The sequence below is a fragment of the Martinezella lusitana genome (assembly GCF_900094565.1).
GTDB lineage: Bacteria > Pseudomonadota > Alphaproteobacteria > Rhizobiales > Rhizobiaceae > Rhizobium > Rhizobium lusitanum.
On sequence record NZ_FMAF01000005.1, the window covers coordinates 164926 to 389842 of the forward strand.

The following is a 224917-nucleotide window of genomic DNA, read 5'->3' on the forward strand; positions in this document are numbered from 1 at the left end:
GCGCGGCTAGCTTCATTGGTTTTTTGACGAACAACGTCATAACGTTTGTTTTCGTCCTGTCGCTGCTCGTTTTCGTGCACGAGATGGGTCACTATCTGGTCGGGCGCTGGTCCGGTATCCGCATCATGGCATTTTCGATCGGTTTCGGCCCCGAAATCTTGGGGCATACTGATCGGCACGGCACGCGCTGGAAGCTTTCGCTCATTCCGCTCGGCGGCTATGTGCGCTTCTTTGGCGACGAGGATGCCTCGAGCAAGACCGATACGGATCAACTCGCGGCCATGACGGAAGAAGAGCGCGCCCAGTCCTTCGCAGGAGCCAAGCTCTGGAAGCGGGCGGCAACCGTTGCCGCCGGTCCGATCGCAAACTTCATTCTCGCCATAGCAATCTTTGCCGTTCTTTTCAGTGTCTACGGTCGCACCGTCGCCGATCCGGTCGTCGCCATGGTGACGCGTGATGGCGCCGCTGCAGAAGCCGGTATCGAGCCCGGCGATCGGCTGATGGCCATCGACGGTGTCAAGGTGAAGACCTTTGACGAAGTGCAGCGCTATGTCGGCCTGCGTCCTGGCCGCACGATCGTTCTGACGGTCGAGCGCGACGGCCAGATGCGCGATTTCCGTATCATGCCGAAGCTGGTGGAGGACACCGATCAATTCGGCAACAAGATGGAGATGGGCCGCATAGGCATCGCGCTCGTAGATCCACTGATTACAGGCGTAGAGCCGAATGGACCGGCGGCAAAGGCCGGCATAGTGGCTGGAGATCGCCTGATCGCCGCGGATGGCAATGCTATAGCGACCTACTACGATATCGGCCGCTATATCGGTGACCGCGCCGGCAAGAGCATCGTACTGACGATACAGCGCAACGGCGAGATACGCGATTTTCCGATTGTGGCGGAAACGCTGACGGAAACGGATGCCTCCGGAAACAAGAAGGATGTCGGCAGCATCGGCATTGCGCCGATCGATCCGTTGGTGGCGTCGATCGCTCCGGATAGCCCCGCTGAAGCTGCCGGTCTTGAACTCGGCGACCGCATCCTTTCCGTCGATGGACAGGCCGTGGGCTCCATCAGCGAAGTGCAGCGTTACGCCGCCTCTCACGCCGACAAGCCCGTGGCCCTGTCCGTCGAGCGCGGCGGCCAGACACGCGATGTGACGGTTACGCCGAAGAAATCCGCGGAGACCGATATTTTCGGCGCGCAGATCGAAATAGCCACCATCGGCATCACCGACGGTCAGAAGCCGATCAGGCTGCGCTACGAAGCCTACGGGCCGTTCCAGGCGCTCGGCGAAGGGGTGAAGCAAACGGGCAGCATCGTCTCCGGCACCTTCGAATATATCGCCAACGTTATCGGCGGCTACATGAAGGCCGACCAGCTTGGCGGGCCGATTCGGGTTGCGCAGCTGTCCGGACAAATGGCAACCTTAGGTTTCTCTGCGGTGCTCCAGTTCGCCGCCATACTTTCTGTTTCAATAGGGTTATTAAATTTGATGCCCGTCCCGGTACTTGATGGCGGCCATCTGATGTTCTATGCGATTGAAGCCGTCAGGGGAAAACCCTTGGGTGCACGGGCACAGGATATCGCTTTCCGGATCGGATTTGCGATGGTGCTGTCACTCATGGTGTTTGCGACATGGAACGATATTAGTTCCCGAATAGGCTAGTGGGGCAACGCGAGAGGAAATTACGATTTATTTACGATGTTTCAAAGCTGTAGTGGCGAATGGGTCACGCTTTGAAATGAAGTAAACGGAAATTAACTTGCTCCCTTGCTTGTATGTCAAAAGCGGGTAAAACGACACACGTGGCCGGAATCGGGTTCGCCTGGGGCTGGGGACGACTGAAAAAAAGGTAAGAAGTGAAAATGAAGGCTGGTTCAAGATTATTGAACGCAGTGTCGGCGGTAGCGCTGTCTGCTGGTGTTGTTGCGTCGGGCGCTGGTGTTATCACCCTTGCCTCTACCTCAGTCGCGGAGGCCGCTGTTATCCAGCGGATTGATGTTCAGGGAGCTGGGCGCGTCGGCGCGCAAGCTGTTCGAGACAACATCACGATCAAGCCTGGCAAGAGCTTCTCGCCAAGCGATATCGATGCATCGGTGAAGCAGCTTTACGCCACCGGGTATTTCTCCGACGTCCATATGACCGTTTCGGGCAGCGCCCTGGTCATATCGGTCAAGGAGAATCAGCTCATCAACGCCGTGGTCTTCAACGGCAACCGCAAGATCAAGGACGACAAGCTGCAGGGGATCGTTCAGACCCACGCTGCCGGCCCCTATAACGAGGCCACCGTCCAGGCTGACGTCAAGACCATCAAGGATGCCTATGCCGCCATCGGCCGTAACGATGTGCAGGTAACGACGCAGACCGCCGAGGTCGCTCAGGGTCGTCTCAACGTCGCTTTCGTCATCAACGAAGGTGATCGTACCAAGATCGACAAGATCAATTTCTCGGGCAATCAGGCTTACAACAGCGGCCGTCTCGCTTCGGTGATCAGCACGAAGAAGAGCAACTTCCTGTCGTTCCTGACCCGCAAGGACGTTTACAGCCCGGACCGTCAGCAGGCTGACCAGGATGCGCTGCGTCAGTTCTACTACAACCATGGTTACGCCGACTTCCGCGTCGTCAGCGCCGATGCGACGCTGAACGAGCAGAACAACGAATACACGCTGAACTTCAATGTCGATGAAGGTCCGCGTTACACCTATGGCGACATCAATGTCATCTCGACGGTCGACGGCATCAATGCCGAGGATCTTAAGGGCCTGGTCATCACCCACAAGGGCGATGTCTACAGCGCCAAGGACATTCAGACTTCGATCGAGAATATTTCGAAGCGCGTGGCTTCCGCCGGCTATCCGTTCGCCCGCATCACGCCGCGCGGCAACCGTGATCTGACCGGTCATACGATCGGCATCGAATACCTGGTCGATCAGGGCGAGCGCGCCTATGTCGAGCGTATCGAAATCCGCGGCAACACCCGCACACGCGACTACGTTATCCGCCGCGAGTTCGACCTGAATGAAGGCGATGCCTTCAACCAGGAAATGATCACGCGCGCCAAGCGTCGCCTCGACGCACTCGGCTATTTCACCAAGGTTGACATCACCACGGCACAGGGCAGTGCTCCGGACCGTGTCGTCGTCGTCGTCAATGTCGAAGATCAGCCGACCGGCTCGTTCGGTATCGGTGCCGGTTACGCCGTCGGCAACAACGGTGGTCTGCTGCTGGAAGCTTCGGTTGAGGAAAAGAACTTCCTCGGCCGCGGTCAGTACATCCGCATCGCTGCGGGTGCCGGCACGGAAGGCAATCGTACCTACAACATCTCGTTCACCGAGCCCTACTTCCTCGGTTATCGTCTCGCTGCAGGTTTCGATATCTTCAAGAACCAGACGTCGAGCGACGACTTCTACGACTATTCGGAGGAAGGCTTCTCGCTGCGTGTGACCGCGCCGATCACCGAGAACTTGGCGACGACCCTGCGCTACAACTACAAGCGCCTGACATACGACGGCACGAACGATTGGCAGAACAATCTTTCAAATCCATATCTCAACCTCGTCGAGAACGGCCCTTGGGTGCAGTCGACGATTTCGCAGACCTTTACCTACAACACGTTGGATGACCAGAATCTGCCGCGTGAAGGTATTATCGCCAAGTTCACGCATGAATATGCGGGCCTGGGTGGCGACTCCGACTTCTACAAGCTGAGTGGCAAGGCGCGTTACTACAAGATGATCAGCGACGAAGCTGATATTATCGGCTCGCTGACAGTCGGTGCTGGCTACGTGATGCCGACGGATGGCAAGCTGAACGTCTTCGACCAGTTTACGCTTGGTGGTCGTGAAATCCGCGGCTTTGAGAATGCCGGTATTGGTCCGCGCTCGTCCAACGGCGATCCGCTGGGCGGCACGACCTACTTCACGGCTTCGGCGGAAGCAAGCATGCCGATGCCGGGTGTGCCGCAGGATATCGGTCTGCGCATTGCAGCCTTTGCCGATGCGGGTAGCCTCTACGGTAACAAGGCCAATCTGTTCGGCGACATCCTGCATAACGACAGCTCCATCCGAGCTTCGCTGGGTGCTGGTCTGATCTGGTCTTCGCCGTTCGGCGTCATCCGTGTTGACTATGCCGTGCCGGTTCTCAAGGAAGATTACGACAAGACTGAGAATTTCCGGTTTGGCATCGCCAACCAGTTCTGATATCGGCAGCCTAGAACAACGGGCTTGAACACCGTTCTGGAGCTGGTGCTTATGGAACATATCGGTTTCTTCCCGCCCCACGGTGGCGTCAGCTTACGAGAGTTGGCTGAACATCTTGGGGCGGATCTTATTGATGCGACCTTCGCGGAGGTCGTCATCAAGTCGATTGCTCCTGTCTATAGGGCAGGCGAAGGCGACATTTGTTATATCCTTTCCCGGAAGAATCGCGCCGAGCTTGAGACGTGCAAGGCTTCGGCGATCATTTGCCTGCCGGCGCTGAAATCCTTCGTCCCCGCGCACATTCCGGTGCTTCTCTCCAAGAAGCCGCATACGGACTTTGCGCTTGCCGGAGCGTTGTTGCATCCGGAAGCCATGCGTCCGATCGCGTTCACGTCGAACCCCGGCGTGATCTCTCCTGGCGCAGTCATTGATGCCACAGCCAAGCTGGAAGCCAATATCGGTGTGGAGCCGGGCGCGGTCATTGGACCTGGCGCCGAGATCGGCGAGGGCACGTGGATCGGTGCTAATGCGCTTATCGGGCCGGGTGTGAAGATCGGACGAAATTGCACCATCGGCGGTGGCGCAAGCATCCTCTGCTCATACCTCGGTAATGGCGTCATCATTCACAATGGCGCGCGTATCGGCCAGGATGGTTTCGGTTATGCGCCAGGGCCTCGCGGCATGGTGAAGATCGTGCAGATCGGCCGCGTCATCATCCAGGATAATGTCGAGATCGGCGCCAATACCACGATCGATCGCGGCACGATGGATGATACCGTGATCGGCGAGGGCACCAAGATCGACAATCAGGTCCAGATCGGACATAACGTTCGCATTGGCCGCCATTGCGCCGTCGTCAGCCAGGTCGGCATAGCCGGCAGCACGCTGATTGGTGACGGTGTGCAAATCGGCGGTCAGGCGGGGCTGAACGGCCATATTCACATTGGTGACGGTGTACAGATCGGCGCCAAGAGCGGTGTTATGAACAGCATTCCGGCGGGCGAGCGTTACGCTGGTCATCCGGCGCGGCCCCTGTGGGATTTTCTGAGGGAATCGGCAGAGATCGCGAAGCGGTCGGGAGCCAGAGAAAAGAAGGACGGGAGTGCGGAGCATGACTGAGGAAGCCAAGACATCATTGTCGTCGGCTGACGTTCTGGAAATTATGAAGCTTTTGCCGCATCGCTATCCCTTCCTGATGGTCGATAAGATCATCGAGATCGATAGCGATAATTCCGCGATCGGCATCAAGAACGTGACGGCAAACGAGCCGCAATTCACCGGGCACTTTCCAGGTTCCCCGATCATGCCGGGCGTATTGCTCATCGAAGGCATGGCTCAGACGGCAGGCGCGATCTGCGCCCGCAAGGATGGCATCGGCGGCAATCTCGTCTATTTCATGACGATCGACAATGCCCGTTTCCGCAAGCCGGTCGTTCCCGGTGACCGCGTCGAATTCCATGTCGTCAAGCAGAAGCAGCGCGGTACGATCTGGAAGTTCCATTGTGATGCCAAGGTCGATGGCATCCTGGTTGCCGAAGCCGATATCGGCGCGATGATTGTGAGGAAGGATCAGGACGAGGCATGAGCAGCATCGCAAAAAGCGCGAGCATTCATAAGTTCGCGGTCGTTGAGGATGGTGCCATCATCGGCGAGAACGTCGAGATCGGGCCTTTCTGCCACGTCGGCCCCAAGGTCGTGCTGCATGATAATGTCCATCTGCTGACGCATGCCATCGTCACCGGCCGCACGACGATCGGCAAGGGAACGAAGATATTTCCGATGGCCATTGTCGGCGGCGACCCGCAGAGCGTTCATCACGGCGGCGAAGAGACGACGCTGGATGTTGGTGAGAACTGCACGATACGTGAAGGCGTGACGATCAATACCGGCACCGCTGACTACGGCGGCAAGACGATTGTCGGCAACAACAATCTGTTCCTCGCTAATTCCCATGTCGCGCATGATTGCCGCGTAGGCAACAATGTCATCATGTCCAACAATGTCATGCTGGCGGGGCATGTGACGATCGAAGATCGCGCCATTCTGGGCGGTGGCTGCGCCGTGCACCAGTTCACCCGCATCGGTCGGCAGGCTTTCATCGGAGGACTTTCGGCTGCAAGCTACGATGTCATTCCCTACGGCATGCTGAACGGAAATCCAGGCGTGCTGTCCGGCCTCAACATTGTCGGCATGACGCGCGCAGGCATAGACCGCGCGGTCATTCACCGAGTTCGACGCGCCTACAAGGGTATCTTCGAAGGCGAAGGTTCGATCCGCGACAATGCCGCGGCGATCCGTGACGAATATGCCGATTGCAAGGAAGTGATTGAGATCCTCGATTTCATCGCAGCCGATAGCGATCGCGCGCTGTCGTCGCCCAATCGCGGCAAGAGCTGACGGTGGTCTCCGCCGGCCAAGACGGCAAGGGTAGGTTGGCGATCATCGCGGGCAGTGGTTTTCTGCCGGCTTACGTTGCTGAAGCTGCCCGCCAGGCCGGCGAAAATCCTGTCATCATTGCGCTGACGAACGAGGCGGATCGGGATTGGTCCGCTTTCGATCACGCCAATCTCGGTGTCGGCAATTTCGCCGGCCTTGAAATCACGTTCCGTCGCTATGGCGTTGACCGGGTCGTCATGTCCGGCGGTGTCGCGCGCCGTCCGCCTTGGCGGGAGGTGCATCCGACGTGGCGCGTGATCAAAGAATTACCCTCGACTATCCGCACGCTTCTTTCCGGCGGCGATAATGCCGTGCTGCAGATGGTCATCCGCTTGATCGAGGCCGGTGGCGTCCGCGTCGTCGGTGCGCACGAGATTGCGCCCGATCTGCTGGCGACCACCGGGCCGCTCGGGCGGCACGCGCCCTCGCAAGAGGATTTGCGCGATATCGCCCAAGGTGCGAAGGCAGCCGACGCGCTTGGGCTTTTGGACGTTGGCCAGGGCGCCGTCAGCGTCGGTGGCCGTGTCGTGGCGCTTGAGGGCGCCGAGGGCACGGACAAGATGATCGAGCGTGTTGCCGGCTTGCGCGCCGAGGGCCGTATATCGACACGCCGTCGCGGCGTACTGGTCAAGCTCTGCAAGCCGCAGCAGGATGTGCGCGCCGATCTGCCCTCGATTGGTGTCTCGACCGTGCTGAACGCCAAGAAGGCCGGCCTTGCCGGCGTTGCGGTGGAAGCGGGCAGGGCGCTGGTTCTCGACCGTGAGGCGGTGGTTGCCGCGGCCGATGAAGCCGGCATCTTCGTCTGCGGTATTGATCGTGGTCTGAGCGCGGAGGGCTTCATGTGAGCAGCGCTCCCTTGAAGCTCGCTGTCGTTGCAGGAGAGGTTTCCGGCGATCTGTTGGGCGGCGATCTCGTCGCGGCGTTGAAGCGGCGCTATGGCGGTCCCGTGGAGTTGATCGGCGTCGGCGGCGAGGCGCTGGAAGCGCAAGGCCTGCGCTCGCTTTTCGACTATTCCGAATTGTCGATCATGGGCTTCATCCAGGTGATCAAGAGACTGCCGAAACTGCTTGCCCGCATCCGGCAGACGGCCGAAGCCATCATAGCGGCCAAGCCCGATGTGCTTCTGATCATTGATAGCCCGGATTTCACCCACCGCGTGGCGAGAAGGGTGCGCAAGGCATTGCCCGGCCTTCCGGTCGTCAACTATGTCTGCCCCAGCGTCTGGGCGTGGAAGGAATACCGTGCGCGGGAAATGCTCGCCTATGTCGATCATGTGCTGGCCGTGCTGCCGTTCGAGCCGGAAGCCATGCAGCGCCTGGGCGGGCCGGCGACAACCTATGTCGGCCATCGCCTGACGGTGGACGTCGATCTGCTGAAGACGCGCCGACAGCGCACTCTGCGCGGCACGAGTGTTGCCGACGCCCCAATGACGGTCCTTCTTCTCCCGGGGTCGCGCGCTTCGGAAATCCGCCAGCTCCTGCCGGTTTTTGAGCGGGCTACCGATGAACTTAGCCGGCGAAACGATGGCGTCCGGTATCTGCTGCCGACGGTGCCGAGGCAGGAGGCCCTAGTGCGGTCGCTTCTCGAAAATTGGAGCATCAAGCCGGATATCCTCGTTGGTCAGGATGCGAAGTGGAAGGCCTTTGCGCAGGCGGATGCCGCCATGGCGGCGTCTGGCACGGTGATCCTGGAGTTGGGGCTTGCCGGCGTTCCGGTGGTCTCGACTTACAAGACGGAATGGCTGGCCAGATTTGTGATGGCGCGCATCAAGGTATGGACGGCGGCCTTGCCGAACCTGATTGCCGATTACGCTGTCGTGCCTGAGCTCATCAACGACATTTTGCGGCCCGGCCTGCTGGCCCGCTATATGGAGCGCCTGTCGAACGACACGCCTGAGCTATCGGCAATGCTCGCAGGCTATGATGTCGTCTGGCAGCGCATGCAGACGGAGGAGCCGCCTGGTGACAAGGCGGCCGCGATCCTCCTGGAGGTCTTGTCCAATAAAAAAACCGGTCATTTCTGACCGGTTTTTTGTTTCAAGTCCGGAGCTCAGCGCTTGGAGACCGGAACGTATTCGCGCGGCGGTTCGCCGGTGTAGAGCTGGCGCGGACGGCCGATGCGCTGATGCGGATCCTCGATCATCTCGTTCCACTGAGCGATCCAACCGACGGTACGGGCAAGCGCGAACAGTACGGTGAACATGGTGGTGGGGAAGCCGAGGGCCTTCAGCGTGATGCCGGAGTAGAAGTCGACGTTCGGGTAAAGCTTCTTCTCGATGAAGTATTCATCGGTCAGCGCGATGCGTTCGAGCTCGATTGCGATGTCGAGCAGCGGATCGTCCTTGATGCCGAGTTCGCCGAGAACCTCGTGCGCCGTCTTCTGCATGATCTTGGCGCGCGGATCGTAGTTCTTGTAAACACGGTGGCCGAAGCCCATCAGGCGGAACGGATCGTTCTTGTCCTTGGCGCGGGCGATGTATTCCGGAATGTGGTCGACAGAGCCGATTTCCGTCAGCATGTTCAGCGCGGCTTCGTTGGCGCCGCCATGAGCAGGGCCCCAGAGGCAGGCGATGCCTGCAGCGATACAGGCAAACGGGTTTGCGCCCGAGGAGCCTGCGAGGCGAACCGTCGAGGTCGAAGCGTTCTGCTCGTGGTCGGCATGCAGGATGAAGATACGGTCCATGGCGCGTGCCAGCACCGGATTGACGACATACTCTTCGCAGGGAACGGCAAAGCACATGCGCAGGAAGTTCGATGCGTAATCCAGATCGTTCTTCGGATAAACGAAGGGCTGGCCGATATGGTACTTGTAGGCCATGGCGGCAAGCGTCGGCATCTTGGCGATCATGCGCAGGCTCGCGACCATGCGCTGATGCGGATCGGTGATGTCGGTCGAGTCGTGGTAGAAGGCTGACAGAGCGCCGACGCAGCCGCACATGACTGCCATCGGATGCGCGTCGCGGCGGAAGCCGGTGAAAAAGCGCGACATCTGCTCATGCACCATGGTGTGGTGCACGACGCGATAGTCGAAGTCCTTCTTCTGTGCGGCTGTCGGCAGTTCGCCGTAGAGTAGCAGGTAGCATACTTCGAGGAAATCGCCGTGTTCGGCCAGCTGTTCGATCGGATAGCCGCGATGCAGCAGAACGCCTTCGTCGCCATCAATATAGGTGATGCTGGACTCGCACGACGCGGTCGAGGTGAAGCCAGGATCGTAAGTGAAAGTGGAGGTGTTCTTATAAAGGGCACCAATATCAATGACACTCGGGCCGATGGTCCCGGTTTTGACCGGCAGGTCTACCGTCTTCTCACCCCAAGTTAGTTTCGCGCTTTGTTCCGTCATGCTGATCCTCCAAGATTTGGCGGGATTGACGCCATAAAAAGCGCCAAAAGGTTAAGCGACTACCGACTAGCTATATGATCCAGAGCCTAATGCCAAGTTATCCTAATGCCGAATTGTGCATTGCGGTATCAACTTTTGGGCAATGCAGTAGGGCATTTGATCCCCCCGTTCCGGTAAATGGCGCAATTTGGCAGTGGGTGTGCCGATTTTGGTTGAATTCACCGAATGGTGACGGCAAAAATCGCGTCATAGCTGTAGTTTTGCGTGGGGCAGGCAGTGAATGCCTAATTTAGAGGCACCGGAGCAGCAGGAGGATGGCAGGAATCTTCCTGGGCCTGCAGAGCCTCACCATGCCGCCACGCCCCTTGTTTCTCGTGCCAAAGCGGAGCAGCGGGAGCGGACGCAGGATCAGGCGCCGCCGGTCGCGCGTTTCTACCTAGCTGTCAGTCGCATCAGATCCTTTGTGTGGCGCCTGATCGAAGAGGAGGCCGCGCATGGTCGTGCCATCCTGTTTGCGCCGATCTATATGGGCCTCGGCGCGATCTTGTGGTTCAAGGCCGATATCGATCCGCCGCCGCAGACGGTCCTTGCTGCGCTTCTGGTCCTGGCTGGCAGCTTTCTTTTCAGGCGCGAAGCGGGCCGCGTGCTTCGGCATGTCCTCTTCGCCGGCATGCTGGTTTGTCTGGGCATGGCTCTGGCGCAATGGGAAAGCTGGCGGGCATCGACCGTCATGCTTGACTCGGCTGTGACCACGACCGTCACAGGTCGGATCGAAAGGCGAGAGTCCTACGATAACGGAGGTTGGCGATACGTCGTCAAAGTCGACAAGACAGAAAAGCCGGCCATTCGCAGACCGCCGGAGCGCGTCACCATTTTCGTGCGCAAACAGGCAGAACCGTTCAACCTCGGCGACCGCATCCAGGGCAAGGCGCGACTGACGCCTCCGGCCGGACCTGCTCTGCCTGATCTCAACGATTTCGCGTTCAGTTCCTATTTCAACGGCATCGGTGCAAACGGCTTTGCCTTTGGAAAGCCGACCCTGCTGTCACCGGCGAGTGATGTCGCTGCGGATTCGGTGTTGGACAAGGCGGATATCTGGCTTGCCGGCCTGCGCAACAGCATAGGCGACAGGATTAGAAGAACCTTGCCCGGCGACACCGGCGCTTTCGCGGCCTCACTTGTCACCGATGAGAGACGCGCGCTTTCGGACGAGACGACCGAAGCGCTGCGAATGGCCGGGCTCACGCATATCATTGCCATTTCCGGCCTCAACATGGCGCTTTCGGCCGGTATCTTCTATATCGGCTTGCGTTATCTGTTCAGCCTGTTTCCCGGCATGGCGCAGGCGTGGCCGACCAAGAAGATAGCCGCTTTCGGCGCCCTGGTAACCCTGACGGCTTACTATCTCATTTCCGGCTTTGGCGTGTCGGCCGAACGCGCCTTCATCATGATGGCGATCATGCTGGTTGCCGTGCTCTTCGACCGGCCGTCGATCAGTCTGCGCAACGTCGCGCTCTCGGCAATCGTCATTCTCAGCCTGTCGCCGTCGCAGGTGCTCGGACCGAGCTTCCAGATGTCCTACGCCGCGACGCTGGCGCTGGTATCCGGCTACACGCTTTGGAAACGGCGCCAGCATCGGGAAAATATTCTTTCGCGCTCCAGGCTCCTGAGCCCGTTGCTGTTCGTTACGCGCTTCTTCGGCAGCATATTGTCGACCTCCTTCATTGGCGGCGCGTCGACGGCGATCTTCTCGATCGAGCATTTTCACCGGTTGGCGACATACGGCCTTGCAGCCAATCTTGCTGCGATGCCGATCGTCTCCTTCGTCGTCATGCCGTTTGGCATGGCGGCCATGTTACTTATGCCATTTGGCCTCGACGGGCCCTTTTGGCAAATCACCGGCGAGGGACTGGAGTTGGTCATCGCTATCGCCAAAACGGTGGCGGGATGGGGCGGCGATATTACCTTCGGCCGCCAGCCCGCCTGGCTTATGCCGACGTTCATCACAGGCTTTCTGCTCATGACGATGTTGCGAACGAGCGTGCGCCATGTGGGCCTGCTGTTGCTGCTTTCTTCCCTCGGCGTGGCAGCATTCGGCTCTGGCGTGCCCAAACCGGATCTCATGATTTCCGAGGATGGTGTTCTGGTTGCCTTGCGACAGGACGACATACTGGCAACAAATCGCGAAAGACCGCAGGCTTTCATTTTCGAACAGTGGCAGAGGGCGCTGGTTGCGAGCGAGCATCAACCTCCGACCATCCTTCCTGTTGACAGCCGCCTTCCCCAGATCAGCAAGACGGATCATCGCCGGCGATTGAGCGTCGAAGAGCAGGGCGCAGTTCGCAAGGCAATGGATGAAGCACTCGACCAGGCCATGCAGGGCAGTTTTGCTTGCCAAAAGGGCGCATGGTGCGTCGCGATGCTTGAAAATGGCGCGATGCTGGTCACCATCGAGGACGCAGCTTACCTGTCGCCGGCCTGCGATACGGCCAATATCGTCGTCACTCCCGTACGACTACGCCTGGATCGCTGCCGCTCCGGCGCCATGCTTTTCACAGGCGCCACATTGCGGCAAACAGGGTCCATTGAGATGGACCTCAGCACCGACAAGCCAAATGTGGTTACTGCGTTCGAAAATCCACAGCGCCCATGGGCTCGGCACAGAACATACGATTGGCGCACAGGCACATTCGGCGCGCCGATCGTCCGAGCATCACCGGTCAGTGATAACGGCGAATGAGGCCAACAAGCTTGCCTTGCACCTTGACGCGATCCGGCCCGAAGATGCGGGTCTCATAAGCGGGATTGGCTGCCTCGAGCGCGATGGAGGCCCCCTTGCGGCGGAAGCGCTTCAGCGTCGCTTCCTCGTCGTCGACGAGCGCGACGACGATATCGCCCGGATTGGCAGTCGTTGCATTGCGAATGATGACCGTATCGCCGTCAAAAATACCGGCATCGATCATTGAATCGCCTCTTACTTCCAGCGCATAGTGCTCGCCCGAGCCGAGCATGTCGGCAGGGACGGTTATGTCGTGGGTATTGTTTTGGATGGCCGAGATCGGAACGCCAGCGGCGATGCGGCCCATGACCGGTACCGAAACAGAACTGTTCTGGTCGTCGTTCGCCACTTTTGGCGGAGCAGGCGGCGCAACTGGCTGGGGTTTGCCGAGGCTGCCTTCGATGACGCTCGGCGAAAAGCCGCGGCGCGGCTGCAGGCTTGGATTATAGGCATCCGGCAGCTTGATGACCTCAAGCGCTCTGGCCCTGTTCGGTAGCCGGCGGATGAACCCTCGTTCCTCCAAAGCCGTGATCAGACGGTGAATACCGGATTTGGATGCAAGATCCAGCGCGTCCTTCATCTCGTCGAAAGATGGTGGCACGCCGGACTCCTTCATCCGTTCGTGAATGAAGAGAAGCAGTTCCTGCTGCTTGCGCGTCAACATCGTCTTGGAACCCCAGAATCGAGAAAAGCGTGAAACAAATCCAGAACGGACACTATATGTTCCATATGTGTTCCGCAAGTACTTAAATTTCGGTAAAGCTTTGCACGGACAGTTAAATATTCGACATCACTGGGTGGACCCGATAAAAGTCTCATATGGTTATATTCGCGCTAACATATCGGAAAACATAAGGAAATGCTGTTTAGTCCTTCATTGGGCGCATGCAGCCTACCTTGAGTAGCTGACGCATGGATGAAAGCCATTTTCACGACATGCGAATCCGGTACCAATCAAAGAATCAGCCGCGTGATCTGGCGTCTTCGACAGGACATGCGGTGTCTTGCGCCTCTATCGTCTTGCTTTCATCTTGAATTGGAGGATGGATGGGCGCAAACCTGCGGGCGCAGGAAAATAGGAGACATCATGACTTTGTCGCCGCATCCGCTGGATCATCTCGTATTGCCGACCGTCAATCTCGCTTTGGCGCGCGAGCGGCTCGGCAAGCTCGGTTTCACCGTCGCGCCCGACGCCCGGCATCCGTTCGGCACCGAGAATGCCTGTGTCTTCTTTGCGGACAAGACCTATCTTGAACCGCTGGCAGTGGCATCCCCTGAGCAATGTGAGGAGAGCGTCGGCGCGGGGAATGTCTTCGTTGCGCGCGATCAGGCCTATCGCTTCCGGCTCGGTGAAGACGGCTTTTCAGCCGTGGTGTTCGGCTCGGAGGATGCTGTCGCCGATGACGAGCGCTTTCGGGTAAGCGCCATCTCGGCGGGACGCATGCTGGATTTCTCGCGTCCCATGAAAATGCCGGATGGAACGGAGACCGTCGCCGGTTTTCGTCTCGCTTTCGCCGCCGATCTGCGTGCGCCGGATTTTCTGGCCTTCTGCTGCCAGCGCATCAATCCGCTGCCGGCCGATCGCAGCGTGCTGGAGCGCCATGAAAACGGCGTCACCGGCATTGCGCGGGTGGCGATATCGACACCCACCCCGGCCGCGTTCCGCACTTTCTTCGAAGCGATCGTCGGTGAACCCTGGATATCGGAACATTCTTTCGGTCTGACGATCAGGGCGGCCAATGCCGATATCGAGCTCCTGACGCCGGCAGGCATGGAAGCGTTTTACGATTTGCCTGTTCACTCGGACGATCCCGGCTTGCAGGCGCGCGCAATCCTTTTCAAAACACGCGATCTTTCCGTGACATCGTCGCATTTCGCTGCTAACGGCGTCACCTACACGCGTAAGAACAATCGTATATTGACAAGGCTGGCCCCCGGACCGGGCGCCCTGTTCGCCTTCGAGGAGATAGCATGAGCACGAATTCTGAAGTGATCGTCGGCGAGGGAGCCTCCAAGGTTCTGTTTTCCAACACCGCCAAGCTGTCGCTTATTGCTGGTCCGTGTCAGATGGAAAGCCGCGAGCATGCTTTTATGGTTGCTGGCGTCCTGAAGGAACTCTGCGGCAAGCTTGGCATCGGCCTTGTCTACAAATCCTCCTATGACAAGGCGAACCGGACTTCGCTCTCCGGCAAGCGCGGCATCGGCCTTGAAAAATCCATGGAAGTCTTTGCCGATCTGAAAAAGGAATACGGTTTTCCGGTCTTGACCGACATTCACACGGAAGAGCAGTGTGCTGTCGTCGCCAAGACGGTCGATATCCTGCAGATCCCGGCCTTCCTGTCGCGCCAGACAGACCTGCTGGTTGCCGCCGCCAAGACCGGCCGCGTCGTCAACGTCAAGAAGGGACAGTTTCTGGCTCCCTGGGACATGAAGAACGTGCTTGCCAAGCTGAACGACAGCGGTAACCCGAACATTCTTCTGTGCGAGCGCGGCGCCTCCTTCGGCTACAATACACTGGTCTCCGACATGCGCTCGCTGCCGATCATGGCGGCGATGGGCGCGCCGGTGATTTTCGATGCGACCCATTCCGTGCAGCAGCCCGGCGGGCAGGGCGGTTCGACGGGCGGCGATCGCCGATTCGTCGAGACGCTGGCGCGCGCCGCCGTCGCCGTTGGCGTCGCCGGCGTTTTCGTCGAGACGCATGAAGATCCGGACAATGCGCCGTCGGACGGCCCGAACATGGTCTATCTGAAGGATATGCCGCGGCTTCTTGAGAAGCTGCTTGCCTTCGACGCCATCGCCAAGGCTTGAGAAATATCAGGCATTCAACAGGCTGACATGTATTTGCGTTACGGGGCCTGCAGGAGTGCGAAATCGGGGTGCGGAGCGGCATTGTAATTTCCGCGTCTTCGATTAAGACCATTTCAATCGATTTATAAACCAGCGAGCAGGAAGCTATCATGACCGCAATCACCGACATTATCGCCCGCGAGATTCTCGACAGCCGTGGCAATCCGACTGTCGAAGTCGATGTCTACCTCGAAGATGGCAGCATGGGCCGCGCGGCGGTTCCGTCGGGTGCGTCGACCGGCGCGCATGAAGCCGTCGAGCTTCGCGACGGCGGCAAGCGCTATCATGGCAAGGGCGTGGAGAAGGCTGTCGAAGCCGTCAATACCGAGATATTCGACGCGATCGGCGGCATGGACGCTGAAAATCAGATCCAGATCGACGACATCATGATCGAGCTTGACGGCACGCCGAACAAGTCCCGCATCGGCGCCAATGCCATCCTCGGCGTATCGCTCGCCGCCGCCAAGGCAGCTGCCCAGAGTGCAAACCTGCCGCTCTATCGCTATGTCGGCGGCGCTCACGCTCGCCTGCTCCCGGTTCCGATGATGAACATCATCAACGGCGGCGCCCATGCCGACAATCCGATCGATTTCCAGGAATTCATGATCCTGCCGCTCGGCGCAGACACTTTCCGCGATGCCGTGCGCATGGGCTCGGAAGTATTCCACGTCCTCAAGAAGGAACTGGCTTCCCAGGGCCACAACACGAACGTCGGTGACGAAGGTGGCTTTGCGCCTGGCCTCTCCAGCGCCCCTGCCGCTCTCGACTTCATCATGAAGTCGATCGAAAAAGCCGGCTACAAGCCGGGCGAAGAAATCGCTCTTGGCCTTGATTGCGCTTCGACGGAGTTCTTCAAGGACGGCAAGTATGTGCTCGAAGGCGAAGGCCGCACGCTGGAATCCGGCGCCATGGCCGAATACCTCGCTGAACTCGCCGCCAACTACCCGATCGTTTCGATCGAAGACGGCATGGCCGAGGACGACTGGGAAGGCTGGAAGACGCTCACCGACCTGATCGGCAAGAAGACGCAGCTCGTCGGCGACGACCTGTTCGTCACCAACTCCGCTCGTCTGCGCGATGGCATCCGCATGGGCGTCGCCAACTCGATCCTCGTCAAGGTCAACCAGATCGGCACGCTGACGGAAACGCTCGACGCTGTCGAAACCGCGCACAAGGCCAACTACACGGCCGTCATGTCGCACCGCTCCGGTGAAACCGAGGACTCGACCATCGCCGATCTCGCGGTTGCCACCAACTGCGGTCAGATCAAGACCGGCTCGCTGTCGCGCTCCGATCGTCTTGCCAAGTACAACCAGCTCATCCGCATCGAAGAAGGTCTCGGCCCGCAGGCGAAGTATGCCGGCCGCTCCATTCTTCGTGGCTGAGCCTGACCCGCAGGATCCGTCGGATTTTGCTGTTCATATTCGCTGATCTTGAACCGCGCCCTCGGGCGCGGTTTTTTGTTGGGCGCGCGGTAGAGTCAACGGACGGTTAATCTCTCACGGCTAAAGTTGCTCTAGGTGTTTGATTTGACGTGATCTTATCCGCAGCCGCAATGCTTCCGTCGCATCGTCTGAGGTTTGAGATTGCCTACGGCAGGGCGTTTCGAGCGAGTATGTGGACAAAATATCATAAGAAGAGAAGGTTCGGCCGTTTCGTCCTTCCCGCCGTAACGGTCGCTTTTGTGAGCTACTTCGGCTATCACTGTGTGCACGGCGACTACGGCCTGAAGGCGACCGAGGTTTTTGAGCGGCGTCGTCTCGACCGCAGCAAGGAACTTGCCGATCTGGTCGCGAAGCGCGAGCACCTCGAAAAAGAGGTCGCTCTGCTCAGTGACGGCTCTCTGGACAAGGATATGCTCGACCAATACGCGCGCTATCAGCTGACCTATTCCAAGGCGAACGAGATCGTCATTTTCAACAAATAGCCATAATTAACCAGATTTCGGTTAATCATTCTTTTTGTAGTTATAACAATAACTTACGAAGAATATGAGCCATGCAATTATAGCATTGCTGTGGCGAACAATCTTGCCTATGTTACGCCTCACCATAAAACGAGGCTACTCACACAGGGAGGGTTGAATGGCGCCGCGAAAAACCGCGTCCGTTTCCAGCCGCAAGACAGTATCCAAGCCCGCCAAGGACACCAATGGCGGTCCAATCGCGGATTTCGACCGTGATGCTGAGCTCAAGGCTTATCGTGAGATGCTCCTGATCCGCCGTTTTGAAGAGAAGGCCGGCCAGCTTTACGGCATGGGCTTCATCGGCGGCTTCTGTCACCTTTACATTGGTCAGGAAGCTGTCGTCGTCGGCATGCAGATGGCTTTGAAGGACGGCGACCAGGTCATTACCGGTTATCGCGACCACGGGCACATGCTGGCAACCGGCATGGAAGCACGCGGCGTCATGGCCGAGCTTACCGGGCGCCAGGGCGGCTATTCCCGAGGGAAGGGCGGCTCCATGCACATGTTCTCCAAGGAAAAGAATTTCTACGGCGGCCACGGCATCGTCGGCGCGCAGGTCTCGCTCGGCACCGGTCTCGGCTTTGCCAACTGGTATCGTGGCAATGACAATGTCAGCGTCGCCTATTTCGGCGATGGCGCCGCCAACCAGGGCCAGGTCTACGAAAGCTTCAACATGGCGCAGCTTTGGAAGCTGCCTGTGATTTTCGTGATCGAGAACAACCGTTACGCCATGGGTACGTCGACGGCGCGCGCCACCGCGCAGGCCGATTTCTCGAAGCGTGGTGCGTCCTTCGGCATCCCGGGCATCCAGGTCGATGGCATGGACGTTCGCGCCGTCAAGGCTGCGGCTGACGAGGCTGTCGAGCACTGCCGTTCCGGCAAGGGCCCGATCATCTTGGAAATGCTGACCTATCGTTATCGTGGTCACTCCATGTCGGACCCGGCCAAGTATCGTTCCAAGGACGAAGTGCAGAAGATGCGCTCCGAACATGATCCGATCGAACAGGTTCGTGTTCGCCTTCTCGAAAAGGGCTGGGCAACGGAAGACGATCTCAAGGGTATCGACAAGGATGTTCGCGATATCGTCGCCGACAGTGCCGATTTCGCCCAGAACGATCCTGAGCCGGATGCCTCCGAGCTCTACACCGACATTCTGCTCTAAATCGGGGAGGGACATCCATGCCCATCGATATCCTTATGCCCGCCCTTTCTCCGACGATGGAAGAGGGCACCCTTTCGAAATGGCTCAAGAAGGAAGGCGACAAGGTCGTTTCCGGTGACGTCATTGCCGAAATCGAAACCGACAAGGCGACCATGGAAGTGGAAGCCGTCGACGAAGGCACGATCGGCAAGCTGCTGGTCGACGCCGGCACCGAAGGCGTCAAGGTCAACGCCAAGATCGCCATCCTGCTGCAGGACGGCGAATCCGCTTCCGATATTTCCGCCGTAAAGGCAGCGCCCGCTGCCGAGCCTGCCAAGGTCGAAACGCCTGCAGCGGCCGCTCCCGCGCCGGCACCTGTTCCGGCTCAGCCCAAAGCCGCTCCCGCCGATCCGGAAATCCCGGCCGGCACGGAAATGGTGTCGATGACGGTGCGTGAAGCGCTGCGCGACGCGATGGCCGAGGAAATGCGCGCCAATCCGGACGTTTTCGTCATGGGTGAGGAAGTCGCCGAATATCAGGGCGCCTACAAGGTCACCCAGGGCCTGCTGCAGGAGTTCGGTCCCCGCCGCGTTGTCGACACCCCGATCACCGAACATGGCTTCGCCGGTATCGGCGTCGGTGCCGCCATGGCCGGCCTTCGCCCGATCGTCGAGTTCATGACCTTCAACTTCGCCATGCAGGCGATCGACCAGATCATCAACTCCGCTGCCAAGACGCTCTATATGTCCGGCGGCCAGATGGGCGCACCGATCGTCTTCCGCGGCCCGAACGGCGCGGCAGCTCGCGTCGGCGCTCAGCACAGCCAGGACTATGCCTCCTGGTACAGCCACATTCCCGGCCTCAAGGTCGTCATGCCCTATACGGCAGCCGACGCCAAAGGCCTGCTCAAGGCGGCGATCCGCGATCCGAACCCGGTCATCTTCCTCGAGAACGAAATTCTCTACGGCCAGCACTTCGACGTGCCGAAGCTTGATGATTTCGTTGTACCGATCGGCAAGGCCCGCATCCATCGTCCCGGCAAGGATGTCACGGTCGTATCCTTCGGTATTGGCATGACCTATGCCACCAAGGCCGTGGCCGAGCTGGAAGCCCAGGGTATCGATGTCGAGCTCATCGACCTGCGCACCATCCGTCCGATGGATCTTCCGACGGTTATCGAATCCGTCAAGAAGACCGGCCGCCTTGTCACGGTCGAGGAAGGCTATCCGCAGTCCTCCGTCGGCACGGAAATCGCCACCCGCGTCATGCAGCAGGCTTTCGACTATCTCGATGCGCCGATCCTGACGATTGCCGGCAAGGACGTGCCCATGCCTTACGCCGCCAACCTCGAAAAGCTGGCGTTGCCGAATGTCGGTGAAGTGGTCGATGCGGTGAAAGCCGTTTGCTACAAATAAGGGGAGGGCTCATCGATGCCTATCAACATCACCATGCCTGCCCTCTCGCCGACCATGGAAGAGGGCAACCTCGCCAAGTGGCTGGTCAAGGAAGGCGATAAGATCAAGTCCGGCGACGTCATCGCCGAGATCGAGACCGACAAGGCAACGATGGAAGTCGAAGCCGTCGATGAAGGCACAGTCGCCAAGATCGTCGTTCCCGCCGGCACCGAAGGCGTGAAGGTCAATGCCTTGATCGCTGTGCTCGCCGGCGATGGCGAGGACGTTGCCGCTGCCGCCTCTGGTGCTGGTACCGCTCCGGCTCCTGCCGCGGCCCCCAAGGCGGAAGCAGCTCCTGCGGCTGCGCCAGCTACAACACCTGCTGCGGCAAGCGTCGCGGCTCCCGCTGCATCCGCTCCGGCCCCGGCAGCAACGGATGGTCATCGCACCTTCGCTTCGCCGCTCGCACGTCGCCTTGCCAAGGAAGCCGGCGTCGATGTGACGGCAGTTGCCGGCTCCGGCCCGCATGGCCGCGTGGTCAAGAAGGATATCGAAGCCGCGATATCAGGCGGTACTGCCAAGGCTGCTCCATCGGCAGCACCAGCCGCACAGCCTGCTGCTGCCGCTGCTGCTCCGGCCGCAGCACCTAAGGGCATGTCGGAAGAGGCCGTCCTCAAGCTGTTCGAGCCCGGTTCCTACGAGCTCGTACCGCATGACGGCATGCGCAAGACCATCGCCAAGCGCCTGCAGGAATCCAAGCAGACCATCCCGCATTTCTACGTCTCGGTCGATTGCGAACTCGACGCGCTGCTGGCGCTTCGCACGCAGCTCAACGATGCCGCTCCGAAGTCGAAGGACGGCGCGCCGGCCTACAAGCTTTCGGTCAACGACATGGTGATCAAGGCCCTGGCTCTTGCGCTGCGTGACGTGCCGGATGCCAACGTCTCCTGGACCGACAGCAATATGGTCAAGCACAAGCATGCCGATGTCGGCGTTGCCGTTTCCATTCCGGGCGGTCTGATCACGCCGATCATCCGCAGTGCCGAACTGAAGACGCTCTCCGCCATCTCCAACGAGATGAAGGACTACGGCAAGCGCGCCAAGGAGCGCAAGCTGAAGCCCGAGGAGTATCAGGGCGGCACGACCGCCGTATCGAACATGGGCATGATGGGCGTCAAGAACTTCGCCGCCGTCGTCAACCCGCCGCATGCGACCATTCTGGCCGTTGGCGCGGGCGAGCAGCGGGTGATCGTCAGGAAGGGCGAGATGGCGATCGCCACCGTGATGAGCGTCACGCTGTCGACCGACCATCGTGCCGTCGACGGCGCGCTCGGTGCCGAACTCCTGGCGGCCTTCAAGGGCTACATCGAAAACCCGATGGGGATGCTCGTCTGAGCTTAGAGCCGGATGATTTTAGGTCTGATCGACCTAAAATCTGAATCCGCTCTGGAATGAAATAGGTAGAGCGTGATGTCGCCCGAAATCCCCTCACACTTTTCGGCATCACGCTCTCGTCGCGACACGGAGGCATGAATGACCAAAACTGTTCTGTGTTACGGCGACTCGCTGACATGGGGCTATAACGCGGAGACGATCGGCCGTCATGCCTACGAAGACCGGTGGCCGAGCGTGCTGCAAAGGGCGCTCGGCAATCAGGTTCGCATCATCCCGGAAGGGCTGAACGGCCGCACGACCGCTTTCGACGATCATCTCGCCGATTGCGACCGCAATGGTGCGAGGATTCTGCCGACGATCCTGCAGACCCACAACCCGCTCGATCTCGTCATCCTCCTGCTCGGCACCAACGACATGAAACCGGTCGTGGCGGGTGCCGCTTTCGCGGCCACGCAAGGTGTGCGGCGATTGATTCAGCTCGTGCGCAATCATACATGGGGGTTCGGTTACGACGTCCCGGATATTCTGATCGTGGCGCCGCCCGTCATCTCCGAAACGGCCAACCCGGTCTTTGCCGCCAACTATCGCGGCGCGATCGAGGAATCGGCAATGCTTGCGACGCTTTACCGTGATCTTGCCGATGAGGAGAGCTGCGGCTTCTTCGATGCAGGCTCGGTTGCCATCACCACGTCGCTCGACGGCGTGCATCTCGATGCGGAAAACACCCGGGCGCTCGGTCGCGGCCTAGAGCCGATCGTGCGGATGATGCTCGGTCTCTGATAAATTAAGGCGCCGGGGCTTCCGATCCGCCGCCACCAATAAGGCAGGAAACATATGGCTGAGAATTACGACCTCATTATCATCGGTTCCGGTCCCGGCGGTTACGTCGCTGCCGTGCGTGCCGGCCAGCTTGGCCTGAAAACCGCAATCGTCGAGCGCGAACATCTGGGCGGCATCTGCCTCAACTGGGGCTGCATACCCACAAAGGCGTTGCTTCGCTCTGCCGAAATTCTCGATCATTCCAATCATCTGAAGGACTACGGCCTCGTTCTCGAAGGCAAGGTGAGCGCGGATGTGAAGGCGGTCGTCGCTCGCTCGCGCGGCGTTTCCGCCCGTCTCAACCAAGGCGTCGGCTTCTTGATGAAGAAAAACAAGGTCGACGTCATCTGGGGCGAAGCCAAGATAACCAAGCCGGGCGAGATCGTCGTCGGCAAGGCGAGTAAGCCGGCCGTCGAGCCACAGCATCCGTTGCCGAAGAACGTCAAGGGTGAGGGCACCTACACCGCCAAGCACATCATCGTTGCGACTGGCGCCCGTCCGCGCGCGCTGCCGGGCATCGAGCCGGACGGCAAGCTGATCTGGACCTATTTCGAAGCGCTGAAGCCGGATTTCCTGCCGAAGTCGCTGCTGGTCATGGGCTCTGGCGCCATCGGCATCGAATTCGCAAGCTTCTATCGCTCGATGGGCGTCGACGTCACCGTCGTCGAAGTCATGCCGACCATCATGCCGGTCGAAGATGCCGAAATCTCGGGCATCGCCCGCAAGCAGCTTGAGAAGCGCGGCCTGAAGATTTTCACCAAGGCGAAGGTCACAAAGGTCGATAAGGCTGCCAACAGCATCACCGCCCATGTCGAAACCGAAGACGGCAAGGTTCAGCAGATCGTTGCCGATCGCATGATTTCGGCCGTCGGCGTCCAGGGCAACATCGAAAACCTTGGGCTCGAAGCGCTCGGCGTGAAGACCGATCGCGGCTGCGTCGTCATCGACGGCTACGGCAAGACCAATGTTGCGGGCATCTACGCGATCGGCGACGTTGCCGGCCCGCCGATGCTGGCCCACAAGGCTGAGCATGAGGGCGTCGTCTGCGTCGAGAAGATCGCCGGGCTGCCGAATGTTCATCCGACCGACAAGAGCAAGGTTCCGGGCTGCACCTATTGCCAGCCGCAGGTTGCTTCCGTCGGCCTGACCGAAGCCAAGGCCAAGGAACTCGGCCACGATATCCGCGTCGGCCGCTTCTCCTTCGTCGCCAACGGCAAGGCGATCGCGCTCGGCGAGGACCAGGGTCTCTGCAAGGTCATCTTCGACAAGAAGACCGGCGAGCTGCTGGGCGCGCATATGGTCGGCGCCGAGGTCACCGAGCTCATCCAGGGCTTCGTCGTCGCCATGAACCTGGAGACGACGGAAGAAGAGCTGATGCACACGATCTTCCCGCATCCGACCGTTTCGGAAACGATGAAGGAGGCGGTGCTCGACGCCTACGGCCGGGTGCTGAACGCTTGATAATTTCCTGCCTCGCCCTTTATCCGAAGGGTGGAAAACAGCAAAGGAAATCAACATGTCTATAGCTGCTCAAGGTTGGATCGTCTTTCTTCTCATTGGGCTGGTCGCGGGTTTTCTCGCGAGCCTGGTGGTCGGGGGCGGCGGGCTCATCGGTTGCCTGGTGAGCGGGGTGATCGGGGCCTTTGTCGGCGGCTTCCTGTTCCACTGGTTCGGGATTTCGCTGGGTATTGAAAATGCGCTTGTCGTGGAGATCATCCATGCCACGGTCGGCGCGATCATCGTGGTGCTCTTGGCGAGATTGATCGTCTAGGGCACCTTGGCAAAATGCAACACGGCGTCCGGCAGGATCATTCCGAGGAGCGCCTGATCGAGGGTTTGATGGAAAGCGTAGGTTGGCTGGGTCTGATCATCATCGGCGGTCTTGCTGGCTGGCTCGCGGGCAAGCTGATGGATGCGCGCTACGGCATCATCCTCAACATCATCCTCGGCATCGCCGGCTCGGTGGTGGCCGCGGCGTTGATGGTGGCCCTGCATGTCGGCGTGCCCGGCGGCCGCCTCGGTTTTTTTATCACCGGTTTCATCGGTGCATGCATTCTGATATTCCTCGCTAAATTCGCACGGCGATGAATGGGCCGCACTTAAGCGGCGGAAAGTAGACGTTTCATGGTCACGATTCTCGACACGATCAACCCGGAAGCCAAGCGCGTACGACACCCGGAGAAGGCGCATCGGCCGGATACGGAAGTCCTGCGCAAGCCGGACTGGATTCGCGTCAAGGCGCCGACATCGAAGGGCTATGCCGAAACCCGCTCGATCGTGAAGGAGCATAAGCTCGTCACCGTCTGCGAGGAAGCGGGCTGCCCGAACATCGGCGAATGTTGGGACAAGAAGCACGCCACCTTCATGATCATGGGCGAGATCTGCACGCGCGCCTGCGCCTTCTGCAATGTCGCCACCGGCAAGCCGAACGCGCTCGACATGGCCGAGCCGGAAAATGTCGCCAAGGCCGTCAAGCAGATGGGCCTCAGCCACGTCGTCATCACGTCGGTCGACCGCGATGATCTTGCGGACGGCGGCGCCGAGCATTTCGAGAAGGTGATCTGGGCGATCCGCGCCGCTTCGCCCATGACGACGATCGAAATCCTGACGCCGGACTTCCTGAAGAAGCCGGGCGCGCTGGAGCGCGTCGTCGCCGCCAAGCCCGACGTTTTCAACCACAATATGGAAACCGTGGCAGGCAACTATCTGACGGTCCGTCCGGGCGCACGCTACTTCCATTCGATCCGCCTGCTGCAGCGGGTCAAGGAACTGGATCCCACCATGTTCACCAAGTCGGGCATCATGGTCGGCCTGGGCGAAGAGCGCAACGAAGTGCTGCAGCTGATGGACGACCTGCGCACCGCTGACGTCGACTTCCTGACCATCGGCCAGTATCTGCAGCCGACGCGCAAGCATCATCAGGTCATGAGCTTCGTCACGCCGGAAGAGTTCAAGTCCTACGAGACCGTGGCTTACACCAAGGGCTTCCTGATGGTCGCCTCCAGCCCGTTGACGCGCTCTTCCCACCATGCTGGCGACGATTTCGCCCGGCTGCGGGCTGCGCGCGAGAAGAAGGTTCTGCTAGCGGCGGAATAGGAGAACAGTCTCTCCGTCCTCATGAGGGCGCGGAGATCTTAGGAACTTTTGGGTTCGAATAATTCGATCGCGTTGCCGGACGGGTCTTCGCACAGGATTTGTCGTCCGCCTGGTCCCTCTATGATGTCGTTGCGGAAATGAACACCATGTTCGCGCAGAGTGGAAACGAGCGCAGGCAATTCTCCTTGGATCTCAAGCACGAACCGGTTCCAGCCGCCCGGTTCAGGTTTGCGGCCGTCCGGCATTGGCCGGGAAGCCGACGCCATCGGGCCTGCAAGCCACAATGTGAGGTCGTCCCGCGTCAGAATCGCCATTGCCGGTCCGAACTGTTGCTTTAGCGTAAAGCCGAAATGCTTCAGATAGAATGCCGCTGCCGTTTCGACATCCTCGACTATGTACCGCACCGTCGCCATTGCGCTGCTCCTCGAGCTGGCTAAGGGATGCTACCACGGTTTTCGCGTGCTTCGCCATAAGATCGTCATCCGTTTGATTTAGGAAACATGCCCGCCGTTTGTTGCCGGTACCGGCACTTTCGATTCGATTATGGAGCTGTACCGTGGAGCAAATCGTCGCGCCGCAGACGCATGTCCGTGCCGTTGATATCGAAGAGGCGGCTGAGCTTATCAAAGAGGCGAACCGCATCCTCGTCATAGGCTGCTCCGGTACCGGCAAAAGCACGCTGGCGCAGGCGATTGCCTCGTTGCTCGGGCTGACCTACGTGTCCATGGACCGCGATATCTTCTGGCTGCCGGGTTGGAAGTCTCGCTCGCGTCCGGAAGCGATCTCGCGGATCGAGCACGCGGTCGCCGGGCCGCGCTGGATCATGGACGGCAACAGCCCCGGAACCTTGCCGCTGCGGCTGTCGCGCACCGAGATCGTCCTGTGGCGCCGCCCTCCACGGCATGTTGCGCTATGGGGCGTGTTTTCGCGCTGGCTGCGCTACAGGGGCAGCACTCGACCGGAGATGGCGGCTGGATGCCCGGAGCAACTGACGTGGACATTCCTGCGTTACATCTGGACTTTCGAGCGTAACGAAGTGCCGCAGTTTCAGGAAATGCTCGCGCTGCATGGCCGCCATGTGCCTGTTTTGACGCTGAAATCCTATCGCGACGGCGAGGAGCTGCTGGCACGTCTGCAAAGCAAGATCTGAAGCGGGTGGTATCATGGATCAGATGACGATGCCTGCGCTGCGCAACGAAATAGACGACCTCGCCCAGGCCGCCGATCGTATCCGCAGGGCGAACCGTATCCTGGTGATGGGCTGCTCCGGCGGCGGCAAATCGACACTGTCGCTGCAGATCGCCGCCCGCTTCGGCCTCGCTTATGTCTCGATCGATCGCGATGTGCTGTGGTTGCCGGGCTGGAAGCAGCGCGACAAGGCCGAGCAGCGCGCGATCATCCTTTCCAAGATCGCGGGCGAGCGCTGGATCATGGACGGCACGAATCCCTCCACCTTCGACATACGCCTGCCGCGAACCGACTTCGTCATCTGGGTGCGGATGCCACGGCTGCTTTGCATCTGGGGTGCCGTCTCCCGCTGGGTCAAATGGATCGGCCGCACGCGCCCGGAAATGGCGCCCGGCTGCAGAGAGAAAGTCGACTGGGAATTTCTGCGCTTCATCTGGACGTTCGAGGAAAAGTTTACGCCGCGCGTCGTCACCGGCCTTGTCGAACATGGCCCGGATGTACCGGTCCTTCAACTGACTAGCCGCCGGCAGATGCGCCGGCTTCTTGATCTGCTTGCGGCCTCTGTTTGACTGAGATTCCTTGCTTTCCGGAGATGAGAATATGAAGGTGCTAAGTGATCTCACCGAAGCTGCCGCACGGCTTAATGCGGCCGATCGGGTTCTCGTTATAGGATGCTCCGGTGGCGGTAAGTCGACCCTGTCGCAAACGATCTGTGAGCGCCTGAATCTGCCTTATGTCTCCATGGATCGTGACTTCTATTGGTTGCCGGGATGGATCAAACGCGCAAGAGCAGAGGAGCGTAGCCTGATCGCCGCCAAAGTCGCGGAGGAGCGCTGGCTGATGGATGGCAGCGGGCAATCCTCTTTCGATTTGCGACTGCCGCGCACGAATTTGATTCTGTGGGTGCGTATGCCGCGATGGCTCTGTCTCTGGGGCGCCCTCTCCAGAGCGGTCATGGGTTACGGCAGGACACGGCCGGAAATGGCGGAGGGTTGTCCGGAGCGGATCGATGGAGAATTCCTGCGCTATATCTGGAATTTCGAGAGGATGACCGTTCCGAAAATTCTTGCAGGCTTAGCTCAACACGGCCCCGATGTGCCTTTTTTACAGTTAAAATCCCGCGGCGAAATGCGTCAGCTTCTTGATCTTCTTGGCCGTCCTGCTTAATTGCCGATCATGCCTCAATTCGAAACCCATCGCCCCGTTCCGCATTCGCCTGACCAGATGTTCGACCTCGTCGCCGACGTCGAGCGCTATCCGGAATTCCTGCCGCTTTGCGACGGGCTTGTCGTTCGCAGCCGCAAGGAACGCGACGGTAAGGTGTTGCTGATCGCCGACATGACCGTTGGCTATAAGGCGATCCGCGAAACCTTCACCACGCAGGTGTTGCTGAACAAGCTCGAACGCGCCATCGATGTGAAATATATCGACGGCCCTTTCAAATATCTCGACAATCGCTGGCGCTTCGCGCCGTTGGAAAACGGCGGCTGCAGCATCGATTTCTTCATCGATTACGAGTTCAAGAGCCGCATTCTCGGCGCCTTGATGGGATCGATGTTCGATCGTGCATTTCGCATGTTCACGGATGCCTTCGAGACGCGCGCGAACAAGATCTACGCGTAAGGCCGGATTTCGGCGTCACCGGTCGAGAGCGATCAGCATTTCCAGCGCCGTCTTCACGGTAGCAAGCCGCACCTTGTCGCGGCCGATGTCGCCATAGCGCATCTCGTGGTGGATCAGCGCGCCGTTACGCGCCTTGGCGGCAAGGTGGACGAGACCCACAGGCCTTTCCGCTGACCCGCCGCCGGGACCGGCTATACCGGTGACTGCGACTGCAAGATCCGCATGCGAACGGAAGAGGGCGCCGTGCGCCATCTGCAGTGCCGTTTCCTTCGAGACGGCGCCGAAACGCGCAAGCGTCTGCTCCTGAACGCCGAGCATCTCCATCTTCGCCGCGTTGGTGTAGGTGACGAAACCACGGTCGACGACAGACGACGAGCCGGGGATTTCCGTCAATGCGCCGGCGATCAATCCACCGCTGCAGGATTCCGCCGTGGCGACCATTCGGCCCTTTGCCGTGAAGTCCGTGACGATGGTTTGCGCGAGCGCAAGTATGTCCTCCGGGAAATGCGTCACGCCTTGCCTCCGCGATAGACCACGGTTGCCGTTGCGATAGCGGCGATGCCTTCGCGGCGACCGACGAAGCCGATCCCTTCGTTTGTGGTTGCCTTCACCGAACAGCGATCGAGGCTGATGCCCAGAAATTCGGAGAGCTTTGCGCGCATGGCGTCGCGATGCGGCCCGACCTTCGGCGCCTCGGCGATCAGCGAGACATCCGCGTTCATGATGGTTCCGCCGCGCTCGCGGACGATCTTCGCCGCATGCTCGATGAAGATGCGGGATGCCGCACCCTTCCATTGGGGATCGGAGGGCGGAAAGTGGTCGCCGATATCGCCTGCGCCGCAGGTCGCGAGCAAGGCATCCGTCAATGCATGCAGCGCGACGTCGGCGTCGGAATGTCCCTTCAGCGTCTGGTCGTGCGGAATGAAGATGCCACAGAGCGTGACGCCGTCACCCGGCTCCAGCTGGTGCACGTCATAACCGTTGCCGGTGCGCACATCGGGCAGAAGAGTGGCGCTGAGCTTCTCATCGGCCATGGCGATATCCCTTTTGATGGTCAGTTTGATATTGTCGGCACTGCCGGTCACGAGCGTGACAGGTAAACCGTTCCATTCGGCGATAGCGGCATCGTCGGTAAAATCGGTCCTGCCGTCGGCAGCCGCTTTTTCATGTGCGGCGAGAATATCGGCAAACCGGAAGGATTGCGGCGTCTGCGCGGCATGAAGTCCGGCGCGAGGCACCGTTTCCACGACCAGCGCATGTCCATCTGCCCGCTTCAGCGTGTCCGTGACAGGCATTGCGGGCAGAACTGCCGGCGCACCGGCCGCAAGGGCCTCGGCAACGCGATCCAGCAGATCGTGGTCGAAGAAGGGGCGCACGGCATCATGGATCATGACATGCGTCACGCCGCTCCCCTGCAACTGCCGTAATCCCGCGAGCACCGATTGCTGCCGCGTCGCGCCGCCGAAAGCGATCTCGACGTCGGGCGAGCCGGCCACCTGCTTCAGCGCCGACCGCAGCAGGCTCTCATCGTCGTGGTGGATGACGATGACGATCTTCGCCGCCTGCGGCCATGTCACGAATCTTTCAAGCGTATGCGCAATAACCGCTCTGCCGCCGATCGCGCGATATTGCTTGGGACCTTCGCCAGGCGACCCCGCCCGTTCGCCGCGTCCGGCGGCAACGATCACGATTCCCACCGACAGCGGTTGCGTTGAATGCATTTGCGTCATAAACCCCCGAGGAATAAAAGGCTCCGTCTCCAGCATGCTTCTGAAAAGCGTAGAGCTTTCTTTTGAACAAGCACATGCTAAATAGATCGCCAAAGCGGGATCTCGCTCCAGCAGGGTCTATCGTCTTGAATGGGTATTTTCCAGCATTTGCCCAAAAAATATCGGGCCTCTCCGAAACCTCTTGGCAAACTTCTCAAGCCTGTCTAAAAATAGTGCAGATGTATGGTGTGCCCGAAAGATAATCATTTGCTTTCATCCGAGCTTGCAACTTCGTTTTCCATCGGCCCGGTGTCTATCCGCAATCGCGTCGTCCTTGCGCCGATGTCGGGCGTGACCGATCTGCCTTTCCGGCAGCTGGCTTTGCGCTATGGGGCGGGCCTTGTCGTGACCGAGATGGTGGCTAGCCGCGAGCTGGTGCAGGACACGGCCGAATCCTGGGCACGACTGAAGAGCGCCGGGCTGAAGCCGCACATGGTGCAGCTTGCCGGCCGCGAGGCTCACTGGATGGCGGAGGCGGCCAGGATCGCTGCCGGCAACGGTGCCGATATCATCGATATCAACATGGGCTGTCCGGCCAAGAAGGTCATCGGCGGCTATTCCGGCTCGGCACTGATGCGCGATCCGGATCACGCGCTCAGCCTGATCGAGGCGACGGTGGGCGCGGTTGATATTCCCGTCACGCTGAAGATGCGGCTCGGCTGGGACGAGAATTCCATCAACGCGCCATTGATCGCGCGCCGTGCCGAAGAGGCAGGCATTCAGCTCGTGACCATCCATGGCCGCACGCGCATGCAGTTCTACGAGGGCAGGGCGGATTGGGATGCGATCCGCGCCGTGCGTGACGTCGTCTCCATTCCGCTGGTCGCCAATGGCGATGTCGAGACACCAGAGGATGCGCGGGAAATCCTGCGCCGGTCCGGCGCCGATGCCGTCATGATCGGTCGCGGTTGCCAGGGTCGCCCCTGGCATGCGGGCGTTCTGGCCGGTCATCGCGCGCCGGGACGCCATGAGATCGTCGAGATCGCCCTGGAGCATTATCAGATGATGCTGGATTTCTATGGCGAGGCTGTCGGCATCCGCCATGCCCGCAAGCATCTGGCCTGGTATCTGGATCGCCATGCTCCGGCGACCACCGGCGCCGACAAGGCAAAAATCATGACTTCGAAAGATAGCCGTGAGGTAGCCGCATCATTCCATGCGGCATTGCAGGCCGGGGCGGATCTCGCCCCATGCGTCCAGGAGGCGGCATGACTTCAAAATCCAGCTCCGGGACCGGGGAGAGCGCGGGCAATTCCGTCGCCATGGCCGTTCTCAACGCGATCCAGAACCCGGTCGTCATGGTCGACGAGGCGGGTCTCATCGCTTTCGCCAACTGGGAGGCAGAAGTCTTCTTCGGCGCCAGCGCCTCGCATCTGTCGCGCTACAAGATCTCGACCTTCATTCCATTCGGCAGTCCGCTGCTGGCACTGATCGACCAGGTGCGCGAGCGCCGCGCGCCCGTCAACGAATATCGCGTCGATCTCAGCTCGCCGCGTCTCGGGCAGGACAAGCTGGTGGACCTCTACGTCGCGCCGATTTCCAGCGAGCCCGGCTCCGTGGTGGTGGTGTTCCAGGAACGCTCGATGGCAGACAAGATCGACCGGCAATTGACGCATCGCGCCGCCGCCCGCTCGGTCACCGGCCTTGCCTCCATGCTGGCGCATGAAATCAAGAACCCGCTGTCTGGTATTCGCGGCGCCGCGCAGCTGCTCGAGCAATCCGTCGAGGACGACGATCGCGCGCTGACGCGCCTCATCTGCGACGAAACCGACCGTATCGTGTCGCTGGTCGACCGCATGGAGGTTTTTTCCGATGAGCGGCCGATCGATCGCGTGCCCGTCAATATCCATTCCGTCCTCGATCATGTGAAGGCGGTCGCCAAGGCCGGTTTTGCCCGCAACATCAAACTGTCGGAGAATTATGATCCGTCACTGCCGGCGGTTTTCGCAAACAGGGACCAGCTCGTGCAGGTCTTCCTGAATCTGGTGAAGAATGCCGCGGAGGCGGTCGGCGATCGGCCGGATGGCGAGATCATGCTGACGACGGCCTATCGTCCGGGCATTCGTCTTTCCGTCGCCGGCACGCGTGAAAAGATCTCGCTGCCGCTCGAATTCTGCGTGATCGACAATGGTCCCGGCGTGCCGGCCGATCTCGTGCCGCATCTGTTCGATCCGTTCATCACGACCAAAACCAACGGTACCGGCCTCGGTCTGGCGCTGGTCGCCAAGATCATCGGCGACCATGGCGGCATCGTCGAATGCGACAGCCAGAACCATCGCACTACTTTCCGCGTTTTGATGCCGGCCTCCAAAGGCATCACGCTTGAAGACGCCCCCTTTCCGAACTCTACAGGGACTACTCGATGACAGCCACGATCCTTGTCGCCGATGACGATGCGGCCATCCGTACCGTGCTCAACCAGGCTTTGAGCCGCGCGGGTTACGACGTACGCATCACGTCCAACGCCGCCACGCTCTGGCGCTGGGTTTCCGCCGGCGAAGGCGACCTCGTCGTAACCGACGTCGTCATGCCCGACGAAAATGCCTTCGACCTTTTGCCGCGCATCAAGAAGGCGAGACCGGATTTGCCTGTTCTGGTTATGAGCGCGCAGAACACCTTCATGACGGCGATCAAGGCGTCGGAGAAGGGCGCTTATGATTATCTGCCGAAGCCGTTCGACCTCACGGAGTTGATCGCGATCGTCGGCCGTGCCCTGTCCGAGCCCAAGCGCAAGCCGGCGAAGCTTGAGGACGACATGCAGGACGGTATGCCGCTTGTCGGCCGCTCGGCTGCCATGCAGGAAATCTATCGCGTGCTGGCGCGCCTGATGCAGACCGACCTGACGCTGATGATCACCGGCGAATCCGGCACCGGCAAGGAGCTGGTGGCGCGCGCCCTGCACGACTACGGCAAGCGTCGCAACGGTCCCTTCGTTGCCATCAACATGGCGGCGATCCCGCGCGACCTCATCGAGTCGGAACTGTTCGGCCATGAGAAGGGCGCCTTTACCGGCGCACAGACCCGCTCGACGGGGCGCTTCGAGCAGGCCGAGGGCGGTACGCTGTTTCTCGATGAAATCGGCGATATGCCGATGGACGCGCAGACGCGTCTTCTGCGCGTATTGCAGCAGGGCGAATATACGACCGTCGGCGGCCGCACGCCGATCCGCACCGACGTTCGCATCGTTGCCGCCACCAACAAGGATCTGAAGCAGGCGATCAATCAGGGCATGTTCCGTGAGGATCTCTATTATCGCCTCAACGTCGTGCCCTTGCGCCTGCCGCCGCTGCGCGACCGTGCGGAAGATATTCCCGATCTGGTGCGTCATTTCATTCAGCAGGCCGAGAAGGAGGGGCTCGGCTCCAAGCGTTTCGATCAGGAAGCGCTGGAACTGATGAAGGCCTATCCCTGGCCAGGCAACGTCCGCGAGCTGGAAAACCTCATCCGCCGGCTGATGGCGCTTTATCCGCAGGATGTCATCACCCGCGAGATCATCGATGCCGAATTGCGCGCCGACGTTCCCGACAGCCCGATCGAGAAGGGCCCTGTCCGCAGCGGCAGCATGACCATTGCCCAGGCGGTCGAGGAAAACATGCGGAGCTATTTCTCAAGCTTCGGCGACAATCTCCCGCCTCCCGGCCTCTACGACCGTGTTCTGACCGAAATGGAGTACCCGCTGATCCTTGCGGCCTTGACCGCCACGCGTGGCAATCAGATCAAGGCCGCCGATCTTTTGGGGCTGAACCGCAATACGCTGCGCAAAAAGATCAGGGAACTGGGTGTTTCCGTCTACAGAAGCTCCCGCACGGCTTGACAACGTGATCGGATGCGTTGCATTTTCGCCACAATGCGTTGCTTAAAGGTCACGCAGCAGATTCGTCTTTTTCGCGATGGCGATTCGTCCGGCTTACAGCCATAAATCGGCAGTTGGCCTGATTTTTCAGCCTATTGCAGAGATGAATTCAAGTAAAGATTTCGCTTTTAGGCGAAACCGGACGACAGCTGCCGCCTTGCCTGTCACTCACGCTGATGCCGAAAATGGCGGCAGCGTGAATTGAGCAGGGCGCCGACCGTCGCTCGGGCGTGGAGATGATGGGAATGATGCAGGACGCGGTGTCGCCGACGGCGAGCGACGAGGCGGTTGTCAGAGTGACGGACCGTCGTGCTTCCTTCGCTCTACCTGGCCTGATCTTGGCCGGCGGCGCGCTGCTGTGCGCGATTGCGACCCTGTTGATGCTCCTCGGACTGACGCCGGTAGCCCCAACCTCGTCCGTCGTCTTCACGTCGGTTGTAATCAACGGCATGTTCGTTCTTGGGTTGATGGCGCTGATTGCGCGGGAGGTTGCGCGACTGGTAAAGGCGCGCAGCCGCGGTCGTGCCGCGGCTCGCCTCCATATTCGTATCGTCGCCCTCTTTTCGATCGTCGCGATCACGCCGGCCATTCTCGTCGCCATCGTGGCCAGTTTGACGCTCAATGTCGGCCTCGACCGCTGGTTCGGGGTGCGCACCCAGCAGATCATCAGCTCGTCGCAGAGCGTGGCGCAAGCCTATCTGATGGAAAATGCGAGCTATCTGCAGGGGCAGACCGTCTCGATGGCGAATGACCTGGAGCGTAACCGTTCGCTCTATAGTCTGGATCGCACCGGCTTCGCCGATCTGATGACCCGTCAGGCAAGAGGCCGCGGCTTACTCGGCGCCTTCCTCGTGCGTCGTGACGGCAGCGCCATCGTCCAGGCCGAAATCAAGACCGAGCGTCCGCTGCCGGCAATTCCGAAGGATGCGCTCGATGCGTCCGCCAATGGCCAGCCGACGCTTATTCCGCCCGGTGTCACCAACCTCGTCGGCGCGGTCATCAAGCTCGATGAGATTCCCGGCTCGTTCCTTTATACCGTGCGGGCCGTCGATCCGCGCGTCATGAACGCGATGCGCATGGTGGAAGACAACACGGCCGAATACAAGGCGATGGAAGAGGGGCGCATGTCCCTGCAGATCGCCTTTGCCGTTCTCTACATCGGCTTTGCTCTGATCGTGCTTCTGGCTGCGATCTGGACCGCCATTGCGATCGCCGACCGTATCGTGCGGCCGATCCGCCTCCTGATCAGCGCCGCTGACAATGTTGCTTCAGGCAACATGAATGTCTTGGTCCCGGTGCGTTCGGCCGATGGCGACGTCGGCAGCCTGTCGCGCACCTTCAACAAGATGATCTCGGAAATCCGCACCCAGCGCGACGAGATCCTCGAGGCGAAAGACGAGGTGGATGACCGCCGCCGCTTTATCGAGGCGGTGCTTTCGGGCGTGACGGCGGCCGTGATCGGCGTCGAGCATGACCGCCGTATCACCATCGTCAATACTTCTGCCGAAGATCTGATGACGCTGACGAGCGATGAACTGGTCGGCAAGAGCCTGGTAGAAATTGCCCCGGAGGTCGATCAGGTCGTGACAGAGGCGACGATGCGTCATCGCAGTGACTTCCGCAAGCAGATCAGCCTCGTGAGGGGCGGGACGGTGCGCACGCTGAGCGTCCAGGTGACGCGAGAGGAATCGCGCGACGCGAATGAATCCTATGTCATTACGCTCGACGACATCACCGATCTGGTCATAGCGCAACGCTCGACCGCCTGGGCTGACGTGGCGCGCCGCATTGCCCACGAGATCAAGAACCCGCTGACGCCGATCCAGCTCTCAGCCGAGCGCATTCGCCGCCGTTTCGGAAAGAATATCGCCGAAGCCGATCGTCCGGTTTTTGATCAGTGCACGGATACGATCATTCGCCAGGTCGGCGATATCGGCCGCATGGTCGACGAGTTCTCTTCCTTTGCCCGCATGCCCAAGCCGACGATGGAGCCGAGCGACCTGCGCGACGTTCTGCGCGATGCGGTGTTCCTGCGCGAGATGGGCAACAGCCACGTTAAATTCGAGCGTGAATTGGGCGATGAGCGGCTGGAAGGCATGTTCGATACGCGAATGCTCGGCCAGGCCTTCGGCAATCTCATCAAGAACGCCGTTGAAGCGATCGAAGGCTTGCCGAGCGACGAAGCGCGCGCGCAGCCGAAGATCCTGGTGCGTGCCTCTCTGGATCCGGAGCGCGATCGCTTTACCGTCGATGTCATCGACAATGGCCGCGGCCTGCCGGTGGAGAACCGGCACAGCATTCTCGAACCGTATATGACGATGCGTGAGAAGGGCACTGGCCTTGGGCTCGCGATCGTCAAGAAGATCATTGAAGACCATGGCGGGCAGATCGAACTCCACGACGCTCCCGCCGAATTCGACCAGGGCAAAGGGGCCATGATCCGCGTGCATCTGCCACGCCGTGAGCAGGCCGCCGTTGCCCAGACAGCAAGTGACAAGGAAAGTGTTTATGGCATCTGATATTCTCGTAGTCGACGACGAGGAAGATATTCGCGAAATCGTTTCGGGAATTCTTTCGGATGAGGGCCACGAAACCCGCACCGCGCATGATAGCGACAGTGCGCTCGCGGCGATCTCCGATCGAGCGCCGCGATTGATCTTCCTCGATATTTGGATGCAGGGCAGCAAGCTCGACGGTCTGGCATTGCTGGATGAGATCAAGGCGCGCCATCCCGATCTGCCCATCGTCATGATCTCCGGCCACGGTAATATCGAGACGGCCGTGTCAGCCATCAAGCGAGGCGCGTTCGACTTCATCGAAAAGCCTTTCAAGGCCGATCGCCTGATCCTGATCGCGGAACGCGCGCTGGAAAACTCCAAGCTGAAGCGCGAAGTCACGGAGCTGAAGCGCCGCACAGGCGACGCTGTGGAGCTCATCGGCACCTCGGTCGCCGTCTCGCAGCTTCGCCAGACCATCGACAAGGTGGCGCCGACCAACAGCCGCGTCATGATCTTCGGCCCCTCAGGTTCCGGCAAGGAATTGGTGGCCCGCATGATCCACAAGAAGTCGGCACGCTCCGGCGGTCCTTTCGTGGCGCTGAACGCAGCGACGATCACGCCGGAGCGGATGGAAATCGCCCTCTTCGGCACGGAAGGCTCTCCGGGGCAGGCGCGCAAGATCGGCGCTCTGGAAGAGGCGCATCGGGGCATCCTCTATCTCGATGAAGTCGGCGAAATGCCGCGCGAGACGCAGAACAAGATCCTGCGCGTGCTGGTCGATCAGCAGTTCGAGCGCGTTGGCGGCTCGAAGCGGGTCAAGGTGGATGTGCGCATCATCTCGTCCACTGCCTATAATCTCGAAAGCCGCATCGCCGAGGGCCTGTTCCGCGAAGACCTTTATCATCGCCTGGCTGTCGTGCCGGTGCGTGTTCCGGCACTTGCCGAGCGGCGTGAGGATATACCCTTCCTCGTCGACCAGCTGATGCGGCAGATTTCCGAACAGGCCGGCATCCGCACGCGGCGGATCGGTGATGATGCGATGGCTGTGTTGCAGGCGCATGATTGGCCGGGCAACATCCGTCAGCTGCGCAACAATATCGAGCGGTTGATGATTCTGGCGCGCACCGACGGGGCGGATACGCCGATCACCGCCGAAATGCTGCCAACCGATCTCGGTGACATGCTGCCGAAGGTATCCGCCAAGAACGACTATCACATCATGACGCTGCCGCTGCGCGAGGCCCGCGAGATGTTCGAGCGCGACTACCTGATCGCGCAGATCAACCGTTTCGGCGGCAATATCTCGCGCACGGCGGAATTCGTCGGCATGGAGCGCTCTGCGCTGCATCGCAAGCTGAAATCGCTGGGTGTCTGATCCCTGGCGCAACGCTCCAATAGTCCGGAATTCTTATGCTAAGAATAGCTTATGTGAACGGTCGGTACGTCCCGCACAGCGATGCCATGGTGCATATCGAGGATCGCGGCTATCAGTTCGCCGATGGAGTCTATGAAGTTTGTGAGGTTCGTCATGGCCTGATCGTCGATCTGACGCGCCATCTCGATCGCCTCAACCGCTCGCTGGGTGAGCTGCGCATCGCCTGGCCCATGGCGCGAGCGGCGCTGATCCTCGTGATTCGCGAGACCTTGCGTCGTAACCACGTCCGCAACGGCCTGTTCTATCTGCAGATCACGCGCGGCGTCGCCCGGCGCGATCATGTCTTTCCGGCCGACGGCACACCGTCTTCGATCGTCGTCACCGCCAAGAGTACCGACCAATCCCTCATCGCCAAGAAGAATGCCAACGGCATCAAGGCGATTACCGTCCGTGACAATCGCTGGGACCGGGTTGATATCAAGTCGGTCGGCCTGTTACCGAACGCGCTGGCCCGTCAGCAGGCCAAGGAGGCCGGTGCGCAGGAGGCGATCTACATCGACCATAACGGCATGGTGAAGGAGGGTGCGGCCACCAACGTCTGGATCGTCGATCACGACGGGAATCTCGTCACGCGCCCGGCCGAGCACGGCATTCTGCGAGGCATCACCCGCACGACCCTGATGGATGTCGCGGCCAAGCTCGGAGTGACGATCGTCGAGCGTTTCTTCTCGGTTGAGGAGATGATGGCGGCGCGCGAAGTGTTTATCACAGCGGCCACAAGCATCTGTTTTCCGGTCGTTTCGATCGATGGGGAAACGATTGCCAACGGCCATCCGGGCAGCATGTCACAGAAAATTCGTGAAGCCTTTTTCGACGTTGCGGAAAAGACTGTGATTTGATACCAACATTCGCTGGGAGGAGAAAATGAGGGTATCTCCTATCCGGGATCTCTGTATATCATGACATTTCACCGACTTAGGTCGGCAAAAAAGAAAGAAGCGGCGCGATGGCGGAACGTTCTCAAAACTTGCAGGACTTATTTCTCAATACTGTTCGCAAGCAAAAGATCTCACTGACAATTTTCTTGATTAACGGCGTGAAGCTGACAGGTGTCGTTACCTCATTCGACAATTTCTGTGTCCTGCTCCGCCGTGATGGCCATTCGCAGCTCGTCTACAAGCATGCGATCTCGACGATCATGCCGGGTCAGCCGATGCAGATGTTCGAGAGCGAAGAAGCCGCATCCTAACTGGGATTTGCCACTATCACGACACGCGATACCAAAAACGATTCCCTCATTCCGGAGTCCGTAAAGCACCGGGATGATATGCGGGCTGTTGTGGTCGTGCCTGTGCTGAAGCAGGCTCGCGCGTCGCGCTCTGCTCAGGCTGACGGCGCCATCTCGGTCTCACGTCCGTCCGAAAGCCGGTTGGAAGAGGCCAAAGGCCTCGCCTTGGCGATCGATCTCGACGTGGTCAACGGTTCCATCGTTCCGATCAACGATCCCAGGCCGGCGACACTGCTTGGCACGGGCAAGATCGAGGAGATCCTCGCGCTGCTCGATGAATTCAATGCCGGACTTGTCATCGTCGATCATCCGCTGACACCGGTGCAGCAGCGCAACCTCGAAAAAGCATGGAACGCCAAGGTCATCGACCGTACCGGCCTCATCCTCGAAATCTTCGGCCGCCGTGCCTCCACCAAGGAAGGCACGCTGCAGGTCGAACTTGCACATCTGAACTATCAGAAGGGCCGACTCGTCCGCAGCTGGACCCACCTTGAACGCCAGCGCGGTGGTGCAGGCTTCATGGGCGGTCCGGGCGAAACCCAGATCGAAGCCGACCGGCGCATGCTGCAGGAGCGGATCATCCGGCTCGAGCGCGAGCTGGAGCAGGTAGTGCGCACCCGCCAGCTTCATCGCGCCAAGCGCCGGAAGGTGCCGCATCCGATCGTCGCTTTGGTCGGTTACACCAATGCCGGCAAGTCGACGCTGTTCAACCGCATCACCGGTGCCGGCGTGCTGGCCGAGGACATGCTGTTTGCGACGCTCGATCCGACGCTGCGCCGCATGAAGCTGCCGCATGGCCGCACCGTAATTCTCTCCGACACTGTCGGCTTCATCTCCGACCTGCCGACCCACCTGGTGGCGGCTTTCCGCGCGACGCTGGAAGAGGTGCTGGAAGCCGATCTGATCCTGCATGTGCGCGATCTCTCGGATGACGACAATCAGGTCCAGAGTGCCGATGTGATGCGGATCCTTGGCGATCTCGGTATCGGCGAGGCCGAAGGCGCCGAGCGCATCCTCGAGGTCTGGAACAAGATCGATCGCCTGGAGCCGGAGGCGCATGATGCCATCGTGCAGAAGGCATCCACCGCCGAAAACGTCATTGCCGTGTCGGCAAAAAGCGGCGAGGGCGTCGATCGCCTGATGGACGAGATCAGCCGCCGCCTTTCCGGCGTGCTGACGGAGGCGACGATCACGCTTCCGGTGGAAAGGTTGGCGCTGCTGCCCTGGCTCTACAATCACGCTATCGTCGATAACCGCGAGGACAATGAGGACGGCACGGTGACGCTCGACGTCCGCCTCACCGAGTCCGAAGCAGTGGAGTTGGAGCGGCGCATGGGTAATGGACCGAAGCCGCAACGCGAGGATTGGGAATAGGCTAGAGCGGTTACGCGTTTCACGGAATCGCCTGACCGCTCTATGCCATTGTTTTTATGCAATTCCGAACGGAAAACCGCTACGCACTTTTCCTGGAATTGTTCTAGGTTACGCCCGTTCCACGCCGCCCAGCTGTCGTTCGATAGCTTTTGCCGCCTGCCAGATCTCTTCCATTCGCTCCAGCGAGGCGCCTTCCAGCGTCTCGCCTTCGGCCGCAAGCGTCGTCTCTATATGATGGAAACGGCGGCGGAACTTGGTGTTCGTGCCGCGCAGGGCCTGTTCCGGATCGGTTTTCACATGCCGGCCGATATTGACGACGGCAAAGATCAGGTCGCCGAGTTCGTCGCTCACCTTGGCCTTGTCACCGCTTGCAAGTGCCGCCCGCAACTCACCGATCTCCTCCTCGATCTTGTCGAGGATCGGTTCCGGCGCCGACCAGTCGAATCCGACATGGGCGGCGCGCTCCTGCAATTTCAGAGCTTCCGTCAGAGCAGGGAAAGTCCGCTGTACTGAGCCCAGGAATCCGGCCTTGAAATCCTCGGTGATGCCGGCTCGGGCGCGGCGTTCGGCGCGCTCGCGCTTCTCTTCCGCCTTGATCCGATCCCATTGCAAAGTGACTGCATCCTCCGTATTGGCATCGGACACTGCGAAGACATGCGGATGGCGGCGGATCATTTTGCGGGTGATGGCATGCACGACATCGCCGAAGGCGAATGCGCCTGCTTCTTCAGCCATGCGGGCGTGGAAGACGACCTGCAGCAGCAGGTCGCCGAGCTCATCGCAGAGATCGTCCATATCCTTGCGCTCGATCGCATCGGCAACCTCAAAGGCTTCCTCGATCGTGTAGGGCTTGATGGTTTCGAAGGTCTGGACGATATCCCAGGGGCAGCCGCTTTCGGGATTTCGTAATGCCGCCATGACTTCGATCAGGCTGCTTATGTCTCGCGACGCTTCCATCGTGGTCTCGGGTCCTGTTGGGATTAATTGAGGGGAATGTCGTTATCGCTCTTGGAAGCCTGATAATTGTCGGACAATCCGGCATAGGCTTGCTTAATGCGCGCCGTCTGTTCCTTCAGCTGTGCCTTTCGGGGTTCCGCTTCCGTCTCGACCAGGTCGGCAATGGCAAAGCTGTTCCAGAAGGCGTTGTGCCTGTTATACCCGCCCGGCTCCAGACCGAAGACCTCCTTGAGGATCTTCAGGTCATGCGGGATCGCGAAGGCGTCTCGGGAATCCTCGTGGCTGAAGAAGTAGTAGTAATTGTCGAAGCCGGCCCAGGTGATCGCCGACATGCACATGGTGCAGGGCTCATGGGTCGACAGGAAGATCAGCTCCTTGGTCGCAGGCTTCTCGCCGAGTTCGTAGAAGCGCTTGAGGGCGTGAACTTCGCCATGCCAGAGCGGATTTTCCAGTTCGTTATTCGTCTCGGCGATCACAAGCGAAAGGTCGGATTTGCGCAGGATGGCCGCGCCGAAAACCTTGTTGCCGGCCGCCACGCCCTTCCGCGTCAGCGGCAGGATATCGTGCTCGACGACGTCGAGAAGGCGGGCTGCAATGGTGTTATCCGACAAGGAGACGCTCCGAAAAATTTCGTCCAGTCTAGCGGGATTGCCGATCCGGCGGAATGCGCAAATGACGTATGGACAGGGTTTGCCACAGGCAATAAAACTACCGCAGGCGCCGATCAATCATAAAAGTCTATAGATTTCCTGTATTTATCGCGAATTTCTCGTCTGGTGAGTTTTGCTCAAATCCCTGTCATGTCGAGCAAAAGAATACGGACTCGCCAAGGCATTAGAATTTCTGTTTCTTCAATCTCTTGGCCGCAAGGGCGATATTCGGCAAATCTCGAAGTGGAATGACGATGCCTCCCAGGACTGAACAGCTTTCGGTGTTTCCCGCCTTCTTCCGCGTGGAAGGAAGGACTGCGTCCGTTTTCGGCAACGGGGACGAAGCTTTCGCCAAGGTCCGGCTTCTGATGAACACCCAGGCGAAGATCGTCGCCTATGCGCAGACGCCCGAGGCCGACTATCATTCCTTCCTGATTGCCAACCGTATCGCGACCGTGCGCGGCGAGTTTTCGGCCGAGCAGGTGAAGGGTGCAACTCTCGTTTTTGCCGCGACCGGCGATGCTGAAGCCGATCGCGCCATTGTCGACGCCGCTCGCGCCGAAAGAATTCCGGCAAACGCTGTCGATCAGCCCGATTACTGCGATTTCTATACGCCGGCGCTTGTCAACCGGGCTCCGGTCGCCGTCGCCATCGGCACGGAAGGTGCCGGTCCGGTGCTGGCACAGATGATCCGCGCGCAGATCGATCAGATACTGTCGCCCTCGATCGGCAAGCTTGCGGAACTGGCAACGCGTTACCGCAAGCCGGTTGACCGCGTCGTTCCGCGCGGCGTCGCACGCCGTGTCTTCTGGCGGCGCTTCTTTTCCGGCTCCGTTGCCGATGCCGTCAATGCCGGTCATGTCAAGCAGGCCGAGCAGGCCGCCGACAGCCTGCTCCAGTCTTCGCGGGAAGTCGAAGGTCGCGTGTGGCTGGTCGGCGCAGGCCCGGGCGCCGAAGACCTGCTGACACTGCGTGCGCAGCGCGTAATGATGGAAGCCGACGTCATCGTCTACGATGCCCTCGTGCCGCAGGCGATCGTCGATATGGGGCGCCGCGATGCCGAGCGCCTGTCCGTCGGCAAGCGCAAGGGCTGCCACACCAAATCGCAGGAAGAGATCAACGACCTGCTGGTGCAGCTTGGCCGCGAAGGCAAGCGCGTCGTGCGGCTGAAATCCGGCGATCCCCTGGTTTATGGCCGCGCCGGCGAGGAAATGGCCGCGTTGCGCGCCGCCGGTATCGGCTACGAGATCGTTCCAGGCATCACCTCTGCCTTTGCCGCGGCCGCCGATTTCGAGCTGCCGCTGACGCTGCGCGGCGTTGCCTCGTCGCTGGTCTTCACGACGGGCCACGATCTTACCGGCGATGTCCTCCCGGACTGGGCGAGCCTCGCCATTTCCGGCGCGACCATCGCCGTCTATATGGGCCGCACGGTTGCTGCCTCCGTTGCTGGCCGCCTGATGGAGGCTGGGCTTCCGGCAGACACCACCGTCGCCGTCATCGAGAATGCGAGCCGCCGCGACCGCCGCCTGATGCACGGCACCTTGAAGGATCTGCCTGACCTCGAGCATCGCGATGAACTGAGCGGTCCGGTCATGGTCATCATCGGCGAGGCCGTCGCCGGTGCGAATTTCGAACAATCCGAGCCGCTGGTCCGCCGTGAGACCGCTGTTCAAGACTATGCGAGGAGCTGATTCATGGTCGACAAGGTTCTGACCGCAAACCGGCTCACCGATGGCGTTGCCGTTTGGCTGAACGCAAATGGTGAGTGGGTGACATCGTTGCAGGAGGCGTTGGTCGCGCGCCATGCCGAAGCGGAAGCGGCACTTGAAGCCATCGGCAAGCAAGCCTATGCAGACAACAAGGTCGTCGACGTCAATCTGATCGATGTTCAGGAAACTGGCGGCAAGCTCTGGCCGCTGCGTCTGCGCGAGCGTATTCGCGCCGAAGGCCCCACCATGGAGTACGCGCCCGGCTATGCCGCCGCCGATCCGGAATTCATTGCAGTCTGAGGAAGTCCCGAGGAAATCATGTATCGTTACGACGAATTTGACCACGCCTTTGTCGCGGAGCGCGTTGCACAGTTCCGCGATCAGGTGGAGCGCCGCCTTGCGGGTGAGCTCTCGGAGGATGCCTTCAAGCCGCTGCGTCTGATGAACGGCGTCTATCTGCAGCTGCATGCCTATATGCTGCGCATAGCCATTCCCTATGGCACGCTGAGCTCGCGGCAGATGCGCATGCTCGCCCATATCGCGCGCACCTATGACCGTGGCTATGGCCACTTCACCACGCGCCAGAACCTGCAGTTCAACTGGCCGAAGCTCTCGGACATGCCCGACGTGCTCGCCGAACTTGCTTCCGTCGAGATGCATGCCATCCAGACCTCGGGCAATTGCATTCGCAACGTCACGGCGGATCATTTCGCTGGCGCCGCGGCTGACGAAGTCGCCGATCCGCGCCCTTATGCAGAAATCCTGCGCCAATGGTCATCCGTGCATCCGGAATTCTCCTTCCTGCCGCGCAAGTTCAAGATCGCCGTCACCGGCGCCGAGCGCGACCGTGCCGCGATCCAGGTGCATGACATCGGTCTGCACCTGAAGAAGAACGACAAGGGCGAAATCGGCTTTGCCGTCTATGTCGGCGGCGGGCAGGGCCGTACCCCGATGGTTGCCAAGTTGATCCGCGACTTCCTGCCGGAAGAGGACCTGCTGTCCTACACGACCGCGATCATGCGCGTCTACAATCTGCACGGCCGCCGCGACAACAAGTACAAGGCGCGCATCAAGATCCTCGTGCACGAGACCGGCGCCGAGGAACTGGCGCGTCAGGTCGAGGTCGAGTTCGACAAGCTTAGGGATACCGAGCTGAAGCTGCCGGAAGCGGACGTTCAGGCGATATCGGCCTACTTCGCCCCGCCGGCACTGCCGGAAAGGGCCGAAGGCTGGGAAAGCCTCGCCCGCTGGAAGAAGACCGATCCGGACTTTGCCCGCTGGGTGCAGCAGAACGTGCAGCCGCACAAGAACCCCGACTACGGCATGGTGACGATTTCGCTGAAGCCGATCGGCGGTATTCCGGGCGATGCCTCGGATGCGCAGATGGATGCGGTGGCCGACATCGCCGAGGAATACGCTTTCGACGAAATCCGCGTCAGCCATGAGCAAAACCTCATCCTGCCGCATGTGGCCTTGGCCGATCTCGAAGCGGTTTATCGCGGTCTGGTCACTGTAGGCCTGGAAACGGCGAATGCCGGCCTGATCACTGATATCATTGCCTGTCCCGGCCTCGACTATTGCGCGCTCGCCAATGCCCGCTCGATCCCGGTTGCGCAGGAGATCTCCACGCGCTTCGGTTCGGCCGAGCGCCAGGCCGAGATCGGTGAGCTGAAGATCAAGATTTCCGGCTGCATCAATGCGTGCGGCCATCACCATGTCGGCCATATCGGCTTGCTGGGCGTCGAGAAGAAGGGTGCGGAACTCTACCAGATCACGCTCGGCGGCTCCGGTGACGAACATACCTCGATCGGCGAGATCATCGGCCGCGGCTTCGAGCCCGACAAGGTGACCGATGCCATCGAGACCATCGTCGACACCTATATCGGCCTGCGCCTCGATCCCACCGAGATTTTCCTCGATGCCTACCGGCGCGTCGGACCGCAGCCCTTCAAGGAAGCGCTTTATGGCTCTTCCGCGGCTGCAGCCGAAGCGGCGTAAGGAGATGACCATGACGAAGATTTGGCGGGAAGCCGGTTTTGTAGAAAACGATCCGTGGGTCATCGAGACCGATGAGGTCAAGGCGAGCGAGAGCCAGAAGCCGCTGCTCAGCCTCGATGCCCTGATCGCCAAGGCTGAAGAGAGCAACGATGTCGGCCTCGGCGTGGTAATCAAGCCGGCCGACGATGTGACGAAGCTGCGGCCCTATCTCGATCGCCTCGCGATCGTTGCAGTTGCCTTTCCGGCCTTCAACGATGGCCGCGCCTTCAGCCATGCCTCGCTGCTTCGCGAGCGCCTTGGCTACACCAATGAGCTGCGCGCCGTTGGCGACGTGCTGATCGACCAGATTCCGTTGATGTTGCGCGTCGGCATCGACAGTTTCGCTGTTACCAATGAGACCGCATTGAAGCGGCTGTCGGAAAACCGGTTGCCGGGCATTCCGCATTATTACCAGCCGACCGCCCGCCCAGCCGAAGCCGGGCAGGCCTATAGCTGGCGGCGATTGCCGGCAAAGTCGGCCTGATGGCCGTATTTGCGCCTATCGATGCATGTAACGTCGGCTGGAAGTAATCTTGACTGAAATATACAAATTTTAGTCGCGTGCGGCCGGACGAAATGGAATACCTTTCAATTCGGGCTATATTGTAATATTAGCCTCGCGCAATGAGCCTGCCAGGAATGACGTGTAAGACGAATACGGGATCCGAGACAGAATGAACGCCCCCGCCAAGACAGATGAATTTGTTTCCGCAGTACCGGCGGGCGTTTTCGCCGAGAAGGTGCTGAGCGTCACGCACTATACCGACCGGCTCTTCCGCTTTACGATGACCAGGCCGCAAGGCTTCCGTTTCCGCTCCGGCGAGTTCGCGATGATCGGCCTCATGGTCGATGGCAAGCCGCTTTATCGTGCCTATTCGATAGCAAGCTCGGCCTGGGCCGACGAGCTCGAGTTCTTTTCGATCAAGGTGCCCGATGGCCCGCTGACATCGCATCTGCAGAATATCAAGCCGGGCGACGAAGTGCTGATGCGCAAGAAGCCGACGGGCACACTGGTTCTCGATGCGCTGACGCCTGGCAAGCGGCTCTACATGTTCTCGACCGGCACGGGCATCGCGCCTTTCGCGAGCCTGATCCGCGATCCCGAAACCTATGAGAAGTTCGAGGAGGTCATCCTCACTCATACCACTCGGGATGTGGCCGAACTCAAATACGGTTTCGATCTGGTCGAAGAAATTCGCAACGATGAACTGCTGAGCGAGGTCGTCGGCGACAAGCTGCGCCACTATGCGACTGTTACCCGCGAGGACTTCCCCTTTACGGGCCGCATCACCGATCTCATCGAGAACGGCAAGCTTTTCGCGGATCTGGGCGTACCCCCGCTCGATATAACGGTTGATCGCGGCATGATCTGCGGTTCATCCGCAATGCTGAAGGATACTAAGGACCTGCTCGAAAAGGCGGGCCTCACGGAAGGCGCCAACAGCAAGCCGGCTGAGTTCGTCATCGAACGCGCCTTCGTCGGCTGAAGCATTTCCAGGAAGAGTGCGTAGCGGTTTTCCGTCCGGAATGCGAAAGGCAAGAGAATGGAGCGTTTTCGCGATTCGAAGAAAGGCGCAAATGCTCTGGATCGATTGCCTGGCATGCAGAGATGGAGGAGTGGTCGCGGCAACGGGACCGCTTTTTTCATAGGCTGCCGAGATAATCGATCAGCGATGCCATAGCCACGCGAGCCTCGTCGGCATCGCCATCGTGAATCGCCTTTATGACGCGAATATGCATCGCAATCGAATGATCGGTGCGATCGGGCGTCGCACCGGAATACCAGAGCCGCCGCGAATGTGTTTGCACCGGTCCGAGAGCGGCCATGATGAAGTTATTCGGGCAGGCGACCTCCAAGATCTCGTCGAATGTCTTGTCTGCCGCGAAGAAGCCGGGCAGGTCGCCCATCACTGCGCAATCCGCCATCAGGCGCGCGCATCCCTGTAGCTGCTCGCGCTGCTGCTCGTCTGCATGAACAGCGGCAAGCGTGGCGGCGATCGGCTCAAGCTCGCGCCTGACCTGCATGACATGCTGATGGTCGTCGGGACGAATCTCCGCGATCTGCAGACCGACGCGCGGCCGCACATGGATCAGCCCCTGCCATGCGAGCTTCTGGATCGCCTCGCGCACCGGCGTCCGCCCATGCCCCGCCATCTCAATCAACTGCTTCTCGGTGACGAGCGCTCCAGGCTTAAGCTCGAGCGTCACGATCTGGTACTCGAGCGCCAGATAGGCGAGGTGGCTAAGCGAGTTCCGCATGCAAGACGTCCGACCGAACAGATATGGCGCACAGTGTCACCTCGCGCCGTCGAAGGCAACCAATTGTGATATATCAGTGCCGGCGGCTGGCGTCACGGGTCGCGCCGGCTCGCCGAATTAAGGCGGAGAGGCAGGCGCCATCGCATCAGTGTTCGATGGCCGAGGACAAGGTTGGCGGCTTCCGCTTGGCGGCCATCAGCAGGTCCAGCTCGGTGGCCGATGGGCCGAACTTATAGAAGAGGCGCTTCGCCTCCTCGTCGTCGAGGCGATATTTCCGTGCAAATTCAGCGATGCTGTAGGGGCGACCGCGTATGACCTTGCGGGCTGGCGTCCGATTGGCGTCTTCCGTCATCCTTCCAACCTCCTTTTCGGTTCCACTTTGCTAGATAGCGTCGCGGATGGAGTTGGAAAGGTCTTTGGCGTGCGTTGCGCCAGCAGAATGCAACAAAAAAGGGAAGGCGGAATCCCGTCTTCCCTCTTTCTCCGTCCCTATTCGGGCGGGTTCCGCCCGGATACGCCGCTATCTCCTGATCAATCGACCGATGAAGATCAGGATGCAGGCGCCGATGAAGCCCGTAATCAGGTAATTCAGCCATAGATGGAAAGGCAGCTGGATACCGAGCACGCCAAATAACCAGCTGGCGACGAGTGCGCCGATAATGCCGAGAATGATGTTCATGATGATGCCTGTGTTGCTTTTCATGATCATCTCGGCGAACCAGCCTGCTAGGCCGCCAATGATAATTGCTGCAATCCAACCGACGTGTGCATCTTCCATAAAAAGAACCTCCTGAGGACCCGACGGGTTGTTAACAATGTCTGATATACACGAAAAACGATTCGCCCCCCAACAATTGCGAACGGCAAACTGCTGGATCCCTTGAGCGCAACCCTGATTATTAGGGGTAATTGTTACGATTGTTCCGGTGTGTTGGAGCTGATTCTCCGACATTACGGCCTCTTCATCGCTTCGAATCCAAGCTTTGGCATGCCGTCCGGGTAATCCGGTCGGCGAAACGCAGCGTTTTGACCGCCTAGAGATGAGGAAAAGCGCCTTGCGGGTGCCACAGCCTCGATTTTATGGGTTGACCGCAATAGGGCGTCTGCATATGTTCCGCGCACTTCCAGCCGGGGTGAAAAAACGCCCGCGGAGAGGGAGAGCGTAGCTCAGCTGGTAGAGCAACTGACTTTTAATCAGTAGGTCATGGGTTCGAGCCCCATCGCTCTCACCATAGTCTTTTCAAACTTAAGTTGAATCTCATTAATTTGAGACAACGCCGTTTGTCGCGCGGTTGGCGCGAATGTCCGCTTGATTTTCGCGATGCCGCCGGCCTCAGCGGACAAAAAGCGCGCCCGACGGCGGGCTTTGCGCTTCCGCGCCGCCGGACGCTGCGGAAACGGTGCAGAGGTGACCGTTTCCGCCGTCTCCGGTGCCGGGCGGGTCGCCGGGGACGGGTGGAGGTGTCCGGTTGTCTTTGCAGATTCCGGTTCCATTCTTTTCCGGATATACGGTGCGGTCTCACGGATAGTTTCAGTGCGCCCGAATTATTTTTGTGAAAACTAATTTAGTTTAATGGCGCTCGCTCAAGAGCGCGACGCGCGTCGGCAGCGTGCCAGTTTTCTGGAACCTAATCGAGTCACTCGTGTTTCCCACTGAGACAATAGGAGAGATACGATGGCAGACGAAGAATCCCATGATCCGCGTCGCGGAAAGGAAAATACGCAGGCGCTCGCGAAGATACAGCACAGCAAGGCGCATGGCGTAAAACAGGAGGCGGACGCGGACGAAAAGGCGCCGCTGGTTGCCGATCCCCGCAACAGGCTTGCGGACGGCAAAATCGATCCGGCGACGAAAGAGCTCAAGCCGAAGGAGAAGTAGGCTCGAGGGATCGGGGAATTTAGTTCCGCATATTACGAATGCAGCAGCTTTGGCGGCACCGCCTCCTTGCCGTCATTCATGGCGATGGCGATGATCGCCAGGAGAACATATTCGCGTTTCCAGCCGGATTTCAAGGCCGCGGCAAGAAGGCTCTCGATGGAAGGTTCAAGGGCGAAAAGACAGGCGGCCAGATATCTCGCCTGCGACGCTTCTTCCGAAGGGGGAGGATTTATGGCTGCTTTCAATTTCCTGCTCCGTCCATTTATTCGATCGAACAGGGATGAGTTGTAATTTCAGCAGGTTTCCCAGGTTTTGCTCCTTTATTGCGAAACGTTGCTGTCGTAGCCGGAGTGCGATCATTCGTAATCTCCGGGATGCCGGCAGACATAGCCGTTCGCAACGATCCTGTCTGAGAGGTAGAAAACAGACGTCGGTGGCAACGGAGCTGTGTGCGATGACCATGAAAAGGGCACCACTCTTCCGGAATAGCCAGGGAACGATAAACTTCCCCAAACGTGTGGCCCTTCAAAGCCATACGCGCGCATTTTCATCCGGAATATCTGACAGGAGCGACTGACGCGTCGCAGCGATCAACCTTACCGTCATTTCAACGGCAAGGTTGATCATTGAGAGAGAAGAACCTCGGATGCTATGCCGCCTTGCCGCCGTTCTTCTTGCAGTCGCTGCGGAACTTGGCGCGTGCCTTTCCATGCAGGCCCTTGGCGTCGGCCTGAGCCGAGCATGCTTTGGAAACGGACGTTTGAGCAGGCTTCATCGCCTTTGGCTTGACCGTGCTGGTCGTCGACTTCATCGCAGGTGTCGACGTCGTGGCACTGGGGGTCGTCGTTGTTGTGCTGGGTGTCGCCGTTTGTGCCATGGCGCTTACGCTGAAGAGGGCGGCAAAGGCTGCAGTCGTGAACATGGTAGCAATTCGCATGGGGCTTTTCCTCCGCTAACTAACTTGGGTGGAATGTACGTTGTTCGACGAACGTTGACAGCTTGAACCAATATTTAAGCAAAAGCAATTTGTTCGTTGGGCTGCTCTGCGGCTGTTGGTCGCGCCTTTTGCCCGCCTGTCTCGGGCGGCAAGATGTGCGTTCCGGTTGCTTCACTATAAAGGTTTTGCAGCCGTCGCCCTCGAAAAGGTGATTGGCTTTCAGGCTTTCGCGAAGCTAGGAAGATGGGGAAATGACATAGCCGGAGTCCATCGTGTCGCTTGCCGATATCTCGCTTCTCAGTGCCTTGATCGCCGGGGCGCTTTCGTTCCTTTCGCCTTGCGTGCTGCCGCTCGTGCCGCCCTATCTCTGCTACATGGCCGGGATTTCGGTCGAGCAGTTTCGCGGCGGTGGAGCAGCTGTCGCCGCAGGGCCGAGCGTCCGCGGCAATGTGCTGATGTCGGCGCTGTTCTTTACGCTGGGGTTCGCCACCGTATTCGTCGCGCTCGGCGCCGGTGCTTCGTCGATCGGCCTGCTGCTGCGCCAGCATCTCGATGTTCTTTCGAAGATCGGCGGTTTGATTATCGTCATCATGGGCTTGAATTTCCTCGGTGTTTTCCGCATCGGCCTTCTTGCTCGCGAGGCGCGTTTCCACGGCAGCGGCAAGCCGGCGACGTTGACGGGCGCCTATATCATGGGCCTTGCCTTCGCCTTCGGCTGGACGCCCTGCATCGGCCCGGTTCTCGGCGCCATCCTCGGCATCGCCGCCTCTCGTGAGACGGTTGGTGCGGGCGCTGGTCTGCTCGCGGTCTATTCGCTGGGGCTTGCCATTCCGTTCTGGATCGCCGCCGGCTTTTCCGGCGCTTTCATGAGCTTTCTGTCTCGCTTCCGCCGTCATCTTGGCACGGTCGAGAAGATCATGGGCGGACTTCTGGTGCTGACCGGGCTCGCCTTCATATTCGGCTATATCAGCGACATGGCGATCTGGTTTCAGCAGACCTTTCCAATCCTGATGAAAATCGGCTAAGTCGGGCGATATCCTTCGCCTTCATTTTTCACGGTAAAATGGAATATGCCCGATGGCTGACGTTGTCGGTCTGCTGCTGCCATTCTTCGGCCTGATCCTGATCGGCTACATTGCAGCGCGCATCACGAAGCAACCGGCGGAAGCGCTTGGCTGGCTCAATACGTTCATCATCTATGCGGCATTGCCGGCTCTGTTCTTCAAGCTCGTTTCGCAAACGCCGATCGAACAACTGACGCGAATCGATTTCATCGCCACCGATATCGCCGCGACCTATTCGATCTTTCTCCTGCTGTTTCTGATCGGGCGTTTCCTGCGACGCAATTCTCTCGCCGACAGCACGATCCAAGCCTTTGCCGGAGCCTACGGCAATATCGGCTACATGGGGCCGGGCTTAGCGCTTCTGGCTCTGGGAGAGAAGGCAGCCGTTCCCGTCGCGCTGATCGTGTGTTTCGAAAACGCGCTGCACTTCATCGTCGCGCCGGCCCTGATGGCTCTGGAAGGTGGAGACAAGCGCTCCGTCTGGCGCCTTGCCGCGGATATCGCCCGAAAGGTGCTGCTGCATCCCTTCATCCTGTCGACTGCCCTGGGTTTTGCCGTGGCAGCACTTTCGCTTCATCAGCTGGTCGCCTTCGAGCGATTTGTCAATTATCTTGCGCAAGCGGCTGCGCCCTGTGCACTATTTGCCATGGGAGTTACGCTTGCCTTGCGGCCGTTGAAGCGGGTTCCGGTCGAGATCGGCTATATCGTGCCGGCGAAACTCATCCTGCATCCGCTCGTCGTCTATATCGTGCTGCAGGCTGTCGGTGGCTTCGATCCGATTTGGATCGAAGCGGCAATGCTGCTCGCCGCTTTGCCGACGGCAACGAATGTCTTCGTCATCGGGCAGCAATATGGTGTCTGGCAGGAGCGAGCCTCCGCCACCATCCTGATCACAACGGCTTGTTCCGTCGTGACGGTCTCGCTGGTGCTCTATCTGATAAATTCCGGCGCCTTACCGGCGCAGCTTTTCCCGTAGCAGAGAGGGAAGGTTGCGCAGGCTGCCGCCGGGCTCGATACCTTCGCGCATGACGATGTTCCGGAGCGGCGTGATGGCGGAGAGCACATGCAGCCCCGCCGCGCGCAGCATTTGCACCGGCAGGAAATCCGACAGAAGCGAGCGATTGAGGAGATCGACACTCGTCGTCCGGCTGATGATGTCGACGCGGCGCTTGCGGTCGAAATTGTCGCCGGCCGATCCCGGGATCGGCTGATCAGCGCGGGTGCAGAGGATGTCTGACAATGCCAGTATATCGCGCAGGCTCAGGTTCAGGCCTTGCGCCCCGATCGGCGGAAAGACATGGGCGGCTTCGCCGATCAAGGCGGCGCGGCCCTTGCCGAAACGATGGGCAGTCATGCCGGAGAGCGGCCAGACCTGGACATTGTCCTCGATCGTCACCCGACCGAGCATCGATTGCATGCGCTCCTCGACCAGTCTTCCGAGTTCTTCGAGCGACTTTTCGGCATTGGCGGCAGCTTCCGCCGGTTTCTGCACCCAGACGAGGCTGGAGCGGTTGCCGGGCAAGGGGACCTGCGTGAAGGGGCCGCTTTCCGTGTGAAATTCCGTCGAGATGTTCTGATGCGGCAGGGAGTGCGCAAGGTTCAGAACCATGGCGGATTGCGGATAGGACCACCCCTTGACCTTGATGCCCAAAGCCTCGCGCACCATCGAGTTGCGTCCGTCGGCACCGACGACGAAAGCGGCATCGATCGAATCGCCGTTGTCGAGCGCAATCGTTACGCCATCGTCGCGAAAGGTGATGTCCGAGGCGCTGGCCTCGATGCGGCTGATATTTGCTTCCGCCTCGATGGCGTCATGGAGGCTGCCGAGCAGCACGGTATTCGGAATATTGTAGCCGAAGGCGTCGAGGCCGATTTCCGACGATCTGAACGAGATAGTCGGCGCACGCAGCAGCCTCGATGTGCCATCGATGATCCGCATGGTCGTCAATGCAGCCGCCGAGGGCGCGATCTTGTCCCACAGCGTCAGGCGCTCGAGAAAGCGGATCGATTGATCCATCAGCGCCGTCGTCCGCCTGTCGGCCTTGTTGTGCGGCGCGGCCACCAGGGCGACCGATCGTCCGCCGCGCGCAAGCGCGAACGCCGTGATCATGCCGGCCAGGCCACCGCCGATGACGGCCACTTCAATCTGCTTCATATCGATGCCTCAATTGCCACTCGTTCTGAAAATAGGCGCTTAGCCTGTTGAAATCCATGGGATGAAACATCGCAGCGGGTGAAAATGACAGGAAGTCGCGCTAGCGTGACGGGATAGACGCTTTTGCGCTGGCGGTAGAGACCAAAGGATGCATATTAGCGAGAAAAACCGCCTGCCGGGGCAGGTGCATAAGCAGACGAGTCACGGGGCGGATGAAAATCTTCAAATACAAGCGGGTGCCTTATGCGGAGATTCGTGCTTTCTCCGTCCATATATTGACGGCATCCGGATCTTTTCTCGCCTTTCTCGGCGTCGTTGCAGCCTCGGAGCATCGTTTTGTCGATATGTTCTGGTGGCTTGGCCTGGCGCTGCTGGTCGATGGTATCGACGGGCCGATCGCCCGCAAGGTCCGGGTCAAGGAAGTCCTTCCCAATTGGTCGGGCGATACGCTCGACAATATCATCGATTACGTGACCTATGTGCTGCTGCCGGCCTTCGCGCTCTATGAAAGCGGCATGATCGGCGAGCCCTGGTCGTTTGTCGCCGCCGGCATGATCGTGGTCTCCAGCGCCATCTATTACGCCGATACCGGCATGAAGACGGACGAGTATTTTTTCTCCGGCTTCCCAGTCGTCTGGAACATGGTAATCTTCACGCTCTTCGTCATCGATGCCAGCGCCACGACCGCCATGATCCTCGTGGGTGTTTCCGTCGTCTTGACCTTCCTGCCGATCAATTTCCTGCACCCCGTGCGCGTCAGACGGTTGCGGCCGCTCAATCTCGGCATATTCCTCTTCTGGTCGGCGCTCGGTGTCTATTCGCTGCTGATGCACTTCGTCATGCCGCAATGGGCGGTTGCCCTCTTCATCATAAGCGGCACCTATCTTTACTGCATCGGCGCCGTGTTGCAGTTTTTTCCGTCCCTCGGGCGTCAATAGGATTGCGCATCATGAACAAGACCCAGGTCATTCGCATCCATGAAAACGGCGGTCCTGATGTCATGAAGCTGGAGGAGGTGGATCTGCCGCCGCCTGCTGCCGGAGAAGTGCAGATCCGCCATGCCGCGATCGGACTGAATTTCATAGACGTCTATCTTCGGTCTGGCCTTTACAAGGCGCCCTACTTTCCGCTTCCGCTCGGTAAGGAAGCCGCCGGTACGATCACGGCGGTCGGGGCGGGCGTCTCCGATTTCTCAGTCGGCGACCGCGTCGCCTATGCCGGCAGCGATGGCGCCTATAGCGTCGAGCGTAATATCGAGACCCGTCATCTGGTCAAGGTGCCTGACGATATCCCGCTCGAAACGGCGGCGGCGATGATGCTGAAGGGCATGACGGCCGAATATCTGCTGAACCGCACCTTCAAGGTCGGCCCCGGCGTCACGCTGCTGTTCCACGCCGCAGCCGGCGGCGTCGGCCTGATCGCAGGTCAATGGGCGAAAGCGCTGGGCGCCACCGTGATCGGCACGGCCGGTTCGGCTGAAAAGGTTGAGCTGGCACTGGCGCATGGTTATGACCACGTCATCGACTATAGCCGGGAGAATTTCGCTGACCGCGTTCGGGAAATTACCGGCGGCAAGGGCGTTGACGTCGTCTACGATTCGGTCGGCAAGGATACGTTCCCGCATTCGCTCGATTGCCTGAAGCCGCGCGGCATGTGGGTGACCTTCGGCCAGTCCTCGGGTCCGATCGAGAATTTCAATCTCGCCATCCTCAATCAGAAGGGCTCGCTTTACGCGACGCGCCCGAGCCTTTTCGCCTATGTCTCCACACCGGAAGAGTTGAGAGGCAGCGCCGGGGCGTTATTTGCTGTTGTGCAAAGCAACAAAGTGCGTATCAATGTCCATCAGACCTATCCGCTTGTTGATGCTGGGCGCGCGCACTCGGATCTGGAAGCAAGAAGAACAAGTGGAACTACACTGCTGATCCCATAGATCCATAAAGGGCAGGACGGTGGGAAGGAAATGAGGGGAACGTGTCGTCATCTGATGTGCCGGCAACCGGTGCGTTACTATCGGTTCGCAAACTGACGAAGCTGTTCGGTAGTTTTGCTGCCTGCAATGAAATCGATCTGGAAATCCAGCCGGGCGAAATTCACGCTCTGCTCGGCGAGAACGGCGCAGGCAAATCCACGCTCGTAAAGATGCTGTTCGGCGTGCTGGAGCCGACGCATGGAGAAATAGTCTGGCAGGGCCAACCCGTTGCGATCGACTCGCCGGGCACGGCCCGCAAGCTCGGCATCGGCATGGTGTTCCAGCATTTCTCGCTGTTCGAGGCGCTGACGGTTGCCGAAAATATCGCGCTGTCACTCGACAGCAAGATCCCGATCGCGAAAATATCGGAAGAGGCCGCGAGGCTCTCGCGAGCCTATGGCTTGCCGCTCGATCCGAACGCTCATGTGGCCGATCTCTCCGTCGGCGAGCGCCAGCGCATCGAGATCGTCCGTGCGCTGCTGCAGAATCCGAAGCTGATCATTCTCGATGAACCGACCTCGGTGCTGACGCCGCAGGAGGCCGATCGCCTCTTCGAGACACTGTTCCAGCTGAGGGACGAAGGGCGCTCGGTGCTTTACATCAGCCATCGCCTGGAAGAAGTGCAGCGCATTTGTTCGCGCGCCACCGTGCTTCGCCACGGCAAGGTGACCGGTGCCTGCGACCCGCGGCAGGAAACGACGGGTTCGCTTGCGCGCATGATGGTCGGCAGTGACGTTGCCAGCGTGCAGCACGAGGGGCTTGGGAGTGCGGGTGACATTCAGCTCGAGGTCGCTGGCCTGTCCGTCCCGGCGCGGACTCCCTTTGCCATGTCGCTGAAGGACGTTTCGTTGCGTGTGCGTGCCGGCGAAATTCTCGCAATCGCAGGCGTTGCCGGAAACGGGCAGGGCGAGCTGTTCGACGTCATCTCCGGCGAGTACACCGTCCCATCGGACGATCTGATCCATGTGCGCGGCCAGGCGGTCGGCACCAAGGGCATCAATGCGCGCCGGTTGCTCGGTGCCGGTTTCGTGCCGGAGGAGCGCCATGGCCACGCCGCCGTCTCGGCGATGAAGCTGTCGGACAATCTCGTCCTGGCGCGCAACCAATCGGACAGCAAGGCATTTCTGCGCGGTCGTTTCCTCAAGATCATCCGTCACGGCGTCGTCAAGCAGGCCGCCAAGCGGATCTGCGAAGCGATGGATGTGCGCAAGAGCGGCGAGGATCCGGCCGCGGGCGCGCTTTCGGGCGGCAATCTGCAGAAGTTCATCGTCGGTCGAGAACTCGATCGCCAGCCGAGCGTACTGGTCGTCAACCAGCCGACCTGGGGTGTGGACGCAGGGGCCGCGAGCCGCATCCGTCAGGCACTGGTCGATCTTGCCCGTGACGGTTCGGCTGTGCTCGTGATCAGCCAGGATCTTGACGAGATCTTCGAAGTGGCGACCGATATCGCCGTCATCTCGGAAGGCCGGCTTTCAGCTTCTTATCCGGCCAGCGAACTCACCCGCGAAAAGATCGGCCTGCTGATGAGCGGTCTGCATGAATCCAGGACGCATTCGGAGCCCGCGCATGCGCATTGAACTTGAAAAGCGCCCGCAGGTCTCGAAACTGTTCGGCATACTGTCGCCGCTGCTTGCCCTCGCGCTGGCGCTGATCGCCGGCACCATCATGTTCGCCGTCATGGGCAAGGACCCCGTGGAGGCGTTGGACGCCTTCTTCGTCGAGCCTCTGCTGGAAGTCTGGTCGCTGCACGAACTGGCGATCAAGGCAGGGCCGCTGATCCTGATCGCCGTCGGCCTCTGCGTCTGCTACCGCTCCAACAATTGGAACATCGGGGCGGAAGGTCAGTTCTCCATCGGCGCGGTCACCGGCTCCTTCATCCCGATCGTCTTCACCGATTGGCATTCGCCGCTGATCCTGCCGCTCATGCTGATCGCCGGCGCCATCGGCGGCGCCCTCTATGGCGCTATTCCGGCGCTGCTGAAGGCGCATTTCAACACCAATGAGATTCTGACGAGCCTGATGCTCGTCTATATCGCACAGCTCTTTCTGGATTGGCTGTCACGCGGGCCGTGGCGCGATCCACAGGGGCATAATTTTCCGCAGAGCATCGATTTTCCGCCGGAGGCCGTGTTGCCGGCGATCTGGGAGGATTCCGGCCGTGCCCATTGGGGTATCGTCTTTGCCGTCGTTGCGGCGATCCTTGCCTGGTTCATGATCAAATATACGCTGAAGGGCTTCGAGATAACCGTGCTTGGTCAGTCCGCACGGGCAGGTCGGTTCGCCGGCTTCTCCTCGCGGAAAATGGTCTGGTTCGCCTTTCTCTTTTCCGGTGCGCTCTCGGGTCTTGCCGGCATTTCCGAGGTCGCCGGCTCGATCGGCCATCTGCAGCCGGCGATCTCGCCAGGCTACGGCTTCACCGCCATCATCGTTGCATTCCTGGCACGTCTCAATCCGCTCGGTGCGATCCTTTCCGGCTTCGTGCTGGCACTGACCTATCTCGGCGGCGAGGCGGCACAATTGTCGCCCGGTATTTCCGCCAAGGCGGCGAATGTCTTCCAGGGGTTGCTGCTGTTTTTCGTGCTCTCCTGCGATACGCTGATCTACTATAAGATCCGCCTGATCTGGTCGCGGGTTCGAGGAGGTGCGGCATGAGTGTCTTTGAAGCGATCCTCCTCACCATCATCACGGCCTCGACGCCGCTCGTCATTGCCGGCTTGGGCGAGCTGGTGGTGGAGCGCTCTGGCGTGCTCAATCTCGGCGTCGAAGGCATGATGATCATGGGCGCGGTCGCCGCCTTCGTCGGCGCGCAGATGACCGGGTCGCCCTATGTGGGCCTCGTCACCGGCATCATCGCTGGCGCATTGTTTTCCCTGCTGTTCGGGTTCCTGACGTTGACGCTGGTGACCAACCAGGTCGCTACGGGTCTCGCGCTGACCATCCTCGGCCTCGGTCTCTCCGGGATGATCGGCGAAGGCTATGTCAGCGTGCCCGGCGTGCAATTGCAAGAAATCGTCTTCCCGTTGCTATCGGACATTCCGCTCGTGGGGCCGGTGCTGTTCAAGCAGGACCTGACCTTCTATCTCTCGATCGCGCTGCTCATCGGCGTCAACTGGTTCCTCTTCCGCAGCCGCGCCGGCCTGAAGCTGCGCGCCGTCGGCGACAGTCACGGTTCCGCGCATGCGCTGGGCATCGATGTCATCCGCACGCGCTATCTCGCCGTCATGTTCGGCGGTGGCTGCGCGGGGCTTGCCGGCGCGCAATTGTCGCTGGTCTACACGCCGCAATGGGTCGAGAACATGTCGGCCGGCCGCGGCTGGGTGACGCTGGCGCTCGTCGTCTTCGCGTCCTGGCGGCCGATGCGCGTCATGGCCGGCGGCTATCTCTTCGGCGCCGTGACGATCCTGCAGTTTCACGCACAAGGCTTCGGCGTCGGCATTCCCTCGCAATTCCTGTCGATGCTGCCCTATGCATCGACTATTGTGGTTCTCGTCATCATCTCACAAAATCGCCGCGCGACCTTGATCAACACGCCAGCGTCGCTCGGCAAGGCCTTCGTTCCGGAGCGCTGAGGACAAACAGCCGGACGGATTTTCGTAAAAACATGTCAAACCAATAGGGGTAACCATGAAAAAACTAGCACTCGCACTCGCCACGACAGCCGCTGCCATCGTTGGTTTCGCGGCTGCGGCCGAAGCGGCGCCGACCAAGGTCTGCTTTGTCTATGTCGGTTCGCACACGGATGGCGGTTACTCGCAGGCGCACGATCTCGGCCGTCAGCAGATCCAGAAGGAATTCGGCAACAAGATCGATACGCCTTATCTCGAGAACGTGCCGGAAGGCCCCGATGCCGAGCGCGCCATCGAGCGTCTCGCCCGCTCCGGCTGCTCTCTGATCTTCTCCACCTCGTTCGGCTTCATGGATGCGACCGTCAAGGTTGCCGCCAAGTTCCCGAAAGTGAAGTTCGAGCATGCGACCGGCTTCAAGAGCGGCCCGAATCTCGCGACCTACAATTCGCGTTTCTATGAAGGCCGCTATATCCTGGGTCAGATCGCTGCCAAGATGTCGAAGAATCACGGCGCCGCCTACATCGCTTCCTTCCCGATCCCAGAAGTCGTCATGGGCATCAACTCCTTCGAGCAGGGTGCCCGCTCGATCGATCCGAGCTTCAAGCTCAAGGTCATCTGGGTCAATACCTGGTTCGACCCGGGCAAGGAAGCCGATGCCGCCAAGGCCATGGTTGACCAAGGCGTCGATATCCTGACCCAGCATACCGACACGACGGCACCGATGCAGGTAGCCGAAGAGCGCGGCATCCATGCCTTCGGTCAGGCTTCCGACATGATCGCCGCCGGCCCGAAGGCACAGCTGACGGCCGTCGTCGACACCTGGGGCAACTATTACTCCAAGCGCGTTCACGCGCTGCTCGACGGTACGTGGAAGTCCGAGCAGAACTGGGACGGCCTGAAGGACGGCATCCTGAAAATGGCGCCCTACACCAACATGCCCGACGACGTGAAGAAGATGGCTCAGGAAACCGAAGCCAAGATCAAGTCCGGCGAACTCGCACCCTTCACCGGCCCGATCAACAAGCAGGACGGCACACCTTGGCTGAAGGCGGGCGAGAAGGCCGATGACGGCACTCTGCTCGGCATGAACTTCTACATCGAGGGCGTCGACGACAAGCTGCCCGCTTCGAAGTAAGGCAGACGAAATGGCATGAGTTGAAAGGGGCGCCCTTGGTGCCCCTTTTTGTTGTGTTGCGGTAGCGAATACTGATTTACAAAAGTACTACTATATGTTTTTTTGATTGAGGGCCGGGGAGAGGGCCTTTGACGGGACTTCGCTGGTCTATCCGGAATCGTTTTTTCCATTTATACATCAGCGGGATATTCGCTTGTCATGGTGAGCATTGAGCTTGTCGTGGTGATGGGCGGAACACTGCTAACGGGAGGAGCGGGGTTCGGCGGAGGAGCATTCATCGGAATTCTGATACAGGATCAGATTCAGACCCACATCGCCTTTGATGGAACGCTTTCCAACGGGTGGATGACGGCCTGATCGGCCTGCTGCAGTTTGCATATATTCTGATGCCCGAGAGTTTTCTGCTGCTTTCTCGTTTCAATCGACGTTACGTCTGAGGGAAGGACAGAGTGCTTGCGCAGCCGAATGCTTGATACGAGAAAACCCCAGGGAAAGTCGCGGACGAGCCATGCACAGGTGGTCGACGATCTCGGCAAGGCAATTGTCTCCGGCGTCTTCCCGATCGGTAGCATCCTTCCGGGGGACAGCGAACTTCTGCAGCGCTTCAAGGTATCCCGTACTGTTCTGCGCGAAAGCATGAAGACCCTGGCGGCAAAGGGGATGGTTGTGCCGCGCGCGCGTGTCGGCACGCGTGTCACCGAGAAGATTTATTGGAACATGTTCGACAACGAAGTGCTCAACTGGCATTTCGAAAGCGGGGTCAACAAGGAGTTTCTTCTCCACCTCTACGATATACGCATGGCGTTCGAGCCTTTCGCCGCCAGCCTGGTGGCGGAACGGGCCAGCCGCGAGGACATCGATTTACTGCGGCGGCTTGCGGCCTCCATGGCGGCCCCGCATCATACGTCCGACAGTCTGGCCGTTGCCGACCTTCATTTCCATCTGGCCATCACCGAGGCGTCGCAGAATCCGTTCATGCGGTCGCTCGGCGGGCTTATCGAGGCTGCGCTGGTCGGCATGTTCCGCATGAGCGCGCCACCCTCCAGCAACGGCTTCAGCAATATTGCCGACACGCATATGGCCATCGTCGAAGCCATTGCAGCGCATGATGCCCTGGCGGCGCACAAGGCCATGGAATTCGTCATCATCGACGGACGTCAACACGTCCTGGAGGCTTTCGCGGCTCTTGTCGAGGCGTAAGGGCGGCTTCTAATTTCGCCGTAGTTCACCGCTCGACTAGTTGCTATGAGGGGATAGCGCCCGGTCACGGGCGGCGCCTGATGTTTATCTCGGAGCCTGAAATGGAACGCACCTGCCTCGCCATCATCCTCGCTGCCGGCGACAGTACCCGTATGAAATCATCGATCTCGAAGGTTCTGCATCCGATCGCCGGTCGGCCAATGATCGCGCATGTCATGGAATCGATCGCCAAGACCGATATTTCGGCAGCGGCACTGGTCGTGGGGCGTAACGCCGATGAGGTGAGTGCGGCAGCGGCGATCGACGGCGTCGAGGTGGACTCCTATCTGCAGAAAGAGCGCCTTGGCACCGGCCATGCCGTGCTTGCGGCCCGCGAGGCGATCGCTCGAGGTTATGACGACATTCTCGTTGCCTACGGAGACGTGCCGCTGCTCACCGACGTACCACTGCGCGCCGCCCGCCAGGGGCTCGCCGAAGGCAATGATATCGTGGTCATCGGCTTTCACACCGATAATCCGAATGCCTATGGTCGGCTGCTGGTCAAGGACGGCGAGCTGATCGCCATCCGCGAGGCGAAGGATGCGACGGATGCCGAGCTGGCGGTCACCTGGTGCAACAGCGGCTTGATGGCGATCAACGGCCGCAAGGCGCTCGATCTGCTAGACCGCATCGGCAACAACAATGCCAAGGGCGAATATTATCTCACCGATCTTGTTGAAATCGCTCGTTCGCTCGGCGGCCGCGCCGTGGCGGTCGATGCGCCGGAAGTGGAGATGACCGGTTGCAATAACCGGGCCGAACTTGCCGTCATCGAGCGTCTTTGGCAGGAGCGGCGGCGTCACGAACTGATGCTGTCGGGCGTCACTATGGTTGCGCCGGAAACCGTGTTTCTCGCCTACGATACCGTGATCGGCCAGGATGCGATGATCGAACCGAACGTCGTATTCGGTCCCGGCGCCGTCATCGAGGGAGGCGCGGTCGTTCATGCCTTCTCGCATATCGAGGGTGCGCACGTCAGCGCCGGTGCGACGGTCGGGCCGTTTGCGCGGTTGCGACCCGGCGCCGATCTCGCCGGCGGTTCCAAGGTCGGCAATTTCTGCGAGGTGAAGAACGGCAAGATCGGCGAGGGCGCCAAGGTCAATCATCTGACTTATATCGGCGACGCGACCGTCGGTGCCGGCAGCAATATCGGTGCCGGCACCATCACCTGCAACTACGATGGGGTCAACAAGTACGAGACTCATATCGGCGCCAACGCCTTCGTCGGTTCCAACTCGTCGCTCGTGGCACCTGTGCGCATCGGCGACGGCGCCTATGTCGCCTCCGGCAGCGTCATCACCGATGACGTCCCGGCGGACGCACTGGCCTTCGGCCGGGCGCGGCAAGAGGTAAAGCCGGAGCGTGCCAAGCTGATACGCGAGAGGGCACTCGCCATCAAAGCCGCCAAGAAGGGTGGCCACTAAGCCTAAAGTAGATGGTCCCGTAACGGTTGGAAACCGAAAGTGACCATCGTGGCAATTGTGAAAACTGTTAGAATAGTTAGGACTTGCCTTCAAATTTGAGGCCAGACGGAGAGTTGTATGTGCGGCATTGTTGGGATCGTCGGAATGAAGCCTGTAGCGGGCCGTTTGGTGGATGCGCTGCGGCGCCTCGAGTACCGCGGCTACGATTCGGCCGGCGTCGCCACCATCCATGAAGGCATGATGGATCGCCGCCGCGCGGAAGGAAAGCTGTTCAATCTGGAAAGGCGGCTGGAGGCCGAACCTCTGCCCGGCACGACCGGTATCGCCCACACACGTTGGGCAACCCACGGCGTTCCGAATGAAACCAACGCCCATCCGCATTTCGTCGAAGGTGTCGCCGTCGTCCATAACGGCATCATCGAAAACTTCTCCGAGTTACGCGAGGAGCTAAAGGCCGAGGGGAAGGTGTTCGCTTCGCAGACGGATACCGAAGTCGTTGCTCATCTGTTGGCCAAGTACGTTCAGGATGGCCTCGATCCGCGTGCCGCCATGCTGAAGATGCTGAACCGGGTCACCGGCGCGTATGCGCTGGCCGTGATGTTCCAGAGCGATCCCGGCACGTTGCTGGCGGCGCGCTCAGGCCCGCCGCTCGCCGTCGGTTATGGCAGCGGGGAGATGTTCCTCGGCTCGGACGCAATCGCGCTTGCGCCGTTCACCAACGAGATTACCTATCTCGTCGACGGTGATTGCGCGATCGTCACCCGCGACGGCGCGAAGATCATCGATTTCGACGGCAACGACGTGAGCAGGCCGCGGCAGGTTTCGCAGGCAACCGCCTATGTGGTCGATAAGGGCAACCATCGCCACTTCATGGAAAAGGAAATCTACGAGCAGCCGGAGGTGATCTCGCACGCGCTCAGCCACTATGTCGATTTCGACAGTCATCGCGTCCGTCAGAGCGCATCGGCGATCGATTTCGGCAGCGTTTCCGGCTTGGCGATCTCCGCTTGCGGCACTGCCTATCTCGCCGGTCTGATCGGCAAATACTGGTTCGAGCGCTATGCCCGGCTTCCCGTGGAAATCGATGTAGCTTCCGAATTCCGCTACCGCGAAATGCCCTTGTCGCCCTCGCAGGCGGCGCTGTTCATCTCTCAATCCGGCGAGACGGCGGATACCCTGGCCTCGCTACGCTATTGCCGGGACAACGGCCTGAAGATCGGCGCCGTCGTCAATGTCAGGGAATCGACCATCGCGCGTGAATCCGATGCCGTGTTTCCGATCCTGGCCGGCCCGGAGATCGGCGTCGCCTCGACGAAGGCCTTCACCTGCCAGCTCGCCGTCCTTGCCTCCCTCGCGATCGGAGCGGGCGTTGCCCGCGGCACGGTGAGCGCCAAGGAGGAAGAGGACATGGTGCGCCACCTGGTCGAGATGCCTCGCATCATGGCGCGCGTGCTGAACATCATTCAGCCGCAGATGGAAAGCCTCGCGCGAGAGATATCCAAGTTCAAGGACGTGCTCTATCTCGGTCGTGGCACCAGCTTCCCGCTTGCCATGGAAGGGGCGCTGAAGCTGAAGGAGATCTCCTACATCCATGCCGAAGGCTACGCGGCCGGCGAGCTGAAGCACGGGCCGATCGCGCTGATCGATGAGAACATGCCCGTCATCGTCATCGCGCCCTTTGACCGCTTTTTCGACAAGACCGTTTCCAACATGCAGGAAGTGGCAGCGCGAGGCGGCCGGATCATCTTCATCACCGACGATGCGGGTGCCGCCGCATCGACGCTGCCGACCATGGCGACCATCATTCTGCCTGTTGTTGACGAAATCATTGCTCCGATCATCTTCTCGCTGCCGATCCAATTGCTGGCCTACCATACAGCGGTCTTCATGGGCACGGACGTCGATCAGCCGCGCAACCTCGCCAAATCGGTGACGGTAGAGTAGGCCTCACTTCCTTTCATTCATCCTGCGGTCACGTCGTCGTGAGTCGGCCGCCTGTTCGGTGCGCCGGCGGGACTGGCGGGTTGTATGCCGCGCCAATTTCTGGCACGCTTCTTGAAGGAGATGGTGGGGGAAAATTTGCCTGATAAAGGTGGGCGGCGGAACGGAGTTTTCGAACGGCGAATGACTGAAAAACTCATCAAAATGTCCGTGCCGACGCGGATCAGAAACAACTTCCTGGCCGGCCTGATCATCTGCGCTCCGATCGCCATCACGCTCTGGCTCACATGGTCAGTCGTGCATTGGGCGGATAGTTGGGTGCGGCCCTACATCCCGGCGCGTTACGACCCTGAAAGCTATCTGAATTTCGCCGTCCCCGGCACTGGCCTCGTGATCGCGATGATCTTCATCACGGTTGTCGGTTTCCTGGCCAAAAACCTGATCGGGCAGAGCATCGTCCGCTTTGGCGAGTCGATCGTCACTCGCGTTCCGCTCGTGCGAAGCATCTACAAGAGCGTCAAGCAGATCTTCGAGACCGTGCTGAAGGAACAGGGCACGTCGTTCAAGAAGGTGGGGCTGATCGAATATCCAAGCCCGGGCCTCTGGTCCATGGTTTTCATATCGACCGACGCCAAGGGCGAGATTGCTTCGAAATTCAACGCCATGGGCCAGGATATGGTTGCGGTTTTCCTGCCGCCGACACCGGTGCCGACAGCCGGGTTCCTGGTTTTCGTGCCGCGTGAAAAGATTACGATTCTCGACATGAGCCCCGAGGATGGCGCCAAGCTTCTGATTTCCGGCGGTCTGGTTTCGCCCGAATACAAGGAAGAGCTGGTCGCGATGAAGGGGCCGCGCACCCCGGTTCCGATGAAGTCTCTCACCTAGAAATCGCTCTTTCCGCTATTGTCGACAGCCTATTCTCGCGCCCTGCGCGAATTGTCATGTCTCTATCATGTTGACGTCTTAGATCGTCCTTGGGATAGGCAATGGGTATCTCACTATCGAATGTTCGGGACGCATGTGCCGGACACTATCTTCGATACGGCTTCCATCAAGCCGCGGATGGATACCGTTGCCTCCATACGGTTTTTCATCAGGAGGATATTTTTTTGAGAGACTCACGTTCAAGGACATTGCCGCTGCTGTCTGCAGCGCTTGCCACATTCATTTTCACGACACCGCTAGTAGCACATGCCGAAAGTTCCGTAGCGGTCGCAGGCACGACGCTCGTCAACAAGGGACGTGTTGCCGTGGGCCGTATTCCGGCCAACCAGCGCGACAAGTTCGGCGAGACCTTCGGCTCTGGCTCGGGCATGTCCATCGACGCCAAGAGCTGGACCCGCAATGCTGACGGTACCTACAAGGGATCGCTGTGGCTGCTGCCGGATCGTGGCTACAATGTCGCCGGCACCACGGATTATCGCGCGCGTCTCAACACCATCGATATTCAGCTGACGCCGGTTGCTCCCGGCGCAACGCCGCCGGCCGGCAAGGAACAGTTGGGTGTCGAAGCCAAGCTCGCCGATACGCTGCTGTTGAAAGACAATAAAGGCAACGAAACCACCGGCCTTGACCCCGCCAACGGCGTCCGACAAGCAGAAGGCGGCATGCCGCTTTTGCCGCTGGCACCGAACGGCAAGGTCTCGCTCGACAACGAAGCCATTGCCCGACTGCCAGATGGCTCAATGTTCATCAGCGATGAATACGGTCCCTATATCTACCGCTTCTCGGCGGATGGGCGGATGATCTCGGCCACAGCGCCGCCGGCGGCGTTTCTGCCGATGCGCCACGGCACCGTGAACTTTTCCTCGAATAATCCGGGTCCCGGCGAATCCGCTCCCGATCCGAAGGATCCGACAAGTGGGCGCCAGAACAACCAGGGCTTCGAGGGCATGTCCCTGACCCCGGACGGTAAGTTCCTCATCGCGGTGCTCCAGTCTGCGACGCGTCAGGATGGCGGCGATTCCAGTTCGACCAGGCAGAACACGCGCGCCCTGCTTTACGATGCTGCTGATCTCGACCACCTGAAACTCGTGCACGAATACGTCGTGCCTTTGCCGGTCTTCACCAACGACAAGGGCAAGACGTCCGTCGCCGCCCAGAGCGAAATCGTGGCGCTTTCGCCGACGAGCTTCCTGATGCTCGCTCGCGATAGCAACAATGGCTACGGCCAGAAGGGCGATAAGTCGATCTATCGCAACATCGTCGCCGTCGATGTGTCCGCCGCCACCGATATTGCCGGCGGCAAATTCGACGGCGACACAGCTGTCGCTCCGAAGGGTGTTCTTGATCCCTCGGTCAAGCCCGCTGTCCTCAGCCAGTTCATCGACATCAACGACACCGCCGATCTCGCTCGCTTCGGCCTTCACAACGGCACTCCGAACGATCGCAACAATCTATCGGAAAAGTGGGAAGCCATGTCGCTTGCCAGCGTCCAGGATCCGAAGCTGCCGGATGATTACTTCCTGTTCGTCGCCAACGACAACGACTTCATCACCCAGGACGGTTTCCAGGTGGGAGCCGCCTACAAGGATGACAGCGGCGCCGACGTCGACACCATGTTCCAGGTGTTTCAGGTGACCATCCCCGGTCTCTCCGCCAAGTAAGCCATTTGAAAAAGGGGTGGACGCGGTTAGCGCGTCCCCCATTCAGCCCGCACGCAGGAACCGGATCGCCTCGTCGCGGCGGAAGAGATAGAGCAGGGTGCGTACCGCCATGCCGCGCTCGCCGGTTAATTCCGGATCGCGCTCGATAATATAGGCAGCATCCTTGCGGGCGATTTCCAGAAGATCGGCATGGGCTTCGAGACTGGCGATGCGAAAGCCCGGTGTACCCGACTGGCGCGTGCCCAGAAGCTCGCCTTCGCCACGCAGCTTCAGATCCTCCTCGGCAATGCGGAAACCATCCTCGGTGTCGCGCATGATCGAAAGCCTGGCATGTCCTGTTTCCCCAAGCGGCCCCTTGTAAAGCAGGATGCAGGTGGAGGCCTCGTCGCCGCGTCCGACGCGGCCACGCAGCTGGTGAAGCTGCGCCAGGCCGAAACGCTCCGCATGTTCGATGACCATGATCGTCGCATCGGGAACGTCGACACCGACTTCGACGACCGTCGTCGCCACCAGCAGCCGGATCTCGCCATTCTTGAAGGCCATCATGACAGCATCCTTTTCAGGACCGCTCATCCGGCCGTGGATGAGGCCGACGCCAGCCCCGAGCGCGCTCGTCAATGTTGCGTGTCGCTCCTCTACCGACATTAAATCCGATTCTTCGGATTCCTCCACAAGTGGGCATATCCAATATGCTTTTTTGCCTTCCGACAGTGCGCTCTTCAGTCTGCCAACGATCTCGCCGGTTCGCTCGTTTGGGATGGTGATCGTCTGGATCGGCTTGCGCCCGGCTGGCTTCTCCGTGAGCTTGGAAACGTCCATGTCGCCAAAGGCGGCGAGCACCAGCGTGCGCGGGATGGGCGTCGCTGTCATGACAAGCATATGCGGCGAGATGCCTTTCGCTGTCAGCCGCAGGCGCTGGTGGACGCCGAAGCGATGCTGCTCGTCGACCACAGCCAGCATCAGATTGGCGTAGGCGACGCTGTCCTGGAACAGCGCATGCGTGCCGATGATGATCTGCGCCTCGCCAGAGGCGATGCGCTCGAGAATGGCATCTCGCTCGCGGCCCTTTGTGCGGCCTGTGAGGACTTCGACCGAAAGGTTTGCATCTGCTGCGAATTTTGAGATCGTCGCGTGGTGCTGCCGCGCCAGGATTTCGGTCGGCGCCATGAACACGGCCTGGCCGCCGCTCTCGATCACGGCAGCGATCGCCATCAAGGCGACAAGAGTCTTACCCGCGCCGACATCCCCCTGCAGCAGCCGCAGCATGCGCTCCGTACCGGCCATGTCCTTGAGAATATCAGCAACGGCCTCGCGCTGGCTGTTGGTCATCGAGAAGGGTAGGGATTCCAATATCTTGCTACTGACTTTCCCAGTCGCATGCACCGGCTGGCCCGCAACCTTGCGCAGCCGCTGTCGGACGAGCGAGAGCGACAATTGCCCGGCCAGAAATTCGTCATAGGCGAGCCTGCGGCGCGCCGGCGCCTGCGGATCGATATCGGCGGCATCCCGCGGCGCATGCAGCATATGGAAGCTGTCGGAGATCGAGGGAAAGCCTTGCTTCTGCGCAAGCGCAAGATCGTCCCACTCCGGCAGGTCAGGCATGCGCGGCAGAGCGGCTTCGATGGTCTTGCGCAGGAATTTCGGCGAGAGGCCGGCCGTGAGCGGATAGACCGGCTCGACCAGCGGCAGATTTTCCGCTTCGCTCTCGCGCATGATGTAGTCCGGATGCACCATCGACGGCCGGCCGTTGAACCAATCGACCTTACCGCTGACAGTCACCGTCTCGTCGATCGGCAGCTGCTTTTCGAGCCATTGCGCCTTGCCCCGGAAGAAGACCAGCGCCAGTTCTCCTGTCTGGTCATGCAGGAAGACACGATAGGGCACATTGCTGCGTGCATTCGGCGGTGGCTGGTGACGGTCGACTCGGCCGGTAATGGTGACGATCGCGCCCTGTGGCGCTCTGGCGATGCCCGGCTGCTCGCGCCGGTCGATGATGGAGTGCGGCGCGTGAAAGAGCAGGTCGATCACGCGGCAATCGTCGATCGTTTCGCGGTCGAGCAGCTTGACCAGCAGTTCGGATACCTTCGGCCCGACGCCGGGCAGCGAAGAGATGGAGGCAAACAGCGGATCGAGGATGGCGGGACGCATGGAGGGCAAAATGCGACGGGCAGGGTGGATTTGGCAAGGGGCGGCCGGGAACTCGGCCCTATTGAGGTAAACACTCCCCGGAAAATTGCACGCGAGTCGCTTTTTTCAGAAAAACCGGTTCCCACCTTTCAATGCTGGTTTTATAGAGACGCATCAACATGAAGGTGTTTTTGATGACTGGGCTGACCCTCAGCAGTGCCGATCTCGATCCCCGCCGCCGGCGCATCCTTTTCCGCTGTTGGCATCGTGGCATCCGCGAGATGGATCTGGTCTTCGGCCAGTTCGCCGATAACGAGCTGCCGGGATTGGCCGAAGCCGATCTCGATGAGCTCGAAAGCATCATGGACGAGGAAGACAACGATCTCGTCAAGTGGATCCTCGGAACCGAGCCGACACCGCAACATTTGCAGACCCCCCTGTTCCAGCGCCTGGCGTCCTACAGGCCCGATTTCGAAGAGATCGCTGAAAGGTTCGGCATAACCAGATGATTCCCGGTTTCGATGCGAAGAAACTGCTCGCCGCAAGCGAGCCGCTGACGGTCGGTCATGTCCCGGCCGGCATGGAACCGTTCCTGCTTGCGGAGCTGGCAAGAGCCGGTCAGCCGATCGCCTATGTCATGTCTGATGGGCAGCACATGGCCGATGTCGAGCAGATGCTCGGCTTCCTCGCGCCCGAGATTCCGGTACTGACCTTGCCCGCCTGGGATTGCCTTCCCTACGACCGTGTTTCGCCGAGTTCCGACACGTCGGCACGCCGTCTGGCCGCGCTCTCCGGCCTGATTGCCTATCATCACAAGCCGCATGCGGCGATCGTGCTGGTGACGGTCAACGCCATGCTGCAGAAGGTCGCGCCGCAGGACATCATTGAAAGCCTGGCGTTTTCGGCAAGGTCAGGCAATCAGCTGCGCATGGACGATATTGCCGGCCGACTGGAGCGGAATGGCTTCGATCGCGTCGCGACCGTGCGCGAGGTCGGTGAATATGCCGTGCGCGGCGGTATCCTCGATGTCTTCGTTCCGGGCACGGAAGAGCCGGTGCGTCTCGATTTCTTCGGCGATACGCTGGAAAGCATCCGCAGCTTCGATCCGGCCAGCCAGCGCACGACAGGGCAGGTCCGCTCCCTCGATCTCAATCCGATGAGCGAAGTGACGCTGACGCCGGATACGATCAGCCGTTTCCGCAAGAACTATCTCTCCGCCTTCGGCGCCGCCACGCGCGACGACGCGCTCTATGTCGCCGTTTCCGAGGGGCGCCGCTATGCCGGCATGGAGCATTGGCTGCCGCTGTTCTACGAGAAGCTGGAGACGGTTTTCGACTATCTCAAGGGCTTCCGGCTGGTGACGGATCACACGGTGCGGGAAGCGGCCGAGGAGCGTTCCAAGCTCGTTTTCGACTATTATGATGCGCGCCTCAATTCCGGACAGCCGGCCAAGAGCCAGATGTCGCAGGGCACGCCCTACAAGCCGGTAACGCCGGGTCAGCTCTATCTCGATGCCAGCACCTTCGGCAAGGCGCTGGATGCCTTCAGTGCCATCCGCATATCGCCTTTCAACGAGCATGAGGGCGAGGCACGCCGCGTCGTCAGCATCGACGCCCGGCAAGGGCCTCGCTGGGCGCGCTCGGCGACCGAGAGCGCCGATAGCGAACGCGTCAACGTCTTCGATGCCGTCGTCAAGCACATCGCCGACAAGCGCGCCTCCGGCGGCAAGGTGTTGATCACGGCCTGGACCGAGGGCTCGCTCGACCGCCTGCTGCAAGTGCTCGCCGAGCATGGGCTGGCGCGCGTCAAGACGATCGAGGCTTTCAAGGACCTCGGCGGCTTGGCGAAAGGCGAGGCGGCGGCTGCAGTCCTAAGTCTGGAAGCGGGCTTCGAGGCTGGCGATCTCGTCATCATCGGCGAGCAGGACATTCTCGGCGACCGCATGGTGCGTCGCTCCAAACGCCGCAAGCGCGCCGCAGATTTCATTTCGGAAGTGGCCGGCCTCGACGAAGGCTCGATCGTCGTCCATGCCGAACACGGCATCGGCCGATTCGTCGGCCTGAAGACTATTGAAGCGGCCGGCGCTCCGCATGCCTGTCTCGAGCTGCGCTATGCCGACGACGCCAAGCTGTTCCTGCCGGTCGAAAACATCGATCTCCTGTCTCGTTACGGCGGCGAGGGCACAGAGGCTCAGCTCGACAAGCTCGGCGGCGGCGCCTGGCAGATGCGCAAGGCCAAGCTCAAGAAGCGCCTGCTGGATATGGCCGGCGCCTTGATCCGCGTCGCAGCCGAACGCCTGACGCGGCATGCGCCGGTGCTCAGCGCCCCGGACGGCCTCTATGACGAGTTCGCCGCCCGCTTCCCCTATGACGAAACCGAAGACCAGATGAACGCCATCGAGGCGGTGCGCGACGATCTCGCCGCCGGCCGGCCGATGGATCGCCTCGTCTGCGGCGACGTCGGCTTCGGCAAGACGGAAGTGGCGCTGCGCGCCGCCTTCGTCGCTGCCATGAACGGTGCGCAGGTCGCCGTCGTCGTACCGACGACGCTGCTCGCCCGCCAGCATTTCAAGACCTTCTCCGAGCGTTTCCGCGGGCTGCCGATCCGGGTGCAGCAGGCATCCCGTCTTGTCGGCGCCAAGGAGCTGGCCCTGACAAAGAAGGAAGTCGCCGAAGGCAAGACGGATATCGTCGTCGGCACGCATGCGCTGCTCGGCGCCGGCATCAAGTTCGCCAATCTCGGCCTGCTTGTTATCGATGAGGAGCAGCATTTCGGCGTCAAGCATAAGGAGCGGCTGAAGGATCTGAAAAGCGACGTGCATGTGTTGACGCTGTCGGCGACGCCGATCCCGCGCACACTGCAGCTGGCCATGACGGGCGTGCGCGAATTGTCGCTCATCACCACGCCGCCGGTCGACCGCATGGCGGTGCGCACCTTCATCTCGCCTTTCGATTCGCTGGTCATCCGCGAGACGCTGATGCGCGAGCATTACCGCGGCGGCCAGAGCTTCTACGTCTGCCCGCGTCTGACTGATCTTGCCGAGATCCATGCCTTCCTGCAGTCGGACGTGCCGGAGTTGAAGGTGGCGGTGGCGCACGGCCAGATGCCGGCCGGCGAGCTGGAGGACATCATGAATGCCTTCTACGAAGGCCGCTATGACGTGCTGCTCTCCACGACCATCGTCGAATCCGGCCTCGACGTGCCGACGGCCAACACGCTGATCGTCCACCGCGCCGACATGTTCGGCCTCGCGCAGCTCTACCAGCTTCGCGGCCGCGTCGGCCGTTCCAAGGTGCGTGCCTTCTCGCTCTTCACCCTGCCGGTCAACAAGGTCCTGACGACGACGGCCGAGCGCCGCCTGAAGGTGCTGCAATCGCTGGATACGCTCGGCGCCGGCTTCCAGCTCGCCAGCCACGATCTCGATATCCGCGGCGCCGGCAACCTGCTCGGCGAGGAACAATCGGGCCATATCAAGGAAGTCGGTTTCGAACTTTACCAGCAGATGCTCGAGGAGGCCGTCGCCGAGGTCAAGGGCGTCGACGAGATTCAGGATACCGGCTGGTCGCCGCAGATTTCCGTCGGCACGCCGGTCATGATCCCGGACGATTACGTGCCGGATCTGCATCTGCGCATGGCGCTCTACCGCCGCTTGGGCGAAATCACCGAAATCAAGGAGATCGACGGTTTCGGTGCCGAAATGATCGACCGTTTCGGACCGATGCCGATCGAGGTGCAGCATCTCCTCAAGATCGTCTACATCAAGTCACTCTGCCGCACTGCCAATGTCGAGAAGCTGGATGCAGGCCCGAAGGGCGTCGTCGTGCAGTTCCGCAACAAGGAATTCCCGAACCCGGCCAATCTCGTCGGCTACATCGCCAAGCAGGGCACCATGGCAAAGATTCGCCCGGACCACAGCGTATTCTTGACCCGCGATCTTCCGACACCGGAAAAGCGGCTGCAAGGGGCGGCCGTGGTTATGACGCAATTGGCGGAGCTGGCGAAGTAAGGGCAGTGGGGCGCTGGCGTTCGAAGAAGAAGCGTTCTATCTCAGGAACGAAACGAATAAGTTCGAAGCCCGCTTTTTCCAGCAACCGTCTCGAAACTCTGTTTTCCGGTCGTGCGAAAGCACCAACCTTCGCGAGTTTCAGTGTGTGATCGGCTTCCGCCAATGCCGCCGAGACGAATTCGCTTCCATATCCATGACCCCAGGCGCCAGGGTGGAAATAATAGCCGAGTTCGACACCCCAGCCGGAATCGAAAGGGTCGTCGTATAGACCGCCCCAACCTATGGCGCGGCCGGTGCTTTTCAGAATAGCTGTCCAAGGCGCATAACCGTCTCTCCTGCGCCGCCGCTCATATACTGCTATGCGCTGACGGCAATCTTTCAACGATGCGTCGGTGTGCGTGAATTGCATCGCTTCTGGGTCGCCCAGAAATTCAAAAAGGCTGGAGGCGTCCGATAACAGAGGCTTTCGTAAAACAAGCCGTGCCGTCTCGATCATCTGTCACCTCAGCGCCAGCGCTCAGTTCATCCCAGCCCGCGCCTCGGCCTTCATCTTGGCGATATCCCTCAGCGCCTCCACAAGCACATCCGGCGTCTGGGCGCCGCTGACGGCATATTGCTGGTCGAAGATGAAGAAGGGCACGCCGTTGACGCCGATCTTCTGGGCGGCGTCGATTTCGCCGACGATGAGGTCGCGGTCGGCGTCGGAGGCGAGCAGCGCTGCGATGACGGATCTGTCGAGCCCGGCCTTTTCGGCGATCTCGAGCAGAACTGCGTGGTCGCCGACGTTGCGGCCCTCCTCGAAATTGGCCTTGAAGAGGGCGTTGACCACCTTTTCCTGCGTCTCGCGGTTTTCGGTGCCGGCCCAGTGGATGAGGCGGTGTGCGTCGAGCGTGTTCGGACCGATTTTGATGGCGTCGAAATCGAACTTGATGCCGATCTCACGGCCGAGATCGCTGAGCATCTTGTGCGCCTGCGCAACACGCTCCTCGCCGCCGAGTTTCTTTGCCAATTCCTTCTTCTGGTCGACGCCTTCGGGCGGATAATCTGGGTTCAGTCGATAGGGCCGCCAGTTGAGATCGACGCCCACTTCGTCCTGTACTTCGGCGATGGCCAGCTCCAACCGGGCCTTGCCGAGATAGCACCAAGGACAAACGACGTCCGAGACGATATCGATCGTGATGCGTTCCATGGCTCTATCCTTTCGGTTTTTGGCTTGTCCTGACCATCTAGGCGTTCTCGCCGATGGCTTCAACCGGTTACCGAAAGGGAACTAATCAACATCATTGCGCGGATGCGTCCCACCAGACGGGCAGGTAATAGCCATAGAGCGGCAATGTGTCGGGATGGGCGATATGACTTCGCCGCGCTACCCATTGCTGCGCGATATGGTAGAGCGGCACGACGTAATAGCCCGAGATCAGGATGCGATCGAAGGAGCGCACGGCGTCGCGGAAATCTTCCGCTGACTTCGCCGTCAGGAAATGATCGATCAGCGTATCGACATCGGGGTCGGCAACGCCGGCGAAGTTCAGGCTGCCTGGCGTCTTTGCGGCGGCGGAGCTCCAGCGACCTACCTGCTCGATACCAGGCGACAGTGACGACGGGTAGGATTTGATGATCACGTCGTAGTCGTAGTTGGTCGTTCGCAGCTGATACTGCGAATCGTCTACGGTGCGGATGGTGACGGCGATGCCAAGCAAGGCCAGCGAGCGGCGGTAGGCGATGGCGATTCGCTCCTGATCCGCATTTTGCGTCATGATCTCGAAGCTGAGCTGCCGTCCGGCACTGTCGACCATGCGCTCACCCTTGATCGCATAGCCGCCCTGCTTGAGGAAATTGACGGCCTTCCGCAGGATCGAGCGATCACGGCCGGAACCGTCGCTGACGGGCAGCTTATAGGTGCCGTCGAGGACGTCGGCGTCGATATGGTCCTTGATCGGGCCGAGCAGGGCGAGCTCATTGGCGTCTGCGGGGACGCCAAAGGACGAAAGATCGGAATTCTGCCAGTAGCTTTCGGTGCGGGTATAGGCATCGGAAGCAAGGTTGCGGTTGAACCATTCGAAATCGAAGGCGAGCGTCAGGCCCTTGCGGACATTCTTGTTTGCAAAGATCGGCCGGCGGGTGTTGAAGACGAAACCCAGCATGCCGCTCGGCAGCTTCGGGGTGAAGACCTCCTTGACGACGGCTTTGGAAGTAACAGCGGGAAAATTGTAGGCCTGCTGCCAGTGGGCCGGGCTGCCGTCCTGATAGATATCGATATCACCCTTCTTGAGGGACTCGAACACCGTCGTGTCCTGCAGGAAGTAGTTCACCACGATCTGGTCGTAATTGTCGACGCCGACCTTCGCGGGAATATCCTTGCCCCAGTAGTCGGGATTACGCTCGAAAACGATTCGCTGGCCAGGATCAACGCTCTTCACCCGGTATGGGCCGGAGCCGATCGGGATGCTGAGCGTGGTGCGTTCAAAACTGTCGGGATCGGTCGCGTGTTTCGGCAGGATGGGCAGCGACGAGGCGATGATCAGTGGCGTTTCGCGATTGGCCTTGTCGTTGAAGCGGATCAGCACACCGTGCTCACCGACCTTCTCGATCGTGCCGATCGTGTCGAGCCAAGACGACATTGGTACGCGCCCCTTGTCGCGCAGGAGCTGGAAGGTGAAGATCACGTCCTCGGGCGTGACCGGCTGCCCGTCCGACCACTTGGCATCGGGATTGAGATTGAACTGGATGTAGCTCCGGCTCTCGTCCCATTCGACCGTTTGCGCCAAGAGCCCGTAAAGTGTGAACGGCTCGTCACGCGAGCGCACCATCAGCGGCTCATAGATGAGATTGCCGAATTCCGGGTCCCACATGCCGCGCGCCGTCGTCCGCATGCTCTTCAGAATGAAGGGGTTGAGGTTGTCGAAGGTGCCGACGACACCATAGCTGATGCGGCCGCCTTTCTTGACGTCCGGATTGACGTAGGGCAAATGCTTGAAATCCGCCGGCAGGGCCGGATCTCCATGCATGGCGATACCGTAGAGTGGTTGCGCCGCGGCGGCGTTGCATAATGCTGCGAAAAATACAAAGACAGCGATCCGGAGCGCTCGCATGGCATCCTTTCCGGTAAGGGCTACGATTCGGCCGAACCTTATCACGAGCGTGCCGAATTCAACACGCGACCGCGGAATTCTTGGGTCTCGACAGAAAAGGTCAAAGAAAAGCTGGATATCCGCGTCGGTGCGATGTAACAGGGGGGCCGGGTTTCCCGGGTCATGCATTTGCCTTATTCATTCGACAGGTGGACGACGGTTTGACCCGAATGGCATGGGACGGCAGGCGTCGTCCCGCAGCGGATTTCAGGAGGCGGTTTCGCTATGATGTTCAAGACTGACAACAAAATGCGGGCAGGTCTCTCTGCTCTGGCTCTCATGATCGGTGCGGCGCTCCCGGCAGCTGCCTTCGCTCAGGATGCGTCGAATGCAGCTCCCGCCGATGGCGGTGGCGATCCCAATCAACCGCGTCTGGGCTGGTACAAGACCTGCGCCAAGCAGGACGATGCCGATATCTGCATCGTGCAGAACCTCATCATGGCCAATAACGGCCAGCTGGTGACGGCGGTCGGCCTTATCTCCGTCGACGGCAAGGTCAATCGCAAGATCCTGCAGATTTCCGTTCCGACGGCTCGCCTGATCCCGCCTGGCATCACCATGCAGATTGACGGCGGCAAGGGCCAGAAGCTCGATTACGCCGTCTGCCTTCCGGACAAGTGCACCGCGGAAGTGCCTGTGACCGACGCTATGGTCGCGTCGCTGAAGAAGGGGACCGATGTGACCTTCACCTCGATCAACTTCCGCCGCGCACCGAACCCGATCAAGATTTCGCTGACCGGCTTTGGCGCCGCCTTTGACGGCCCGGCGATCTCCGACTCCAAGCTTGCCGAAAGCCAGAAGAGCCTGCAGGACAGCATGCAGAAGAAGGCTGAGGAAGCACGCAAGAAGCTGGAAGATGCCCAGAAGGCCGCCAAAGCGCAGTAAACTTGCGGAAATTCATCATCTCAAAAGGAAAAAGCCCGGAGCAATCCGGGCTTTTTCTTTGCTGCCGGCTCCTCGAACAGAGGCTCCGGTCAAAATGAAAAGGGAAGGCCTTGGGGTGCCTTCCCTTCAGAAATAAGATTGGTTTGACTGGCGCTTAGTGGGCGAAGCTCATCTTGGGCTTGAGCTGCCCTGTCGGCGCCTTGTCGAAGATCTGGTCGACTTGTGGATTGCGGAGCGGAACGCCGCTCTCGTCACTGACCAGATTCTGTTCCGACACGTATGCGACATACTCAGTCTCGTCGTTTTCGGCGAGAAGGTGATAGAAGGGCTGGTCCTTGCTGGGCCGCACTTCCGCCGGAATGGAATTCCACCATTCGTCGGTATTGGCGAATTCCGGATCGACATCGAAGATGACACCGCGGAAGGGGAACATCCGGTGTCGAACCACGTCGCCAATATTGAATTTTGCGTCTCGTTGTTTCATGGTACGACTTCCTTTCAGGCAATCATGTGGTGACTTTCACCGCTGATATCAAGGATTTTGCCCCATTCCTTCACTGAACCGTCACATTCTGCCGGTCTTTCCACCCCGGCATCGGGTGACAGTGCTATGTAGGAATTCCGCGTTCCGATGGAAGGAGCGCGATCAGGAGAAGTGGCCGCCGCATCTTCGCCCGCATGAAGAAAGCCCCGGCTAGCCGGGGCTTTCGCTTTGGGTATCAGACCGAATAGTACATGTCGTATTCGACCGGATGCGGAGTCATTTCGAAGCGCATGACTTCTTGCATCTTCAGTTCGATGAACGCATCGATCTGGTCGTCGTCGAAGACGCCGCCGGCGGTCAGGAACTTGCGGTCCTTGTCGAGGCTTTCGAGCGCTTCGCGCAGCGAGCCGCAAACCGTCGGGATCTTCTTCAGTTCCTTCGGCGGCAGATCGTAGAGGTCCTTATCCATGGCCTTGCCGGGATGGATCTTGTTCTTGATACCATCAAGGCCTGCCATCAGCATGGCTGCAAAACCGAGATACGGGTTTGCGGCCGGGTCGGGGAAGCGGACTTCGACGCGCTTTGCCTTCGGGTTCGAGCCGAACGGAATACGGCAGGAGGCGGAACGGTTGCGAGCCGAATAGGCAAGCAGAACCGGAGCTTCGTAACCAGGGACGAGACGCTTGTAGGAGTTCGTCGACGGGTTGGTGAAGGCATTGATCGCCTTGGCATGCTTGATGATGCCGCCGATGTAGTAGAGGCAGCTCTCGGAGAGACCAGCATATTCGTCGCCGGCGAAGGTCGGCTTGCCGCCCTTCCAGATCGACTGGTGAACGTGCATGCCCGAGCCGTTATCGCCGAAGATCGGCTTCGGCATGAAGGTTGCCGTCTTGCCATAGGCGTTGGCGACCTGGTGGACGACATACTTGTAGATCTGCATCTTGTCGGCGTTGCGCACCAGCGTGTCGAACTTGATGCCGAGCTCGTGCTGGGCGGCAGCAACTTCGTGGTGATGCTTTTCGACGACGACGCCCATCTCCGAGAGAACGGTCAGCATCTCCGAGCGCATGTCCTGGCAACTGTCGACAGGCGGAACCGGGAAGTAGCCGCCCTTGATGCGCGGACGGTGACCGAGGTTGCCGGTTTCGTAATCCGTGTCGTCGTTGGAGGGCAATTCGCTGGAGTCGAGCTTGAAGCCGGTGTTGTAAGGATCGGCCTTGTACTTGACGTCATCGAAGACGAAGAATTCGGCTTCAGGACCGAAGAAGGCGGTATCGCCGATACCGGAGGCCTTCAGGTAGGCTTCCGCCTTCTTGGCGGTGCCGCGCGGGTCGCGGTTGTAAGCTTCGCCGGAGACCGGATCCAGAATATCGCATAGGATGACCATGGTGGACTGCGCGAAGAACGGATCCATGTGGACCGTGTCCGTGTCAGGCATCAGCACCATGTCGGATTCGTTGATGGCCTTCCAGCCCGCAATCGAGGAGCCGTCAAACATGACGCCATCGGCGAACATGTCTTCATCGACGCAGACGATGTCCATCGTGACATGCTGCAGCTTGCCCTTGGGGTCGGTGAAGCGCAGGTCAACGAACTTGACGTCGTTATCCTTGATTTGTTTGAGAATTTCGCTTGCCGTCGTCATTAAATTTCTCTTCCCTTGACTTAGATGACGATTTTTAGCCGCGGCCGAAAGGCCGGGCGGGTTAAATGGCGTCTATGCCAGTTTCACCGGTGCGGATTCGAATGACCTCTTCGATGTTGGAGACGAAAATCTTTCCGTCGCCGATACGGCCGGTTTGCGCAGCCTTGCGGATAGCGTCGATCACCGCTTCCGCATTTTCATCCGCCAATACGACTTCGACCTTCACCTTCGGCAGGAAGTCGACGACGTACTCGGCGCCACGGTAAAGTTCCGTGTGGCCCTTCTGACGGCCGAAGCCCTTCGCTTCCGTCACGGTGATACCCTGCAAGCCGACTTCCTGAAGGGCTTCCTTCACTTCATCGAGCTTGAAGGGCTTAATGATCGCTTCGATCTTTTTCATGAGAAAATGTCTCTCCGCTTCCCCTGTTACAGCAGGACTACTCCCCGCTCGGCCAACGTGATGCACGTATCATGCCAGATGCGGATGGACCACCGTAAAAAAATCCCGGCGAATTTACGCCGAGAGGATGGATTGATGAGGATTTTTCGGAAAAATGGAAGCGAATTCGCGCTGAAATGCGTTGGATAAGTAAAATTTCGCAAAAAAATGCCGTGTACGTCATATTCGTACTCCAGCAAGGCCTTGAATACATTCGCATAATTATTGTGCAAATGCATATTAATTGACCTAATTGAGCGATTTAAACGCGGTTGTTTTTGAGGCAAATTTCGCATCTATAATGTTCGCCATGATAACTCCGCTCGCCGATTTGTTGCTCTCTCCCGATGACATGGCCGCCGTCGATCGCGACGCTGCTGCCTCCGGCATTGATTCCTATCAGCTTATGGAAAAAGCGGGGCAGGCGGTTGCCGCAAGCGCGCTTCGGCATTTCCCCGAGGCGCTGCGTTATGTCGTCCTGTGTGGCCCAGGCAACAATGGCGGCGATGGCTACGTGGCGGCTCGCGCGCTCAGGCAGAGCGGAGTGGAGGTTGGACTGTTCCATGTGGGCGATCCGCGGCGGCTGAAGGGCGATGCCGCACGCGCCTTTGCCGATTGTCCGATCGAGGGAGAGGCGATCCGAAACTACGCGCCACGCCCGGGCGACGTCGCTATCGACGCCATCTTCGGTGCGGGGTTGTCGCGTCCGGTTCCGGATGAGGTTACCGCTGTCGTCGCGCGGACCGCGGAGGCGGAGGTTCCCGTTATTGCCGTCGATTTGCCGTCCGGGGTCGACGGACGCAGCGGCCACGTCCTCGGCGCCGCCTTTCATGCGGAGCGCACGGTGACCTTCATGACTCGCAAGCCTGGTCATCTGTTGCTGCCCGGACGCGATCTTTGCGGCGCGCTGGAGGTTTTCGACATCGGCATTCCCGCACGCATCGTTCGCGCCCATTCCGATGGCATGATCGCCGAGAATACGCCGGCCCAATGGCAGGAGAAGATACCGTCAGCAGGCACGGACACGCACAAATACAAGCGCGGGCATCTCGTCGTCTTCTCGGGAGGGCCAAGTGCGACCGGTGCGGCGCGCATGTCGGCCATGGCCGGTTTGAAGGCGGGGGCGGGGCTTGTCACCATCGCCTCACCGGAAGACGCGATGGCTGTCAATGCCGGCATGCTCACGGCGATCATGTTGCATACTGTCGAAGACGATGCGTCGCTGCGGGAATGGCTTGCCGATCGAAGGCTCTCGACCTTCGTGCTCGGCCCCGGCTTCGGTGCCGGCGAGAAGGCGCGCCGGTTCTGTCTCGCGCTCGCGGATCGTCATCTGGTCCTTGATGCCGATGGCATCACCTCGTTTCGCGACGATCCGCAAATTCTGTTCGACGCCTTTGCGGAAGGGCCGACGCGATTGGTGCTGACGCCGCACGAAGGCGAGTTCGCGCGACTTTTTCCCGATATTGCCGCCGATGGTGCATTGAGCAAGGTCGACAAGGCGAGGGCGGCTGCGGCGAGGGCCCACGCCGCCATCATCTACAAGGGCGCCGACAGCGTGATTGCCGCTCCGGACGGCAGGGTACTGATAAATGCCAATGCGCCGCCCTGGCTTGCCACCGCCGGCTCCGGCGACGTGCTTGCCGGTATCGTCGGCGGACTGATGGCGCAGGGTGCGCCCGCTTTCGAAGCCGCGGCCGCCGGCGTCTGGCTGCACGGCCTGGCGGGCCAGCGCGCGGGAAAAGGGCTGACGGCCGAAGATCTCGTCGCCAGCGTCACCCCTTTCTGAAAGCAGGCAGCTATTTTGCCACTTCTTCCTGCAGGGCAATGGCGCCTGGTGGCGCATTCACCTTGCCCTCATGGATCATGAAGGCGAAGACATCTCGCGGCTCCACCTTCACCTTGCGGTCCTGATCGATCAGCGGCAGATCATCCGGAACCTTGCCCTCGGCCCAGGTTTTCAGCCGATCGGCCCAGGCTTTCAGATCCTTCGGCGGGTAGCAGGTCTTGATATCGTCCGATCCCTTCTGCAGCCGGGCATAGACGAAATCGGCGGTGACATCCGCAATCATCGGATATTCGAAATGCTCGGCGCAGACGGGCGCGATGTTGTATTTTGCCAACAGCGCTATGAATTCCGGCACCTTGAAGGAATCGTGGCGGACCTCGACGACGTGCTTCAGCGGCAAGCCGTCCTGCTTAGCCGGCAGCAGCTTCAGGAACGCCTCGAAATCGTCCGGATCGAATTTCTTCGTCGGCGCAAACTGCCAAAGCAGGGGACCAAGATGATCGCCGAGCTCGCTGATGCCGGAACCCAGAAACTTCTGCATCGATTCACCGGCCTCGGAAAGGACCCGGCGGTTGGTGACGAAGCGTGTGGCCTTGAGCGAGAAGATAAAGCCGTCAGGCACGTCCGCAGCCCATTTGGCGAAGACCTCGGGCTTCTGCGTGCTGTAATAGGTGCCGTTGACCTCGATCACCTTCAGCTTGCGGCTGGCGTAATTGAGCTCGTCCTTCTGCTTCAGGGTGTCGGGATAGAAGGTCCCACGCCAAGGCTCAAAAGTCCAGCCGCCGATGCCTGTGCGGATTTCGCCCGCTTTGGTCATTCTCTCCTCCATGGACGTTCATCGGGTGAAAACTCACTCCGCCGCTGCGACCTTCTTCATCGGCCGCCGCTCCAGCAACTCCTTCAGGAACTGCCCCGTATAGGAACGCTTCTCCTTGACGATGGTCTCCGGCGTGCCCACCGCAACGATCTCGCCGCCGCCATCGCCGCCCTCGGGACCGAAATCGAGGATCCAGTCGGCTGTTTTGATGACCTCGAGATTGTGCTCGATGACAACGACCGAATTGCCCTGATTGACCAGCTCGTGCAGCATTTCCAGCAGCTTGGCGACGTCGTGGAAGTGCAGCCCGGTAGTGGGTTCGTCGAGGATATAGAGCGTGCGGCCAGTCGATCGCTTCGACAGTTCCTTGGCTAGCTTGACGCGCTGCGCCTCGCCACCCGAAAGCGTATTGGCCTGCTGGCCGACCTTGATGTAGCCGAGGCCGACATCCTTCAGGCTCTGCAGCTTGTCGCGCACGGCAGGAACCGCCGCAAAGAAATCGACGCCTTCCTCGACAGTCATGTCGAGCACATCGGCGATCGACTTGGTCTTGAAAGTGACGTTCAGTGTTTCTCTGTTGTAGCGCTTGCCATGGCAAACGTCGCAGGTGACGTAGACGTCGGGCAGGAAGTGCATCTCGATCTTGATGACGCCATCGCCCTGGCAGGCCTCGCAACGGCCGCCCTTGACGTTGAAGGAGAAGCGGCCCGGCTGATAGCCGCGCGCCTTTGCCTCCGGCAGCCCGGCAAACCAGTCGCGGATCGGCGTGAAGGCGCCGGTATAGGTCGCCGGGTTCGATCGCGGCGTGCGTCCGATCGGCGACTGATCGATGTCGATCACCTTGTCGATATGCTCGAAGCCGTCGATGCGATCGTGATCGGCGGGGATCTCGCGCGCGCCCATCACACGCCGCGCGGCGGACTTGTACAGCGTCTCGATCAGGAAGGTGGACTTGCCGCCGCCGGAAACGCCTGTAACCGCCGTGAAGACGCCGAGCGGAATGGAGGCCGTGACATCCTTGAGGTTGTTGCCTCTTGCGCCGACGACCTTGATCTCCTTGCCCTTCTTGGTCTTGCGTCGCTCGTCGGGAACCGGCACGCCGAGTTCGCCGGAGAGATATTTGCCGGTCAGCGACTTCGGGTTCGCCATGATGTCCTGCGGCGTGCCATGCGCGATCACTTGGCCGCCATGCACGCCGGCTGCGGGGCCGATATCGACCACGTCGTCAGCCGACAGGATCGCATCCTCGTCATGCTCGACGACGATGACCGTGTTGCCGATATCGCGCAGATGCTTCAGCGTCTCCAGAAGGCGGGCATTGTCGCGCTGGTGCAGGCCGATCGACGGCTCGTCTAGCACATAGAGCACGCCTGTCAGCCCCGAACCGATCTGAGACGCCAGCCGGATACGCTGGCTTTCGCCGCCCGAAAGCGTGCCGGAATTGCGCGACAGGCTCAGATATTCGAGACCGACGTCATTCAGGAAGCGCAGGCGATCGCGGATCTCCTTGAGGATGCGCACCGCAATCTCGTTCTGCTTGTCGGTAAAGGTCTTGGGCAGCACGTCGAACCAGTCGCGGGCAACCCGGATCGACATTTCCGCGACCTGGCTGATATGCAGCTTGTTGATCTTGACCGCCAAAGCCTCCGGCTTCAGGCGATAGCCGTTGCAGGCCGGGCAGGGGGCGGCCGACATGAAGCGCTCGATCTCCTCGCGCGCCCAGGCGGAATCCGTTTCCTTCCAGCGCCGTTGGAGGTTCGGCACGATGCCTTCGAAGTTCTTGTGCGTCGTGTAGGAGCGCGCACCGTCGGCATAATGGAATTCGATCTTGTCTTCCGTACCGTTGAGGATAACGTCCTTCGCCTCGTCCGACAGCTCGTTCCATCGGTTGCCAAGCTTGAAACCATAATGCTTGCCGAGGGCTTCGAGCGTCTGATTGTAATAGGGCGATGTCGATTTGGCCCATGGCGCAATGGCGCCGTCCCGCAAGGTGCGCTCCGGCTCCGGCACGATCAGATCTGGATCGATCTTCTGCTGTGACCCCAGCCCGTCGCAAGAGGGGCAGGCGCCAAAGGGATTGTTGAAGGAGAACAGGCGCGGTTCGATCTCCGGAATGGTGAAGCCGGAAACCGGACAGGCGAACTTCTCCGAAAACAGCACGCGCTCATGCGTCTCGTTCAGCGATTTGTTGGCCGAGCCGCCGGCAGCGGTTTCCTCTGGTGGCAGCGGCTTGTCAGCGAACTCGGCAACGGCAAGGCCGTCGGCAAGACGCAACGAGGTTTCGAAGCTGTCGGCCAGACGAGCCGCCATATCGGGCCTGACGACGATGCGGTCGACCACGACGTCGATGTCGTGCTTGTACTTCTTGTCGAGCGCCGGCACATCGGCGATCTCGTAGAACTGCCCGTCGACCTTGACGCGCTGGAAGCCCTTTTTCATGAGCTCCGCCAGTTCCTTCTTGTATTCGCCCTTACGCCCGCGCACCAGCGGCGCCAGAATGTAGAGCCTGGTGCCTTCCTCGTAGGCGAGAACGCGGTCCACCATCTGGCTGACCGTCTGGCTCTCGATCGGCAGGCCGGTAACCGGCGAATAGGGCACGCCGACGCGCGCAAACAGCAGGCGCATGTAGTCGTAGATTTCTGTCACTGTGCCGACCGTCGAGCGCGGATTGCGCGAGGTCGTCTTCTGTTCGATCGAAATGGCCGGCGAGAGGCCGTCGATCTGGTCGACATCCGGCTTCTGCATCATTTCCAGAAACTGGCGGGCATAGGCTGACAGGCTCTCCACATAGCGGCGCTGTCCTTCGGCATAGATCGTGTCGAAGGCGAGCGACGATTTGCCGGAGCCGGAAAGCCCAGTCATGACGATCAGCTTGTTGCGCGGCAGGTCGAGATCGATGCCCTTGAGATTGTGCTCACGCGCACCACGTATGGAAATAGTCTTCAGTTCGCTCATCGTTTTACGCTGGTCCCTTGGAGTCTGCCTTTATTTAGTGATGGCTGCCCGCGAGTCGAGGCTGAAATGATGGCCGGAGCCAGGTTTTCGATTCAGTTGACACGATCATAGAGACAAACTAGAACAAATAAAGAACAAAATCGCCCTTGGATATTTCTTTGTGGATGAAGATGCCTTGGGCGGTGCTTGGATAACACCTGATGGCGGCAATGGTCTAAGGTGTGCTGGTGAAATTTAAGAGCCGTCGATGGGCGGCAAGCAGGGTGATGTCATGGCCGGTAGTGTGAACAAGGTAATTCTGGTTGGAAATCTCGGGGCGGACCCGGAAATCCGCCGCACGCAGGATGGCCGCCCGATCGCCAACCTCAATATTGCCACCTCGGAAACGTGGCGCGACCGCAATTCCGGCGAGCGCAAGGAAAAGACGGAGTGGCACCGCGTTGTCATTTTCAATGAAGGTCTCTGCAAGGTCGCCGAGCAATATTTGAAGAAAGGCGCCAAGGTTTATATCGAGGGCGCGCTTCAGACCCGCAAGTGGCAGGATCAGAACGGCCAGGATAAGTATTCGACCGAAATCGTGCTGCAGGGCTTCAACTCGACGCTGACCATGCTGGACGGTCGCGGCGAGGGCGGTGGCTCTGTTGAGGGCGGCGGTCGTGGTGGACGCGGCGGCGGCGACTTTGGTGGCGGCGATTACGGCGGTGGTGACGACTATGGTCAGTCTTCACCGCCATCTGGTGGCCGCGGCGCAGCAAGCGGTAGCCGTGGCGGCGCGCCAAGCGGCGGCGGTGGCAATTTCTCGCGCGATCTGGACGACGATATTCCGTTTTGAGCTTGGTGGCACGAGCAGCCGGATTTTCGAAGGCCTGCCTTATCGGCGGGCCTTTTTCATGGAAGCTTCAACGCTGCCCGCGCACCATCCACGACAAACTGGGCGGCAAGTGCGGCGAGGATCACACCGAGCAATCGCGTGAGGATGGCTCTGCCAGTCGCGCCGAGCATACGGTCGAGCCTGTCCGAAATGGCAAGGGCTGCGAAGACGAGCCCAAGATTGACGGCGATGACGCCGATCAACTGCGCCCGGTCGAGCGTGGTCTGCAACGAGCTTGCCAGCAGGATCGTGGCCGAGATCGCGCCCGGGCCGGCAATCAGGGGCAGGGCCAGCGGGAAGACCGCGATGTTGCGGATATGATCCTGCGTGATCGCGATCTCCGTCGTCTTTTCCTTTCTGTCCTGCCGCCGCTCGAACACCATCTCGAAGGCGATCCAGAACAGCAGCAGACCGCCGGCGATGCGGAAGGCTCCGATGGAAATGCCGAGAACGCCGAGCACGCTCGCGCCGAACAGGGCGAAGGCCGCCAGGATGAAGAGGGCTATCAGTGAACCCCGCAGCGCCACCTGCTTGCGTTCGGCGCGGTTCATGCCGGCGGTGAGGCCGATGAACAGCGGCGCCAGGCCTGGCGGATCGACGGTGACGAGCAGTGTGGTGAAGGCATTGATCAGCGTATCTGCGCTCGCCATATGGTCCCCGGCAACGGTTCTTTGTCGTTGTTATGACCCATTGTTATGCGAGGAATAGGCTTTCGCAAAGCGCAATGCGGCGCTATAGGCATGTTGCGCCACGGAAATGTTCGATTTCACGGCTTAAAGGGCAAAAGCCTGTTCAAAAACATCGGGCTAAATTGGCGCTCGCCAGGCCTTTCGGCTATAAATTTCGCAGTGATTCTAAAAGAGATCGTGATCTGTTTTGACTGAGCAAACACCACCCGGCGGCGGGAAGCTCCCGCCAGGCATCGAGCCGATTTCCATCATGGAGGAAATGCAGCGATCGTATCTCGATTACGCCATGAGCGTGATCGTCAGCCGCGCGCTTCCCGATGTCCGTGATGGTCTCAAGCCCGTCCATCGGCGTATCCTCTATGCTGCGCATGAAAGCGGCTATCACTGGAACCGCAAATACGTGAAGTCGGCTCGTCCCGTCGCCGACGTCATGGGTAAATACCATCCGCATGGCGACGCCTCGATCTACGACGCCTTGGTCCGCATGGCGCAGCACTGGTCGCTGCGCGTACCGCTCATCGATGGGCAGGGAAATTTTGGTTCGATCGATGGCGATCCGCCGGCAGCGATGCGTTACACGGAATCGCGCCTGACGAAGGTCGCCCATGAGCTTCTTGAGGATATCGACAAGGAAACGGTCGATTTCCAGGAAAACTACGATGCGACGACGGAAGAACCGAAGGTTCTGCCGGCCCGCTTCCCCAACCTGCTCGTCAACGGCTCCGGCGGCATTGCCGTCGGCATGGCGACGAATATTCCGCCGCACAATCTCTCGGAAGTGGTCAACGGCTGTATTGCCCTGATCGACAATCCGGCGATCGAACTGCCTGAGATCATGGAGATCATCCCCGGCCCGGATTTCCCGACCGGCGCCAAGATCCTCGGCCGTGCGGGTATCCGTTCCGCTTATGAGACGGGCCGTGGCTCCGTCGTCATGCGCGGTGTCGCCGTCATCGAGCCGATGCGTGGCGATCGCGAACACATCATCATCACCGAAATTCCCTATCAGGTGAACAAGGCGTCGATGATCGAGAAGATGGCCGAGCTGGTGCGCGACAAGCGTATCGAAGGCATCTCCGATCTGCGCGACGAATCCGACCGTCAGGGCTATCGCGTCGTCGTCGAGCTGAAGCGCGATGCCAATGCCGAGGTCATCCTCAACCAGCTTTATCGCTATACGCCGCTGCAGACCTCCTTCGGCTGCAACATGGTGGCGCTGAACGGCGGAAAACCCGAACAGCTGAACCTGCTGGATATGCTGCGCGCCTTCGTGGCCTTCCGCGAAGAAGTGATCAGCCGTCGCACCAAGTACCTGCTGCGCAAGGCGCGCGATCGTGCGCACGTCTTGGTCGGCCTCGCGATCGCCGTCGCCAATATCGACGAAGTCATTCGCGTTATTCGCGGCGCTCCGGATCCGCAGTCGGCGCGTGAAGAACTGATGACGCGCCGCTGGCCGGCGGCGGATGTCGAATCCCTTATCCAGCTAATTGATGACCCGCGCCATCGCATAAACGAGGACGGCACCTACAACCTTTCGGAAGAACAGGCGCGTGCCATTCTCGAACTGCGCCTGGCACGTCTGACCGCTCTCGGCCGAGACGAAATCGACGAAGAGCTCAACCAGATCGGCGTCGAGATCAAGGATTACCTCGATATTCTCTCTTCTCGCGTCCGCATCCAAACCATTGTAAAAGAAGAGCTTATCGCCGTTCGCGACGAGTTCGGCACGCCGCGCCGTACCGAGATCGTCGATGGCGGTCTCGAGATGGACGACGAGGACCTGATTGCTCGTGAGGACATGGTCGTCACCGTGTCCCATCTCGGCTACATCAAGCGCGTGCCGCTGACGACCTATCGCGCGCAGCGTCGCGGCGGCAAGGGCCGCTCGGGAATGACCACGCGCGACGAGGATTTCGTTACCCGGCTATTCGTTCTCAATACGCATACGCCGGTGCTGTTCTTCTCCTCGCGCGGCATCGTCTACAAGGAAAAGGTCTGGCGCCTGCCGATCGGCACGCCGACCTCGCGCGGCAAGGCGCTGATCAACATGCTGCCGCTGGAGCATGGTGAGCGCATCACCACGATCATGCCCCTGCCGGAAGACGAGACCACATGGGATAATCTCGACGTGATGTTTACGACGACGCGCGGAACTGTGCGCCGCAACAAGCTGTCCGATTTCGTCCAGGTCAACCGCAACGGCAAGATCGCCATGAAGCTGGAGGAGGCGGGTGATGAAATCCTCTCCGTCGAGACCTGCACCGAACATGACGATGTGCTGATGACGACTGCGCTCGGCCAGTGCATCCGCTTCTCGGTTTCGGATGTGCGCGTCTTTGCCGGCCGCAATTCCGTCGGTGTTCGCGGCATCAGCCTGGCGTCTGGCGACAGCATCATTTCGATGACGATCGTCCGCCATGTCGATGCGGAACCCTGGGAGCGTGCGGCCTATCTGAAGCGCTCGGTCATCGACCGCCGGTCGACGACCGGCGACGACGAAGAAATCGCGCTGGTTGGCGAGGAGGTCACCGAAGAGGGACAGCTGAGTGACGAGCGCTACGAAGAGCTGAAGGCGCTGGAGCAATTCGTTCTGACGGTTTCGGAAAAGGGCTTCGGCAAGCGATCCTCGTCTTACGATTTCCGTATCTCCGGCCGTGGTGGCAAGGGTATCCGCGCCACCGACACGTCGAAGACCGGCGAGATCGGCAAGCTCGTTGCCGCCTTCCCGGTCGAGGACAGCGATCAGATCATGCTTGTCTCGGACGGCGGTCAGTTGATCCGTGTGCCCGTTGGCGGCATCCGCATCGCCAGCCGCGCTACCAAGGGCGTGACCATCTTCTCGACCGCCAAGGACGAGAATGTCGTCTCCGTGGAACGCATCAGCGAGCCCGAAGGCGAAGACGATGCAGTGATCGAGGATGACGGCACGGCCACTGGCGAGCCAGGAGAAGCGGCCGGCGACATCGAGGGCGCAAGCGAGGAATAAGTTCGCTGCGTCCGGCGACGCAAGCGGGGTTCAACTCCGTCCGTGGTCAAAAGTAGAGTGTCTACAAACGCATAAGCCTGCCTTGAAAAGCAGACTTATGCGTTTGTTTTTGGGCGATACGCAAGAGCGGTGGATGAGCTGGTCTCTATTCCGGCCGCCTGCTGCTCAAGGAAAAGGCGGCCGCACGTCCAGGCTGCCCCGGTGCAGTTGCGCCAGAACTTCGCCATAGCCGAAGCGGGAGTGCCATCCAAGCACGGCACCCGCCGAAGTCGAGGCGTAGATGCGATCGATCGTTCGCGGCAAGGGCCACTTTCGGCGTTCGAACTCGGCGGCGAGTGCGGGCACGCGCAGCCTGATGACAGACGCCGCATCGATCGCGAGATCCTCGCAGTCTCCGCGCTCGAAAAGCGTTCCGACAGAAACGACATGGCGTTGAAAATGATCGCCGCCATTCTTCAATGCCGCCGCATGGGCGTCGGCCACGTCCCGGATGTCGACTCCGCGATGCAATCGATAGACGGCCATCACATTTCCCGGTTCGGGGAAACTCCGAGACATGCGCAGAATGCGCACCTGCAAATTCAGGCCCGCCATGTTCTCCAGGATTTTCTCGGCTTCCAGTTTCGTGCGATGGTAGATGCTTCTAGGCTGCGGTTCGGTGGTCTCGTCGATCCATATGCAGCGGCCTGGCACGACCGCGTGACCATAGAGTGCCGTGGTGCTGGTGAATACCAGTCGCTTGACGCCGGCGGCTAAAGCCGCCTCACCCAAAAGGCGTGTCCCCTCGACGTTGACGCGCCGAAATTCGTCGTCGCAGACGTTTCCGACATGAGGGGCGTGGAGCGCCGCGCTATGGATAATTGCATCCGCACCCGCCAAGGCATCCCGCAGAAGCGATGCATCGGCGAAATCCCCGACAAGATGCGTTGTCGAGAATGGAGAGCGATCGATCCCCAGGATCTCGCTATCCCCTGCCAAGGGCATTGAAAATCGCGCGGCCAAGCCGCCCGGAGCTGCCTGTTAAGACAATGCGCATCTCGATCCCTTAGCGACATGGGCAACATTCCGATTGAGGAAATCGGCATGTCCAAGGTCGCAAAATCAGGGTCCTGCCGCAACGGTAATCTGGCAACAAGATCAGCGAATTGATCGTGATATTTCATGGCATAAAAAAACCGGACGCTAAGGGAGCGTCCGGTTCAAGTCCATCCGAGCACCTGGTGGGGTAAGTGTGCTCGGTACGCGGAGATCAGAGCGTCTTGTGACGCTTATGCAGCCTCTTGCTCTCTTCGCTTTCGCGATGGAGCGCCGAAATGGTGGATGCGACGGAGACGATAAACATGATGCTGATGAAAAGCGTAAGCACCGTCAAAATCGTGAACATGATCGCTCCCTCCTTTGGTGGGACTAGCGTTCAGATCCCTTAGTATTGGCTCGAGGCAACGAAGGGGCGAGCCGAAGCAAAGGGACCATAAATCTTCGACTGGTCTGGTTTTTGATCGTAAAGCGCGATGGTAGCTGCAAGCATTCCCGAAATCATGGCCATCCAAACGACGTTAATAAGGGTGATCTTGTCGGGCATACTAATCTTCCTTCTTGCCGCAATGTGCAAATCTGTGTTTCGGACTTTAAACGCGGCGGTTCGTAAATGGTTCCGCCGTTGTTAAGAGGGTATTTAGCAATGCGTGCCTGAAGCGACCTTGAATGCCTTGTTCATCTGGCGTTCAGATTCGCGATGCGTCCTGCGCATAGCAATGGCGATTTCTTGGGCAGAACTGATGCCCTTGGCACTTTCCGAGGCCGAATCCCATTCGATCGCGTAGTTATCGGCGAAAAGATGAACGAGGTATTCGACGACAAATGAACCGATGATGGCGCCTGCGATAATGAAGACAAGCATGGCGGGATGTTCCTAGAGCCGGGGAGGCGAGCCGTTGAACCAGGCTCGTTCGATGTTGGTGCCAATAAAGCATTGGCGAGCTGAAACAGGCTTGAACGCCGTATTCATCTGCGGTTCAGAGGCGGCCCTTGGGTTGCAAATGACTTGCGATACGGCCCCATCCGTGACAAAAGGCGTCGAAACAACGAGCCGGCTTGGTATGACGACAGCCTTTTATCCCGGATCCTTCGACCCGATGACCAACGGACATTTGGATGTCCTCGTGCAGGCGCTGAATGTCGCCTCGAAGGTTATTGTCGGGATCGGTATTCATCCCGGCAAGAAGCCGCTCTTCTCCTTCGAGGAGCGGGCGGAGCTGATCCGCAGATCGCTCGCGGAGGCCGTTCCGCCAAAGGCGGGTGATATTTCCGTTGTCGCCTTCGACAATCTGGTGGTCGATGCCGCCCGCGCGCAGGGTGCGACCCTGCTGGTGCGCGGCCTGCGCGATGGCACCGATCTCGACTACGAAATGCAGATGGCCGGCATGAACAGGCAGATGGCGCCGGATATCCAGACGCTGTTTCTGCCAGCCGGCACAGCGTCGCGGCCCATAACTGCCACATTGGTGCGGCAAATCGCATCCATGGGCGGCGATGTCAGCGCCTTCGTGCCGTCAGCGGTTCTGGAAGCCCTGACTGGCAAACTCAAAGATGCGGCCAGCGCCAAAAGCTGAGCTGAAATCCATTTCCGAACGGAGCACCCATGAAACTTTTCCATATCGCATTGGCAGGCTTCCTGAGCCTTGCCGCCTTCGCCGGCAGCGCATTCTCGGCAGCAGCCGCGGATCTTCTCACGATCCAGCTCAAGGATGGTCCCGTTGTCATCCAATTGATGCCTGAGGTTGCTCCCAAGCACGTCGCGCAGATCGAAGCGCTGGCGAAGAAGGGCGAATACGACAATGTCGTCTTCCACCGCGTCATCGACGGCTTCATGGCTCAGACCGGCGACGTCAAGTTCGGCAATACGACAAAGGGTTACAACGCGCAGAAGGCCGGCACCGGCGGCTCCGATTTGCCGAACCTTCCGGCCGAATTCTCCAAGGTTCCTTTCACGCGCGGCACGGTCGGCATGGCGCGCGCCCAGGACCCGAATTCCGCCAATTCGCAGTTCTTCATCATGTTCGCCGATGGCGATTCGCTGAACGGCCAGTACACGGTCGTCGGCAAGGTCATCTCGGGCATGGAGCTCGTCGACAAGATCAAGCGCGGCGAGGGCCAGAACGGCGAAGTGAGCAACCCGGACAAGATGGTCAAGGTCACCGTCACCAAGAAGTAAGTGTAGAACATATAGAACGAGGAAACGAACATGGCTGAGATCAAGGATCCCGAAAACACCCTCATCCTGGAAACCACCAAGGGCGAAGTTGTCATTCAGCTTCTGCCGCAGGTCGCTCCCGAGCATGTCGCTCGCATCAAGGAACTTGCTCGAGAAAAGGCTTATGACGGCGTCGTCTTCCATCGCGTCATCGATGGCTTCATGGCCCAGACCGGCGACGTGGAACATGGCAAGGTCGGCGGCAATACCGCCCGCGCCGGCACCGGCGGCTCGTCCAAGCCGGACCTGAAGGCTGAATTTTCCGCCACCTCGCATACGCGCGGCACCTGCTCGATGGCGCGCTCGCAGAACCCGAACTCCGCCAACTCGCAGTTCTTCATCTGCTTCACCGATGCACCCTGGCTGAACAAGCAGTATTCGGTCTGGGGTCAGGTGATCAGCGGCATGGACAATGTCGACAAGATCAAGCGTGGCGAGCCGGTGAAGGATCCGGACTCGATCGTCTCCGCGCGGGTTGCCGCCGACGTCTGATCGTGATTATTCCTGAAACCCGCCTCTTGCGCTTCGGGCGTGGGGGCGGGTTTCGCTTTGCCTGGATGAGCTGAATGCGTGTTGACCTTTTCGATTTCGACCTGCCGGATGAGCGTATCGCGCTCAGGCCCGCCGACCCGCGCGATAATGCGCGCCTGCTCGTCGTCGATCCAAATGACCGCGCCAACACGCTGAGCGACCATCTGGTCCGGGATCTGCCATCCTTCCTGCGCCCAGGCGATGCCGTGGTCTTCAACGATACCAGGGTGATACCGGCGCAATTGGAAGGCATTCGCCATCGCGAGGGCGCGCCCGGCCAGCAGGTCTCGGCGACCTTGCACATGCGCAGCGCGCCCGATCGCTGGAAGGCTTTCGCCAGGCCCGGCAAGCGCATCAAGATCGGCGATCGTATCCAGTTCGGCCATGGCGAGACCGTCTGTTCGCTCGGCACGCTTGACGCCACGGTCGAGGACAAGGGCGAGGGCGGTGAGATCACCCTGCGGTTCGATCTGTCCGGCCCGGCGCTGGACGAGGCAATCGCCACGGTCGGCCATATTCCCCTGCCGCCTTACATCGCAGCCAAGCGCGCGGAAGACGAGCGTGATCGCGCCGATTACCAGACGATCTATGCCCGGGAAGAGGGCGCTGTCGCAGCGCCCACAGCCGGCCTCCATTTCACCCCGGCGCTGTTTGCAGCGCTCGACGCCATGGGTGTCGAACGGCATTTCGTGACACTGCATGTTGGTGCCGGCACGTTTCTGCCGGTCAAGGCCGACGATACCGACGACCACAAGATGCATTTCGAGATCGGCTATGTCGACGCCGGGACAGCGGTCAAGCTCAATGCCGTGAAGGCGAGGGGCGGACGCATCATCTGCGTCGGGACGACGTCGCTGCGATTGATCGAAAGTGCTGCCGATGACGACGGCACCATCCAGCCCTGGCAGGGTGCCACCGGTATCTTCATCACGCCCGGCTACCGCTTCAAGGCCGTCGACATGCTGATGACCAATTTTCACCTGCCGCGCTCGACGCTGTTCATGCTCGTATCGGCCTTCGCCGGCCTCGATACGATGCGCGCGGCCTATACCCATGCTATCGAGACGGGCTATCGCTTCTATTCCTATGGCGATGGCAGCCTGCTCTACCGGAAAGACTAGGACGAGATGAGCGAGAGCTTTCAATTCCAATTGAAAAAGACCGATGGCGGTGCCCGCCTCGGCGAAGTGTCCATGCCGCGCGGCACGATCCGCACGCCGGCCTTCATGCCTGTTGGTACGGTCGGCACGGTCAAGGCGATGTATCTCGACCAGGTGCGAGAAACCGGCGCCGACATCATCCTCGGAAATACCTACCACTTGATGCTGCGCCCGACCGCCGAACGCGTCGCGCGTCTCGGTGGCCTGCACGAACTGATCCGCTGGAAACATCCGATCCTGACCGATTCCGGCGGCTTCCAGGTGATGTCGCTGTCGGGCTTGCGCAAGCTCGACGAGAAGGGCGTCACCTTCAAGTCCCATGTCGACGGCAGCCTGCATCATATGTCCCCCGAGCGCTCGATCGAGATTCAGGGACTGCTCGGTTCCGATATCCAGATGCAGCTCGACGAATGCGTGGCCCTGCCTTCGACGCCGAAGGAGATCGAGCGCGCCATGGAGATGTCCTTGCGCTGGGCGGATCGCTGCAAGGCGGCCTTCGGCGACCAGCCGGGCAAGGCGATGTTCGGCATCGTGCAGGGCGGCGATATCCCCGATCTGCGTGTCCGTTCCGCGCAAGCGTTGAGCGGATTGGATCTGAAGGGCTACGCCGTCGGCGGCCTTGCCGTCGGCGAGCCGCAGGAGGTCATGCTGCGCATGCTTGAGATCACGCTGCCCGAGCTGCCGACCGAAAAGCCGCGCTATCTGATGGGCGTCGGCACGCCGGACGACATCCTGAAATCGGTTGCGCGCGGTATCGACATGTTCGATTGCGTCATGCCGACCCGCTCCGGCCGGCATGGTCTCGCCTTCACCCGCCGCGGCAAGGTCAATATCCGCAATGCACGCCACGCCGAGGACATGCGCCCGCTCGACCAGCAGTCCAGCTGCCCGGCCTCGCGTGACTACTCCCGCGCCTATCTGCACCACCTCGTCCGCGCCAACGAGGCGCTCGGTGGCATGCTGCTCTCCTGGCACAATCTCGCCTATTATCAGGAGCTGATGCAGGGCATTCGCCAGGCAATCGCCGAAGACCGCTTTGCTGATTTCATGGCGGAGACTCAGGAAAATTGGGCGAGGGGCGATCTCGAGCCGGTGTAAGCCGTGAATATCGGAGGCATTGGCGTACGCTTGCTCCCGTCACGATTTCGCGCTATTCGACGCTTGTTGAAAAAGGCAGGGTTGGTCTCGGTAAGCCCGACCCCTTCCACCCGGAAGTTCTGCTCCACGCCATCGGCGTGAGAACCCACGACGCGGAACTTGGCCATTGTGGCCGAGTGTCCCGCGTTTGGCGTGGGCCGTTTCGACCGACATGTCTCCGCGGGAAAGCCTCTTGGAGCTGTCATGCGACTGAATCATCTAGATCTGCACGTCCCGATGTCGCCGCGACCCGGGATGTTCTTGTCTCCGCGTTCGGCCTGACCGAGGTCGAAACACGTGGCGCAAACGGTCTCGCGATCCTATGCGACGATGCCGGGCTTGAGCTGGTCATCAGCCGACCAACCGAGAAATTCGGCGGAGCCGACACCGTATCGGTCGGCCGCAACACCTATCATATCGGCTTCATGCTCCCGTCTCGCGAGGCTGTCGATGCACAATACGAGCGGGCGAAAGCGGCTGGCTGCGAGATGGGACAGCCGCCTGCCGCGATGCGTGGCGGTTGGTCGTTCTATTGCTTCGCGCCCGGACAAATTCTCATCGAGGTCGGCTGGCGCAGCGAGTGAACCTGCATGGTAAATCATTTATTATCAATTGATTGCTATCATTAATTGATATCGTTTCGAGCCGATCGGGGGCCTGACACCAGGGATGCACCCGGAGCTCCAGCAGAGCTCGTGACGGCTTTGCGATAGGAAAGTATTGGGAAAAAATAGCGAATCGGAATAAACGGTCCTTCCGCCAATGATAAGCATCACTGGCTAATTTGATTGCGTAACGCTTGGAATTTTGAAGAAATCCGGCTACAACGCATTTTCTTTGTCGATAAGGGCTGTTCTACTGAAACTAGGAGGCACTTGCCGTTGAGGGCGCAACGCAAATTGGGGGCATGTCTTTCGGGACTATTGCTTGTCGGTCTGGCAGCCACGAGCTGCACGACGACGCAGAAGGCAGCACCGAGCTCCCGCAGTTCGACGAAACCCATTCGTCCAGCGAAAGTTACATATAATTACACCGCAAAGGACAGAGACTGTCTCGAGCGCGCAATGTATTTCGAGTCGGAACATTCCGACCATGATGGATATATGGCAGTCGGGACAGTCGTGATGAACAGACTGACGTCCGGCGCCTATCCGAATACGATCTGCGGTATCGTAGCTCAGGAAAGACAGTTCGCGCCCGGAGTGATGGTCAAGGAAGTCAAAGCCCAGGCACAGCCGGACCTTGATCTTGCAGCGACTGCTATTCTGCGGGGAGAGCGACATCCTGGCGTGAAGGACGCGATGTTCTTCCATACCCAGGGTCTGAGATTTCCCTATGATAACATGCACTATGTTGCCATAGCTGGTGGAAACGCCTTCTACGAGAAGCGCGGTCGCGATGGCGAACTGCAGACCCCCGCACCGCTTCCGGCCTATGAAGTTGCGATGAACTACGTGTCCGGGCAGGGCATGTCGGCGACGCAATCTCCGTTCGTTCTGCCGGAGACGCAACCGATGCAGCCAGCACCTTCCGTCGCCACCTTTACGCCGGTATCAAACCCGACCGTCAATTTGCCGACAACGACTACGCTGGTTCCGGCTGAAGTTCCCATTCCGACACCGGCTCCGACTTCCATGTCGATTTCGGCGCCTGTCACAGATGCAAATGCAGTCGCCACTCCGGTGCCGACCTCCACCATAGCCGTTCCGCAGCCGCGCCCGAATTTCGACAGCGGCAGCTTTTCCGGCAACTCTCTGAGAATCCGAGGATAGAGCGTTTTCGCTTTTCCTCGAATCGCGAAAACGCTCTATCCTTTTGTTTCTTTACGCATTCCAGACGGAAAATCGCTTCGCACTTTTCCTGGAAATGCTCTAGCCAATGCCTTTTAGCGGCGCGTACTGTCTTTCGTGATGGACGCGCCGCCCTCTACGGCACCGTTTCCCTTCAAATACCTTCGCTCGTCGCATTCGGCAGGATTTGCACGCCATTGATCTTGTAGGCACCATCAGGCTGTCGGGTTATCTGGTAGATCGCCGTCCAGTCTTTGCCGTCGGTGCCTGTGATCAGCACTTCCTGATAGACGACGGCGCCGTTATCGATCGCGCGGCTTTTCCCGAATGCGTAATTGCCGGGGTGATAGACCGGCTGGTAGGCCTTTTTCACCATGGCAAAGAAAGTATCCTTGTCGGGAAACAGCGCCTTGATGCCCGGCGCTGCGAAGGAATAGGCGGCGGTTGCATCGTTATGCAGGAAAGCGCCTATCTGTTCCTGGATCAGGCTCTGGGCGGTCTGCACCGGGTCTTCCGCGCGCGCTGTCGACGCGAGGATGAGGCAGAGCATGGCGGCTACGGGAAATACACGCATGGGCGATCTCCGGCTATGTCACAGCCAGAATAGCGCGCTTCCCGCCTTCGCGAAAGCGGCTATTGCCAGCGGCGGAACAGCGCGCTGGCATTGACGCCACCGAAGCCAAAGCCATTGGAAATGGCATAGTCCATGGCCATCGGTCGGGCGGTCGCACCGACCAAATCGATGCCTTCGGCCGACGGGTCCGGTTCCTGCAGGTTGCGTGTCGGCGGGGCGATCTGCTCGCGCAGCGCCATGATGGTGAAGATCGCTTCCATGCCGCCGGCGGCTCCTAGCAGATGGCCGGTCGCCGCCTTGGTGCCGCTGACCGCAATTGCGCCGTTGCGGCCGAAGACCGTCTTGATAGCCTCCATCTCGCCATGGTCGCCCACCGGCGTCGACGTCGCATGCGCATTGAGATGCTTGACCTCGGCAGGCGAAATCCGTGCCTGCGAAAGAGCCGCGAGCATCGCCCGGCGCGCGCCGTCACCATCTTCCGGCCCCGCGGTCATGTGGTAGGCGTCGGCGGCAGTGCCGTAACCGACGAGTTCGGCAAGCGGCGTGGCGCCGCGGGCAAGCGCGTGTTCCAGTGTCTCGATGACGAGCATGCCGGCGCCTTCACCCATGACGAAACCGTCACGCGCGCTGTCGAACGGGCGAGAGGCTTCCTCCGGCCGGTTGCTGAAGCCGGTGGAAAGGGCTCTTGCTGCAGCGAAGCCGCCGAGGCTGACCTTATCGATGCAGGCTTCGGCGCCTCCGCAAATGGCAACATCGGCCTCGCCGGAGCGGATCAGCCGTGCCGCATCGCCGATTGCCTGGACGCTTGCCGCGCAGGCTGTGACCGGCGCGCCGAGCGGCCCCTTATATCCATAGCGGATGCTCACCTGGCCGGCGGCGAGATTGACGAGGAAGGACGGGATGGTGAAGGGCGACAACCGCCGGACGCCACGCGTTTCGGCCGTGCGCACCGCATCGGCGATGGCCGGAAAACCGCCGACCCCCGACGCTATGATTGTGGCGGTACGCTCCAGATCGAGAAGCTCCGTCGGCTGCCAGCCGGCCTGAAGGATCGCTTCCTCAGCGGCCGCCATGGCAAAGAGGATGAAGCGGTCCATCTTCTTCTGATCCTTGATCGGCACGTAGCGGTCGACATCGAATCCTGCTTCCGGGTCCTCATCGATGCTCGGAACGATGCCGCCGACCTTGGCGGCGAGATCGCCGACCATCTCCTCGGGCAGCAGCCTCAGACCGGAGCGACCCGCAATCAGCCGCTTCCAGCTCGCATTGACGCCGACGCCAAGAGGGGAAACCAGGCCCATGCCGGTTACGACGATACGATCCATGTCTTGCTCCTATTTAATCAGGCGTCGAAGCCTAAAAACCATGCTTTCATCTGGGCGATGCGCTCATGAACGGCGTCATCGGCGGCCGGCCCGGGCACCAATATCGTGTCTTCGGGATGAAATGCGCGGCCGGTTACCCTGTCGATGAGAAGGGGATCCCGATCCTCGCCCGTGTCGGCATCGGCGAGCCGCATGGCGACTTCCTCGGCCGGCAGATACTGATTGCCCCAGGTGAAAAGCGCCATCAGAACCGGAAAGAAGTCGCGCCCCCTAGCGGTCAGCACATATTCGTAGCGCGGCGGCCGCTCATTGTAGAGACGCCGCTCGAACAGGCCTTCATCGGTCAAGTGCTTGAGCCGCCGCGTGAGGATGTTCGGCGCGACGCCGAGATTTCTCTGGAATTCGTCGAACCGGCTCAGCCCCTGAAACGCGTCCCGCAGGATGAGGATGCTCCACCAGTCACCAACGCTCTCAAGCGCACGCGCGGCCGGACATTTGAAGGTGCTGAAGCTTGTTCTCTGCATGGCAAGGCGAATAGCATGAGTAGCTATCATCATGCAAGTTACTGCGAGTGACAAGCGTCCACCGGAATTTGCGTCAGGGCATTTAAAAATAAAAGGAAGCGATCCAGAATCCGTTTTGCGGTCGTTTCAACAAGGCAGCTCTGCGGTAAAGCGTCGGCGATGAAGGTGAGATACTCGGCGTGCTACCCGCAAAAGGGACCCCTGAGTTCTCAGTACGGAGGCGCCTTGTGCGCGCGCTGTCGTTTTACTGCCTCGGTCCACCAGGAAAGGTCGTCGGCAAAACGGGGAAAAGCTCTCGCAAGGGCATCGCCTCCGCTCCCGAAAGGTTTATTGTCAGCGTCCAATGCTGTCGAGATACTGGCGACGGCAAGGGTGCTTGAGATGACGATCATTCCCATCTCGGAAAGAGTGCCATGCCAGGGGACCGCCGCATGTGCGCCGGAAAGGCGGCCACCGGAGTAACTGACAATTGCGGCCGGCCGCCAAAACCACTCCTCAAGGTAATGATCAGTCAGGTTTTTTAGACCGGGTTGCATGCCCCAGTTGTATTCGCCTGTGACGAAAACAAAAGCATCGGCGCCCCGAATTTTTGCGGCAAGCCGCTCCATTTCGGGGGGAGCAGAACCTTTGGGGTATTCCTTGTACATTCGATCGAGCATCGGCAGTCCAACATCCTTCGCGTCGATCAGTTCCGCATTGTTTCCACGCTGACGGAGGCTGGTTACGATATAATTCGCGAGACGGATGCCGAGGCGATCCGACCGGTAGGAGCCATAGAGAACCAGGATATTGTCGGTCATTGTTGATTATGTCCTCCATAGCCAACTCCGAAATGAAGCAGATGCGAGCCGTGACCACATTCATAGTGGGAAGGCGACGCGCAACATGGGATAAAAAGTGAAATAGGTCCAATTCCGGAACTTCGATAGGCGCTCCAACAAAATGGCGCGGCCTTTCAATTCCAATTGATATCGCGACACCGATCGATCCGTCGAGTGGCGGGAGCGCTTGGGAGTTGGAACGTCGATCAGAACGACACTGTGATCCAACTCCACTTTTGAAATTGTCAGGTCTCACACGACAGTCGCAGCACGGCGTTTCCGGGCTTCAAGGATCGGCAATCTGGGATAACAAAGATGGATGAGAATGAGATTCGAGAGGCGCTCAATCGGCACTGGGCCGCCTCGGACGCAAATGAGTTCGATGTCGAGCACGATATATATCAGGAGAATGCACTGCTCGAGTATCCGCAATCGGGCGAACGCATCAGGGGGCGGAACAACATTCAAGCCTCTCGCATCGCGCAACCCAACGCCAAGCGCTTCAGCGTGCGGCGTATTGTTGGTGCGGGGGACCTCTGGATTACGGAATTCATCCTTACCTATGACAACAGTCCATCCTACTCGGTGAGCATAATGGAATTCCGGGACGGCAAAGTGGCCCGCGAGACCCAGTACTTCGGCGACCCGTTTGCGCCGGGACCCTCGCGAGCGCAATGGGTCGAATGAACGAGATGAGGCGGACTCCTAGGTCTGCGACTCAGCAGGCACCGAAGCCGTCACCTCGTCCTCCGGAATATCGTCGAAGGAGGCGTAGTTGAGGTTGTAGAGCTTCGAATAAAGCTTGCCGTTGGCCATGAGCTGGTTGTGGTTGCCGCTTTCGATCAGCTGCCCATTTTGCAGCACGATGATGCGGTCAGCCTCGCGGATGGTGGCAAGCCGGTGGGCGATGACGAGGCCGGTGCGGCCTTCGAGCAGCTTGACCAGCGCTTTCTGGATCAGCATTTCGGTGTAGCTGTCGATATTCGCCGTCGCTTCGTCGAGCACCAGAATCTTGGCGTCCGCGACAAGGGCGCGCGCGAAGCTGACGAGCTGGCGCTGCCCGAGCGAAAGCCCGCCGCCGCGTTCGCCGAGAATGGTGTCGTAACCTTCCGGCAGCCGCACGATGAATTCATGTGCGCCGACAGCCTTGGCGGCCTCGATGGCCTCTTCGCGTGTCGCGTCCGCCTTGTTGTAGCGAATGTTCTCCAACACCGAACCGGTGAAGAGGAAAGGTTCCTGCAGCACCATGGCGACCTGTCGGCCAAGCGAATCCTGAGTGAGGGACCGCACGTCGTGACCGCCGACCAGCACCTGGCCCTGCTGCACATCATAGAAACGATGGATAAGCGCCATGGAACTGGACTTGCCCGAGCCTGTGGGACCGATCAGCGCCACGGTCTCTCCGGGATTGACCTTGAAGCTGACGTTCTTCAGCACCGGATGCTCGGGATTGTAGCCGAAGACAACATCACGGAACTCGACCGAGCCGTCCATGTCGCGCGAAAGTTCCTTGGCATCCGGAGCGTCCTTGATGTCGATCGGAACGTCGAGCACTTCGGTCAAGCGCTGGCCGGAAGCCATGGCGCGTTGCATGACCGAATATTGCATGGTCAGCGAACGGATCGGGTCGAAGAAGCGCTGAATATAGAACAGGAAGGCGACCATGATGCCGACATCGAGCCTATGGTTCAGAACCATCGAGCCGCCGACGATAATAACGATCGCCATCGCCATGCCGGTCAGCGTGTCGACGATCGGCACCATGATCTGGGCATAGCGCGCCGCGGTCAGATGCGCATTGAGATTGGTATGCGCCTTGTCGTCGAAAAGCGAGAAGTTGACCCCTTGCCGATGCATGCCCTGCACAGCGCGCACGCCATGGATCGCCTCCGCCAGGGCGCCATTGGTAACGGAGTTGGTTTCGTGCGCATTCATGAAGGCGACGCGCGCCTTCGGCAGCCAGAAAAGCCGCACGATGAAGAGGATCGGCATGACGGACAGCGTCAGCAGGCCGAGCCGGAAATCGAGCGACAGCATGACGATGACGATACCGAAGAGCAGGGCGATGTCGCCGACCGAAAGCACGGAAGTTTCAAGGAATTCCTGCATGGAGTTGACGTCGCCTTGCAGGCGCGACATCAACCGGCCGACCTCGGTCTTGTCCATGAAGGAGAGCGATACGTACTGGAGATGCGCGAACATCGCGCGGCGTATGTCGAACAGCACTTCTTCGGCGACCTGGCCGACATATGTCTCCTGCACGTAGCTCGCACCATAATTGACGATGATCGCCACCGCAAAGATCGCCAGCGCCAGCCACAACGCCGAATAATCGATGGCACCCGGCGCCATCGCATTGTCGATCGCGTGGCGTATGACAAGCGGTATGACGATCTGCGACGCCGTGAACAGCAGCACGGCAATCACGGAAATGTAGATCTGGCGGCGATAGGGGCTGACGAAGCCCCAGATGCGGCGAATGATCTTGGTGTCGAAGACCTTGCCGAAGATTTCCTCTTCGACGCGATGCGAGCCGACCACGGCGCGGGGAGGGCGACGTCCATCCTCGCGCACGTCGTTGCGCTCGGTTTCGATAGTTTCTGACATTGTCAGACCTCCCCTTTCGCTCTTGCGAGCCTGCCGCCGGATGTCTTGACGACATCGTCCTCCGGGCGAACCTGCAGATCGTAAAGCGCCTTGTACCGCCCTCCCGCGGCCAACAGTTGCTCATGGGTTCCGCGCTCGATGATCTCGCCGCTCTCGATGAACAGGATCTGGTCGGCGTGCATCAGTGAACTCAGCCTGTGCGCCACCACCAGCGTTACCCGATCGCGGGCAAAGCGTTTCATGGCGCTGCGGATGCGCTGCTCCGTCGCCGCGTCGATCGCGGCCGTCGAGTCGTCGAACACCATGACAGCCGGTTTCAGCATCAGCGTGCGTGCGATCGTCAGGCGCTGGCGCTGGCCACCGGAGAGCGACACGCCGCGCTCGCCGACGACAGTGGTGTAGCCGGCAGGCAGGCCGAGAATATAATTGTGTAGTTGGGCCGACTCGGCGGCACGCTCAATCCGGCCTTCTTTTGCCCAGGGGTCGCCATAGGCGATATTGTTCTCGATGCTCGTCGTGAACAGGAAGGAATCCTGCTGCACGACGGCAACGTTCTGTCGCAAGGATTGCAGCGTCGCCTTGCGGATATCCTGGCCGTCGATCGTGATCCGGCCGGAGGTGATGTCGTAGAAACGCGGGATGAGATGGGCGATGGTGGATTTGCCGCTGCCGGGCGGGCCGACGATGCCGATCGTTTCGCCGCGCCTTGCCTCGAAACTGATATTCTTCAGCACCGGGCGCTTTTCCGGACCCGGATAGCTGAAACCGACATTCTCGAAGCGCAGCACACCTTCCGTTGCCGCAAGCGGCTTTGCGTCCGGTGAGTCCTTGATGGCGATATCGAGATCGAGCAGCGCAAAGAGGCGCGAGCCGCAAGTCGAGGCGCGGGCGAAGGCATTGACCATCAGCCCGAGCTGGCGCACCGGCATCTGCAGGATGGTCATGAAGGTCAGGAAGGAGGCGAGGGTGCCGACGCTGATCTGGCCCGCGATCACCTTGAGACCGCCCATCCAGAGCACGAGACCCATGGCGATGAAAAAGGAGAGGTTCATGGCGCTGGTGTTGATGACGCGGATGCCGACACGCCGATGGGCGAGGGTCAGCGCACTATGCGACGCCCGGTCGAATTTCAGGATCTCATGCGCCTGCGCAGCAAAGGCGCGCACAACGCGGATGCCGCCGAGATTTTCTTCCATCACGCGGGTGAGTACCGAGAGGCGTTCCTGCAGGTCGAGCCATGTCGAGCGCAGTCTCAGCTGCGTGACAGAGGAGCGCCAGGCCACGAAGGGCACGAAGCTCAAGGCAAGCAGGCCGAGCACGACATCCGTCGACAGCAGCATGTAGGCGCCGACGCCGATCAGCATGCTCAGCAGCAGCATGCGCACCAGCGCGGTGGAGAAATACATGCGCACGCCTTCCAGATCGAGCAGTCCGACGGTGATGAGATCGCCGGAATGCATCTTGTCGTGGAAGCTGAAGGAGAGCTGCTGGATCTTTTCGTAGCAGGCGAGCCTGAGCTCGCAGCCCATGTGATGACCGACCGCCTCGCTGTAGTAGTTCTGCACCATCGTGAACAGGCCGCGCAGGATGCTGACCGTGAGCAGGAGCAGGGCGGTCGTCAGGAGTGCATTCTCGGCAATTTGGCCCGCAGCGCCACCGGCGACCGCCGTCTGCGTCTGGTCGACCGCGTGGCCAAGCAGTCGCGGTATCATCAACTGTAACGTTGCAGCTACAAAAGTTGCCCCAATGGCGAAGCTTGTCTGCCATGGATGGCGCAGTGTCATATGGGTGATCCGCACGATCGTCGAGAGACCTTGCCCCCAACCGGCCGCATTGACATGCGCACGCGAAGCCAAGGACTTCGCGGCGCTTCTTGATGAATCGCTGCTCACGCTTTTATCCAGGTATTTTCGAACGAGGCGGTCCCAGAGTCGGGTTCGTATCTCAGGGGAACTATTGATAGGATGAATTTTGCCGATTCCGTGGCGACGTTCAAGAGTCAATTGGTCACAAGTACCGCGCGAACGTTAGATTGCGTGTTCGAAAATTTTTTCGAGGTGTTGTCGGAGCGGTAATCGGCGACACGTCCTTTGGGCACGACCCCAAAAGCACGGAGGACATCATGCGCAAGGTCATAGCAGCGACATTCATCAGCCTTGACGGCGTCATGCAGGCGCCCGGCGGTCCACAGGAGGATCCGTCCGGCGGTTTCGAGCATGGCGGCTGGACATTTCATTCTTTCGACGAAGCGACCGGCAAGGCGCTTTTCGAGGTTTTTGAAAAGCCGTTCGACCTACTGCTCGGACGCAAGACCTACGATATCTTCGCCGCCCATTGGCCGCATGTCGGCGACGATGATCCCATCGCCAAGCAATTTAACAGGATCACCAAATATGTCGCGACGCGCGGAAGCGGCAAACTGGATTGGAACAACAGCCGATCGCTCGGCAGCGACGTCGTTGCGGCGATAAAGCAATTGAAGGCGGGCGAGGGGCCGGATCTGCTGATCCAGGGCAGCAGCAACCTCATCCAGACTCTGCTTCGCAACGGGCTGATCGACGAATTCAGCCTGCTGACCTTTCCGCTTGTGCTTGGCGGCGGCAAGAAACTGTTCGGCGACGGCGCGGTTCCCACAGCAATGAAGCTCCTGCGCAGCCAAATCTCTCCGACCGGTGTCATCATCGCGACTTATAAGCCGGACGGCCCGGTCAAGACGGGCTCGTTCGCCTTGCCGGATCCGTCCGACGACGAGATCGAGCGGCGCAACCGCCTGGAATAACCGTGGAGGCGGGGAGCTCGAAGGGGTGTTTTTCGATCGAGATTAGGCTTCGTGTTCCCGGCTGCTTCGGAGTTCGCGAAGGGATTTGATGATTTCACGAAGACCCTTTGTGAGATGCTTATCCCGGCGCAACACTATGCCGAGTTGCCGAACGAGCCTCGGTCTGAGCGGCGAGGTCACCAGCAGGTCGGACTTGTCGCGCCTCAGCGCCATATCCGGGAGGATGGACCACCCGAGGCCCGCGGCGATCAGCTCCTTGATGGCCTCGACGCTTCCAAACTCCATGGCCGGCTCCGGGCGAACCCCAGCCGCCGCGAACCATTCGTTCGTGACGCGACGGGTGTTTCCGCCTTCGTAAAGCAGTAGCGTCTTGTCTTTCATGAAGTCCGCATCCGGTCCGCCTTCCGGTATGACGCTTCCCTTCGGCCCTACGGCTAAAAGCTCGTCATCATGGAACGGTTCGACCTCAAGCGAACGGCCGGCGGCGGGCAGGGCCACCACCGCGAGGTCCAGCGCATTGGCTTCGAGATCGCGCAGAATCTCGTCAATATTGCCGATACGGACGATGATTTCGAGATCAGGCATGCGCTGCTTCGCTATGGCGATGGCGCGGGGTAGCAGATGGATCGATGCCGTACCGCCGCTGCCGATCCGCACGCGGCCGACCGATCCGTCGCGAAAAGGCGTCATCGCCTCTTCTGCCGTGGTGCAGGCTTCGATGATACGGCGCGCTTGGGGAAGCAGCTCAAGTCCGGCCGGCGACGGCTGCGCCCGCCGTCCAACGCGCTCGATCAGCCTTACCCCGAGGCGCTGCTCCAGAAGCTTCACCTGAAGGCTGACGGCGGGCTGCGTCAGCCCGACCTTGTCGGCAGCCGCCGTGAAGCTGCCGAGATCGACGACGCTGACGAAGGCGGCAAGCTGATCCAGATTGAACATCAGAAGGATTCCTTATGGATTGCATTAAGACCATAAGCTTCCTTCGCAGCAAGCGCCAGTGCATCCTAAACCATGTCCGATGAGACGAGCTTGGGGAATATGCAGATGACAATTGATATCGAAAGATCGACGGCAGTGATGCCAAGCGTGGACAAAGACAAGCGAAAACCAGGATTCCTGCGGCCGGCACTGGCAGCGCTTTTGTCCTATCTCGAAAAGCGAGAGACAAGAGGCAATCTGCGCGATCTGACCGACGACCAGCTTCGGGACATCGGCGTGACACCCGCGGAAGCGCGTGCCGAAATTAACAAGTCCTGGTTCTGGGGCTAGAAGGTCCAAGGCGCCTGAGCCGAGGGCCGGGTACCTTGAACGGCGGCATGTTGCGGGTTGTTCGATGGAGGAGGGCCCCAGCAGCGATATTTGAGCGAGGTGGATAACCCATTTTTTGTGGCACCGCTCTTTTTTCCGCCATAGATTTGCCCGATCTATCGCCTTCGAAAGCCGACAGTTCATACGCCCCCGGGCGACCGCCTTTCCGTCCGGCCCGCCCATCACAGAGACTGCAGACATTCATGTTCAAGACGACCTCCTTGCTCCTTGCCACGGCGATCTCTTCCGTATTTTTTTTCGGCACCCTTTCGACGGCGGAGGCCGGGCAGGCGAGCTTCCTCGTGGATGTGCAGAGCGGCCAGACGCTGGAGGCATCGAACCAGGATGAGCTGAACTATCCGGCTTCGCTTACGAAGATGATGACGCTCTATCTTGCCTTCGAAGCGCTGCATGACGGCCGCCTGAAGTGGGATCAGAATTTGACCATGTCGGAGAATGCCGAAAGCAAGGAGCCCTTCAAACTGGCGGTCGGCGTCGGTGGCAAGGTCACCGTGCGGGAAGCGGTCCAAGGCATCGTCGTCCTCTCGGCCAATGACGCGGCCGTTGCGATCGGGGAGCAGCTCGGCGGTTCCGAGGACAGCTTCGGCAAGATGATGACCGAAAAGGCGCATCAACTCGGCATGAGCAACACCGTCTTCAAGAATGCCTCCGGCCTGCCCGATCCCGAACAGGTGACGACGGCCCGCGACCTGGCAACGCTCGGCGTCGCGCTGATGCGAGACTTTCCGGAGGAGTTCAAGCTTTTCTCGATGCGCGGCATAAAATTCCGCGGCATGAAACTACGCGGCCATAACAATCTGATGTATCGCTATGCCGGCGCCGATGGCATCAAAACCGGCTACACCGATGCTTCCGGCTACAATCTCGTGACATCTGCGACGAAGAACGGCCGCCGCGTCGTCGGTGTGGTGATGGGCGAGAAGACCGCACGGATTCGCGATGACAAAATGGCAAGCCTTTTAGATACCTATTGGGCTCCGACGGCAACGACGGCCACGGTTTCTACGAGAGCCCCAAAGCAGAGCTTGGCGAACTGATTTCTGCTTGCGAGTGACAACCCATTGAAATCATTCGCAAGTCGCACTTCATTCTTGAACCCACCCCGGTGGAGAAGCTAATCCAAGTGCATCATGGCCAGTTTTGAGGGTAGGGGATCAGCCTCCCTCTTGCAAATGCGCCACGAACACTTCGGTCGGTGTCTTGTAGCCCAGGCACTTTCTCGGTAGGTCGTTCAGATGGTGAGCGAGTTGAACCAGCGCCGATTGCGGCACTTCGGCCAGGTCAGTGTCGCCTGGCATGAAGCGGCGAATGCGCTTGTTGGCGTTTTCGACCGCACCTTTTTGCCAGGGTGCGCTGGGGTCGCAGAACCAGCTGCGTGCGCCGATGCCATCTTCCAAAGCCCTGAACCCGGCAAACTCCGTGCCGCGGTCAAAGGTGAAGCTCTGGCGTGCGAAGCCCGGCAAAGGAGAGAATGTCTCGATGATCTTATCCATGATCGGACGCGAGTGCCGGCTTTGGTTCTTGATCATCACTGTGTAGCGGCTTTTGCGCTCGACCAGTGAGGTGAGGTTGGCATGGCCGAAGTCTCGTTCGAAGATCAATAGGTCGCCCTCCCAGTGGCCAAACTGCGTCCGATCATCAATAAAATCAGGTCGTTGTGATATCCGATGACTGGCCGGAAACACGCTGTTTCGCGGCTTCCGCGATCCACGCGGGCGGCGTTTGCGGCGTGCCTCCGGCAGATATCGATAGAGGCCAAGCCCGTAGTCTTCCTTGCCGTAGATGAAGCGGTAGATGGTCTCGGCGCAGATGCGAACCAGGCTGACGCTGTCGGCCAGCAGACGGCCAGCGATCTGCTCTGGTGACCAGTATGCTTTCAATCTCTCAATCACCATACGACGCAGATGCGGATGGCGCCGGAGCTTTCTCAAGCGCCGGCGCCGCTCTTTGGCGATGTCATCAGCAACTGTCGAGAAGTAGCCACTGTATTCGGGAAGCTCGTGATCCCGAAAGGTATTGCGTCGGATCTCACGATAGATGGTCGAGCGGTGACGGCCGAGCAGACGGGCCACCTCATTGACCGGAACCTTGCGCTCGACCAGATGATGAAGGCGGCGCCGATCGGCGAGGGTCAATTGCGAATAGCATCGGGACATGCCAAAATCTCCAAAGCGAAACCATTGAAATCACTGGCATGTCGCACTTGGAAATAGAATGTACCCGGCTACATATAAAGATCAGATAAGATAGATTATGGAACTAAAATGCGGTTGAGCGAGCTGCGAGAATTGTAGAATATCCGAACTACTCCAGATACTTAGCAAGGTTTCCGAGAGTCGACTTCAGTCCCTCGTCGTGGTCTTCCTTGCTGATGCCGTGCGGCACGTCTTCGCAAATTATGGTCACCTTCGTGCCGGATGGAACGACGTCCAAGGACCAGGTCATGACCATCGTTCCCGCAAATTCCGGATCGTCCGATTGAAAATCCACCGCCTGGACGATGCGGACGTCAGGAACGATTTCCAGGAACCGCCCGGAAACGATGTCGGTGTGCTCGGAGGTTTTACCGCGTGTTGAATGATCCGGTGCGTTATATGTGAGCGCCAGCCGATAGCTTCCGCCTTCACGAGGGTCGAATGCGTGGATCTGTCCCGTCATGCCTTGCGGCGGAAGCCAGGAGATCAAGGCGGCCGGATCGACGAATGCCTGAAAGATCGCGTGCGGCGAAGCTCGGATCACTCTCGATGCCGTGTCCGTTCTCTTCTTGCTTGAAGCGTCGCTCACTGCGTCCTCCTTGTCATGCACCGCTACAGCGATCCGCGCGTGACCCAAGTGACGATTATTGCATCATCAGCTTGCCTTGATGCGGATCACCTTTGCCGCGATCTTCTCGGCAAGCAGCTTCGGATTGCAGGCAAATATGCTGTCTGGCCGTCCGGCCGCGCACCAGACCTGATCATAGGCCAAGAGGCTTTCATCGACGAAAACAGGCAGTTCGACGAGATGACCGATCGGCGCGACGCCGCCGATGGCGAAGCCTGTTTCGTCGCGAACGCGGTCGATATCGGCGCGTTTCAGGCGGATCCCGTAAGTCGCCGCGATATAGGCCGTATCGGCGTTGTGCGCGCCGGAGACGAGAAGCAATGTCAGGCCGTGCGTATCGGCATTGACGAAGACCAGTGACTTGACGATCTGGCCAACGGCGCATCCGGCTGCCTTGGCGGCCTCTTCGGCTGTTCGCGTCGGTTGATCCATGCGCTTGATCGAGATATCCAGACCCAGATTGCGCGCCGCAAGCTCGACGCGTTCCAGGCTCGAAAGCTTCCTGCTGTCTTCGCTCATAGATCGTCATCCTCCACGTCGAGCTCGATCTGCATCTGGTCGTAGGCCGGCTCGACATGATCGGGCGTTTCCGCCAGCACGGTTTCATAATCGAGCGGCGTATGCATATGGGTCAAGATAGCATGCTTCGGCCGCAGCCGTTCGATCCAGGCGAGCGATTGCTCCAGCGACAGGTGGCTTGGATGAAACCGATACTGCAAGGCATCGATGATCAGGACGTCGAGATCTTGAACTCTTTCAACGGATTCTGCCGGGAAATCACTGATATCGCTGCAATAAGCAAGGTTGCCGATGCGAAAGCCGAGCGAGTGAATATCGCCATGCAGCTGCTTGTGCGGCCAGAAGCGGATCGGACCGCCTGCCCCTTCGATCGTGAAGCTCTTGTCGAGGCTTTCAATCAGGACCGGCAGGACGATCGGCGGATAGCTGCTGCCGGGCGGCGTTTCCAGGCAATAGCGGAAGCCCTCGCGAATGCGATCCATGGTCGGCGGATCGGCATAGATCGGGATCCGCTCGTGGGAATTATGGAAGAAGCCGCGCAGATCGTCGATGCCGTGGATATGGTCGGCATGGGCATGGGTATAAAGCACGGCATCGACGGAGTTGACGCCGGCATGGATCATCTGTTCGCGGAAATCCGGACCCGTATCGATGACGACGGTCGTGATGCCGCCATCCGGTGCGATTTGTTCAACGAGGAAAGCCGCGCGCGTGCGGCGGTTCTTCGCGTTTTTCGGATCGCAGGCACCCCAGTCGCCGGTGATGCGCGGCACGCCCGGCGACGAGGAACAACCCAATATGGTGAAGCGCCGCCGGTATGTCACGCTGTCAGACCCTTGTCATCTTCGAGAAGCAGCGGAAGGCATTCGCCGTGGTGATTTCGGCGATCTCGTCCATACTGACGCCGATCGTCTCCGCCAATACCTCGGCTGTGTTGACGACATAGGACGGTTCGTTGCGCTTGCCGCGCCAGCGCTTCGGCGCGAGATACGGCGCGTCGGTCTCGACCAGAAGCCGATCATGCGGGATCGTCTTGGCGATGTCGCGCAGCTCTTCCGACTTCGGGAAGGTCAGGATACCGGAGAATGAGATATAGCCGCCAAGCTCGACGCCCGTCCGGGCAAGGGCAGGGCCGGCCGAAAAGCAATGGAGGATGAAGGGAAAGGCCCCCTTCCCTGTTTCCTCCGTCAGGATCGCGGCCATGTCCTCGTCGGCGCTGCGGCTGTGAATGACAAGCGGCAGCTGCGTTTCGCGGGCGGCCGCGATATGGCGCAGGAATCCGGTCTTCTGGTCTTCGGGCTTGACGGTATCGTAGAAATAATCGAGCCCCGCCTCGCCGATCGCGACGATCTTTTCATGCTGGTTTGCCAGCCGGACGAGATCTTCGGTCTGGATATCAAGTTCCTGATCGGCACTGTTTGGATGCGTGCCGACCGAACAGAAAACCGATGGGTAGCGCTCGGTGAGCGCTAACAGCCCATCGAGCTTTCGGACCTTGGTCGAGATCGTGACCATCTGCTTGACGCCCATTTCGTGGGCACGCGAGACGATCGCGTCACGCTCCTCCTCGAAGTCGGCAAAATCCAGGTGGCAATGCGTATCGATCAGCATGGAAAACCCTATTCGACGGTCGGCGCGACATAGCGCGGGAAGACCGGCTTGGGGGCTTCCAGCGGCGTTCCCGCAACGAGGCGGCCTGCCTCGCCGAGCGCTGCGAAATCACGCTTGTCTGAGGGAATGGCGATGAGATCCAGCAGCTTGGCGGCCGAATCCGGCATGAATGGCTGCAGCAGAATGCCGATCTGGCGCACGACGTCGGCCGTGACATAGAGCACGGTCGCCATGCGAGCCGGGTCGGTCTTCTTCAGCGCCCAAGGTTCCTGGCTTGCAAAATAGCGGTCCGTCTCCGAAACGACGGCGATAATAGACGCCAGCGCGCGGTGGATGAGCTGCTTGCCCATATCTTCGCGGGTCGAGGCCAGCAACGCGTCGGCTTGCGCGAGAAGAGCCTTGTCCTCGTCGGTCAGCGGGCCGCATTCGGGAATCTGCCCGTCGCAGTTCTTGACGATCATCGACAGCGAGCGGCTGGCGAGATTGCCGATGCCGTTGGCGAGGTCGGAGTTGATACGCGTGCCGATTGCCTCTTCGCTATAGCTTCCGTCCTGGCCGAAGGAGACTTCGCGCAGGAAGAAATAGCGCACCTGGTCGAGACCGAAATGGTTTACGAGGTTGACCGGATCGACGACGTTGCCGAGCGACTTCGACATCTTCTCGCCCTTGTTGAGCAGGAAGCCGTGGGCATAGACGCGCTTCGGCAGAGGCAGCTTTGCCGACATCAGGAAGGCTGGCCAGTAGACGGCGTGGAAGCGGATGATGTCCTTGCCGATGATGTGCACGTCGGCCGGCCAGTATTTCGCCCGCGGATTGTTCCGGTCCTCGATGTAGCCGGTGGCGGTAATGTAGTTCGTCAGCGCATCGACCCAGACATACATGACGTGCGCTGGATCGTTTGGCACCTTGATGCCCCAATCGAACGTAGTGCGCGAGACCGACAGATCCTTCAGGCCGGATTTTACAAACGAAATCACCTCGTTGCGGCGCTCTGCCGGACCGATGAAGTCGGGGTTTTCCTCATAGAGCTTCAGCAGCCGGTCCTGATATTCGGAGAGTTTGAAGAAATAGCTTTCCTCCTGAACCCATTCGACCGGCGTGCCTTGAGGCCCGTAGCGCACGCCGTCGGCGCGCAGCTCGGTTTCGTTTTCCTGGTAGTAGGCTTCGTCGCGAACCGAATACCAGCCGGCGTAGGAATCCTTGTAGATGTCGCCGGCATCGGCCATCAGGTTCCAGATGTTCTGAGAGGTCTCGTGGTGCCGCGGCTGGGTCGTGCGGATGAAGTCGTCGTTGGACGCATTCAGCAGCTTGCCCATCGCCTGGAATTCGTCGGAATTGCGGTTGGCGAGCTGCTGCGGCGTCAGGCCCTCGGCGCGCGCCGTCTGCTGCATCTTCTGGCCATGTTCGTCCGTACCCGTCAGGAAAAACACGTCGCGCCCATCCAGGCGCTGGAATCGCGCCAGGGCATCGGTGGCAATCAGCTCATAGGCATGGCCGATATGCGGCTTGCCATTGGGATAGGCGATTGCGGTGGTGATGTAGAACGGGGTCTTTTCGGTCATGTCAGGCAGGGATCCGCTTTTACGGTTGCGTCTCTGTTATTCTTGGCTCCGCTCGCTTTAGCGCATGTTTGCCGGGAGCGAAACACCAAGTTTCGCGCGCGCAGCATTCGGAACTCCAGAAGCGTGCCTTGCTTGACAGGGTCCCGCCTCGGCTTTACCCCTTCGAGGAACCAAAGCGCAGGACAGAGATCATCGTGAATTTCATTGATTTTTTTAGCAGCCTGTCCAACGGCTTTATAGGGCCGTGGTTTTGAGTTTGATCACTTCCTTTCAACCACTCTATTCCCTTTCCGGCTTCTTCGTCGGCATGCTGGTCGGCATTACCGGCGTTGGCGGCGGGTCGTTGATGACACCGTTGCTGGTGCTGCTGTTCGGCGTGCATCCGGCGACCGCCGTTGGCACCGACCTGCTCTATGCCGCAATTACGAAAACGGCGGGAACAGCCGTCCACGGCATGCATGGACGCGTCAATTGGAGAGTGGTCAGCCTATTGGCCTCGGGCAGCGTCCCGGCAGCACTGGCCATGCTCTGGATCATGGCCGGCGTCAATCGCGAGAGCCCAGCGGTCGCCCACACCATCACCCTGTCTCTCGGCTGTCTTCTGCTGCTGACGGCACTCATGCTGATCTTCCGTGGGCAGATACTGAATGCCATACGGAAATGGCGCGGCGAGCGCGGCACGCTCACGCCGCGCACCATCGCCTTGCTGACCGTCACTCTCGGCCTCCTGCTCGGAATACTCGTCACGATGACATCGGTCGGCGCCGGTGCGCTCGGCGTCACCGTGCTGCTGGTGCTTTATCCGCAAACGGACGTCCGCGAGATCGTCGGCTCGGACATCGTGCATGCGGTGCCGCTGACCCTGATCGGCGGCATGGGATACTGGTTCATCGGCGAGATCAACTGGACCATGCTGTTCGCGCTGCTCGTCGGGTCCATTCCCGGCATCGTCGCCGGCAGCCTGCTGGCGCCGCGTCTGCACGAGCGATCCGTGCGCATCATTCTCGCCGTCACGCTGACGATCGTCGCCTGGAAGCTTATCTTTCCTTGAGGCAATTCCATCGCCTTCAGATCGCAGGGTTTGCCGTCCGCGCTTCCATGAGAAGCCAATTTGCAAAAACCTGTATTGGGCCGTCACTCAATCGGATCGGCTCCGGCAGGATGAGGCAGAAGGTTTTGGAGATCGACTGACCGTCAGGCCAAGGCGCAATCAAGCGACCTTCCGCCAATTCTGTTTCAACATAGAGGCGCGGCACCAGCGCGACGCCGAGCCCCGCTAGCGCGGCCTCAATCAGCATGACATGCAGATCATAACGGGGACCGATCGTAGGATTGGTCAATACGATCCCTGTCTCCTGTGCATAGCGTTGCCAGGCATCCGGGTTTTGGCGTCGATGGAGGCGCGGCAGTTCATTAAGCGATACCCTGCCCTCACCTCGATCGAGAAGCGCCGGATGGCAAACAGGAACCAAGGTTTCATGCAGCAGTCGGTGTGTTCTCATTCCGGTCCACGCAGGATGCTCGAAATGGATCGCAGCGTCGAAACCGCTTCCCGCAAGGACAAAAGGCTCCATCCGCTCGGCAAGATGCACGATAATATTCGGGTGCTTTTCCCGAAAATGCATCAAACGGGGGATGAGCCAGCGAGCGGCGAAAGTCGGGATGGTGGCGATGTCGATACTCCCGCCGTCGCTCGGCTCACCCATCAGATATTGACTGTCACGTTCCAGCCGATCCAGCGACTCACGAACCTGAATTGCATAACGTTCTCCATTGGGCAAAAGCCGAACGCGATTGCCGACGCGCTCGAACAACGTGACGCCGAGGAAAGCTTCGAGCCGGCCTATCTGGCGGCTGATCGCCCCTTCGGTCAGGGCCAATTCGTCGGCAGCGCGAGCGAAGCTTCCGTGACGAGCCGATGCCTCGAACGCCATGAGTGCGGAATTGCTTGGAATCTTACGGCGCATGAGTGGTTCCTGACATGATGGCTCGGCACACGATCCGCCGTTACCTTGATATTAAATCACTGAAGCATGACCCGATGTCGATATATTGGCCGTGATCGGCAGTTTATCATGATCAAATATCAATGAGAAACAAGATCGGAAGCCGGTGCAACGGTCGGAGGTGATACGATGATCTATACGGTAGAATGCAGCTTTGCCGATCCACACAGCGAAGCGGAATGGAATGAGTTCTATAGTCTGGACAAACTGCCAGCCCTCATTTCAGTGAGCGGTTTCCAAACCTCGCAGCGTTTCAAGGCGTTGAGCCGCGGCTGCCCCGTCTATCTCGCCATTCATTCGATCGACGGCCTCGATGTTCTGACGGGTGAAAAATATCGCAAAAAGGGCGGCGGCAATTTCGCGCGCTGGCAGCAGCACATCACTGACTGGCACCGAAACCTTTATGATGGCGTCGAGCGGGCGCCAGCAATCGATGAGGGCGAATATCTGGCGTTGAGCGCAAAGGGCCCCGAGCCTCTGATCCGGTTAGGCCTCGCTCCACAGGCGATGCAGGCGGTCGCTATGGAAAAGTTCCCCGAATACCGCTGGCTCGCCAAGGTGGAGCGCACCAAGACGCCTGACCTCGAGCGTCTGCCGGAAGACGTCCACATTTATGAGCCGATGACGACGCAGTTGACGAACGGCAACGGCGGCGCCTTCGCGAAGCCTCGGTAAGTGCCGATGCCGAATGTCACGATATTCATCCCCGCAGATAGGATGCCGCCGGACGGAGCACTCGCGGCCCTCGCGGAGCAATGCACCGAACTCTGCACGGGCATCCTACGGGCCGCATTAGTCAGTGTGCATGTTATCTATGTCGCTGTTCGGCATGGGCGAGGTCACCCCGTCTTTGCAGAAATCCAATATCGCCTTGAACCCTTTCGGTCGCCGCCGGTGATGGAGCGGTTCATGGAAGGCCTGGATGAAGCCATCAGGCGCAATCTCGACCTCACCGCGCGCATCCGTTGCTTTGGTTATGCAGCGTCGAGCATCTACGCACGAAATTGAGCTGACGCTCAGAGAGAACCGATGACAGATATTCCCAGCCAGCAGGTCGGCGACTTAACAATCACGGCCATCAGCGATGGCTATCTCGCCGGCAGCCTCGACCTGCTCTCGAATATCGCCCCGGCAGATGCCTCACACATGCAGGAGAAGGCGGGCGTGAAGGATCATGCCGCGATCCACATCAGCTGCTACCTGGTGCGTGGCGGTGGCCGCACTATCCTGATCGACGCGGGAGGGGGTGGCTTCAAACAGTGGGGTGGTCGGCTGACGGCCAATCTCGCGCTGGCCGGCGTCCAGCCTTCCGGGATCGACACGATCCTGTTGACACATGCCCATCCCGATCATGTCGGAGGGCTGGTGAGCGCTTCAGGAGAAGCCGCCTTTCCGAATGCCGAGCTTGTTGCCCACCATCGGGAAATCGCATTCTGGCAGGATGACGGCAATCTGAGCCGCGCCTCCGGTCGCGCCCGTGGCAACTTCTTCCTGGCGCGTCAGGCGTTCGACGGCTATCGCGACAGACTGCGCACCTTCGATGCCGGTGAGGTGCTTCCCGGCGTGACGGCGATGCCGCTGCCGGGCCACACGGTCGGGCACACCGGTTATCGTCTCGATTCTTGCGACCGGAATCTGCTGGTCTGGGGAGATGTTGTCCATTTCCCCCAGATTCAGGTTCCGCGACCGGATGTGTCGATCGCGTTCGATCAGGATTCACATCTCGCTGCGGCCACACGGTCGAGGTTGCTGGATCTCGTCAACTCCGAAAGGCTGCTGATCGCCGGTATGCACCTCGGCGAACTCGGTTTTGCGCACATCGAGCGGGCGGACGGAAGCTATCGCGTCATCTATGCTCAGCTAACTTAAGCCGAAAGCTGCTGCTTAAGTTCACCGAGGACGGTAATGAGCGTCTGCTTGCGATCGAGATTGTAGGCCTGCGAGATATTGAGCCGTTCGGTGGTCTCGGAGTGGAGACGGGCCAATCTCTCCGCCGTGCCGATATATCCGCCAAGTGCGGCGGCCCTTGCGCGGTCTGCGATATCATCGCCGATATGGGATATGAAGAAGCCGAAAATCGTGTCGCTGTCCTTGCCCGAAAGCGCATCGGCGAGGCGGTGCATCGCCTTGCGGGCCGCTGGTCCATCCGCCGAGAGAACCTGCCGATAGGCTTCGATGATCTCGCCGCCGCCATAGTTCAGCAGCTTGAGCGCCTCGCTGACGCTGCCCTTGGCTGCCGGGAGCAATTCACTCCCCTTCCCGGCCGGCACGCCGAGATTCTCGAGCGCCAGGCGCAGAGCCTCGTCTCCGAGCGGCGCTAGTTTCAATGGCAGGCAACGCGAACGGATCGTCGGCAGAAGCCTGCCCGGCGCATGCGACAGGACGAGGAACAGCGCCCGCTTCGGCGGCTCCTCGAGAATTTTCAGGATGGCGTTGGCGGCGTTGCGGTTGAGGTCGTCGGCTGGATCGATGATGACGATCCGCCAGTTGCCGGTGCCGGAGGTCTGCGAAAAGAACTTTCCGGCGCGACGCACCTCATCCACCGTGATTGCGGATTTCACCTTGCCGGTCTTGTCGTCGATGGGACGGGAGAGATGCAGCAGATTGTGGGATGCCCCGCCGGAAATCTGACGGCTGATGGCCGAGGACGGATCGGGATCTCCGATCGTCTCGGGCGCGGATGCCGGGTCGGGATGGGACAGGACATGATTGGCGAAACGAAAGGCGAGCGTCGCCTTGCCTATCCCCTCGGGTCCCTCGATCAGCACGGCATGATGACCCTTGCCGGAGCGATAGGATTGCGCCAGGAAGGCTTCCGCCTCCTCATGGCCGAAGAGCCTGGGATTGTCCTGTGGAGGGATCGCGCCGTCGAGAACGCCGGGCCGTTCCTCGCTCATTGCGCCGCTTCCGATCTCGCAGAAGAGATATTGGCGGCGGGCCCGAGCCGCCTGTCGACGATCGCGGCAATGTCCTCGGCAATCTCGTCTTCCGAGCGGAGCGCGTCGACGACGTGGCAGCGATCCGGTTCGCGCGCGGCGATATCGAGAAAGGCCTCCCGGCGTTTCTCATGGGTCTGCATCTCTTCCTTTTCGAAGCGATCCGGCGCTGTGACGGCAGAGGCGCGCTTGCGCGCGCGCTCAAGCCCGATCTCGGCGGGAATGTCGAGGATCAGCGTGCAATCGGGAATAACGCCATTGACGGCAACCCTTTGCAACGCCTCGATATAATCGGCTTCGAGATTGCCGGTTACGCCCTGATAGACGCGCGACGAGTCCATGAAACGATCGCAAAGGACGATGGTGCCGCGCGCCAGCGCCGGGCGAATGACTTCCTCGACATGATCGTTGCGCGCAGCGGCAAAGAGGATGGCCTCCATGCGCGTGCCGAACATCTCGGCGGCCCCGGAGAGCAGCACATGGCGGACGGATTCGGCACCCGGGGAGCCGCCCGGCTCGCGCGTGACCAGCACGTCATGGCCGAGCTCGCGCAACCGTTCGGCCAACCGGCGGATCTGGGTGGATTTCCCGGCCCCTTCCCCGCCTTCGAAGCTTACGAATAATCCGTTTGCATCAGCCAATGATCATGTCCTGCACTTTTCGCCTGCCGTCCGCTCGGCACGCGATACGTCTCTTGTTTAACCCAAGACATGCCGGGGTGGAACCGTGCATGTATCGGCGCCCGCCATTCTATATGGGGTGTGAACAGGGATTTCGCGAGCCATGCAACCCGTCAGGTCGGCAACGGCTTGTCCCAGAGCCAGGAGAATAGCAGGGATTCGGTCAATTCCATGAAGGCATCGAAGGCGCGACGGCTGAGCGTGCCTTGAGCGACTGATTCCTTTGTGTAAAGCGGCAATTCGCGCACCAGTCGCGCGCCCAGGAACACACGAAGCGTCCCGGCTTCATAGTCCCCGGCCACGGGTGCCGTCAGCGGCCAGCGGTAGACGATTCGCGCGGACAGACGGTCAGGCGTGTCGACCGGCACGTAGACATCGACGGGAGTCTTCGCGAGCAGTCCCACCGTCGATTGCGCGCCGCCATAGACGCTGGCATCGCCGATCACCTCGCCGTCGGCGAAAATGCGCTGGCTCTTGAAATTGCTGAGGCCCCATTCGAGCACGCGACGGGTCTCTTCTGTCCGCTCCTTGTCGTTCTTCAGGCCGCCAAGCGCCAGGAACAGCCGGCGGCCGTCGCGCTGCACCGAGGCGACGATCGAAAAACCCTCGCCTTCGGTAAAGCCCAGTCCAAGGCCGTCTACGCCGATATTGAGCAGCAGCAACGGGTTCTTGTTGCGCTGGTAGATCTTGTTCCAGGTGAAATCCGCCTGGCCGAAATATTTGTAGAGATCCTGATGCTTCTGCTGGAGATCCTGCGCCAGGGCCACCAGTTCCCGCAGCGAGACCTTGCCGCCGCCGTTGGGGTCGTTGGCGTCAGGCAAACCGGTGGAGTTGGTAAAGACAGCCCGCGTCATGCCGAGTTCCCGCGCACGCGACGTCATGCGCCGGGCAAACTCGCGTTCGCTCACCGAAATCCCTTCCGCCAGAACGATGCAGCCATCATTGGCCTGCTGCACGGCGACGCCCTGAATGAGGTCGCCGACCCGCACACGCGACTTCAGTGCGGCAAACATCGTCGACGCACGCGATGGCGCGCCGCCCGTTCGCCAGGCGTTTTCCGAGACGGGATATTCCGTATCGAGCGAGATCTCCCCTCGCCCAATAGCATCGAAGACGACGTCCAGAGTCATGAGCTTCGCAAGCGAAGCCGGCGAAATCGGTTGATCCTCGTTTTTGGCAAGGAGAATGGTGCCTGTAGAGGCCTCGATCATGAATGCCTGGGCGGCTTTCGTATCGAACGCGCCCGGAACGGCCGGCTGCGCCATGGCTGCCACATTGCCGATGCCCAGGAGAAAAAGGAACAAAAGAATCAAGCGCTTTGGCATACCGTCCCCTCAATCCGACCACCGGCACCTTTATTTTAGTGACGGGTGAAGATTCAGGCAATGACGCCGATCAATCAACCTGCGTCGTGCCTTGATGCTGGCGGCGATAGGCCGAGAGGATCGACTCTTGCGTCAGTCCGTCATTGCGAACCATGACGGCGTCAAAAGCAAGATCGACATAGACAGTCTTGACCGGGGCATTCTGATAGGCTGCGACCATCGAATCGATCGACGGATCGTTGATGCTTGCCATGCCCGGAGCGAAATCCGGACGTTCGTAAGGGATCGGTCCGATCAGCGGTAGAACGACCATGAGGGGCTCGGAAGGCTCGGCAGACGGCATCGCGCCGCCGTTCCAGGTCATCGGCGGCGGATTGTTGCGCTTGTTGCCGTTGTAGGCCGTGTCCGGCGTCGAGCCGGCGAAAGCCGTGGCCGAATAGGGAGACTGGCGCGGAATGGGGGCGATCGACGGCGCGCGATCGAAGCTGCGCTGCTGGCGGCCGACGCGGACGGGATTATCCGAATCCGGCAGCTGGTCGGCGGTCATTCTGCCATTCGAGGCAACCATCACGCCCGTTGCGATCTGGCCGCCGGGATTGATGCTAGGCAGGCGCGAACCCTTGGGGATGTATGAGGCCATCAGATAGGGGTCGTCGTGGCCGTCCATGCGGGCGCGGCCGACATATTGCACGCGCACGTCGCCGGTGCCGCTGTGCTGGAGATCGAGCATCTGCGCCGTCTTGTTGGAAAGATCGATGATGCGGCCGGGATGATAGGGGCCGCGATCGTTGACGCGAACGATGATGGAGGAGCCAGTTTCGACATTGGTGACGCGCGCATAGCTCGGCAGCGGGAAAGTTGGATGCGCAGCGGTCAGCGATTGTTGGTCGTAAACTTCGCCATTGGCGGTCAGGCGGCCGTGAAACGCCGAGCCGTACCAGGAAGCGATACCGACCTTGTTATAGCCGTAGTCTTCCTTGGGATAGTACCACTTGCCCTTCACCTGATACGGATTGCCGACCATGAAGCGGCCGCCGCCCTTGGGAACAGGCCCGTTGGCGACAACCCGCGGACTGGCCTTCACGCCATATTCCTTCTCGGAGAAATATTCCTTGCCGTGCTGGCGCGTCGAGGCAACCTTCTGAGACGTTCCACAGGCAGTGATGGTTGCGCACATCAGTGAGAGAGCAAACCAACGCATACCCGTTGCGTATGTCACCGCACGATTTTCGAATTTCATCTGTCCCACGCCGCTACTCAATAATTCTGACGGAGGTCTGCTATAACCGGTACATCCCTCATTCCGGTATTCAGCTACGCCTCAATCACCTAACGGTACTTTAATCATGATTAGAGTTTGTCGATTTTGCGATGCAAATTGAGCGCACTGGGGAAATACCGAAGATCATGGTTAATCTGCGGTAAAATGGGATTTGCCTGAAGTACCGGGCAAGACGGCAAACCGCTCGAACAGCTGGTCTTCCCTCTGTCTTCATCAAGGGTCCCGGATCGGGACAGATCAGAGCAAATTGTGGCCGTCAGAGATGTGCCTTTGACAAGAAGCGAAGGCCCAGTTCAGGAAACTGTATCGCGGCGCATCAGTGTTTCGTGGTGATAGACGTCGCCGACCTTCAGCGCCTCGGTATCGATGGCCCACGCTTTGAAACCGAAAGATTCGTAAAGACGAATAGCCGCGCTATTGGATGAGACGACGCTGAGCCGTTTCAAAACGCTGGAATTGAAGTGGCCTAGCCGCTGGAGACGACTAGGCCACATTTGCCAGGTCAGGGGTCAAATCCGACTGAAGCGCCCTAGCAATAAGACAAGCTTAGTTTTTGTCAATGATGAGTGACGGGCCACGAACGAAGAAGATGGCACTATGTCTACTCTATAGCCACCTAACTTGCTCCATAGCTTTCTGACGCCTATGGATTGCTCCGCTGTTCCCTACCCTACCACGGATGATGATGGTGTTCGTCCTGCGGAGACCGACTCACCGGCAGTCGTCTGATTTCCTCGCCGAAGAAGCGGATAGCGTCAACTTTCATGAAAATAGTGGCACTGCCCTCCGGCACACTCCCACCACCCTATTGCGGAACCAGCGATGGGCTGGATCGGCATCCATGCGGGGATGCCACATCGCCGATATTAGGATTTCTGGCGTAGCGACGGGAAGCTCGAAGCTCACCAAGCCCTGGCTGAACGGTTCGGTGCCGACCAGGCCATTTCCGAGACACGAGCGCGGCACAAGCGCGACCAGGTCAGATTGGCGCGCGATGCGCAAGGCGTCCGGGAATCCGGGCACGACAGCGATGACCTCCCGGCTGAGACCGAGTTTCTCCAGGGCATCATCGACTGGCCCTGTAAAACTCCCCTTTCGCGACGCCGCGATATGCCTGGACGCCGCATAGCGCTCGGGTGTTACGGGACCCTTCAGCAAAGGATGCCCATCCCTGACTACACCCAGGAATTTGTCGCGGAAGAGGAAGTGGGTACGCACCTCCGGCGCAAACTCTCCGAGAACGCCAATTTCAAGATCGATCTGCCCTTCTCGGAGCGGCGCGGCATCCTTGACAGGTTTAGGTGCGAACCGCAGGCGGACCCTTGGCGCCGCGTCGGCAATGGCGGCCACCAGGGGAGCAGAGAACAGCGCGATAAAGCCCTCGTTGGCGCGAATGGCGAAAGTCCGCTCCAGCGTGGCTATTTCAAATTGGCCAGCCTGCGGGCTGAGAACGGCTCGAGCTTCGCGAGCAAGCTCGTGAACCCGATCGCGCAACTCGGCGGCGCGGGGCGTTGGGACAAGTCCGCGCCCGGCGCGCACAAGCAGCGGGTCGCCCGTGGCGGACCGGAGCCGTGCGAGGGTCCGGCTCATGGCGGAAGGACTGAGGCCGAGACGGCGCGCAGCGCCGGTCACGCTAACCTCGGTCAGCAGTGCGTCGAGCGCCGGAAGCAGGTTCAGGTCGAGATTGTCCACAACCGCAACCTACATCACTTGACGCCCACAACATAGCGCCTGACGCAACAACAATGTGCATCCTGTGCGTCTGGCGTCAATCCAATGAGGCGCTCATATTCGCTGCCGACACCGCACAACGAAAGATAGCCCCTATGTCATCAACCATTTCACACGACACCGCAGGCACGATTCTTCTCATCGGCGCATCGCGTGGCCTCGGACACGCCATGGCCGCCGAGCTCCTGAAAAAGGGGTGGAACGTCGTCGGCACGACGCGCCCGGTCGAAGGCCGAACTGAGCTGCATGACCTGGCCGACGAGAATCCGGGTCGCGTCGAGGTCGAGACCGTCGACATCTGCGAACCGGAGCAGATAGCGGCACTTCGTGCTCGCTTGTCGGGCCGGGTGTTCGACATCCTGTTCGTGAACGCCGGCACCGCCAACGCGAATCCCAACGAGACCATCGCCGAGGTATCCACCGAGGAGTTCATCCGCGTGATGGTCACGAATGCACTTGGCCCCATGCGTAGCGTCGAGGCGCTGCAGGATCTTGTCCCCGCAGATGGCCTCATCGGCGTCATGTCGTCAGGACAGGGCAGCATCGCCAACAACACGAACGGTGGGTTTGAAGTCTATCGCGGCAGCAAGTCGGCGCTGAACCAGTATATGCGAAGCTACGCTGCGCGCCATGCAAGCGAGCCGCGCGCCTTGGTGCTGATGGCTCCGGGCTGGATCCGCACGGCACTGGGCGGTCCGAACGCGCCACTCAGCATGGAAGAGGCTATTCCCAGTCTCGTGGAGGTGCTTCTCGCGAAGCGGGGCAGACCCGGTCTCGAATACCTCGATCGTATGGGGAAAACCGTTCCTTGGTGAACGTCACCGGCGCAGCATTTCTGAATATATTCTATCGCTGGAATTAAGGTGACAGTGCATTCTACCGTGATCGGAGACCATAGATTTGGCGGAAGAGGTGGGATTCGAACCCACGGTACGGTTTCCCGCACGCCGGTTTTCAAGACCGGTTCCTTAAACCACTCGGACACTCTTCCTGTCGCTACGGCTCGACGCCTAGCAAAAGTGGTTGGCTGGCTTTACAGCTATTCGGGCCGAAGCGTCAACTGGGCCGCTGTGCATCCGCAGCCACCGGCCACGCGAAAAAGATTCCATGACGCGGTCGCTTGTGCGAAAGATTCGGCATCGACTATCCGGAAGGACATCGCCCTCACCCATGACCTCTGACGATCAATCTCTGTCGCTGGGTCCCAAGCCCCTGGCCGGCCCTGCCCTTGCAGCCTTCTTTGGCCGCGATGCCGTTAGCGTCGCATCCGATCTGATCGGAACGCGGTTTACGGTTGCCGGCATCGGAGGTCGTATCGTCGAGACCGAGGCCTATCGGCCTGATGACGAGGCTTCCCACGCCTATCGCGGCCCGACGCCGCGCAATGCGGCGATGTTCGGTCCGGCCGGCCATGTCTATGTCTATCGCTCCTATGGCATTCACTGGTGTCTGAACTTCGTCTGCCTTACTGGAAGCGCCGTGCTTATTCGGGCGCTGGAGCCGGAGAGCGGCATCGAGGAAATGATACGGCGGCGCGGCATTGCCGATATCGTGTCGCTATGCAACGGGCCGGGAAAGCTCTCGCAGGCGATGGCCATCGACATCGGCCTGAATGGCATGTCGCTGGATGCGGCGCCTTTCGCTATTTCCTTGGCGGAACCCGTTACCGTCGCTTCCGGCAAACGCATTGGAATCACCAGGAATGTCGATGCGCCCTGGCGGTTCGGCGCGGCGGGTTCGCGCTTCGTCAGTCGTCGTTTTCCCTGATGTTGCAATAAAAAGGCCGCCGGGGTGGTGCCCGGCGGCCCATGCGGCCACGCAGCGAACTGGAAGACTGCGCGGCTATCTTATTCCATGGCAACGCTATGATCGACGGCCGGCGGCGCCTTTGGCTTGCGCAGGAGCACCAGCAGCGGTATGGCGCAGATCGACATCAGCATCAGCAGCTTGAAGTCATCGATGTAGGCGATGATCGTCGCCTGCGTGGTGATCATGCCGTCGAGCGTGGCGCGTCCCACAGCCGTTAAGGGACTGATTCCCTGGGCCGCCGTCGCATCGAAATGGCGGTTGAACGGCGTCACATAGGCGGCGATGTTCGCGTGGTTGACCTGCGTATTCTCCGTGATCAGCATCGAGACGACTGAAATGCCGACGCTGGAGCCGATATTGCGCGAGAGGTTGTAAAGGCCTGTGCCCTCACCGCGCATCTGTGCCGGCAGCGTCGCGAAAGCGATCGTCGTCAACGGCACGAACAGGAAGCCGAGGCCGGCGCCCTGGACGAAGCCGACGGAGATGATGGTTTCCTGCGAGACATCCGGTGTCCAGCCTGTCATCTCGTACATGGCCCACGCGGTCAAAGCGAGACCGATGAACAGCAAGAAGCGCGTATCCACCTTGCCGATCAGCCGTCCCACAAGGAACATGCAGAACATTGTGCCGAGGCCGCGCGGTCCCATGACGATACCGGCGGTGACGACGGGATAGCCCATCAGCGTCTGCAGATAGGGCGTCATCAGGGCGAGCGAGGCCAGATAGGTCACGCCGACGATGAAGATGAACAGCATGCTGACGGCAAAGTTTTGATCGAGGAAGAGCCTCGGGTTCACGAAACTTCGCTCAGCCGTGAACATATGCACGATGAAGAGATAGAAGGCGCAGGCGCAGACGAGCGCCTCGACGATGATCTCGCCCGAATAGAACCAGTCGAGCTGCTCGCCACGATCGAGAAACAATTGCAGCGCGGCAATACCGAGCGAGAGCATACCGAATCCGAACCAATCGAGTTTGGCGAGCGTGTCCAGCTTGGTCTCGGTGACGTAGACGACGATGCCGAAGAAGGCGAGCGCGCCGATCGGCACGTTGATGTAGAACACCCAGCGCCAGCTGATATTGTCGGTCAGCCAGCCGCCGATCACGGGACCGAGCACAGGGCCGACCATCACAGAGACGCCGAACAGCGCCATGGCGCGGCCGCGCTCCTCGACATTGTAGATATCGAGCAAAATGCCCTGCGACAGCGGCACCAGCGCCGCGCCGAACAGGCCCTGCAACAGGCGGAACCCGACGATCTGCGCCAGGGATTCAGAGAGGCCGCAGAGGACCGAAGCGGCGACGAAACCGGCGATCGCCACCAGCAGCACGCGCTTGCGGCCGAACTTTGCAGACAGGAAGCCGGAGGGCGGCGTCATGATCGCCGCTGCGACGATATAAGACGTCAGCACCCAGTTGATCTGATCGGCGCTGGCGGAGACGTCGCCCTGGATATGTGGCAGCGCGACGTTGGCGATGGTGGTGTCCAGCGCCTGCATGATGACAGCCAGGATGACGCAGGCGGTGATCGCGCCGCGATTGGCGATGGGCGCTGATGGCGGAGCGGTGGTGGCGTTACTCATGGTCCTGACCGCGGGAATGGCCCAGCAGATTGCTGACGAAATCCGGCAGGCCGCGGGCATGGCCGGTATCGACGCCGGCGACGACGCTCATCCCGACGCGCAGCGGAGGTTTGCCCTCCATATCGTCGATGCTGATGATCATCGGTATGCGCTGCACGACCTTGACCCAGTTGCCTGTCGTGTTCTGTGCGGGCAGCAGTGAGAAGCTCGAGCCGGATGCCGGTGCGATGCTGGCGACGGTGCCCTTCCAGGTTACGCCCGGATAGGTGTCGACCGAGATGTCGACTTTCTGGCCGGTCCGCACATAGGTCAGCTCGGTTTCCTTCGGGCTGGCGTTGATCCACATATGCGTGGTGGAAACCAACGAGAAGCCCTGCTGCGCAGCCGTCAGGTAGGCGCCGACCTGCAGCGAGGGAACATTGGCGGTGACGCCGTCGAAAGGCGCCCGTACCACAGTGTCGTCGAGCTCGCGCTGCGCATTGTCGACCGCAGCCTTGGCCTGCAGGTAGAGCGGGTTCTGCTCGGGAGGCAGATCGGCAGTGCCATCGCCACCCAATTGTGCGAGGGTCGCGGCAGCTTGTGCCCGGGCAACCGAGACCTTCTGCTGGGCAGCTTCGAGATTGTGCTTGGCCTGGTCATAGGCCGACTCGGAGGCAACCGAACTGTTGATCAAATTCTGCTGACGCTCGAGCTCCGTCTGGTAGTAGGGAATGTCGGCCTGCGCCTGGGCGATCTCGGCCACGGATTGCTTGTAGCTCGCCTGCAGGTTCAGGATCTGGTTTCTGGCGTTGCCGAGCTGCGCCTGCGCGCCTTCGAGCGCGATACGGAACGAATCGGGCTTGAGGCGGAAAAGCACCTGCCCCTTCTTCACGACCTCGTTCTCATGCACATCGACCGATATCACCATGCCGGAGACGTCGGTGGAAACGCCGACCATGTCAGCCTGGATATAGGCATTGTCCGTGGACATGATCTGTCCGCCGGTGACGTAATAATAGCCACCGATGACGAGGGCGACGGGGAGCAGCGCAAACAGGATCGGCCGCGTCGGGCTGCGGCGCTTGCGCGGCTTTTCGGGAGGCGTGACGGGGCTTGCCGCGGCAACCGCTGCAGGCGGCGATGTCGGGTTTGGAGATGGTGCCTCGGCCACAGGGGCTTGAATCTGTTCTGTGGAATTTGCGTTTGCGGGTACGCGGAGCGAAGAGGATGCGTCAGCCATGTTGTATCTCTTTGTCGGCTGCCTTCGAGCGGCAGACGTGAAGCAGGTTCGATTTCATGAGGGTGAGCAACTCATAAAGGCGCTCGTTATCCTCCTGCGAGGTTCCGTCGAGCGCTTCCTTGCGTGTTTGGTCGCCTATGCTGCGCATGGTATCGATCAGTGGCCGGGCCTCCTCGCGCATGTAAAGGAGCCAGCTCCGCCGATCGCTCGGATGTTGCCGGCGCTCCACCAGACCGCGCTCGCTAAGCTTGTCGAGAATGCGAACTAGGGTGATCGGTTCGATCTCCAGCATCTCCGCCAGTCCGGCCTGATGGATACCTTCATTGTTCGCGAGATAGGCAAGCGTTTGCCATTGCGATCGCGTCAGTCCCAAATCCTTCGCGCGCTGCTCGAACCGCTTCCGAAGAAGCCGCGCAACGTCATGGAGGAGAAAGCCGAGGGTGGGTAGTGTGTTCATGGCATAAGAAGCCTGCTACTCATAAGCAACCTTATAATTACCGACACCTATAGTAAGCGCCCACGCGATACAAGAGGGTGGGCGATCAAGAAATAGGGATGGTCGAAGATGTCGCGGGGGTGTCGCAAAGATGTCGCACTCCCTTCGCGGGCCCGGCAAGAGACGATGAAAGTCGAGGTTCACCTGTCGATCGATGCCCAAAATCGAAAAGGCGCAGACGATTCGTCCGCGCCTTTTCGGCAGTTTCGCAAGCTGGATGGGCGCGTGGGGCCCGTCCTATCCGTCAGGGGTTCAGAATAGGCTAGCGGCGACTGAGAAGACCGATGAGGTAGCCGATGCCGGCTGCGGCAGCGACCATGAAAATCGGCTCCTCGCGAACTCTTTCGCGTAACTGCTCTGTGATCTCCTGGGCCTCCTCCGCGACGACGGACGTCGCTCCTTGCCCGACGGCAGCCAGGCTCTGCGACAGCCTCGATAAATCTTCGCGGAGAGCGGCGACCTGTGCCGCCAAATCTTCCACTGCCGTTTCAGTCTGCGCTCGTGCTGAAGAGGACTGGGCGGAAGCTGATTTCGTCTCTGCCATCGTGTGCTCCTTGTGTTTCTTTGTTGATTAAAACGTTACGGCTCGTCAAAGGTTCCGGCACCTTGGCGCCTCGTCGGGTGATTTCCCCTCTGGCTCTTCAATTCCGGTTCGGATTGTTCTAAGGAACTTCGATTGTTTCGCCTACGGGCGAAGACGTATTTATGACGAGGTTTGCTTTCCAATGTTCGACGTGCTGAGAAAAATCGCCCAGACCTGGCTTGCCAAGGGCTTGTTGCTTCTTCTGGCGGCAGCCTTCGGTGTATGGGGCGTCGAACGTTCGCTCATCACCGGCGGCAACAGTAATACCGTGGTGACCGTCGGCGACCAGCATATCGATACCAATGAATTCCGCCTCGCCTATCGCCGCCAGATTCAGGCCATCAGCCAGCAATTGCGCATGCAGATCACGCCGGAACAGGCCCGCGCCTTCGGTATCGGACAGCAAACCGTGGCACAGCTCGTTGCCGGCGCTTCGCTCGATCAGCTTGCCGCCGATATGAGCCTCGGCCTTTCCCAGGACAAGCTCGCGCAGCTGATCGGCGACGATCCGGCCTTCAAGGCGCCGAACGGCGCTTTCGACCGGCAGAAATTCGAGATGCTTCTGCGCAACAGCAACATCTCGCCCGACGACTACATCAAGGAGCGCAGCAAGGTTGCGGTCCGCGGCCAGATCGTCGAAGCGGTGTCGAACGGCTTCGTCGCTCCGAAGGTTCTGGTCGATGCCGTCAAGCAGTATCACGACGAGCACCGCAGCATCGATTACCTGCTGCTCACCAACGCCAACATCGACCCCGTCAAGGCACCGGCCGACGACGTGTTGTCCAAATGGTTCGAGGGTGTGAAGTCGAAGTACCGCGCTCCCGAATATCGGAAGTTCGCCTATGTGAAATTGCAGGCAGAGGATCTCGCCGATGCGGCGAGTGTGTCGGACGACGAGGTGCGCGCCGAGTTCGACAAGCGCAAGGACAGCTACACGACGCCGGCAACGCGCACGATCGAACAGCTGACCTTCGCCAACAAGGATCTGGCCACTGCGGCCGCCGACGCGCTGAAGACCGGCACGACCTTCGATCAGCTGGTTTCCGATCAGGGCAAGAAGCCTTCCGACGTGCTGCTCGGCACGTTCACGAAGGATCAGGTTCCGGACAAGACGATTGCCGAAGCCGCCTTCGCCGTCGCCAAGGATGGCGGCACGACGCCCGTCGTCGACGGTTCGTTCGGCCCGGTCATTCTGCGTGTCACCAACGTGAAGGCCGAAACGGCGAAGAACTTCGACGACGTCAAGGAAGACATCCGCAAGCAGATTGCGCTCAGCAATGCCGCCAATGAAATCACCAGCGTCCATGACAAGTTCGAGGATCTGCGCGGATCCGGCGTCTCGCTGCAGGAGGCTGCAACGCAGCTGAAGCTGAAGACGGTCGCGATCGATTCGATCGATGCGACCGGCCTCGATCAGTCCGGCAACGAGGTCAAGGATCTGCCGGCAAAACAGCAACTGCTCTCCGAGGTCTTCAAGGCCGACCAGGGCGGCAATCCCGCGCCGCTGACGGTCGGCAACGACGGCTATGTCTGGTACGACATACTTGGCATCACACCCGATCACGATCGTTCGCTCGCCGACGTCCGGGAAAAGGCCGTTGCCGACTGGACTGCCGCGCAGCAGAAGATCGCGCTTGCCGCCAAGGCAACCGAGCTGAAGCAGGAGGTGCAGAAGGGCAAGTCGCTTGCCGATATCGCTGCACCGCTCGGCATCGCCGTGGAAAGCAAGGCCAACATCATGCGCTCGACGGATGATCCGGTTCTCGGCCGTGGCGGCATCGCCGCCGCCTTCTCCGGCCCTGTCGATACGGCCGCCAGTGCCGTCGGCGCAGATGACGCGACGCAGATCCTGCTCAAGGTCACCGATGTCAACGACAACCCGACGACCGATGCCCTGAGCAATGACGATCAGCAGATCGCTCAGATCGCCAATGCCGCCGGCGACGACATCCTCGACCAGATGGTCAGCCAGTTGCAGTCCAAATACGCGGTCACGGTCAATCAGAGCCTCGCCGAGCAGGCGATGTCCCGCTAGGCCCGGTCGGGAGGATGGATAACCAATGGCCGAACTGAAACCTTTCCTCGCCAAGGTCGCCAATCGTGAGGCGCTGACACGAGACGAAGCCCGGCAGGCATTCGAGATTCTGATGTCGGGCGAAGCGACACCGTCGCAGATCGGCGCTTTCCTGATGGCGCTGCGTGTCCGCGGCGAAACGGTCGACGAGATCGTCGGCGCCGTCACGACGATGCGCGCCAAGATGCTCTCGGTGGAAGCGCCAGCTGACGCCATCGATATCGTCGGCACGGGCGGCGATGGCGTTGGCACCTACAACATCTCGACGCTGGCGGCATTCATCGTCGCCGGCGCAGGCGTGCCGGTGGCAAAGCACGGCAACCGTGCGCAGAGCTCCAAGGCTGGCACGGCCGACACGCAGTCGGTGCTTGGCATCAAGCTCGATATCGGTCCCGAGGTGATTGCCCGCTGCATTCGCGAAGCCGGCATCGGCTTCATGTTCGCGCAATTGCACCATTCGTCGATGCGTCATGTCGGCCCGTCCCGCGTCGAGTTGGGCACGCGCACGATCTTTAACCTGTTGGGCCCGTTGTCGAACCCGGCCGGTGCGCGCCGTCAGCTGCTCGGCGTCTTCGCGCCGCAATGGGTCGTACCGCTTGCCGAGGTGCTGAGGGACCTGAATGCCGAAAGCGTTTGGGTCGTGCACGGCAATGGCTTGGACGAGATCACCACGACCGGCACGACCGCGGTCGCGGCACTTGAAGACGGCAAGATCCGTACCTTCGAGCTGACGCCGGCCGATTTCGGTCTGGCGCATGCCAATCTTGCCGACCTCAAGGGCGGCGATGGCATCGCCAACGCTGCAGCGCTCCGAGATGTGCTCAGCGGTGCGAAAAACGCCTATCGCGACATTGCTCTTGCCAATGCAGCCGCATCGCTTGTCATTGCCGGCAAGGCGGAAACGCTTCATGATGGCATGAAGCTCGCAGCCCAGTCGCTCGACAGCGGCGCGACCGCGGCGGCGCTGGACAAGCTGATCGCCGTCTCCAACGAGGAAGAATAGGTTCAGGACGTCATGACCGATATCCTTCAGAAGATCGAAGCCTACAAGCGCGAGGAAATCGCCGCGGCCAAGGCTAAGGTTCCCCTTGCCGATCTCAAGGCTATGCAGGCAGGTCAGTCCGCGCCGCGCGGCTTCCACAAGGCACTTCTCGCCAAACAGAGCGCAGGCGTTTTTGGTCTGATTGCCGAAATCAAGAAGGCAAGCCCGTCGAAAGGACTGATCCGCCCAGACTTCGAGCCGCCTGCCCTCGCCAAGGCCTATGAGGCGGGTGGTGCTGCCTGCCTCTCGGTACTGACGGATACGCCGAGCTTCCAGGGCGCTCCCGAATTCCTGACGGCTGCGCGCGCCGCCTGCTCCTTGCCGGCACTGCGCAAGGATTTCATGTTCGATACCTATCAGGTGCAGGAAGCCCGCGCCTGGGGCGCCGACTGCATCCTGCTGATCATGGCCTCGCTCTCCGACGACGACGCGCAGCGATTGCAGGACGAAGCTTTCGGCCTTGGCATGGACGTGCTTGTCGAGGTTCATGATGCCGAAGAGATGGAACGGGCGCTGAAGCTGTCTTCGCCGCTGATCGGCATCAACAACCGCAATCTGCGTACCTTCGAGGTCAGCCTCACGGTCAGCGAAGCGTTGTCGGCCATGGTGCCGGAGGGTCGCCTGTTGGTTGGCGAGAGCGGTGTCTTCACCCATGCCGATTGCAAGCGCCTCGAAGCCGTCGGTATCACCACCTTCCTCGTCGGCGAAAGCCTGATGCGCAAGGACGATGTCACGGCGGCGACGCGACTGCTGCTGAACGGCGAGACCAGCGTTCTGGCGGCCGAGTAAAATGAGCACCGAGAAAACGGGCCTCACCCATATCGACGCCTCGGGCGAAGCGCATATGGTCGATGTTGGCGACAAGGCCGAAACGGCGCGCAGCGCCACCGCTGGCGGTTATGTCAGGATGAAGCCGGAGACGTTGGCGCTGATCCGCGATGGCAACGCCAAGAAGGGCGATGTCATCGGTACGGCGCGGCTCGCCGGCATCATGGCAGCCAAGCAGACGTCCAATCTCATTCCGCTGTGTCATCCGCTGATGCTGACGAAGGTGGCGGTCGATATCGCCGAGGACGCCGCCCTGCCCGGCCTGCGCGTCACCGCGACGGCAAAGCTCACTGGCCGCACCGGCGTCGAGATGGAGGCGCTGACGGCGGTCTCCGTCGCTTGCCTGACGATCTACGATATGGCCAAGGCCGCCGACCGAAGCATGGAAATCGGCGGCATAATGCTATTGGAAAAATCCGGCGGCAAATCGGGGGATTTCCGCCATCCGGGGGCCTGACGCATGAGCCTGTTACCCGTTGCCGAAGCACAAGCGCGCCTGCTGAACAGTGCGACGCCGCTTCATCGTTTCGAAAGCGTTCCGCTCGATATGGCGGACGGTAGGGTGTTGGCCAGGGATCTGGCAGCGCGCCTGACGCAGCCGCCCTTCGATGCCTCTGCTATGGATGGCTATGCCCTCCGTTTCGAGGACGCGGCAACGCCCGGCTCGGAACTGCAGATCATCGGCGCTTCTGCCGCTGGCCATGCCTTCGAAGGAACAGTCGGCAAGGGCGAGACTGTACGCATCTTCACCGGCGCGCCGGTACCGGCGGGAGCAGATTCGGTGCTCCTGCAGGAGGATGCGGGACGCCTGGAAGGCGATCGCATTCGCACCACCTATCCAATCCGCCAGGGGCAGCATATACGCCCGCGTGGCCAGGATTTCCTCGAGGGTGAGGTCGTGCTGTCCGCCGGCACCGTGATGGATTTCTCCCGGCTTACCGTTGCCGCCGCCATGAATCATCCGGCGCTGGATGTCTATCGCCGGCCTCTGGTTGCAATCCTTGCGACCGGCGATGAGCTGGTATTGCCGGGTAGTGAACCGGGTGCTTCGCAGATCGTTGCGTCGAACACGTTCGGCATTGCGGCGCTGGCACGCAATGCCGGCGCCCATGTGCTGGATCTCGGCATTGTTCCTGACGATAGCGATGAAATCACCGCCGCGATCGGCCGCGCGCGGGTCGCGAAGGCCGATATCATCGTCACGCTCGGCGGCGCCTCTGTCGGCGATCATGACCTCGTGCAAGCGACCATGATTGCCGCCGGCATGCAGCTCGATTTCTGGCGCATTGCCATGCGCCCCGGCAAACCTCTGATGGTCGGCAGTCTCGGCGAAACCCATGTCCTCGGTCTGCCGGGCAATCCCGTCTCCAGCCTGGTTTGCGGGTTGCTGTTTCTCGAACCCTTGATCCGCAAGCTCGCGTCCTTGCCGCCGGTGAAGCGCGACGGCGTCGCGAAGGCGGCCGTCCCCTTTGCGGCGAACGATCAGCGCCAGGATTATATGCGCGCAACCCTGACGAAGACTGCCGACGGCGGCTGGCTCGTCGAGCCTTTCTCCAGGCAGGATTCTTCGATGATGAAGGTCTTTTCGCGCGCCGATTGCCTTGTCGTTCGCCCGCCGCATGCGCCGGAACTTGCCGTCGGCTCGCCCTGCCCAGTCATAGTACTACGGCCGGACCTGCTAGGTTGAGCCAGGCAAGGAAAAGCCGTGAGGCTTGACCCACCCGGCTCATATTTCAGTAAACCCGTAGATTACTTGCCAGGCTTCTCATGATGACCGCCGAAGCCGGCGCGCATCGCGGACAGAACCTTGTTGGCGTAATCATCATTGCCGCGCGAGGCGAAGCGGCCGTAGAGGGCGGCGCTGAGCACCGGCGTCGGCACACCTTCGTCGATCGCGGCCGAAATCGTCCAGCGGCCTTCGCCTGAGTCCGAAACGCGGCCGGCATATTGCGACAAGGCGGCGTCGCCATGCAGCGCGTCGGCGGTGAGGTCGAGCAGCCAGGATGTGATCACGCTGCCGCGACGCCAGACTTCGCTGATTTCGGCGATATCGAGATCGTACTGATAATATTGCGGATGGGCGATCGGCGCGGTTTCCGCGTCCTTCTCGGCGTCCAGCTTGCCGACATTGGCGTGGCGCAATACGTTCAGGCCTTCGGCATAGGCAGCCATCAGGCCGTATTCGATGCCGTTATGGACCATCTTGACGAAGTGGCCGGCGCCGGACGGGCCGCAATGCAGATAGCCCTGCTCCGCAGTGCTGTTCCTGGAGGCTTCCTCGGAGCGCTGCTTCGAGGGAAGGACGTCGCCGACACCCGGCGCAAGGGTCGCGAAGATCGGCGAGAGGTGTTCGACCGTTTCCTTCTCGCCGCCGATCATCAGGCAATAGCCGCGCTGCAGGCCGAAAACGCCGCCGCTCGTGCCAACGTCGGCATAATGAATGCCCTTGGACTTCAGCTCCTCGGCGCGGCGAATGTCGTCATGATAATAGGAGTTGCCGCCGTCAATGACGATGTCGCCTTCCTCAAGCAGTGGTACGATTGCCGCCAGCTCCTGATCGACGATCGCAGCCGGCAGCATCAGCCAAACGACGCGCGGCTTGGCGAGCTTCGATACGAAATCTTCGAGCGACTTGCTGCCGGTGGCGCCAAGCTGCTCGAGCGCCGCGATGCTTTCCGCACGCGCATCGAAAACAACCGCGCTGTGGCCGCCCTTCATCAGGCGCTGCACCATGTTGTTGCCCATGCGGCCAAGGCCAATCATTCCGATTTGCATATGTCAGTCTCCTAGGACGGTTTTAATCGTTTTGAATACTCAATAGAGACATTTCGCAGGATTTTCCAATGAACAAATGACGGGCGAGCTATGCGTGGGCCAGACAGCGGAGAAAATTTACTGCCCTCACGCATCTGTGATCGCGCTTTGCCGTCTCCGATGAAAGCTGTATTTTGCGCTCCGGCCCCTATTGATAAGTTCAGCGGCGTTCCGGGGTTCTTTGCTTAATTCTCTGTAGGTGGCGCTCACCGTGAAGCGTCAAAGGAGGCATATGGCTGCGTCTCTGAAATTGCCGTTGGTTCCGGCTGCATTCTTCGGCATGGTTTTGGGCCTTTCCGGGCTTGCCAATGCCTGGCGCGTCGGGGCACGCATCTGGCAGTTGCCGGCCGTGATCGGCGAGGTGCTGACCTTTGTCACTGTCGCCGTCTGGTTGGTGCTGATCGTGCTCTACCTGTTGAAATGGATGGTGGCCCGCGAGGAAGCCTTCAAGGAGGTGGCGCATCCCGTCCAATGCTGCTTCATCGGTCTGGTCGGGGTGGCGACCATGCTCGTCGCCGCAGGGTTATTGCCCTATTCACGCATCGGCGCCGAAACCATCTTCCTAATCGGAGCAGCCTATACCCTTGCCTTCTCGGTCTGGCGAACCGGCGGCCTGTGGCAAGGCGAGCGCGATATCGCGACAACGACCGCAGTGCTTTATCTGCCGAGCGTGGCCGGAAGCTTCGTTACCGCCATCGTCGGCGCCGCCCTCGGCTTTCCCGAATGGGCTAAGCTTTTCTTCGGCGCTGGCTTCTTTGCCTGGCTCGCGATCGAATCCGCCCTGCTGCATCGTCTGTTGACTGGACCGGCACTGCCCCTGCCGTTGCGGCCGACGCTCGGGATCCAGTTGGCGCCGCCGGCGGTCGGTGCGCTCGCCTATATCGGCGTTATACAGGGGCCGACCGATATTCTTGTGCACGCGATGATCGGCTACGGTCTGCTGCAGGCTCTGATCATGATTCGCCTGCTGCCGTGGATCACGAAGGAAGCCTTCAGCCCGGCATATTGGGCCTTTTCCTTCGGTGCCACCGCGCTCGCGACCGCTCCGATGCGGTTGATCGAGCGCGGAGATACAGGTCCTGTCGCACAGCTCGCCCCGATCCTCTTCATCGCGGCCAACATCGTCGTCGGTATCGTCGCCGTGGCAACGATCCGGCTGATCGTCAGCCGCAAGCTGGTTATCGGCTGGACGGATCTCCCACCTCGCGATGCCGGCGCCATCGGCCAGGGTTGATGATGTCTGTGTCTGCCAATCAGGAGCTAATATGCTGGACCACGTGACGATCGGTGTCCTTGATCTAGAACGATCCAGGATGTTCTACGATGCGATATTGCACCCTCTTGGCATCGAGCGCCTTTATGCCGAAGGCGAGACCTTTGCGGGCTATGGAATCAGACCAAAGGCATTCTTCTGGATCGGCCAGCGCGCTACACCACAGACCGGCGCACATGTCGCCTTTGCCGCCCAAAGCAGGGAAATCGTCGATAGGTTCCACCAAGCCGCGCTTGTCGCCGGCGGCGTGGATAACGGAGTGCCGGGTGTCCGCGCTCACTATCATCCCAATTACTACGGGGCTTTCATCCTCGATCCGGACGGCCATAATATCGAAGCGGTTTGTCACCTGGCGGTGAGTTAAGCGTCGTGGCCTCCATGCGGCGCGCTATTGCACCGGCGGCCCGACATAGCGCGCACGCGGCCGAATGAGCCGCCCGCTCGTCGCCTGCTCCATCGCATGTGCCAGCCAGCCCACGGCGCGGGCGAGCGCGAAGATGATCAATGGCGCATCCTGTGGCAGATGATAGGCGTGGACCATCGCCGTCAGGGCAAAGTCAACATTGACGCGTTCGCCGACCAGCTGCTCGCCGACATCGCGAACCCTGGCAAACAAGGGCGGCAGCGTGAAGCAATGAAGCAGTGCTTCGGCGCGGGCATCGACATCCGGATAGAGCGGATGACCGAAAGCCGGCAAAGGCCGCCCTTCAGACAGGTAGCTGCGCACCGCCTCCTCCGCACCGATCGCAGCCGCTCGGGCGATCAGCGAGCGCACGCTCTGCCAGGCACCGCCATGCAGCGGACCGGTCAGCGTCGACAGGCCGGACAAGGTGGCGGCGGATAATGTCGCGCCGGCGGAAGCGGTGATTCGCGCCGTGAAGGTCGAGGCATTCAACTCATGGTCCGCAAGCAGCACGAAACAGCGGCGTATGAGATCCGCTGCGTCGGGACGATCCCAAGCAACGGCCAGACGTTGATGCAGAGGCAGGCCCGACGCGCCCGGTGCCAGGGCCTGGGCGACAGTGCTGAAGACACTCTCGGCCTCGCGCTGCAACGCCGGTAGCGAGCGCCCGAGCGATGGCAGGTCGCTTGTCGCGCGTTCGGCCAGCGCCGAGAATGCGGCATTCAGGGACGGAGGCCTGCGTTGGGTCTCACCCTCCTCCAGCCGCAATGGACGTTTCATGTCCCAGAGCAGCAGCGCGATCTCTTCAAGGGCCGCGCTCTCGGCAAGTATCGTTGCATCCTGCCCGCGATAGAAAAGCCGCCCGCTCGAAACCGTCGACAGCGCCGAAGGCAATACCGGATCACCCCACTGGATGGCCTCGGCGGCGAGCGCCTCGGTCTTGCGCCGGCCGGCATGGCGAGTTGCCAGCCGCTTCACATCGTCAGCGAAATAGAGGCTGCGTCGCGTATCCGCCGGGTCCGGCTTCGCACGAATGCGGCCGCGACTGACATTGGCGTAAAGCGTCTGTGATTTCGTTCCCAGCAGGTGCAGCGCCTGCTCCGCCGTCAACCAGCTCATCATTCCCTCATATTGATTAATTGCATCAAGATTGACGTCAATAAAAATAGGCCCGATCTAAGTGGATAGTCAAAGGAGAACAGTGATGAAAAGTGGTCTTGAAGATGTCATTGCCGCAGAAACCAAGCTATCCGATGTCGATGGCGCGGCCGGCCGGCTGATCATACGCGGCGTGTCGCTCGATGATCTGGTGGCGACCAGCCGCTTCGAGGATGTCGCGGCGCTGCTGCTCGATGGCCTGTTCGATGAACATTTCGATGCGGCGTCCATCAGAACCCAGCTTGGTGCGGCCCGCGTTGCCCTCTTCGCTCATGTCGATGCGGCCGATGCCGTATTGCTCGCTTTGCCGCCGGTGGATGCGGTACGGGCTCTGCTGGCACGGATCGAGGATGGCGAGGATTTTGCCAGCGCTATCAGCCTGATGGCCGCGCCGGCCGTCTTCCTGCCGGCCGTATTGCGGCTGCAGAAGGGCGATGCGCCGATCAAGCCGGATGCTTCATTGTCCCAATCCGCGGACATCCTGCGCATGCTTGCGGGTCGTGTGCCGACGGCCGAGCAGACGGCCGGGCTGGACGCCTATCTCGTGACGATTTCCGATCATGGCCTCAATGCATCGACATTCGCTTCGCGTGTCATCGCCTCGACCCATGCCGGCCTGACCTCTTCCGTGCTGGCGGCGATCAGCGCCCTCAAGGGTCCGTTGCACGGTGGTGCCCCCGGCCCGGTCCTCGACATGCTTGATGGAGTGGGCAAGCCGGAGAATGCTCGGGCCTGGCTGTCGCATGCGCTGGATCATGGCGAGCGGTTGATGGGTTTCGGCCATCGCATCTATCGTGTTCGCGACCCGCGTGCCGATGCATTGAAAACAGCGCTGAAGCCGATCTTCGAGAGCGGTCAGGCGGATGCCGGACGCATCGCGCTGGCAGAAGCAATCGAGGCGGCGGCGCTCACCCTGCTCAAGGAGCGCAAGCCGGATCGGCCGCTGGACGTTAATGTCGAATACTACACGGCCCTGCTGCTCGATGCTCTCGGCTTCCCGCGCAATGCCTTCACCGGCGTCTTTGCAATCGGCCGTACCGTTGGCTGGATTGCTCATGCGCGTGAGCAGACGCTCGACGGGCGTCTCATCCGCCCGCAGTCGCGCTATGTCGGCCCTCTGCCGAAGGCAGCATAAGAGGCTTATCAGGGCCGATCGACGCTCAGGCGGCCGCGGATTGACGCGGCCGCATCAGTCCCTCGCGAATATGGCGGGCGAGCTCCAGAGCCTGCGGTGTGGCGTCCCCTTTGGGCAAATGCAGGTTGATCGCGAAAACCGGCAGCTCGGGCAAGCCCTCCTCGACGGAGAGAATGTCGAGATCGGCCGGGACGGTGGAAGCAAGCCAGGCGGTAACAGCCAGATCCGTGCGCACGGTCGCGGTGGTGGCCTCGATATTGCCGTTCTCGAACACCGTCCGCCAGCGTCGCCCGTCATTGCTCAACGCCGCGAATACGGATGAGCGGAAAGCGCAGGTATCAGCCACCATCGAGATCGGCAGCGGCACCTTGCGATAGGCGTTGCCGGCCTTCGCACCCACCCAAACCAGCCGCTCGACACTCAGGCATTCGCCTCGCGATGCACCGAACTGTTCTTCGACGACGCAGAGGTCGATGGTGCCCTTCTCCAGTTCCGCCAGCAGCTCCGGCGACGAGGCGCAGACCAGCGAAATCTCTACCTGCGGGTGACGCTCGGCATAGGATTTCAGCACCGGCGCCAGCGTTGCCCCGACGAGATCATAGGGAACGCCGAGCCGGACGCTTCCCTGGATCGTCAGTTCGGTCATGTCGGCCCAGATATCGTCGTTCAGCAGCAGCAGACGGCGGGCATTGCCGAGCAGCCGCTCACCCGCATCGGTGAGCCGCAAGCCGCGCTTGTCTCTCTCGAACAAGGCACATCCCAGCATATCCTCCAGCCGCTTGATCTGCTGGCTGACGGCGCCTTGCGTCAGGTGCAGCATGTTGGCAGCGATGGTCATGCTGCCTTGATCGGCAACAGCGGTGAAGGTTCTGATGAGGGTGATATCGAAGTTTCGGACCATAAGGGCATTATAGATGCTAATGCTCTCCTCCTTCAACATTCGATTTCCTGGTGGGTGCTGCTTGCCTATTCCTTTTCCTGAATTGGAGAAAGGCTGGAATGACCATCGAATCCCTGTTGCCGCTGATCCTGTTTGCGCTCGTCTCGACCATAACACCGGGTGGCGCGACGACACTCGCGACCGCTTCCGGCGCGCATTTCGGCTTTCGCCGGTCGATACCCGTCATGACCGGTTTCGCCTTCGGCCTCGGCTCCATGGCCAGTGTGGCGGCGGCCGGACTTGGCGGCGTCTTGATAGCCCTGCCCGTCTTGCAGATCGCAATGAAGACGCTCGGCTCGCTCTATCTGATCTGGCTCGCAGTACGGATCGGCAGAAGCGGCCAGCCACATGGCGCCGGTCGGATGACGAAGCCCACGAGCTTTATCGCCGGTGTCTGGATGTTGTGGCACAATCCGAAGGGTTGGGCGATGACGGTCGGCGCGGCCGCCTCATTCGCCGCTCTGGCGGGCAGTCCCACCACCCTCGCGATCCTGCTTGGCCTGACCTTCTGCCTCGTCGCCGCATTCTCGCTGGCGGTCTGGTGCGTTCTCGGACAGATGCTCGGGCGTTTTCTGAAAACGGCGTGGCAATGGCGCGTGCTCAATATCTCACTCGCCTGCCTGCTCGTGATATCAATTATCCCCATGTGGCGCGGATGAAGCCTGAAATCTTAAGGACGTTCCGCATCATGCCTGCCGCGCCAGAGCCATATGGCCAAGGACCCGGCGCGGCCGCGCAATTTTGTTTCGATCGGGCCGTCGAGCTTGCCTTCCATAAAGGGCACGCTGTCGCGGCCGGCGGAATGAAGCAGGTCATTGCTGATGGCGATCTCGGCGCGATTGCGGGCGGCCACCTCCATCAGGCGGCTTGCTATGTTGACCGTGTCGCCGGTCGCCGTAATCTGTTGGCGGCCGCCACCGCCGAGCCTGGAGGCGACGATGGTGCCGAAATGCGCGCCGATCTTGAAGCCGATGCGGGATGCGGTCGCCTCCGGCATCGCGGCGAGCCAGCCTCTCATCCGGTCGGCAAGACGAATGCAACAGCGCGCCGCATTGGCGGGGTCGGCTCGCTTCGGCTGCGGTAGGCCGAAGAGGATCATGGCGCCGTCGCCCATGAAGCTGGTGATGGCGCCGCCACTGGCCGTCACTTCCTCGTCGACAAGATAGTAAAAGCCGTTCAGCAAGTCCCGCACGGCCGTGGGGCCGATCGTCTCGCTAAGACCCGTGAAGCCGTTGATATCAATGAAGACCACCGCCGCTTCCTGATGCACCGGCGCTGCGAGAAAGCTGGGATCGCGGGCAAGGTGTTCGGCAAGACCGGGCGCCTGGATGCGCTGCAGCAGTTCGCTCTGCTCAGCGAAGCGCCCGGCCTGTTTGCGGCCGAGCCAAAGCTGGGCTGCGCCGAAGAGCAGAGCCGGCGGCACCGTCGCTGCGATCGGCAGGGCGGCGCTCAGCCAGATCCCATGTTTGAAGACGTTGACGTTGATCGCCAGCCAGGCAAGGACGACGCAAAGTGCCATGATAAGGCCGATGGTGTTGCGTCGCCAGGAGAGCAGGCTGACAACGAGGACCGGCAGACCGACGGCGAAATAGAGGTCGATGAAACGAACGCCGCGATCGCGCACCAGGCCGTCCCCGGCGATCAGATGCGTGATCGAGGTGGAGATGACTTCGACGCCCGGCAGCACCGGATCGAAGGGTGTCGGAAAGACATCGCCGCCGCCGGTAACGGTCGCGCCGATGATGACGATATGATCTCTGATCGCCTCCTCCGGCAACTGCCCGTTCAGCGCCGCGCTGGCGCTGATGGTGCGGATCGTGCCGCGCGGTCCATAGAATGAGAGCGGCATGAGATAGCCGTTATCGGTATGGACGGAACGGTCACCGAGCTTGATATGGTCGGAGATGACAGTCGGGTGTTCGCCAGTCGCCGCGGAAACGACGCGCAACGAGAAGGACGGTTCGATCCGCTCGCCGCTGCGAAACAGCATGGGCACGAAGCGCGGCGTTCCCGTCTTGTCGGTCTGTACGTTGACGACGCCATAACTTGCGGCATCCGCGAACCGCTGCTGCGGCTCGAGGAATTGTAGTGCGCTGGGCACGCGGGCGAGAGGTTCCTTGCTGTCATCGGCAACGCGCTGGCGGCTTTCGGGAAAGATGCCGGCGGCGGCGAGCACAGCATTGGTCCGCTTGAGGGATTGCTCCAGTGCCTCATCGCCGGCCTCATCGCCGGGATCGAGCAAAAGCATGTCGAGCGCGATGGTTTTCGGCCCTAGGGCGGCGATGGCATCGATGATTTTGGCGAGCGTGGCGCGGGGCAGCGGGTAATGTCCCGCCACCCGCGACGTCTCATCGTCGATGGCGACGATAGTGACGACATCGGGCGGTTTGCGGCTGCCGCCACCCGCATTCCTGAGATTCGTCAGCGTCGCCTCCGCGCCGTCGATAAAGGGAATGTCGCCATGCAAATGCATGACACCGAGGCCCAGACCCCAGAGAGCAGTCAAGATGAGCGCAATCAGCGTCTGCGGCGGCGGTCTGCGCATGGGCGTCAGAATCTCACTGGCCGAGGCGAGCCATCAATGCGTTTATGCGTGGCTGTCCCCAGGCTGTGACATGCAAGGGGGAGCGGCTGCGGTCGGCATCGACGCCCTGCCCTTGCCCGAGCGTGACGCCTTCCCCGGTCGAAACCTTGTTGACCGCGACGCGGCCGCGCAACACCAGTACGGAAGTCTTGCCACGTTGCGCGTCGACCGCCCATCGCGTGCCGCGGACGGCAGCAATGGCCTGCGGCGTCACCACCTCGAACCCGCCTTGAACATGGTTGCTGTCGACATCGATCAGCACCGCCTTGTTGTTGAGCACGATAGCATCAACCCGACCATCGTGATTCCGATCGGCAAGCCGGTAGTGTGCGCCGCGCTCAACAGTGATGCTAAGCCCCGGTTCGCACTTCAGGGTTTGGCGCTCAGCGCTGACGGCCGGCCGCGGCGAGCAGTTGGCTGTGGCCTGCGCGTAGACCTGGTCAGCGCCGATGATGCACAGAACGCCTGCCGCCAGCGCGACACCGAGAATATCGCTTGTCTGGATCATGATCGTGGCCCCTCCTGCATGTAACTGGGGCCGCACACGACGATTTCCAGTCACCGCATTTTCGATCCTTGGCATCGATGATGCGTCAGGAGCGGTTGATCTGCAAGCTGTCATACCCTCCGGCCTTATAGAGCACTGTCGAAACCAGCCAGCTCAGCAGGAAAATACCGACGACCGCGAAGCCGAAATTGGCAAGATTGTCGTTGAGTTCGCCGATGAAGCGCCAGAAACCGCCCTCGAGGCCGAGCTTGTCCGAGATAAGCCCCAGTGCCTCGATGCCGCCGATGAAGATGGCGACAACGACGGAAGCGGCTGTTATCGTCAGATTGTACCAGAGCTTGCGCACGGGTTTGACGAAGGCCCATCCATAGGCGCCGGTCATCAGCGCGCTGTCGAGTGTATCCATCAGCGACATGCCGGCGGTGAAGAGCGTCGGGAAAACCAGGATCGTCCAGAACGATGTGCCCTGCGCCGCTTGTGCGGCGGAGATGCCGAGAAGTCCGATTTCCGTCGCCGTGTCGAAGCCGAGGCCGAAGAGAAAGCCGATCGGATACATATGCCAGGAGCGGGTCACGACCCTGAACATGGGTTGGAAGATGCGCGCCAAAAAGCCGCCGCCGGCGAGCAGCGTGTCCAGATCCTCCTCGGCGATCCTCTCGCCCCTCTGCGCCCGCTTGAAGGCGGACCATACGCCCTTGAGCACAAAGAGATTGGCGATACCGATGAGGAGCAGGAAGACCGCCGAGACGGTCGTACCGATGACACCGCCGACATCGTGGAAGGAATCGAGCCGGCTCTGCATGGCAGCCGCGGTCGCGGCGATCAGGATCGAGGCGATCACGACGATCGAGGAATGGCCGAGGGAAAAGAAGAAGCCGACCGCATAGGGCTGCTTCTTTTCCTGAATGAGCTTGCGCACGACATTGTCGATCGCCGCTATATGATCGGCATCGAAGGCATGGCGAAGGCCGAACATATAGGCGAGAAACGCAATGCCGAGCAGCGACGGCCTGTCTGAAAAAGCGACCCAGGCCCAGGTCCAGGCGGCAATGTTGAAGGCGATCAGAAGCGCAAAGGTGAAGGCAATCTTGGCTTTCGGCCTTTCGGCACGATCGTCAAAAGGATTGAGGATCATACTTTTGTTCCCGTTATGCTTACTCGCACAGTGCCACGGAAACCAAGAGGACGCGACAGTCAAATGACGTAGCTGCCGAAGTTTTTCGCAGTGTTGTAAAAATGGGCAAGCCCGGCATTGAGCCGGGTTAGCCCGTCGTCTTGTCATCCCTTTTCGAAGGGATGCCCCTCATCTGCCCAGCCGGTGATGCCGCCGATCATCACCTTCACGCGCCTGCCAAGCGTGCCCAGGCGCAAAGCAGCCTTGTCCGTTCCGTTGCAATGCGGTCCGGCGCAATAGACGACGAACAGCGTATCCTCGGGCCATTCCGCCATCTTGCGAGCAGTCATCTTGCCATGCGGCAGATTGATCGCGCCGGGAATATGTTGCTCCTGAAACAGGGCCGGCCCGCGAACGTCGATCAGGACGAAATCCATATTGCCTGAGGTCATGGCCTGGCGCACATCGGAGCAATCGGTCTCGAAGGCGAGCCGCCGGGCATAGTGCTCGGCGACAAGGTTCGGGTCTGCGGTGGGGATTTCACTGACTAGGGACATGGAACGCTCCTTCTCTGGTTCGGTGCATTCATGCCTTAACGATCTGGCGGTTGAAATTGGCCGAAACGCCATATAACGTTAATATCATGCCAAACGCTCCTGCATCGTCGCTTCGCGGACCGCATGTCGTCACCCTCGTCTATGACGGGCTCTGTACCTTCGAATTCGGCGTCGCCTATGAAATCTTCGGCCTGCCGCGGCCGGAGATGGGTGATGATTGGTACCGCTTTTCCGCTTGCGCCATCGAGGATGGCCCGTTGCGTGCCGCCGGCGGCCTCACGGTCCAGGTTGATCGCGGGCTTGATGTTCTTGCTGACGCCGATCTGATCATCGTGCCGGGCTGGCGCGGGATCGGGACGCCTGTCCCCGCTCCTCTGATCGCTGAGCTGCAGTCGGCCAGCAGTCGGGGCACACGCATCATGTCGCTCTGCTCGGGCGTTGCCGTCCTTGCCGCCGCCGGGCTGCTCGCCGGACGCAAGGCGACGACGCATTGGCGTTATGTCGATTCGATCGCCGCGCGCTATCCGGACATCACCGTCGATGCCGATGTGCTTTACGTCGATGAGGATAGCGTGCTGACCGCCGCCGGAAGCGCTGCCGCGATCGACCTCTGCTTACATGTCGTGCGCAGGGATTTCGGACCTGATGTCGCCAACAGTGTTGCGCGTCGGTTGGTGGTGCCTCCACATCGCGAGGGCGGACAAGCGCAGTACATCGAAACCCCTGTGTTGAAGCAGCGCGAAGGCGCGCGGCTGGGGCCGCTACTCGAATGGATGCGCGAGCGTCTGCACGATGATCAGCCCATAGCCACGCTCGCCGCACGGGCCGGCATGAGCGTGCGGACCTTCCAGCGCCGCTTCGAGGCGACCACCGGCATGTCGCCGGGCGAATGGTTGTCGGGAGAGAGGTTGCGTCGCGCTCGCGATCTGCTGGAAAAGCAGGCCGCCATTTCGCTTGATGATGTGGCCGTGGCGAGCGGGTTTGGATCGCTCGCCACCATGCGCCATCACTTTCGGGAGAGGCTTGCGGTCAGCCCGAGCGACTACCGCAAGCGATTTGCCGCCCTTAAACCAGCCGGCTCTGTTCCGTCGCCGCTTCGATGAAGCTGGAGAACAGCGGATGCGGTTCCAGCGGCCGGGATTTCAGTTCCGGGTGATACTGGACGCCGATGAACCAGGGATGGTCCGAATATTCGACCGTTTCCGGCAAGACGCCGTCTGGTGACATGCCGGAGAAGACGAGACCGCAGTCTTCCAGCCTGTCCTTGTAATCGACGTTGACTTCGTAGCGGTGGCGATGGCGCTCCGAGATGTCGTTCGAACCGTAGATCTCCGAAATCTTCGTGCCCTTCTTGAGAGCCGCCTTGTAGGCGCCGAGGCGCATGGTGCCGCCGAGGTCGCCGGATTTTGTGCGCTTCTGCAGCTCATTGCCCTTCAACCATTCGGTCATCAGGCCGACGACAGGCTCTGGCGTCGGTCCGAATTCCGTCGACGATGCATGTTCGACGCCGGCAAGGTTGCGGGCCGCTTCGATGACCGCCATCTGCATGCCGAAGCAGATGCCGAAATAAGGCACCTTGCGCTCGCGCGCGAAGCGGGCTGCAAGGATCTTGCCTTCGGAGCCGCGCTCGCCGAAGCCGCCGGGCACCAGAATGCCGTGAACCTTCTCGAGATAGGGCGCCGGGTCTTCCTTTTCGAAGACCTCGGATTCGATCCATTCGAGATTGACCTTGACCCGGTTGGCGATGCCGCCGTGATGCAGCGCTTCGATCAGCGACTTATAGGCATCCTTGAGGCCGGTATACTTGCCGACGATGGCGATGGTCACCTCGCCTTCCGGCGTGCGGATGCGATTGCAGACTTCTTCCCACTGGTCAAGGCGCGGCTTCGGCGCCGGCTCGATGCCGAAGGCGGCTAGCACTTCGTTGTCGAGGCCTTCCTTGTGGTAGGCCATCGGCACATCATAAATGTTGGCGACATCGAGCGCCTGAATGACGGCCGAGGGACGGACGTTGCAGAACAGCGAAAGCTTGCGACGCTCTGCTTCCGGAATCTCGCGATCCGCACGTACGAGCAGAATGTCGGGATGAATGCCGAGTGCCTGCAGTTCCTTGACGGAATGCTGCGTCGGCTTGGTCTTCAGCTCGCCGGCCGCGGGAATATAGGGCATCAGCGTCAGGTGGACGTAGATCGCGGTGCCGCGCGGCAGGTCGTTGCCGAGCTGGCGTATCGCTTCCATGAACGGCATGGCTTCGATGTCGCCGACGGTGCCGCCGATCTCGCAAATGACGAAATCATAGTCGTCATTGCCTTCGGTGACGAAATCCTTGATCTCGTTGGTGACATGCGGAATGACCTGAACGGTGGCGCCCAGATAGTCGCCGCGGCGTTCCTTGTCGATGATGTTCTTGTAGATGCGACCGGTGGTGATGTTGTCGGTCTTGGTGGCCGAGCGACCGGTAAAGCGCTCGTAGTGGCCGAGATCGAGGTCGGTTTCCGCTCCGTCGTCGGTCACGAAGACCTCGCCGTGCTGGGTCGGGCTCATTGTGCCCGGATCCACGTTCAAATAGGGATCGAGTTTGCGCAGGCGGACTCGATAACCACGAGCCTGCAACAACGCTCCGAGAGCCGCGGCCGCAATTCCTTTTCCGAGGGAAGAAACCACGCCGCCAGTGATGAATACATATCGCGCCATGGGAGTCACCGGATACCTTTTCACAAATGATTCCGCTAGCCCTAAAATTCGTTTCCGGAATTTTGGACACAGAAGACGGAATATCGACAAAACAAAACCGGCAGATCCGAAGACCTGCCGGGGATGATCTTGGGCCGACCGGGCTTACTTGCCGGTCGGAACGTCGCCGCCGCTTTGGGCGGGCGCGGGCGCCGTGGCCGCCGGCGCGGTCTGCTGACCGGTGGCGGCTGGAGCCGGCTGCGCGGACGTTGCAGCTGCCGGCTGGTTCGTCGTTGCAGGCGGCGTCGCCTGCGACTGGGGAGCAACAGCGCCGTTGTTCGGAACGCCGCTATTATCGGCCGGCTTCGGCTGCGTCGTTGCCGGCGCGGAACCCTTCTGGCCGCCAAGCGAATCGAGAATGCCGTTGCCCTGGCCCGCCGTGCTCGGGATACGGTTGAGAATGTCGGTCGGTCGCGATTCGAATCGCGACAGCACGTTCATGCCGAGCGCCAGTGCGAAGAAGAGCGCAGCCAGGATGGCGGTGGTGCGCGTCAGCGCATTGGCCGTACCGCGCGCGGACATGAAGCCCGATCCGCCGCCGATACCAAGGCCGCCACCCTCGGAGCGCTGAATCAGCACCACGCCGATAAGGGCGATAACAACCATGAGATAGATGACAAGCAGTACGGTTTGCATAGGTCCAGTCCTGCCCGCATGCGGGCATCAAAAAGAAAAGCTCGCGGCTCTTTACATGAGGCTCTCGCCTAATCCAAGCCCTTTTGACACCGGAAGTCCGGGCAAGTGGGTCCGTCAGGCGAACTGCCGTTCGAATGCGGCATAAATGGCGAGGAAGTCAACCGCTTTCAAGCTTTGACCACCCACAAGCAAGCCGTTGACGTTGGGAATATCGAGAAGGTCCCGGGCATTGGCGCCGCTGACCGATCCGCCATAGAGGATGCGCATGCCCGCGCCGCCGTTGCCGAAGCGTTCGACCAGTTCGGAACGGATGAAACCATGGGCTTCCTCGATATTTTCGCGGGTCGGAATTAGGCCGCTGCCGATCGCCCACACGGGCTCGTAGGCGATCACGGTCGATTCCGCCGTCGAATCGTCCGGGACCGAACTCGCCAATTCCCGCTTCAGCACATCAAGCGTCTGGCCGCTATTGTGCTCATAGGCAGTTTCGCCGAGGCAGATGATGGCCGTCAACCCGGCCTCATGGGCCGCATGCGCCTTGGCGCGCACCAGCATATCGCTTTCCGCGTGATTCCTGCGCCGCTCGGAATGACCGACGATGACATGAGTGCCGAAGCAGTCAGCGATCATCTCGGCTGAGATGTCGCCGGTATGTGGGCCGCTGACCTGTTGGTGGCAGTCCTGGGCGCCGATCGCCAGCGGACTGTCGTCGCAGAGTGCGGTCGCGACGTATAGCAAGGTGGCCGGGGGGCAGAGCAACGTATCGATTTTGTCCGAGAGCGGCGTCTTGACGCCGTCTCCGATCGCCTTGATCTGATCGAGGCTCGCACGCGTGCCGTTCATCTTCCAGTTTCCGGCCAGAAGCGGCCGTATGGTCTTCGTCATTCCGATCTTCTCCCCCTTGATCCACCTGTCGGCCTAACAAAACTGTCGAGGAAAGGAAAGTTATCGAATGGGGCCGGGACGGGTTAAAATCGTTTGAAAAATTGCTTATCCGGAAAATAGATCGAATTGCCCGATGCGTTTCACGATGCTTGCGGATCGACGATCCAGTTCAGCACCTTCCGCCAATCGGTCATGCGCACGGGCGTGCCATGGTTTCCTGTGGCAAAAAGCGTGAAACGTGTCGGGTAATGCGCCTTGTAGAGCTTCTCGAACAAGGCCTGCTGATCGGCCGCCGCATAGACCGGGTCTCTGCTGCCATGGGTGAACCATAGCGGCAGCTTTGCCTTGTAGAAGGCGCTTTTTGTGAAATCCGGGTCCGTCACACCGCTCAGAATCGCCATGCCCTTCAGGCGCTTGACGCTTTCGGCATCGCGGGTGATGCCCCAGCAGACGAAGCTGCCCATGGAGGCGCAGGTCAGGATGACGGGCTTGCCGCCGGATTGTTCATAGGAATAGCGGATCAACGCCGCGATATCGGCGACACCGGTGCTGTCGAAGCCTTTGACGCTCGGCGCATAATATGTGCCGCCATTCCTATAGGCGAGGTTCTTCAGCCGGTTGAAGTTGCCACCGAAGGTGTCGTCGTTGGAGCCGAGCCGGCGGTCGCCACCGCGGCCGTGAATGAAAATGACGGTGAAGGCCTGGCCCGACGCCGGGCCGATCCGCGTGACGTCAAGCTTGCGGTCGCCGAGCTGCAGGGTCTCGTCCTGCTGGGCTTTCCAGCGGACGCCGGTATCGACATAAGCCGGCTTGACGCGCTTCTCGGGAATCTGGTCGCGGCTGTTGATATCCCGCATTTCCTGGTAATCGATCGTCTGGAACGCGCCGTTGTCGTGACTTTCAAGAACGGTCTCATTGGAAAACAGCTCATCCTTGAAGGGTTTCAGCATGTCCGCGCTAGCGACAGACGCTGTCGCCAGAAGCAGGATGCTTGATATTGCGGTCAGGATCGACAAATGAGCTGTGGACATTCGCATGCGGACACTTCCTCCGATCAGCCTGCGGGCTTGCCATTCATCACCCGGCAACGCAAATCTTTTTTGAATCTGCCCCCTCATGGGGCGCCATCGCGCTTGTGTGCCGTTTCTGTCAGAATGACGATGATTCGCGAATAACAAGCGCAAATGCGATAATAAAGGGGTCTGGCCCCACCAGGACAAATCTGAGCAGCTTAAAGTTCCATGGATAACAGCAACGATCTCTTCTCCGGACTACCCCGCGCGCCGAAGCCGAAAGCGGTGGAAAAGCCTGACGTCAAGGCGGAAAAGCCTGCAGCCGCTCCGTCACCGCGCGCTGCGCCGACAACATCTTCGGCCGAGGAATATGGCGCCAGCTCCATTCGCGTTCTCGAAGGACTCGAGCCGGTGCGCATGCGTCCCGGCATGTATATCGGCGGCACGGATGAAAAGGCGCTGCACCATCTCTTCGCCGAGGTGATCGACAATGCCATGGACGAAGCCGTCGCCGGCCATGCCGATTTCATCGAGGTCTATCTCGACCGGCAGGGATATTTGACCGTCACCGACAATGGTCGCGGTATTCCGGTGGAAAACCATCCGCAGGTGCCCGGCAAGTCGACGCTCGAAGTCATCATGACGAAGTTGCATGCGGGCGGTAAGTTCGACGGCAAGGCTTACGAGACGTCGGGCGGCCTGCACGGTGTCGGCGTTTCGGTAGTCAACGCGCTGTCGGACGATCTGGAAGTCGAGGTCGCCCGCAATCGCAAGCTCTATCGTCAGCGCTTTTCGCGTGGCCTGCCGACCGGCGGCCTCGAAGAACTGGGCGATATCCACAACCGTCGCGGCACCCGCGTCCGCTTCCATCCCGATCCGCAAATCTTCGGCGATCATGCTCGGTTCGATCCGGCCCGCGTCTTCCGCATGGCCCGTTCCAAAGCCTATCTGTTCGGCGGCGTCGAGATTCGCTGGAGCTGCGATGCCGAACTGGCGCCCGAAGGGGCTGATATTCCCGAAAAGGCGGTCTTCCATTTCCCTGGCGGCTTGAAGGACTACCTCAAGGCAACAATGGGCAACGAGTTCACCGTGACCCGCGAGATCTTCGCAGGCAAATCGGAGAAGGAAAGCGGTCACGGCTCGCTGGAATGGGCAATCACCTGGTATGGCGGCGATCCGCAAGTCCATTCCTACTGCAATACCATCCCGACCCCTGAAGGCGGCACGCACGAGGCCGGTTTCCGTATCGCGCTCACCAAGGGCTTAAAGAGCTACGCCGAACTGACGCAGAACAAGCGTGCGGCCAATATCAGCACCGAAGACGTGATGATATCAGGCGTCGGCATGCTGTCGATCTTCATCCGCGAGCCGGAATTCGTCGGCCAGACCAAGGACAGGCTCGCATCCGTCGAAGCACAGCGTATCGTCGAAAACGCCTTGCGCGATCCTTTCGATCACTATCTCACCGACAATCCGACCGAAGCCGAAAAGCTGCTGGAATGGGTGATCGAGCGCTCCGAGGAGCGCATGCGCCGCCGCAAGGAAAAGGAAGTCAACCGCAAGTCGGCCGTGCGCAAGCTGCGCCTGCCGGGCAAGCTTGCCGATTGTTCGCAGAACACCGCCGAAGGCGCTGAACTCTTCCTCGTCGAAGGTGATTCGGCCGGTGGCTCCGCCAAGCAGGCGCGCAACCGCATGAATCAGGCCATCCTGCCGCTGCGCGGCAAGATCCTCAACGTCGCCAGCGCCGGCCGCGAGAAGCTTTCCGCCAACCAGCAGATCGCTGACCTGGTCCAGGCTCTCGGCTGCGGCACGCGGTCGAAATATCGCGAGGAAGATCTTCGCTATCAGCGCATCGTCGTCATGACCGATGCCGACGTCGACGGTGCGCACATCGCCTCGCTGCTGATTACCTTCTTTTATCAGGAGATGCCCGAACTGGTCCGCGGTGGCCACCTTTTCCTGGCTGTTCCGCCGCTCTATAAGATCACGCAGGGTTCGAAATCCATCTATGCCCGCGACGACGCTCACCGGCTGGAGCTGATGGAGAGCGAATTCAAGGGCAAAGGCAAGGTCGAAATCAGCCGATTCAAAGGCTTGGGTGAAATGCTTCCTGCCCAGCTCAAGGAAACGACGATGGACCCCTCGAAACGCACGCTATTGCGTGTCGTGATCGACGAGGTCGATTTCGAAGGCACGCGCGACGCCGTCGACAATCTGATGGGCACCAAGGCTGACGCTCGCTTCCGCTTCATTCAGGAACGCGCGGCATTCGCGGAGAATCTCGATATTTGACCGCAACAGCAGATCGCCGCGGGCAACGACTCCCGGCGATATTTTATTGAACTGACGGATATTCGTTACGAAGCCGTCATGGACGGATGCGTAGATGGCGGCATGGCTTGAATGCCATCATCCCATTCATCCGGATTTGTTTTATCCCTATGCTGAAGCCCTTTTTGACGACTGTCGCCGCCGTTCTGCTTTTCGGCCACGCCGCTCATGCCGCCGATATCGGCGCTACCATCGACGTGCCCTGCCCCTTCGGCGACTGCAAGGCCGGCATCAGCCTTTCCTATCTCGGCAACTACGATATCCCGACCGGTTTCATGGAAAATGGAGTAGAGGTTGGTGGCCTTTCGGGCATCGATTTCGATCCGTCCACCGGCCGCTACATCTCAATCAGCGATGACCGCTCCGAGAAGGCCCCGGCGCGCTTCTACGATCTCGATATCGATGTGAGCGTCAGCGGCTTGAAAGGGGTAACGGTTGTCGATCATGTCACCTTGAAGGACAAGGATGGCCAGCCTTTCGCTTTGCGAAAGGTGGATGCCGAATCTATTCGCTTCGGCAAGGACGGCATCTATTGGAGTAGCGAAGGCGACGGCAAGGCGCTGTCGCCGCCCTTCGTGCGCGTTGCCAACCGCGATGGCAGCTTCGTGCGCGAATTTCCCTTACCGGCGGGATTTGCTCCCACAGCCGACAAGAGCACCGGCATCCGCGACAACCTCGCATTCGAAGGCCTGGCCCTTCTCTCCGGTGGCGATCTGCTGGTCGGCACGGAATCGGCGCTTTACCAGGATGGACCGATCACGACGCTGACCGCCGGCGCGCTCGCCCGCCTCATCCGTTACGATGCGGCAAGCGGCGAGCAGAAGGCGCAATATGTCTACCCGATCTCGCCCATACCGCAGGCGCCCTCCATGGCAAGCGGCTGGAATGACTTCGGCATGTCCGAGATCATGGCGCTTGACGATCGCCACCTCCTGTCGATCGAGCGCGGCTATGCGCAAGGTGTCGGCAATTCGGTCGTGATCAACATGTTCGATCTCGATGGTGCGACCGATGTTTCGAACATCCCTTCCCTTGCTAAGACCGATCAGCGGATCGTGCCTGTGCGCAAGGTACAGATCATGGATCTGCGCGCGCTGGGCCTGGCACCCGACAATATCGAAGGCATTACTTTCGGCAAGGCGAAGGATGGCACGGACGTATTGATTCTCGTCGCCGACAACAATTTCAACCCGACGCAGAAGACCCAGTTTTTCGCCTTCAAGGTGATCCGCCGTCCCTCGTGACGCCTTTCTTATTCGCGTGCCAGTCGTGTTACTGTCACGGCGACGGAATAAAGAGGCTTTCAGGCTGCAGCTCTTGAAACAGCCTAGATCATACCCCATAACCGGTTGATCTAATAAAGAGGGGCGAAGTAAGTCGGGTGGGTGTATTTGAACGTCATAAGCCTAAGGAGCATCGGTGGCTAGGGTCGAGCGCACATGCGCGCATGCCGCTCATTCCATCCATTTCCGCGGCGCGCTGGCTGCTTATTCTGATCGCCATTGCCGGCATCTATTTCTTCTACGGCTTTCTCGTTCCGGTTATGGCCGCTGGGGTCATCGGCTTCGCCACATGGCCGCTTTACAGCGATCTGGTGCGCCGCACCGGCGGAAACACGACGATTGCGGCTACTATCGCCATCATCTTCATCGTTACCTTTCTGGTGCTGCCGATCATTCTTTCTGCCGTCTATATGGCCGGCGAAGTGCGCGAATGGTTCGGCTGGGCCGTCCATGTCAACCGCGACGGTGCGCCGACGCCGCAATGGATTTTGGCGCTGCCCCTCGTTGGCCCATGGCTTGGCGATCAGTGGACGCAATATATCGGTAGTCCTGGCTCCATCGGTGAACTGGCGCAACTCATCAGCGGCGCGCATATCGGCAATATCTACAGGGCCGTCCTTGCGGCCGGCGGCAGTGCCTTCCACGTCGTGCTGACCTTGCTGTTCATGCTGATAGCCCTGTTCTTCATCTATCGCGATGGTTCGACATTCGTTCGTCAGGTCGATCTGCTCGGCGAGCGAATTCTTCCGAACCGCTGGGAGCGGATCTCACGTGTCGTGCCGGCGACGATCAGTTCGACCGTCATGGGCATGACGCTGATCGCCATCGGCGAGGGTGTCGTGCTTGGCGTGGCCTATTGGATTGCCGGTGCCCCGTCGGCGATCACGCTCGGTGTTCTCACAGGCGTGATGGCCCTCGTGCCGGGCGGCGCGCCTCTCTCGATGTCGCTTGTTTCGATTTATCTTGTCGCCAGCGGCTCGTTTTGGGCGGGCATCGCGTTGTTTCTTTGGGGGACGATCGAGCTGTTCATCGTCGATAAGACGCTTCGCCCGAAGCTGGTCGGCGGCCCGATCAAGCTGCCCTTCTTGCCGACTTTCTTCGGCCTGGTCGGTGGCGTGAAGACCATGGGTTTCCTCGGCCTCTTCATCGGTCCAGTGCTAATGGCGATCATCGTCGCCATTTGGCGCGAATGGATTCGCGAGGCGGAATTGACCGAGGAACAGCATGCGCAGGAGCCGGAATTGCAGCTGCATGTTCGAGACGGTTCTGACGGGTGAGTTCCACGCTTAATCTTTCGTCAGTCGTTTTTCCATGAACAGGCTCAGCGGATCTGGCTGGTAGCTGCCGAAGGCGGCAATCTCGTGATAGCCGAACCTTCTGTAAAGGCCGATCGCTTCCGGCTGATATATGCCGGTTTCGAGCCGAACTGCCCTAAGGTTTCTTTCGGCCGCCGCCGCTTCGAGCGTCTCCATCAGCTTACGGGCGACACTGCGGCCCCTGGCGACGGGATCGACGAACATGCGCTTGATTTCCGCCGTGCCATCGCCTGCTTCCACCAGGGCGCAGCACCCGACGATATCTCCCGCGATCCTGGCAACCCAGAAGGTCACGCCTGGCTTTTCCAGTGACGCCAAATCGAGCATGTGATTGCTTTCAGCGGGATAGAGTGATTCCGCATAAGCGTTCGACATATCGAGAAGACGGACGACGCCATCCTGGCGCGGGCATTCGATAGCAATAGTTAGCGGCAAGACGCACCTCGAAGATAAGATGCGCGCTGAATATCACGCGGCCGCGAGGGTCGCCAGCGCGGCGAAATTGCGCGCCGTCTGCCGCCTTTCGGCGTTTGCGAGCTTTTCCACCATATCGAGCAGTTGCGTGGTCGCGGCGGGCGGCTGCTCGGCAAGGCGGAATTTGCGTATCAATCGCGCAGAAACATTTTCCAGCATGGCCGCGCCGTTCTCGCGTGATGCCTCGCGCCAGATCAGCGTCGCCTCCACGAAGACGGTGCTGATATCGCGGGATAATCCTGCGCTCTCGTAAAGCGCGCGAATGGCGTATACGCGACCTCTTGACAGAATGGAGCGCACGCGGCGTTCGTCGCAGCCGGAAAGATTGGTGATCGCGCCAGCGAAGAAATCGACCTTGCCGGAGCATAGCGCATGCATGAGGAAAGCTGGCGTCAGCCAGCCCCTTTGCCTGAGATGCTCCACCAGCTCAGGCAGATGATCATGTTGAGCTGAGCCGGCGATGGCGACAGTTGCCGATTCGGTGGCCTCGCGCGTCACCTGCTGCAGCCTGTGGCTGCCGACCGTCGCCTGTATCAGGCTTGAGCCAGAGAGAGCCTCGCTGACGCGATGCATCAGCAGGTGCCGAATATCGGACGACAAGGCATCGCGGGACAAAAGCAGGCCGCGTATATCGGCACAGTCTCCGAACCGCTCCGCTATCCGCTTCAGCGAAGCGTGCGGAAGCAATGCGCCGTCGTTCTCCAGAAGACACAGGATTTCGGCTTCTCCGCCGATTTCGCAGAGTGCTGCACAGACCGTTCTCGGCACATGCCCGCGAGAAGCGATCAAGACGCGCGTCACGTCACTACCGCGCAGTGCGAGATCGACCAGATCGGCATCGGTAAATACCGGCGAGAAGAGAATGACCTGTCCCGCGATTTCGGGCTGATCCTCGGCAAGGGACAAGATCACGTTACGCGGCGCATTCGCCGAGGCAGCGACCGCCTCCGCAAGCGAGAGCCGGACGCGCGGCGACGGATCATCAAGCAGATAGGTCATGGCCATTTCTGCGGCGGTGCGTTCTTCCCTTGGCATTTCCGATTGCAGATAGGCTCGACCGAGCGCATTGGCCGCCCTTGCCCTGTTCTCTGCTTTGGCGGTTTCGGCCCAGCGAAGAAATGCTTCTATGATCACGTAACGCCCCGATATCAGCGAGACGATTCCCGCCGCGCAAACTCATATTCTCCACGTTACCGGGGAAAGGTTTACGGCGCGTTTACCTTATTTATTAACCACTAATGCTTGCAGGCACATCAGGGTGCCTTGGGCCGTACCATCTCGAAGACATCGCTGCCTTCGCTGTAGTCCATATAGCCCATGCGCGCGACCGGCCGCGCAAGCGCCATATCAAGCCTTCCATCGCGGATGATCGTCTCGTCGATATGGATGCCGACCACTTGGCCGATGACCATAATATTTTCCGAAAGCTCCCCATCGAGACCTTTGGGCTGAAGAATTTCGGTTGCCCGGCACTCGAGTACGGCAAAGGCTTCCCCGACATAAGGCGCATCGACCAGCGTGCCGAGCTTCGCCGTCAGACCGGCCAGCTCGAACTCGTTGATGCCGTAGGGCACGCCGATCGACGAATGGTTCATTTTTTCAACGAGATTGCGGCTGACGAAATTGGCGGTGAAGGCGCCCGTTTCCTCGACGTTGCGCGCGCTATCCTTGCGGCCGGCGGAGGAAAACATCACCAGCTTCGGCCGATCGCTGATCGCGTTGAAAAAAGAATAGGGCGACAGGTTCAGCGAGCCGTCCCTGCCCTTGCTGCCGATCCAGCCGATCGGCCTCGGCGCGACGATGGCCTTGAAGGGATCGTGCGCGAGGCCGTGCCTGTTGGTATCCGTCGTGTAGAACATCACGCGTCCTCACCGCCTACCCAAGTTACGGTTTCAATCAATTCCGGACGTGGACGTTCGACGGGCGGGAACTCAGAGGAGCCGATGTGAATGAAGCCGGCAACCTTCTCGCCCCGCTCGACGCCGAGCAGCGGAAAGGCGCGCTCATCATAGGCGAACCATTCGGTCAGCCAATTGGACACCCAGCCGTGGGCGTTCGCTGCGATCAGCAGGTTGAGGCAGAGCGCCCCCGCCGACATCAACTGCTCCCATTCCGGGATCTTGAAATGCGGCGCCGCCTTACTCACGACGGCGATGACGACCGGCGCGCGGGTGAAGCGGGTGCGCTCCACCTGGATCATCTCCTCGGACAGATCCGGCTTGGCCTGCAGCGCGAGCTTCAGCAACTCCTCGCCGATGCGCGCCCGCTCCTCGCCGCGATAGACGATGAAACGCCAGGGGGCGAGCTTGCCATGATCGGGCACGCGCGAGGCCAGCCGGAGAATCTCCTCGATCTCAGCCTTGTCCGGACCCGGCTCCGCCATTTGAAACGCGGGAATGGATCGGCGCACTGCGAGATAATCGACAAGCTTGATATCGGTTTTCATTGAGTGATTGCTTTCATTTTGGCGTATGGGAGGATGTGGGTCTTGAATTTGCCATGGCATTGGTTTTGAAGTGGCCTGTGTTTTACCGGAAGTCAATCGGTTGGGAACCCATGTCAGGCATTTCATCCGCTCGCCGATTGAGCGCGGTTTTCGCGATATTCGCCAGCCTGAGCACGGTCGCTTCCGCCCAGGACGCCTTCAAGGAATTCAAGCAGCTTGACGGCAGTGTGAAGATGCCGAAGCTCAACGCCTTCGTGGCGCCGAACGGCGAAAATTCGGCGTCCCGCACATTGCGCGACGTTTCCTTGGAGGCAAAGCTGACGCCTGAGAGCGGTCCGCAGCAGCAGGGTCTGTCCTGGTATGTCTTCAGCCCCAATGCCGGCGCTGACGGCAAGCTGCCGCTGGTCGCCAGCTCCAAGGGTGGCTCTGCGTCCTTCCATCTTTTGCCCGGCGATTATTTCGTCAACGTCTCCTTCGGCCGTGCGGGCGTAACCAAGAAGCTGAGCGTGCCGGAAACGGGCGACACGCAAAAGCAGACCATGGTCCTCGATGCCGGCGGCATGGTGCTGAACGCCGTTTCCGGATCCGATGTCCGCATCCCGCCTGCCGAGCTGAGCTTCTCGATCTATTCCAGTGAAGCCAAGGAAGACGGAGAGCGCGGCCTCGTCATGGCCGATGTGAAGCCGAACACGCTGGTTGGCCTCAGCGCCGGCACCTACCACATCGTTTCCGAATACGGTGCCGTCAACGCAGTCATCCGCGCCGATATCCAGGTGGAGGCCGGCAAGGTGACAGAGGCGACCATCCAGCACCGCGCCGCAAAGATCACGCTCAAGCTCGTGTCTGATGCCGGCGGGGAAGCGATCGCCGACACCGCTTGGTCGATCCTGACATCTGCCGGCGATATCGTCGGCGAAAGCCTCAGCGCCTTTCCGACCATGGTGCTCGCCGAAGGCCGCTATACCGCCGTCGCCCGCAACAAGGACAAGATCTACCAGCGCGATTTCATTGTGGTAGCCGGCACGAACACGGATGTGGAAGTGTTGATGAAGGAACAGCAGCCTCAGGATGCCGACGACCAGCAGCCAGCCCAACAACTGCCCATCCAGATGCCGCAGATGCGGCAAAGCCAGACCCCGCAGACGCAACCGGCCACATCCACTCAACAACCGTTGCCGACCTACGAACAATTGACGCCGGCAGGTGGCGAGGGCGAAAGCATGGATTGACGGCAAGAGCGGCTTTTCCCGCGGCTGAAGGCTAAAGGCCCTCGTCCCTCATCCTGCTTTTCGCCGCGGCATCTTCCTGGGTGGTGCCATCGAAAAGACCGCGCCGTAGAGTTTCGAGAGCAGATCCTTGCGATCGCTTCCCTCGCTCAGCGTTTCCCAACTCATCAGCGTGCCGATATGGGCGGTGATCGTGCTGCCGGACAGGCGCCGGAATTCGCGGATCAACAGCGAGATGCGCAGCGTCATCGAAAGGCGGCTCGCCAGATGAAACAGCCGGCCGTTCTGCCCTTCGAAATAGACGGGAATGACGCTGGCGCGTGCCGCCTGGATCAGTTTTGCCGGAAATATCTTCCACGGCAGGTCTTCGGCGCGTCCGAAGCCTTTTTTGGCTGTCGCGACACCGCCGGCCGGAAAGACGATGATCGTCGTGCCTTCCTTGAGCAGGCGAACGGCCTCGTGGCGCGTCTTCATGTTGATCGCCATCGCCTCCTTCGTTTCCTCGAAGGAAACCGGCAGCGAATAGTCGTTCATTTCAGGCACTTTCAACAGCTCGTTGTTGATCAGCACCTTGAACGGGCGGCCGAGCTCTTCGGCAAGCGCCAACACGGCGATCCCATCCCCGATGCCAAAGGGATGGTTGGCGACGATGACGATCGGTGCAGCGGGAATATCGCGCGGCGGCCATTCACCCTTTGCGACCAGCCTGATGTCGATGAGATCGAGCATCTTTCCGAAGACACGCTCGCCTTTGCCGACGATATCGCTCCGCCATATGTCATAGAGCCGGGCATAGCGATCGCGCCCGGACAGGCCTTCGATCGAACGGATGAACCAGCGCTTGATGCGCGTATCCCGTTCATTGGCGTAGGATAATTCTTTGAAATCCAAATCCGCAACGGGCTGCCCCGCTCCTTATGCTCCAGGCGCTGCATTGCCGCTCTATGTCAGTTGCCTGACGGCACCATGAACGTGTCGTCAGGCAGGATCTGAGATCAAGCGGCCTTTGCGCGTTTGGCTTCCCTCTTGCGCAGAATGTCAGGCGCCGTCGCTTCGAGGGAAAGCGATGCGATCGCCTCATCGAGCGACATCGACGTCTGAGCCTGGCTGCCGAGGCGGCGGATATTGACCGAGCGCTCCTCCGCTTCCTTCTTGCCGCAGACGATGATGACAGGAACCTTCGTCACCGAATGCTCGCGGATCTTGTAGTTGATCTTCTCGTTACGGAAATCGGTCTCGACGTTGAGGCCCGCATCACGCAACGCTTCGGCAACTTCTTCGCCGTAAGCATCGGCTTCAGAGGTGATCGTCGCCACGACGACCTGCAGCGGCGAGACCCAAAGCGGCATGTGGCCGGCGAAGTTCTCGATCAGGATGCCGAGGAAGCGCTCCATCGAGCCGCAGATGGCGCGATGGATCATGACAGGCTGCGTCTTTTCGGAGTGCTGGTCGATATAGAACGCGCCGAAGCGTTCCGGCAGGTTGAAGTCGACCTGCGTCGTGCCGCACTGCCATTCACGGCCGATGGCGTCCTTCAGCGTATATTCGAACTTAGGCCCGTAGAACGCGCCCTCGCCCGGCAGAATGCCGGTCTTGATGTTGTTCGACTGCTGCTGGATGGTCTCCAGCACATTCATCATCACGCTTTCCGCGCGATCCCAGAGCGCATCGGAGCCAACGCGCTTGTCCGGACGCGTGGACAGCTTGATGGTGATCTCATCGAAGCCGAAATCCTTGTAGACCGAGAGGATCAGATCATTGATCTTCAGGCATTCGGCCGCCATCTGCTCGTCGGTGCAGAAGATATGCGCGTCGTCCTGCGTGAAGCCGCGCACGCGCATCAACCCGTGCAGCGCGCCCGAAGGCTCGTAGCGATGCACGGCACCGAATTCCGCAAGGCGGATCGGCAGTTCGCGGTAGGACTTCAAGCCATGCTTGAAGATCTGGATATGGCCCGGGCAGTTCATCGGCTTCAGCGCGAAGACGCGATCGTCATCCGTATCGTCGCCGGCAACGGTGACCTTGAACATGTTGTCGCGATACCAGCCCCAGTGACCGGAGGTTTCCCAGAGCGATTTGTCGAGCACTTGCGGCGCGTTGACTTCCTGATAGTCGCCCTGCAGCCGCCGGCGCATGTAGGACACCAGCGTCTGGAAGATGCGCCAGCCCTTGCCGTGCCAGAAGACGACGCCTGGGCCCTCTTCCTGGAAATGGAACAGGTCCATTTCGCGGCCGAGACGGCGATGGTCGCGCTTCTCGGCCTCGGCGAGGATATGCAGATAGTTGTCGAGATCTGCCTGCTCGGCAAAGGCCGTGCCGTAGATACGCGTCAGCATCGGGTTGTTGCTGTCGCCACGCCAATAGGCGCCAGCCACCTTCATGAGCTTGAAGGCGGTGCCGATCTGGCCGGTCGAGGCCATATGCGGACCGCGGCAAAGATCGAACCAATCGCCCTGATAGTAGATCTTCAGGTCCTGACCTTCAGGAATGGCATCGACCAATTCCACCTTGTAGCGCTCGCCCTTGGCGGCAAAAACTTCCTTTGCCTTCTCGCGCGACCAGATCTGCTTGGTGAACGGCGCATTGCGCTGGATGATCTCGCGCATCTTCTTCTCGATGACCGGCAGGTCATCGGGCGTGAAGGGCTCGTTCTTGGCGAAGTCGTAGTAGAAGCCGTTCTCGATAACCGGGCCGATAGTGACCTGCGTTCCCGGCCAGAGTTCCTGCACCGCTTCCGCCATCACATGCGCTGCGTCATGCCGGATGAGCTCCAGCGCGCGGTCGTCCGTGCGGGTGACAATCTCGATCTTGCCGTCGGTTACCGGATCGGAGAGATCGCGCACGGTGCCGTCGATGGCAACTGCGACGGCCTTCTTGGCCAGCGATTTGGAAATGGATTCGGCGACATCGCGACCGGTCGTGCCGGCAGCGAAGCTGCGCACGGAACCATCGGGAAATGTCAGGGAAACGGATTGGGACATCGATATTCTCCTTGTCCAGTCCCGCCAACGAATGCGGGTGGTTTTAAAGATGAAGATCCAAACAGACGCAGCTTGGAACCGCGCGCCTGATAGCTTTATTTCTCTGTCTAGTAAAGAAAAAGCGGTGCTAGCGGTCGATCATCTCGGCCAAACCGCGCACGGTGTTCCAGTTTCGCATCGTTCCAATGCCAAGCCGCTTGGTCGTCAGGACCGGCAACAATTTCGTCTCGCTGGCCTTGAGCCAGAAATCGATCCAGAGATCGCCGTCAACGATCGCCATGCGCTCGCCGCTGTGCCGGTATTTCGCAAGCACTTCGAGAATCTGAGGCTCCAGCGGCTGACGCATGACGCGAATGGCGACCTCGCTGCCGATGCCATCGACAAAGGGATTGCCCTCGGCAAGCTTCAGCCATGTCTTGGCGTTTCGCACGATGATGTCGACATGCTTGCCAAAGGTTTTGACAAAACCAGCTTCGAGCTGCGCCTCGATGGAAGCAATCGTCTGCGTTTCGCTCTCGAAAATCAGATTGCCGGTTGCGACGAGTGTTCTGGCATTGCGAAAGCCAAGCTCCTCCGCCATCGCTTTGAGATCTGCCATGACCACTCTGCGGCCGGCGCCGAGCACGACGCTATGCAGCAGCGCGACATAAACCGCCATGAGGTCAGGCAGCCTTTTGCCCAAGGCGGAAATAACGCCAGGGCGTCCACCAATGGTAACGGCGTTCCAACTGGCCGGGTACCGGATCGAGCCCGCTCGTGCCTCCGGGGCCGCAGCGCGCCACGCGAAACAGCGTCATCCAGCCGCCGGCCCACAGGCCATGGCGGGCAATCGCCTCATAGCCATATTCAGAGCAGGTCGGTATGTGGCGGCAGGAATTGCCGACAAAGCCAGAAAGGGTCAGTTGATACAGGCGAATGAAGCCCATGCCGAAGAGCCGGTCGGGCGTCTTGCGGAAAGGGCCGGAATAATTGCGGGATTGTGCCTTTCGACCGGATGGCTCTGCATTGCGTCGCGCGCTCCTTGGAGCTGCAGCGCCGCCCTCGTCTTCATCATCGTCCTGCATGAGACAGAATTGACACATTGCTCGGCGCCTCGATCAGACGGCTTCGGCCGTTTTGGCGTTTCCGCCCTGGCGTGCCGCCTCGATCTGCCCAATCGCATCGACGACGGCATCGAATGTCAGCATCGTCGATGCGTGGCGAGCCTTGTAATCCTTCACCGGCCTTAGGTAGCGCATGTCCTCGAAGCGCCCGCTCGGCCCCTCGCCGTCTGCCTTGAGCATGGCAAGCATATCCTCGCGTGCCTGGCGCAGTTCTTCCGCCGAAGCTCCGACGACGTGGCGGGCCATGATCGAGGATGATGCCTGACCGAGCGCGCAGGCCTTGACGTCGTGGGCAAAATCGGTCACGACGTCGCCGTCCATTTTCAGCCAGATTTTTACGCGAGAACCACACAGTCTGGAATGGGCCTGGGCAGTGGCATCGGCGTCAGGAAGACTGCCGATTCGGCCGATATTGCCGGCAAACTCCAGAATTTTGCTGTTGTAGATGTCGTCCATCACAGATTCTGCTCCGATGCACCTGTGTTGCGTTTCGCAATAAAAAACACAGCGTGTCCATTCAGGACACTTTCACAGGGACAATGCCATACTATATGTATGTCGTTCGAAGACCATCGAAATGCAATGGTCTTCTGTAAGTTTGATGGGAAACCGTGCAGGACGGCAGGCTTGTCCGCCAGCCAGAACGCCCCGGAGCCCGCCAAAGGTACACAATCTCCGTGTCTCGGGGAATGCCAGTGGCGAGTCCGACAAGATGATATCCGCGTAGCGGGTCAGGAGATCCACAGGTAATGGACGCCATTGTAAAGAACTTTCCGCAAGTCGTTGAATCCGAACGTCCTTCGCAGAAGGAAGCCGAAGACGCAGTCCGCGTCCTGCTTCGCTGGGCCGGCGACGATCCGCGGCGCGAGGGTCTCCTCGATACGCCCGAACGCGTCGCCAAGGCCTATCGCGAGCTTTTCGCCGGCTACGACATGAACCCCGAGGATGTGCTCGGCCGCACCTTTGAAGAGGTTGCCGGCTATGACGACATCGTTCTCGTGCGCGACATTCCGTTCTTCTCGCATTGCGAACACCATATGGTACCGATCATCGGCAAGGCGCATGTCGCCTATCTGCCGAACGGCCGCGTGCTCGGCCTGTCGAAGATCGCCCGTGTCGTCGAGATCTTCGGGCGCAGGCTGCAGACGCAGGAAGCCATGACCGCGCAGATCGCCAATGCGATCGACGAGACGCTCCGCCCACGCGGTGTTGCCGTCATGATCGATGCCGAGCACATGTGCATGGCGATGCGTGGCGTGCAGAAGCAGGGTTCGTCGACGCTGACCACGACCTTTACCGGCGCCTTCAAGGCTGATCCGGCTGAACAGGTTCGTTTCATGTCGATGGTCCGGGGACGCTAACCGCGCTTCAACGAAAGAGCCGGAGATGAATCTGATTTTCAATGCGCCTTCCGAAGACAAGTCCGAGCTCGAAGACGCAGGCGATTTCACGCCCCGTTTCGACGATCGCGGCCTGATCACCGCGATCGTGACCGACGCGCATGACGGCGAGCTCCTGATGGTCGCGCATATGAATGCCGAGGCGCTCGCTCTGACGATCAAGACGGGAACGGCGCACTATTTCAGCCGCTCCCGCGGCAAAATCTGGAAAAAGGGCGAAACCTCCGGAAATTTGCAGGCTGTGAAGGAAATCCGTACCGATTGTGATCAGGATGCCATCTGGCTGAAAGTGGAGGTCGCCGGTCACGACGCAACGTGTCATACTGGGCGCCGTTCCTGCTTCTATCGGACGGTCGAACTCGAGGACGGGAAACCGATGCTGAACGTTGTCGATGATCACCTGCATTTCGATCCGAGCGAAGTCTACAAACAGTAAGCCCAATCGATGGCACGTCGTCCCAGAAGCAACGGCCGGATATACGATTTGGAAACGAAAAAGGGACAGTATTTTAGCAAGAGGCATATAAGCCTCGGAGGAGGCTTTAAATGCTGAATTGGGGGTTGAATCGTCAGAACGGCGGACAGAACTGGAACGGTTCAGGTACTTCCAACGATACGTCCAATCCGCTTGTCGCTCCCGCTCCTCCCAAGAAGGTCAAGATTGCGCTCGCACTCGGGGGCGGCGCCGCGCGCGGCTGGGCGCATATCGGCGTATTGCGCGCCCTGGACGAAGCGGGAATCGCAGTCGGCATGATCGCCGGCACGTCGATCGGCGCGTTGGTCGGCGGCTGTTATCTTGCCGGCAAGCTTGACGAACTGGAGGCTTTCGCCCGTTCGCTGACCATGCGTCGCATCGCGAGCCTTCTCGACCTGACCATTGGTGGTAGTGGCCTGTTCGGCGGCATGCGGTTGACCAAGCGCATGCAGGAACATCTCGAAGGCCTATCGATCGAGGATCTGGATCATCCTTTCGTCGCCGTCGCTTCGGAACTCAACACCGGCCACGAAGTTTGGATTGCGCACGGCTCCCTCATTACTGCGCTGCGGGCGTCATACGCCCTGCCCGGCATTTTCGAGCCGGTGCGCTCCAACGGCCGCACCCTGGTCGACGGCGCTTTGGTCAATCCTGTGCCGGTTTCGGTGTGCCGCACATATGAACAGCCGCTCGTGGTCGGCGTAAACCTGCATTACGATCTTTTCGGCCGCTCCGCCGTGGTCAAGCACAGTGTCGCCTCGCCCAATGGCGATCTGCTGCGACGCGAAGACACTCCCGCCATGAGACTCGGCATGACCGGCGTCATGGTGCAGGCTTTCAACATCATACAGGATAGAATTGCGCGCGCGCGTCTTGCCGGCGATCCGCCCGATCTTGCGCTGCATCCCCGGCTTAGCGATATCGGCCTCTCCGAATTTCATCGTGCCGGCGAGGCGATAGAACGCGGCTACGAGGAAACATTGGCGAGATTGACGGAAATCCGGCGCATGCAGGAAGCCTATGCCCGGTAGGGCGTAAATTGCAAAAGGTGGACGTCTGTTCGGAGCCTCTTTCGGCCAAGGGTGCACAAGAGGGTTCGGTAGATGCCGCACGATCCGGCGCTTCTCTTTGAGCTCAGCGCGTTCGTCGCTGCAATCGACCCACTGGGTCGATTGCTTCGGCTGGGTCGAGCCGTTCCTCGACCTCACCCAGCGATATAAGCCTTGATCTGCTCGGCCTCGAGCTCGATCTCACGGATGCGCCATTTGACGACGTCACCGATCGAGATAATGCCGGAAAGCTTACCCTTCTCTTCGACGGGGACATGGCGGAAACGACGTTGCGTCATCAGCTCCATCAGCTCGTCGGTCGTGGTGTCTTCCTTGCAGCGATGCACCTTCGCGGTCATCAGCGATGCGATCGGCTTGTCGAGGCATTCTGAGCCATGCTTGGCAACCGCATTGACGACATCCCGCTCCGTGAAGATACCGGAAATCTTGCCGCCCATGGCGGTGACGACGATTGCACCGATACGCTTCTCATTGAGAATCTTGGCAGCCTCGGCAAGCGTCGTATTACCCCCGGTGGTCACGACATCGCGGCCTTTGGCGTCAAGTATGGCCTTTACGGAAACAGACATTCAATCCTCCCATCTCGAAAGCACAGTGAACACTCAAGCGTCCGATATGTTCCGAAATCACCCCCCGGATTTCAAAGCGGCGCTCTGCTCATCGGCAGAGAAGGTCTCCTCCACCTTCCCACCGATACGTAGGAATGGTGCGCCCGCGGAGGCAAGAAAGCAACAGCTTCATTCATCGAAGGGCGCGGGTTCATGCACTTCAATAGATGGCTGCCGATCGAACAGTGAAAAGAGCAGAAACCCGAAGAGAAAGCCGCCGATATGGGCGTCCCAGGCCACCGGCTGCGAGCTGTCGCCGGCAAGCGTGATGCCGAAGGCGACAAGTGCGTTACCGGCGACCCACATGACGATATAGGCAACGACAGTGCGGCTTCGCAGTGAGTCGAGAATGGTGAGGCGCGGGTTCAGATGCGCCTCCCGCATGGGGAGGCGACGGCCATCCATGGCGGGAAATGCGAAGCGGCAAGCCGCTCCCATGAGTGCCGAGACGACCCCGGATGCCCCGATCAGTAGCGTCTGGTCGCCCCAGTAGAGAGCGGCATGCATGAAGGCCGAGGCGGCGGACGAGAGGATCCAGAAAATCACGTAGCGCGTGCCGCCGATGCGCCGCGCCACCGGCGCCGCGAAGACCATTAGCCAAAGACTGTTGAAGACGATGTGCTCGATTCCGCCGTGCAGCAGCGAGTAGGTCACGGGGGTCCAGAGCCATTCCAGGCCCTGCTGCGACAGCGGAAGCGCATAGCGGGCGGGAATGAAGCTGAACGTGAAGTAGAGCCAGTTCAGCGTGTCGTCGGACCACCATGGCAGGTTCATGACTGCAAAGACGATGATCAGGACGGCCAGACTTGCCAGAATGACCGGAGGCAGGTTGAAGGCCGGGACGCGCTGTTGCGGCCGCGGATCTTCAGGTTCTTGGCGCGGCAGCTGTTCATCGTCCATGTCTTGCTCTGCTTTTCCATAGATGAAGTCGACACATAGCACAGCAGGAATCAAAAAAAAGCCGTCCAACGTTGTGGACGGCGTATCGGGCGTTTCTCTCAGGGACTGGCCTGAAAAGGCCTATCCCACGCCCGGGATAGTTGGTGCTGATGGTCACTTGCGTGAAGTGATGAACAATTCCTTTCATTCATCGTCGCCAAAGGCAATCGAAACCACTTGTTAACCCTAACAACCCGGCCCTGGCATGGAATTCGCTACGTATGAGGTGAAGGCAATGAATGCCGTAGTATTCGAACCAAAATGGGACACGGACGCATTATGCGCCAGAAGACGAGCACCGAAATATTTACCTACTGGGAGCAGGTCCGCGGCGATGCGGATGCCCCGCTGCGCAATTTGATACAGCCATCGGCGGTTAGCCGTATCCTGCCCGAATTGTTCATCCTGGAGAACACTTCGGATGACAATCCGCGCTTCCGCTTAGCCGGCACTACAATCTGCAGCCTCATGGGACGCGAGATCCGCGGCGAGAATTTTGCCGCTTTATGGGCAGGAAGCCAGCAAGACGATCCGGTTCGTATTGCCGCCGGCGTGATGACGCATGTCGTCCCCGCCTTGATCAATGCCACCGGCTACAGCGTCAGCGGCCGCAGCATGACTTTCGAGATGGTATTGATGCCGCTGCGCACATCCGGCGATATCTGCGACAGGTTGCTGGGATGCCTGACGCCGACCGCTCGTTCGACATGGCTCGGCAACGAGCATCTGGATTTCCTGGCGCTCGACCGCAGCCGCCTGCTTTACGAGCGCCCTGCCCGCCTCGTGGATGCGCCGTCCCATCCGGACCCGGTCGATCTCCTGCCGGTTCAGGAAAGTGCCGGTCTCGGCGAATGGATGCGTCGGAAGTTGAATCTCGCATTGAATGACGGCGAACAAAGCAAGATTGATCCATCGCGAGACAGATTCGGTCGTGGTCTCTAAGCTACGTCTTAGGAAAGACAACCTTACCTTAAGAAGTTTCGGCTAATAACTGCAGAAGACGCAATCGGTTCGAGAAGCTTTTCCATGCATTCGTTCCAGCCGGTCCACGCGACACGGTCAAATCAGACGGCAGGCAATGCCCTTCGCAACGATCAGCGGACCTTCCAGCGGGTTCCGATCAACATGCAGGGTCGCCTGATGCTGGCTAATTACGAGGAATACGAATGCCTGGTGACGGAGATGTCGCCCGGCGACATGTATGTCACTTGTCTCGGCCGCCCACGCGCCGCTGAGCGCGTCATCGCCTACATCGATCATCTCGGCCGTGTCGAAGGCAATGTTGTTGCGATCGACGGCCGCGGCTTCAGCATGTCGATCAATGCGACCGAGCGCAAGCGCGAGAAACTGGCGGCGCAGTTGACCTGGCTTGCCAACAAGCACGAGCTCGGCCTGCCGGAAGATCGTCGTCACGATCGACTGATGCCGCGCAATACGACCAGCGAACTGACACTGGATGACGGCACAGTCCATATCTGCCGTATCATGGACCTTTCACTGTCGGGTGCTGCCGTGGACATCGAAATCCGCCCGACCATCGGCACGCCGGTGCGCCTCGGCAACATGCGCGGCCGTGTCATCCGTCACTTCATGGAGGGCGTCGCGATCGAGTTCCTCTCCCTGCAATCGCGCGAGACCTTGCGCGAATTCCTCTGATACTGTCATCCTCCTGTTGCGCAGCGCCCGGAAATAGCGGCGTCTATGTTTCACGCTCGACGGCACGAGATGCTCTATCCGGAAATAATCCCATATGATCAGGGTCTGCTTGAGGTCGGCGACGGCCAGCGGATCTTCTGGATGCAATCCGGCAATCCGCAGGGCATGCCTGTCGTCATCCTGCATGGAGGGCCCGGATCCGGTAGCTCCGCGGGAGCGCGGCGTTATTTCGATCCGCAATATTACAGGATCATTCAGTTCGACCAGCGCGGCTGCGGCGATAGTTTCCCGCATGCGTCCGAACCGAGCATCGATCTATCGGCCAATACGACATGGCATTCGGTTGCCGATATCGAGCGGTTGAGACTGCTGCTCGGCATAGAGCGCTGGATCGTATTCGGCAATTCCTGGGGGTGCACGCTCGCCCTCGTCTACGCCGAAACCCATCCGGAGCGCGTGGACTCCATGCTGCTCGTCGGCATCACCATGACGCGGCAATCCGAAATCGACTGGCTCTACCGTGGGCTTGGTCGCTTCTTTCCCGAGGAGTGGTCGCGCTTTCGTGCGGCCGTGCCGGAGGAAGCGCGCGACGGCGATCTGGTCGCGGTCTATTATCGCCTGTTGATTGATCCGGATCCGGCCGTTCACGCGAGAGCGGCGGGCGATTGGCACGAATGGGAGGCCGCCTCGATCCTGGTCGACCCTCGCGCGACCCTGTCCGCGCGCTGGTCCGACCCGCGCTATCTGACGGCACGGGCGCGCATCATAACGCACTACTTCCATCATCGGGCCTGGCTGGAGGATCGGCAGATCCTGCGTGACATCCATCGGCTCGCCGGTATCCCATGCACGATGATCCATGGACGTCTGGATCTCGAGGCGCCTGTGGTTACCGCGTGGGAATTGTCACAGGCTTGGCCAGCAGCGCAGCTGGTCATCGTTCCCAACGCCGCCCACTCGCCCGCGACAGCAGAAATGGCGGCTGTCATTGTCGAGGCGGCCGATGCGCTTCGTGTCCTCGGCACAAAATAAAAGTTCAAAAATTTTTCGCGCCTGTTTTCCCAAAATGAGACAGTCCAAGGCGATTTCCCCTGTCATGGGCATTCCGTTGACGTTCCGGTGGAAACTTTTCGTCTCGCCACGGCGCTATTTTTGACTGAACCGACGTGTGGCTGTTAAGAATTCAGCCGACCGGAAATCATTTCAAAACAGTTCGATACTGCGATTTTCCGAGCGCGAGCCAATACCGAAAACACTCAAATTCTAATCAAATTTGCCGAAAACTTGATTCAAGTTTTCCGCTTGTTTTATGAAAATTTTCTCCGGATTTGAATAAACTAAGTCCTTAATTTGACTGCGTAATTTTGCGCCGGATAAAAGCATGCGTGTCATTCTGGTCCCAATAAGAACAGGGACAGGGACATGAACTTTCAATTCGTACTTCGCGGCTGCGCCGCATTGGCGCTCGCCACTCTCGGCTTCTTCGGCTTTGCTCAGGCCGCACCTGCCAACATGACGATTACCGGTGACGCCGCGCCCCCGATCGGTCACTACGAGTTCTGCAAGGAGAACCCGCGCGAGTGCGCCTATGCCGGCGGCGACGCCGGTCCGATCCTCCTCTCCCAGGACAGCTGGAAGGCGATCCTGAAGATCAACTACACCGTCAACACGACGATCAAGCCGATGACCGATATGGAACTCTACGGCGTCGAGGAAAAATGGGCGATCCCGACCACCGCCGGCGACTGCGAGGATTTCGCATTGCTGAAGCGCAAGCAGCTGATCGATGCCGGCTTTTCCCCGTCCGACCTGCTCATGACCGTCGTGCTGCAGCCGAATGGCGAAGGCCATGCCGTTCTGACCGTTCGCACCGACCGCGGCGATTTCGTTCTCGACAACATGCGCAACACGGTAAAGCTCTGGTCGGAAACCGAATACACCTTCCTCAAGCGCCAGTCGGCTGACAATCCGGCCCGCTGGGTCAAGATACAGGACGGCCGCGCCGTCGCAGTCGGCAGTCTGAAGTGAGCCTACACGCCATATCCGATCGTCGGCGACCTAGCGCCGGTGATCACGATCAGAGGCCCGGTCTCGTCCCCTGATTTCTGTCCAGGCCGGCGCCTCTGAGCCGTTCCCGCTGTCCCGGGAACGGCTCTTTTCGTTATTGGCGCATCCTTTGCAAAGCGAAAGCGAATAATTTCAGCGAGCCGGCACGACAATAGATTGGTTGCCGATGCACTTTTAATCCTTCATTAACCACTGTGGCGCCAAACATTTTCCTGACAAGACTCACCAAAGGTCTGGTGCCGCGGCGGTTTTGCCATCGACGATGGCTACCGAGGCGGAAGCAAATGAAGGCAAGAGCATGGCTTCTCCCCTGTCACACACCTCTGTGGTTGACGAACGGCCGCTGATCTCGAGCGGTCTCGTCTATAGGCTTACATCAGGCGCTGCCCTCCTGGCCGCCCTCACTGTCGCCATATCCGTCGGCGGTCATTGGCTCGGCGAGAAAATCTCGCTGGCCGGCCATACGACCGAGACCAAGGCCATTGCGGTAACGATCGGCGAGGACACGCTGCACCTCGCAGCCAACACCATCCGTTTCCCGAGCGAGCGAGTAGACGGAGCAGCCGAACGCGTCGATCTTTACCTGACGTGGCCGCAGATGCAGGGATATAGCGACGCCGATCGGCTACGCTTCGACGACATTTCCCAGTCATCCTCGCTGATTTTCCTGCAGCTCAGCCAGAGCACGATGTCGCGGGACATGTCGGGTCGCCTGGAGCCGATCTATTCGCACCTGATCGAAGGCGAGGCCTATGCCGGCCCCTACGGTCTGGCGGCGCATCGACTGCGTGCCGACGCAGGCTATAACGGCGAAGTGCTCCTGACAGCGCCACGCGCGGGCGAGCCTGATTATGTCGTGCGCTGCATCCTGCCCGCTTCGCCTGCCCTGGCAACCAGTGGCGATTGTCAGAGGGACGTGAAAGTCGGCAAGGATCTGAGCGTTCTCTACCGTTTTTCAAGTAACCAGCTTGGGGACTGGCACAGCATGGATACTGCCGTCCAAAGCTTCGTGAAGGCGCGTCTTGAGGATGCCGCGGGCGCCGGAACTCCATCTGTGGGCGGTCGCTAAAATGGCGCGAAAACCTGAAACCAACTGTTCATCATAAACCGATTGGTAACGCTAGGCCCTTAGTCTAGAACGCAACGGGCGTTTCTGGAGGCGGCGGCCGGATAATCGAGAATGTAAATGCAAGCAGAGAGTGATTTAGTGTCCAGATCAAACCTTCCCGCATCGTCGTCTCAGTCCGGTAAGATTCTGGCGAGAATGTTCCTTGGATTTGCGATCGCGACAGCAACGGTCACCGTGACCGTGGATGCCAATGCAGCCGGTGGCCCGAGATATGCGGGCATCGTTATCGATGCGAATACTGGCAATATTCTCTACAGCGAAAATGCTGATACGCTTCACTACCCCGCTTCGCTGACCAAGATGATGACGGTCTACCTGACCTTTGAGGCGCTGGAAGCCGGACGGATCACTCTGGACACGCCGGTCGTCTTTTCCAGGAACGCCGCCGCTCAGGCTCCGACGAAGCTCGGCGTTGGCGCCGGCCGGTCGGTGACCGTTCGCGATGCGATCCTCGGCATCGTCACCAAATCAGCCAATGACGCCGCAATGGCGCTCGGCGAGATGCTTGGTGGCTCGGAGGAAGGCTTTGCCCGCATGATGAACGACAAGGCGCGTGCGCTCGGCATGACACGCACGACCTATCGCAATCCCAACGGCCTGCCGAACACGGCGCAGATGACGACGGCACGCGATCAGGCGCGCCTTGGCATTGCCCTGCGCGAACATTTCCCGCAGTATTACGGCTTCTTTTCCGAGACGAGCTTTCGGTTCGGCAATCGCGTCATACCCGGTCATAATCATCTGATCGGCTCGGTTCGCGGTGTCGATGGCATCAAGACGGGCTATACGCGTGCCGCAGGCTACAACCTCGCGACTTCGGTGAAAGTGGACGGACGCTCCATCGTCGGCGTCGTCTTGGGCGGCGCTTCGACGCCGGCCCGCGACAATCAGATGCGCAAGCTGATCGCGGAATATCTGCCGCAGGCATCGACAAGGCACATTGCTTCGAATGTCATCGCGCAGACGCCGGCGACGACGCCGAATGTTCAGGCCGCAAGCGCCCGCATGGCGGACATCAACCGCGCAAAGATCAAGAACGATGAGACCGCGGAAGCCGTCGATACTCAACAGCCATCCAGCGCGGCAGCTTTTGCGGCGATAGCGCCCAAATCCGCCAATCCATTGCTCGCGGCCAAGCCGGCCCAACGCGCCGCCTCCGACGAGGTTGCTTCCATTACGCCTTCAGATGACGGCGATGAGGACGAGGTCGATACCGTCACGACTGCGTCGACGTCCAAGGCCGATACGAAGATCGTCAAGCTGCAACGGGCTGACAAGGCGGAAAAAGCCGAGAAGGTAGCAAAGGCAAGCAAGGCTGAGCGTGACCCGACCGGCTGGGTTGTGCAGATCGGCGTTTCTTCCAGCAAGGATGGTGCAAGCGATCTCCTCGATGCAGCCAGAAGCAAGGGCGGCAAGGCATTGCGCTCGGCGAAGCCCTATACGGTCGCCTTCGACGGCGGCTATCGCGCGCGCTTCGGTGGTTTCGATGATCAGAACTCGGCAATCAACGCCTGCAAGGCTCTCAAGCGGGCTGGCGTAAAGTGCTGGGCGAGTATGGAATAGAGGTGCGGCCTGAGTTTTCATGCCGCATTGCTTGAAGATCGGTCGGGTTTCTCTTGATGATGCCTGACCTTCCGGTCCCGGATGTCCATGGGGCCGGCCCTGAGTTTGTAACGTGTACGGGGACTTGAAATGGCAGTGAACGAGAACTTTCCCGGTTTCTCGCTCGATGGCGCGGGCAAGATGAAACCGAAGAGCTTTGCTCTTCATCCGTTGCATGAGGCGGCGATGCGTTTGGCGGACCTGGGTCTCAGCCGATCGCGTTCACGCAACAAGACGAAAGATCTGATCGGCATCCTGCTTTGCCATGGCGCGCGCGCCTGGCGCTATTCGCAGCCGGAGGCACATATTCACATCCACATCACCGCGCCGAGCGGTCGATCACCGGTCCTGATGCGGCTGCGTTAAGCAGCCGCCATACCTACAACAAACCGAGCTCGGAAAGTTCCCGCCGCAGGTCGGCAGGCAGCTCAGCGACACCGCCGAGACTATCGAGATCGCGCGGCACATCCTCCTGCGGCAGATAGCGCCAGCCCTGGAAGGGGCGACGCGGCTGACCGGTCGTTTCAATGACGCTTGGGTCAAGGATAAGCCGGCAACGCTGTATGCCTTCGGCGTCAGTGAAGGTCTCGATGCCGAGCAGCTTCTGTCGCGCCTGCACCTGCCCCTTGATCACCCAGTAAAGCGAGCCTCCATCCAGCAGGTCGTCGATGCGCTTCGGTACCATGCGCGTGGTATGCGTGGTGTGCGGCTCCAGCCCGGCAGCAATGGCATTCATCGCCCGCTCGGAAACCCATTCGCGCAGATCCTCGAGCGAATCCGCGCCCACGCATAATTTGATGAGATGCAAAGCCATAACGCCGTTGAAATCCTTTTGACCGACAGCGTCAAGCTTTTCGCTGTCGACATCCACAAACTCGATATCATCCTTATCCGAACATGGAATGATTCTCGGAGATGTCGATGAATGGCGCCGACAATTACCCCGCCCGCGAATGGACAATGGCTGAAGAGCCGAGCGAGCTCGGATGGTCTCGCTCTGCCTTGGCAGAAGCTCATGAGTTTGCCGAGTCTATAGGGTCTTCTGCGATGATGATCGTGCAAGGTGGTTTGGTTGTAAGCGCCTGGGGTAACATTGCCGATGTGACGGGCATTGCCTCGATGCGCAAGAGCCTGCTCAGTGCGTTGATCGGCATACATGAAGCGGAGGGCACGGTTGATCTGGGTTTAACCTTGGCCGAACTCGGAGTCGACGACTGCGAACCGGCGCTGACATTTTCGGAAAAGCAGGCAACTATCGAAGATCTTCTGATGTCGCGATCGGGAGTTTATCACGCTGCCGCCGATCAGGATCCCGCCACATTGCCACCTCGGGGAACTCACTCTGTCGGGGAGCAATGGTTCTACAACAATTGGAGCTTCAATGTTCTGGGGGTCATCCTCGAGCGGTTGACCGGGATTCCAATTGCCGAGGATTTTTCTCGCCGCATTGCTCTCCCGCTCCAGATGCAGGATTTCCAGCCGCAACATTTCTACTTCAAGACAGTTCCTCAATCCTCGCATCCTGCGTACAAAATCAGAATGTCGGCTCGTGATTTGGCTCGCCTGGGCCTGCTTCTTCTGAATGAAGGCCGATGGCGCGGTACCCAGATCATTCCGGCGGAATGGATAAGCAGAAGCGTCAAACCCTATACGGACCTCGGGCGTGGCGTGGGTTTCGGCTACAGCTGGTGGACCGGGCGATACGCATTACGGTCGACAACGATATCAGTTCGCGACCATAAGGAAGATATGCCGTTCTACTGGGCATCCGGTATGGGGCATCAGTATCTTATGGTCTTTCCGGCCATAGGAACGATCCTGATTCACAGGGTAGCCGATACCGCCAACGGTCCAAGCAATCAGCAGATCGAACAATTGCAGACCATGATCCTCGGCAGCCGTACGATCGGCGTGCCCCTGACCACGCCAATCACTAAATGATTTTCAATCTAAGCTAGGGTCTAAACCCGTATTGGGCACTCAGCATTCCACGACATTCACGGCAAGGCCGCCGGTCGAGGTCTCCTTGTATTTCTCGCTCATGTCGTGGCCGGTCTGGCGCATGGTTTCGATGCAGGCGTCGAGCGGCACGAAATGCTGGCCGTCGCCTTTGAGGGCAAGCGAGGCGGCGGTGACTGCCTTGACGGCGCCAAGCGCGTTGCGCTCGATGCAGGGCACTTGGACGAGGCCGGCGACGGGATCGCAGGTCATGCCGAGATGATGCTCCAGAGCGATTTCCGCGGCATTTTCGATCTGCTCGGGCGTGGCACCCATGACGGCGGCAAGCCCCGCAGCCGCCATCGCGGCCGCCGAACCCACCTCGCCCTGACAGCCGACCTCGGCGCCGGAGATCGAGGCATTGTGCTTGATGATGCCGCCAACGGCGGCAGCTGTCAGGAGGTAGTTATGGATACCGTCGCGGTCCCAATCCTCGTGGAAGTGCTGGTAATAGCGGATCGTCGCCGGGATGACGCCGGCGGCGCCGTTGGTCGGCGCGGTGACGACGCGGCCGCCGGCTGCATTCTCTTCGTTGACGGCCATGGCATAGACGCTCAGCCAGTCGTTGGCGAGCAGCGGATTGATGCGGTTGCTGCGCCATTCCTCCTGCAGCTTGTCATGGATGGCGCGAGCCCGGCGGCGTACCTTCAAGCCACCCGGCATGATGCCGTCGACCTTCAAGCCGCGATCGATACAGCTGCTCATCGCGGCCCAGATGCGGTCGAGCCCGGCATCGAGATCATCGCTGCTCATGCGCGTTTCTTCGTTGGCGCGCTTCATCTGTGCGATCGAAAGACCCGAGCGCTCGGCCATTTCGAGCATCTGCTTGGCGGTGGCGAAGGGAAATGGGATGCGCTCGCCGGCCGCGGCCGGCTTCTTCTTGTCGGCGCGCATCTGTTCCAGCTCCGTATCGGTGACGACGAAGCCGCCGCCGACGGAATAGTAGATGCGTTTGACGAGCAGGCGATCATCCTTGTCGAGGGCGGAAAAGCTCATGCCGTTGGCATGGCCCGGCAGCGGCACCTTCTTGTCGAAGATGAGATCGGTCTTGGGCTGGAACTGGTAGGCCGGATGGCCAGACGGCGTGATGCGTCCGCTGCGTTCGACCTCATCTATAATGGCATCCATATGGTCGGGATCGACGTTGTCGGGCCGCTGTCCCATCAGGCCGAGAATGACGGCCCTGCCCGTGCCGTGGCCGATACCGGTATGGGCAAGCGAGCCGTGCAGGCTGACCTTGATCGAAGCGACATGCACGTTCGACGACGGGCGCGGCCACTCGTTCGACAGCAGCAGGTCCAGGAAGCGATTCGCGGCGGACATCGGCCCCATCGTGTGCGAGCTGGACGGTCCCACACCGATCTTGAAGACGTCGAAAACGGAAAGAAACATGGACCTTTGGTGCCTCCTCGGCAAATCGATTATGGTGAAGGCTACGCTATCGGGGCAACCTTGCACGGCGATCGACCGACATCGGATTTCATGGCAGCGACATTACATATAGGCATCGAGCGAGGCAAACAGAAGGCCATTGCGCCCGGCCAGAGCTGAGCTACAGTCGACATCGGATTGATCTGGAGAATCTGCCTTTATGACGACTGCCGACTATGTCGCCCTCGCCCTGTTCATTTTTCTCTGGGTCGCGCTGAACTGGATCACCGGCAGCGCTCGTTTCTTCAATCGCACCAGCCTGACGTTGGCGATGAACGAACGCCGGCGCGAGTGGATCTACAATTCGCTACGCCGCGACCTGAAGATGATCGATACGCAAATCCTGTCCGGCCTGCAGAACGGCACCGGCTTTTTCGCCTCCACCTCGATCTTCGCCATCGGCAGCTGCTTCGCCTTGCTCGGCGCCACCGACAAGGTCAACGCGTTTTTCTCAGATCTGCCTTTCATTCTCAATGGTGGCCGCACCGCCTTCGAGATCAAGGTGGCGGGACTGGCCTGCCTGTTCGGCTATGCCTTCTTCAAATTCGGCTGGGCCTATCGCCTGTTCAATTACTGCACCATTCTCTTCGGTTCCCTGCCGATGAGAGAGGACGCCATTCTCGATCCCGTGCGCGCCGAACATGCCGCCGAGCGCGTCGTCCGCATGAACATCATTGCCGCGCGCAGTTTCAACGCCGGACTGAGAGCCATCTTCCTGTCGATCGGTTATCTCGGCTGGTTCCTCAGCCCCTATGTCTTTATGGTCACGACGATGTTCATCATCATCGTGCTGATCCGCCGACAGTTTTTTTCCGACGCCCGTCTGGCCATCATGGACAGCGATGTGCCATGACAAGGCCGCGTCCGTTCGAACCGGCGCCACGATTTGAGTTCATGCCTGGAAGGACCCGCCAATGGTCGCTATCGCCGAGAGCGCCGATGCACCCGTAAAAACGCCCCGCATCGGCATTCTGGATACGGCGCGTGGCGTCGCTCTTCTGGCGATGGCAAGCTATCATTGCACCTGGGATTTCGAGTTTTTCGGCTATCTCGACGGCGGTACGGCAGAAACCGGATGGCTGAAATTTTACGCCCGCGCAATCGCCAGCACCTTCCTGTTTCTGGCTGGGTTCAGCCTCGTGCTCGCCAATACGCCCAGGATTCGCTGGCGCTCCTACTGGCGGCGCCTCGGCATGATCGTGGCCGCCGCCGCGGCGATCTCCATCGTGACCTTTTGGTTTATCGGTGCGGGATGGATCTACTTTGGGATCCTTCATTCGATTGCCGCCGCCAGCCTGATAGGCTTGCTGTTCCTGCGGCTGCCGGCCTTCGCAACTCTGCTGATCGCCGCTTTGCTGGCGGCCGGCATTGTCGTCGATAACGTCATTGCCCCCTTTGGGCTGCATTCCGCCGCATTCGATACGCCATGGCTCTGGTGGGTCGGCCTATCGGAGAGCCCCCAGCAATCGAACGACTACGTGCCGCTCTTCCCCTGGTTGACGCCATTTCTGTTCGGTCTCGGCGTCGCGCAGGTGGCAATGTCCTTCGGCTGGCTAGAGCGGCTGGCGACATTCGGCCCGGGCCGCAATCTGATTGCCCGCGCCGGCCGTCACAGCCTGATCTTCTATCTCGTTCACCAGCCGTTGCTGTTCGGTCTTGTCTATCTTCTGTCGCTGGTCGCCCCGGCTCCGCAGCAGGATCCAGCGGTCGGCTATATCGGGCAATGCGTGGCGTCCTGCACGCGCTCTGGCACCGAAGCCATGTGCCGCAGCTTCTGCCAATGCACGCTCGACAAGTTGCAGGCGCAAAATCTCTTCAAACCCCTGGAATCCGGGGCAATCAAGGCAGATAGCGATGAACGTGTAAGCCGAATCGCGATACAATGCACGGAAGAAGCGCAATGACAGGGTTATTCGATGAATGCCTATCGTTCGAAGTCGCTGAGTTTTCCGTGGCCGCCGCTACTCTATAGCCTTGCCGTTATTTCGGCGCTGTATCTTTATCGGGATTATCCTCTACCCTTGCCTTTTGCCTGGGCATTTCTCGCATGGTGCATAGGCGCTGCCCTGACCACTTTTGCGGTGACGCTGAACGTCTGGGCCGTCAAGACACTGATGGAGAGGCAAACAACCGTGCTCACGCAGCGCTGCAGCCGGCATCTGGTGACGACGGGGCCATTTCGCTTCACCCGCAATCCGACCTATCTCGGCTATACACTGCTGACGGCCGGGCTTGGCCTGCTGATCGGCAATCTCTGGTTCGTGGCAATGGCGGCTGTCGCAGCGGCGCTGATGACACTTCTGGTCATCCGCTGCGAGGAAATGCATCTCCTTTCGCGCTTCGGCTGTGAATTCGAGTTCTATTGCAAGCATACGCGCCGGTGGCTTTGATCTGAGAATTGCCGGTTCCGGCGCAATCAGGTCCCCACACCGATATCGGCCAGGCGACCAAGACAGGCCTCTTCGACATTGTCGAGCTCGGTCAGCGTATCGTCGATATCCTTGCGCTTCTGGCGCAGTTCGTCGCGCTTCTCATCGACGCGCTTCATCAGCAGCTTCAGCTGACCGATCTCGCCCGGCGGTTCCTTGTAGACCTGGATGATCTCCCGGATTTCGGCGATGGTGAAGCCGATACGGCGGCCGCGCAGAATTTCCATGATCAGACGCCGGTCGGCTGCGCGGAACAGCCGCGTGCGGCCCCTGCGTTCGGGGTGGATGAGGCCCTCGTCCTCGTAGAACCGCAATGTCCGGGTGGAAACCCCGAATTCCCGAGTGAGCTCCGTTATGCTATAATATCCGTCTACCAAGAATCCGCCCCTATCTGCCAGCGACCATAATATTGACTTTTACGTAATAGTCAATTTTCGTCCAGGAGGGCGATTTTGGCATTTCCACCTAGCGAAGCGCAAACCACCACGTCGCAAGGCCGAGAAATGCCAGATATCCGGTGCAATCCGTAACGGTAGTCACGAAGGCGGATGATGCGATCGCCGGATCGGCTCCGAATCGATGCAATAGCAAAGGCAGCAAAATGCCGCCGAGCGCGGCCGCGACAAGATTGATGATCATCGCCACGCCGATGACTATCCCGAGCTGGAAATCATGAAACCATAGCACCGCAATCGCCCCCATGATGACAGCGAACAATATGCCATTGAAAAGGCCGACGCTCGCTTCCCTGCGCACGACGCGGAAGGCGTTGTAGATATCGAGGTCGCCAGTGGCGAGCGCCCTCACCGTGACGGTCATGGTCTGAGTGCCGGCATTGCCGCCCATCGAGGCAACGATCGGCATGAGTACGGCAAGTGCCACCATCTTCTCGATCGCGCCGTCGAAAACATCAATAATGCTGGAAGCCAATATGGCCGTCATCAGATTGACGGCCAGCCAGACGAAGCGCGACCGCACCGTGGAGATGACATTATCGGACAGCTCTTCGTCACCGACACCGCCGAGGTGCTTGATATCCTCGTCGGCCTCTTCCTGAATGACGTCGACCACATCATCGATCGTCAGTACCCCGACAAGGCGCTGGTTCTCATCGACGACGGCGGCCGACAGCAGGTCATATTGCTCAAAGATCTGAGCCGCCTCCTCCTGGTCCATCTCGGCCGGGATCGGATGCGATGTCTCGCGCATGATGCTCTCGACCTTGGCCTCAAGCTGCGCTCGCAGAATGCGATCGAGATCGATGCTGCCGAGCAGTTTGAAGCTTGGATCGATCACGAAGACCTGTGTGAAGGTTTCCGGTAGTTGCTCGCCTTCCCGCATGTAGTCGATCGTCTGCCCTACCGTCCAGAACGGCGGCACGGCGATGAACTCCGTCTGCATGCGACGGCCCGCGGACTGCTCCGGGTATTCCAGAGCGCGTCGCAGGCGAACGCGTTCCGTGAAAGGCAGTTGCGACAGGATCTCGTCGCGGTCTTCCTGATCGAGGTCTTCCAGAATGTAGACGGCGTCGTCCGAATCCAGCTCGCCGATACCAGCGGCGATCTGGTCGTTCGGCATCTGATCGACGATCTCCATGCGGATCGCCTCATCCACCTGCGTCAGCGCCGTCATGTCGAATTCGTCGCCGAGCAATCGGACAAGGGTCAGGCGCTCGGGCGGTGGCAACGCTTCCAGAAGGTCGCCGAGTTCGGATTCATGCAGCCTGACGACATGCCGCTCGATGACGGAACGATCGCTGCGATCGATCGCATCGCTGATCTCAGTCAGAAAATCCGAGCGTACCGCGCCATGTTCGTCGTAAATATCGGCGTCGCTGATCCCGTCTTCATCGGTCATCGTCATGAGCCGCCCCCACCTTGCAATTCGTGATCGCTCCGCATTTCGTCCCTCAGAGTGAAGGGAAAAAACTCATTGTCAACAATCGGATAGGCGGAATTGCTGATATTTCGTCTTTGATCGTCGAAGACGATGGCATCATCTCTTCCTCGCCCCTATTCTAAGCCAATCAACATCTCGTCCAGTCAGTAGAGAGCGCTTTGCCGGTTCGTCCCATCATCCGTTTTCCCGATCCCTTGCTTCGAACCGCCTGCCCGCCGGTCACGGTCTTCGACGATAACCTACGCATGTTCACGGTCGATCTTTTGGACACGATGCGCGCCGCGCCCGGCGTCGGTATCACCGGTCCGCACATCGGCGTGCTCACGCGCGTTGTCGTGATCGAGCTCAGCCGCGAGGATAGTGTCCGCACCTACATCAATCCGGAGATCCTCTGGTCATCGGAGGAGACCATGCGGCATGTGGAAGGCAGTGTCTCCATGCCTGGAATGACCGAAGAGATCACCAGGCCGAAGGCCATTCGTTTTCATTATCAGGATATCGACGGTACGGCGCACGAAGCAGCGGCCGAAGATTTTCTGGCCATCTGCATCCAGCATGAGATCGACCAGCTCGACGGCATATTCTGGCTCCAGCGGCTTTCAAAACTCAAGCGTGATCGCCTGGTAAAGAAATGGGAGAAGATGCGGAGCTGAAAGCGCTTAAAAATGAAACGGGCGCCACGAAGGCGCCCGCTCGATCGTCCGGTCAATCCGGAAATCAGCCCTTGAGCTTGGAGTTGCAGAGGCTGTAGTAGCCGCCGCCCTTCTCGATCCACTTCAGGCCGCCGAGCGAATTCTTGGCCTTGTTGGCATTGTATGCGTCGACGCAGGTATGGAAACGGCCCTTGCCGGGGGTTTCGCTTGCATACTTCGGATCAACGCTTGCCGGGAAGCTGACGCCGGCCGGGGCAGCCATCGTCGGCTTTGCCGGCTCTTTGGCCGGCGGCTTGGTGGCGTCAGGCTCATTGGCGTCGACCTTGGCCGCAGCGGTCGTCGTCTTCGTGGTCTTCGGCGGCGTCGTCGCAGCAGGTGCGGTCGTTGCCGGCGCGGTCGTCGTTGTGGCGCTGGCGTCCGCACTGCACTGAGTGGCACGGAAGTCGTTCCACTTCTGGCCGTTCAAGGTACCAGCGGTCTTGGCTGCCTGATACTTGGCGCTGCACTCTTTCATGGTTAGCGCAGAAGCTGACGAAGCGAGGCCGATCGAGCCTACGACTGTGAGAGATGCTAGAGACATCAACAGGATGGCACGACTAGTCATTGGCATTTCCTCCGCTCTATGACGAATGTCGAAATTATTAATCGTATCGTCCCCATCGATTGTCAATCGACACGCGATTAGGAGGCGACGGATGACACCATATGCGGACGAAGATGAACGCAAACTGTACGAAAACAGCCATCGGGAAGAGCGGCTTGGCCTCGCTCTCAACCGTTGATGGGAATTCATGTCGTCGTCTGATTCGCGGCGAAACATATCCGCGCACGGGTTCGACGGCTCACAACAGATCGATTATTGCGGACGCGACCACGACTTCAGTTCCTGCCAATCCGACCGAGCAAAACAATGTTGTGTCTTGAGACGATCTTCGACCGATCTCCCGTTTGGCAATGATGTCAGCTAGATCAGCCATCCGATGTTCGTTGCCGGAGCCAGCGAGAAAGAAGGGAGAAGCGTAGGCGCGTGTCTGCTCGGGGGAGTCGGTCGCTATCACATCTGCAACGTCTGCAATATCGAGGCCCAGTTCGTATCCTCGTTGCGTTTTAGGCCCGACGGTATTGACATGCACACCGAGCTTCAAATCCGAAGCATGTATTATTGGCGTGCTGCTCGTCGTGGCGCAGATAACGATGTCAGCATCACGCGCAGCGTCTAGGACGCTCCCAACAGGCCTCACCTCAATACCGAGCTCCCGCTCCATCTCCTGGGCAAAGGTAGTACGGTTTTTCTCGTCTCTGCTATAGACGCGTGCCGATGTGATTTGCCTGACGGTGGTCGCTGCAGCCAGTTGAGTTCGCGCCTGAGCACCACTTCCGAGAATCCCAACAATTTTGGCATCAGGCGAGCTAAGATACCGGATCGCGACGCCGCCAATTGCACCCGTTCGTATGTTGCCCAGGCGCTCGCCCAAGACAATTCCTTTGAGCTTCGCGTCTTCCACAGACCACACAGCGACGATCTGTGAATGCTCCACACCGTCGAACGTTTCATAAACCCGGAAGCCCGCAAGCGGCTTCTCACCCAACATTCCGCCGACTGTAAACACCAAATCGCCTCGATTCGAAAACGAGACATGATGCCTGGGCGGAGATATCATTTGGTCCTGAGCTCTGGCAAGGAAAGCGGCATCCAAGGCATTGATTGCAACGCCCATAAGTTCGCTCCCAACCAAATCATCATCCCTGAGTATTTTCGTCACGGTTTGACCTCCGAACTGCTAAGGCATTGTGCAACCTCAACCGTACTTCGGGTCAATGGACCCACTTAAGAAAATCCATGCCTGGTAGAAATCCTGCACCGGAATCCGCTTTTTGATGGCAGTTGCTGCAGAGTAGCGGGCATTCGACGTTCACGAGATCGTGCGATGAACCCAAGACTTGAAGTACGGACGCGCCGCCCTAAACTCTCTAATGCAGTTCCCCTCTCTTGCCCTGGATGCTCTCCCTTCCAGGGCATTTTCTTTGCGAGCACAAATGATAAGTGCGCCTGATCAATGACAATCATTCATTAATCATTGTTGGCGTAACCGTTGGTGGCATTCAAAATTTTTGGAGCTACAAAATGCATAAACTCACCCTCGCAGCTATTTTTGCCGCTTCCACGATCATTGTATCGGGACAGGCGTCCGCGGCTCCTCGCCATCATCACAAGCCCATTTGCCATACGGATCATCATAAGGTGAAGGTGCATGGAAAGTGGATCGTCAAGACCATCCGGGTTTGCAAGTAAAAACCAAGGGGCGGCTTAGCTAGGCCGCTCCTTCTCGTTAAGGCACAGCTATCCGGCCGAAAGGCAAAAGCGCCGCAAAAAATGGCAACTATTGCAAAATGACTAGCCATTAGCCCTAAGGATGCGTAGGGTGTAGCCATCGCTGGTTACCGAACCCGCGGGACACCAGCGGCCTGAGAGCGACACGCGCTCTCGCCTGCAGAGGTCAAGGAGCAATCGCATGACCTCGCATGACGATCGAGACAATATTCTCACCGACCAGAAGTTACACGATCTTCTTAAAGTGGAAGATGAGATGGATCGTCTGGCGGGATTGAAGCGCGACCTTCCGGTTGAGCCTGGACGGATTCGAGTTGAAGACCCGCAAGCGCCGTCCTCGTGAAAACGACCGCCGGTCGTTGACGGCAGGCTCCGGAATTAGACCGGATATTTCTTGATCATCAGTCACACTTCCTGCCATTTACCTGGCCTGAATTGTTTTCGCGCCCAGAGCCGAACCGCAGGCTGGGCGGTGGCGCGTGCAAATCATTCAAAAGCCATCAGAGCAGAGAAGACTAAACACGCGCTATCGGCGCATGCCTACCATGTCACGCCCCTTGTCACGCGACATCTTGCTTTTGGTCATGTAAGCAGCCTCTCACTTTGTGGTTCGAGGCAAAGATGTTCGAGGAGCGAGATGATGTCGACTTCGATTTTGACCGCTTTGACGGTATGTGCAGGCGCAATCACTGTAGCGCTGATGGTAGTTCAATTCCTTCATTGATCTCAGGGGGCAGGCTAACTCGGCGTGTCGAGATACCTTCCCTATGCCCTTGCTGGAACTCCCGACTGCGCATCGCGTTACAACGTCAGGAGGATACAGCCATGAACACGCCCACGTCGACCACACCCCCAATCCTGGCTCCGGAACTCGGACTGCCTAACCCGATACAGCCTCTGCCGAACCAACCACTTGATTTGAAAGCTTCGGGCGATAGCGAAAAGGAAGCCTATGAGCGTGGGGCGGAGGCAGGCAAACGGGAGGAAGAGAGCGAGAAGAATCCTTATCCGGAGGGAAGCAAACTCGCCAAGGCCTTTGAACACGGCTATCTGGATGGGCAAAAGCTGCGATCAAACGACAAGCCTCCGGAGCATTAGAATCGCTGCCACGCCTCGAAGACGACTTCTGTAGCCGCGCCAGAGGGATTGAGTTTTTCATTGGTCCTTGACTCCGACTCGGAATGAGAACATTTTGAGAACAAATCAAGGAAAACATCATGGCGATCGCCGAGAAATTCATTGTCCTGCCGTACAAAAAGAACCGCGGAAATCTTGTTCCAGCTGAGATGCGCCAGGCCTCGAATGCGATGAGCGCCGAAAAGATCGCGACGGCGATGTCGTCACGCTTTGTCGGCGTGGCTGCCTACGCGGTCATGGTTGACGATGAGACCGGCGACATGACGTCCCCTCGCCTGCTGATCCAGCATGGTGAAATCGCGGATCTCAACGCCGCCTGAAATTGACTGACAATTTGGTAATGCGAACCGCCGTTCTGCGACGGAACGGAGATGTGCGTCGATGAGTGCCGAATCCCCTCTGGCTCCTGAGGAATCAGATTTCGATCCGATCGAAGCGATCCTTGCCGCCCATGATGGCGACGCGCGGGCCGCGATCGGCGACCTGGTGGAACGCATCCAGCACCTTCGCCACCAGCTTTCACTCGCGTCCGCCGCAATGAGCAGGGGCATGACGCGCGGCTGGTCGCCAAGCTTGGATCAAAGCTGACGGACCAGGACGATGGCGAAGCGGCCTCGAACGGATCGGCGCACGCTTAACTGATTGAGTTCACATGAAATAAGGCCGCTCTGTTTTAACTGTTTTTTGGCCCTGGCCGCAAAATGCCGCCGGCAATAAATATGCCAGTTCGGCATAAATCAGAAAATAATAAATAATTCCAATAGATCTATGATACACTGCGGGGGCTTAGAAAATAATCATAAAAAGGAGCATTTCCGTGAAACAATTTTATTTCGCACTCAATCGCCGGCAATGCACTGTTTTCCTGATTGAAACGTCAGTTCTCACAGCTGGGCTTGTTGCTCTGTTCTCCGGCCTCTCAATACTGAAGTAGTAAGTCGGCGACACCGGATACTTTGCGCCGGTCAGGTTCTCCAAAAATCAATCAGGGATGACGACAATGATCAGACATCGACCAGTTCGCAGACGATTCAAATGCCCAATCAGCGAAAAGACCGGAACTGTGTTCGCCGATATCAGCTCCGGCAACATCCGAGTGCGGATGGAGAGGGCTGCACTTCTCAAAGCTCTCCGAATTGAGCGTGATCGACCAACGCGACCGCAGCGCGCGAGCTAGTTCAAGCGCGCAGACGACAAAAACCACGACAACGACAGTCTTCGCTGCGAACACACTGCTCACGGTTCAAATGTTGTGCCGGGATGCCGGCATAGGCCAGCCATCCGCCCAGAGCGTGCGCAAAGAACTCGCCGAGTTCAGGTGCAGCCAAAACTAACAAAATCTATACGGGGAAAGTTGAGGCCGAACTCTTGCGCAAGAAGCGCTAGAAGAGGTCGAGGTGTCCCAGGCGTTTTTCGGATGGGACACTTCGAATGAAGAACAACGACAGCGTCGTTGTCTTTGGTGCGGTCGAGAAGACTCGAACTTCCACGGGTTGCCCCACAGCGACCTCAACGCTGCGCGTCTACCAATTCCGCCACGACCGCATCGTGGTAGGGCCGGATTGCTCCGGCGCGGCTGCATGTAGCAAAAGCATCCGGGGGGCACAAGAGCGATGTGTCAGTTTTTTTAAATTCCTTCACAGCTCCTCGGATTGCGGCTTCGGAATTACCTGGCAAGCGCCGTAGATGTTTGAATTTCCGCCTGAATACCTCCATATGTGGACAACCCGTCGGCGCACCGGATTTCCACATGAGCGGTCTGCCGGATGGGCGCAAAGGACTGGCTCATGCTTCGCACTGAACTCTCACATCAAATGTTTCCCGTCGAAGGCACCTCGCCCGTACGCTGGCGTATCGCCGATGGCCTGGTGCCCTATGACGAAGCGGTGGCGACCATGGAGGCGGAAGTCGCCGCGATAGCCGATGGGCGTGCACCGGAACTCGTCTGGTTGGTGGAGCATCCGCCACTCTATACGGCGGGCACCAGCGCCAATGCCGCCGATCTCATCGAGCCGGATCGTTTTCCGGTTTTTGCCACGGGACGTGGCGGTGAATACACCTATCACGGGCCCGGCCAGCGCGTGGCCTATGTCATGCTGGACCTGAAGTGTCGGCGGCAGGATATCCGCGCCTTTGTCGCCTCTCTCGAGGAAGTCATCATCCGCACCCTCGAATCGATGAATGTTCGTGGCGAGCGGCGCGAGGATCGCGTCGGCGTGTGGGTGAGGCGCCCCGAGAGGCCGTTGCTGCCGGATGGCACCATGGCCGAGGACAAGATTGCCGCCCTTGGCATTCGCGTGCGCAAATGGGTGACGTTTCATGGCCTTTCGCTCAACGTCGATCCCGATCTTGGCCATTTCTCCGGCATCGTGCCCTGCGGGATCTCCGCCTACGGCGTTACGAGCCTGGTCGATCTCGGCCTGCCGGTCATGATGGCGGATGTGGATATCCGTCTGCGCGAGGCTTTCGAGCAGGTATTCGGCGAGACCGTCAACGACTCTTAATGCGCAATGTCCTTGCTGACGTTGCGCAGCCTGATCTGATGGTCGAGCCGTTCGATCTGGCGAGTGGTTGTCTCGATCAGCCGGCCGATTTCCTCATGGGCCGTCCGCAAACGGGAAAGCTCGTTCCTGACGGCTTCCAGCGCGCGTTCGTCACTATCCTCGCCGGGGCCGTCGCCTGCCCCCGTCATCAGCCATGCGGGAGAAACGCCGAATAGAACCGACATCTTGACCAGAGCGGACGCCTTGGGTTCGGATCGGTCCGATTCCCAGGCAAGCATCGTTTCTTCGCTGACGCCAAGCTGGCTTGCCAGCGTCTCCAAGCTGATGCCGGCGGCGTCGCGGGCCATGGAGAGCCGCCCGCCCAGGGTATCGTCGCCCTCATCCGAAAAAATGGTCGTCTCTTGTTCTGTCTTGAACATCGGTGCGATCCCTTTCCTGGCCGCGCCGGCGAAATTCTGCGGCGCGCTTATGTTTTAGCCGGTTCCGAAGGCTGAGATAGGTCTAAGGGCGTCATCTCGCCACCATGATCTGTCCCAATTGGCAAAGTTTGAACTTTGCGGCGCCATTGGATCGCTTCTTGATTGCATGCCGTTCCTGTGTTTGATGGCAGCCCATGTCCGTCGCTTCAGCCGCTCCCACCCAGCAAAACCCGCTTCAAGGCATGACGATCATGGCGAGTGCCATGATCATATTGCCGACGATGGACGCGATCGCCAAATACATGGCGAGTTTCGAAGGCATGTCGCCCGGCCAGGTGACGTTCTACCGCTTCTTCTTCCAGATCGTCTGCATGCTGCCGCTGCTCGTGACCGTTTCCGGCCGGGCGGCTTTCTCAGCGAAGCGGCCCTGGCTGAACCTCTTGCGCGGCGCTCTGCATGGGGCTGCAAGCCTGCTCTTCTTCGCAGCCGTCAAATACATGCCGCTTGCCGATGTCTTTGCGATCTATTTCGTCGAGCCGTTCATGCTCGCGGCGCTTTCGGCCCTGTTCCTCGGCGATAGGGTCGGCTGGCGGCGCTGGCTGGCGATCGTCGTCGGTTTCGGCGGCGCGATGATCGTCATCCAGCCGAGTTTCGAGATTTTCGGATTGAAGGCGCTGCTGCCTGTGGCCTGCGCCTTCCTCTTTGCGCTCTATCTGTTCATGAATCGCGCGGTCGGCGAAGCGGATTCGCCATTGACGATGCAGATCATGGCCGGTGTCGGCGGCACGCTGTTCATGACATTCGCTCTGCTGGCGGGCTCGTCGGCCGGTATTGCGGATTTCGAGCCTTCCCTGCCCGTCTCCGGGCTCGGTCTCGTGCTCCTGCTGATTCTCGGCTCGATTTCAGGCTACGCGCACATGCTCGTCGTCAGAGCCTTCCGGCTGGCGCCATTGTCGCTGCTGGCACCCTTCCAATATTTCGAGATTATCTCGGCCACCATCCTCGGCTATGCGATCTTCGGCGATTTTCCCAATCTTTCCAAATGGATCGGCATCGCGATCATCGTCGGTTCCGGCCTGTTCATCATCTGGCGGGAGCGCGTGCAGTCGCGATCGGCTAAATCCGCTTGAGCACGCGCATCTTGCACATGGACCGACGGCGCAATTTATGGCTAAAACACTGACACAGCAGACGTATTGGGCGGAGTTCGCATGTTCAAGAAAATCCTGATCGCCAACCGCGGCGAGATCGCTTGCCGCGTGATCAAGACGGCGCGGCGGATGGGCATCCTGACGGTTGCCGTCTATTCCGATGCCGATCGGGATGCCCTGCATGTCGAGATGGCCGACGAGGCCGTCCATATCGGCCCTGCTCCGGCCGCGGAAAGCTATCTCGTTGCTGAAAAGATCATAGCAGCCTGCAAGGAGACTGGAGCGGAAGCGGTTCATCCAGGCTACGGCTTTCTCTCCGAGCGTGCGTCCTTCTGCTCGGCGCTGGAAAAAGAGGGCATCGTCTTCATCGGCCCGAAGCCGAAGGCGATCGAAGCCATGGGCGACAAGATCGAATCGAAGAAATTCGCCAATGCCGCCAAGGTCTCCACCGTCCCGGGACATCTCGGCATCATCGATGATGCCGATCATGCCGAAAAGATTGCCGGCGAAATCGGCTATCCCGTGATGATCAAGGCATCCGCCGGCGGTGGCGGCAAGGGTATGCGCATCGCCTGGAGCAAGGATGAGGTGCGCGACGGCTTCGATCGTGCCCGTTCGGAAGCGAAAAGCTCCTTTGGCGACGACCGCGTCTTCATCGAGAAATTCGTTGTCGACCCACGCCACATCGAAATTCAGGTGCTGGCCGATGGCCACGGCAATGTCGTCTATCTCGGCGAGCGCGAATGTTCGATCCAGCGCCGGAATCAGAAGGTGGTCGAGGAAGCACCCTCGCCTTTTCTCGATGAAGCAACACGAAAGGCCATGGGCGAGCAGTCGGTTGCGCTCGCCAGGGCCGTGGATTATCAGAGCGCCGGCACGGTCGAGTTCATCGTCGACCGCGACAGAAATTTCTATTTTCTCGAAATGAACACCCGCCTGCAGGTCGAACATCCCGTAACGGAGCTCGTGACCGGCGTCGATCTTGTCGAACAGATGATCCGTGTCGCCGCCGGCGGAAAGCTGCCTTTCAAGCAGGAAGACATCAAGCTGAACGGCTGGGCAGTAGAAAGTCGCCTCTATGCCGAGGATCCCTATCGCAATTTCCTGCCTTCGATCGGCCGGCTGACGCACTACCATCCGCCGCGCGAAGGCAAACGCGGCAAATCCGTCGTCCGCAACGACACCGGCGTCTTCGAAGGCGCCGAAATTTCCATGTATTACGATCCGATGATCGCCAAGCTCTGCACCTGGGCTCCATCTCGGCTGGAGGCGATCGAGGCCATGGGCGAAGCGCTGGACGGTTTCGTCGTTGACGGCATCGAACACAACATGCCGTTTTTGTCGGCGCTGATGAAGCATCCGCGCTGGCGCGAGGGGCGTCTTTCCACCGGCTTCATCGCCGAGGAATATCCGCACGGTTTTGCTCCGATGGCGCCGGACGAGAGCCAGGCTGCCCTGCTTGCCGCAATCGCCCTCTCCTGCAGCCTGGTCGAATCCAACCGTCGCGAACGCTATGCCGACAGGCTGCGCCCCACGGCGGGACCGCTGCGGGAGAACTGGGTGGTCAAGCTCGGCGCCGATTACCTCTCCGTGGGGCTGCTGGATGGCGTGGTGACCATTCCATTCGAGATGGACATGCAGTTAGGCGGAGAGACCGTGACGGTCGCGACCGATTGGCGTCCGGGCGACGCCGTATGGGTTGGCACAGTCGCCAAACATAGGATCACTGCCCAGATCCGCCCCGTGCTGAACGGCTTGCGCATCGATTGGCAAGGCATGTCGGTCAGGGTCAAGATCTTCACGCCTCGCCAGGCGGAGCTCGATAAGCTGATGCCGGTAAAATTGCCGCCCGACACGTCGAAGCTGCTCCTTTGCCCGATGCCCGGTCTTGTCGTCGCCATTGCCGTCGCCGAGGGCCAGGAAGTCAAGGCCGGCGAGACTCTCGCCATTGTCGAGGCGATGAAGATGGAGAACGTTCTGCGCGCCGAACGTGACCTGACCGTCGGCAAGATCAACGCCAAGCCCGGTGAAAGCCTCGCCGTCGATGCCGTCATCATGGAATTCGCCTGATCAAAATACGGCATTAATTTCGCTTGAGCCGTCCCGCGCGCCCATGCCAATGTCCGCGCGAACCAAAACATTGCAGGAAGGGATGAAACGATGGATGTACGTGCTGCAGTAGCAGTTCAAGCCGGCAAGCCGCTCGAGGTGATGACGGTTCAGCTCGAAGGGCCGAAGGCGGGCGAAGTGCTGATCGAGGTGAAGGCGACAGGCATCTGCCACACCGACGATTTCACGCTGTCGGGCGCCGATCCCGAGGGCCTGTTTCCCGCCATCCTCGGCCACGAGGGCGCCGGCATCGTCGTCGACGTCGGTCCGGGCGTCACCTCGGTGAAGAAGGGCGATCACGTCATTCCGCTTTACACGCCGGAGTGCCGCGAATGCTATTCCTGCCTGTCGCGAAAGACCAACCTCTGCACCTCGATCCGCGCCACCCAGGGACAGGGCCTGATGCCCGATGGCACATCGCGCTTCTCGATCGGCAAGGACAAGATCCATCACTACATGGGCTGCTCGACCTTCGCCAACTTCACCGTCCTGCCGGAGATCGCGCTTGCCAAGGTCAATCCCGACGCGCCCTTTGATAAGATCTGCTATATCGGCTGCGGCGTCACCACAGGCATCGGCGCCGTCATCAACACCGCCAAGGTCGAAATCGGCTCGACCGCTATCGTCTTCGGTCTCGGCGGCATCGGTCTCAACGTGCTTCAAGGCCTGCGCCTTGCCGGCGCCGACATCATCATCGGCGTCGATATCAACAATGATCGCAAGGCCTGGGGCGAAAAGTTCGGTATGACGCATTTCGTCAACCCGAAGGAAGTCGGTGACGACATCGTGCCCTACCTCGTCAACCTGACGAAGCGCAATGGCGACCTGATCGGCGGTGCCGACTATACGTTCGACTGCACGGGCAACACCAAGGTCATGCGTCAGGCGTTGGAAGCCTCGCACCGCGGCTGGGGCAAGTCCGTTATCATCGGCGTTGCCGGTGCCGGCCAGGAAATCTCCACCCGTCCATTCCAGCTGGTCACCGGTCGCAACTGGATGGGCACCGCCTTCGGGGGCGCGCGTGGCCGCACCGATGTGCCGAAGATCGTCGACTGGTACATGGAAGGCAAGATCCAGATCGATCCGATGATCACCCACACCATGCCGCTCGAAGACATCAACAAGGGCTTTGAGCTGATGCATTCCGGCGAAAGCATCCGGGGCGTGGTGGTTTACTAATAGCCGCCAACAGAGTTGCATGCGGCGGATGAGTTAATCACCGCATGCTATTTGAATTATTGAAGTATCCTATGATTTATGTCGATGCCGATGCCTGTCCGGTCAAACCGGAAATTTTGAAAGTTGCCGAACGTCACGGCATCGAAGTGACGCTTGTCGCCAATTCCGGATTGCGCCCGTCGCGGGATCCGATGGTGCGGAACGTCATAGTCTCCAATGCTTTCGATGCCGCCGACAACTGGATCGCCGAGCATGCCGGTCCCGGCGATATCGTCGTCACGGCCGATGTGCCGCTCGCCGGGCGTTGCGTCGCCACCGGCGCGCTGGTGACCGGGCCGACCGGCCGGGTGTTCGACGTCGCCAATATCGGCATGGCAACGGCCATGCGTGATCTCGGCGCGCATCTTCGTGAGACCGGCGAGAGCAAAGGATACAACGCCGCCTTTTCGCCGCGCGACCGCTCGACCTTCCTCGAAACCTTCGACCGGCTGTGCCGGCGTGCAAAAGCACATCAATCATCGCCTGGAGACCAGTCTTGAACATCATTTCCCAGAACACCGCCTTCGGCGGCATGCAGGGCGTCTTTTCGCACGAATCGGAGGCCTGCAAATGCGAGATGACGTTCGCAGTCTTCGTGCCGCCGCAGGCAATCAAGGAACCCCGCCCTGTTGTCTGGTATCTCTCCGGTCTTACCTGCACCCACGCCAATGTCATGGAGAAAGGTGAGTATCGCCGCATGGCTGCCGAGCTCGGCCTGATTGTCGTCTGCCCGGACACCAGCCCGCGCGGCAATGACGTGCCGGATGAACTGACCAACTGGCAGATGGGCAAAGGCGCCGGCTTCTATCTCGACGCCACCGAGATGCCCTGGGCCGAGAACTACCGGATGTATAGCTACGTCACGGAGGAATTGCCTCACCTCATCGCCAAGCAGTTCCGCGTCGACATGAGCAAACAGGGCATTTTCGGCCATTCCATGGGTGGTCATGGCGCAATGACCATCGCGCTCAAGAATCCAGACCGCTTCAGGAGCTGCTCCGCCTTCGCGCCCATCGTCCAACCTTCGACGGCCGATTGGTCGGCTCCGGCCTTCGACAAATATCTCGGCGCCGACAAATCGGCCTGGAGACAATACGACGCGTGCTCCCTCGTCGAGGACGGCGCCCGCTTCCCGGAGTTCCTGATCGATCAGGGCAAGGCCGACAGCTTCCTTGAAAACGGCCTGCGTCCCTGGCTGTTCGAAGAGGCTGTCAAAGGCACCGGCATCGGCCTGACGCTACGCATGCACGAGCGCTATGACCACTCCTACTACTTCATCTCCAGCTTCATGGATGATCACCTGAGATGGCACGCCGAACGGCTGGCATGAAACGGGTGGCATGGCAGCTATGCGCTCAATAGCTTGAAAAGCTCTTTTGGCAGAGGCATATGGTAACCCGCGCAGACGGCTGCGGCGGCCGATATTCTTTCATCGGCCGTAACATCCGCGGGGACGGCCTCGCTCTGAATAAAGGAGCGTAACATGGCTTGGTTCCTGCTTTTTCTTGCAGGCTTGTTTGAAATCGGCTGGGCAGTCGGCCTGAAGTATACCGACGGCTTTACACGGCCGATGCCGACTGCTTTCACCATCATATCCATGATCATCAGCATTGTGCTGCTCGGCCTTGCGGTAAAGACCCTGCCGATGGGCACGGCCTATGCTGTTTGGACCGGCATCGGCACGGTCGGCACCGTATTGTTAGGCATATGGCTGCTCGGCGATCCCGCAACCCTCGTCCGCGTGGCCTGCATCGCCCTGATCGTCACAGGCATTGCCGGCCTCAAGCTCGCCACCTGACAAGGTACGGTCACCGGCGCTGGCGATTGTCCAGCGCCCAATCCCCGGGACCGGCAAACACCAGAAACAGGAAGATGAAGCAGAACAGCACTGCGCCATCTCCCTGATTGTTGGCCGGGAAGAAGTCGATCTGCATATGCACCATAAAATAGGCAATCGCCATTTCGCCGCTAAGGAGAAAGGCAATGGGGCGGGTGAACAGCCCAAACAGGATGAGGACGCCGCCTACGAGCTCGATTGCACCTGCCACGAAGAACAATGTCGTGATTGTAAAGGGTGCAGGTGGAAAGCCGAAAAGCTTTTGGGTGCCGTGCTCGACGAACAACAGGGCTGTGATAACCCGCAGGACTGCCAGTGCAGTTGGCTGATACGGCGACAAGCGCTCGAAAACCGACATGAAGATCTCCGTTCGAAATAGAATGCAGAAGAGATCTTGCCGACAAGGCTCCCTTTCCGCTGACAACGGAATCAACACGCGAAAGAGAAAATTATTCGCCGGGCCTGGCGATCGGCCAAGCCCGGCGATGACATTGACTACTTCTTGCGATTGTCGACGGCCACAAGGCCGGGACCGGCAAAGATCAGGAACAGGAAGACGAAGCAGTAAAGAATAGCTGCGTCGCCGCCATTGTTGGCCGGGAAGAAATTCTTCGGATAATGCGCCATGAAATAGGCGACCGCCATGTTGCCGCAAAGGATGAATGCGACGGGGCGGGTAAAGAAACCGACGATTGTTGCCAAGCCGCCGACGATCTCGATGATACCCTGAACCAGAAGCAGGGTCGGCAGTGGGCTTGGGAATTGGCCACCTGGCGGAAAGCCGAAAAACTTCTGTAGGCCATGTTCGATGAACAGCACGCCGGTGACGACACGCAATACAGTAAGAGCATAGGGCTGATATTGATTCAGCCGATCGGAAAGCGCCATTTTAAACTCCAGTTTTAACTCCCCCAGAAGCAAGCATTAGAGCGGCCGCCCCTGAACGTGAAAACACGGATTCTGACGTCCAATCAATTTTCCGTGTGGAATCCGTGGCTTGCTGTCACATGCTCACAGTGGAATGTTGTCGTGCTTCTTCCAGGGATTGGTCAGGTCCTTGTTGCGCAGCATCCGCAAGCCCTGCGCCAACCGGCGGCGGGTGGAACGCGGCATGATCACTTCGTCGATATAACCACGCTCGGCTGCGACGAAGGGCGACAGGAAACGGTCCTCATACATCTTCGTATGGGCCGCTATTTTCTGGGGATCAGCGATATCCTTGCGGAAGATGATCTCGACGGCGCCCTTGGCGCCCATGACGGCAATCTGCGCCGTCGGCCATGCATAGTTGAGATCGCCGCGTAGATGCTTCGAGGCCATGACGTCATAGGCGCCGCCGAAGGCCTTGCGGGTGATGACGGTGAGCTTCGGCACCGTCGCCTCGGCATAGGCGAAGAGCAGTTTGGCGCCGTGCTTGATCAACCCGCCATATTCCTGCGCCGTCCCTGGCAGGAAGCCGGGCACATCGACGAAGGTGACGATCGGGATATTGAAGCAATCGCAGAAGCGCACGAAGCGCGCCGCCTTGCGCGACGCATCGCTGTCGAGCACGCCGGCGAGCACCATCGGCTGATTGGCGACGAAGCCGACCGTGGCTCCCTCGATCCGCCCGAAGCCGCAGACGATGTTCTTGGCGAAGCTCTCCTGTATCTCGAAGAAATCGCCCTCATCCGCCACCTTGAGGATCAGTTCCTTGATGTCGTAGGGCTTGTTGGCATTGGCCGGGATCAGCGTGTCGAGCGAGGTATCGGGCTCGGTGACGGATTGATAGCACTCGATCTCCGGCAGAGCCGCAGTATTCGATTGCGGCAGGAAATCGACGAGGCGGCGCACCTGCAGCAGCGTATCGACATCATTGTCATAGGCGGCGTCGGCAATCGAGGATTTCGTCGTGTGCACGGAGGCGCCGCCGAGCTGTTCGGAGGTGACGGTCTCGTTTGTGACGGTCTTCACCACATCCGGCCCGGTGACGAACATGTAGGATGTATCGCGCACCATGAAGATGAAATCGGTCATGGCGGGCGAGTAGACATCGCCGCCGGCGCAGGGACCCATGATGACGGAAATCTGCGGGATGACGCCGGATGCAAGCACGTTGCGCTGAAACACTTCGGCATAGCCACCAAGTGCGGCCACGCCTTCCTGAATGCGGGCGCCGCCGGCGTCATAGATGCCGATGATGGGCGCGCGGTTCTTCAGCGCCATATCCTGTACTTTGGTGATCTTTTCCGCATGTGCTTCTGAAAGAGACCCACCGAAGACGGTGAAATCCTTGGCAAAAATGAAAACGGTGCGCCCGTTGACCGTACCCCAGCCGGTCACGACGCCATCGCCGGCAACCTTGCTCTTGTCCATGCCGAAATCGGTCGAGCGATGCTCGACGAACATGTCGAACTCCTCGAAGGAACCCTCGTCGAGGAAGATGTCGATGCGTTCGCGGGCCGTGAGCTTGCCTCGCGCATGCTGCGCATCGATTCGCACCTGACCGCCGCCGAGCCTTGCGACCTCACGACGACGCTCCAGTTCCTGCAGAATTTCCTTCATGAGGCCCTCTCTCCTTCGCTGCTCGGGCTTAGCACGACGCGAGCGCGGTTTGAAGCTGCCGGCTCAGTTCGCCAGCCGTGGCATGGTCAGTGAAAAGATGGAGCGGACGCGAGCAGCGATATCTTCCGCCATCAGTTCATCGGCCGTGGCAGGATCGGGAGCCACCGTTCTTATTTCAAAGGATGCCATGGCCACCACGGAGCCACCGTCCAACGCCGCTGCGTCGATGTTGACCTTGGCGCTGCTGCGATCTCGGTTGAAGCCGCGCGCCTTGCGAACATCGGTCAATCGGATGGTAATAGCGACCTGCGGCAACGTCGTGCTGTGGGCCGTTGCGGCGATCGAGGCGTTCACGCGATCATTGGTGGCGGCAATCAGCGCCGGCGATACCGGCGGCAAGGCCTGATCGGCCACCACAGTCGCGCTGCGAACGTCATAGGTTGGAGGAGGAGGATCAACGGACCAGCTCGAGCACGCAGCCAGAGCCAAACATCCCACGAGCGCCAATACGGCCCCCGGCCTCAACAACAACATGATCCCTGCCCCGACTTCCAAATCCGCAAGATACGAAGGCTGTTATAAAGGACTGGAAATCAACAATATTCAACTGCGCAGTGCAGAAAAAACGTCGGTTGCCGCCTGAAATTCCTCGAAGCGTTGCGCGCGGCGGTGCTCGGCTTCCTCATCGCTGCCCCAATGTTCGATCGTCCAGTCTTCATCGAGATGCGCCAACGACCAGACGTCGGCAAGCGGCAGCCAGCCCTCGGCAAAGGCGAGCGCCAGGATCGCGGAGCCGGTCATGCTCGTGATCGTATGCAGGCTCGCAAGCTCCATGGGCGTATCGTATTTGCGCAATGCCGCGGCGAAGGCGGAAATGGCCTCGCGGGGCTGCTGCTGGTGAATGACGCCCTCGGCCAGAATGAAGCGAGCACCGATCTCGCGTGCCGCCCACTCGATCACCGGGTTCCAGCGCTCCGACTGCCGCGCGACCAGACGCTCCGGCTCATTGGCGCGATAGCAAAGGAGGTCGCTGCCGGAAAAGCGCACGATTTCGTCGAACACGGCTTGGCTTTCTGTCGCCACACCATCGATGGCGCTGTTGACCAGGCGGGTGACCGGCATTGTTGCTGGATCGATGACGTCGACTTGTCTCGCCCATTCGGCCGCCACCAGCTTGGCAAGCGCTTCCGTCGGCAGGGCGAGAGAATGCCGCGCCGGCGTCTTGACCACCTTGCCGTCGAGCGCAATGGCGTGACCGTCGTTGCCCGGGTTGATTGTCACGTCCTTGTAGAAGCGCTTCGGCAAGGGTCTCTTCATCTGGATCTGCGTGCGGCGGATCGGATCGGGATGGCTCAGCCCCTCGGAAAGATCGTTCAACAGGTCGCGCATGTCGTCACCTCAGAGAATATGGCTCAACAGGTCGTTCGGATGGTGGGCAATCGCATCGGCGCCGGCAGTCAGCAATTCCTCCACCGAAGCGTAACCCCAGGATACGCCGATGGCGGTCGCGCCGGCAGCCTTTGCCATCTGCATGTCGTAAACGGCATCGCCAATGACGATGGTGTCGTGCGGATCCATGCCGGTTTCGTCGCAGCATTCCGCCACCATGGCCGGATGCGGCTTCGAGGGGCAATCGTCGGCAGTACGCGACACCACGAAATAGGGCGCAAAACCGTTGGCTTCAAGAATATGGATGAGACCACGACGGGATTTGCCCGTCACGGCACCGAGCAGCAATTCGTCGCGGGATGCGAGAGTCTCGATCAGCGGCTTGATGCCGTCGAAGAGTGGCGTCTGCATATCCGCCTCGTCGCGCACGCCGGGAAAGATCGACTTGTAGTGCGCCGTCATGGCAATCGCCTCGTCATCGACATGCGGCTTGCCCTGCATGCGGGAAACCGCGATATCCAGGCTGAGGCCTATGATCGCCTTGGTGGCGGAAACATCGGGGCGCTTGTAGCCAAAGGCAACGAATGTCCGCGCCATGACCTCGTGGATCAGCCGCACGCTATCGACCAGCGTGCCGTCGCAATCGAAAAGAACGAGTTTCATTCGTCGTCCGGCTCCCCTGCCGATGCCATGTCGAGACCGAGAAGGTTCCATGTCTGCACCATGTGCGGCGGCAGAGGTGCCGTAACGCGCAGGCGGCCGCCATTGGGATGCGGAATATCGATATGGCGGGCATGCAGATGCAGACGCTTCTGGACACCGCCAGGGAAATCCCAGTTCGGATCGTCATCGAAATATTTGGGGTCGCCGATGATGGGATGACCTATATGCAGCGCATGGACGCGGAGCTGGTGCGTACGGCCGGTATAGGGCTCCATCTCCAGCCAGGCGAGGCTCTGCGCTGCCATTTCGAGCACGCGATAATAGGAGATGGCGTGATCCGCGCCCTCCTCCCCATGCTTGGCGATGCGCATGCGATCGCCATCGGGTGTTGCCTCTTTCACCAGCCAGGTCGAAATCTTGTCCTCGTGCTTGCGCGGCACACCCTTGACCAACGACCAATAGGTCTTCTTGGTGTCGCGCTCACGAAAGGCCGCAGTCAGCTTCTGCGCCGCACCGCGGGTGCGGGCAACGACGAGGACGCCGGATGTGTCGCGGTCGAGACGGTGCACCAGGCGTGGCTTTTCGCCCTTCTTGCTCGTCCATGCCTCCAGCATCTTGTCGATATGACGGGTAAGGCCAGAACCGCCCTGCACGGCGAGGCCGGCCGGCTTGTTCAGCACAAAGACCTTCTCGTCTTCGTGCAGCAGCATGCGCGCAAGAAGCTCGCCGTCACCGGCGTGTTTAAGGTCATTGCCACCGATGGGGCCGCTCTTCAGGGCCTTGGCGTCGACGTCGAGAGGCGGCACGCGCACCACCTGCCCCGGCTGCACGCGCGCATCCGTCTTGACGCGACCGCCATCGACGCGCACCTGGCCGGAACGCAACAACTTTTGCAGCTGACCGAAGCCGAGCCCCGGAAAATGTACCTTGAACCAGCGGTCGAGGCGCATGCCGGCTTCGTCAGGCTCGACCTGTATATGTTCAATCCCGGCCATTGTTCTTCTTTCAAATGCCGCAGCATGCTCCGGAAAATACCAAACGCTCGTTGGACGGGATCATGCCAATTCAAATAACGGGGCCAGCTGCCCCGCAGCCGGATATCCCGGCCTTTCGACGTGGCTTTAGAGCATTTCGAGCAAAAGTGGAAACTGGAATTATCCGGGCCGAATATTTTTCTGGCTCAGTTTCCCTTGGCCGACACGACGGGCAGATCGAGATCGACCATCCCGGCTTTCTCGAACATCAGCATCACAGGCACCGAGCCGCCCTTTTTGAAGGGCGTCTTCACCTGCTTGAACATCATGTGCATCGTGTTCGGCGAAAGCGTCACGGTAGCACCGGCGGGAATTGCGATACCCCCCTTGATCTCGCGCATCTTCATGATCTCGCCGTCCATCTTCATCTCGTGCAATTCTACCTTGCCAGCAGCCGAGGATGTGACTGATGTCAGCTTGTCGTCGGCCTTGCCGCCATTGTGGATGGTAATGTAGCCGCCGCCGACCGGTTGACCAGGCAGCATGGCGCGGACATAACCGCCGCTGATGTCGAGATCGCCGAGCTTACCGGTGGCTGAACCGGATGGCGCCGCCTGCGCATCCATATGCATCCCGGCCATGCCCTTCATGTCGCCGCTCTGCTGGGCCATTGCGCCGCCTGTCGAAAGCGAAAGTGCTGCTGCTGACATCAGCAATGCTGCGACCTGACAACGGTTCATCATTCTCTCCTGCCCGGCTCCTCTATCGACCCGAAGGGATAGCCTTTCGCAACCTCGTTGCAAAGCCCCCGCTTTCACTCGCGGGATGACCGATGGAAGCGCGCGACAAAAATTTGTTCAGCGGCGACATTTGCCCCTTGCCATCTCTCTCGACTACCAGATAATGACACTCGACCTTGTTGGGAGAATCCGGCGCAAGCCGGTGCCGAAGGAGCAACCGCCCCGGAAACTCTCAGGCCCAAAGGACCAGCAAGGGGCAGACGGAACTCTGGAGAGAAACGCGCAAGCGTTCGCCGAAGGGATAACAATCTCAGGCAAACAGACAGAGGGGGCTCATCGTCAGGCGCAACTGTGCCGAAATTGTGAGCTCTGCGCTCGGATATGAGCGCAAAACCCGGAGGCGTCATTGGACGAGACCGCTGCCCTCAAGAAGACACCCCTTTACGACCTGCATGTATCGCTCGGCGCCCGCATGGTGCCGTTTGCCGGTTACGACATGCCCGTGCAATATGCCGCGGGTGTCATGAAGGAACACCTTTGGACCCGCTCTTCCGCCGGCCTGTTCGACGTGTCGCATATGGGTCAGGTGACGATCCGCGCCCGTTCCGGCAAATATGAGGACGCGGCGCTCGCACTGGAAAGCCTCGTGCCGGTCGATATCCTCGGCCTCGCGGAAGATCGCCAGCGCTACGGCTTCTTTACCGACGACAACGGCGGCATCCTCGACGATCTGATGATCACCCATATGGATGATTATCTCTTCGTCGTTGTGAACGCCGCCTGCAAGGAGCAGGATCTCAAGCATCTTCAAGATCATATCGGCGATAGCTGTGAGGTTACCTTACTTGATCGCGCGCTGATTGCCCTGCAAGGACCGCGCGCCGTTTCCGTGCTTGCGGAACTCTGGGCCGACATTGCCTACATGAAATTCATGGATGTGCGCCATTGTCGCCTGCACGACGTTTCCTGCCTCGTGTCGCGCTCCGGCTACAGCGGCGAAGACGGTTTCGAGATTTCCGTACCGGCCGACAAGGCCGAGGATATCGCCAAGCGGCTGCTCGAACACCCGGATGTGCAGCCGATCGGCCTCGGCGCCCGCGACTCGCTGCGCCTCGAAGCCGGGCTTTGCCTCTATGGCAATGATATCGACCAGACCACGACGCCGGTCGAAGCTGCGCTCGAATGGGCCATGCAGAAGGCTCGAAAGACCGGCGGCGCCCGCGCCGGCGGCTTTCCCGGCGCGTCCCGCATTCTCGCCGAACTCGATGGTGGCGCCCCGCGCCGCCGCGTCGGCCTGAAGCCGGAAGGCAAGGCGCCCGTGCGCGGTCATGCCAAGCTCTATGCCGATGCCGAGGGCAAGACCGAGATCGGCGAGGTTACCTCGGGCAGCTTCGGCCCGAGCGTGGAATCCCCCGTCGCCATGGGCTATGTGCCCACGAGATTCTCATCGGCCGGCACGACCGTCTACGCCGAGGTGCGCGGCAAATACCTGCCCGTCGCCGTCAGCGCCCTGCCTTTCGTCAAGCCCACCTACAAACGCTGAACGTTTTTTCCAGAGAGGATTATCCATGCTGAAATTCACCGAAGAACATGAGTGGCTGAACATCGATGGCGACGTCGCAACGGTCGGCATCACGGCGCATGCCGCCGAGCAACTCGGCGATCTGGTTTTCGTGGAACTGCCTGAAGTCGGCGCCAGCTTCTCGAAGGGCGACGATGCGGCAACAGTCGAATCCGTCAAGGCGGCTTCCGAAGTCTATTGTCCGCTCGACGGAGAAATCACCGCCGTCAACGAAGCCATCACCGCCGATCCGGCACTCGTCAACTCCGATCCGATGGGGGCTGGCTGGTTCTTCAAGCTGAAGCTGAAGAACGTGAGCGATGTTGATGGTCTTCTTGATGAATCCGGTTACAAGGAGCTGATCGGATAATGACAACGCCTACGGAATTCAAATTTACCGACTACCAGCCCTACGATTTTGCCAATCGTCGCCATATCGGCCCATCTCCGTCAGAGATGACCGATATGCTTGGCGTGATCGGATACAACAGCCTTGACGGCCTGATCGACGCGACGTTGCCGCCTGCTATTCGCCAGAAGACGCCGCTCGCCTGGGGTGCACCGATGACCGAGCGCGAGGCGCTCGACAGATTGCGCGAGACCGCCAACAAGAACAAGGTCCTCGTCTCGCTGATCGGCCAGGGCTATTACGGCACGATCACGCCGCCGGTCATCCAGCGCAATATCCTGGAAAATCCCGCCTGGTACACTGCATATACCCCTTACCAGCCGGAAATCAGCCAGGGCCGCCTCGAGGCGCTGCTGAATTACCAGACGATGATCAGTGACCTCACAGGCCTCGATGTCGCCAATGCCTCGCTGCTCGATGAAGCGACCGCCGCGGCCGAAGGCATGGCAATGGCGGAGCGCGTCGCAAAATCGAAGGCCAAGGCCTTCTTTGTCGATGCCGATTGCCATCCGCAGACCATCGCGCTGATCAAGACCCGCGCCGAGCCGCTCGGATGGACCGTTATCCTCGGCAACCCCTTCACCGACCTCGATCCGGTCGATGTCTTCGGCGCGATCTTCCAGTATCCGGGCACGCACGGTCGCCTCAACGACTTCAGCGGGCTGATCTCCAGATTGCACCAGACAGGCGCCATCGCCGTCGTCGCGACCGATCTGTTGGCGCTGACGCTGTTGAAATCGCCCGGCGAAATGGGTGCCGATATCGCCATTGGCTCCTCCCAGCGCTTCGGCGTGCCTGTGGGATATGGCGGTCCGCACGCGGCCTTCATGGCTGTCAAGGACGCTTACAAGCGCTCCATGCCGGGCCGCTTGGTCGGCGTCTCCGTCGATGCGCGGGGCAATCGTGCCTACCGCCTGTCGCTGCAGACCCGCGAACAGCATATCCGCCGCGAAAAGGCGACGTCGAATATCTGCACCGCGCAGGTGCTGCTCGCCGTCATGGCCTCGATGTACGCCGTGTTCCACGGTCCGCAGGGCCTCAAGGCCATCGCCCAGCAGGTCCACCAGAAGGCCGTCCTGATGGCCAAGGGGCTGGAAAAGCTCGGTTATGCCATCGAGCCGGAAAGCTTCTTCGACACGATCACAGTCGAAGTCGGCCATATGCAGGGTCTCATCCTGCGTGCCGCCGTCGCCGAGGGTGTGAACCTGCGCAAGGTCGGCGAGACGAAGATCGGCATGAGCCTCGACGAGCGCACGCGCCCGGCGACGCTGGAAGCCGTCTGGCGTGCCTTCGGCGGCGATTTCCGCATCGCTGATTTCGAGCCGTCCTACCGCCTGCCGAAGACCCTGTTGCGCACCAGCGAATACCTGACGCATCCGATCTTCCACATGAACCGCGCGGAAAGCGAGATGACCCGGTATATCCGCCGGCTCTCCGACCGTGACCTGGCGCTCGACCGCTCGATGATCCCGCTCGGCTCCTGCACGATGAAGCTGAACGCTACAGCGGAAATGCTGCCGATCACCTGGCCCGAATTCTCCGACATCCATCCTTTTGTGCCGGCCGATCAGGCGCTGGGCTACCGCGAAATGATCGATGATCTGACGGAGAAGCTCTGCGCCGTGACCGGTTACGATGCCTTCTCCATGCAGCCGAATTCCGGCGCGCAGGGCGAATATGCCGGCCTGCTCACCATCCGCAACTACCATATCGCCAATGGCGAGGGGCATCGCGATATCTGCCTGATCCCGACTTCGGCGCATGGCACCAACCCGGCCTCGGCGCAGATGGCGGGCATGAAGGTGGTGGTCGTCAAGGTCAGCGACGACGGCGATATCGACATGGCCGATTTCCGCGCCAAGACCGAGCAATATGCCGACAACCTCTCCTGCTGCATGATCACCTATCCTTCGACGCACGGCGTTTTCGAAGAGACGGTGAAGGAGATCTGCGATCTCGTGCACAAGCATGGCGGCCAGGTCTATCTCGACGGCGCCAACATGAACGCCATGGTCGGTCTCTCCCGCCCCGGCGACATCGGCTCTGACGTCAGCCACCTCAACCTGCACAAGACCTTCTGCATCCCGCATGGCGGTGGTGGTCCCGGCATGGGCCCGATCGGCGTCAAGGCGCATCTGGCGTCTCACCTGCCCGGCCATCCGGAGACGGACGGTCGCAGCGGCGCGGTCTCGGCTGCGGCCTTCGGTTCGGCCTCCATCCTGCCGATCTCGTGGAGCTACTGCCTGATGATGGGCGGCGAAGGGCTGACGCAGGCGACCAAGGTGGCGATCCTCAACGCCAACTATATCGCCGCCAGGCTGAAGGGCGCCTATGACGTGCTCTACAAGTCCAAGACCGGACGCGTGGCGCATGAATGCATCATCGATACGCGCCCGCTGGTGGACAGCGCCGGCGTTACCGTCGATGACGTTGCCAAGCGTCTGATCGATTGCGGCTTCCATGCGCCGACCATGAGCTGGCCGGTTGCCGGGACGCTGATGATCGAGCCGACCGAATCGGAAACCAAGGCTGAACTCGACCGGTTCTGCGAAGCGATGCTGGCGATCCGCGAGGAAGCCCGCGCCATCGAGGAAGGCCGGATGGACAAGACCGACAATCCGCTGAAGAACGCGCCGCATACGGTGGAAGACCTCGTCGGCGAATGGAACCGCCCCTATTCCCGCGAGCAGGCCTGCTTCCCGCCCGGCGCGTTCCGCGTCGACAAATACTGGTCGCCGGTCAATCGCGTCGACAACGTCTATGGCGATCGCAATCTGGTATGCACCTGCCCGCCGGTGGAATCCTACGCCGAGGCGGCCGAGTAGATTTTTTTGCGAAAAAGCGAAGCGGTTCAGTCGCTTCGCCAAAAGCCGACATAAATCTATTGTGAAACTTGTCTATGAAAACGCCGCGCGTCCCACCGGATGCGCGGCGTTTTTTTATGACGCGCCATGAGGCCTTGGAAGTCAGACATTATGCCGGAATGGCCGGATTTTCATTTCATCGCCGGGCGGGCGGAGCATTCCTCCTCCCAGCTGCTTCTGCTGCACGGCAGCGGCAGCGATGAGGCCGCTCTCATCCCGCTTGCGGATGCGATTGCGCCGCAGCGGCCGTACATGGCGCCGCGCGGCGCTGTCGAATGGGAAGAAGGGTTCGCCTTCTTCCGCCGCAATCCCGACCGCAGCCTGGATCATGTCGACCTCGACAGCCAGACGGATAGGCTCTGTCGGTTCATTACAACGGCGATAGAGCGAAAGCTGCTCGCGCAGCCGCCAGTTCTGCTCGGTTTCTCCAATGGCGCCATCATGGCAGCATCGATCCTTCAGCGACGGCCCGGGCTCGCATCATCAGCAATCTTGATGCGGCCTCTTTCACCGGCACCTGACGCAGAGTTCCCGTCGATGCCCGCCCTGCCGATCCTGATCATCTCAGGCGAGAACGATCAACGGCGGGAGCCTGGCGACGCGGAACTCGTGAGACAACAATTTGCAAACGCCGGCGCGGATGTCAGCGCTCTTGTGCTGCCAACCGATCATGGCCTCCATCAAGACGAGGCCGACATCATCCGCGACTGGCTCATACGGAAAGGCATATGAAATGAACGAGGAAAATCCCTTTGATACGGATAATCCCGACAGCTACATCGCGGCCGCCTTTGAGACCGACGATCCGTCCTCCATTGCCAGGGCATTGGGCGAAGTGGCGCGCACGCGCAATATGAGCAAGCTTGCCAAGGATGTCGGCATGAACCGCTCGGCGCTCTATCGAGCGCTGAGCGGCGAGGGAAATCCGGAATTCGCGACCATCCTGAAAGTCGTCAAGGCGCTCGGACTCAAGCTGACGCCGGTGCCGGCCGCACACTGAGAATCCAACACGCTCTGAGGTGAAATAACGACAAAATCCGCTTTAAGCGGGCTGAACGGCCTGCCGTTGCGCCGCCAGGGCGGCAAGATCTGCAGGCTTCAATTCGACGGACTCGCCACAGCCGCAAGCAGATGTCTGGTTCGGATTGGTGAACGTAAAGCCCGAACGCAAGGTCGTGGTCTCGAAGCCCATTTCGGTGCCGAGCAGATAAAGCACGGCCGACGGCTCGACCCAGACCCTGGCGCCGTCGTGCTCGATCAGATCATCCTTGGGGTTCGGCTCACTCACCAGGTCGATGGTATATTCCATCCCCGCGCAGCCGCCCTTCTTGATGCCGACGCGAACGCCCTTGGCATCGGATCCGGAATTCTCGACGATCGCCTTTACGCGCGCAGCTGCGGTATCGGTCATAGTCATCACTGCAAAGCCCATGGGCTCATTCTCCTTCCGCAACCGGGGTCAAGATCCGGCGCTTCGAGTCTTAATGTAAAGCCGGCGGCCTAAAGCTTCAATACCAGCCGATGGCCACTTGCGCTTCTTCCGACATGCGGTCCGCGCTCCACGGCGGATCGAAGGTCATGCTGACGTCGACGCCGGAAACGCCTTCGACCGCGCCGACCGCGTTTTCGACCCAGCCCGGCATCTCGCCGGCAACCGGGCAACCGGGCGCGGTCAGCGTCATGACGATCTTCACCATGCGGTCGTCTTCGATATCGATCTTGTAGATCAGACCTAGTTCGAAGATATCCGCCGGAATTTCCGGATCGTAGACAGTCTTCAGCGCGGCGATGATATCGTCGCTGAGGCGAGCCAGCTCACCCTCGGGAATGCTGGAATGCACGATCCCTTCGCGTACATCGATCTTCTGTTCGCTTTCGTCGAGTGACATCGCTTGCCTCCTTAGGCGAAGAACTTGCGCGCATATTCCAGCGCATCCGCCAAAGCATCCACTTCGGCACGCGTATTGTACAAGCCGAACGATGCACGGCATGTGGAGGTGACGCCGAAGCGTTTCAAGAGCGGCTGGGCGCAATGCGTCCCCGCGCGCACCGCAACCCCCTGACGGTCGATCACCATCGACACGTCATGGGAGTGGATACCCGCGAGTTCGAAGGAGAAGATACCACCTTTTCCGGGTGCCGTGCCGAAAACTCGCAGCGAATTGATATCCCGCAGCCGCTCTGCCGCGTAGGCTGCAAGATCGGCCTCATGTCGGGCGATCGCCTCGCGGCCGATGCTCTCCATGTAGTCGAGCGCGAAACCAAGCCCGATCGCCTGCACGATCGGCGGCGTGCCGGCTTCGAAGCGATGCGGCGGGTCGTTGTAGGTGACGTTTTCCTCGGTCACGTCGAAAATCATCTCGCCGCCGCCCTGGAAAGGCCGCATCTCGGCGAGCCTCTCCTTCTTGCCGTAGAGAACGCCGATGCCGGAAGGACCATAGAGCTTGTGGCCGGTCATGACGTACCAGTCGCAATCGATATCCTGCACATCGACAGGCAGATGCACGGCGCCCTGCGATCCGTCGACCAGCACCGGAATGCCCCGCTCATGCGCGATGCGGCAGACTTCCTTCACCGGAACGATGGTCCCGAGCGCATTCGACATGTGGGTAATGGCGACGAGCTTGGTCCGTTCCGTCAGGCTTTTCTCGAAATCCTCGATATGAAACGCGCCTTCGTCGTCAACAGGCACCCAGATGAGTTTTGCGCCCTGTCTTTCACGAATGAAGTGCCAGGGAACGATGTTGGAGTGATGCTCCATGATGGAGACGACGATCTCGTCGCCTTCACTCAGCTTCGGCATGCCCCAGCCATAGGCGACCGTGTTGATTGCCTCGGTCGAGTTCTTCGTGAAGACGATATCGTCCACCGACGGCGCATTCAGGAAACGGCGCACCTTTTCGCGCGCTGCCTCATAAGCTTCGGTGGCGGCATTGGAGAGGAAATGCAGGCCACGATGCACATTGGCGTATTCGCTGGAATAGGCATGCGAGATAGCATCGATGACGATCTGCGGCTTCTGCGCCGATGCGCCATTGTCGAGATAAACAAGCGGCTTGCCATGCACCGTCTTCGCCAGGATCGGGAAATCCCGGCGAATAGCTTCGACGTCATAGGCCGTTGCAGGCATGATCTTGTCCACGAGCTTTGCCTCCAATCAGGCGTGCTTTTCCAGCCAGGCAGAGATAACGCCTTCCAGCGCCTCGACCAGGGCTTCGTCTTCCAGTTCCTCGACGATCTCGGCCACGAAGGCGTTGACCAGCATGGCGCGGGCCTTGTTCTCCGGAACGCCGCGGGCCATCAGATAGAAGAGATGGTTGCGGTCGATATCGGCGACAGTGGCGCCATGGCCGCACTGCACGTCGTCAGCGAAGATTTCGAGTTCCGGCTTGACCGAAAATTCGGCATCGTCGGACATCAGCAGCGTGTTGCAGGCCATTTTGGCATCGGTCTTCTGCGCATCCGGTGCGACCCGGATCATGCCCTGGAAGACACCGCGCGCCCGGTCGAACACGACATTGCGAATGACTTCCGTCGATCCGGTGTTCGGAACGTCATGACCAAGCACCATCGTCACGTCAGTATGCGTATCGCCACCGAGCAGGTTGATGCCGCGCAGCGTCAGATCGGCGCCCTCGCCCGCTACCTTGATGTACAGCTCCTGGCGCACCAGCTTGCCGCCGGCATTGATGACGAACAGCCTCAGCTTGGCGTCCGTGCCCAGATCGATGCGGATCTGGCCGAGATGCGTATCCTCGCTGCCCTGCTCCTGCAGGATGATCCAGGTCACTTCGGCGCGCGCGCCGATCTTGACTTCGCTCACCGAGGAGACGAGCGCGGCAGCGCCTTCGACAGCCTGGTGCCGCTCGATGACCATCGCCTTGACGTCGGCACCGAAGGAGACCGGGAGGCGGCTGTGAATCTGCCCGCCGGCATGAATGAACTGGACCTCCAGCGGCGCGTCGAGCTCGGTACCGTCAGGGAAATCGATGACATAGCCATCGCGCACGAAGCTGGCATTGATGCGCCCGATGGCATCGTCCTTGTCGAGTGCCTCCAGACCAGCGGCGGCTGTGCCGCTGATCAGGCTATCGGCGTAGCGGCCGATCGTCAGTCCCTTGACGGCAGCCTTCTCGCTCGCCTTGCCCTGGAGAACGGAAAGCACCGAAGCCCCCTCCACAGTCGGGGCCAAAGCTTCCGCAAGACCCTTGCCGATATCGGTCGGAACCAGACGCAGCAGGTTCTTGAAATCGGTGTAATGCCAGGCCTCGATGCGACGCGTCGGCAGGCCCGCGGTCTTCAGATCATCAAGCAGGCGGTCACGAACGGCGAAAACTTCACCGTCACCCGGCAGATCGCCAAGCTGGTCGTTGTACGCCTCGATCAACGCGGTCTCCGCTGATGTCAGGCGGTTCGTCGTCTGAATGTTCATCGACGTATCCTTTCCGCCCCGATCAGGCCGCAGCCCCGATGATGTCGGCATATCCATTGGCTTCGAGTTCGTGCGCCAGTGTCTTGTCGCCGGACTTGATCACCTGGCCCTTGTAGAGGACGTGAACGGTGTCCGGAACGATGTAATCCAGCAGGCGCTGGTAATGGGTGATGACGATCACGGCGCGATCCGGAGAGCGTAGCGCGTTGACGCCATCAGCGACGATCTTCAGAGCGTCGATATCGAGGCCGGAGTCGGTCTCGTCAAGCACGCAAAGCTGCGGCTGCAGCAGCGCCATCTGCAGGATTTCGGCGCGCTTCTTCTCGCCGCCGGAGAAGCCGACGTTCAGCGGACGCTTCAGCATATCCATGTTGATCTGCAGCTTGGCCGCTGCTTCCTTGACCCGGCGGATGAAATCCGGCGTCGTCAGCTCGTCTTCGCCGCGCGCCTTGCGCTGCTCGTTGAGCGCTACCTTCAGGAACTGCATCGTGGCAACGCCAGGGATTTCGACCGGATACTGGAAGGCAAGGAAAATGCCCTTGGCGGCGCGCTCGGCAGCGTCGAGCTCAAGGATGCTCTCGCCGTTGTAGAGGATATCGCCCTCGGTGACCTCATAGTCGTCGCGGCCGGCGAGGATATAGGACAGCGTCGATTTGCCGGAGCCGTTCGGCCCCATGATGGCGGCGACTTCACCCGCCTTCACCGTCAGGTTCAGGCCATGGATGATCTCGGTGCCGTCTTCGGCGATGCGGGCATGCAGGTTCTTGATTTCAAGCATTGTAGAATCCTAACGAAGGAATGAACGTAGGGCGCGGCTGGCGCGCCAAAGCTAATTTTCTATGCGGGCGTCAGCCGACGCTGCCTTCGAGCGAGATGCCGATCAGCTTCTGCGCTTCGACGGCGAATTCCATCGGCAGTTCCTGCAGGACTTCCTTGACGAAGCCGTTGACGATCAGAGCGATCGCTGCTTCGGTCGGGATGCCGCGCTGCAGGCAATAGAACAGTTGGTCCTCGGAAATCTTCGACGTCGTGGCTTCGTGCTCGAACTGCGCCGTCGAGTTCTTGGCTTCGATGTAGGGCACCGTATGCGCGCCGCACTTGTCGCCGATGAGCAGCGAATCGCACTGCGTGAAGTTACGCGCGTTCGTCGCCTTGCGGTGAGCCGAGACCTGGCCGCGATAGGTGTTCTGCGAGACGCCGGCAGCGATGCCCTTCGACACGATGCGGCTCGACGTGTTCTTGCCGAGGTGGATCATCTTGGTGCCGCTGTCGACCTGCTGATGGCCGTTGGAAACGGCGATCGAGTAGAACTCGCCGCGGCTGTCGTCACCGCGCAGAATGCAGGACGGGTACTTCCAGGTGATAGCCGAACCGGTCTCGACCTGCGTCCACGAAATCTTGGAGCGATGACCGCGGCAATCGCCACGCTTGGTGACGAAGTTGTAGATGCCGCCCTTGCCGTTCTTGTCGCCCGGATACCAGTTCTGAACCGTCGAATACTTGATCTCGGCATCATCGAGCGCGACGAGTTCGACCACGGCCGCATGCAGCTGGTTTTCGTCGCGCTGCGGCGCCGTGCAGCCTTCGAGATAGGAGACGTAGGCTCCCTCTTCGGCAATGATCAGCGTCCGCTCGAACTGGCCGGTATTCTTCTCGTTGATGCGGAAGTAGGTGGACAATTCCATCGGGCAACGAACGCCCTTCGGCACGAAGACGAAGGAGCCGTCGGTGAAGACAGCGGAATTCAGCGTCGCGTAGAAATTGTCTGATGTCGGAACGACGGTGCCGAGATATTTGCGCACGAGATCGGGATGCTCGCGGACCGCTTCCGAGATCGACATGAAGATCACGCCGGCCTTCTTCAGCTCTTCCTTGAAGGTGGTAACCACCGAAACCGAATCGAACACGGCATCGACTGCGATCCTCGACTGCTTGACGCCGGCAAGGATCTCCTGCTCGCGCAAGGGAATGCCGAGCTTCTCATAGACCTTCAAGAGTTCCGGATCGACGTCCTCAAGCGAGGTCGGGCCGGACGTGCTCTTCGGCGCAGCGTAATAGTAGATGTCGTTGAAATCGATCTTCGGATAGTCGACGCGGGCCCAGGTGGGCTCTTCCAGGGTCAACCAGCGGCGATACGCCTCAAGACGCCATTCCAGCATCCATTCCGGCTCCCGCTTCTTGGCGGAAATAAAGCGGACAATATCCTCGGACAGGCCCTTCGGAGCCTTGTCCATTTCGATGGTAGTTTCAAAACCATACTTATACTGGTCCACGTCGATCTGGCGAACCTGATCGACCGTTTCTTGGACTGCAGGCATTTCGTTCTCCAATCTCGCCGGATCCAAGGTCCGGCAGCTTGTCAACGTTGCGGCAGACTTATGTCTACCCTCTATGTAGTCGGCCAAAGGGGACTTTTCAGCCCACTTGGCAAGCGGAAATTTCCGTTTCCGCAAAATTGTGGCCGTCAGGCCGCGGCACCCGCCAGTTTGCGGCGGCCCACAATGCGGGCAAGGGCCGCTATGGCGCGATCTACGTCCGCTTCGGTCGTGGTGGGGCCGAGCGAAATCCGAAGCGCTCCGAGCTTCGGATCGCATCCCATGGCGACAAGCACATGGCTCTCGCCGACCTTGCCCGACGAGCAGGCAGACCCGGCCGAAATGGCGACACCTTCGAGATCGAAGGCGATCTGCCCTGTCTCGGATTTCAATCCCGGCAGCGTGAAGAAGCTGGTATTCGGCACGCGCGCTCCGCCCTTACCGTGAATGATGATGTCGGGCGCGGCAAGCCGCATGCCTTCTTCCAGCCGATCGCGCAACGCGCCGATCCTGGCATTGCGGCCATCGAAGTCCACAAGCGCTGCCTCGGCGGCGGCACCGAAGCCGATGATGGCAAGCACGTTTTCCGTGCCGGAGCGATGCCCCTTTTCCTGGCCGCCGCCATGGATCAATGGCTTCGGCATCAGCACTTCGCCGCGCGAGATCAGCGCCCCGGCTCCTTTGGGCCCACCGATCTTGTGGGACGAGACGATCAGAAAATCCGCGCCGATCGCTTCGACATCGATCGCCACCCTGCCGGCTGCCTGCACGGCGTCGACAACGAATATGCCGCCTGCCGCCTGAACGAGCTTGGCCGCTTCATCGACAGGCTGAAGAATCCCTGTCTCGTTGTTGGCGAGCATGATCGCGACCATCGGCAGCCCGCTCGCCTTGTCATGCGCAGAAAGCACCGCTTCAAGGGCCGTAAGATCGATCATGCCGCCCGATGTCACCGGTATTTCGCCGATTCTTTCCTTCGGAAACCGGCCACCCTCGCGCACGGCCGGATGTTCGACGGCCGATACATAGAGATGGCTGACGGCAAGCGGCGTCCGCCCCATGCGAAACTCCGGCGTCAACACCATATTGGCCGCCTCGGTGGCGCCGCTGGTGAAAACGACATGGGCCGGAGCAGCGCCCGTCAGGCTTGCAACCTGCCGGCGCGCGGCCTCGACGGCAGCACGTGCCGCCCTACCTTCCCCATGCACGGAATTGGGGTTGCCCTGAATATCCATCGCACGTAGCATCGCACCCCGCGCGGCCTGGTGAAGCGGCGCGGTGGCATTCCAGTCGAGATAAAGGCGCGTTGCCGCCATGATCTTCTTCCTGCCTGACGTTGCTTTGCTGCGTCCGGCTCATTTTCCTTGAAATTTCAGCCGGGCATGCCTTATGACACGTTCCATAAATCGTTGCACACACAACGCGCGGAACACCGCATCAAGTTTCGAATTGTTCTAAACTGCGTTCTAGAAAAGATGAGCGCATTCGTCAAGTCAACTTGCTGCGTGCCGTCGGGTTTGAACGCAGAAAAAGAAGAGCCGGAGTATCGATGCCCGAAGTTATTTTCAACGGCCCCGCAGGCCGCCTTGAAGGCCGCTATCAGCCCTCTAAGGAAAAAAGCGCCCCGATCGCAATTATTCTCCATCCGCACCCGCAGTTTGGCGGCACCATGAACAATCAGGTGGTCTACCAGCTCTTCTATATGTTCCAGAAGCGCGGTTTCACGACCCTCCGATTCAACTTCCGCGGCATCGGCCGCAGTCAGGGCGAATTCGATCACGGCGCCGGCGAGCTTTCCGATGCCGCATCGGCGCTCGACTGGGTCCAGAGCCTCCATCCCGATTCCAAAAGCTGCTGGGTTGCCGGCTATTCCTTCGGCGCCTGGATCGGCATGCAGCTGCTGATGCGCCGTCCTGAAATCGAAGGTTTCATGTCGATCGCGCCGCAGCCGAATATCTACGATTTCTCCTTCCTCGCTCCCTGCCCCTCGTCCGGCCTGATCATCAACGGCGATGCGGACAAGGTCGCTCCGGAAAAGGACGTCAACGGCCTCGTGGAGAAGCTGAAGACGCAGAAGGGCATCCTGATCACGCACAAGATCGTGCCGGGCGCCAATCACTTCTTCAACGGCCAGGTCGACACGCTTCTGGGCGAATGCGAAGATTATCTCGATCGTCGCCTGAACGGCGAGCTGGTGCCGGAACCGGCCGCCAAGCGCATCCGGTAAGAGAAACGCCTTTACCGGGCCATTCTGAACGTTGGGCATGAGATCCCGTCGATGACCATCGGCGGGTGATCCTGCATGCCGATCTTTCGCAGAACCCGCTGCGACGCCGCATTCTCGGGATGTGTGAAGGCGATGAACTGACTGGCCAAGCCACGCTGCAAGAACCATTGCGCCAGCGCGCCGGCGATCTCCGTCGCGTAACCATTGCCCCAGGCGTCGTTCCGAATCGAATAACCGAGCTCGAATTCACCGCGGCCGTTTTCCTCGTGAAATCGCGAAAAACCAGCGCGACCGATGAAGCGGCCGTCGTCCCGCTTCAGCATCTTGTATTTGGTCACCCCGTCGCGCGCTTGTTCGCCGAACCAGCTTTTCAGCCGCTCTTCGGCCTTCTCCAACGTCCATGGCGCCGCTCCGGAGAGATAACGCGTCGTTTCGACCGTCGAATGCAACTGCCTGATCAGCTCGGCATCGCCCTTGTTCCACATCGTCAAAACAAGGCGGGGAGTTTCGAGTATGATGGCGTCGCTCATCCGTCTGCCTGTTTTTTGGGTAACACATGAAACTTGCGACTCATGTTCAATCACGACGGTCACCAGCCGGCAAGCCACTAAGCGCAGCGGGTCCGCTCCAGTCATCACGATAGGCTGGCGCTCAAAGAGCAAGGGCCGCATACACGGCCCCCGGATCGTCAGTCAAAATCACCGTTCAGTGACATGCAGGAAGCCCCGGCGCTCCGCACTTCTTCTTTTCCGGAGGCTTCGGCGGCGCAGGCGGGGGTCTCTTGACCTGCTGCGCAGCCTTCGGCTGGGGCTGCGGTCTCGGTTGAGCCTGAGGCTTCGGAGCGGGCGCCCTCGCCTGCGCGGTTGCGTGCGGCGCCGGCTTCGGCTGTGAGGCCACGGGGTTCACACGCTGCGGGGGCGCGGCTGCGACGTGCGGCTGATTGTTGTTGACAGGCTTTGGCTTGGCAGGTGCCTTCGCGGCAATAGCCGGCGCCGCTGGCTTTATCGTCTGACCATGGGCATTCGGCTTCGGCCCTGTGGCGACCGAATTCTGTTTCGCGTTCGGAGCGACTTGCGGCGCCGGGGTCTTTGCGACCTGATTCGGACCCTTCGCTCCCGGAAGCGCATGCACACCGCCATTCGCACCCTGTGGGGCCGGCTTCGTCTGCGCCTGTCCTTGATTGGCGGGGGTCTTGCCGGCAGCCGGCAAGGGCTGGCCATTGGCACCAGGGAGCGCATGCGCTTTGCCATTCGCACCCAGTGGAGCGGGTTTCGCGCCAGCAGCAGCCGGATTTTGCACAGTGTTGGGCGCGGATTGTGGCGATTGCGCCTGCTTCGGCTGCACCTGCCCCTTATTGGCCGGGGTCTTGCCAACGGTCGGCAAGGGCTGACCATTAGCACCGGGCAAAGCATGAGCGCCGGCATTTCCGGCTTGCGGCTGCCCCGAGGGTGCGGCGGGGGAACCTGCGGGCACCTTTACCACCGCCGCCGGGTTCTGCTTCTGCAGGACGGCCGCCTTCTGCACCGAAGGCGGCAGGGCGACATGCAGCGCCGCCGCACCGGCGCCGGCGACGACAGCTGCGCCGACGAGCTTCTGCCCTGTCGTCAGACCGGGCGCCGCAGGTGCAGCCCCGTTCTCGTTGACGGTCGTGTTGTTGATGACCGTATTGTTCTCGACCGTATTATGAATGTTGTTGAAGATGATGTTGTTTTCGGGCGGCGCGATATCGCGCGGCGGGAGCACCCAGCCCGGAACGGGAACGAAGACCGGCGCCGGCAGGACGTAAAGGTCGACCGAGGGCTGCGGTGGCGCCAACACGACGAAATCCGGTGGCGGCGGCGCCAGGAAAACAACCGGCGGCGGTGGTGCATAGCCGAAATCGGCATCATCGAAATAAAGAACGGGCCGATCAATATAGACGATTTCCGGCGGCGGTGGCGGCGGCACGTCATACTCGATCACGGTGAAGGACGGAGGCGGCTCGAGCGCTGCGTCGAAATGCTCGAGACGGCGGCGGGCATCCCAGACATGCGGGCCGCGTGGATAACGTCTCAGATAGGACCAATAGGCCTCCGGCGTATCCGCGATCCACGTCTCGCGCCAGGTGATCGCCTCGCGACGGGCAGCGATAATGGCGCGTACACGTCTCGCCATGGAGTCGTTCGGATAGGCGGCGAGGAAATCCTCGTAGCCTTGCAGCGAGTCACGGTCGAGCGCCGCGAAATAGGCATCCTTCTCATCGAAATCGCGGATCGCCTTCGTACGGATTGCCGCGTTGTCGTAACTGGACACCTGGGCTGCCGGCGCATCGGGTCCACGATCGAAGAAGGTGAAGGCGTTGTTGAATTTAGACGCGTCCCAGGAGATTTCTGCGCCCTTGGTCAGATCGCTCACCCGCAGGCGCGTGCGATCGAATACGTCGCCGAGCGAAAGGCCGCCGACGCGAATCATTTCCGCCAGCGCATGGGCATAGGAGCCATAGGGACCTGCTTCCGGCGGCGCGACGGTGCCGGGCGCCGCATTGAATGCGATCAACTGATTGGCGTCGGGTTCGACAAGCGTCAGGCCGCCGGCAAGCGGCTGATTGGACTGCGCGAACGGATTGGCCCGTGCCGCGTCGAGCACCACAATGCTGCCGCGATTGTTGATCGCCGCCAGCGATTTGGTGAAATCGGTTACCCGGATCGCCTCGACGGGAACATCCGTGGCATTGGCGATCTGCGCATCCACCGGCACGAAATAATTGTCGCCTTGGTATTGAAGCCCATAGCCCGCCAGATAGACGAAAGCCACGGTATGAGGCCCCGAGGCGTTCGCTTTCGCCAGGAAGTCCCTGAGTGTATCTCGCAACCCGTTCTGGTCGAGGTCGCGCGCGCCGATGACATCGAAACCCGCAGCCTGCAACGTCTGCGCAATCAAACCGGCATCATTGGCCGGCGTCGGCAACGCGCCCGTCTTGTAGGCGGCGTTGCCCACGACGAGCGCTATTCTCTTTTCAGGGGAACCTTGCGCATCGGCCGGGCTCGTGGCGACGATACCGGCCAAAACCAACGCTATGGCAAAAAATGCCCAGATCATCTTTTTGAATGACAATCCCATCATCGGAAGCAGAGGTGACATACCGGTTTCTTTCGGGAAACATGTGGCGCGCACGGGATCAACGATAAATGAATAGGATTTGATTTGGGCGAATACGCGGCGGCTTCGCGGCGTTGTTACGATGTATTCACGTTGAGAAGCGTCGGTTTACAAATCCGGGCCGCCGCTCCACCGGGCTGAAACTCGGCATTCGCACCCAACCAAAATGGTGACGCGCTCACAAATCAATGCTAAACGCGCCGCGACGTTCAACAACAGCGATTGTGCCGCATGATCCATTTGTGCGGCCTCGAGAGACCAAGATCATGGCTGAGTTCAAATCCGACTTCCTGCGCACCCTGAAAGAGCGCGGCTTCATTCATCAGATTTCCGATGAAGCAGGCCTCGACGACCTTTTCGCCAAGGAAACGGTGACCGCCTATATCGGCTTCGATCCCACAGCATCGAGCCTGCATGCGGGTTCGCTGATCCAGATCATGATGTTGCACTGGATGCAGGCGACAGGCCATCGCGCCATCTCGCTGATGGGCGGTGGCACCGGCATGGTCGGCGACCCCTCCTTCAAGGAGGAGTCTCGCCAGCTCATGACCATCGACACGATCGAAAGCAACATCGCTTCGATCAAGCGCTGCTTCTCCAACTACCTCACCTACGGCGACGGCCCGAAGGATGCGTTGATGATCAACAACGCCGAGTGGCTGCGCTCGCTGAACTACCTCGAATTCCTGCGCGATGTCGGCCGGCATTTCTCGGTCAACCGCATGTTGTCCTTCGACAGCGTCAAGACGCGCCTGGATCGCGAGCAGTCGCTGTCCTTCCTCGAGTTCAACTACATGATCCTGCAGGCCTACGACTTCGTCGAGCTGGCCAAGCGCTATGACTGCCGTCTGCAGATGGGCGGCTCGGATCAGTGGGGCAATATCGTCAATGGCATCGACCTCGGTCACCGCATGGGGACGCCGCAGCTCTTCGCGCTGACCTCTCCACTGCTGACGACCTCGTCGGGCGCCAAGATGGGCAAATCCGCCTCGGGCGCGGTCTGGCTGAACGCCGACCTGCTCTCGGCCTACGACTTCTGGCAGTACTGGCGCAATACCGAGGATGCTGATGTCTCGCGCTTCCTCAAGCTCTACACCACCCTGCCGATGGATGAGATCGCACGGCTCTCGGCCCTTGCCGGCTCGGAGATCAACGAGGTCAAGAAGATCCTTGCGACCGAGGTCACCGCCATCCTGCATGGCCGCGCGGCGGCGGAACAGGCCGCAGAGACGGCGCGCAAAACCTTCGAGGAAGGCGGCCTGTCCGAAAACCTGCCGTCCGTCGATATCCCCGCTGCGGAGATCGATGCGGGCGTCGGCCTTCTGTCGCTGATCGTTCGCGCCGGCTTGGCCGGTTCGAACGGCGAGGCCCGCCGCCACGTTCAGGGCGGTGCGGTGCGCATCAACGATGAGGCCGTCAGCGACGAACGCAAGGTCATCGGCAGCGGCGAAATCACCGCCGATGGCGTCATCAAGCTGTCGCTGGGCAAGAAGAAGCACATCCTGATCCGCCCGGCGGCTTGAGCAGCCGGTCACACGACTACGAACAAAGCCGGCGCATCTTGCCGGCTTTTTGTATTCGCCGCGCAGACTGAAAACCGCCGACCGATAAAGTGATGTGGACGATCAGTCGACGAAGGCAGCGCCAGTCCGCACAGTGGATATCGGCCGCGGGAAGGACAACATAGCAGCTCCTAATCGCTCGGGCTGATCATATGGAACGCCGTGACCGGCATCGGGGATCAATTCATATCGAAGCAAGGGATTGAGCTCCCACAGTTCACGAGCCGTATCCAGCGAAACGCCCCCTTTGTCTCCAATCACGAGAAGGATCGGGGCGTGCGTGCTCTGAATGAGCTCGCGATAGTCAGGATTTGGCGGCGTGAGCACTTCGAACGCGGACATACTGGTCTGAAGTCTTGCATCGGCCAGGCATTCCAAAATCTCCGCCGACGGGGATGGGTGTCGAAGCGCGCCTGGGCAAGCAGATCAGCCTGCCCAACGCCAGGGATCGCCGATGTTCCTCAGCGATATCGCTTTCAAAAACCTCGCGCTGCCACTCTGGACTTATGAAGGTCGGATCGACCAGGATAAGGCCGGAGATTGCCGATCCAAGCTGGCGAGCCGCAACGGCTGCTGTCGGATCGCAAACTACCGGTTCGTCCTCTGTCAGGACATGAAACTCCGGAGGTGGATTATGGATGAGATTCCGGTGATCAAAACAAGGCCCAAAGGCCGGAGCCTTACGCAGAGTATGTTGATTCCAAGCGAGGAGATGGTTGCTCGCGCGTTATGGGCAGCGCCCCCAGGACAATTATCTGCCGTAGGCGAAGTAAGAAAGGCGCTCGCCAGTCAATATGGAGCAGATGCCTGCTGTCCTATCACCGTCCAGCGGCACTTGGCTCAGATCAGCGAAAACGGCACCGCTCCGTTTTGGCGCGTCGTGGATCCCGATCGACCATTTGCCCGACGTATGAAAGGTGGACCAGAACGCATACGGCAGCGATTGGTGGAAGAAGAACGAGCTGTTAAATGAGCCGCCCGGCCGGAGAGAGCCGCAAACCGTCACGCCGTATGTCTCATCAAAACTCAAAGATCTGCCTAAATACCCCCGGTGCGATGATCGACAGCGGATTGATCTGAATACTCGATTTCTCCAGTGTACCCGTCACCCTGAAGGTAATGCCGATCAGGCCGCGGTCGCTGCCGTTGCCCAGGATGAAGCCGACGATCGGAACCTCGGCGAACAGCCGGTTCAGGCCGTAGGCGGGCATGAACGTGCCGGTCAGATCCATCTTGCCGTTGGCATCCTTGACCGTTCCCTGGAATGTCGCCCCGACCTGCACGCCCCGCACGACGCCGTTCTCGACCGACAGCGACCCATTTCGCATCACCAGCCGCGCAAAGCCTCTTTCGAAGCTTTGCGAGCGCGTATCGATATTCTCCTTCACGGCTGCATTCAGGCTTTTGCCGTTCTTGCCGCTCGGGGTCGAAACGATGGTCGAAAGCTTCTTCTCGTCGACGATGGCGAAGTTGCGCAGATCCAGCGATCCGTCCCAGTCGTCCTGCCCGACGGAGCGCAGCGACAGATTGAGCAGGCCGCCCTTCAGGTGCTTGTAGAGATCGGCAAAACGAGCAACAGAGCCGGCGTCGCCGCTGGTGATGCGGATGGTGCCGCTGCCGCTGCCCTTGCTCATCTGGCTGACGACAGCTTCTCCGCTGAGGGTGACGCCGGAAAAGTCCACCGCCGTCGTTTTGCCGCCTGCAATGGAATAGGTACCTTTGAGATTGCCGATCGATTCGTCGTTGAATCCAATAACCTTGTCGAGATTGACATGTATCGTCGCGCTTGCCGAGTCGTCGCCGCCGCTCTTCCCGCCGCCAGATGACGATGTCTTCAGCCGCGCCAGGATCGGGCGTATATCGGCCGAATTGCCCGATATCGATACGTCATAGCCTCCACCCTTGCCGCGCTTGAGCGACAGCGCGAAATCATCGAGGGCCGAGAGCTTCACGCTGTCGAAATTCGCTGACGACAAGCTCCCCTTGCTGATCACAAGATCGCCGCTGACGCCGAAACCATCGCCCTTGAGCGTAAAATTCTTGAGTGTCGTCTGGCTGTCCGGTCCGGACGCTTCGAGTTGCGCGGTTGCCGGAATGCCGCTGCCCTTCGACCATCCTACCCACGGAACCGTCAGCGCCGCCTTGCTGAGATCCATCTTCACGCCCTGTCGATCGTCATCGATGCGCGTCAGCTCCACTTTGACGGGCCCATCGATGATATCGCGAAGACCCGGCAGGACGGCATTGCGTTGAGCATCGCTAAGCGTCGCCGTAATGACGCGGCTGCGCTTGGCCGTCGATTTGCTGTCGGTCGGCTCGATCATATCGATCTGGGCAGGAATGCCGTCGATCTGCGCCTGAGCCTGCAGGTGCACCGATTGTGGATCTGCCACGATCTCGCCGGTCAGGTTGTCGATCTTGCGATTGTTCATCGGCTTCAACAAATCTACATTGT

The 224917-nt window shown here is 60.0% G+C and carries 219 protein-coding genes, 3 tRNA genes, 2 pseudogenes and 1 riboswitch (2 of these 225 running past the window's edge); of the genes and pseudogenes, 125 read left to right on the forward strand and 99 right to left on the reverse strand.

Annotated features, from left to right (window positions below):
- The 7 genes from rseP to lpxB form a co-directional block, all read left to right on the forward strand.
- Positions 1-1667: the 3' portion of an RIP metalloprotease RseP gene (rseP, locus tag GA0061101_RS13015; RefSeq protein WP_092573698.1), read on the forward strand. 7 nt of this gene lie to the left of the window's left edge; 1667 of the gene's 1674 nt are visible here — the last part of the coding sequence; the start codon falls outside the window, past its left edge; its stop codon occupies positions 1665-1667.
- Between the two features lie 200 nt (positions 1668-1867).
- Positions 1868-4201 (forward strand): outer membrane protein assembly factor BamA, encoded by a 2334-nt coding sequence (gene bamA, locus GA0061101_RS13020; protein WP_037201925.1) that lies wholly within the window; start codon positions 1868-1870, stop codon positions 4199-4201.
- A 51-nt stretch (positions 4202-4252) separates the two neighbouring features.
- On the forward strand, positions 4253-5320 hold the full coding sequence (gene lpxD, locus GA0061101_RS13025; RefSeq protein ID WP_092573699.1) for a UDP-3-O-(3-hydroxymyristoyl)glucosamine N-acyltransferase: 1068 nt from the start codon (positions 4253-4255) through the stop codon (positions 5318-5320).
- Positions 5313-5786: a 3-hydroxyacyl-ACP dehydratase FabZ gene (gene fabZ, locus GA0061101_RS13030; RefSeq protein ID WP_034505141.1), complete on the forward strand. Its 474-nt coding sequence runs from the start codon at positions 5313-5315 to the stop codon at positions 5784-5786. Before lpxD ends, fabZ begins: the two co-directional genes overlap by 8 nt.
- Positions 5783-6598 carry an acyl-ACP--UDP-N-acetylglucosamine O-acyltransferase gene (gene lpxA / locus GA0061101_RS13035; protein ID WP_037201930.1) on the forward strand — a complete coding sequence of 272 codons (816 nt, stop codon included), beginning with the start codon at positions 5783-5785 and terminating at the stop codon, positions 6596-6598. The genes fabZ and lpxA overlap by 4 nt, the downstream gene beginning before the upstream one ends.
- A gap of 2 nt (positions 6599-6600) precedes the next feature.
- Entirely contained in the window at positions 6601-7482 is an 882-nt protein-coding gene (locus tag GA0061101_RS13040) for an LpxI family protein (RefSeq protein ID WP_092573700.1), read from the forward strand.
- Entirely contained in the window at positions 7479-8660 is a 1182-nt protein-coding gene (lpxB, locus tag GA0061101_RS13045; protein WP_092573701.1) for a lipid-A-disaccharide synthase, read from the forward strand. Before GA0061101_RS13040 ends, lpxB begins: the two co-directional genes overlap by 4 nt.
- A 26-nt stretch (positions 8661-8686) precedes the next feature.
- Here the strand turns inward: lpxB and gltA are convergent, their stop codons facing one another.
- Positions 8687-9976 carry a citrate synthase gene (gene gltA / locus GA0061101_RS13050; protein WP_034505135.1) on the reverse strand — a complete coding sequence of 430 codons (1290 nt, stop codon included), beginning with the start codon at positions 9974-9976 and terminating at the stop codon, positions 8687-8689.
- Between the two features lie 280 nt (positions 9977-10256).
- Between gltA and GA0061101_RS13055 the strand changes: the two genes are divergently transcribed.
- Positions 10257-12716 carry a ComEC/Rec2 family competence protein gene (locus GA0061101_RS13055; protein WP_092573702.1) on the forward strand — a complete coding sequence of 820 codons (2460 nt, stop codon included), beginning with the start codon at positions 10257-10259 and terminating at the stop codon, positions 12714-12716.
- Here the strand turns inward: GA0061101_RS13055 and lexA are convergent.
- Positions 12697-13419 carry a transcriptional repressor LexA gene (lexA, locus tag GA0061101_RS13060; RefSeq protein ID WP_037201940.1) on the reverse strand — a complete coding sequence of 241 codons (723 nt, stop codon included), beginning with the start codon at positions 13417-13419 and terminating at the stop codon, positions 12697-12699. The genes GA0061101_RS13055 and lexA overlap by 20 nt on opposite strands.
- A 423-nt stretch (positions 13420-13842) precedes the next feature.
- On the opposite strand from lexA, the gene GA0061101_RS13065 reads away from it, so the two are divergent.
- From GA0061101_RS13065 to lipA, 12 genes are all read left to right on the forward strand, one after another.
- Positions 13843-14730 (forward strand): VOC family protein, encoded by an 888-nt coding sequence (locus GA0061101_RS13065; RefSeq protein ID WP_037201942.1) that lies wholly within the window; start codon positions 13843-13845, stop codon positions 14728-14730.
- Positions 14727-15566 carry a 3-deoxy-8-phosphooctulonate synthase gene (gene kdsA / locus GA0061101_RS13070; RefSeq protein WP_047638060.1) on the forward strand — a complete coding sequence of 280 codons (840 nt, stop codon included), beginning with the start codon at positions 14727-14729 and terminating at the stop codon, positions 15564-15566. The genes GA0061101_RS13065 and kdsA overlap by 4 nt, the downstream gene beginning before the upstream one ends.
- A gap of 149 nt (positions 15567-15715) precedes the next feature.
- On the forward strand, positions 15716-16990 hold the full coding sequence (eno, locus tag GA0061101_RS13075; protein WP_037201947.1) for a phosphopyruvate hydratase: 1275 nt from the start codon (positions 15716-15718) through the stop codon (positions 16988-16990).
- A gap of 230 nt (positions 16991-17220) precedes the next feature.
- Positions 17221-17532, forward strand: coding sequence for an FtsB family cell division protein (locus tag GA0061101_RS13080; protein ID WP_037201949.1), 312 nt, complete (start codon positions 17221-17223; stop codon positions 17530-17532).
- A 157-nt stretch (positions 17533-17689) separates the two neighbouring features.
- A complete protein-coding gene (gene pdhA / locus GA0061101_RS13085; protein ID WP_034505126.1) occupies positions 17690-18733 on the forward strand; it encodes a pyruvate dehydrogenase (acetyl-transferring) E1 component subunit alpha in 1044 nt (347 codons plus the stop codon).
- 17 nt (positions 18734-18750) lie between these two features.
- Positions 18751-20127 (forward strand): pyruvate dehydrogenase complex E1 component subunit beta, encoded by a 1377-nt coding sequence (locus GA0061101_RS13090; protein WP_037201952.1) that lies wholly within the window; start codon positions 18751-18753, stop codon positions 20125-20127.
- A 15-nt stretch (positions 20128-20142) separates the two neighbouring features.
- Positions 20143-21501 carry a pyruvate dehydrogenase complex dihydrolipoamide acetyltransferase gene (locus GA0061101_RS13095; RefSeq protein ID WP_092573703.1) on the forward strand — a complete coding sequence of 453 codons (1359 nt, stop codon included), beginning with the start codon at positions 20143-20145 and terminating at the stop codon, positions 21499-21501.
- Between the two features lie 138 nt (positions 21502-21639).
- On the forward strand, positions 21640-22281 hold the full coding sequence (locus GA0061101_RS13100; RefSeq protein ID WP_092573704.1) for an SGNH/GDSL hydrolase family protein: 642 nt from the start codon (positions 21640-21642) through the stop codon (positions 22279-22281).
- A 54-nt stretch (positions 22282-22335) separates the two neighbouring features.
- Positions 22336-23781, forward strand: a complete 1446-nt coding sequence (gene lpdA, locus GA0061101_RS13105) for a dihydrolipoyl dehydrogenase (RefSeq protein ID WP_037201960.1) — start codon at positions 22336-22338, stop codon at positions 23779-23781.
- A gap of 55 nt (positions 23782-23836) precedes the next feature.
- Positions 23837-24091: a GlsB/YeaQ/YmgE family stress response membrane protein gene (locus tag GA0061101_RS13110; RefSeq protein ID WP_034480636.1), complete on the forward strand. Its 255-nt coding sequence runs from the start codon at positions 23837-23839 to the stop codon at positions 24089-24091.
- A 68-nt stretch (positions 24092-24159) separates the two neighbouring features.
- The gene (locus tag GA0061101_RS13115) at positions 24160-24408 is read left to right on the forward strand and encodes a GlsB/YeaQ/YmgE family stress response membrane protein (protein WP_037201967.1); all 249 of its coding nucleotides are present in this window, start codon (positions 24160-24162) and stop codon (positions 24406-24408) included.
- Positions 24409-24444: 36 nt separating this feature from the next.
- Entirely contained in the window at positions 24445-25416 is a 972-nt protein-coding gene (gene lipA / locus GA0061101_RS13120; protein ID WP_037201970.1) for a lipoyl synthase, read from the forward strand.
- A gap of 38 nt (positions 25417-25454) precedes the next feature.
- On the opposite strand, the gene GA0061101_RS13125 is transcribed toward lipA, so the two are convergent.
- Positions 25455-25829: a VOC family protein gene (locus GA0061101_RS13125; RefSeq protein WP_047638067.1), complete on the reverse strand. Its 375-nt coding sequence runs from the start codon at positions 25827-25829 to the stop codon at positions 25455-25457.
- A gap of 143 nt (positions 25830-25972) precedes the next feature.
- On the opposite strand from GA0061101_RS13125, the gene GA0061101_RS13130 reads away from it, so the two are divergent.
- From GA0061101_RS13130 to GA0061101_RS13145, 4 genes are read left to right on the forward strand one after another with little or no spacing between them, the layout of a single operon-like run.
- Positions 25973-26566, forward strand: coding sequence for a P-loop NTPase family protein (locus GA0061101_RS13130; RefSeq protein ID WP_092573705.1), 594 nt, complete (start codon positions 25973-25975; stop codon positions 26564-26566).
- 13 nt (positions 26567-26579) lie between these two features.
- The gene (locus tag GA0061101_RS13135) at positions 26580-27173 is read left to right on the forward strand and encodes a P-loop NTPase family protein (protein ID WP_047638068.1); all 594 of its coding nucleotides are present in this window, start codon (positions 26580-26582) and stop codon (positions 27171-27173) included.
- Positions 27174-27204: 31 nt separating this feature from the next.
- Positions 27205-27771 (forward strand): P-loop NTPase family protein, encoded by a 567-nt coding sequence (locus tag GA0061101_RS13140; RefSeq protein ID WP_047638070.1) that lies wholly within the window; start codon positions 27205-27207, stop codon positions 27769-27771.
- A 9-nt stretch (positions 27772-27780) separates the two neighbouring features.
- Positions 27781-28227, forward strand: a complete 447-nt coding sequence (locus GA0061101_RS13145) for a type II toxin-antitoxin system RatA family toxin (RefSeq protein WP_034505627.1) — start codon at positions 27781-27783, stop codon at positions 28225-28227.
- Positions 28228-28242: 15 nt separating this feature from the next.
- On the opposite strand, the gene GA0061101_RS13150 is transcribed toward GA0061101_RS13145, so the two are convergent.
- Positions 28243-28740, reverse strand: coding sequence for a CinA family protein (locus GA0061101_RS13150; RefSeq protein ID WP_092573706.1), 498 nt, complete (start codon positions 28738-28740; stop codon positions 28243-28245).
- Positions 28737-29957 (reverse strand): bifunctional 2-C-methyl-D-erythritol 4-phosphate cytidylyltransferase/2-C-methyl-D-erythritol 2,4-cyclodiphosphate synthase, encoded by a 1221-nt coding sequence (locus GA0061101_RS13155; RefSeq protein ID WP_047638073.1) that lies wholly within the window; start codon positions 29955-29957, stop codon positions 28737-28739. Before GA0061101_RS13155 ends, GA0061101_RS13150 begins: the two co-directional genes overlap by 4 nt.
- 222 nt (positions 29958-30179) lie before the next feature.
- On the opposite strand from GA0061101_RS13155, the gene dusB reads away from it, so the two are divergent.
- From dusB to hflX, 8 genes are all read left to right on the forward strand, one after another.
- On the forward strand, positions 30180-31208 hold the full coding sequence (gene dusB, locus GA0061101_RS13160) for a tRNA dihydrouridine synthase DusB (RefSeq protein WP_047557701.1): 1029 nt from the start codon (positions 30180-30182) through the stop codon (positions 31206-31208).
- Complete coding sequence (locus GA0061101_RS13165; protein WP_037201988.1) at positions 31205-32362, forward strand: two-component system sensor histidine kinase NtrB; 1158 nt, start codon at positions 31205-31207, stop codon at positions 32360-32362. The genes dusB and GA0061101_RS13165 overlap by 4 nt, the downstream gene beginning before the upstream one ends.
- Positions 32359-33810: a nitrogen regulation protein NR(I) gene (gene ntrC / locus GA0061101_RS13170; protein ID WP_037201990.1), complete on the forward strand. Its 1452-nt coding sequence runs from the start codon at positions 32359-32361 to the stop codon at positions 33808-33810. The genes GA0061101_RS13165 and ntrC overlap by 4 nt, the downstream gene beginning before the upstream one ends.
- Positions 33811-34094: 284 nt before the next feature.
- Positions 34095-36368, forward strand: coding sequence for a sensor histidine kinase NtrY-like (locus GA0061101_RS13175; RefSeq protein WP_037201992.1), 2274 nt, complete (start codon positions 34095-34097; stop codon positions 36366-36368).
- On the forward strand, positions 36358-37722 hold the full coding sequence (gene ntrX / locus GA0061101_RS13180) for a nitrogen assimilation response regulator NtrX (protein WP_037201994.1): 1365 nt from the start codon (positions 36358-36360) through the stop codon (positions 37720-37722). Before GA0061101_RS13175 ends, ntrX begins: the two co-directional genes overlap by 11 nt.
- A gap of 35 nt (positions 37723-37757) precedes the next feature.
- Positions 37758-38621, forward strand: a complete 864-nt coding sequence (locus GA0061101_RS13185; protein WP_092573707.1) for a D-amino-acid transaminase — start codon at positions 37758-37760, stop codon at positions 38619-38621.
- A 107-nt stretch (positions 38622-38728) separates the two neighbouring features.
- A complete protein-coding gene (gene hfq, locus GA0061101_RS13190) occupies positions 38729-38971 on the forward strand; it encodes an RNA chaperone Hfq (RefSeq protein WP_003539403.1) in 243 nt (80 codons plus the stop codon).
- A 78-nt stretch (positions 38972-39049) separates the two neighbouring features.
- A complete protein-coding gene (hflX, locus tag GA0061101_RS13195) occupies positions 39050-40384 on the forward strand; it encodes a GTPase HflX (protein WP_037201999.1) in 1335 nt (444 codons plus the stop codon).
- Positions 40385-40492: 108 nt separating this feature from the next.
- Here hflX and mazG read toward each other — a convergent pair whose 3' ends face one another.
- A complete protein-coding gene (mazG, locus tag GA0061101_RS13200; RefSeq protein ID WP_092573708.1) occupies positions 40493-41341 on the reverse strand; it encodes a nucleoside triphosphate pyrophosphohydrolase in 849 nt (282 codons plus the stop codon).
- A 23-nt stretch (positions 41342-41364) separates the two neighbouring features.
- A complete protein-coding gene (locus GA0061101_RS13205; protein ID WP_047557685.1) occupies positions 41365-41952 on the reverse strand; it encodes a deaminase in 588 nt (195 codons plus the stop codon).
- A 287-nt stretch (positions 41953-42239) separates the two neighbouring features.
- Between GA0061101_RS13205 and cysG the strand changes: the two genes are divergently transcribed.
- The 5 genes from cysG (at position 42240) to GA0061101_RS13230 (ending at position 47224) form a co-directional block, all read left to right on the forward strand.
- Positions 42240-43682, forward strand: coding sequence for a siroheme synthase CysG (cysG, locus tag GA0061101_RS13210; protein WP_245297474.1), 1443 nt, complete (start codon positions 42240-42242; stop codon positions 43680-43682).
- 3 nt (positions 43683-43685) lie between these two features.
- Positions 43686-44000, forward strand: coding sequence for a DUF2849 domain-containing protein (locus GA0061101_RS13215; RefSeq protein ID WP_034505099.1), 315 nt, complete (start codon positions 43686-43688; stop codon positions 43998-44000).
- Positions 44001-44018: 18 nt separating this feature from the next.
- Positions 44019-45698: a nitrite/sulfite reductase gene (locus GA0061101_RS13220; protein WP_092573709.1), complete on the forward strand. Its 1680-nt coding sequence runs from the start codon at positions 44019-44021 to the stop codon at positions 45696-45698.
- 10 nt (positions 45699-45708) lie between these two features.
- Positions 45709-46221 (forward strand): DUF934 domain-containing protein, encoded by a 513-nt coding sequence (locus tag GA0061101_RS13225; protein WP_037202808.1) that lies wholly within the window; start codon positions 45709-45711, stop codon positions 46219-46221.
- 190 nt (positions 46222-46411) lie between these two features.
- Positions 46412-47224: a ferredoxin--NADP reductase gene (locus GA0061101_RS13230; protein ID WP_092573710.1), complete on the forward strand. Its 813-nt coding sequence runs from the start codon at positions 46412-46414 to the stop codon at positions 47222-47224.
- 157 nt (positions 47225-47381) lie between these two features.
- Here GA0061101_RS13230 and GA0061101_RS13235 read toward each other — a convergent pair whose 3' ends face one another.
- The 3 genes from GA0061101_RS13235 to GA0061101_RS13245 form a co-directional block, all read right to left on the reverse strand.
- Positions 47382-47996: a GntR family transcriptional regulator gene (locus tag GA0061101_RS13235; RefSeq protein WP_092573711.1), complete on the reverse strand. Its 615-nt coding sequence runs from the start codon at positions 47994-47996 to the stop codon at positions 47382-47384.
- Between the two features lie 145 nt (positions 47997-48141).
- Positions 48142-48348: a hypothetical protein gene (locus GA0061101_RS13240; RefSeq protein ID WP_034505093.1), complete on the reverse strand. Its 207-nt coding sequence runs from the start codon at positions 48346-48348 to the stop codon at positions 48142-48144.
- Positions 48349-48516: 168 nt separating this feature from the next.
- On the reverse strand, positions 48517-48774 hold the full coding sequence (locus GA0061101_RS13245) for a GlsB/YeaQ/YmgE family stress response membrane protein (RefSeq protein WP_037202013.1): 258 nt from the start codon (positions 48772-48774) through the stop codon (positions 48517-48519).
- Positions 48775-49152: 378 nt separating this feature from the next.
- Here GA0061101_RS13245 and GA0061101_RS13250 point away from each other — a divergent pair.
- Both GA0061101_RS13250 and GA0061101_RS13255 read left to right on the forward strand, forming a co-directional pair.
- Positions 49153-49228 (forward strand) — tRNA-Lys (locus GA0061101_RS13250).
- Between the two features lie 443 nt (positions 49229-49671).
- Positions 49672-49875: a hypothetical protein gene (locus GA0061101_RS13255; RefSeq protein ID WP_092573712.1), complete on the forward strand. Its 204-nt coding sequence runs from the start codon at positions 49672-49674 to the stop codon at positions 49873-49875.
- 32 nt (positions 49876-49907) lie between these two features.
- On the opposite strand, the gene GA0061101_RS13260 is transcribed toward GA0061101_RS13255, so the two are convergent.
- A complete protein-coding gene (locus GA0061101_RS13260) occupies positions 49908-50120 on the reverse strand; it encodes a hypothetical protein (protein ID WP_092573713.1) in 213 nt (70 codons plus the stop codon).
- Positions 50121-50524: 404 nt separating this feature from the next.
- Positions 50525-50812, reverse strand: coding sequence for a PsiF family protein (locus tag GA0061101_RS13265; RefSeq protein WP_037202021.1), 288 nt, complete (start codon positions 50810-50812; stop codon positions 50525-50527).
- Positions 50813-51084: 272 nt separating this feature from the next.
- Here GA0061101_RS13265 and GA0061101_RS13270 point away from each other — a divergent pair, with 272 nt between their 5' ends.
- Together GA0061101_RS13270 and GA0061101_RS13275 are read left to right on the forward strand one after the other, a co-directional pair.
- Positions 51085-51837 carry a cytochrome c biogenesis CcdA family protein gene (locus GA0061101_RS13270; protein WP_047557667.1) on the forward strand — a complete coding sequence of 251 codons (753 nt, stop codon included), beginning with the start codon at positions 51085-51087 and terminating at the stop codon, positions 51835-51837.
- Between the two features lie 52 nt (positions 51838-51889).
- Positions 51890-52852, forward strand: a complete 963-nt coding sequence (locus tag GA0061101_RS13275; RefSeq protein ID WP_092573714.1) for an AEC family transporter — start codon at positions 51890-51892, stop codon at positions 52850-52852.
- Here GA0061101_RS13275 and GA0061101_RS13280 read toward each other — a convergent pair.
- Positions 52829-54031, reverse strand: coding sequence for a UbiH/UbiF family hydroxylase (locus tag GA0061101_RS13280; protein ID WP_092573715.1), 1203 nt, complete (start codon positions 54029-54031; stop codon positions 52829-52831). The genes GA0061101_RS13275 and GA0061101_RS13280 overlap by 24 nt on opposite strands.
- A 212-nt stretch (positions 54032-54243) precedes the next feature.
- Here GA0061101_RS13280 and pcsA point away from each other — a divergent pair, with 212 nt between their 5' ends.
- The 12 genes and pseudogenes from pcsA to GA0061101_RS13340 all read left to right on the forward strand — a co-directional run bounded on the left by pcsA (position 54244) and on the right by GA0061101_RS13340 (position 67911).
- Complete coding sequence (gene pcsA / locus GA0061101_RS13285; protein WP_092573716.1) at positions 54244-54969, forward strand: phosphatidylcholine synthase; 726 nt, start codon at positions 54244-54246, stop codon at positions 54967-54969.
- A gap of 11 nt (positions 54970-54980) precedes the next feature.
- The gene (locus GA0061101_RS13290) at positions 54981-55961 is read left to right on the forward strand and encodes a quinone oxidoreductase family protein (protein WP_092573860.1); all 981 of its coding nucleotides are present in this window, start codon (positions 54981-54983) and stop codon (positions 55959-55961) included.
- Between the two features lie 41 nt (positions 55962-56002).
- The gene (locus GA0061101_RS13295; protein ID WP_092573717.1) at positions 56003-57577 is read left to right on the forward strand and encodes an ABC transporter ATP-binding protein; all 1575 of its coding nucleotides are present in this window, start codon (positions 56003-56005) and stop codon (positions 57575-57577) included.
- Positions 57567-58652, forward strand: coding sequence for an ABC transporter permease (locus tag GA0061101_RS13300; protein ID WP_092573718.1), 1086 nt, complete (start codon positions 57567-57569; stop codon positions 58650-58652). Before GA0061101_RS13295 ends, GA0061101_RS13300 begins: the two co-directional genes overlap by 11 nt.
- A complete protein-coding gene (locus tag GA0061101_RS13305) occupies positions 58649-59569 on the forward strand; it encodes an ABC transporter permease (RefSeq protein WP_037202041.1) in 921 nt (306 codons plus the stop codon). Before GA0061101_RS13300 ends, GA0061101_RS13305 begins: the two co-directional genes overlap by 4 nt.
- A gap of 55 nt (positions 59570-59624) precedes the next feature.
- Positions 59625-60701: a BMP family ABC transporter substrate-binding protein gene (locus GA0061101_RS13310; protein ID WP_037202043.1), complete on the forward strand. Its 1077-nt coding sequence runs from the start codon at positions 59625-59627 to the stop codon at positions 60699-60701.
- A gap of 141 nt (positions 60702-60842) precedes the next feature.
- Positions 60843-61138: pseudogene (locus tag GA0061101_RS13315) on the forward strand (sugar ABC transporter permease YjfF); the annotation flags it as partial.
- 28 nt (positions 61139-61166) lie between these two features.
- A complete protein-coding gene (locus GA0061101_RS13320) occupies positions 61167-61901 on the forward strand; it encodes a FadR/GntR family transcriptional regulator (RefSeq protein ID WP_234903729.1) in 735 nt (244 codons plus the stop codon).
- 101 nt (positions 61902-62002) lie between these two features.
- Complete coding sequence (gene glmU, locus GA0061101_RS13325; RefSeq protein ID WP_047561785.1) at positions 62003-63364, forward strand: bifunctional UDP-N-acetylglucosamine diphosphorylase/glucosamine-1-phosphate N-acetyltransferase GlmU; 1362 nt, start codon at positions 62003-62005, stop codon at positions 63362-63364.
- A 117-nt stretch (positions 63365-63481) separates the two neighbouring features.
- On the forward strand, positions 63482-65308 hold the full coding sequence (gene glmS / locus GA0061101_RS13330; RefSeq protein ID WP_092573719.1) for a glutamine--fructose-6-phosphate transaminase (isomerizing): 1827 nt from the start codon (positions 63482-63484) through the stop codon (positions 65306-65308).
- Between the two features lie 180 nt (positions 65309-65488).
- Positions 65489-66190 carry a DUF502 domain-containing protein gene (locus GA0061101_RS13335; RefSeq protein WP_047561750.1) on the forward strand — a complete coding sequence of 234 codons (702 nt, stop codon included), beginning with the start codon at positions 65489-65491 and terminating at the stop codon, positions 66188-66190.
- Positions 66191-66414: 224 nt separating this feature from the next.
- Entirely contained in the window at positions 66415-67911 is a 1497-nt protein-coding gene (locus tag GA0061101_RS13340; protein ID WP_092573720.1) for an esterase-like activity of phytase family protein, read from the forward strand.
- 42 nt (positions 67912-67953) lie between these two features.
- Here GA0061101_RS13340 and recG read toward each other — a convergent pair whose 3' ends face one another.
- Positions 67954-70059, reverse strand: a complete 2106-nt coding sequence (gene recG, locus GA0061101_RS13345; RefSeq protein WP_092573721.1) for an ATP-dependent DNA helicase RecG — start codon at positions 70057-70059, stop codon at positions 67954-67956.
- A 173-nt stretch (positions 70060-70232) separates the two neighbouring features.
- Between recG and GA0061101_RS13350 the strand changes: the two genes are divergently transcribed.
- Together GA0061101_RS13350 and mfd are read left to right on the forward strand one after the other, a co-directional pair.
- The gene (locus GA0061101_RS13350) at positions 70233-70547 is read left to right on the forward strand and encodes an FAD assembly factor SdhE (RefSeq protein WP_037202057.1); all 315 of its coding nucleotides are present in this window, start codon (positions 70233-70235) and stop codon (positions 70545-70547) included.
- Complete coding sequence (mfd, locus tag GA0061101_RS13355; protein WP_092573722.1) at positions 70544-74044, forward strand: transcription-repair coupling factor; 3501 nt, start codon at positions 70544-70546, stop codon at positions 74042-74044. The genes GA0061101_RS13350 and mfd overlap by 4 nt, the downstream gene beginning before the upstream one ends.
- Here the strand turns inward: mfd and GA0061101_RS13360 are convergent.
- The 3 genes from GA0061101_RS13360 to GA0061101_RS13370 all read right to left on the reverse strand — a co-directional run bounded on the left by GA0061101_RS13360 (position 74013) and on the right by GA0061101_RS13370 (position 77136).
- Complete coding sequence (locus tag GA0061101_RS13360) at positions 74013-74540, reverse strand: GNAT family N-acetyltransferase (protein WP_092573723.1); 528 nt, start codon at positions 74538-74540, stop codon at positions 74013-74015. The genes mfd and GA0061101_RS13360 overlap by 32 nt on opposite strands.
- 21 nt (positions 74541-74561) lie before the next feature.
- Positions 74562-75233, reverse strand: coding sequence for a DsbA family oxidoreductase (locus GA0061101_RS13365; protein WP_092573724.1), 672 nt, complete (start codon positions 75231-75233; stop codon positions 74562-74564).
- 91 nt (positions 75234-75324) lie between these two features.
- The gene (locus tag GA0061101_RS13370; protein WP_092573725.1) at positions 75325-77136 is read right to left on the reverse strand and encodes an extracellular solute-binding protein; all 1812 of its coding nucleotides are present in this window, start codon (positions 77134-77136) and stop codon (positions 75325-75327) included.
- A 264-nt stretch (positions 77137-77400) separates the two neighbouring features.
- Here GA0061101_RS13370 and GA0061101_RS13375 point away from each other — a divergent pair, with 264 nt between their 5' ends.
- Positions 77401-78060 (forward strand): invasion associated locus B family protein, encoded by a 660-nt coding sequence (locus tag GA0061101_RS13375; protein WP_034505055.1) that lies wholly within the window; start codon positions 77401-77403, stop codon positions 78058-78060.
- Between the two features lie 154 nt (positions 78061-78214).
- Here GA0061101_RS13375 and hspQ read toward each other — a convergent pair whose 3' ends face one another.
- The 3 genes from hspQ to GA0061101_RS13390 form a co-directional block, all read right to left on the reverse strand.
- Positions 78215-78544 (reverse strand): heat shock protein HspQ, encoded by a 330-nt coding sequence (gene hspQ / locus GA0061101_RS13380; RefSeq protein ID WP_037202067.1) that lies wholly within the window; start codon positions 78542-78544, stop codon positions 78215-78217.
- 235 nt (positions 78545-78779) lie between these two features.
- On the reverse strand, positions 78780-80189 hold the full coding sequence (gene glnA / locus GA0061101_RS13385; RefSeq protein WP_037202069.1) for a type I glutamate--ammonia ligase: 1410 nt from the start codon (positions 80187-80189) through the stop codon (positions 78780-78782).
- Positions 80190-80250: 61 nt separating this feature from the next.
- A complete protein-coding gene (locus GA0061101_RS13390; protein ID WP_003579240.1) occupies positions 80251-80589 on the reverse strand; it encodes a P-II family nitrogen regulator in 339 nt (112 codons plus the stop codon).
- A gap of 349 nt (positions 80590-80938) precedes the next feature.
- Here GA0061101_RS13390 and GA0061101_RS13395 point away from each other — a divergent pair, with 349 nt between their 5' ends.
- A complete protein-coding gene (locus GA0061101_RS13395) occupies positions 80939-82414 on the forward strand; it encodes an NAD(P)H-hydrate dehydratase (RefSeq protein WP_092573861.1) in 1476 nt (491 codons plus the stop codon).
- Positions 82415-82424: 10 nt separating this feature from the next.
- On the opposite strand, the gene GA0061101_RS13400 is transcribed toward GA0061101_RS13395, so the two are convergent.
- Positions 82425-83231: a DUF72 domain-containing protein gene (locus GA0061101_RS13400; RefSeq protein WP_037202071.1), complete on the reverse strand. Its 807-nt coding sequence runs from the start codon at positions 83229-83231 to the stop codon at positions 82425-82427.
- A 33-nt stretch (positions 83232-83264) separates the two neighbouring features.
- Positions 83265-86186, reverse strand: coding sequence for an excinuclease ABC subunit UvrA (gene uvrA, locus GA0061101_RS13405; protein WP_092573726.1), 2922 nt, complete (start codon positions 86184-86186; stop codon positions 83265-83267).
- A gap of 271 nt (positions 86187-86457) precedes the next feature.
- Between uvrA and GA0061101_RS13410 the strand changes: the two genes are divergently transcribed.
- Positions 86458-87018 (forward strand): single-stranded DNA-binding protein, encoded by a 561-nt coding sequence (locus GA0061101_RS13410; RefSeq protein WP_037202811.1) that lies wholly within the window; start codon positions 86458-86460, stop codon positions 87016-87018.
- Between the two features lie 56 nt (positions 87019-87074).
- On the opposite strand, the gene GA0061101_RS13415 is transcribed toward GA0061101_RS13410, so the two are convergent.
- A complete protein-coding gene (locus tag GA0061101_RS13415; RefSeq protein ID WP_037202076.1) occupies positions 87075-87707 on the reverse strand; it encodes a MarC family protein in 633 nt (210 codons plus the stop codon).
- A 226-nt stretch (positions 87708-87933) separates the two neighbouring features.
- Here GA0061101_RS13415 and gyrA point away from each other — a divergent pair, with 226 nt between their 5' ends.
- Positions 87934-90732: a DNA gyrase subunit A gene (gyrA, locus tag GA0061101_RS13420; RefSeq protein ID WP_037202078.1), complete on the forward strand. Its 2799-nt coding sequence runs from the start codon at positions 87934-87936 to the stop codon at positions 90730-90732.
- A gap of 165 nt (positions 90733-90897) precedes the next feature.
- Here gyrA and GA0061101_RS13425 read toward each other — a convergent pair whose 3' ends face one another.
- The 4 genes from GA0061101_RS13425 to GA0061101_RS13430 all read right to left on the reverse strand — a co-directional run bounded on the left by GA0061101_RS13425 (position 90898) and on the right by GA0061101_RS13430 (position 92632).
- The gene (locus tag GA0061101_RS13425; protein ID WP_245297475.1) at positions 90898-91716 is read right to left on the reverse strand and encodes an NAD-dependent epimerase/dehydratase family protein; all 819 of its coding nucleotides are present in this window, start codon (positions 91714-91716) and stop codon (positions 90898-90900) included.
- A gap of 265 nt (positions 91717-91981) precedes the next feature.
- Positions 91982-92116, reverse strand: coding sequence for a hypothetical protein (locus GA0061101_RS40755; protein ID WP_280518123.1), 135 nt, complete (start codon positions 92114-92116; stop codon positions 91982-91984).
- Between the two features lie 39 nt (positions 92117-92155).
- Positions 92156-92314, reverse strand: coding sequence for a hypothetical protein (locus GA0061101_RS39365; RefSeq protein ID WP_167669546.1), 159 nt, complete (start codon positions 92312-92314; stop codon positions 92156-92158).
- Between the two features lie 93 nt (positions 92315-92407).
- The gene (locus tag GA0061101_RS13430; RefSeq protein ID WP_047561764.1) at positions 92408-92632 is read right to left on the reverse strand and encodes a hypothetical protein; all 225 of its coding nucleotides are present in this window, start codon (positions 92630-92632) and stop codon (positions 92408-92410) included.
- A 199-nt stretch (positions 92633-92831) separates the two neighbouring features.
- Between GA0061101_RS13430 and coaD the strand changes: the two genes are divergently transcribed.
- From coaD to GA0061101_RS13465, 7 genes and pseudogenes are all read left to right on the forward strand, one after another.
- Entirely contained in the window at positions 92832-93344 is a 513-nt protein-coding gene (gene coaD, locus GA0061101_RS13435; RefSeq protein WP_037202812.1) for a pantetheine-phosphate adenylyltransferase, read from the forward strand.
- Between the two features lie 29 nt (positions 93345-93373).
- On the forward strand, positions 93374-93946 hold the full coding sequence (locus GA0061101_RS13440; protein ID WP_037202085.1) for a peptidylprolyl isomerase: 573 nt from the start codon (positions 93374-93376) through the stop codon (positions 93944-93946).
- 30 nt (positions 93947-93976) lie between these two features.
- Complete coding sequence (locus tag GA0061101_RS13445) at positions 93977-94477, forward strand: peptidylprolyl isomerase (RefSeq protein ID WP_037202088.1); 501 nt, start codon at positions 93977-93979, stop codon at positions 94475-94477.
- 74 nt (positions 94478-94551) lie between these two features.
- Positions 94552-95637, forward strand: coding sequence for a tRNA preQ1(34) S-adenosylmethionine ribosyltransferase-isomerase QueA (queA, locus tag GA0061101_RS13450; protein ID WP_092573727.1), 1086 nt, complete (start codon positions 94552-94554; stop codon positions 95635-95637).
- Between the two features lie 6 nt (positions 95638-95643).
- Complete coding sequence (gene tgt / locus GA0061101_RS13455) at positions 95644-96774, forward strand: tRNA guanosine(34) transglycosylase Tgt (RefSeq protein WP_092573728.1); 1131 nt, start codon at positions 95644-95646, stop codon at positions 96772-96774.
- Positions 96775-97017: 243 nt separating this feature from the next.
- Positions 97018-97397: pseudogene (locus GA0061101_RS13460) on the forward strand (VOC family protein).
- A 297-nt stretch (positions 97398-97694) separates the two neighbouring features.
- On the forward strand, positions 97695-98585 hold the full coding sequence (locus GA0061101_RS13465; protein WP_092573729.1) for a cell wall hydrolase: 891 nt from the start codon (positions 97695-97697) through the stop codon (positions 98583-98585).
- A 172-nt stretch (positions 98586-98757) separates the two neighbouring features.
- Here GA0061101_RS13465 and GA0061101_RS13470 read toward each other — a convergent pair whose 3' ends face one another.
- The 4 genes from GA0061101_RS13470 to GA0061101_RS13485 form a co-directional block, all read right to left on the reverse strand.
- Entirely contained in the window at positions 98758-99177 is a 420-nt protein-coding gene (locus tag GA0061101_RS13470) for a DUF4864 domain-containing protein (RefSeq protein ID WP_092573730.1), read from the reverse strand.
- A gap of 59 nt (positions 99178-99236) precedes the next feature.
- Positions 99237-100502 (reverse strand): beta-ketoacyl-ACP synthase II, encoded by a 1266-nt coding sequence (gene fabF / locus GA0061101_RS13475; protein WP_037202100.1) that lies wholly within the window; start codon positions 100500-100502, stop codon positions 99237-99239.
- A gap of 17 nt (positions 100503-100519) precedes the next feature.
- Complete coding sequence (locus GA0061101_RS13480) at positions 100520-101026, reverse strand: winged helix-turn-helix transcriptional regulator (protein ID WP_092573731.1); 507 nt, start codon at positions 101024-101026, stop codon at positions 100520-100522.
- Between the two features lie 209 nt (positions 101027-101235).
- Positions 101236-101826, reverse strand: a complete 591-nt coding sequence (locus GA0061101_RS13485; protein WP_092573732.1) for an NADPH-dependent FMN reductase — start codon at positions 101824-101826, stop codon at positions 101236-101238.
- A gap of 336 nt (positions 101827-102162) precedes the next feature.
- On the opposite strand from GA0061101_RS13485, the gene GA0061101_RS13490 reads away from it, so the two are divergent.
- Complete coding sequence (locus GA0061101_RS13490; RefSeq protein WP_037202105.1) at positions 102163-102534, forward strand: nuclear transport factor 2 family protein; 372 nt, start codon at positions 102163-102165, stop codon at positions 102532-102534.
- An 18-nt stretch (positions 102535-102552) separates the two neighbouring features.
- Here GA0061101_RS13490 and GA0061101_RS13495 read toward each other — a convergent pair whose 3' ends face one another.
- Positions 102553-104454 (reverse strand): ABC transporter ATP-binding protein, encoded by a 1902-nt coding sequence (locus GA0061101_RS13495; protein WP_092573733.1) that lies wholly within the window; start codon positions 104452-104454, stop codon positions 102553-102555.
- Positions 104455-104456: 2 nt separating this feature from the next.
- Complete coding sequence (locus GA0061101_RS13500; protein ID WP_092573734.1) at positions 104457-106346, reverse strand: ABC transporter ATP-binding protein; 1890 nt, start codon at positions 106344-106346, stop codon at positions 104457-104459.
- Positions 106347-106576: 230 nt separating this feature from the next.
- Between GA0061101_RS13500 and GA0061101_RS13505 the strand changes: the two genes are divergently transcribed.
- Positions 106577-107233, forward strand: a complete 657-nt coding sequence (locus GA0061101_RS13505; RefSeq protein ID WP_092573735.1) for a dihydrofolate reductase family protein — start codon at positions 106577-106579, stop codon at positions 107231-107233.
- A gap of 42 nt (positions 107234-107275) precedes the next feature.
- Here GA0061101_RS13505 and GA0061101_RS13510 read toward each other — a convergent pair whose 3' ends face one another.
- The gene (locus tag GA0061101_RS13510) at positions 107276-108169 is read right to left on the reverse strand and encodes a LysR family transcriptional regulator (RefSeq protein ID WP_208865002.1); all 894 of its coding nucleotides are present in this window, start codon (positions 108167-108169) and stop codon (positions 107276-107278) included.
- A 138-nt stretch (positions 108170-108307) separates the two neighbouring features.
- Between GA0061101_RS13510 and GA0061101_RS13515 the strand changes: the two genes are divergently transcribed.
- Positions 108308-108499 carry a DUF1127 domain-containing protein gene (locus tag GA0061101_RS13515; protein WP_208865003.1) on the forward strand — a complete coding sequence of 64 codons (192 nt, stop codon included), beginning with the start codon at positions 108308-108310 and terminating at the stop codon, positions 108497-108499.
- 242 nt (positions 108500-108741) lie between these two features.
- Entirely contained in the window at positions 108742-109596 is an 855-nt protein-coding gene (locus tag GA0061101_RS13520; protein WP_092573738.1) for a D-alanyl-D-alanine carboxypeptidase family protein, read from the forward strand.
- A gap of 117 nt (positions 109597-109713) precedes the next feature.
- Here the strand turns inward: GA0061101_RS13520 and GA0061101_RS13525 are convergent, their stop codons facing one another.
- The 6 genes from GA0061101_RS13525 to metG all read right to left on the reverse strand — a co-directional run bounded on the left by GA0061101_RS13525 (position 109714) and on the right by metG (position 115074).
- Positions 109714-110715 (reverse strand): IS30 family transposase, encoded by a 1002-nt coding sequence (locus GA0061101_RS13525; protein ID WP_092573739.1) that lies wholly within the window; start codon positions 110713-110715, stop codon positions 109714-109716.
- Positions 110716-110863: 148 nt separating this feature from the next.
- On the reverse strand, positions 110864-111343 hold the full coding sequence (locus GA0061101_RS13530) for an SRPBCC family protein (RefSeq protein ID WP_092573740.1): 480 nt from the start codon (positions 111341-111343) through the stop codon (positions 110864-110866).
- Positions 111344-111409: 66 nt separating this feature from the next.
- The gene (locus tag GA0061101_RS13535; RefSeq protein ID WP_047556756.1) at positions 111410-111901 is read right to left on the reverse strand and encodes a YbaK/EbsC family protein; all 492 of its coding nucleotides are present in this window, start codon (positions 111899-111901) and stop codon (positions 111410-111412) included.
- Positions 111898-112725, reverse strand: a complete 828-nt coding sequence (locus tag GA0061101_RS13540; protein ID WP_092573741.1) for an MBL fold metallo-hydrolase — start codon at positions 112723-112725, stop codon at positions 111898-111900. Before GA0061101_RS13540 ends, GA0061101_RS13535 begins: the two co-directional genes overlap by 4 nt.
- Positions 112726-112729: 4 nt before the next feature.
- Positions 112730-113512 (reverse strand): TatD family hydrolase, encoded by a 783-nt coding sequence (locus GA0061101_RS13545; RefSeq protein ID WP_047638116.1) that lies wholly within the window; start codon positions 113510-113512, stop codon positions 112730-112732.
- Between the two features lie 8 nt (positions 113513-113520).
- Complete coding sequence (gene metG / locus GA0061101_RS13550; protein WP_047556750.1) at positions 113521-115074, reverse strand: methionine--tRNA ligase; 1554 nt, start codon at positions 115072-115074, stop codon at positions 113521-113523.
- A gap of 250 nt (positions 115075-115324) precedes the next feature.
- Between metG and GA0061101_RS13555 the strand changes: the two genes are divergently transcribed.
- Positions 115325-116125, forward strand: a complete 801-nt coding sequence (locus GA0061101_RS13555; RefSeq protein WP_037202813.1) for a sulfite exporter TauE/SafE family protein — start codon at positions 115325-115327, stop codon at positions 116123-116125.
- 16 nt (positions 116126-116141) lie between these two features.
- Here the strand turns inward: GA0061101_RS13555 and GA0061101_RS13560 are convergent, their stop codons facing one another.
- Entirely contained in the window at positions 116142-117041 is a 900-nt protein-coding gene (locus tag GA0061101_RS13560) for a LysR substrate-binding domain-containing protein (protein ID WP_037202137.1), read from the reverse strand.
- A gap of 168 nt (positions 117042-117209) precedes the next feature.
- On the opposite strand from GA0061101_RS13560, the gene GA0061101_RS13565 reads away from it, so the two are divergent.
- Genes GA0061101_RS13565 through GA0061101_RS13575 form a run of 3 tightly spaced genes read left to right on the forward strand, consistent with a single transcriptional unit; the run spans position 117210 to position 118949 of the window.
- Complete coding sequence (locus GA0061101_RS13565; RefSeq protein WP_037202140.1) at positions 117210-117755, forward strand: hypothetical protein; 546 nt, start codon at positions 117210-117212, stop codon at positions 117753-117755.
- A gap of 6 nt (positions 117756-117761) precedes the next feature.
- Entirely contained in the window at positions 117762-118088 is a 327-nt protein-coding gene (locus tag GA0061101_RS13570) for a hypothetical protein (protein ID WP_037202814.1), read from the forward strand.
- 21 nt (positions 118089-118109) lie between these two features.
- Entirely contained in the window at positions 118110-118949 is an 840-nt protein-coding gene (locus GA0061101_RS13575) for an MBL fold metallo-hydrolase (protein ID WP_092573742.1), read from the forward strand.
- Here GA0061101_RS13575 and GA0061101_RS13580 read toward each other — a convergent pair.
- From GA0061101_RS13580 to GA0061101_RS13600, 5 genes are all read right to left on the reverse strand, one after another.
- A complete protein-coding gene (locus GA0061101_RS13580) occupies positions 118946-119977 on the reverse strand; it encodes a DNA polymerase III subunit delta' (protein WP_092573743.1) in 1032 nt (343 codons plus the stop codon). The two genes, GA0061101_RS13575 and GA0061101_RS13580, sit on opposite strands and share 4 nt — an antisense overlap.
- On the reverse strand, positions 119974-120657 hold the full coding sequence (gene tmk / locus GA0061101_RS13585) for a dTMP kinase (RefSeq protein ID WP_037202146.1): 684 nt from the start codon (positions 120655-120657) through the stop codon (positions 119974-119976). The genes GA0061101_RS13580 and tmk overlap by 4 nt, the downstream gene beginning before the upstream one ends.
- A gap of 152 nt (positions 120658-120809) precedes the next feature.
- A complete protein-coding gene (locus tag GA0061101_RS13590; protein ID WP_047556742.1) occupies positions 120810-122021 on the reverse strand; it encodes a D-alanyl-D-alanine carboxypeptidase family protein in 1212 nt (403 codons plus the stop codon).
- Positions 122022-122091: 70 nt separating this feature from the next.
- Positions 122092-123261: a septal ring lytic transglycosylase RlpA family protein gene (locus tag GA0061101_RS13595; RefSeq protein WP_092573744.1), complete on the reverse strand. Its 1170-nt coding sequence runs from the start codon at positions 123259-123261 to the stop codon at positions 122092-122094.
- An 804-nt stretch (positions 123262-124065) separates the two neighbouring features.
- Positions 124066-124995 carry a LysR family transcriptional regulator gene (locus GA0061101_RS13600; RefSeq protein WP_092573745.1) on the reverse strand — a complete coding sequence of 310 codons (930 nt, stop codon included), beginning with the start codon at positions 124993-124995 and terminating at the stop codon, positions 124066-124068.
- Between the two features lie 134 nt (positions 124996-125129).
- Between GA0061101_RS13600 and GA0061101_RS13605 the strand changes: the two genes are divergently transcribed.
- Positions 125130-125849 (forward strand): SDR family NAD(P)-dependent oxidoreductase, encoded by a 720-nt coding sequence (locus GA0061101_RS13605; protein ID WP_092573746.1) that lies wholly within the window; start codon positions 125130-125132, stop codon positions 125847-125849.
- 86 nt (positions 125850-125935) lie between these two features.
- Here GA0061101_RS13605 and GA0061101_RS13610 read toward each other — a convergent pair.
- Positions 125936-126025: transfer RNA gene (locus tag GA0061101_RS13610), tRNA-Ser, on the reverse strand.
- Positions 126026-126204: 179 nt separating this feature from the next.
- Between GA0061101_RS13610 and GA0061101_RS13615 the strand changes: the two genes are divergently transcribed.
- Positions 126205-126801 (forward strand): DNA-3-methyladenine glycosylase, encoded by a 597-nt coding sequence (locus GA0061101_RS13615; RefSeq protein ID WP_092573747.1) that lies wholly within the window; start codon positions 126205-126207, stop codon positions 126799-126801.
- 80 nt (positions 126802-126881) lie between these two features.
- Here GA0061101_RS13615 and GA0061101_RS13620 read toward each other — a convergent pair whose 3' ends face one another.
- The 4 genes from GA0061101_RS13620 to GA0061101_RS13635 form a co-directional block, all read right to left on the reverse strand.
- Positions 126882-128426, reverse strand: a complete 1545-nt coding sequence (locus tag GA0061101_RS13620; protein ID WP_037202163.1) for a DHA2 family efflux MFS transporter permease subunit — start codon at positions 128424-128426, stop codon at positions 126882-126884.
- Positions 128419-129645: an HlyD family secretion protein gene (locus GA0061101_RS13625; protein ID WP_092573748.1), complete on the reverse strand. Its 1227-nt coding sequence runs from the start codon at positions 129643-129645 to the stop codon at positions 128419-128421. Before GA0061101_RS13625 ends, GA0061101_RS13620 begins: the two co-directional genes overlap by 8 nt.
- Positions 129638-130102: a MarR family winged helix-turn-helix transcriptional regulator gene (locus GA0061101_RS13630; RefSeq protein ID WP_037202168.1), complete on the reverse strand. Its 465-nt coding sequence runs from the start codon at positions 130100-130102 to the stop codon at positions 129638-129640. The genes GA0061101_RS13625 and GA0061101_RS13630 overlap by 8 nt, the downstream gene beginning before the upstream one ends.
- Before the next feature lie 301 nt (positions 130103-130403).
- Complete coding sequence (locus GA0061101_RS13635) at positions 130404-130685, reverse strand: hypothetical protein (protein WP_047556730.1); 282 nt, start codon at positions 130683-130685, stop codon at positions 130404-130406.
- Positions 130686-130866: 181 nt separating this feature from the next.
- On the opposite strand from GA0061101_RS13635, the gene GA0061101_RS13640 reads away from it, so the two are divergent.
- Genes GA0061101_RS13640 through GA0061101_RS13660 form a run of 5 tightly spaced genes read left to right on the forward strand, consistent with a single transcriptional unit; the run spans position 130867 to position 136355 of the window.
- Complete coding sequence (locus GA0061101_RS13640) at positions 130867-132759, forward strand: peptidylprolyl isomerase (RefSeq protein WP_092573749.1); 1893 nt, start codon at positions 130867-130869, stop codon at positions 132757-132759.
- Positions 132760-132784: 25 nt separating this feature from the next.
- On the forward strand, positions 132785-133801 hold the full coding sequence (gene trpD, locus GA0061101_RS13645) for an anthranilate phosphoribosyltransferase (protein WP_092573750.1): 1017 nt from the start codon (positions 132785-132787) through the stop codon (positions 133799-133801).
- Positions 133802-133813: 12 nt separating this feature from the next.
- Positions 133814-134629, forward strand: a complete 816-nt coding sequence (gene trpC / locus GA0061101_RS13650) for an indole-3-glycerol phosphate synthase TrpC (protein ID WP_092573751.1) — start codon at positions 133814-133816, stop codon at positions 134627-134629.
- Position 134630: 1 nt separating this feature from the next.
- Positions 134631-135125, forward strand: a complete 495-nt coding sequence (gene moaC / locus GA0061101_RS13655; protein WP_037202178.1) for a cyclic pyranopterin monophosphate synthase MoaC — start codon at positions 134631-134633, stop codon at positions 135123-135125.
- A 3-nt stretch (positions 135126-135128) separates the two neighbouring features.
- Positions 135129-136355, forward strand: a complete 1227-nt coding sequence (locus tag GA0061101_RS13660) for a molybdopterin molybdotransferase MoeA (protein ID WP_092573752.1) — start codon at positions 135129-135131, stop codon at positions 136353-136355.
- A 62-nt stretch (positions 136356-136417) separates the two neighbouring features.
- On the opposite strand, the gene gnd is transcribed toward GA0061101_RS13660, so the two are convergent.
- Positions 136418-137443 carry a phosphogluconate dehydrogenase (NAD(+)-dependent, decarboxylating) gene (gene gnd, locus GA0061101_RS13665; protein ID WP_037202181.1) on the reverse strand — a complete coding sequence of 342 codons (1026 nt, stop codon included), beginning with the start codon at positions 137441-137443 and terminating at the stop codon, positions 136418-136420.
- Positions 137444-137714: 271 nt separating this feature from the next.
- Here gnd and tehA point away from each other — a divergent pair, with 271 nt between their 5' ends.
- Entirely contained in the window at positions 137715-138716 is a 1002-nt protein-coding gene (tehA, locus tag GA0061101_RS13670) for a dicarboxylate transporter/tellurite-resistance protein TehA (protein ID WP_092573753.1), read from the forward strand.
- Between the two features lie 31 nt (positions 138717-138747).
- Entirely contained in the window at positions 138748-139119 is a 372-nt protein-coding gene (locus GA0061101_RS13675; RefSeq protein ID WP_092573754.1) for a VOC family protein, read from the forward strand.
- Positions 139120-139143: 24 nt separating this feature from the next.
- On the opposite strand, the gene GA0061101_RS13680 is transcribed toward GA0061101_RS13675, so the two are convergent.
- Positions 139144-140277 carry a citrate synthase gene (locus GA0061101_RS13680; RefSeq protein WP_092573755.1) on the reverse strand — a complete coding sequence of 378 codons (1134 nt, stop codon included), beginning with the start codon at positions 140275-140277 and terminating at the stop codon, positions 139144-139146.
- A gap of 85 nt (positions 140278-140362) precedes the next feature.
- On the opposite strand from GA0061101_RS13680, the gene GA0061101_RS13685 reads away from it, so the two are divergent.
- Positions 140363-141451: a citrate synthase/methylcitrate synthase gene (locus GA0061101_RS13685; protein ID WP_037202190.1), complete on the forward strand. Its 1089-nt coding sequence runs from the start codon at positions 140363-140365 to the stop codon at positions 141449-141451.
- Positions 141452-141476: 25 nt separating this feature from the next.
- Here the strand turns inward: GA0061101_RS13685 and GA0061101_RS13690 are convergent, their stop codons facing one another.
- The gene (locus GA0061101_RS13690; protein WP_234903730.1) at positions 141477-142391 is read right to left on the reverse strand and encodes a LysR family transcriptional regulator; all 915 of its coding nucleotides are present in this window, start codon (positions 142389-142391) and stop codon (positions 141477-141479) included.
- Positions 142392-142450: 59 nt separating this feature from the next.
- Between GA0061101_RS13690 and GA0061101_RS13695 the strand changes: the two genes are divergently transcribed.
- Entirely contained in the window at positions 142451-143050 is a 600-nt protein-coding gene (locus GA0061101_RS13695; RefSeq protein WP_037202192.1) for a LysE family translocator, read from the forward strand.
- 11 nt (positions 143051-143061) lie between these two features.
- Here GA0061101_RS13695 and GA0061101_RS13700 read toward each other — a convergent pair whose 3' ends face one another.
- The 4 genes from GA0061101_RS13700 to GA0061101_RS13715 form a co-directional block, all read right to left on the reverse strand.
- On the reverse strand, positions 143062-144936 hold the full coding sequence (locus tag GA0061101_RS13700; protein WP_092573756.1) for a CHASE2 domain-containing protein: 1875 nt from the start codon (positions 144934-144936) through the stop codon (positions 143062-143064).
- A gap of 13 nt (positions 144937-144949) precedes the next feature.
- Positions 144950-145483: a FecR domain-containing protein gene (locus GA0061101_RS13705; RefSeq protein ID WP_092573757.1), complete on the reverse strand. Its 534-nt coding sequence runs from the start codon at positions 145481-145483 to the stop codon at positions 144950-144952.
- A gap of 85 nt (positions 145484-145568) precedes the next feature.
- Positions 145569-146618 carry a HoxN/HupN/NixA family nickel/cobalt transporter gene (locus GA0061101_RS13710; protein WP_047556713.1) on the reverse strand — a complete coding sequence of 350 codons (1050 nt, stop codon included), beginning with the start codon at positions 146616-146618 and terminating at the stop codon, positions 145569-145571.
- A gap of 143 nt (positions 146619-146761) precedes the next feature.
- A complete protein-coding gene (locus GA0061101_RS13715; RefSeq protein WP_092573758.1) occupies positions 146762-147154 on the reverse strand; it encodes a rhodanese-like domain-containing protein in 393 nt (130 codons plus the stop codon).
- An 86-nt stretch (positions 147155-147240) separates the two neighbouring features.
- Between GA0061101_RS13715 and ftrA the strand changes: the two genes are divergently transcribed.
- Positions 147241-148257 carry a transcriptional regulator FtrA gene (gene ftrA, locus GA0061101_RS13720; RefSeq protein WP_092573759.1) on the forward strand — a complete coding sequence of 339 codons (1017 nt, stop codon included), beginning with the start codon at positions 147241-147243 and terminating at the stop codon, positions 148255-148257.
- Here ftrA and GA0061101_RS13725 read toward each other — a convergent pair.
- From GA0061101_RS13725 to GA0061101_RS13740, 4 genes are all read right to left on the reverse strand, one after another.
- Positions 148220-149848: a CTP synthase gene (locus tag GA0061101_RS13725; protein ID WP_037202202.1), complete on the reverse strand. Its 1629-nt coding sequence runs from the start codon at positions 149846-149848 to the stop codon at positions 148220-148222. The genes ftrA and GA0061101_RS13725 overlap by 38 nt on opposite strands.
- Before the next feature lie 144 nt (positions 149849-149992).
- A complete protein-coding gene (gene secG / locus GA0061101_RS13730) occupies positions 149993-150523 on the reverse strand; it encodes a preprotein translocase subunit SecG (RefSeq protein WP_037202205.1) in 531 nt (176 codons plus the stop codon).
- A 114-nt stretch (positions 150524-150637) separates the two neighbouring features.
- Positions 150638-151408, reverse strand: coding sequence for a triose-phosphate isomerase (tpiA, locus tag GA0061101_RS13735; RefSeq protein WP_047638179.1), 771 nt, complete (start codon positions 151406-151408; stop codon positions 150638-150640).
- Between the two features lie 140 nt (positions 151409-151548).
- A complete protein-coding gene (locus tag GA0061101_RS13740; protein ID WP_047556812.1) occupies positions 151549-152445 on the reverse strand; it encodes an alpha/beta fold hydrolase in 897 nt (298 codons plus the stop codon).
- 204 nt (positions 152446-152649) lie between these two features.
- Between GA0061101_RS13740 and parE the strand changes: the two genes are divergently transcribed.
- From parE to GA0061101_RS13755, 3 genes are all read left to right on the forward strand, one after another.
- Positions 152650-154713, forward strand: coding sequence for a DNA topoisomerase IV subunit B (parE, locus tag GA0061101_RS13745; RefSeq protein WP_037202211.1), 2064 nt, complete (start codon positions 152650-152652; stop codon positions 154711-154713).
- Between the two features lie 149 nt (positions 154714-154862).
- Positions 154863-155996: an esterase-like activity of phytase family protein gene (locus GA0061101_RS13750; protein ID WP_047638180.1), complete on the forward strand. Its 1134-nt coding sequence runs from the start codon at positions 154863-154865 to the stop codon at positions 155994-155996.
- Between the two features lie 137 nt (positions 155997-156133).
- Complete coding sequence (locus GA0061101_RS13755; RefSeq protein WP_047556703.1) at positions 156134-157312, forward strand: AI-2E family transporter; 1179 nt, start codon at positions 156134-156136, stop codon at positions 157310-157312.
- Between the two features lie 9 nt (positions 157313-157321).
- Here GA0061101_RS13755 and GA0061101_RS13760 read toward each other — a convergent pair whose 3' ends face one another.
- The 4 genes from GA0061101_RS13760 to GA0061101_RS13775 all read right to left on the reverse strand — a co-directional run bounded on the left by GA0061101_RS13760 (position 157322) and on the right by GA0061101_RS13775 (position 160271).
- On the reverse strand, positions 157322-157786 hold the full coding sequence (locus tag GA0061101_RS13760) for a GNAT family N-acetyltransferase (protein WP_037202215.1): 465 nt from the start codon (positions 157784-157786) through the stop codon (positions 157322-157324).
- A gap of 33 nt (positions 157787-157819) precedes the next feature.
- A complete protein-coding gene (locus GA0061101_RS13765; RefSeq protein ID WP_092573760.1) occupies positions 157820-158974 on the reverse strand; it encodes a DUF2336 domain-containing protein in 1155 nt (384 codons plus the stop codon).
- A gap of 104 nt (positions 158975-159078) precedes the next feature.
- Positions 159079-159684, reverse strand: a complete 606-nt coding sequence (locus GA0061101_RS13770; RefSeq protein WP_047638183.1) for a flavin reductase family protein — start codon at positions 159682-159684, stop codon at positions 159079-159081.
- Positions 159684-160271: a nitroreductase family protein gene (locus tag GA0061101_RS13775; RefSeq protein WP_047638185.1), complete on the reverse strand. Its 588-nt coding sequence runs from the start codon at positions 160269-160271 to the stop codon at positions 159684-159686. Before GA0061101_RS13775 ends, GA0061101_RS13770 begins: the two co-directional genes overlap by 1 nt.
- Positions 160272-160381: 110 nt before the next feature.
- On the opposite strand from GA0061101_RS13775, the gene GA0061101_RS13780 reads away from it, so the two are divergent.
- A complete protein-coding gene (locus GA0061101_RS13780) occupies positions 160382-161500 on the forward strand; it encodes a hypothetical protein (RefSeq protein WP_047638187.1) in 1119 nt (372 codons plus the stop codon).
- Between the two features lie 48 nt (positions 161501-161548).
- On the opposite strand, the gene GA0061101_RS13785 is transcribed toward GA0061101_RS13780, so the two are convergent.
- The 5 genes from GA0061101_RS13785 to GA0061101_RS13805 form a co-directional block, all read right to left on the reverse strand.
- A complete protein-coding gene (locus tag GA0061101_RS13785) occupies positions 161549-162388 on the reverse strand; it encodes a lysophospholipid acyltransferase family protein (RefSeq protein WP_092573761.1) in 840 nt (279 codons plus the stop codon).
- A gap of 104 nt (positions 162389-162492) precedes the next feature.
- Positions 162493-164478: a threonine--tRNA ligase gene (gene thrS / locus GA0061101_RS13790; RefSeq protein WP_037202229.1), complete on the reverse strand. Its 1986-nt coding sequence runs from the start codon at positions 164476-164478 to the stop codon at positions 162493-162495.
- Between the two features lie 127 nt (positions 164479-164605).
- A complete protein-coding gene (locus GA0061101_RS13795) occupies positions 164606-165136 on the reverse strand; it encodes a DUF1697 domain-containing protein (RefSeq protein WP_092573762.1) in 531 nt (176 codons plus the stop codon).
- Between the two features lie 4 nt (positions 165137-165140).
- Positions 165141-165560, reverse strand: a complete 420-nt coding sequence (yidD, locus tag GA0061101_RS13800; protein WP_047556688.1) for a membrane protein insertion efficiency factor YidD — start codon at positions 165558-165560, stop codon at positions 165141-165143.
- 15 nt (positions 165561-165575) lie between these two features.
- On the reverse strand, positions 165576-166037 hold the full coding sequence (locus tag GA0061101_RS13805; RefSeq protein ID WP_037202234.1) for an iron-sulfur cluster assembly scaffold protein: 462 nt from the start codon (positions 166035-166037) through the stop codon (positions 165576-165578).
- A gap of 293 nt (positions 166038-166330) precedes the next feature.
- Between GA0061101_RS13805 and folE the strand changes: the two genes are divergently transcribed.
- The 3 genes from folE to GA0061101_RS13820 all read left to right on the forward strand — a co-directional run bounded on the left by folE (position 166331) and on the right by GA0061101_RS13820 (position 168487).
- On the forward strand, positions 166331-166942 hold the full coding sequence (gene folE / locus GA0061101_RS13810; RefSeq protein ID WP_037202236.1) for a GTP cyclohydrolase I FolE: 612 nt from the start codon (positions 166331-166333) through the stop codon (positions 166940-166942).
- Between the two features lie 25 nt (positions 166943-166967).
- Positions 166968-167417, forward strand: a complete 450-nt coding sequence (hisI, locus tag GA0061101_RS13815) for a phosphoribosyl-AMP cyclohydrolase (protein WP_037202238.1) — start codon at positions 166968-166970, stop codon at positions 167415-167417.
- A gap of 110 nt (positions 167418-167527) precedes the next feature.
- Positions 167528-168487, forward strand: a complete 960-nt coding sequence (locus tag GA0061101_RS13820) for a patatin-like phospholipase family protein (protein ID WP_092573764.1) — start codon at positions 167528-167530, stop codon at positions 168485-168487.
- Positions 168488-168660: 173 nt separating this feature from the next.
- Here the strand turns inward: GA0061101_RS13820 and GA0061101_RS13825 are convergent, their stop codons facing one another.
- Together GA0061101_RS13825 and GA0061101_RS13830 are read right to left on the reverse strand one after the other, a co-directional pair.
- On the reverse strand, positions 168661-169095 hold the full coding sequence (locus GA0061101_RS13825; RefSeq protein WP_037202244.1) for a CBS domain-containing protein: 435 nt from the start codon (positions 169093-169095) through the stop codon (positions 168661-168663).
- Between the two features lie 168 nt (positions 169096-169263).
- Positions 169264-170034, reverse strand: coding sequence for a rhomboid family intramembrane serine protease (locus GA0061101_RS13830; protein ID WP_092573765.1), 771 nt, complete (start codon positions 170032-170034; stop codon positions 169264-169266).
- 318 nt (positions 170035-170352) lie between these two features.
- On the opposite strand from GA0061101_RS13830, the gene GA0061101_RS13835 reads away from it, so the two are divergent.
- From GA0061101_RS13835 to GA0061101_RS13865, 7 genes are all read left to right on the forward strand, one after another.
- Positions 170353-171015, forward strand: a complete 663-nt coding sequence (locus GA0061101_RS13835) for a PAS domain-containing protein (protein ID WP_092573766.1) — start codon at positions 170353-170355, stop codon at positions 171013-171015.
- A gap of 84 nt (positions 171016-171099) precedes the next feature.
- On the forward strand, positions 171100-171729 hold the full coding sequence (locus GA0061101_RS13840) for a PilZ domain-containing protein (protein WP_037202247.1): 630 nt from the start codon (positions 171100-171102) through the stop codon (positions 171727-171729).
- A 45-nt stretch (positions 171730-171774) separates the two neighbouring features.
- The gene (pip, locus tag GA0061101_RS13845; protein WP_092573767.1) at positions 171775-172761 is read left to right on the forward strand and encodes a prolyl aminopeptidase; all 987 of its coding nucleotides are present in this window, start codon (positions 171775-171777) and stop codon (positions 172759-172761) included.
- Positions 172762-173151: 390 nt separating this feature from the next.
- Positions 173152-173757 carry a transglutaminase-like cysteine peptidase gene (locus GA0061101_RS13850; protein WP_037202251.1) on the forward strand — a complete coding sequence of 202 codons (606 nt, stop codon included), beginning with the start codon at positions 173152-173154 and terminating at the stop codon, positions 173755-173757.
- Between the two features lie 337 nt (positions 173758-174094).
- Positions 174095-174865: a hypothetical protein gene (locus GA0061101_RS13855; RefSeq protein WP_092573863.1), complete on the forward strand. Its 771-nt coding sequence runs from the start codon at positions 174095-174097 to the stop codon at positions 174863-174865.
- 117 nt (positions 174866-174982) lie between these two features.
- Positions 174983-176488 carry a serine hydrolase gene (locus GA0061101_RS13860; protein WP_092573768.1) on the forward strand — a complete coding sequence of 502 codons (1506 nt, stop codon included), beginning with the start codon at positions 174983-174985 and terminating at the stop codon, positions 176486-176488.
- A 129-nt stretch (positions 176489-176617) separates the two neighbouring features.
- Entirely contained in the window at positions 176618-176893 is a 276-nt protein-coding gene (locus tag GA0061101_RS13865) for a hypothetical protein (RefSeq protein WP_037202255.1), read from the forward strand.
- Positions 176894-176906: 13 nt separating this feature from the next.
- Here the strand turns inward: GA0061101_RS13865 and GA0061101_RS13870 are convergent, their stop codons facing one another.
- Positions 176907-177341 carry a DUF1489 family protein gene (locus GA0061101_RS13870; protein ID WP_037202257.1) on the reverse strand — a complete coding sequence of 145 codons (435 nt, stop codon included), beginning with the start codon at positions 177339-177341 and terminating at the stop codon, positions 176907-176909.
- Positions 177342-177448: 107 nt separating this feature from the next.
- On the opposite strand from GA0061101_RS13870, the gene GA0061101_RS13875 reads away from it, so the two are divergent.
- Positions 177449-178468: a serine hydrolase domain-containing protein gene (locus GA0061101_RS13875; RefSeq protein ID WP_167669547.1), complete on the forward strand. Its 1020-nt coding sequence runs from the start codon at positions 177449-177451 to the stop codon at positions 178466-178468.
- 39 nt (positions 178469-178507) lie between these two features.
- Here the strand turns inward: GA0061101_RS13875 and GA0061101_RS13880 are convergent, their stop codons facing one another.
- Positions 178508-179917, reverse strand: a complete 1410-nt coding sequence (locus tag GA0061101_RS13880) for an L-serine ammonia-lyase (protein WP_092573770.1) — start codon at positions 179915-179917, stop codon at positions 178508-178510.
- A gap of 199 nt (positions 179918-180116) precedes the next feature.
- Here GA0061101_RS13880 and GA0061101_RS13885 point away from each other — a divergent pair, with 199 nt between their 5' ends.
- The 3 genes from GA0061101_RS13885 to GA0061101_RS13895 all read left to right on the forward strand — a co-directional run bounded on the left by GA0061101_RS13885 (position 180117) and on the right by GA0061101_RS13895 (position 182346).
- The gene (locus GA0061101_RS13885; protein ID WP_037202261.1) at positions 180117-180809 is read left to right on the forward strand and encodes a DUF599 domain-containing protein; all 693 of its coding nucleotides are present in this window, start codon (positions 180117-180119) and stop codon (positions 180807-180809) included.
- A 61-nt stretch (positions 180810-180870) separates the two neighbouring features.
- Entirely contained in the window at positions 180871-181860 is a 990-nt protein-coding gene (locus GA0061101_RS13890) for an acetyltransferase domain-containing protein (protein WP_037202264.1), read from the forward strand.
- Between the two features lie 12 nt (positions 181861-181872).
- Positions 181873-182346 (forward strand): methyltransferase family protein, encoded by a 474-nt coding sequence (locus GA0061101_RS13895; RefSeq protein ID WP_092573771.1) that lies wholly within the window; start codon positions 181873-181875, stop codon positions 182344-182346.
- A 26-nt stretch (positions 182347-182372) separates the two neighbouring features.
- Here GA0061101_RS13895 and GA0061101_RS13900 read toward each other — a convergent pair whose 3' ends face one another.
- Positions 182373-182762, reverse strand: a complete 390-nt coding sequence (locus tag GA0061101_RS13900; protein WP_037202268.1) for a MerR family transcriptional regulator — start codon at positions 182760-182762, stop codon at positions 182373-182375.
- A gap of 88 nt (positions 182763-182850) precedes the next feature.
- Entirely contained in the window at positions 182851-184248 is a 1398-nt protein-coding gene (gene mgtE, locus GA0061101_RS13905) for a magnesium transporter (protein WP_037202271.1), read from the reverse strand.
- Between the two features lie 194 nt (positions 184249-184442).
- Between mgtE and GA0061101_RS13910 the strand changes: the two genes are divergently transcribed.
- The gene (locus tag GA0061101_RS13910; protein WP_047638200.1) at positions 184443-184937 is read left to right on the forward strand and encodes a peptide deformylase; all 495 of its coding nucleotides are present in this window, start codon (positions 184443-184445) and stop codon (positions 184935-184937) included.
- A gap of 64 nt (positions 184938-185001) precedes the next feature.
- Here GA0061101_RS13910 and GA0061101_RS13915 read toward each other — a convergent pair whose 3' ends face one another.
- Complete coding sequence (locus tag GA0061101_RS13915) at positions 185002-185541, reverse strand: hypothetical protein (protein ID WP_037202275.1); 540 nt, start codon at positions 185539-185541, stop codon at positions 185002-185004.
- A gap of 238 nt (positions 185542-185779) precedes the next feature.
- Positions 185780-186700: an ornithine cyclodeaminase family protein gene (locus tag GA0061101_RS13920; protein WP_037202277.1), complete on the reverse strand. Its 921-nt coding sequence runs from the start codon at positions 186698-186700 to the stop codon at positions 185780-185782.
- A 281-nt stretch (positions 186701-186981) separates the two neighbouring features.
- On the opposite strand from GA0061101_RS13920, the gene GA0061101_RS39840 reads away from it, so the two are divergent.
- From GA0061101_RS39840 to GA0061101_RS13935, 5 genes are all read left to right on the forward strand, one after another.
- Complete coding sequence (locus GA0061101_RS39840) at positions 186982-187230, forward strand: hypothetical protein (RefSeq protein ID WP_113091013.1); 249 nt, start codon at positions 186982-186984, stop codon at positions 187228-187230.
- A gap of 220 nt (positions 187231-187450) precedes the next feature.
- Positions 187451-187612: a hypothetical protein gene (locus GA0061101_RS39370; protein ID WP_156143714.1), complete on the forward strand. Its 162-nt coding sequence runs from the start codon at positions 187451-187453 to the stop codon at positions 187610-187612.
- A gap of 482 nt (positions 187613-188094) precedes the next feature.
- On the forward strand, positions 188095-188367 hold the full coding sequence (locus tag GA0061101_RS13925; protein ID WP_037202279.1) for a hypothetical protein: 273 nt from the start codon (positions 188095-188097) through the stop codon (positions 188365-188367).
- Positions 188368-188486: 119 nt separating this feature from the next.
- A complete protein-coding gene (locus GA0061101_RS13930) occupies positions 188487-188726 on the forward strand; it encodes a hypothetical protein (protein WP_037202280.1) in 240 nt (79 codons plus the stop codon).
- Between the two features lie 61 nt (positions 188727-188787).
- The gene (locus GA0061101_RS13935; protein ID WP_037202282.1) at positions 188788-188994 is read left to right on the forward strand and encodes a hypothetical protein; all 207 of its coding nucleotides are present in this window, start codon (positions 188788-188790) and stop codon (positions 188992-188994) included.
- An 872-nt stretch (positions 188995-189866) separates the two neighbouring features.
- On the opposite strand, the gene GA0061101_RS13940 is transcribed toward GA0061101_RS13935, so the two are convergent.
- A tRNA-Leu gene (locus GA0061101_RS13940) sits at positions 189867-189951 on the reverse strand.
- Positions 189952-190193: 242 nt separating this feature from the next.
- Here GA0061101_RS13940 and lipB point away from each other — a divergent pair.
- Positions 190194-190910, forward strand: coding sequence for a lipoyl(octanoyl) transferase LipB (gene lipB / locus GA0061101_RS13945; RefSeq protein ID WP_092573864.1), 717 nt, complete (start codon positions 190194-190196; stop codon positions 190908-190910).
- Here the strand turns inward: lipB and GA0061101_RS13950 are convergent.
- A complete protein-coding gene (locus tag GA0061101_RS13950) occupies positions 190907-191329 on the reverse strand; it encodes a helix-turn-helix domain-containing protein (RefSeq protein ID WP_037202283.1) in 423 nt (140 codons plus the stop codon). The genes lipB and GA0061101_RS13950 overlap by 4 nt on opposite strands.
- Before the next feature lie 194 nt (positions 191330-191523).
- Between GA0061101_RS13950 and GA0061101_RS13955 the strand changes: the two genes are divergently transcribed.
- The 6 genes from GA0061101_RS13955 (at position 191524) to sugE (ending at position 197605) form a co-directional block, all read left to right on the forward strand.
- On the forward strand, positions 191524-192459 hold the full coding sequence (locus GA0061101_RS13955) for a DMT family transporter (RefSeq protein WP_037202284.1): 936 nt from the start codon (positions 191524-191526) through the stop codon (positions 192457-192459).
- Between the two features lie 81 nt (positions 192460-192540).
- Positions 192541-194550 carry an acetyl-CoA carboxylase biotin carboxylase subunit gene (locus GA0061101_RS13960; protein WP_092573772.1) on the forward strand — a complete coding sequence of 670 codons (2010 nt, stop codon included), beginning with the start codon at positions 192541-192543 and terminating at the stop codon, positions 194548-194550.
- 90 nt (positions 194551-194640) lie between these two features.
- The gene (locus tag GA0061101_RS13965) at positions 194641-195768 is read left to right on the forward strand and encodes an S-(hydroxymethyl)glutathione dehydrogenase/class III alcohol dehydrogenase (protein ID WP_037202286.1); all 1128 of its coding nucleotides are present in this window, start codon (positions 194641-194643) and stop codon (positions 195766-195768) included.
- 71 nt (positions 195769-195839) lie between these two features.
- Positions 195840-196307: a YaiI/YqxD family protein gene (locus tag GA0061101_RS13970; RefSeq protein ID WP_037202287.1), complete on the forward strand. Its 468-nt coding sequence runs from the start codon at positions 195840-195842 to the stop codon at positions 196305-196307.
- Positions 196304-197137, forward strand: coding sequence for an S-formylglutathione hydrolase (gene fghA / locus GA0061101_RS13975; RefSeq protein ID WP_047556663.1), 834 nt, complete (start codon positions 196304-196306; stop codon positions 197135-197137). The genes GA0061101_RS13970 and fghA overlap by 4 nt, the downstream gene beginning before the upstream one ends.
- Before the next feature lie 153 nt (positions 197138-197290).
- A complete protein-coding gene (sugE, locus tag GA0061101_RS13980) occupies positions 197291-197605 on the forward strand; it encodes a quaternary ammonium compound efflux SMR transporter SugE (protein ID WP_037202294.1) in 315 nt (104 codons plus the stop codon).
- A gap of 10 nt (positions 197606-197615) precedes the next feature.
- Here the strand turns inward: sugE and GA0061101_RS13985 are convergent, their stop codons facing one another.
- The 8 genes from GA0061101_RS13985 to GA0061101_RS14020 all read right to left on the reverse strand — a co-directional run bounded on the left by GA0061101_RS13985 (position 197616) and on the right by GA0061101_RS14020 (position 203954).
- Positions 197616-198002 carry a DoxX family protein gene (locus GA0061101_RS13985; protein WP_047638205.1) on the reverse strand — a complete coding sequence of 129 codons (387 nt, stop codon included), beginning with the start codon at positions 198000-198002 and terminating at the stop codon, positions 197616-197618.
- A 137-nt stretch (positions 198003-198139) separates the two neighbouring features.
- Entirely contained in the window at positions 198140-198532 is a 393-nt protein-coding gene (locus GA0061101_RS13990; RefSeq protein WP_037202299.1) for a DoxX family protein, read from the reverse strand.
- 123 nt (positions 198533-198655) lie between these two features.
- On the reverse strand, positions 198656-200188 hold the full coding sequence (locus GA0061101_RS13995) for an acyl-CoA carboxylase subunit beta (protein WP_037202302.1): 1533 nt from the start codon (positions 200186-200188) through the stop codon (positions 198656-198658).
- A gap of 63 nt (positions 200189-200251) precedes the next feature.
- Entirely contained in the window at positions 200252-200722 is a 471-nt protein-coding gene (locus GA0061101_RS14000; protein WP_037202303.1) for a hypothetical protein, read from the reverse strand.
- Between the two features lie 69 nt (positions 200723-200791).
- Positions 200792-201577, reverse strand: coding sequence for an ATP12 family chaperone protein (locus tag GA0061101_RS14005; RefSeq protein WP_092573773.1), 786 nt, complete (start codon positions 201575-201577; stop codon positions 200792-200794).
- 9 nt (positions 201578-201586) lie between these two features.
- A complete protein-coding gene (locus GA0061101_RS14010; RefSeq protein ID WP_047556655.1) occupies positions 201587-202240 on the reverse strand; it encodes an HAD-IA family hydrolase in 654 nt (217 codons plus the stop codon).
- Positions 202237-203235: an RluA family pseudouridine synthase gene (locus GA0061101_RS14015; RefSeq protein ID WP_037202306.1), complete on the reverse strand. Its 999-nt coding sequence runs from the start codon at positions 203233-203235 to the stop codon at positions 202237-202239. Before GA0061101_RS14015 ends, GA0061101_RS14010 begins: the two co-directional genes overlap by 4 nt.
- Positions 203236-203420: 185 nt before the next feature.
- On the reverse strand, positions 203421-203954 hold the full coding sequence (locus GA0061101_RS14020; RefSeq protein WP_092573774.1) for a copper chaperone PCu(A)C: 534 nt from the start codon (positions 203952-203954) through the stop codon (positions 203421-203423).
- A 170-nt stretch (positions 203955-204124) separates the two neighbouring features.
- Positions 204125-204213: riboswitch (glycine riboswitch) on the forward strand.
- A gap of 147 nt (positions 204214-204360) precedes the next feature.
- On the opposite strand from GA0061101_RS14020, the gene gcvT reads away from it, so the two are divergent.
- The 5 genes from gcvT (at position 204361) to GA0061101_RS14045 (ending at position 209788) form a co-directional block, all read left to right on the forward strand.
- Positions 204361-205497: a glycine cleavage system aminomethyltransferase GcvT gene (gene gcvT / locus GA0061101_RS14025; RefSeq protein ID WP_092573775.1), complete on the forward strand. Its 1137-nt coding sequence runs from the start codon at positions 204361-204363 to the stop codon at positions 205495-205497.
- A 25-nt stretch (positions 205498-205522) separates the two neighbouring features.
- The gene (gcvH, locus tag GA0061101_RS14030; protein ID WP_047556651.1) at positions 205523-205885 is read left to right on the forward strand and encodes a glycine cleavage system protein GcvH; all 363 of its coding nucleotides are present in this window, start codon (positions 205523-205525) and stop codon (positions 205883-205885) included.
- Positions 205885-208749, forward strand: a complete 2865-nt coding sequence (gene gcvP, locus GA0061101_RS14035; RefSeq protein WP_047556649.1) for an aminomethyl-transferring glycine dehydrogenase — start codon at positions 205885-205887, stop codon at positions 208747-208749. The genes gcvH and gcvP overlap by 1 nt, the downstream gene beginning before the upstream one ends.
- A gap of 150 nt (positions 208750-208899) precedes the next feature.
- Positions 208900-209520: an alpha/beta hydrolase gene (locus GA0061101_RS14040; RefSeq protein WP_092573776.1), complete on the forward strand. Its 621-nt coding sequence runs from the start codon at positions 208900-208902 to the stop codon at positions 209518-209520.
- 1 nt (position 209521) lies between these two features.
- Entirely contained in the window at positions 209522-209788 is a 267-nt protein-coding gene (locus tag GA0061101_RS14045) for an addiction module antidote protein (RefSeq protein ID WP_037202314.1), read from the forward strand.
- A 42-nt stretch (positions 209789-209830) separates the two neighbouring features.
- Here the strand turns inward: GA0061101_RS14045 and sufA are convergent, their stop codons facing one another.
- The 7 genes from sufA to GA0061101_RS14080 all read right to left on the reverse strand — a co-directional run bounded on the left by sufA (position 209831) and on the right by GA0061101_RS14080 (position 216851).
- Positions 209831-210220: a Fe-S cluster assembly scaffold SufA gene (gene sufA, locus GA0061101_RS14050; RefSeq protein WP_037202315.1), complete on the reverse strand. Its 390-nt coding sequence runs from the start codon at positions 210218-210220 to the stop codon at positions 209831-209833.
- Positions 210221-210296: 76 nt separating this feature from the next.
- Positions 210297-210677, reverse strand: coding sequence for an SUF system Fe-S cluster assembly protein (locus tag GA0061101_RS14055; protein WP_034504882.1), 381 nt, complete (start codon positions 210675-210677; stop codon positions 210297-210299).
- 11 nt (positions 210678-210688) lie between these two features.
- Positions 210689-211930 (reverse strand): cysteine desulfurase, encoded by a 1242-nt coding sequence (locus tag GA0061101_RS14060; RefSeq protein ID WP_092573865.1) that lies wholly within the window; start codon positions 211928-211930, stop codon positions 210689-210691.
- Positions 211931-211945: 15 nt separating this feature from the next.
- Complete coding sequence (gene sufD, locus GA0061101_RS14065; protein WP_047638209.1) at positions 211946-213220, reverse strand: Fe-S cluster assembly protein SufD; 1275 nt, start codon at positions 213218-213220, stop codon at positions 211946-211948.
- 22 nt (positions 213221-213242) lie between these two features.
- On the reverse strand, positions 213243-213998 hold the full coding sequence (gene sufC, locus GA0061101_RS14070) for a Fe-S cluster assembly ATPase SufC (protein ID WP_037202319.1): 756 nt from the start codon (positions 213996-213998) through the stop codon (positions 213243-213245).
- 70 nt (positions 213999-214068) lie between these two features.
- Positions 214069-215538 carry a Fe-S cluster assembly protein SufB gene (gene sufB / locus GA0061101_RS14075; protein ID WP_037202320.1) on the reverse strand — a complete coding sequence of 490 codons (1470 nt, stop codon included), beginning with the start codon at positions 215536-215538 and terminating at the stop codon, positions 214069-214071.
- Positions 215539-215684: 146 nt separating this feature from the next.
- Entirely contained in the window at positions 215685-216851 is a 1167-nt protein-coding gene (locus GA0061101_RS14080; protein WP_092573777.1) for a cysteine desulfurase family protein, read from the reverse strand.
- Positions 216852-217084: 233 nt separating this feature from the next.
- On the opposite strand from GA0061101_RS14080, the gene GA0061101_RS14085 reads away from it, so the two are divergent.
- Positions 217085-217762: an alpha/beta hydrolase gene (locus GA0061101_RS14085; protein WP_034504875.1), complete on the forward strand. Its 678-nt coding sequence runs from the start codon at positions 217085-217087 to the stop codon at positions 217760-217762.
- An 11-nt stretch (positions 217763-217773) separates the two neighbouring features.
- On the opposite strand, the gene GA0061101_RS14090 is transcribed toward GA0061101_RS14085, so the two are convergent.
- Positions 217774-218292 (reverse strand): GNAT family N-acetyltransferase, encoded by a 519-nt coding sequence (locus GA0061101_RS14090; protein WP_047638214.1) that lies wholly within the window; start codon positions 218290-218292, stop codon positions 217774-217776.
- A 175-nt stretch (positions 218293-218467) separates the two neighbouring features.
- Positions 218468-220882 (reverse strand): caspase family protein, encoded by a 2415-nt coding sequence (locus GA0061101_RS14095; RefSeq protein ID WP_092573778.1) that lies wholly within the window; start codon positions 220880-220882, stop codon positions 218468-218470.
- 284 nt (positions 220883-221166) lie between these two features.
- Here GA0061101_RS14095 and tyrS point away from each other — a divergent pair, with 284 nt between their 5' ends.
- Together tyrS and GA0061101_RS14110 are read left to right on the forward strand one after the other, a co-directional pair.
- The gene (gene tyrS, locus GA0061101_RS14100) at positions 221167-222423 is read left to right on the forward strand and encodes a tyrosine--tRNA ligase (RefSeq protein ID WP_037202325.1); all 1257 of its coding nucleotides are present in this window, start codon (positions 221167-221169) and stop codon (positions 222421-222423) included.
- Positions 222424-223096: 673 nt separating this feature from the next.
- Positions 223097-223435, forward strand: a complete 339-nt coding sequence (locus tag GA0061101_RS14110) for a hypothetical protein (RefSeq protein WP_037202830.1) — start codon at positions 223097-223099, stop codon at positions 223433-223435.
- 46 nt (positions 223436-223481) lie between these two features.
- Here the strand turns inward: GA0061101_RS14110 and GA0061101_RS14115 are convergent, their stop codons facing one another.
- Positions 223482-224917, reverse strand: partial view of a YhdP family protein gene (locus GA0061101_RS14115; RefSeq protein WP_092573779.1) — the end only. Its footprint extends 1987 nt past the window's final position; only the last 1436 of its 3423 coding nucleotides appear in the window; its start codon lies off the right edge, out of view — the gene reads right to left on this strand; the stop codon is at positions 223482-223484.

Excerpts from the sequence above, each read along its gene's own strand:
- GA0061101_RS13545 (WP_047638116.1), bottom strand. The coding sequence starts at position 113,512 with ATGCTGATCGATACGCATTGCCACCTGGATTTTGCCGACTTCGAGGAG.
- GA0061101_RS13615 (WP_092573747.1), top strand. The coding sequence starts at position 126,205 with ATGACCTCTGACGATCAATCTCTGTCGCTGGGTCCCAAGCCCCTGGCC.
- GA0061101_RS13710 (WP_047556713.1), bottom strand. The coding sequence starts at position 146,618 with ATGATCCTCAATCCTTTTGACGATCGTGCCGAAAGGCCGAAAGCCAAG.
- sufB (WP_037202320.1), bottom strand. The coding sequence starts at position 215,538 with ATGCCTGCAGTCCAAGAAACGGTCGATCAGGTTCGCCAGATCGACGTG.
- tehA (WP_092573753.1), top strand. The coding sequence starts at position 137,715 with ATGGCTGCGTCTCTGAAATTGCCGTTGGTTCCGGCTGCATTCTTCGGC.
- GA0061101_RS13400 (WP_037202071.1), bottom strand. The coding sequence starts at position 83,231 with ATGACCAAAGCGGGCGAAATCCGCACAGGCATCGGCGGCTGGACTTTT.
- GA0061101_RS13960 (WP_092573772.1), top strand. The coding sequence starts at position 192,541 with ATGTTCAAGAAAATCCTGATCGCCAACCGCGGCGAGATCGCTTGCCGC.
- GA0061101_RS13715 (WP_092573758.1), bottom strand. The coding sequence starts at position 147,154 with ATGTCCCTAGTCAGTGAAATCCCCACCGCAGACCCGAACCTTGTCGCC.
- GA0061101_RS13875 (WP_167669547.1), top strand. The coding sequence starts at position 177,449 with ATGAATGGCGCCGACAATTACCCCGCCCGCGAATGGACAATGGCTGAA.
- GA0061101_RS13220 (WP_092573709.1), top strand. The coding sequence starts at position 44,019 with ATGTATCGTTACGACGAATTTGACCACGCCTTTGTCGCGGAGCGCGTT.
- GA0061101_RS13280 (WP_092573715.1), bottom strand. The coding sequence starts at position 54,031 with ATGAAGCAGATTGAAGTGGCCGTCATCGGCGGTGGCCTGGCCGGCATG.
- GA0061101_RS13680 (WP_092573755.1), bottom strand. The coding sequence starts at position 140,277 with ATGAGCTGGTTGACGGCGGAGCAGGCGCTGCACCTGCTGGGAACGAAA.
- hisI (WP_037202238.1), top strand. The coding sequence starts at position 166,968 with ATGAATCTGATTTTCAATGCGCCTTCCGAAGACAAGTCCGAGCTCGAA.
- GA0061101_RS13595 (WP_092573744.1), bottom strand. The coding sequence starts at position 123,261 with ATGAAATTCGAAAATCGTGCGGTGACATACGCAACGGGTATGCGTTGG.
- GA0061101_RS13750 (WP_047638180.1), top strand. The coding sequence starts at position 154,863 with ATGCTGAAGCCCTTTTTGACGACTGTCGCCGCCGTTCTGCTTTTCGGC.
- queA (WP_092573727.1), top strand. The coding sequence starts at position 94,552 with ATGCGTGTTGACCTTTTCGATTTCGACCTGCCGGATGAGCGTATCGCG.
- tgt (WP_092573728.1), top strand. The coding sequence starts at position 95,644 with ATGAGCGAGAGCTTTCAATTCCAATTGAAAAAGACCGATGGCGGTGCC.
- GA0061101_RS14055 (WP_034504882.1), bottom strand. The coding sequence starts at position 210,677 with ATGTCACTCGACGAAAGCGAACAGAAGATCGATGTACGCGAAGGGATC.
- eno (WP_037201947.1), top strand. The coding sequence starts at position 15,716 with ATGACCGCAATCACCGACATTATCGCCCGCGAGATTCTCGACAGCCGT.
- GA0061101_RS14095 (WP_092573778.1), bottom strand. The coding sequence starts at position 220,882 with ATGTCACCTCTGCTTCCGATGATGGGATTGTCATTCAAAAAGATGATC.
- dusB (WP_047557701.1), top strand. The coding sequence starts at position 30,180 with ATGGTGTGCCCGAAAGATAATCATTTGCTTTCATCCGAGCTTGCAACT.
- GA0061101_RS13065 (WP_037201942.1), top strand. The coding sequence starts at position 13,843 with ATGACTTTGTCGCCGCATCCGCTGGATCATCTCGTATTGCCGACCGTC.
- fabZ (WP_034505141.1), top strand. The coding sequence starts at position 5,313 with ATGACTGAGGAAGCCAAGACATCATTGTCGTCGGCTGACGTTCTGGAA.
- GA0061101_RS13635 (WP_047556730.1), bottom strand. The coding sequence starts at position 130,685 with ATGGCAGAGACGAAATCAGCTTCCGCCCAGTCCTCTTCAGCACGAGCG.
- sugE (WP_037202294.1), top strand. The coding sequence starts at position 197,291 with ATGGCTTGGTTCCTGCTTTTTCTTGCAGGCTTGTTTGAAATCGGCTGG.
- GA0061101_RS13965 (WP_037202286.1), top strand. The coding sequence starts at position 194,641 with ATGGATGTACGTGCTGCAGTAGCAGTTCAAGCCGGCAAGCCGCTCGAG.
- GA0061101_RS14080 (WP_092573777.1), bottom strand. The coding sequence starts at position 216,851 with ATGGCGGCAACGCGCCTTTATCTCGACTGGAATGCCACCGCGCCGCTT.
- hflX (WP_037201999.1), top strand. The coding sequence starts at position 39,050 with ATGCGGGCTGTTGTGGTCGTGCCTGTGCTGAAGCAGGCTCGCGCGTCG.
- GA0061101_RS13890 (WP_037202264.1), top strand. The coding sequence starts at position 180,871 with ATGGTCGCTATCGCCGAGAGCGCCGATGCACCCGTAAAAACGCCCCGC.
- GA0061101_RS13740 (WP_047556812.1), bottom strand. The coding sequence starts at position 152,445 with ATGCGAATGTCCACAGCTCATTTGTCGATCCTGACCGCAATATCAAGC.
- glnA (WP_037202069.1), bottom strand. The coding sequence starts at position 80,189 with ATGACGACGGCAAGCGAAATTCTCAAACAAATCAAGGATAACGACGTC.
- lpxD (WP_092573699.1), top strand. The coding sequence starts at position 4,253 with ATGGAACATATCGGTTTCTTCCCGCCCCACGGTGGCGTCAGCTTACGA.
- GA0061101_RS13850 (WP_037202251.1), top strand. The coding sequence starts at position 173,152 with ATGAACTTTCAATTCGTACTTCGCGGCTGCGCCGCATTGGCGCTCGCC.
- GA0061101_RS13690 (WP_234903730.1), bottom strand. The coding sequence starts at position 142,391 with ATGTTGAAGGAGGAGAGCATTAGCATCTATAATGCCCTTATGGTCCGA.
- GA0061101_RS13185 (WP_092573707.1), top strand. The coding sequence starts at position 37,758 with ATGCTAAGAATAGCTTATGTGAACGGTCGGTACGTCCCGCACAGCGAT.
- kdsA (WP_047638060.1), top strand. The coding sequence starts at position 14,727 with ATGAGCACGAATTCTGAAGTGATCGTCGGCGAGGGAGCCTCCAAGGTT.
- GA0061101_RS14090 (WP_047638214.1), bottom strand. The coding sequence starts at position 218,292 with ATGAGCGACGCCATCATACTCGAAACTCCCCGCCTTGTTTTGACGATG.
- GA0061101_RS13970 (WP_037202287.1), top strand. The coding sequence starts at position 195,840 with ATGATTTATGTCGATGCCGATGCCTGTCCGGTCAAACCGGAAATTTTG.
- GA0061101_RS13275 (WP_092573714.1), top strand. The coding sequence starts at position 51,890 with ATGGCTGACGTTGTCGGTCTGCTGCTGCCATTCTTCGGCCTGATCCTG.
- GA0061101_RS13870 (WP_037202257.1), bottom strand. The coding sequence starts at position 177,341 with ATGGCTTTGCATCTCATCAAATTATGCGTGGGCGCGGATTCGCTCGAG.
- GA0061101_RS13090 (WP_037201952.1), top strand. The coding sequence starts at position 18,751 with ATGCCCATCGATATCCTTATGCCCGCCCTTTCTCCGACGATGGAAGAG.
- lpdA (WP_037201960.1), top strand. The coding sequence starts at position 22,336 with ATGGCTGAGAATTACGACCTCATTATCATCGGTTCCGGTCCCGGCGGT.
- GA0061101_RS13860 (WP_092573768.1), top strand. The coding sequence starts at position 174,983 with ATGCAAGCAGAGAGTGATTTAGTGTCCAGATCAAACCTTCCCGCATCG.
- GA0061101_RS13175 (WP_037201992.1), top strand. The coding sequence starts at position 34,095 with ATGATGCAGGACGCGGTGTCGCCGACGGCGAGCGACGAGGCGGTTGTC.
- folE (WP_037202236.1), top strand. The coding sequence starts at position 166,331 with ATGGACGCCATTGTAAAGAACTTTCCGCAAGTCGTTGAATCCGAACGT.
- GA0061101_RS13805 (WP_037202234.1), bottom strand. The coding sequence starts at position 166,037 with ATGGACGACATCTACAACAGCAAAATTCTGGAGTTTGCCGGCAATATC.
- GA0061101_RS13830 (WP_092573765.1), bottom strand. The coding sequence starts at position 170,034 with ATGGACGATGAACAGCTGCCGCGCCAAGAACCTGAAGATCCGCGGCCG.
- GA0061101_RS40755 (WP_280518123.1), bottom strand. The coding sequence starts at position 92,116 with ATGTTCACGATTTTGACGGTGCTTACGCTTTTCATCAGCATCATGTTT.
- tyrS (WP_037202325.1), top strand. The coding sequence starts at position 221,167 with ATGGCTGAGTTCAAATCCGACTTCCTGCGCACCCTGAAAGAGCGCGGC.
- GA0061101_RS13290 (WP_092573860.1), top strand. The coding sequence starts at position 54,981 with ATGAACAAGACCCAGGTCATTCGCATCCATGAAAACGGCGGTCCTGAT.
- lpxA (WP_037201930.1), top strand. The coding sequence starts at position 5,783 with ATGAGCAGCATCGCAAAAAGCGCGAGCATTCATAAGTTCGCGGTCGTT.
- GA0061101_RS13620 (WP_037202163.1), bottom strand. The coding sequence starts at position 128,426 with ATGAGTAACGCCACCACCGCTCCGCCATCAGCGCCCATCGCCAATCGC.
- GA0061101_RS13570 (WP_037202814.1), top strand. The coding sequence starts at position 117,762 with ATGCCGAATGTCACGATATTCATCCCCGCAGATAGGATGCCGCCGGAC.
- GA0061101_RS13995 (WP_037202302.1), bottom strand. The coding sequence starts at position 200,188 with ATGAAGGAAATTCTGCAGGAACTGGAGCGTCGTCGTGAGGTCGCAAGG.
- GA0061101_RS13660 (WP_092573752.1), top strand. The coding sequence starts at position 135,129 with ATGAGCCTGTTACCCGTTGCCGAAGCACAAGCGCGCCTGCTGAACAGT.
- GA0061101_RS14110 (WP_037202830.1), top strand. The coding sequence starts at position 223,097 with ATGGATGAGATTCCGGTGATCAAAACAAGGCCCAAAGGCCGGAGCCTT.
- GA0061101_RS13125 (WP_047638067.1), bottom strand. The coding sequence starts at position 25,829 with ATGGCGACGGTGCGGTACATAGTCGAGGATGTCGAAACGGCAGCGGCA.
- gnd (WP_037202181.1), bottom strand. The coding sequence starts at position 137,443 with ATGCAAATCGGAATGATTGGCCTTGGCCGCATGGGCAACAACATGGTG.
- moaC (WP_037202178.1), top strand. The coding sequence starts at position 134,631 with ATGAGCACCGAGAAAACGGGCCTCACCCATATCGACGCCTCGGGCGAA.
- GA0061101_RS13370 (WP_092573725.1), bottom strand. The coding sequence starts at position 77,136 with ATGCGAGCGCTCCGGATCGCTGTCTTTGTATTTTTCGCAGCATTATGC.
- mazG (WP_092573708.1), bottom strand. The coding sequence starts at position 41,341 with ATGGAAGCGTCGCGAGACATAAGCAGCCTGATCGAAGTCATGGCGGCA.
- tpiA (WP_047638179.1), bottom strand. The coding sequence starts at position 151,408 with ATGACGAAGACCATACGGCCGCTTCTGGCCGGAAACTGGAAGATGAAC.
- GA0061101_RS13985 (WP_047638205.1), bottom strand. The coding sequence starts at position 198,002 with ATGTCGGTTTTCGAGCGCTTGTCGCCGTATCAGCCAACTGCACTGGCA.
- sufA (WP_037202315.1), bottom strand. The coding sequence starts at position 210,220 with ATGGGCTTTGCAGTGATGACTATGACCGATACCGCAGCTGCGCGCGTA.
- GA0061101_RS13375 (WP_034505055.1), top strand. The coding sequence starts at position 77,401 with ATGATGTTCAAGACTGACAACAAAATGCGGGCAGGTCTCTCTGCTCTG.
- uvrA (WP_092573726.1), bottom strand. The coding sequence starts at position 86,186 with ATGAGCGAACTGAAGACTATTTCCATACGTGGTGCGCGTGAGCACAAT.
- recG (WP_092573721.1), bottom strand. The coding sequence starts at position 70,059 with ATGCGTCCCGCCATCCTCGATCCGCTGTTTGCCTCCATCTCTTCGCTG.
- GA0061101_RS13575 (WP_092573742.1), top strand. The coding sequence starts at position 118,110 with ATGACAGATATTCCCAGCCAGCAGGTCGGCGACTTAACAATCACGGCC.
- GA0061101_RS13440 (WP_037202085.1), top strand. The coding sequence starts at position 93,374 with ATGAAACTTTTCCATATCGCATTGGCAGGCTTCCTGAGCCTTGCCGCC.
- GA0061101_RS13825 (WP_037202244.1), bottom strand. The coding sequence starts at position 169,095 with ATGTCTGTTTCCGTAAAGGCCATACTTGACGCCAAAGGCCGCGATGTC.
- GA0061101_RS13485 (WP_092573732.1), bottom strand. The coding sequence starts at position 101,826 with ATGACCGACAATATCCTGGTTCTCTATGGCTCCTACCGGTCGGATCGC.
- GA0061101_RS13365 (WP_092573724.1), bottom strand. The coding sequence starts at position 75,233 with ATGGAACGCATCACGATCGATATCGTCTCGGACGTCGTTTGTCCTTGG.
- GA0061101_RS13145 (WP_034505627.1), top strand. The coding sequence starts at position 27,781 with ATGCCTCAATTCGAAACCCATCGCCCCGTTCCGCATTCGCCTGACCAG.
- GA0061101_RS13885 (WP_037202261.1), top strand. The coding sequence starts at position 180,117 with ATGACGACTGCCGACTATGTCGCCCTCGCCCTGTTCATTTTTCTCTGG.
- GA0061101_RS13165 (WP_037201988.1), top strand. The coding sequence starts at position 31,205 with ATGACTTCAAAATCCAGCTCCGGGACCGGGGAGAGCGCGGGCAATTCC.
- GA0061101_RS13925 (WP_037202279.1), top strand. The coding sequence starts at position 188,095 with ATGAACACGCCCACGTCGACCACACCCCCAATCCTGGCTCCGGAACTC.
- GA0061101_RS13795 (WP_092573762.1), bottom strand. The coding sequence starts at position 165,136 with ATGGCGGTTTATGTCGCGCTGCTGCATAGCGTCGTGCTCGGCGCCGGC.
- parE (WP_037202211.1), top strand. The coding sequence starts at position 152,650 with ATGGATAACAGCAACGATCTCTTCTCCGGACTACCCCGCGCGCCGAAG.
- GA0061101_RS13855 (WP_092573863.1), top strand. The coding sequence starts at position 174,095 with ATGGCTTCTCCCCTGTCACACACCTCTGTGGTTGACGAACGGCCGCTG.
- GA0061101_RS13055 (WP_092573702.1), top strand. The coding sequence starts at position 10,257 with ATGCCTAATTTAGAGGCACCGGAGCAGCAGGAGGATGGCAGGAATCTT.
- GA0061101_RS13225 (WP_037202808.1), top strand. The coding sequence starts at position 45,709 with ATGACGAAGATTTGGCGGGAAGCCGGTTTTGTAGAAAACGATCCGTGG.
- GA0061101_RS14020 (WP_092573774.1), bottom strand. The coding sequence starts at position 203,954 with ATGAACCGTTGTCAGGTCGCAGCATTGCTGATGTCAGCAGCAGCACTT.
- GA0061101_RS13950 (WP_037202283.1), bottom strand. The coding sequence starts at position 191,329 with ATGTTCAAGACAGAACAAGAGACGACCATTTTTTCGGATGAGGGCGAC.
- GA0061101_RS13895 (WP_092573771.1), top strand. The coding sequence starts at position 181,873 with ATGAATGCCTATCGTTCGAAGTCGCTGAGTTTTCCGTGGCCGCCGCTA.
- GA0061101_RS13240 (WP_034505093.1), bottom strand. The coding sequence starts at position 48,348 with ATGACGGAAGACGCCAATCGGACGCCAGCCCGCAAGGTCATACGCGGT.
- sufD (WP_047638209.1), bottom strand. The coding sequence starts at position 213,220 with ATGAACATTCAGACGACGAACCGCCTGACATCAGCGGAGACCGCGTTG.
- GA0061101_RS13560 (WP_037202137.1), bottom strand. The coding sequence starts at position 117,041 with ATGCGCCGTAAGATTCCAAGCAATTCCGCACTCATGGCGTTCGAGGCA.
- ntrX (WP_037201994.1), top strand. The coding sequence starts at position 36,358 with ATGGCATCTGATATTCTCGTAGTCGACGACGAGGAAGATATTCGCGAA.
- GA0061101_RS13470 (WP_092573730.1), bottom strand. The coding sequence starts at position 99,177 with ATGCGTGTATTTCCCGTAGCCGCCATGCTCTGCCTCATCCTCGCGTCG.
- GA0061101_RS13770 (WP_047638183.1), bottom strand. The coding sequence starts at position 159,684 with ATGTTCTACACGACGGATACCAACAGGCACGGCCTCGCGCACGATCCC.
- GA0061101_RS13110 (WP_034480636.1), top strand. The coding sequence starts at position 23,837 with ATGTCTATAGCTGCTCAAGGTTGGATCGTCTTTCTTCTCATTGGGCTG.
- GA0061101_RS14010 (WP_047556655.1), bottom strand. The coding sequence starts at position 202,240 with ATGAAACTCGTTCTTTTCGATTGCGACGGCACGCTGGTCGATAGCGTG.
- GA0061101_RS13625 (WP_092573748.1), bottom strand. The coding sequence starts at position 129,645 with ATGGCTGACGCATCCTCTTCGCTCCGCGTACCCGCAAACGCAAATTCC.
- GA0061101_RS13840 (WP_037202247.1), top strand. The coding sequence starts at position 171,100 with ATGCATTCGTTCCAGCCGGTCCACGCGACACGGTCAAATCAGACGGCA.
- GA0061101_RS13990 (WP_037202299.1), bottom strand. The coding sequence starts at position 198,532 with ATGGCGCTTTCCGATCGGCTGAATCAATATCAGCCCTATGCTCTTACT.
- GA0061101_RS13535 (WP_047556756.1), bottom strand. The coding sequence starts at position 111,901 with ATGAGCGAAGACAGCAGGAAGCTTTCGAGCCTGGAACGCGTCGAGCTT.
- GA0061101_RS13515 (WP_208865003.1), top strand. The coding sequence starts at position 108,308 with ATGCCAAGCGTGGACAAAGACAAGCGAAAACCAGGATTCCTGCGGCCG.
- GA0061101_RS14005 (WP_092573773.1), bottom strand. The coding sequence starts at position 201,577 with ATGCGCGACCTGTTGAACGATCTTTCCGAGGGGCTGAGCCATCCCGAT.
- GA0061101_RS13230 (WP_092573710.1), top strand. The coding sequence starts at position 46,412 with ATGAACGCCCCCGCCAAGACAGATGAATTTGTTTCCGCAGTACCGGCG.
- GA0061101_RS13640 (WP_092573749.1), top strand. The coding sequence starts at position 130,867 with ATGTTCGACGTGCTGAGAAAAATCGCCCAGACCTGGCTTGCCAAGGGC.
- gltA (WP_034505135.1), bottom strand. The coding sequence starts at position 9,976 with ATGACGGAACAAAGCGCGAAACTAACTTGGGGTGAGAAGACGGTAGAC.
- pcsA (WP_092573716.1), top strand. The coding sequence starts at position 54,244 with ATGAAAATCTTCAAATACAAGCGGGTGCCTTATGCGGAGATTCGTGCT.
- GA0061101_RS13390 (WP_003579240.1), bottom strand. The coding sequence starts at position 80,589 with ATGAAAAAGATCGAAGCGATCATTAAGCCCTTCAAGCTCGATGAAGTG.
- GA0061101_RS13525 (WP_092573739.1), bottom strand. The coding sequence starts at position 110,715 with ATGTCCCGATGCTATTCGCAATTGACCCTCGCCGATCGGCGCCGCCTT.
- metG (WP_047556750.1), bottom strand. The coding sequence starts at position 115,074 with ATGACCGAAAAGACCCCGTTCTACATCACCACCGCAATCGCCTATCCC.
- GA0061101_RS13505 (WP_092573735.1), top strand. The coding sequence starts at position 106,577 with ATGCGCAAGGTCATAGCAGCGACATTCATCAGCCTTGACGGCGTCATG.
- sufC (WP_037202319.1), bottom strand. The coding sequence starts at position 213,998 with ATGCTTGAAATCAAGAACCTGCATGCCCGCATCGCCGAAGACGGCACC.
- coaD (WP_037202812.1), top strand. The coding sequence starts at position 92,832 with ATGACGACAGCCTTTTATCCCGGATCCTTCGACCCGATGACCAACGGA.
- glmS (WP_092573719.1), top strand. The coding sequence starts at position 63,482 with ATGTGCGGCATTGTTGGGATCGTCGGAATGAAGCCTGTAGCGGGCCGT.
- yidD (WP_047556688.1), bottom strand. The coding sequence starts at position 165,560 with ATGTGTCAATTCTGTCTCATGCAGGACGATGATGAAGACGAGGGCGGC.
- GA0061101_RS13775 (WP_047638185.1), bottom strand. The coding sequence starts at position 160,271 with ATGAAAACCGATATCAAGCTTGTCGATTATCTCGCAGTGCGCCGATCC.
- GA0061101_RS13915 (WP_037202275.1), bottom strand. The coding sequence starts at position 185,541 with ATGACTAGTCGTGCCATCCTGTTGATGTCTCTAGCATCTCTCACAGTC.
- GA0061101_RS13245 (WP_037202013.1), bottom strand. The coding sequence starts at position 48,774 with ATGGAAGATGCACACGTCGGTTGGATTGCAGCAATTATCATTGGCGGC.
- GA0061101_RS13695 (WP_037202192.1), top strand. The coding sequence starts at position 142,451 with ATGACCATCGAATCCCTGTTGCCGCTGATCCTGTTTGCGCTCGTCTCG.
- GA0061101_RS13350 (WP_037202057.1), top strand. The coding sequence starts at position 70,233 with ATGACTGGGCTGACCCTCAGCAGTGCCGATCTCGATCCCCGCCGCCGG.
- trpC (WP_092573751.1), top strand. The coding sequence starts at position 133,814 with ATGACCGATATCCTTCAGAAGATCGAAGCCTACAAGCGCGAGGAAATC.
- GA0061101_RS13425 (WP_245297475.1), bottom strand. The coding sequence starts at position 91,716 with ATGCCCTTGGCAGGGGATAGCGAGATCCTGGGGATCGATCGCTCTCCA.
- GA0061101_RS13705 (WP_092573757.1), bottom strand. The coding sequence starts at position 145,483 with ATGATCCAGACAAGCGATATTCTCGGTGTCGCGCTGGCGGCAGGCGTT.
- pip (WP_092573767.1), top strand. The coding sequence starts at position 171,775 with ATGTTTCACGCTCGACGGCACGAGATGCTCTATCCGGAAATAATCCCA.
- GA0061101_RS13565 (WP_037202140.1), top strand. The coding sequence starts at position 117,210 with ATGATCTATACGGTAGAATGCAGCTTTGCCGATCCACACAGCGAAGCG.
- GA0061101_RS13590 (WP_047556742.1), bottom strand. The coding sequence starts at position 122,021 with ATGCCAAAGCGCTTGATTCTTTTGTTCCTTTTTCTCCTGGGCATCGGC.
- lexA (WP_037201940.1), bottom strand. The coding sequence starts at position 13,419 with ATGTTGACGCGCAAGCAGCAGGAACTGCTTCTCTTCATTCACGAACGG.
- cysG (WP_245297474.1), top strand. The coding sequence starts at position 42,240 with ATGACGATGCCTCCCAGGACTGAACAGCTTTCGGTGTTTCCCGCCTTC.
- GA0061101_RS13480 (WP_092573731.1), bottom strand. The coding sequence starts at position 101,026 with ATGCAGAGAACAAGCTTCAGCACCTTCAAATGTCCGGCCGCGCGTGCG.
- bamA (WP_037201925.1), top strand. The coding sequence starts at position 1,868 with ATGAAGGCTGGTTCAAGATTATTGAACGCAGTGTCGGCGGTAGCGCTG.
- GA0061101_RS13305 (WP_037202041.1), top strand. The coding sequence starts at position 58,649 with ATGAGTGTCTTTGAAGCGATCCTCCTCACCATCATCACGGCCTCGACG.
- GA0061101_RS13335 (WP_047561750.1), top strand. The coding sequence starts at position 65,489 with ATGACTGAAAAACTCATCAAAATGTCCGTGCCGACGCGGATCAGAAAC.
- trpD (WP_092573750.1), top strand. The coding sequence starts at position 132,785 with ATGGCCGAACTGAAACCTTTCCTCGCCAAGGTCGCCAATCGTGAGGCG.
- GA0061101_RS14045 (WP_037202314.1), top strand. The coding sequence starts at position 209,522 with ATGAACGAGGAAAATCCCTTTGATACGGATAATCCCGACAGCTACATC.
- GA0061101_RS13580 (WP_092573743.1), bottom strand. The coding sequence starts at position 119,977 with ATGAGCGAGGAACGGCCCGGCGTTCTCGACGGCGCGATCCCTCCACAG.
- GA0061101_RS13095 (WP_092573703.1), top strand. The coding sequence starts at position 20,143 with ATGCCTATCAACATCACCATGCCTGCCCTCTCGCCGACCATGGAAGAG.
- GA0061101_RS13255 (WP_092573712.1), top strand. The coding sequence starts at position 49,672 with ATGGCAGACGAAGAATCCCATGATCCGCGTCGCGGAAAGGAAAATACG.
- GA0061101_RS13430 (WP_047561764.1), bottom strand. The coding sequence starts at position 92,632 with ATGCTTGTCTTCATTATCGCAGGCGCCATCATCGGTTCATTTGTCGTC.
- GA0061101_RS13520 (WP_092573738.1), top strand. The coding sequence starts at position 108,742 with ATGTTCAAGACGACCTCCTTGCTCCTTGCCACGGCGATCTCTTCCGTA.
- hspQ (WP_037202067.1), bottom strand. The coding sequence starts at position 78,544 with ATGAAACAACGAGACGCAAAATTCAATATTGGCGACGTGGTTCGACAC.
- GA0061101_RS13865 (WP_037202255.1), top strand. The coding sequence starts at position 176,618 with ATGGCAGTGAACGAGAACTTTCCCGGTTTCTCGCTCGATGGCGCGGGC.
- GA0061101_RS13415 (WP_037202076.1), bottom strand. The coding sequence starts at position 87,707 with ATGGCGAGCGCAGATACGCTGATCAATGCCTTCACCACACTGCTCGTC.
- GA0061101_RS39370 (WP_156143714.1), top strand. The coding sequence starts at position 187,451 with ATGACCTCGCATGACGATCGAGACAATATTCTCACCGACCAGAAGTTA.
- GA0061101_RS13725 (WP_037202202.1), bottom strand. The coding sequence starts at position 149,848 with ATGGCGCGATATGTATTCATCACTGGCGGCGTGGTTTCTTCCCTCGGA.
- GA0061101_RS13495 (WP_092573733.1), bottom strand. The coding sequence starts at position 104,454 with ATGTCAGAAACTATCGAAACCGAGCGCAACGACGTGCGCGAGGATGGA.
- GA0061101_RS13630 (WP_037202168.1), bottom strand. The coding sequence starts at position 130,102 with ATGAACACACTACCCACCCTCGGCTTTCTCCTCCATGACGTTGCGCGG.
- GA0061101_RS13080 (WP_037201949.1), top strand. The coding sequence starts at position 17,221 with ATGTGGACAAAATATCATAAGAAGAGAAGGTTCGGCCGTTTCGTCCTT.
- GA0061101_RS13490 (WP_037202105.1), top strand. The coding sequence starts at position 102,163 with ATGGATGAGAATGAGATTCGAGAGGCGCTCAATCGGCACTGGGCCGCC.
- gcvH (WP_047556651.1), top strand. The coding sequence starts at position 205,523 with ATGCTGAAATTCACCGAAGAACATGAGTGGCTGAACATCGATGGCGAC.
- gcvP (WP_047556649.1), top strand. The coding sequence starts at position 205,885 with ATGACAACGCCTACGGAATTCAAATTTACCGACTACCAGCCCTACGAT.
- ntrC (WP_037201990.1), top strand. The coding sequence starts at position 32,359 with ATGACAGCCACGATCCTTGTCGCCGATGACGATGCGGCCATCCGTACC.
- hfq (WP_003539403.1), top strand. The coding sequence starts at position 38,729 with ATGGCGGAACGTTCTCAAAACTTGCAGGACTTATTTCTCAATACTGTT.
- GA0061101_RS13605 (WP_092573746.1), top strand. The coding sequence starts at position 125,130 with ATGTCATCAACCATTTCACACGACACCGCAGGCACGATTCTTCTCATC.
- GA0061101_RS13935 (WP_037202282.1), top strand. The coding sequence starts at position 188,788 with ATGAGTGCCGAATCCCCTCTGGCTCCTGAGGAATCAGATTTCGATCCG.
- GA0061101_RS14015 (WP_037202306.1), bottom strand. The coding sequence starts at position 203,235 with ATGGCCGGGATTGAACATATACAGGTCGAGCCTGACGAAGCCGGCATG.
- GA0061101_RS13685 (WP_037202190.1), top strand. The coding sequence starts at position 140,363 with ATGAAAAGTGGTCTTGAAGATGTCATTGCCGCAGAAACCAAGCTATCC.
- mfd (WP_092573722.1), top strand. The coding sequence starts at position 70,544 with ATGATTCCCGGTTTCGATGCGAAGAAACTGCTCGCCGCAAGCGAGCCG.
- glmU (WP_047561785.1), top strand. The coding sequence starts at position 62,003 with ATGGAACGCACCTGCCTCGCCATCATCCTCGCTGCCGGCGACAGTACC.
- GA0061101_RS13135 (WP_047638068.1), top strand. The coding sequence starts at position 26,580 with ATGGATCAGATGACGATGCCTGCGCTGCGCAACGAAATAGACGACCTC.
- GA0061101_RS39365 (WP_167669546.1), bottom strand. The coding sequence starts at position 92,314 with ATGCCCGACAAGATCACCCTTATTAACGTCGTTTGGATGGCCATGATT.
- GA0061101_RS13410 (WP_037202811.1), top strand. The coding sequence starts at position 86,458 with ATGGCCGGTAGTGTGAACAAGGTAATTCTGGTTGGAAATCTCGGGGCG.
- GA0061101_RS13140 (WP_047638070.1), top strand. The coding sequence starts at position 27,205 with ATGAAGGTGCTAAGTGATCTCACCGAAGCTGCCGCACGGCTTAATGCG.
- GA0061101_RS14000 (WP_037202303.1), bottom strand. The coding sequence starts at position 200,722 with ATGTTGTTGTTGAGGCCGGGGGCCGTATTGGCGCTCGTGGGATGTTTG.
- lipA (WP_037201970.1), top strand. The coding sequence starts at position 24,445 with ATGGTCACGATTCTCGACACGATCAACCCGGAAGCCAAGCGCGTACGA.
- mgtE (WP_037202271.1), bottom strand. The coding sequence starts at position 184,248 with ATGACGATGACCGATGAAGACGGGATCAGCGACGCCGATATTTACGAC.
- GA0061101_RS14085 (WP_034504875.1), top strand. The coding sequence starts at position 217,085 with ATGCCCGAAGTTATTTTCAACGGCCCCGCAGGCCGCCTTGAAGGCCGC.
- ftrA (WP_092573759.1), top strand. The coding sequence starts at position 147,241 with ATGCCAAACGCTCCTGCATCGTCGCTTCGCGGACCGCATGTCGTCACC.
- thrS (WP_037202229.1), bottom strand. The coding sequence starts at position 164,478 with ATGTCCCAATCCGTTTCCCTGACATTTCCCGATGGTTCCGTGCGCAGC.
- GA0061101_RS13880 (WP_092573770.1), bottom strand. The coding sequence starts at position 179,917 with ATGTTTCTTTCCGTTTTCGACGTCTTCAAGATCGGTGTGGGACCGTCC.
- GA0061101_RS13835 (WP_092573766.1), top strand. The coding sequence starts at position 170,353 with ATGCGCCAGAAGACGAGCACCGAAATATTTACCTACTGGGAGCAGGTC.
- GA0061101_RS14040 (WP_092573776.1), top strand. The coding sequence starts at position 208,900 with ATGCCGGAATGGCCGGATTTTCATTTCATCGCCGGGCGGGCGGAGCAT.
- GA0061101_RS13395 (WP_092573861.1), top strand. The coding sequence starts at position 80,939 with ATGATAACTCCGCTCGCCGATTTGTTGCTCTCTCCCGATGACATGGCC.
- GA0061101_RS13265 (WP_037202021.1), bottom strand. The coding sequence starts at position 50,812 with ATGCGAATTGCTACCATGTTCACGACTGCAGCCTTTGCCGCCCTCTTC.
- GA0061101_RS13675 (WP_092573754.1), top strand. The coding sequence starts at position 138,748 with ATGCTGGACCACGTGACGATCGGTGTCCTTGATCTAGAACGATCCAGG.
- secG (WP_037202205.1), bottom strand. The coding sequence starts at position 150,523 with ATGCAAACCGTACTGCTTGTCATCTATCTCATGGTTGTTATCGCCCTT.
- GA0061101_RS13360 (WP_092573723.1), bottom strand. The coding sequence starts at position 74,540 with ATGATCGAGACGGCACGGCTTGTTTTACGAAAGCCTCTGTTATCGGAC.
- GA0061101_RS13700 (WP_092573756.1), bottom strand. The coding sequence starts at position 144,936 with ATGCGCAGACCGCCGCCGCAGACGCTGATTGCGCTCATCTTGACTGCT.
- GA0061101_RS13510 (WP_208865002.1), bottom strand. The coding sequence starts at position 108,169 with ATGTTCAATCTGGATCAGCTTGCCGCCTTCGTCAGCGTCGTCGATCTC.
- GA0061101_RS13300 (WP_092573718.1), top strand. The coding sequence starts at position 57,567 with ATGCGCATTGAACTTGAAAAGCGCCCGCAGGTCTCGAAACTGTTCGGC.
- GA0061101_RS13100 (WP_092573704.1), top strand. The coding sequence starts at position 21,640 with ATGACCAAAACTGTTCTGTGTTACGGCGACTCGCTGACATGGGGCTAT.
- pdhA (WP_034505126.1), top strand. The coding sequence starts at position 17,690 with ATGGCGCCGCGAAAAACCGCGTCCGTTTCCAGCCGCAAGACAGTATCC.
- GA0061101_RS13820 (WP_092573764.1), top strand. The coding sequence starts at position 167,528 with ATGCTGAATTGGGGGTTGAATCGTCAGAACGGCGGACAGAACTGGAAC.
- GA0061101_RS13235 (WP_092573711.1), bottom strand. The coding sequence starts at position 47,996 with ATGCGGAACTCGCTTAGCCACCTCGCCTATCTGGCGCTCGAGTACCAG.
- GA0061101_RS13320 (WP_234903729.1), top strand. The coding sequence starts at position 61,167 with ATGCTTGATACGAGAAAACCCCAGGGAAAGTCGCGGACGAGCCATGCA.
- GA0061101_RS13955 (WP_037202284.1), top strand. The coding sequence starts at position 191,524 with ATGTCCGTCGCTTCAGCCGCTCCCACCCAGCAAAACCCGCTTCAAGGC.
- GA0061101_RS13215 (WP_034505099.1), top strand. The coding sequence starts at position 43,686 with ATGGTCGACAAGGTTCTGACCGCAAACCGGCTCACCGATGGCGTTGCC.
- GA0061101_RS13310 (WP_037202043.1), top strand. The coding sequence starts at position 59,625 with ATGAAAAAACTAGCACTCGCACTCGCCACGACAGCCGCTGCCATCGTT.
- GA0061101_RS13115 (WP_037201967.1), top strand. The coding sequence starts at position 24,160 with ATGGAAAGCGTAGGTTGGCTGGGTCTGATCATCATCGGCGGTCTTGCT.
- GA0061101_RS13445 (WP_037202088.1), top strand. The coding sequence starts at position 93,977 with ATGGCTGAGATCAAGGATCCCGAAAACACCCTCATCCTGGAAACCACC.
- GA0061101_RS13780 (WP_047638187.1), top strand. The coding sequence starts at position 160,382 with ATGTCAGGCATTTCATCCGCTCGCCGATTGAGCGCGGTTTTCGCGATA.
- lipB (WP_092573864.1), top strand. The coding sequence starts at position 190,194 with ATGCTTCGCACTGAACTCTCACATCAAATGTTTCCCGTCGAAGGCACC.
- GA0061101_RS13155 (WP_047638073.1), bottom strand. The coding sequence starts at position 29,957 with ATGACGCAAATGCATTCAACGCAACCGCTGTCGGTGGGAATCGTGATC.
- GA0061101_RS13930 (WP_037202280.1), top strand. The coding sequence starts at position 188,487 with ATGGCGATCGCCGAGAAATTCATTGTCCTGCCGTACAAAAAGAACCGC.
- fabF (WP_037202100.1), bottom strand. The coding sequence starts at position 100,502 with ATGGATCGTATCGTCGTAACCGGCATGGGCCTGGTTTCCCCTCTTGGC.